This window comes from Halobacillus sp. Nhm2S1, assembly GCF_019599545.1.
In the GTDB taxonomy this organism is placed as follows: Bacteria; Bacillota; Bacilli; order Bacillales; family Halobacillaceae; genus Halobacillus.
The window spans coordinates 345,039-519,631 of sequence record NZ_JAIEZV010000004.1 but is presented as its reverse complement, the minus strand read 5'-3'; the positions used below and the strand labels follow the sequence as shown (position 1 = coordinate 519,631).

Annotated in this window: 158 protein-coding genes, 2 tRNA genes, 1 rRNA gene, 2 pseudogenes and 4 riboswitches (1 of these 167 only partly in view); of the genes and pseudogenes, 127 read left to right on the top strand and 36 right to left on the bottom strand. The window is 42.5% G+C overall.

From position 1 onward, the window contains the following. Positions 1–8: 8 nt before the first annotated feature. The 8 genes from rrf to tsaD all read left to right on the top strand — a co-directional run bounded on the left by rrf (position 9) and on the right by tsaD (position 4,227). A 5S ribosomal RNA gene (gene rrf / locus K2225_RS17980) occupies positions 9–122 on the top strand. Positions 123–205: 83 nt separating this feature from the next. Then, positions 206–282, top strand: a tRNA-Met gene (locus K2225_RS17975). 113 nt (positions 283–395) lie between these two features. Continuing rightward, positions 396–472: transfer RNA gene (locus tag K2225_RS17970), tRNA-Asp, on the top strand. A 156-nt stretch (positions 473–628) separates the two neighbouring features. Continuing rightward, entirely contained in the window at positions 629–1,615 is a 987-nt protein-coding gene (gene thiL / locus K2225_RS17965) for a thiamine-phosphate kinase (protein WP_220585998.1), read from the top strand. Beyond that, positions 1,616–2,071 carry a tRNA (adenosine(37)-N6)-threonylcarbamoyltransferase complex ATPase subunit type 1 TsaE gene (tsaE, locus tag K2225_RS17960; RefSeq protein ID WP_220585997.1) on the top strand — a complete coding sequence of 152 codons (456 nt, stop codon included), beginning with the start codon at positions 1,616–1,618 and terminating at the stop codon, positions 2,069–2,071. After that, entirely contained in the window at positions 2,068–2,754 is a 687-nt protein-coding gene (gene tsaB, locus K2225_RS17955; RefSeq protein WP_220585996.1) for a tRNA (adenosine(37)-N6)-threonylcarbamoyltransferase complex dimerization subunit type 1 TsaB, read from the top strand. The genes tsaE and tsaB overlap by 4 nt, the downstream gene beginning before the upstream one ends. Position 2,755: 1 nt before the next feature. Then, positions 2,756–3,199 carry a ribosomal protein S18-alanine N-acetyltransferase gene (gene rimI / locus K2225_RS17950; RefSeq protein ID WP_220585995.1) on the top strand — a complete coding sequence of 148 codons (444 nt, stop codon included), beginning with the start codon at positions 2,756–2,758 and terminating at the stop codon, positions 3,197–3,199. Continuing rightward, positions 3,196–4,227: a tRNA (adenosine(37)-N6)-threonylcarbamoyltransferase complex transferase subunit TsaD gene (gene tsaD, locus K2225_RS17945; RefSeq protein WP_220585994.1), complete on the top strand. Its 1,032-nt coding sequence runs from the start codon at positions 3,196–3,198 to the stop codon at positions 4,225–4,227. The genes rimI and tsaD overlap by 4 nt, the downstream gene beginning before the upstream one ends. Before the next feature lie 376 nt (positions 4,228–4,603). Here tsaD and K2225_RS17940 read toward each other — a convergent pair whose 3' ends face one another. Next, positions 4,604–6,541 carry an ABC-F family ATP-binding cassette domain-containing protein gene (locus tag K2225_RS17940; RefSeq protein ID WP_220585993.1) on the bottom strand — a complete coding sequence of 646 codons (1,938 nt, stop codon included), beginning with the start codon at positions 6,539–6,541 and terminating at the stop codon, positions 4,604–4,606. A gap of 160 nt (positions 6,542–6,701) precedes the next feature. On the opposite strand from K2225_RS17940, the gene moaC reads away from it, so the two are divergent. The 3 genes and pseudogenes from moaC (at position 6,702) to K2225_RS17925 (ending at position 8,476) form a co-directional block, all read left to right on the top strand. Further along, complete coding sequence (gene moaC / locus K2225_RS17935; RefSeq protein ID WP_220585992.1) at positions 6,702–7,184, top strand: cyclic pyranopterin monophosphate synthase MoaC; 483 nt, start codon at positions 6,702–6,704, stop codon at positions 7,182–7,184. 15 nt (positions 7,185–7,199) lie between these two features. Then, positions 7,200–7,859 carry a redox-sensing transcriptional repressor Rex gene (locus tag K2225_RS17930; protein WP_146815935.1) on the top strand — a complete coding sequence of 220 codons (660 nt, stop codon included), beginning with the start codon at positions 7,200–7,202 and terminating at the stop codon, positions 7,857–7,859. Positions 7,860–7,920: 61 nt separating this feature from the next. Beyond that, positions 7,921–8,476: pseudogene (locus tag K2225_RS17925) on the top strand (GNAT family N-acetyltransferase). 35 nt (positions 8,477–8,511) lie between these two features. On the opposite strand, the gene K2225_RS17920 reads toward K2225_RS17925, so the two are convergent. Then, a complete protein-coding gene (locus K2225_RS17920; RefSeq protein WP_220585991.1) occupies positions 8,512–9,333 on the bottom strand; it encodes an SDR family oxidoreductase in 822 nt (273 codons plus the stop codon). Between the two features lie 175 nt (positions 9,334–9,508). On the opposite strand from K2225_RS17920, the gene K2225_RS17915 reads away from it, so the two are divergent. Next, positions 9,509–10,921, top strand: coding sequence for an MDR family MFS transporter (locus tag K2225_RS17915; protein WP_220585990.1), 1,413 nt, complete (start codon positions 9,509–9,511; stop codon positions 10,919–10,921). A 44-nt stretch (positions 10,922–10,965) separates the two neighbouring features. Here the strand turns inward: K2225_RS17915 and K2225_RS17910 are convergent, their stop codons facing one another. Beyond that, complete coding sequence (locus tag K2225_RS17910; RefSeq protein WP_089654970.1) at positions 10,966–11,166, bottom strand: YdiK family protein; 201 nt, start codon at positions 11,164–11,166, stop codon at positions 10,966–10,968. Between the two features lies 1 nt (position 11,167). Beyond that, the gene (locus K2225_RS17905) at positions 11,168–11,884 is read right to left on the bottom strand and encodes a CPBP family intramembrane glutamic endopeptidase (RefSeq protein WP_160917518.1); all 717 of its coding nucleotides are present in this window, start codon (positions 11,882–11,884) and stop codon (positions 11,168–11,170) included. Positions 11,885–12,146: 262 nt separating this feature from the next. Between K2225_RS17905 and groES the strand changes: the two genes are divergently transcribed. Beyond that, on the top strand, positions 12,147–12,431 hold the full coding sequence (groES, locus tag K2225_RS17900) for a co-chaperone GroES (RefSeq protein ID WP_089654972.1): 285 nt from the start codon (positions 12,147–12,149) through the stop codon (positions 12,429–12,431). A gap of 57 nt (positions 12,432–12,488) precedes the next feature. Next, a complete protein-coding gene (gene groL, locus K2225_RS17895; RefSeq protein ID WP_220585989.1) occupies positions 12,489–14,120 on the top strand; it encodes a chaperonin GroEL in 1,632 nt (543 codons plus the stop codon). Positions 14,121–14,209: 89 nt separating this feature from the next. On the opposite strand, the gene K2225_RS17890 is transcribed toward groL, so the two are convergent. Further along, complete coding sequence (locus K2225_RS17890) at positions 14,210–15,388, bottom strand: site-specific integrase (protein WP_220585988.1); 1,179 nt, start codon at positions 15,386–15,388, stop codon at positions 14,210–14,212. A gap of 2 nt (positions 15,389–15,390) precedes the next feature. After that, the gene (locus K2225_RS17885) at positions 15,391–15,747 is read right to left on the bottom strand and encodes an ImmA/IrrE family metallo-endopeptidase (protein WP_255574684.1); all 357 of its coding nucleotides are present in this window, start codon (positions 15,745–15,747) and stop codon (positions 15,391–15,393) included. A gap of 351 nt (positions 15,748–16,098) precedes the next feature. Between K2225_RS17885 and xerA the strand changes: the two genes are divergently transcribed. From xerA to K2225_RS17810, 15 genes are all read left to right on the top strand, one after another. Beyond that, a complete protein-coding gene (xerA, locus tag K2225_RS17880) occupies positions 16,099–16,941 on the top strand; it encodes a site-specific tyrosine recombinase/integron integrase (protein WP_220585986.1) in 843 nt (280 codons plus the stop codon). 287 nt (positions 16,942–17,228) lie between these two features. After that, entirely contained in the window at positions 17,229–18,089 is an 861-nt protein-coding gene (locus tag K2225_RS17875; protein WP_220585985.1) for a hypothetical protein, read from the top strand. A 31-nt stretch (positions 18,090–18,120) separates the two neighbouring features. After that, positions 18,121–18,486, top strand: a complete 366-nt coding sequence (locus tag K2225_RS17870; RefSeq protein ID WP_220585984.1) for a nuclear transport factor 2 family protein — start codon at positions 18,121–18,123, stop codon at positions 18,484–18,486. A gap of 26 nt (positions 18,487–18,512) precedes the next feature. After that, on the top strand, positions 18,513–18,920 hold the full coding sequence (locus K2225_RS17865; protein ID WP_220585983.1) for a group-specific protein: 408 nt from the start codon (positions 18,513–18,515) through the stop codon (positions 18,918–18,920). 28 nt (positions 18,921–18,948) lie between these two features. Continuing rightward, positions 18,949–19,368 (top strand): NUDIX hydrolase, encoded by a 420-nt coding sequence (locus K2225_RS17860; protein ID WP_220585982.1) that lies wholly within the window; start codon positions 18,949–18,951, stop codon positions 19,366–19,368. Between the two features lie 102 nt (positions 19,369–19,470). After that, positions 19,471–20,232, top strand: coding sequence for a class I SAM-dependent methyltransferase (locus tag K2225_RS17855; RefSeq protein ID WP_220585981.1), 762 nt, complete (start codon positions 19,471–19,473; stop codon positions 20,230–20,232). A 121-nt stretch (positions 20,233–20,353) separates the two neighbouring features. After that, positions 20,354–21,343, top strand: coding sequence for a S66 family peptidase (locus K2225_RS17850; RefSeq protein WP_220585980.1), 990 nt, complete (start codon positions 20,354–20,356; stop codon positions 21,341–21,343). Positions 21,344–21,447: 104 nt separating this feature from the next. After that, complete coding sequence (locus K2225_RS17845) at positions 21,448–22,284, top strand: alpha/beta fold hydrolase (RefSeq protein WP_220586025.1); 837 nt, start codon at positions 21,448–21,450, stop codon at positions 22,282–22,284. Between the two features lie 256 nt (positions 22,285–22,540). After that, positions 22,541–23,053 (top strand): RNA polymerase sigma factor, encoded by a 513-nt coding sequence (locus tag K2225_RS17840; RefSeq protein ID WP_220585979.1) that lies wholly within the window; start codon positions 22,541–22,543, stop codon positions 23,051–23,053. Beyond that, on the top strand, positions 23,037–24,032 hold the full coding sequence (locus K2225_RS17835; RefSeq protein WP_220585978.1) for a hypothetical protein: 996 nt from the start codon (positions 23,037–23,039) through the stop codon (positions 24,030–24,032). Before K2225_RS17840 ends, K2225_RS17835 begins: the two co-directional genes overlap by 17 nt. Positions 24,033–24,413: 381 nt before the next feature. Beyond that, the gene (locus tag K2225_RS17830; RefSeq protein WP_220585977.1) at positions 24,414–25,238 is read left to right on the top strand and encodes a hypothetical protein; all 825 of its coding nucleotides are present in this window, start codon (positions 24,414–24,416) and stop codon (positions 25,236–25,238) included. 168 nt (positions 25,239–25,406) lie between these two features. Next, the gene (locus K2225_RS17825) at positions 25,407–26,660 is read left to right on the top strand and encodes an aminopeptidase (RefSeq protein WP_220585976.1); all 1,254 of its coding nucleotides are present in this window, start codon (positions 25,407–25,409) and stop codon (positions 26,658–26,660) included. Between the two features lie 369 nt (positions 26,661–27,029). Next, entirely contained in the window at positions 27,030–27,404 is a 375-nt protein-coding gene (locus K2225_RS17820; protein ID WP_255574665.1) for a DUF4269 domain-containing protein, read from the top strand. A gap of 1,093 nt (positions 27,405–28,497) precedes the next feature. Continuing rightward, positions 28,498–28,728, top strand: coding sequence for a PF20097 family protein (locus K2225_RS17815; RefSeq protein WP_220585975.1), 231 nt, complete (start codon positions 28,498–28,500; stop codon positions 28,726–28,728). Between the two features lie 100 nt (positions 28,729–28,828). Further along, complete coding sequence (locus tag K2225_RS17810) at positions 28,829–29,017, top strand: hypothetical protein (protein WP_220585974.1); 189 nt, start codon at positions 28,829–28,831, stop codon at positions 29,015–29,017. A gap of 158 nt (positions 29,018–29,175) precedes the next feature. Here K2225_RS17810 and K2225_RS17805 read toward each other — a convergent pair whose 3' ends face one another. Together K2225_RS17805 and K2225_RS17800 are read right to left on the bottom strand one after the other, a co-directional pair. Next, positions 29,176–30,585: a DUF4179 domain-containing protein gene (locus tag K2225_RS17805; protein ID WP_220585973.1), complete on the bottom strand. Its 1,410-nt coding sequence runs from the start codon at positions 30,583–30,585 to the stop codon at positions 29,176–29,178. Beyond that, positions 30,566–31,099, bottom strand: coding sequence for a sigma-70 family RNA polymerase sigma factor (locus K2225_RS17800; RefSeq protein WP_008637533.1), 534 nt, complete (start codon positions 31,097–31,099; stop codon positions 30,566–30,568). The genes K2225_RS17805 and K2225_RS17800 overlap by 20 nt, the downstream gene beginning before the upstream one ends. Before the next feature lie 787 nt (positions 31,100–31,886). On the opposite strand from K2225_RS17800, the gene K2225_RS17795 reads away from it, so the two are divergent. The 9 genes from K2225_RS17795 (at position 31,887) to K2225_RS17755 (ending at position 37,756) form a co-directional block, all read left to right on the top strand. Next, the gene (locus K2225_RS17795; protein ID WP_220585972.1) at positions 31,887–32,111 is read left to right on the top strand and encodes a hypothetical protein; all 225 of its coding nucleotides are present in this window, start codon (positions 31,887–31,889) and stop codon (positions 32,109–32,111) included. A gap of 204 nt (positions 32,112–32,315) precedes the next feature. Next, a complete protein-coding gene (locus K2225_RS17790; RefSeq protein WP_220585971.1) occupies positions 32,316–32,780 on the top strand; it encodes a GNAT family N-acetyltransferase in 465 nt (154 codons plus the stop codon). A 224-nt stretch (positions 32,781–33,004) separates the two neighbouring features. Then, positions 33,005–33,511 (top strand): hypothetical protein, encoded by a 507-nt coding sequence (locus tag K2225_RS17785; protein ID WP_220585970.1) that lies wholly within the window; start codon positions 33,005–33,007, stop codon positions 33,509–33,511. Between the two features lie 149 nt (positions 33,512–33,660). Beyond that, positions 33,661–34,260: a hypothetical protein gene (locus K2225_RS17780; RefSeq protein WP_220585969.1), complete on the top strand. Its 600-nt coding sequence runs from the start codon at positions 33,661–33,663 to the stop codon at positions 34,258–34,260. Positions 34,261–34,564: 304 nt separating this feature from the next. Continuing rightward, positions 34,565–34,744, top strand: a complete 180-nt coding sequence (locus tag K2225_RS17775) for a hypothetical protein (RefSeq protein WP_220585968.1) — start codon at positions 34,565–34,567, stop codon at positions 34,742–34,744. A gap of 254 nt (positions 34,745–34,998) precedes the next feature. Continuing rightward, entirely contained in the window at positions 34,999–35,538 is a 540-nt protein-coding gene (locus tag K2225_RS17770; protein WP_206945505.1) for a sigma-70 family RNA polymerase sigma factor, read from the top strand. Then, entirely contained in the window at positions 35,538–35,948 is a 411-nt protein-coding gene (locus K2225_RS17765; protein WP_220585967.1) for a PadR family transcriptional regulator, read from the top strand. Before K2225_RS17770 ends, K2225_RS17765 begins: the two co-directional genes overlap by 1 nt. Further along, positions 35,948–37,222, top strand: a complete 1,275-nt coding sequence (locus K2225_RS17760) for an FtsW/RodA/SpoVE family cell cycle protein (protein WP_220585966.1) — start codon at positions 35,948–35,950, stop codon at positions 37,220–37,222. The genes K2225_RS17765 and K2225_RS17760 overlap by 1 nt, the downstream gene beginning before the upstream one ends. Positions 37,223–37,459: 237 nt before the next feature. Continuing rightward, positions 37,460–37,756, top strand: coding sequence for a hypothetical protein (locus tag K2225_RS17755; RefSeq protein WP_220585965.1), 297 nt, complete (start codon positions 37,460–37,462; stop codon positions 37,754–37,756). Positions 37,757–38,060: 304 nt separating this feature from the next. Here K2225_RS17755 and K2225_RS17750 read toward each other — a convergent pair whose 3' ends face one another. Further along, a complete protein-coding gene (locus tag K2225_RS17750; protein ID WP_370632776.1) occupies positions 38,061–38,351 on the bottom strand; it encodes a PA domain-containing protein in 291 nt (96 codons plus the stop codon). 695 nt (positions 38,352–39,046) lie between these two features. On the opposite strand from K2225_RS17750, the gene K2225_RS20120 reads away from it, so the two are divergent. The 8 genes and pseudogenes from K2225_RS20120 (at position 39,047) to K2225_RS17710 (ending at position 48,221) form a co-directional block, all read left to right on the top strand. Further along, positions 39,047–41,125, top strand: a complete 2,079-nt coding sequence (locus tag K2225_RS20120) for a BMQ_0737 family morphogenetic spore coat protein (RefSeq protein ID WP_255574663.1) — start codon at positions 39,047–39,049, stop codon at positions 41,123–41,125. After that, positions 41,118–41,468 (top strand): annotated as a pseudogene (locus K2225_RS17740) (aldehyde dehydrogenase family protein); the annotation flags it as partial. The gene K2225_RS20120 and the pseudogene K2225_RS17740, both read left to right, overlap by 8 nt. 338 nt (positions 41,469–41,806) lie before the next feature. Beyond that, a complete protein-coding gene (locus K2225_RS17735) occupies positions 41,807–42,103 on the top strand; it encodes a hypothetical protein (RefSeq protein WP_220585964.1) in 297 nt (98 codons plus the stop codon). A 617-nt stretch (positions 42,104–42,720) separates the two neighbouring features. Then, positions 42,721–43,464 carry a threonine/serine exporter family protein gene (locus tag K2225_RS17730; protein WP_220585963.1) on the top strand — a complete coding sequence of 248 codons (744 nt, stop codon included), beginning with the start codon at positions 42,721–42,723 and terminating at the stop codon, positions 43,462–43,464. 18 nt (positions 43,465–43,482) lie between these two features. Then, entirely contained in the window at positions 43,483–43,929 is a 447-nt protein-coding gene (locus K2225_RS17725; RefSeq protein ID WP_220585962.1) for a threonine/serine exporter family protein, read from the top strand. 390 nt (positions 43,930–44,319) lie between these two features. Beyond that, positions 44,320–44,421: riboswitch (purine riboswitch) on the top strand. 75 nt (positions 44,422–44,496) lie between these two features. Continuing rightward, the gene (locus K2225_RS17720) at positions 44,497–45,435 is read left to right on the top strand and encodes a nucleoside hydrolase (RefSeq protein ID WP_220585961.1); all 939 of its coding nucleotides are present in this window, start codon (positions 44,497–44,499) and stop codon (positions 45,433–45,435) included. Between the two features lie 436 nt (positions 45,436–45,871). Then, positions 45,872–46,780, top strand: coding sequence for an endonuclease I family protein (locus tag K2225_RS17715; protein WP_220585960.1), 909 nt, complete (start codon positions 45,872–45,874; stop codon positions 46,778–46,780). A 292-nt stretch (positions 46,781–47,072) separates the two neighbouring features. After that, positions 47,073–48,221: an MFS transporter gene (locus tag K2225_RS17710; RefSeq protein WP_220585959.1), complete on the top strand. Its 1,149-nt coding sequence runs from the start codon at positions 47,073–47,075 to the stop codon at positions 48,219–48,221. 92 nt (positions 48,222–48,313) lie between these two features. Here K2225_RS17710 and K2225_RS17705 read toward each other — a convergent pair whose 3' ends face one another. Beyond that, positions 48,314–49,831, bottom strand: coding sequence for a multicopper oxidase family protein (locus tag K2225_RS17705; RefSeq protein ID WP_220585958.1), 1,518 nt, complete (start codon positions 49,829–49,831; stop codon positions 48,314–48,316). Between the two features lie 615 nt (positions 49,832–50,446). On the opposite strand from K2225_RS17705, the gene K2225_RS20225 reads away from it, so the two are divergent. Further along, entirely contained in the window at positions 50,447–50,542 is a 96-nt protein-coding gene (locus tag K2225_RS20225) for a plastocyanin/azurin family copper-binding protein (RefSeq protein WP_220585957.1), read from the top strand. A 64-nt stretch (positions 50,543–50,606) separates the two neighbouring features. On the opposite strand, the gene K2225_RS17695 is transcribed toward K2225_RS20225, so the two are convergent. Then, positions 50,607–51,173: a hypothetical protein gene (locus K2225_RS17695; protein WP_220585956.1), complete on the bottom strand. Its 567-nt coding sequence runs from the start codon at positions 51,171–51,173 to the stop codon at positions 50,607–50,609. A 291-nt stretch (positions 51,174–51,464) separates the two neighbouring features. Between K2225_RS17695 and K2225_RS17690 the strand changes: the two genes are divergently transcribed. The 6 genes from K2225_RS17690 to betA all read left to right on the top strand — a co-directional run bounded on the left by K2225_RS17690 (position 51,465) and on the right by betA (position 59,374). Next, the gene (locus K2225_RS17690) at positions 51,465–51,878 is read left to right on the top strand and encodes an RrF2 family transcriptional regulator (protein WP_220585955.1); all 414 of its coding nucleotides are present in this window, start codon (positions 51,465–51,467) and stop codon (positions 51,876–51,878) included. A 112-nt stretch (positions 51,879–51,990) separates the two neighbouring features. After that, positions 51,991–52,701, top strand: coding sequence for a nitroreductase family protein (locus tag K2225_RS17685; RefSeq protein WP_220585954.1), 711 nt, complete (start codon positions 51,991–51,993; stop codon positions 52,699–52,701). 436 nt (positions 52,702–53,137) lie between these two features. After that, complete coding sequence (locus tag K2225_RS17680) at positions 53,138–54,457, top strand: glycoside hydrolase family 68 protein (protein ID WP_220585953.1); 1,320 nt, start codon at positions 53,138–53,140, stop codon at positions 54,455–54,457. Between the two features lie 43 nt (positions 54,458–54,500). Continuing rightward, positions 54,501–55,838, top strand: coding sequence for a glycoside hydrolase family 68 protein (locus K2225_RS17675; RefSeq protein ID WP_220585952.1), 1,338 nt, complete (start codon positions 54,501–54,503; stop codon positions 55,836–55,838). A gap of 243 nt (positions 55,839–56,081) precedes the next feature. After that, the gene (gene betB / locus K2225_RS17670; RefSeq protein WP_220585951.1) at positions 56,082–57,560 is read left to right on the top strand and encodes a betaine-aldehyde dehydrogenase; all 1,479 of its coding nucleotides are present in this window, start codon (positions 56,082–56,084) and stop codon (positions 57,558–57,560) included. 107 nt (positions 57,561–57,667) lie between these two features. After that, entirely contained in the window at positions 57,668–59,374 is a 1,707-nt protein-coding gene (gene betA / locus K2225_RS17665; protein ID WP_220586022.1) for a choline dehydrogenase, read from the top strand. A gap of 167 nt (positions 59,375–59,541) precedes the next feature. Here the strand turns inward: betA and ppdK are convergent, their stop codons facing one another. Together ppdK and K2225_RS17655 are read right to left on the bottom strand one after the other, a co-directional pair. Further along, positions 59,542–62,214 (bottom strand): pyruvate, phosphate dikinase, encoded by a 2,673-nt coding sequence (gene ppdK, locus K2225_RS17660; protein WP_220585950.1) that lies wholly within the window; start codon positions 62,212–62,214, stop codon positions 59,542–59,544. Next, the gene (locus K2225_RS17655) at positions 62,214–63,032 is read right to left on the bottom strand and encodes a pyruvate, water dikinase regulatory protein (RefSeq protein WP_220585949.1); all 819 of its coding nucleotides are present in this window, start codon (positions 63,030–63,032) and stop codon (positions 62,214–62,216) included. Before K2225_RS17655 ends, ppdK begins: the two co-directional genes overlap by 1 nt. 545 nt (positions 63,033–63,577) lie before the next feature. On the opposite strand from K2225_RS17655, the gene K2225_RS17650 reads away from it, so the two are divergent. Both K2225_RS17650 and rlmD read left to right on the top strand, forming a co-directional pair. Next, entirely contained in the window at positions 63,578–64,762 is a 1,185-nt protein-coding gene (locus tag K2225_RS17650; protein ID WP_220585948.1) for an MFS transporter, read from the top strand. A gap of 110 nt (positions 64,763–64,872) precedes the next feature. Continuing rightward, a complete protein-coding gene (gene rlmD, locus K2225_RS17645) occupies positions 64,873–66,333 on the top strand; it encodes a 23S rRNA (uracil(1939)-C(5))-methyltransferase RlmD (protein ID WP_220585947.1) in 1,461 nt (486 codons plus the stop codon). Positions 66,334–66,458: 125 nt separating this feature from the next. On the opposite strand, the gene K2225_RS17640 is transcribed toward rlmD, so the two are convergent. The 3 genes from K2225_RS17640 to K2225_RS17630 all read right to left on the bottom strand — a co-directional run bounded on the left by K2225_RS17640 (position 66,459) and on the right by K2225_RS17630 (position 69,412). Continuing rightward, complete coding sequence (locus K2225_RS17640) at positions 66,459–66,905, bottom strand: staygreen family protein (protein ID WP_220585946.1); 447 nt, start codon at positions 66,903–66,905, stop codon at positions 66,459–66,461. A gap of 72 nt (positions 66,906–66,977) precedes the next feature. After that, positions 66,978–67,802: an alpha/beta fold hydrolase gene (locus K2225_RS17635; protein ID WP_220585945.1), complete on the bottom strand. Its 825-nt coding sequence runs from the start codon at positions 67,800–67,802 to the stop codon at positions 66,978–66,980. Positions 67,803–67,996: 194 nt separating this feature from the next. Then, positions 67,997–69,412, bottom strand: coding sequence for a hypothetical protein (locus tag K2225_RS17630; protein WP_220585944.1), 1,416 nt, complete (start codon positions 69,410–69,412; stop codon positions 67,997–67,999). A gap of 259 nt (positions 69,413–69,671) precedes the next feature. Here K2225_RS17630 and K2225_RS17625 point away from each other — a divergent pair, with 259 nt between their 5' ends. From K2225_RS17625 to K2225_RS17605, 5 genes are all read left to right on the top strand, one after another. Then, entirely contained in the window at positions 69,672–70,838 is a 1,167-nt protein-coding gene (locus K2225_RS17625) for an iron-containing alcohol dehydrogenase (protein ID WP_220585943.1), read from the top strand. 106 nt (positions 70,839–70,944) lie between these two features. Then, the gene (locus K2225_RS17620; protein WP_220585942.1) at positions 70,945–71,889 is read left to right on the top strand and encodes a nuclease-related domain-containing protein; all 945 of its coding nucleotides are present in this window, start codon (positions 70,945–70,947) and stop codon (positions 71,887–71,889) included. Positions 71,890–72,181: 292 nt separating this feature from the next. After that, a complete protein-coding gene (locus K2225_RS17615; RefSeq protein WP_220585941.1) occupies positions 72,182–74,329 on the top strand; it encodes a type IA DNA topoisomerase in 2,148 nt (715 codons plus the stop codon). A 286-nt stretch (positions 74,330–74,615) separates the two neighbouring features. Next, positions 74,616–75,278 carry a cupin domain-containing protein gene (locus K2225_RS17610; protein ID WP_220585940.1) on the top strand — a complete coding sequence of 221 codons (663 nt, stop codon included), beginning with the start codon at positions 74,616–74,618 and terminating at the stop codon, positions 75,276–75,278. Positions 75,279–75,769: 491 nt separating this feature from the next. Further along, a complete protein-coding gene (locus tag K2225_RS17605) occupies positions 75,770–76,351 on the top strand; it encodes a 2OG-Fe(II) oxygenase (RefSeq protein ID WP_220586021.1) in 582 nt (193 codons plus the stop codon). Positions 76,352–76,468: 117 nt separating this feature from the next. On the opposite strand, the gene K2225_RS17600 is transcribed toward K2225_RS17605, so the two are convergent. Then, the gene (locus K2225_RS17600; protein ID WP_146815834.1) at positions 76,469–76,591 is read right to left on the bottom strand and encodes a YfhE family protein; all 123 of its coding nucleotides are present in this window, start codon (positions 76,589–76,591) and stop codon (positions 76,469–76,471) included. Between the two features lie 180 nt (positions 76,592–76,771). On the opposite strand from K2225_RS17600, the gene pfkA reads away from it, so the two are divergent. From pfkA to K2225_RS17560, 8 genes are all read left to right on the top strand, one after another. Beyond that, positions 76,772–77,734, top strand: coding sequence for a 6-phosphofructokinase (gene pfkA, locus K2225_RS17595; protein ID WP_220586020.1), 963 nt, complete (start codon positions 76,772–76,774; stop codon positions 77,732–77,734). A gap of 139 nt (positions 77,735–77,873) precedes the next feature. After that, positions 77,874–79,058 carry an alanyl-tRNA editing protein gene (locus K2225_RS17590; protein WP_220585939.1) on the top strand — a complete coding sequence of 395 codons (1,185 nt, stop codon included), beginning with the start codon at positions 77,874–77,876 and terminating at the stop codon, positions 79,056–79,058. A gap of 100 nt (positions 79,059–79,158) precedes the next feature. After that, positions 79,159–80,151, top strand: coding sequence for a LacI family DNA-binding transcriptional regulator (locus tag K2225_RS17585; RefSeq protein ID WP_220585938.1), 993 nt, complete (start codon positions 79,159–79,161; stop codon positions 80,149–80,151). Positions 80,152–80,378: 227 nt separating this feature from the next. Beyond that, on the top strand, positions 80,379–81,659 hold the full coding sequence (locus tag K2225_RS17580) for an ABC transporter substrate-binding protein (protein WP_220585937.1): 1,281 nt from the start codon (positions 80,379–80,381) through the stop codon (positions 81,657–81,659). A gap of 74 nt (positions 81,660–81,733) precedes the next feature. After that, positions 81,734–82,600 (top strand): carbohydrate ABC transporter permease, encoded by an 867-nt coding sequence (locus K2225_RS17575; RefSeq protein ID WP_220585936.1) that lies wholly within the window; start codon positions 81,734–81,736, stop codon positions 82,598–82,600. Continuing rightward, on the top strand, positions 82,601–83,425 hold the full coding sequence (locus tag K2225_RS17570; protein ID WP_220585935.1) for a carbohydrate ABC transporter permease: 825 nt from the start codon (positions 82,601–82,603) through the stop codon (positions 83,423–83,425). Between the two features lie 18 nt (positions 83,426–83,443). Beyond that, on the top strand, positions 83,444–85,090 hold the full coding sequence (locus tag K2225_RS17565) for an alpha-glucosidase (RefSeq protein WP_220585934.1): 1,647 nt from the start codon (positions 83,444–83,446) through the stop codon (positions 85,088–85,090). A gap of 271 nt (positions 85,091–85,361) precedes the next feature. Then, positions 85,362–85,880 carry a YehS family protein gene (locus K2225_RS17560; protein ID WP_220585933.1) on the top strand — a complete coding sequence of 173 codons (519 nt, stop codon included), beginning with the start codon at positions 85,362–85,364 and terminating at the stop codon, positions 85,878–85,880. A gap of 61 nt (positions 85,881–85,941) precedes the next feature. On the opposite strand, the gene K2225_RS17555 is transcribed toward K2225_RS17560, so the two are convergent. Further along, a complete protein-coding gene (locus K2225_RS17555; protein WP_220585932.1) occupies positions 85,942–86,139 on the bottom strand; it encodes a hypothetical protein in 198 nt (65 codons plus the stop codon). A 257-nt stretch (positions 86,140–86,396) separates the two neighbouring features. Between K2225_RS17555 and K2225_RS17550 the strand changes: the two genes are divergently transcribed. Further along, the gene (locus K2225_RS17550) at positions 86,397–86,786 is read left to right on the top strand and encodes a YbaN family protein (protein ID WP_220585931.1); all 390 of its coding nucleotides are present in this window, start codon (positions 86,397–86,399) and stop codon (positions 86,784–86,786) included. A gap of 70 nt (positions 86,787–86,856) precedes the next feature. Here the strand turns inward: K2225_RS17550 and K2225_RS17545 are convergent, their stop codons facing one another. Together K2225_RS17545 and K2225_RS17540 are read right to left on the bottom strand one after the other, a co-directional pair. Beyond that, entirely contained in the window at positions 86,857–87,618 is a 762-nt protein-coding gene (locus K2225_RS17545; RefSeq protein WP_220585930.1) for a sporulation protein, read from the bottom strand. A gap of 97 nt (positions 87,619–87,715) precedes the next feature. Then, positions 87,716–88,474 carry a low temperature-induced protein gene (locus tag K2225_RS17540; protein WP_220585929.1) on the bottom strand — a complete coding sequence of 253 codons (759 nt, stop codon included), beginning with the start codon at positions 88,472–88,474 and terminating at the stop codon, positions 87,716–87,718. 224 nt (positions 88,475–88,698) lie between these two features. On the opposite strand from K2225_RS17540, the gene K2225_RS17535 reads away from it, so the two are divergent. Beyond that, positions 88,699–89,352 (top strand): SDR family oxidoreductase, encoded by a 654-nt coding sequence (locus K2225_RS17535; protein WP_220585928.1) that lies wholly within the window; start codon positions 88,699–88,701, stop codon positions 89,350–89,352. Positions 89,353–89,454: 102 nt separating this feature from the next. Here the strand turns inward: K2225_RS17535 and K2225_RS17530 are convergent, their stop codons facing one another. Next, positions 89,455–90,843 carry an FAD-binding oxidoreductase gene (locus K2225_RS17530; RefSeq protein WP_220585927.1) on the bottom strand — a complete coding sequence of 463 codons (1,389 nt, stop codon included), beginning with the start codon at positions 90,841–90,843 and terminating at the stop codon, positions 89,455–89,457. Positions 90,844–91,200: 357 nt separating this feature from the next. On the opposite strand from K2225_RS17530, the gene K2225_RS17525 reads away from it, so the two are divergent. The 5 genes from K2225_RS17525 to K2225_RS17505 all read left to right on the top strand — a co-directional run bounded on the left by K2225_RS17525 (position 91,201) and on the right by K2225_RS17505 (position 97,674). Continuing rightward, on the top strand, positions 91,201–92,820 hold the full coding sequence (locus K2225_RS17525; protein WP_220585926.1) for an FAD-dependent monooxygenase: 1,620 nt from the start codon (positions 91,201–91,203) through the stop codon (positions 92,818–92,820). A 173-nt stretch (positions 92,821–92,993) separates the two neighbouring features. After that, positions 92,994–93,863, top strand: coding sequence for an ABC transporter permease subunit (locus tag K2225_RS17520; RefSeq protein WP_220585925.1), 870 nt, complete (start codon positions 92,994–92,996; stop codon positions 93,861–93,863). Then, entirely contained in the window at positions 93,864–94,877 is a 1,014-nt protein-coding gene (locus K2225_RS17515; protein ID WP_220585924.1) for an ABC transporter permease, read from the top strand. 273 nt (positions 94,878–95,150) lie between these two features. Next, entirely contained in the window at positions 95,151–97,061 is a 1,911-nt protein-coding gene (locus K2225_RS17510) for an LTA synthase family protein (RefSeq protein WP_220585923.1), read from the top strand. 217 nt (positions 97,062–97,278) lie between these two features. Continuing rightward, positions 97,279–97,674 carry a VOC family protein gene (locus K2225_RS17505; RefSeq protein ID WP_220585922.1) on the top strand — a complete coding sequence of 132 codons (396 nt, stop codon included), beginning with the start codon at positions 97,279–97,281 and terminating at the stop codon, positions 97,672–97,674. Positions 97,675–97,731: 57 nt separating this feature from the next. Here the strand turns inward: K2225_RS17505 and K2225_RS17500 are convergent, their stop codons facing one another. Beyond that, the gene (locus tag K2225_RS17500) at positions 97,732–98,190 is read right to left on the bottom strand and encodes a GNAT family N-acetyltransferase (RefSeq protein ID WP_220585921.1); all 459 of its coding nucleotides are present in this window, start codon (positions 98,188–98,190) and stop codon (positions 97,732–97,734) included. Between the two features lie 147 nt (positions 98,191–98,337). Here K2225_RS17500 and K2225_RS17495 point away from each other — a divergent pair, with 147 nt between their 5' ends. Then, entirely contained in the window at positions 98,338–98,688 is a 351-nt protein-coding gene (locus K2225_RS17495; protein WP_220585920.1) for a YqfO family protein, read from the top strand. Positions 98,689–98,933: 245 nt separating this feature from the next. Here K2225_RS17495 and K2225_RS17490 read toward each other — a convergent pair whose 3' ends face one another. The 4 genes from K2225_RS17490 to K2225_RS17475 all read right to left on the bottom strand — a co-directional run bounded on the left by K2225_RS17490 (position 98,934) and on the right by K2225_RS17475 (position 102,832). Further along, complete coding sequence (locus tag K2225_RS17490; RefSeq protein WP_220585919.1) at positions 98,934–99,878, bottom strand: metal ABC transporter substrate-binding protein; 945 nt, start codon at positions 99,876–99,878, stop codon at positions 98,934–98,936. A 37-nt stretch (positions 99,879–99,915) separates the two neighbouring features. Beyond that, positions 99,916–100,773, bottom strand: coding sequence for a metal ABC transporter permease (locus tag K2225_RS17485; protein ID WP_220585918.1), 858 nt, complete (start codon positions 100,771–100,773; stop codon positions 99,916–99,918). A gap of 3 nt (positions 100,774–100,776) precedes the next feature. Beyond that, positions 100,777–101,517 carry a metal ABC transporter ATP-binding protein gene (locus K2225_RS17480; protein ID WP_220585917.1) on the bottom strand — a complete coding sequence of 247 codons (741 nt, stop codon included), beginning with the start codon at positions 101,515–101,517 and terminating at the stop codon, positions 100,777–100,779. 748 nt (positions 101,518–102,265) lie between these two features. Continuing rightward, entirely contained in the window at positions 102,266–102,832 is a 567-nt protein-coding gene (locus K2225_RS17475) for a TetR/AcrR family transcriptional regulator (RefSeq protein WP_220585916.1), read from the bottom strand. A gap of 214 nt (positions 102,833–103,046) precedes the next feature. On the opposite strand from K2225_RS17475, the gene K2225_RS17470 reads away from it, so the two are divergent. From K2225_RS17470 to K2225_RS17455, 4 genes are all read left to right on the top strand, one after another. Further along, complete coding sequence (locus K2225_RS17470; protein ID WP_220585915.1) at positions 103,047–105,047, top strand: efflux RND transporter permease subunit; 2,001 nt, start codon at positions 103,047–103,049, stop codon at positions 105,045–105,047. Positions 105,048–105,049: 2 nt separating this feature from the next. After that, positions 105,050–106,858, top strand: coding sequence for a YhgE/Pip domain-containing protein (locus K2225_RS17465; RefSeq protein WP_220585914.1), 1,809 nt, complete (start codon positions 105,050–105,052; stop codon positions 106,856–106,858). Positions 106,859–107,293: 435 nt separating this feature from the next. Then, positions 107,294–107,680, top strand: coding sequence for an ArsR/SmtB family transcription factor (locus tag K2225_RS17460; RefSeq protein ID WP_220585913.1), 387 nt, complete (start codon positions 107,294–107,296; stop codon positions 107,678–107,680). Between the two features lie 21 nt (positions 107,681–107,701). Further along, on the top strand, positions 107,702–110,311 hold the full coding sequence (locus K2225_RS17455; protein ID WP_255574658.1) for a heavy metal translocating P-type ATPase: 2,610 nt from the start codon (positions 107,702–107,704) through the stop codon (positions 110,309–110,311). A gap of 40 nt (positions 110,312–110,351) precedes the next feature. Here K2225_RS17455 and K2225_RS17450 read toward each other — a convergent pair whose 3' ends face one another. Beyond that, positions 110,352–111,242: a fructose bisphosphate aldolase gene (locus K2225_RS17450; RefSeq protein WP_220585912.1), complete on the bottom strand. Its 891-nt coding sequence runs from the start codon at positions 111,240–111,242 to the stop codon at positions 110,352–110,354. Between the two features lie 291 nt (positions 111,243–111,533). Between K2225_RS17450 and K2225_RS17445 the strand changes: the two genes are divergently transcribed. The 3 genes from K2225_RS17445 (at position 111,534) to K2225_RS17435 (ending at position 114,109) form a co-directional block, all read left to right on the top strand. Continuing rightward, the gene (locus tag K2225_RS17445; RefSeq protein ID WP_220585911.1) at positions 111,534–112,226 is read left to right on the top strand and encodes a coiled-coil domain-containing protein; all 693 of its coding nucleotides are present in this window, start codon (positions 111,534–111,536) and stop codon (positions 112,224–112,226) included. Between the two features lie 96 nt (positions 112,227–112,322). Further along, the gene (locus K2225_RS17440; RefSeq protein WP_220585910.1) at positions 112,323–113,261 is read left to right on the top strand and encodes an HD-GYP domain-containing protein; all 939 of its coding nucleotides are present in this window, start codon (positions 112,323–112,325) and stop codon (positions 113,259–113,261) included. A 122-nt stretch (positions 113,262–113,383) separates the two neighbouring features. Beyond that, the gene (locus K2225_RS17435; RefSeq protein ID WP_220585909.1) at positions 113,384–114,109 is read left to right on the top strand and encodes a TspO/MBR family protein; all 726 of its coding nucleotides are present in this window, start codon (positions 113,384–113,386) and stop codon (positions 114,107–114,109) included. A 37-nt stretch (positions 114,110–114,146) separates the two neighbouring features. Here the strand turns inward: K2225_RS17435 and K2225_RS17430 are convergent, their stop codons facing one another. Then, on the bottom strand, positions 114,147–115,343 hold the full coding sequence (locus K2225_RS17430; RefSeq protein WP_220585908.1) for a cytochrome P450 family protein: 1,197 nt from the start codon (positions 115,341–115,343) through the stop codon (positions 114,147–114,149). Between the two features lie 195 nt (positions 115,344–115,538). On the opposite strand from K2225_RS17430, the gene K2225_RS17425 reads away from it, so the two are divergent. From K2225_RS17425 to K2225_RS17410, 4 genes are all read left to right on the top strand, one after another. Continuing rightward, positions 115,539–116,456 carry an aldo/keto reductase gene (locus tag K2225_RS17425; RefSeq protein ID WP_220585907.1) on the top strand — a complete coding sequence of 306 codons (918 nt, stop codon included), beginning with the start codon at positions 115,539–115,541 and terminating at the stop codon, positions 116,454–116,456. 367 nt (positions 116,457–116,823) lie between these two features. Further along, positions 116,824–117,255, top strand: a complete 432-nt coding sequence (locus K2225_RS17420) for a helical membrane plugin domain-containing protein (RefSeq protein WP_220585906.1) — start codon at positions 116,824–116,826, stop codon at positions 117,253–117,255. A gap of 17 nt (positions 117,256–117,272) precedes the next feature. Continuing rightward, on the top strand, positions 117,273–118,454 hold the full coding sequence (locus K2225_RS17415) for an NAD(P)/FAD-dependent oxidoreductase (protein WP_220585905.1): 1,182 nt from the start codon (positions 117,273–117,275) through the stop codon (positions 118,452–118,454). A gap of 192 nt (positions 118,455–118,646) precedes the next feature. Next, the gene (locus K2225_RS17410; protein WP_255574657.1) at positions 118,647–119,195 is read left to right on the top strand and encodes a CBO0543 family protein; all 549 of its coding nucleotides are present in this window, start codon (positions 118,647–118,649) and stop codon (positions 119,193–119,195) included. Between the two features lie 160 nt (positions 119,196–119,355). Here K2225_RS17410 and K2225_RS17405 read toward each other — a convergent pair whose 3' ends face one another. Further along, a complete protein-coding gene (locus tag K2225_RS17405; protein ID WP_220585904.1) occupies positions 119,356–119,856 on the bottom strand; it encodes a hypothetical protein in 501 nt (166 codons plus the stop codon). Between the two features lie 115 nt (positions 119,857–119,971). Continuing rightward, entirely contained in the window at positions 119,972–120,475 is a 504-nt protein-coding gene (locus K2225_RS17400; RefSeq protein WP_370632775.1) for a hypothetical protein, read from the bottom strand. 161 nt (positions 120,476–120,636) lie between these two features. Here K2225_RS17400 and K2225_RS17395 point away from each other — a divergent pair, with 161 nt between their 5' ends. Continuing rightward, positions 120,637–121,197: a CotY/CotZ family spore coat protein gene (locus K2225_RS17395; protein ID WP_220585903.1), complete on the top strand. Its 561-nt coding sequence runs from the start codon at positions 120,637–120,639 to the stop codon at positions 121,195–121,197. A gap of 107 nt (positions 121,198–121,304) precedes the next feature. Here the strand turns inward: K2225_RS17395 and K2225_RS17390 are convergent, their stop codons facing one another. Both K2225_RS17390 and K2225_RS17385 read right to left on the bottom strand, forming a co-directional pair. Further along, positions 121,305–121,673 (bottom strand): dehydrogenase, encoded by a 369-nt coding sequence (locus K2225_RS17390; RefSeq protein WP_220585902.1) that lies wholly within the window; start codon positions 121,671–121,673, stop codon positions 121,305–121,307. Positions 121,674–121,684: 11 nt separating this feature from the next. Beyond that, positions 121,685–122,875 carry a ParM/StbA family protein gene (locus K2225_RS17385; protein ID WP_220585901.1) on the bottom strand — a complete coding sequence of 397 codons (1,191 nt, stop codon included), beginning with the start codon at positions 122,873–122,875 and terminating at the stop codon, positions 121,685–121,687. 335 nt (positions 122,876–123,210) lie between these two features. Here K2225_RS17385 and K2225_RS17380 point away from each other — a divergent pair, with 335 nt between their 5' ends. The 3 genes from K2225_RS17380 to K2225_RS17370 all read left to right on the top strand — a co-directional run bounded on the left by K2225_RS17380 (position 123,211) and on the right by K2225_RS17370 (position 126,389). Continuing rightward, positions 123,211–123,996 carry a CsxC family protein gene (locus K2225_RS17380; RefSeq protein WP_220585900.1) on the top strand — a complete coding sequence of 262 codons (786 nt, stop codon included), beginning with the start codon at positions 123,211–123,213 and terminating at the stop codon, positions 123,994–123,996. Positions 123,997–124,182: 186 nt separating this feature from the next. Beyond that, the gene (locus K2225_RS17375; RefSeq protein ID WP_220585899.1) at positions 124,183–124,917 is read left to right on the top strand and encodes a CsxC family protein; all 735 of its coding nucleotides are present in this window, start codon (positions 124,183–124,185) and stop codon (positions 124,915–124,917) included. 65 nt (positions 124,918–124,982) lie between these two features. Beyond that, positions 124,983–126,389 (top strand): hypothetical protein, encoded by a 1,407-nt coding sequence (locus K2225_RS17370; protein ID WP_220585898.1) that lies wholly within the window; start codon positions 124,983–124,985, stop codon positions 126,387–126,389. A 45-nt stretch (positions 126,390–126,434) separates the two neighbouring features. Here K2225_RS17370 and K2225_RS17365 read toward each other — a convergent pair whose 3' ends face one another. Then, the gene (locus tag K2225_RS17365; RefSeq protein ID WP_220585897.1) at positions 126,435–127,232 is read right to left on the bottom strand and encodes a CsxC family protein; all 798 of its coding nucleotides are present in this window, start codon (positions 127,230–127,232) and stop codon (positions 126,435–126,437) included. 260 nt (positions 127,233–127,492) lie between these two features. Here K2225_RS17365 and K2225_RS17360 point away from each other — a divergent pair, with 260 nt between their 5' ends. The 5 genes from K2225_RS17360 to K2225_RS17340 all read left to right on the top strand — a co-directional run bounded on the left by K2225_RS17360 (position 127,493) and on the right by K2225_RS17340 (position 133,841). Next, positions 127,493–128,224, top strand: coding sequence for a ZIP family metal transporter (locus tag K2225_RS17360; RefSeq protein ID WP_220585896.1), 732 nt, complete (start codon positions 127,493–127,495; stop codon positions 128,222–128,224). A gap of 55 nt (positions 128,225–128,279) precedes the next feature. Next, positions 128,280–128,651, top strand: a complete 372-nt coding sequence (locus tag K2225_RS17355; protein WP_220585895.1) for a VOC family protein — start codon at positions 128,280–128,282, stop codon at positions 128,649–128,651. A gap of 198 nt (positions 128,652–128,849) precedes the next feature. Next, positions 128,850–130,076: an MFS transporter gene (locus tag K2225_RS17350; protein ID WP_220585894.1), complete on the top strand. Its 1,227-nt coding sequence runs from the start codon at positions 128,850–128,852 to the stop codon at positions 130,074–130,076. A gap of 108 nt (positions 130,077–130,184) precedes the next feature. After that, entirely contained in the window at positions 130,185–131,714 is a 1,530-nt protein-coding gene (locus K2225_RS17345) for a BCCT family transporter (RefSeq protein WP_220585893.1), read from the top strand. A 132-nt stretch (positions 131,715–131,846) separates the two neighbouring features. Next, positions 131,847–133,841: a penicillin-binding transpeptidase domain-containing protein gene (locus K2225_RS17340; protein ID WP_220585892.1), complete on the top strand. Its 1,995-nt coding sequence runs from the start codon at positions 131,847–131,849 to the stop codon at positions 133,839–133,841. Positions 133,842–133,906: 65 nt separating this feature from the next. On the opposite strand, the gene K2225_RS17335 is transcribed toward K2225_RS17340, so the two are convergent. Further along, entirely contained in the window at positions 133,907–136,426 is a 2,520-nt protein-coding gene (locus tag K2225_RS17335) for a cyanophycinase (protein WP_220585891.1), read from the bottom strand. Between the two features lie 369 nt (positions 136,427–136,795). Here K2225_RS17335 and pgsB point away from each other — a divergent pair, with 369 nt between their 5' ends. Genes pgsB through K2225_RS17315 form a run of 4 tightly spaced genes read left to right on the top strand, consistent with a single transcriptional unit; the run spans position 136,796 to position 141,644 of the window. Beyond that, on the top strand, positions 136,796–138,043 hold the full coding sequence (gene pgsB, locus K2225_RS17330; protein WP_220586016.1) for a poly-gamma-glutamate synthase PgsB: 1,248 nt from the start codon (positions 136,796–136,798) through the stop codon (positions 138,041–138,043). A gap of 20 nt (positions 138,044–138,063) precedes the next feature. Continuing rightward, the gene (pgsC, locus tag K2225_RS17325) at positions 138,064–138,513 is read left to right on the top strand and encodes a poly-gamma-glutamate biosynthesis protein PgsC (protein ID WP_220585890.1); all 450 of its coding nucleotides are present in this window, start codon (positions 138,064–138,066) and stop codon (positions 138,511–138,513) included. A 13-nt stretch (positions 138,514–138,526) separates the two neighbouring features. After that, complete coding sequence (locus K2225_RS17320) at positions 138,527–139,783, top strand: CapA family protein (protein WP_220585889.1); 1,257 nt, start codon at positions 138,527–138,529, stop codon at positions 139,781–139,783. A 13-nt stretch (positions 139,784–139,796) separates the two neighbouring features. Beyond that, on the top strand, positions 139,797–141,644 hold the full coding sequence (locus K2225_RS17315; RefSeq protein WP_220585888.1) for a gamma-glutamyltransferase family protein: 1,848 nt from the start codon (positions 139,797–139,799) through the stop codon (positions 141,642–141,644). Between the two features lie 42 nt (positions 141,645–141,686). Here the strand turns inward: K2225_RS17315 and K2225_RS17310 are convergent, their stop codons facing one another. Further along, entirely contained in the window at positions 141,687–143,081 is a 1,395-nt protein-coding gene (locus K2225_RS17310; protein WP_220585887.1) for an L-cystine transporter, read from the bottom strand. A 248-nt stretch (positions 143,082–143,329) separates the two neighbouring features. Between K2225_RS17310 and K2225_RS17305 the strand changes: the two genes are divergently transcribed. From K2225_RS17305 to K2225_RS17220, 18 genes are all read left to right on the top strand, one after another. Continuing rightward, entirely contained in the window at positions 143,330–144,307 is a 978-nt protein-coding gene (locus tag K2225_RS17305) for a ring-cleaving dioxygenase (protein ID WP_220585886.1), read from the top strand. A gap of 581 nt (positions 144,308–144,888) precedes the next feature. Then, positions 144,889–146,238 carry a surface carbohydrate biosynthesis protein gene (locus tag K2225_RS17300; RefSeq protein ID WP_220585885.1) on the top strand — a complete coding sequence of 450 codons (1,350 nt, stop codon included), beginning with the start codon at positions 144,889–144,891 and terminating at the stop codon, positions 146,236–146,238. A 165-nt stretch (positions 146,239–146,403) separates the two neighbouring features. Then, positions 146,404–147,141, top strand: a complete 738-nt coding sequence (locus K2225_RS17295) for a cytidylyltransferase domain-containing protein (RefSeq protein ID WP_220585884.1) — start codon at positions 146,404–146,406, stop codon at positions 147,139–147,141. After that, positions 147,128–148,210: a UDP-2,4-diacetamido-2,4,6-trideoxy-beta-L-altropyranose hydrolase gene (pseG, locus tag K2225_RS17290; protein ID WP_220585883.1), complete on the top strand. Its 1,083-nt coding sequence runs from the start codon at positions 147,128–147,130 to the stop codon at positions 148,208–148,210. Before K2225_RS17295 ends, pseG begins: the two co-directional genes overlap by 14 nt. Continuing rightward, positions 148,207–149,415 (top strand): ATP-grasp domain-containing protein, encoded by a 1,209-nt coding sequence (locus K2225_RS17285; RefSeq protein ID WP_220585882.1) that lies wholly within the window; start codon positions 148,207–148,209, stop codon positions 149,413–149,415. The genes pseG and K2225_RS17285 overlap by 4 nt, the downstream gene beginning before the upstream one ends. 8 nt (positions 149,416–149,423) lie before the next feature. Next, complete coding sequence (locus tag K2225_RS17280) at positions 149,424–150,485, top strand: nucleoside-diphosphate sugar epimerase/dehydratase (RefSeq protein WP_220585881.1); 1,062 nt, start codon at positions 149,424–149,426, stop codon at positions 150,483–150,485. 19 nt (positions 150,486–150,504) lie between these two features. Next, on the top strand, positions 150,505–151,536 hold the full coding sequence (gene pseI / locus K2225_RS17275; protein ID WP_255574656.1) for a pseudaminic acid synthase: 1,032 nt from the start codon (positions 150,505–150,507) through the stop codon (positions 151,534–151,536). A gap of 111 nt (positions 151,537–151,647) precedes the next feature. Continuing rightward, entirely contained in the window at positions 151,648–153,027 is a 1,380-nt protein-coding gene (locus K2225_RS17270; protein ID WP_220585879.1) for an MBL fold metallo-hydrolase, read from the top strand. Positions 153,028–153,159: 132 nt separating this feature from the next. Next, positions 153,160–154,422: a surface carbohydrate biosynthesis protein gene (locus K2225_RS17265; RefSeq protein WP_220585878.1), complete on the top strand. Its 1,263-nt coding sequence runs from the start codon at positions 153,160–153,162 to the stop codon at positions 154,420–154,422. A gap of 196 nt (positions 154,423–154,618) precedes the next feature. Then, complete coding sequence (locus K2225_RS17260) at positions 154,619–155,629, top strand: SDR family NAD(P)-dependent oxidoreductase (protein WP_220585877.1); 1,011 nt, start codon at positions 154,619–154,621, stop codon at positions 155,627–155,629. A gap of 52 nt (positions 155,630–155,681) precedes the next feature. Next, positions 155,682–156,626: a dTDP-glucose 4,6-dehydratase gene (locus K2225_RS17255; RefSeq protein ID WP_220585876.1), complete on the top strand. Its 945-nt coding sequence runs from the start codon at positions 155,682–155,684 to the stop codon at positions 156,624–156,626. An 11-nt stretch (positions 156,627–156,637) separates the two neighbouring features. Continuing rightward, entirely contained in the window at positions 156,638–157,849 is a 1,212-nt protein-coding gene (gene pseC / locus K2225_RS17250; RefSeq protein ID WP_220586015.1) for a UDP-4-amino-4,6-dideoxy-N-acetyl-beta-L-altrosamine transaminase, read from the top strand. Positions 157,850–158,269: 420 nt separating this feature from the next. Continuing rightward, positions 158,270–158,611 (top strand): hypothetical protein, encoded by a 342-nt coding sequence (locus tag K2225_RS17245; protein WP_220585875.1) that lies wholly within the window; start codon positions 158,270–158,272, stop codon positions 158,609–158,611. A gap of 483 nt (positions 158,612–159,094) precedes the next feature. Next, complete coding sequence (locus K2225_RS17240; RefSeq protein WP_220585874.1) at positions 159,095–160,060, top strand: AAA family ATPase; 966 nt, start codon at positions 159,095–159,097, stop codon at positions 160,058–160,060. Further along, entirely contained in the window at positions 160,057–161,322 is a 1,266-nt protein-coding gene (locus K2225_RS17235) for a DUF58 domain-containing protein (RefSeq protein WP_220585873.1), read from the top strand. The genes K2225_RS17240 and K2225_RS17235 overlap by 4 nt, the downstream gene beginning before the upstream one ends. Beyond that, positions 161,322–163,517, top strand: coding sequence for a transglutaminase TgpA family protein (locus K2225_RS17230; protein ID WP_220585872.1), 2,196 nt, complete (start codon positions 161,322–161,324; stop codon positions 163,515–163,517). The genes K2225_RS17235 and K2225_RS17230 overlap by 1 nt, the downstream gene beginning before the upstream one ends. Before the next feature lie 34 nt (positions 163,518–163,551). Continuing rightward, positions 163,552–163,653: riboswitch (purine riboswitch) on the top strand. Between the two features lie 108 nt (positions 163,654–163,761). Continuing rightward, a complete protein-coding gene (gene guaA / locus K2225_RS17225; protein WP_220585871.1) occupies positions 163,762–165,300 on the top strand; it encodes a glutamine-hydrolyzing GMP synthase in 1,539 nt (512 codons plus the stop codon). Between the two features lie 79 nt (positions 165,301–165,379). Next, positions 165,380–165,482, top strand: a riboswitch (purine riboswitch). Between the two features lie 271 nt (positions 165,483–165,753). Next, complete coding sequence (locus tag K2225_RS17220) at positions 165,754–167,088, top strand: NCS2 family permease (protein ID WP_220585870.1); 1,335 nt, start codon at positions 165,754–165,756, stop codon at positions 167,086–167,088. A 309-nt stretch (positions 167,089–167,397) separates the two neighbouring features. Here the strand turns inward: K2225_RS17220 and K2225_RS17215 are convergent, their stop codons facing one another. Next, positions 167,398–167,823 carry an Hsp20/alpha crystallin family protein gene (locus tag K2225_RS17215; protein WP_160916052.1) on the bottom strand — a complete coding sequence of 142 codons (426 nt, stop codon included), beginning with the start codon at positions 167,821–167,823 and terminating at the stop codon, positions 167,398–167,400. 144 nt (positions 167,824–167,967) lie between these two features. On the opposite strand from K2225_RS17215, the gene K2225_RS17210 reads away from it, so the two are divergent. The 9 genes from K2225_RS17210 to purL form a co-directional block, all read left to right on the top strand. Continuing rightward, a complete protein-coding gene (locus K2225_RS17210) occupies positions 167,968–168,537 on the top strand; it encodes a DUF2179 domain-containing protein (RefSeq protein WP_146815706.1) in 570 nt (189 codons plus the stop codon). Further along, positions 168,506–168,706, top strand: coding sequence for an NETI motif-containing protein (locus tag K2225_RS17205; RefSeq protein WP_220585869.1), 201 nt, complete (start codon positions 168,506–168,508; stop codon positions 168,704–168,706). Before K2225_RS17210 ends, K2225_RS17205 begins: the two co-directional genes overlap by 32 nt. A gap of 81 nt (positions 168,707–168,787) precedes the next feature. Beyond that, positions 168,788–168,888, top strand: a riboswitch (purine riboswitch). A gap of 106 nt (positions 168,889–168,994) precedes the next feature. Beyond that, a complete protein-coding gene (gene purE, locus K2225_RS17200; protein WP_220585868.1) occupies positions 168,995–169,486 on the top strand; it encodes a 5-(carboxyamino)imidazole ribonucleotide mutase in 492 nt (163 codons plus the stop codon). Continuing rightward, positions 169,476–170,603, top strand: a complete 1,128-nt coding sequence (gene purK / locus K2225_RS17195) for a 5-(carboxyamino)imidazole ribonucleotide synthase (RefSeq protein ID WP_220585867.1) — start codon at positions 169,476–169,478, stop codon at positions 170,601–170,603. Before purE ends, purK begins: the two co-directional genes overlap by 11 nt. 10 nt (positions 170,604–170,613) lie before the next feature. Continuing rightward, entirely contained in the window at positions 170,614–171,906 is a 1,293-nt protein-coding gene (purB, locus tag K2225_RS17190; protein ID WP_220585866.1) for an adenylosuccinate lyase, read from the top strand. A gap of 123 nt (positions 171,907–172,029) precedes the next feature. Further along, the gene (gene purC / locus K2225_RS17185) at positions 172,030–172,752 is read left to right on the top strand and encodes a phosphoribosylaminoimidazolesuccinocarboxamide synthase (RefSeq protein ID WP_220585865.1); all 723 of its coding nucleotides are present in this window, start codon (positions 172,030–172,032) and stop codon (positions 172,750–172,752) included. After that, positions 172,740–172,985, top strand: coding sequence for a phosphoribosylformylglycinamidine synthase subunit PurS (gene purS, locus K2225_RS17180; protein WP_220585864.1), 246 nt, complete (start codon positions 172,740–172,742; stop codon positions 172,983–172,985). Before purC ends, purS begins: the two co-directional genes overlap by 13 nt. Before the next feature lies 1 nt (position 172,986). After that, on the top strand, positions 172,987–173,670 hold the full coding sequence (gene purQ, locus K2225_RS17175; RefSeq protein WP_220585863.1) for a phosphoribosylformylglycinamidine synthase subunit PurQ: 684 nt from the start codon (positions 172,987–172,989) through the stop codon (positions 173,668–173,670). After that, a protein-coding gene (gene purL, locus K2225_RS17170) for a phosphoribosylformylglycinamidine synthase subunit PurL (RefSeq protein WP_220585862.1) crosses the window boundary here: on the top strand, positions 173,654–174,593 show its 5' portion. 1,286 nt of this gene lie beyond the right edge of the window; 940 of the gene's 2,226 nt are visible here — the first part of the coding sequence; it begins with the start codon at positions 173,654–173,656; its stop codon lies off the right edge, out of view. Before purQ ends, purL begins: the two co-directional genes overlap by 17 nt.

Here is a 174,593-nt window from a genome sequence, read left to right as displayed (position 1 = left end):
TATATTGATGTGGTGGTGAAGGCGAAGAGGTCACACCTGTTCCCATGCCGAACACAGCAGTTAAGCTCTTCAGCGCCGATGGTAGTCGGGTTTACCCCCGTGAGAGTAGGACGCCGCCACATTGATTTATTTTCTGAAATGTAGTATAATAGGAAATAGCTCACAATTAAATCTTATGGGAACTTATTAAAGAATCCCACATTATCGCGGGGTAGAGCAGTCTGGTAGCTCGTCGGGCTCATAACCCGGAGGTCACAGGTTCAAATCCTGTCCCCGCAACCAAATTTTATTTAACTACGTTGAGTAATCATCCGAGTTAAATAAAAATCATAGTACTAATAAGTGCAACCAATTTTTATTAAGTCATTTGACTTTCTTTTTTTATGAGAAATTATGGTCCGGTAGTTCAGTTGGTTAGAATGCCTGCCTGTCACGCAGGAGGTCGCGGGTTCGAGTCCCGTCCGGACCGCCACTACTTAAAATTAAACGTTCAGCCTTAGGAACCTTTCCTAAGGCTTTTATTATGGAATTTTTTAAATGTGCCTCTCTCTTGGTATAATAGGAATATTACGATTATACGGTCGGCCGGTCTTTTTAGAAAGCGGTCATAAGAGAAAGGAACATACACATGGATGAGTTTTCATTTATACGATCAATCAAGCCGGATTATTACCGCCAATCTTCCTTAATAAAAGGTATTGATGACGATGCAGCGGTCTTCCGTCCATCGGGGCATGATATAGTGACAGCTGTGGATACGATGGTGGAAGGAGTCCATTTTACAAGGCAGACGATGGAACCTGAGAAGATTGGCTACCGTGTGTTGGCTGCAAATATCAGTGATCTTGCTGCGATGGGCAGTACGCCTGCTTTTTACATGGTTTCGATTACTATTCCTTCTGATTGGAGTCAGCAGGATCTTGAACGTATTTATGAGGGAATGAAGAAGCTTGGAGATTCCTATCAAATGGATTTAATAGGCGGCGACACGGTATCCGGGAGAGAGCTCTCGTTAAGTGTTACGGTTATAGGGTTGGTTCATAAAGGAAAAGCGAGATACCGTTCGACAGCGAAGCCTGGGGATGTATTGTTTGTCACGGGCACCCTCGGAGATTCCAGGGCAGGATTGGAATGCTTGTTGAATCCACAACGAAAAAATCCTGTGGAGATTACATATCTTATTGAGCGTCATCAAACTCCTGTGCCGAGAGTTTCTTTTGCCTCACATTTATCCCAGATTGAACGGATGGCTTTGAATGATGTAAGTGACGGAATTGCGAATGAAGCGAAGGAAATTGCGGATGCGTCTGATGTTGATCTGTTTATTGAGTCAGAAGCCATACCTTTTTCCAAAGCGATCCGCAAGGTTTTCCCTGAACATCATGAGGAATGGGGATTATCAGGGGGAGAAGATTTTGAATTGCTTGGATCCGTGCCTGAAGAAGACTGGCCACAAGTAATAAAAGCTGCCGAACACGCAGGTATTAAAGTAAGTAAAATCGGCCACGTAAAAGTGAAAGAGGGCTCTGCACCCGTTGTGATGCTTGATCGAAAGGGAAAGTGGGAGCCAATGACCTCTTCCGGTTATACTCATTTGAAGGAAAAGAGTGATTGAATGAAAACATTTGAATGGAAAAGCTCTTCTATAGAAGAAACACAGCAGTTGGCAGAAAAGCTCGGGGAACGTTTGCTGCCGGGGGATGTGCTGACATTAGAGGGCGATTTAGGTGCAGGAAAAACGACGTTTACAAAAGGGCTGGGCAAGGGCTTGGGTGTGAAACGGACGATCAACAGTCCAACCTTTACGATTATGAAAGAATACCAGGGGCGTGTCCCTTTTTATCATATGGATGTGTACCGTCTGGAAGAGAGTGATGAGGACCTCGGTTTTGATGAGTACTTTGAAGGGGACGGAGTAACGGTCGTGGAATGGGCCCAGTTCATTGAGGAATTCTTACCTGATGAACGACTGGACATTACCATTCGTTATTTGGACGACGCGACACGGATGTTCACATTTGAAACGTCATCCAATCATTTGGAAGCCTTATGTAAGGAGATTTTAGAATGAATGTACTGGCGATAGACACTTCGAATTATGTCATGGGAGTTGCGGTCATCAGAGATGGGGCTGTAGCCGGTGAATATGTGACGAATATCAAAAAGAATCACTCCATCCGCTTAATGCCTGCGATTGATCAGGTGATGAAAGAGACAGGGATGAGCCCAAGTGATCTGGACAGAATTGCGGTTGCTCATGGGCCCGGATCCTATACGGGGGTACGAATCGGATTGACAACGGCAAAGACAATGGCGTGGTCGCTCGGGATCCCAGTAGTAGGTGTTTCGAGCTTAGAAGCTGTAGCAAGGCAGGGAGCTTTTTTCCAAGGGTATGTCTGTCCGTTCTTTGATGCACGACGAGGACTCGTCTATACAGGGCTGTATCGGTCAGATATGACACTTGAAAAGGATGAGACGAACGTCTTCATGGAAGATTGGCTTCATCAATTGAAGGAATTGGACGAACCTGTTCTTTTCCTCAGTCAGGATATAGCTGTGCATGAAGAAAAGATCGTCGAGATTCTCGGCGATCAGGCGGTTCTTCCGAAATCTCCTTATCACTATGCCCGACCGGCCATCATCGCTTCTGTTGCAGAAGAGAAGGAACCAGGTCCGTTGCATAACCTTGTGCCGAACTACTTGCGGATTCCTGAGGCAGAAGCTAAATGGTTGGAGCAGCAGGGGAAGAAGTAGGATGGCGACAATCAGGAGAATGACGAAGAATGATGTCACAGCTGTCATGGATGTCGAGAAGGCTTCCTTTGCCGTTCCATGGTCTGAGGAAACCTTTGAAAAAGAAATGGAAGATAACCCTTATGCGCATTATTATGTCGTAGAAAAAGCAGATACAATCATTGGATACTGTGGTTTATGGTTGATCATTGATGAGGCGCATGTCACGAATATTGCTATTCATCCGGATCATAGAGGAAACAAGTATGGAGAGCGATTGTTCCGCCATACATGTAATGAAGCGATTGAGCATGGAGCGATCCAGCTGTCGCTTGAAGTGAGAGTTTCAAATACAGCCGCGCAGCATATGTACCGGAAGTTCGGAATGGTACCTGGAGGGATCCGGAAGAGGTACTACTCGGATAACGGTGAAGATGCGTTAGTGATGTGGGTGGGATTAAAATGAAGGAAGATCAATACATTTTAGCGATTGAGACGAGTTGTGATGAAACAGCCGTAGCGATTGTCAAAAACGAAACAGAACTGATAACGAACATCGTCGCTTCTCAAATTGAGAGTCATAAGCGTTTCGGTGGGGTGGTACCGGAGATTGCCTCGAGACACCATATTGAACAGATGACGATCACACTTGAAGAAGCCCTCGAGGATGCAGGAATGACACTCGACGATATGGATGCCATTGCTGTGACGGAGGGACCAGGACTGGTCGGCGCCCTTCTAGTCGGGGTCAATGCAGCGAAATCGATCGCTTTTGCGAAACAGAAGCCACTTGTAGGTGTTCATCATATTGCAGGTCACATTTATGCCAACCGTTTGGAAAAGGAATTTGAATTCCCGCTGTTATCCCTCGTCGTTTCAGGCGGACACACAGAGCTTGTGTTGATGCGCGAACACGGATCCTTTGAAATTATCGGTGAAACACGGGATGATGCCGCAGGGGAAGCCTACGACAAGGTGGCACGGACATTGAAGCTTCCATATCCAGGAGGGCCTCAAATCGACCGTCTTGCTCAAGAAGGAGAAGAGACCATCGATTTTCCTCGTGCATGGCTTGAAGATGGTTCCTATGATTTCAGTTTCAGCGGTTTGAAATCGGCTGTGATTAACAGGCTTCATAAAGCGAAACAACGCGATGAGTATTTAAAACCCGAGGATGTTGCCGCAAGCTTTCAAGCAAGTGTTGTGGATGTGTTATCCACAAAAGCATTCCGAGCTGCTGAGGAGTATGGTGTGAAACAAATGATCGTTGCGGGTGGCGTCGCTGCCAACAAGGGATTAAGAGCGGCGCTTCAGGAGAAGTTCAAAGATAGTAAAACAGAACTGCTCATTCCACCGCTTCATTTGTGCACAGATAATGCCGCAATGATCGCTGCGGCTGGAGCGGTTGCCTATAATCAGGGGCACCGGGCTGGATGGGACCTGAACGCCAACCCAGGACTGGACCTTGAACTTTTTGGTGCGAGGAAAAAATAAGATCGTGAACGAACGATCAAAGCTCTCCTTTATAGACAGGGAGAGCTTTTCCCATTTTATCAACTTTGTGTATAAGTAGGGAATGAAATAGGATGTGTGAATTATCCACATGTGCATAAACATACAGTGGATGAAAAATCAGTGGATAAGTAGAATCAATAAAGAAAACGGTATCATTTTTGTGGATAAGTTTGTGTTATTTTGTGGATAATGTGCATAACCCTGTTGAAAACTGGTAATATAGCTATTCAACTGTTGAAAACTATGTGGATATGAATCACCATTCATACAGGTTTATGCATGTGCCTTGGATGTAAAAAAATGGTGTACCAGGTCATCCATATTCTGGATGACCTGGTACACCTGTTTCTTCCATTTATGAGTCGTGGAGGGTTTCCCATTCTTCCATGAGGGCTTCAAGTTTGGTTTGGAGCTGGTTGTTGTCTTCTGTGATTTCCAGAGATCTTTCGTGGTCCTGATAGATCTCAGGGTCACAGAGGAGCTCTTCGTTTTCTTCGAGTCTCGCTTCCAGCTGTTCGATTTCTTCTTCGATCTCAGTGATGCGGCGGTTTTTCTTTCGTTCTTCACGCTTTGCCGCTTTGTCTTCTTCAAAGCTGTTCTTCTGTTGAACTTCCTGCTTCTTCGGTTCGTTCTGAAGTCGTTCTGCCTCTTCGATCTGCTGCAATTCGTATTCTTCCTGCTTCTTATCTACATAGTAGTCATAATCACCAAGGAACAGACGAGTCTCTTCAGGATTCATTTCCACAACCTGTGTCGCAATCTTGTTGATAAAGTAACGGTCATGGGAAACGAACAAGAGCGTGCCTGGATAATCCACAAGCGCTGCTTCTAATACTTCTTTACTGTCGAGGTCCAGGTGGTTGGTCGGCTCGTCCAGGATTAAGAAGTTCGCTTCCTGCATCATCAGTTTCGCTAAGGACAGTCTCGCTTTCTCTCCACCACTAAGCGCAGAGACAGGCTTCAGGACATCCTCACCTGAGAAAAGGAAGTTACCAAGGATGGTGCGGATATCTTTTTCGTTTTTCATCGGGTATTCGTCCCAAAGTTCATGGAGGACGGTTTTGGTTGAGTTCAGTTTTGTTTGTTCCTGATCGTAATAACCGATCTGCACGTTCGTACCGATCAGCTTTTCACCTTTTGACTGTTCCAAGTCACCGATGAGTGTCTTCAATAACGTCGTCTTTCCAACACCATTCGGTCCGACGAGCGCAACAGAATCGCCGCGGTTCAAGTCGAGGGACACGTTGTCAAAAAGGTAGTCCTTACTGTCATCATAACGGAACGCATAATTGCGCAGCTTCAGCACATCGTTACCGCTTCGTTTTGCTGTCTGGAAACTGAACTTCGCTGATTGGTTGTCGTCCTTCGGTTTTTCAAGCTTGTCCATTTTCTCCAACTGTTTACGGCGGCTTTGCGCCCGTTTACTTGTCGTCGCACGGACGATGTTTTTCTGAATGAAATCTTCCATTCGCTTGATTTCTTCCTGCTGTTTCTCAAAGCGTTTGAGTTCCTGCTCGTAGTCCGCTTCTTTCTTTTTCAAATAGTCGCTGTAGTTGCCGTGATATCGCTTGGATGATTGAAACGCGATTTCATACACGGTATTGACGATCTTGTCGAGGAAGTAGCGGTCGTGGGAGACGATGACCACGGCTCCTTGATAGCCCTGCAAGTAACCTTCAAGCCAGCTTAGCGTATCGATGTCTAAATGGTTGGTCGGCTCATCGAGGATCAGGACATCAGGACTTGTGAGCAAAAGCTTTCCGAGTGCCAAGCGTGTTTTCTGCCCGCCACTCAAGGAGTTGATGGGTGTGTTCCAGTTGAAGTTTTTGAAATTCAACCCGTTCAATACGCCGCGGATATCTGCTTCATACTGGTAGCCGCCGGCAGTCTTAAAGTATTCCTGTTTGCGGTCATAATCCGCTAACAGCTGCTGGTAACGTTTTTGATCGTCAAGCAAGTCCGGATCCGCCATTTGCACTTCCATGGAGCGGAGTTCTTTCTCCAACTCCTTCAGGTGGGTGAACACCTTCTCCATCTCATTCCAAATCGTTTCCTCAGACTGCAGCCCTGTATTTTGGGCCAGGTAACCCATCGTGGTTTCTTTCGGTTTGAAAATATTGCCCTCATCGTGACTCATTTCACCTGCCATCATTTTAAGCAGGGTCGATTTTCCTGCTCCGTTCCGACCGACGATGGCGATCCGGTCGTTCATCTGCACTTCCAATTTGATATTCGATAAAATCAACTCGGCGCCGAAACGCTTCGTCAATTGGTTCAATTGCATGAGAATCATGTCGTTTCACCTCAATAAAATCAGTGTATCTCATAGGCGCATCCCCTAGCAACACAATGCTCCTGAAGTATGTGAAATCTTTAACGACTTCCGTTTGATTTTTTGGTAGAATAAGAGTAGTGTTTCAATCAGTACTGTTAACAAAAAGGGGTAGAAGAAAATGGCGGAGTTCAGTCATTTCAATGATCAGGGCCGCGCCCGTATGGTGGATATTTCAGACAAAAAAGATTCCGTACGGACGGCTGTGGCAGCAACGAGTGTACAATTGAACGAAGAGATTTATCATAAAATCACCAACCATGAGATTGGAAAAGGGGACGTGCTTTCCGTGGCTCAGGTCGCAGGGATCATGGCAGCGAAAAAGACGTCTGACTGGATTCCGATGTGTCATCCGTTGTCATTAAAAGGTATCGATGTGTCCTTCGCTTGGGAAACAGAAGACCACCCGACATTAAACATCGAGGTTTCTGTTAAGACAAAGGGAAGCACAGGTGTGGAAATGGAAGCGCTAACGGCCGCCTCCGCCACAGCCCTCACGGTTTACGATATGTGCAAAGCGTTAGATAAAGGAATGGTCATCGGCCCGACCTACTTGAAAGAGAAGACAGGCGGGAAGAACGGCGACTATACGAGAAACAGATAAAGGAGTCCGGTGCTAATGGATATCGAACAAACGAAGATTCCACAGGCGACAGCGAAGCGGCTGCCGCTCTACTATCGCTTTTTGAACAACCTTCATACCCAGGGCAAACTGCGTGTGTCTTCGAAAGAACTGAGCGATGCGGTCAAAGTTGATTCAGCGACGATCCGCCGTGATTTCTCCTATTTTGGAGCGCTCGGGAAAAAAGGGTACGGCTACAACGTCGAGTATTTGCTCTCCTTTTTCAGAAAGACGCTCGATCAGGATGAAACGACACGTGTCGCTTTGATCGGTGTCGGAAATCTCGGGACAGCATTTTTAAACTATAACTTCACGAAAAATAACAATACGAAAATTGAAATCGCCTTTGATGCGAATGAGGAGCGGATCGGTTCTGAAGTCGGTGGCGTCGGTGTCGAGCACATAGACGATCTAGAGGAGAAGCTCGGCGACATTTCCGTTGCCATCCTCACGGTCCCATCATCTGCCGCTCAAGGCATTGCGGACAGGCTTGTGAAAGCGGGGATCTCAGGAATCCTCAACTTTACACCAGCGAGAATCAGCGTGCCATCGAATGTCAGGGTCCATCATATCGACCTTGCCATTGAGCTGCAGGCACTCGTTTATTTTCTGAAGCATTATCCACTGAACGAAGAGGAAATGGAAGAAGATCAATAAGTAAGACAAACGAGTGTGAAATCATTTTGGTTTCTCACTCTTTTTTATAGGGGGAAGGGTTTTGGAGAATTTCACGGTTCAATCAGAAACAGAGAGACTAATTATAAAACCGCTGGAAAAAGAAGACTATGAAAGCTGGCTGCAAGGATTTGAGAGTCGGCTCCCGTCCAAGCATCGGCATGATGAAGGGCAGATTGATATGAGTGAATGTACGGAAGAATGGTTTGGGAAGCTGGTCGAGAAACATCAGCAATTAGCTTCGGAGGATAACGCCTATGTTTTCGGTGTATTTCTGAAGGAAGACCATACACACGTAGGGATGATCGATTTCTCTACTTTAGTAAGGTATGACTTTCAGTGGGGGGAGAATCGGGTATGCACTGCATAACCAACATTGGCAGAAAGGGTACGGAAAAGAAGCGGTCGCCGAAGCGTTACAGATTGCTTTTCATCCATTGAATTACCACCGTGTCGAGGCCCACATCAACTTGGATAACTCACCTTCCATAAAACTGGCAGAAAGTATTGGGTTAGAGTATGAGTGCACGAGAAAAGGGTTCATTCATGAGTTTGGGGAATGGACGGACAATTTGATCTACTATAAGAACGCAGAATAAAAGAAGCTCAGCCTAACGCTGAGCTTCTTTTTAGGTTACTCGGTATTCTCTTTCCAGCTTTTGTCCATCAGCATCTTACCAGGCCATGTGTAGGCCATAATGCCGCCATCCGCCGTTATGTCTTCTCCTGTCACATACGAACTTTCATCAGAAGCTAGAAAAAGGGCGACATTGGCCATTTCTTCCGGACGTCCCAATCGTCCCATCGGAGTGACCCACTTATTCGCTTCTCGGAACTCCCGTCCTTCTTCTTCCTGCTTCGTTCCGGCCAGCTCTTGGACGAGTGGCGTTTCGATGGTACCTGGGGAAATTGAATTGACGCGGATCCCTTCACGCGCATAGTCGATCGCCATCGCTCTCGTGAAGTTCGTAATGCCGCCTTTCGCTGCGTTGTATCCGGAGCGGTCGAGATCCGCGGCCTGGCCGGACATGGATGATGTATTGATGACAGAGCCTCCATTTTCAAGCATAAGCGGCAGGATGTATTTGCTTGTCAAAAAGGTTCCTCTCAAGTCGACGGCGATGATTTGATCAAACAGCTCGACTGGATATTCGTGGACCTTTCCACCTTCTTGATCGACACCTGCATTGTTGAACAGGATGTCGACCTTCCCGTAATGCTCTTCTACGTAATTGGCAAACTGCTGGACACTGTCCACATCGGAAACATCAAGCTCTACGGCTTCTGCTTTTCCACCCTCGCTCTCCACTTCATCCACGGTTTTCTGGACTTCTTCTACATTGATATCCCCGCAGACGACCGTCGCTCCTTCACTGGCGAACCGTTTTACGGTGGCCGCACCGATTCCGGTTGCAGAGCCGGTGACGACAGCAGTTTTATTATCTAAACGTCCCATATTAAAGAACCTCCTTTTGTCGTTGGTATGACTTTTACCCCCTTATAGAAACGTTGTAAACCTTTGAGAGCACAGAAGGCGCTTACAGTCGAAACGTGCGGGATCATGGTTAAGGAACAGCTGAGGTGGTATAGTAAATACTAGTTCGCGTATCGAAAGAAAGCGGGTGACACAATTGAGTAAACTGCCTCATAAATGGCTCGTGGTCGTGTCTGTCCTGTTCGGGACGTTCACGGTCATTTTGAACAATAGTATGCTGAACCCGATCCTGCCACGGTTCATCGAGATTTTCGAATCGGATGCCGTGGCGGTCGGGTGGATTTTGACGATCTTCATGGTCTCGATGGGAATGACGATGCCGCTCACCGGCTATTTCGGTGACCGGTTCGGGAAAAAGAAAGTGTACCTCGTCGGACTCTGTATTTTCCTTGCAGGCTCCACGCTCGGATTCTTTTCATCGACGCTAGGTATGGTCATCTTATCCCGGGCGATTCAGGGAATGGCCGGCGGATTGATGATGCCGATCGCCATGGCGCTCATCTTTAATTCGTTTCCACGTTATGAACGGGGGCTTGCGGTGGGCGTGTACGGTGTTGCCGCTATGGTCGCACCAGCGATCGGACCGACCATTGGTGGATTTCTCATCCAGTATCTCGACTGGCCGTGGTTATTCGCCTTTAACATTCCGTTCGGACTGACGGGACTTATTTTATCTTCGAAATTTCTTGAACGTACCGAAACGGATCCGACGAAGCGGTTTGACCTTGTCGGTTTCATTATTATTGCTGCAGGCATCGGATCGGTGCTGTTTGCCTTAGGGAGAGGGCGCACGCTTGAAACGTTGTTCGATCCCTTGAACATTGCATTGATTGTGGGTGGGCTGATCGCCATCGTCCTTTTCGTCTTTTACGAAAACCGCCAGGATGATCCACTGTTGAACTTATCCGTCTTTAAAGTGCCGACCTATTCCGTTTCCATCGTCGTCACTTCAGCGGCATCGATCGGCTTGTTCTCAGGAATCTTCCTGCTGCCGTTACTGATTCAAAATGTGTACGGCCTGAACGAAGTCATGACGGGCCTGTTGTTCCTGCCGGCCGCTGCCGCGAGTGGGGTGTTTATGTCGATCGGAGGACGTATCCTCGATAAGAAAGGCCCGAAATACGTCGTGCCACCAGGACTTACGATTATGGCGCTTGCAACCTTGGGTTTAAGCTTTTTACAGCTGTCCACCCCGTACTGGCTGATTCTTCTTTTGAATACGGTGAGAGGTCTCGGGATGGGGATGGGGAACATGCCAGCAACGACGTCAGGCATGAACAGTATTCCGGAACATCTTGTGGCTCAGGGCTCTGCCATGAACAACATTATCCGGCAGATTTCCTCTTCACTGGGGATCGTGTTTTTCTCTATTTACTATGAAGTGAGACGAGCGCAGGTCTCAGCAAATCCAGGTATCGATATGCAGGAAGCTACCTTGCAGACGCTCAATGAAGCGTTTCTCGTATCTGCAATTGTGCTGATCATCGCGATTCCATTTTCTTTCATATTAAAAGGTGTGCAGGATGACGAAGAGAAGCAGGAAGCATAGAAAAAAGCAGGTTCACGAGTGTGGACCTGCTTTTTTTTGCGGCATTATTTCTTTTTTGCATTTTTTATCTTGTTGTGAAGATTAAAAAGCCGGATGGCTACGGCAATGTTGAATGTCGCGACAATGGCCAGGATGATGGTCATCGCATTCCATACCGTCTCTTCTGCCGACTGGGCGGCAATGTAGGTGAATGCCACGCCCATCATCATGTAAAGAAAAGCCATGAATAAGGGTGATGTTCTCATATTATAAAAAGCCTCCAATAAAGATGGTCTCCAGCTGTTCCTGCATGCGGCGGATATCCTCTTCAGTGAGGAAGTACTGCGAAACGACAACAAACGAGTTCATCGCCATATGAGCCACGATTGGTGTAATAATTCGTTTTGTTTTGACATAAAGGAAGGCGAAAACGACTCCCATGGAGAAATAGACTAACATGTGGCTGAAATCGAAATGGAACGCTCCGAAGACGAGAGCGGATACGAGAACGGCCAGCCAGAAATTCGTCCGCTTATAGATTGAACCGAAGATAATTTTACGGAAGATGATTTCTTCCGTGATCGGTGCAAACACGACAGGAAGGAGGATGAACAAAGGCGATTCACGGGCGATTTCCATTAATCCCATCGTATTCTCAGATCCCGGCGATACACCGAACAATTCACGTTCAATGGTCGCGGCAATGGCTTGCGCGAACAATGCTAAGAAGACACCGGCAATCGACCAGAGGACGACTTTACCCGGCCCTGCTTTATCCTCGCTCCTGGCTAATGCATCCTTTGGATCGCGGCGGAGCAGGAGAAGAATGATGATGGTTGCAATTGTAAAACTGAACACAGACCAAACGGCAATCGCATCGAAGCGGGACATCCCCGCTGCCTGGACAAGAACCGGGACAGCCGCAATGGCAGAAATCTGTGTGATGAGATAGGTCACAATGATGTACCAATAATGTTTCGGCATAAAGGCACGACTCCTTTTATAAATACCTTTTAATAGCTTCAATATACATACTTTATGTATTCTATCACAGTTTCAAAACCAGACGTAAGGAATAAGGGTCAGTGTAAGAATTTTGTCGAAAAAGAAGTGCAAAATTTCTATAGTTTCTACTTGAAAAACGATAGGGAATTGCTTATTATAATAATTGTGTTAGCACTCAACAACAACGAGTGCTAATAAACGACAAAAATTTGAAACAACCATATCAAGGAGGGTGTCCTAATTGTTAAAGCCACTTGGTGATCGTATTGTTATTGAACTAGTTGAAGAAGAGCAGACTACTGCGAGCGGAATCGTACTTCCGGACTCTGCGAAAGAAAAGCCCCTAGAAGGTAAAGTTGTTGCTGTCGGCACAGGCCGCATCACTGACAACGGTGAAAAAGTAGCACTGGAAGTCGCACAAGGCGACCGCGTGATCTATTCTAAATTCGCAGGTACAGAAGTGAAGTATGAAGGCAGCGAATACTTGATTCTGCGCGAATCAGATGTACTAGCTGTTATCCAGTAGTCACTTTTCCTATAAAAATACTTAAGAGATACGATTTTAATGAGGAGGGCATTTTAAATGGCTAAAGAAATCAAATTTAGTGAAGACGCACGCCGCTCTATGCTGCGTGGTGTAGATACATTAGCAAATGCTGTTAAAGTTACACTTGGACCAAAAGGACGTAACGTCGTACTTGATAAGAAATTCGGTTCTCCACTCATCACTAACGATGGTGTGACAATCGCGAAAGAAATCGAACTCGAAGACCACTTCGAAAACATGGGTGCACAACTCGTTTCTGAAGTTGCTTCTAAAACAAACGATGTTGCTGGTGACGGTACAACGACAGCAACGGTTCTTGCACAGGCAATGATCCGTGAAGGTCTTAAAAACGTAACATCCGGTGCGAACCCAGTCGGTATTCGTAAAGGTATCGAGAAAGCGACAGCTGTAGCAACAGAAGAGCTTCGCAAAATCTCTAAACCTATCGAAGGCCGCGATTCTATCGCGCAGGTAGCTAGCATCTCTGCTGCTGACAATGAAGTCGGCCAGCTGATTGCTGAAGCGATGGAGCGCGTAGGTAACGATGGTGTTATCACAATCGAAGAATCAAAAGGTTTCAACACTGAACTAGAAGTGGTTGAAGGTATGCAATTCGACCGCGGCTATGCTTCCCCTTACATGGTCACAGACCAGGATAAGATGGAAGCGGTTCTTGAAGATCCTTACATTCTAATTACAGATAAGAAGATCAACAACATCCAGGAAGTCCTTCCTGTACTTGAGCAAGTGGTTCAACAATCCAAGCCACTTCTATTGATCTCTGAAGACGTTGAAGGCGAAGCACTTGCAACACTTGTTGTGAACAAACTTCGTGGTACATTCAACGCGGTAGCTGTTAAGGCTCCTGGATTCGGTGACCGTCGTAAAGCGATGCTTGAAGATATCGCAACACTTACTGGCGGCCAAGTGATCACAGAAGATCTTGGGCTAGAATTGAAGAATACAACGATTGACCAGCTTGGACGCGCGTCTAAAGCAGTCATCACAAAAGAAAACACAACAATCGTCGAAGGTGCAGGAAACCCTGAGCAGATCTCTTCCCGTGTCGCTCAAATCCGCGCACAAGCAGAAGAAACAACTTCTGAATTCGACAAAGAAAAACTACAAGAGCGCCTTGCAAAACTTTCTGGCGGCGTAGCAGTCATCAAAGTCGGCGCGGCAACAGAAACAGAATTGAAAGAGCGTAAACTACGTATCGAAGACGCCCTGAACTCTACGCGAGCAGCAGTAGAAGAAGGAATTGTTGCCGGTGGTGGTACAGCGCTTGTAAACATCATCAACTCTGTGGAAGGCCTTGGCCTTGTAGACGACGAAGCAACAGGTGCAAGCATCGTACTTCGTGCGCTTGAAGAGCCGGTTCGCCAAATCGTTCACAACGCAGGTCTTGAAGGATCCATCATCGTTGAGCGTCTGAAAGGCGAAGAAGTCGGCGTAGGCTTCAACGCAGCTACAGGCGAATGGGTGAACATGGTTGAACAAGGGATCGTGGACCCAACTAAAGTTACACGTTCTGCGCTTCAAAACGCAGCTTCTGTAGCCGCTATGTTCTTGACGACAGAAGCGGTAGTCGCTGATCTTCCTGAAGAAGATAATGGCGGCGGCATGCCTGACATGGGTGGCATGGGCGGAATGGGCGGCATGATGTAATCATGCCCCCATGACCCTTGATATCAAGGGTGTAGCTTAACCCCAAAAGTCAAAATGACATACTTTTGACATACCTGGCGGAGAAAACACTATAAATCTAACGAGCCTCTCATAAGTTCACTGAACTTTTGGGAGGCTTTTTCTTCCATGTTTTCAGTAATGTGCGCGTATATATTCATGGTTGTGTTTATATCTCCATGACCTAATCGTTGTTGAATTTCTTTAACTCCTACTCCTGCTTCAATTAACAGAGAGGTATGGGTGTGTCGCAAGGAGTGAGGAGTAAGTTCCTTATGGATACCACTAATTTTTAATAAACGTCTCATATGGGTGTTTACGGTCTTTAAAAACTCAGGGTATCCCAGGTTCTGAACTTCCTTAGCAAAGACAAAATCCAGTTGAGTATATTCGTTCTTCATTTTATCAATGAGATCATCTTGGTGTTCTTTGTGTCTTTTAAGGACCTCAATAACTCCAACGTCCATTTTTAGCGTTCTGATCGATCCTTTAGTCTTGGGGGTCAGTAGTTGATACTCTTTTGTTCTATTGTTGGGATTGTAATACGTTTTTGTTACTCTTAAGGTTTTTTTATACATATCTATATCCGACCATTTTAAGGCGATCAGCTCACCCACTCGTAACCCGCTATAAGCAAGTGTCAAAAACATGGGGTAGTCCTTATCAATGCCACTTTCCTTGGCAGCATTTAGAAAACGAATAAGTTCTTCTTTTTCCATAAATTTGATTTCTCCTTTACTGCTTTCTACCTCCTCAACGGTTTCCACTTTACGTGGGATTTTTGCAAAGTCACAAGGACTGTCCTTAATTATGTTAAATTCCACAGCCTTCCTAAAAACCATTCTACCTGTTGCATGAATACCATCTAAAGTATTAAACGCATAGCCTGCATTATGAAGCGAAGCAAGCATAGCTTGATACTGTTTACGCGTGATATCTTTTATTTTTTTATTTCCGAAGAACCTATTTAAGTGATCCAAGTTATGCTGTCGATTTCTCACAGAACTAATTTTAGCGGTATCACGATAAGTCTTAAGCCACTCTAAAGTAAATTCCTGAAAGGTAATATTTTGTTCTTGAACATATGTGTTTTCAAATACTTCCTTTTCTACTTCAGCTGCGGCCATCTGAGCTTCTTTTTTTGTCTTGAACCCTCCTTTAGATGTGAATTTCTTTTTCCCAGTAGACGGATCTACTCCCGTATATATTTGGAAATACCATTTGCTACCTCTTTTCCGGTAATTAGCCATATTTATCCCTCCTTCCTTAGATTAATCAAAGTAGACTTATCCGACGGTACAATTCGACTCTTAATTTTTTCCAAACGCTCAATACAAACTTTTCTTGGAATCATAAAGTCATGTGACAACTGATCGATAATAGCTGGATTTGAAAGGTTATAATCATTAATCATATGAGTGGGGAGCGAGGCGTATAGAGTGAAGTGCCTGGCATCCCTTTCCTGAAGTTCATAAAAAGAATAAGGCATGAAAGATTGTCGACCTGCATGCCTCAAAGCATGACAAAGCTCGTGGAAGAATTGCTCTCGTTGGTGTATATAAGGGAGGCGACTATCTAATACGATTTCTTGAAACTTCCCTACCCTCATGTAACTAGCCTGAGTAGGTCTACAAGTCACAAATATTTGGGACTCGGATCCAATGGTGTAAACATTTAAATCGTCCGGCTCTGTAAATTTGTGGCTTTTATACCATTGAGTTATTAGGTCTTCTAGAATTGTGGTTGTGTAGTAAGGAAACCTCAAACTAATCACCATCCTTACAAGCATTATACGAACATGTGTTCTATTAATCAATATTTAATTACATTAATTGGATATAAATGCAGACTTACTGTAAAGGACATTTGGAATTCTTTTTCTGTAAAAGTCTAAAGTATAGTAATTCATCTTCAGAACCATAATGAAATTAAGATTCATAGTTTTGGAGAGTGATAGAAGATGTTCTTATCAGAAGCTTGGGAAAAGTATTATGTCGATAAAAAGATTGAAGGTTATTCGTTGCTAACTTTAAAAACCTATTGCTTACAGTTCAATATGTTGGTGAAATACTTTGGAGACGTTAATACAGAAGAGGTAGTTATTGATCATTTAAAGAGCTACCTGGTTGAGGTGGGTGGACATTTGAAGCCTTCCAGTCTTAAAAACAAGGTTCGGTTCCTTCGATCCTTTTTCAAGTGGCTACATGAAGAGGGTGTTATCAACGAAAATCCAGCTAAAAAATTAAAAGAACCTAAAGTTGGCAAGAGAATCCCAAAATTTCTAACGGAGATGGAAATAGAACAACTTAGAGACTCATGCTTAACTTCCATGGAAAAGGCACTTTTCGAATTCTTTTATTCAACTGGGTGTCGTATCGGAGAGGTAGTGAATCTGAATAGAGAGGATGTCAATTTCTCTGCAAGATCGGTTATTGTAAAAGGAAAAGGAGATAAAGAAAGAGAAGTCTACTTTAGTATTCGTTGTTCTCTATGGCTACAAAGATATATAGAGGAGCGCAAGGATCATGATGAATGTTTATTTATTACCGAGAGAAGACCTAAAAAGAGAATGAGCATTGAAATTATCCGATATATTATTAAACGGATCTCCATTCGCGCTGCTATTAATAAAGAAATACATCCTCATCAATTAAGACACAGTTATGCTACCCACATGCTTAATAATGGAGCGCCAATTGAAGTAATCCAAAGCTTGTTAGGGCATGAGAAAAGTGAAACAACTAAAATATATGCACATTTAAGTGGTAAGTTAAGACAGGATTTCTACAGTAAATATTTCTAGAAGGCGTGCCTATTCCAAATGGTGCGCCTTCTGTTTGTTGTAAGAGAGGCTTGTAGATAAGAGAAGGATTTGAAATAATTGGTATTAAGTAACATTCTGAATATCTTGAAACTGAGTCTTCCAGAAACGGGCAGGTTAGTTGAAGACTCAGTTTCAAGATATTGATCTGAAAACAACTAATACAAAAAAGGGTTACAAGTACACTTTGTCGAATTATGGAAAAGTATGGTTAATATAATTTTATTTATGAGAAGATGGATTTTTTTCCTTTATAAAGGAGGTTAGGTATGGCGAGGGATGCTATAAGTAGAAAGAAGAGAAGAAGGTTGAGGAGAGAAGTTGGTTTTGGCTGCCCGGTGGAAGGCTGTAGAGTCCCTTTTCTCGAATATCATCATTTTGATCCACCTTTTAAAGAAGGGAAAATGCATAACGAAGATGGCATGATCGCTCTTTGTCCAATACACCATAGACAAGCTGACCAAAGAGCTTGGTCAATTGAAGATTTACATGAAATGAAAAGAGCTAATAATAGAGAAAAACCTAAAGGTAAGTTAGGTTGGAGTATTGATAAAGGGATTGTAATATCAGGAGGTAATTACTTTTTTTCAAGTTCGTTAACTATGAGGATTAAAGGGAAGGAATTATTTAAATTAGAGCAAGATCATAAAGGGAAAATTTCTGTAAATGCCTTGCTTTGGGATAATAAAAAAGAAATCATAGCTGAAGTTAAAAATAATGATATGTTAATAAATCATATGAAAGTAGAGGATATTGACTGTATGGCTTCAGGTAAGGAAATTCTTTTTAAAGCACCTGATGAGTCTAATTATGTAAGAATTAGATTCGAAAGACAACCCATTGAGGAATGCTTATCTCAAGCCAAAAACACTTTGGATGAGAGTGTTGCTGCACAGGTTTTATCTGATATAAAAGAACTTGAGGCTAATGGAATGATAAATGTTATAGAGTTTAGCACTGCTATAAAAGAAGATGATTTCATTTTCCGTGCAGGAGACTCTAAAATCATTTTTGATTTTAGAAAAGCCGGGTTAGATAAGGCAGAATATTACGGCAGAGCACATGGGGTCAATGGGGCTCTCAATATTACTCAGAAAGATGGGAAGGAATTAATATATTTAGGTAAATAAGAGACTAGTAGGAATTGAAGGAGGCAAATGAATGGGTAATCAAAAAGATCTAAAGGAACATATGTATTCTTTAGAAACAACTCTGCTTAAGAGTGACGTTCGTAAAACCGCGAATATATTAGATGATTTATTAGCTGATGATTTTGTAGAGTATTCAAGTACAGGGGAGATTTATGATAAAGAGAACATTTTGAATCGTTTACCAAGTGAAGACGATCCTGGGATAACAATGCGTGATTTCGATATTAAGTATTTATCACCAACCTCTGTACTAACTACGTTTAAGGTGTTTATAGAAAGTAAACAGAAACACTCTTTAAGAAGCTCTGTGTGGAAGTTTTATGAAAAAAGGTGGCAAATGACATTTCACCAGGGGACTGTCACTGACTTAAATTGAGCAACCAATTATAAAGGAGCAATATATTGAAGAAATTTTATGTCGCCTCAAGCTTTAAGAATATTGATGATGTTAGATATGTTAGTGATTACCTGGAAAAACATGGATTTATCCATACTTATGATTGGACTAGAAATGAGAGAGCAAGTTCATTTGAAGACTTAAAGCAAATAGGAACACTTGAAAAAGAAGCAGTCCAAGAAGCAGATTTTCTCATTGTAATATTACCGGCTGGAAAAGGAAGTCATATAGAATTTGGGATTGCACTTGCAGAAGGAAAACGAATATTTTTACATTCACCAAACGATGAAGTAAGCCAATTTGAAACAACCAGTACCTTCTATCATCTTACAGAAGTAATTAAATCAGTGGGAGACCTTAGTGATTTATTAAAGTTGGTTAATTGTTACGGGAAGCGTGATAGTATTTATTGAACAATGTAGTCATGAAGGAGTTATTTTAATGACCAGATCATTTTCACGTGTGTTGATCAAGGATAATAGCAGGAATATCTTAGTAGTACAGGACAGGCATAACTCATGGAACTTTCCTGGAGGAAAAAAAGAAGCCGGCGAAACACCATTACAATGTGGAAGACGAGAAGTTAAAGAAGAGATTGGTGTAGAAGTAAACAAACTACATGAAATACACCAAGGAACATATGAGTTTTCTGGGATTAAATGGACTGGCCATTTTTTTGTTGCTACTTCAGTGAATGGGGTACCTTCCATGAATGAGATGGATAAAGTTAAGGGGATTCGATTCGTGAAGGACTATGCTGAAGTCGAATTCCCTGAAGTGCTGGTGGAAAGTATAAAATACTTGTTTGAAGAACCAAATATTAAGCTTGAATCAACATTTTGGAACCAGAGAAATATTTAATCGGTACATAAGCTCAAATTCGAGTCTTAGAGACAGGGATAATTGATTAAAAAGGTTGTATTTTATTTTTAATCATGTAATTACTACGGAAAGAGGGTTTTCATGAAGGTTACGGATTACTCAACAGTAGTTAAGGTTTATGATAGCAACCAATATAGATTTGAAGAGGTAAAAGGAGATACTGACCTAGAAGCTTACATACAAAATAACCCTAAGTCATTGTATAATTTTTTAGATCTAGCTTGTGGAACAGGCATTTACCTCAATCACCAATACCAATATCTCAAGGAATTAAACATTAACTGGCATGGGCTGGATGCCTCACAAGCCATGCTGGATAAAGCGAAAGAAAAAGTCGAACATGTGGCATTTGAGAAAGGGTTTGCGGAGAGAATGCCTTATGAAGATGAGTACTTTGATGTCATAACGAATAACTATGCTTTTCATCACTTTGTCGGGAAAGAGAAAGGGCTGGATGAAATCCATCGAGTCTTAAAAAGAGGTGGTGTTTATAAATTACATAATATCGATATATACTGGATGAAAAATTGGTGGGTCTATCATTACTTTCCATCTGCGCTATTAGAGGATTATAAGAGGTTTTGGAGTAAAGAAGTTATATTTAGAGAGCTATCTCAAAGGGGTTTTAACGTTAGAATTGATTGTAATTATCAAATGGAAAACATCAGAGTAGCCGACTATTTAGGGCTCGTGGAAAACAGGGATATATCTGTGTTGACCTTAATTGATGACGAAGAATATAACCAGGGGCTCAATAGAATGAAGCAAGACTTAGAAGAATCTCCTGACAAAGTGGTTACTAACGATTTCTCAGAAATGATTTGTTTAGCTCATAAAAATTAAACTTTTCAAGAGAATGGGTATTTTCTAGAAGGATATTATCTTGAAACTGAGTCTTCCTGTAACGGGGGCGTTTTCGTAATATCATCTTCAATTTTTTCTAATAGAGAGGACTGGGGCTTCAATGCAAAAATTAAACGTAGGTGATAAGGTGGGTATTTTCACTCCATCATCACCAGCAACGGTTACAGCAAGAAAACGATATGAACGGGCAAAATCATTCCTGGAAAGCAAAGGTTTAATTATAGTCGAAGGAAATTTGACAGGAAAGGCTGAAGTTTATCGCTCGGGTTCACCAAAAGCGCGTGCAAATGAATTAAATGAGTTATTGCGAGATCCAGAAATAAAAATGGTGATGTCCACGATTGGCGGAACCAATTCTAACAGCCTTTTACCATATATAGATTACAAAGCTTTAATAAGGAATCCGAAGATCGTGGTAGGTTATTCAGATGCAACGGCTATCATTCTTGCTCTTTATCATAAAACAAATATAACTACATATTATGGTCCCGCCCTCATTCCTTCATTTGGTGAATTTGAACCATTAGTTAATGATACTTATCAATACTTTGTAAACTACTTTATGGCTGAAAGTAGTCTTCCTTATGAAGTTCCAATGCCTAGATATTGGTCGGGTGAACCTGTTAATTGGTTAGACAAAACAAAAGAAAAAACTCTATATCGAAATGAGTGGATAACAAGAAACACCGGTGTTGCTGAAGGCAGATTAGTAGGTGGGAATGTAAATGCAATGTATGGTTTTATTGGTACAGAGTATTTCCCTCCTATAAAAGATGAAGATGTCTTACTGGTAGAGGATTGTGGGAAGAACGCGGCGATAGTGGAAAAGAATTTTGCTATGTTAAAAATGCACGGAATCTTTGAAAAAGTGTCAGGGATAATTTTAGGAAAACACGAAGGATATGATGATCTAGGAACTGGTAAGAAACCTATAGATATTCTTATGGAACAATTAGACGATAATGAAATTCCTATTTTAGGTGAATTTGATACATGCCATACTCATCCCATGCATCCTTTAGCTATAGGAAAGAAAGTGAGATTTGATACAAAGACAAAATCCGTCCATTGTATTGAGGAGTGGATCTAGATTATCTCGATATCGAGTCTTCAACTAACGGGGGCTATACTTCAATAAGAATTTCTTATGTTTTATGGAAAAAACTTATCTTTGTGGAACATGGGGGGATGACTTTGGAAAGGTACTTTATCAATGACGGAGAAATTAATATCCATGTAACAGAGTGGGGCATAAAAAGTGGTCCTGTCATTTTTTGCTTACATGGCTTGGGTAGTACCAGTCTAAGTTTTATTGAAATCGCTGAAGAGTTAAAGAGAGAATTTAGAATAATAAGCATAGATGCACCTGGTCATGGGAAGACAGATCCATTTAGCAATAGTGAAAAGTACGATACGCCAGTTTTGGCAAATTGGCTGGACCAAGTGATTGAAATATTGAAAATTAGAAAGTTTTACTTTCTCTCACATTCATGGGGGAGTTTTGTTGCCTTATATTACTTGTTGAATCATTCAGAAAAAGTGATAGATACAATAATTATTGATGGTGGGTATCAAACGAAGAGAAGAAAAGCTAGCACAATGGAAGAAGAAGTAATGTATTATGAGAAAGATTTTGAAGAACATGTAGAAACCTGGGAAGAATTCTTGGAAGTTGCTGTTTATGGAGATTCCAGAAGAACATCCTTATTAGATCTTGCTGCACAAGATTTAGCACTCGAAAAGAACAATAGATACTATTGGCATGCAAGAGGTGAAACGGCCGGCAATATTATCAAAGGCATGCACAAACATGAAACCGAAGATATCTATGAAAAACTTCCACATAACCTTCCGATTTTATTACTTAGAGCTACTCTTCCGAAATCAGAAGATGATTATAGGGATTTAACTATGAGCATATTTCAGCAAAAAACTGGTGGAGATATAAAGAAAATCCCTAACACTTCCCACATGTTACATTGGGACAATCCAGATGTTGTAGTAAAGGAAATAAAGAGAAGGTGGCAGTAGGTTCACATGGATAATACTTACTAAACTAAAAATACCTTGGAACTGAGTGTTCAACTAAAGGGGGCTTTAATGGATCAGAATGATCTGAGTCAGCATGTAATGCTGACTTTTTTATGTAAATAAAGTGTTTTTTTGTATTATTGTTAAGATAATAAAAACATAGCACATCATTTTAATTCACCATTTTTTTAATTAACCTGTAAGATTTCCATACATAAAACGTCTAATTAGAAAAGAGTTGTAAGGAGGAGGGAGTATGGACAATCAAAACCTTGAATCATGGTATGAAGAATACAGTCAGGATATCTTTAACTTTTTAGTGTATTACAATCAAACAGATGATGTTGACGATTTATTGCAGGAGGTATTTTTCAAAGCTTGGAAAAAAAGGTTTACATTTAAAGGAGATTCATCACCAAAAACTTGGCTGTTTTCTATAGCGAGGAGAGTTTCTATTGATAGTTTTAGAAAACAAAAGCTAAAGCATCTGTTTCGCTTACAAGAAAACCCTAAAGATACGGATACCCCGGAGAAGAGGCTGATGGATAAAGAAGAAGTTATTGAACTTTATACTGCAATTAGGAATTTAAAACGCTCATATCGTGAAGTAGTTATTTGTAGAGGGATTTTAGAATTAAGCACTAATGAGACTGCGGAAGTATTGCAGTGGTCCAATGAGAAAGTAGACACTACCTATCATAGAGCAAAAACAAAGCTGGGTGAAACACTCAATTTTCGAAGGAGGGTGAGTGATGAAGCAACAAGATAAAGTAGAGAAAAAGTTAAAAGCTCTTCCTAAACACAAAATGGATAACGCGAGAAAGCAAAGGAACTATTATGCACTACAACGACCAAGAAAAGAAAGTAAAAGTAAATATTTCGCATATCCGTTAACCATATTTACTTTTCTAGTCATGATTTTTGTAGGGTACACCATAATTCATGAGAATAAAGATAGAACTACAACCACTAATGAAGCGTACACAAATATGCAAATGTATTTTGAGGGTATAAAACCGATCTATTCAAATTCACACATTCCTGACACTGTGGGGGTACCTGAAGAATATCATAAAGGCGTAGCTCTTGGTTATTTATATAACGCTTCCATTTTCTATACGCCAGAAGGAGAAAAGGTGAACCCTTTAGAAATTAACAATAATATTAATGCCTATTTTGATTATAAAGAAGAGCGACTTGATAACTTTTCAGAACAACCTAAGTTAATAGCAGATACAAAACCTACATGGTTATATTTGAATTCCGCGGCTGAGCTTATTGACGATAAGTCAATATCTGAATCCTTAATTGGATTAAGTGAAAAAATAAGCGAAATAACTGCAAATAATTCATCTCAACACAATTACTCTGTTTATAAAGAAGTTAGCCAAAATATTTCAGAAATAGTTATGGAAATAAACCAGGTCACTGGAGGTTCAGTAGTTGTTTACGAAGGTGAGAGTAAGAACTGGTTTGTACGTTTACAACCGCTAGACGACGATGATTACCTTCTTCACTTAAACTCGAAAGGTTTGGAAGAAAATAATGTGTCAAATATCTCAATAAGTGGTCTGAATTCTAAGTTTTCAGTAGAATCCAATTTCAGTGGGAAAAGTAAGTATATTTTTGGGGACAGTCTTCCTGAGAATGTTATAGAATTGGAAGAGATAAATATAGTTATTAGGGCTAATGGAATGGAAGATACACTTTCATTAAACAGATCAACGGAGGTAAGGATTACTCCTTAAGTTCATATACGCATGCGATTTCTTATGTAGTGTGCGCCTGTGATCTTGCGTCATTAAGGTTAATAAATTTGGTCTTGAACAATTACAAAGATATGGAGTGTAGAGAAGGTATAAACAAATATATCTCGGTATTTAGCCATCAAAATAATTATGGGGCGAATATGCAATAAGTATATTCGCCCTTTCCTTGTTTAGGAATTTGAATTTAATTTTGGAAGGCTTCGAGACATGTAGCAGCAATGGAACCAAATCAGTACTTATTCGTAAATGAAGTACTAATAACATAGGGGATTGGTAACTTGTACTCTGAAGAATAGATTGATTTGAAGAGCAGTGGGATGGTATGTGGATTCAAAAAATTTAATTAGGGTGATTGTGATATTGGAAGAGAATAGAAGAAAAGATTTAAAAAAGGCAGGTAAAGGATTTACAATTGATTCTATATTAAGTGCGGGAAGTAGTGCAGGTGGAAATGTAGCTAAAGAATCTATCACGAGTATGGTAGGAGATATTCTTGTTGATTCGGCAAGTTCACTTGTTCCTGTGGTTTCAGGGGCTGTTCAAGGATATAAACGTGCTCGGTTTGAAAGAAATATTGTTGTTTTTACTGAAGAGTTGTACGCAAAGATCAACGAAGTCAATATGAATATGGAAGAGAAGACGGATAAACAAAAAGAAAAGATAGATCAACTATTTGCCTATATTATGGATTATGTCATAGATGAACAACAAGAAGAAAAGATAGCGTATATGGTTAATGGCTTTGTGAACGTTACACACCATGAACAAATATCAGACGATTTTATACTTACTTATTATGATGTTTTGAAAGAATTAAGGATGGTGGATATAGGAGTACTAAAACTAATGTACTCTTCCCGTTATGTTCTTGACCACGAAAATAGAGAGTCATACCAAGATGTAATGGAAAGACATGGACTAAATTACGAGCAATATGAAGCAGTGCGTCGTAACCTTCATAGAATTGGTGTATTAACAACCCGAACAGACTTAAATATATATTCTGATCTAGAAGAGATTTCAAAAAAATTCAAAGAACTATATTCTTACTTAGAAAAGCTAACAAATCCAAAGCATAAGCGTTCTCTCCCAAAACTAAAGGAACCTAAACTTAAATCTAAGGATAACTTTGAAGTGTCCAAATTCGGAAGAGATTTTGTTACTTTCTTCTTGGACTTAGATTAAAAAATGAAAATCTAAGAGAACGCAATTTTACTTATTCAAAGACTCAAAAAATAGGGTTAAATAACTTAAAGTAACCGTTCCTGCCAGATATCTCAGTTTAAAGTCTTCCTGAAAAGGGGGGCATTTCTTGAATAAGCATATACAAGAGCATCACAGAGGTGATATTAAATGATTAAAGGAATATATGAATTTATAAGTGAAGAACAGTTAAAAAAGTATGCAGAGCTTGCTGTACGAGCTGGTGTGAATTTGCAAAAAAATCAATTGTTGATTATTCATAGTGATATACAAAATGCCACCTTTGCTCGTCTAATCCAAACGGTAGCCTACGAGGCTGGAGTTTCAAATGTAATTATAGATTGGACAGATGAACAGTCTACAAAAGAATTTTACTTAAATGCAGCAGATAGTGTTATCGATCACTTTCCTGATTGGCAGGCTGCCCGTTTTAAGGAGTGGGATGAGGCAGGTGCTGCTTACATCCATATTATTTCTGAAAACTTAGATGTCTTTAAGGAAGTTTCCCCAGAACGGATTAGTCGCTTTCAAAAGGCCTCCCGGACCAAGTTGGAAAGTTATTATGCAAAGATTATGTCCCACGAGATACGCTGGTGTCTTCTAGCTGTTCCGTCCTTCGCATGGGCCACGAAAGTATTTCCGCACGTAAGTGAAGAAGAAGCCGTGCAATCGTTATGGCAAGCTATTTTACGTGGAGCGCGAGCAGATGGTACAAATACTATCAAAAACTGGGAAAATCATGACCGCGCCTTCGAGTCACGGAAAACGTTTTTAAACGATTTCCAGTTTGACACCCTGCACTTTACCAATAGTCGAGGAACGGATTTAGTCACAGGTATGCCTAACAATCACATCTTTATTGGTGGGGGTGTCAGAGATAAAAAAGGAATACCTTTCTTTCCGAACATTCCTACGGAAGAAATATTTACTGCTCCCCATAAACATAAGGTGAATGGAAAATTGGTAGGTACTAAACCTCTTATCTATGGGGGAAGTGTCGTCGAAGAGTTTTATCTGATTTTTAAAGATGGACGGATTACCGACTATTATGCCGCAAAGGGACAGGGAGTGTTACAAAATCTCATCGAAACAGATGAAGGTTCACATTATCTAGGTGAAATTGCCTTGGTATCTAATAAATCTCCTCTCGCCCAGGAAGATATTCTTTTTTACAATACATTGTTTGATGAAAATACGTCCTGTCATATTGGAATCGGAAATGCATCTCCTTCCAATATTAAAAATGGCATTGACCAATCTGAGGAAAAGTTGAAAGCAATGGGGCTGAATACTTCCCTTTTGTCAGTCAATATGACCTTTGGTACCGAAGATATGAAAGTAGTGGGTATTAAAGAAGGTGGAACTGAAGTCCTGTTAATGAAGGATGGGGATTTCCAATTCTAAATTGTCTGCAACTTAAAAACAGATACAAGTTATCTAGTGGAATATACTTAGGGTTAGTTTCAGTGAAAACAACCTGTAGTTATATATATCTTGAATTAGAGCCTTTCGTAAACAGGGTTTTAGTTAAATAAGTGAGATACAACAAAGCCAGCCTTTATTGCTGGCTTTTATATCTTAGAGGAAACGTGCATTCTTAGGGGGGGATAAGTTGTTTGATCTTTTCGAGGGAATGAAAAGGGGTAATAAGAGGCAAAGAGATGCTTATACAACTATTAAAGAACTCTGTATATTTGATGAATTGAGTATTTATAATCCTATGCTTTGTGGAACTATCCCTATTGGCATTGACTTGGATAATTCAGAATAGTTATGGATGTAAAGGATTTAAGACTCTTTGAAAAAAAGCTAGACGCTCTCTATGGTGATAAGCCAGGCTTTACCATGAAAAGAACAATTATAAGAGGTCGTGAGGTTGTTAAGGCAAATTTTTTGTCTAACAACTTTGATTTAGAGTTATTTGGGCAGGACCAGTCCACTTATTCTCAAAACGCGTATTTGCATATGATTATTGAACATGAACTTTTAAAAGATAATCCAACGCTTAAAGGTAAAGTGATTGACTTAAAAAAACAGGGATATAAGACTGAACCAGCTTTCTGTAAGCTATTAGGTATTGCTGGGGATCCTTATGAAGGTTTAGTGCAATATGGGATTAAAAAAAGAATTATAAAGTCGGAATTCTGAAATTTTCATAGGATAGATAACTACTAGAAGTGAAATTTATCTCGAAATCGAGTCTTCATGTAACGGGGGCAAACCTTCAATATTAGTTTTAGAAAAGAGGATATGGGATGGGGATATTTTTCAAAAAGATGTCTGAAAAGGAAACAGATCATTGGGGAAAGGGATGTGTTTTAGGCTTTTATGCCTTCTTAATAACTTTGTTTTTGAACCAAACATACTTTTATATTTTCAATAGTTACTTGTTTTCAAATTTCGTTGTTTTTTGGATTGGGTTGATATCTGCATTTGCTTGGTCTTCAATTTTGAATATGAAATTTGTTAAAGGAAGGAACACTAGAATGTAAAACATCCTTATGGTTCTAGCGATTGGGTTTAGTTACATATTCTCTTCAATACCTATAAATCAAGTCTTCCGTAAAAGGGGGCGTTTGTTCAATATGAGCAATCTCGAAATTCGGGTTTTCACGAAACGAGGGCGCTGCTCAAGAGATCATCCGCTAACGAATTTGCTTGCAGTCAGGTAAATATAAGGAAAATGAATTCTTGAAAGGAGGTAGATTGAAATGGAAACAAAAAAGTCACCGTATGTAATGTATTGGATTATACTTGGCGTTGGAATTTTGTCTTTCGCTATGCCTTTTTTTCAGGAGTATGGAATTATTACGACCCTAATACTGACATTTTTATGTAGTGTGTTTAGTTGGGCGATAGCGATTGGGCTTGAAAAACGCAACTATATGTATCTAAGCGTTCTACTCTTAGTGAGTCCTTGGCTATTCTTATTATCTAGACATTTCATAAACTAGACTTTTTCTTTGAGTTAATAAAAAGAACGAAACAATACTAACGATTTAAGCAAATATCTCGAATTCAAGTATTCCACAAATGGGGGCAATTCTATAACAGAAGAATTGCCCTTTTCTTTATGTTTTCAGCAGGTTAGTTGAAGATTCAGTTTTGAGATAATAGAAAGTGTTGAAACAAAATAGGATTGGTATCGTATGTGTAATAAGAAATGAGTTATGGGGCGATTAGGTAAGAATGAAAAAGAAACTTCTAGAAATAAGAGAAAGAGAAGGTGGTGTAAATAAAAATGGACGATATTGTAAGATGCCCTGAATGTGGTAACGATTTGAAGAAAGGATATATTTTCTCTCCTAGAAGAATTTGCTGGTCAGACTCGCCTGATTCCATCTTTGCGGATTTTGGAAGTGAAACATTAATAGGTGATGCATGGTTAAAAGTCAAAAAAGTTCCAGCGCTAAGGTGTGAAGAGTGTAGTGTAGTTATATTCAAACATAAGGAAAACAAAGATTTAAAATAGCAAACTTTGAACTTAACTTATTAAATAAACGGGGGTGTTACTCTAATAAGTGGCCGTTTTATTCCAATGTTTGAATATGAAATATGGGGGGGGGGTAATTATGCTTTTAATGGCAACAATCGGCGGTTTAATTGTTGGTGATGTAATTGTTCAACTGGTTTTCTTTCTCATTTTGGTTGCTGTAATCGTAGGGGTATTTACACTTGTTGTGAATGCTAGAAATAGAAATATACAATTAAGTCGAATGGAAGAAAAAATAGACAAGCTTTCCCAAGGAGATAAAAAGTGATCTGAACTACATAAGGTATTAGGATTTATTTTTATCGTTTTATCTCAATATCGAGTCTTCAACTAACGGGGGCTTTTCTATAAAAACATCTTATTTCCAAAATGAAGCGCAACTTCCAAATTAGAAGTTGCGCTGTTTTTTGAATGGAAGATAAATTATCAAGAAGAAATATCAACTTTAGTAGGATCTAATTCTATTGGAGCGTTGGAACTGAAAATTCCAAAGGGAACCATAAGCGAATATTCCTTAAGATTGAAATCTGATTTTAGTTCAAATGTTGACTGTAAATGCAATTCACCTTGATTAATAATTTTTCCATTATTACCGTAGATAAGAGAGTCTTCTTTTAAAGCTTCATACTGAGCTTGACCATCTGCCTCTGCAATTACGTCTTCAGACCGGATAAGCTTAATTTGATTGGCGAAATTAAGGAAGTTATCTTTCTTTAATTTTTCTTGATCTACATTCTTAAGATAATAATCAATCGTTAGCTGTCGATGGTTAATTTGAACATTTTCTACAACCATTGTGTATCCAAATCGCTTGCTCTCAATTTCAAAGGGAGTCTTCTGGAAAGCTTGTATTGTATCAAATTCATCTCTGCTTACTTTAGGATGAATAACAATATAGTCATCCTTCTCGTTGAGTTTACTTGTGAAAAGAGACTGCTCCTTCACTTTTATAAATTCATTGGTTTCATCTACACTTAATGTTTTACCGATGTTCCTTTTCGACAATTGGTTTCCTTGTGCATCCACCACGTCAATACTAAAGTGGTCATCTTCTCCATTTGGAGGCCGGGTGGTAGTGTAATTAAGAATAGTCGTAGCTTCTCCTTTGGTTATAGAATTAATATTAATGGAAAAGTTCCCTTTGGTTGTTGTAGCATGGTCGTCTATTTTTATTTTTTCTGAAGTTCTTTGTTTAATGGGAATGTCGAATTTCCATGTCCCTTTCTTACCTAGGATGGAAGTAAAGGTGATCGGAAGAGTAAAGTCCTTACCTATGGATTGGTCGCGTTGTTGAAACTCCATGGCTCCGACAAACCCTTCCTCTGTTTCTTTTAATTGACTCATGGAACCTCCCCATTGATTTTGTTCATCCCCATCAAATAAATAATAACTATAACCAGCTTGTGGACTGTTTTTTCTGTCCATAGCCTCTATCGAAAGCTGGTCGGATGTTACTTTAAACGTAATACCAAGGAGAGTGTTGTCATAATAGGCACTGGTTATGGTTACGTCTACACCGTTACTTGTGGCTGTTTCATTAAGTTCTGTGACTAACTGTTTATTAAATAACTCACTCCCGACAGGAAAGGAAATTTCATCATAAACAAAATTTAGTAAAGGGACTTTCGCAAGGACTTCGGTTATGGGTGAAAAAACTAATCCAGAGACCAGGATCAGCGAAGCAGCTGCCGATGAGACCATGGCAGGTAACTTCCAGTGCTTTTTATTGGAAGTTTCTTTTTTACCTGCTTGAATGCCGTTTGTAATAGCCTTGTCTAACTCTTCTTCAGGGACTTCGATTGAATTCCAACGTTCCTCAAACCAGTCTTTTTTCATCGATATTCACTCCCCCTAACACCTTTTTTAGTTCACCCTTGGCACGACGAAGGTACGTTTTAATGGTTCCTTCTGGCTTATCCATGATTTCAGAAATGGTGTGAATGGACTGGTCATGAAAATAAAAAAGGATAATAGCCGTTCTGTAATGGTAATCCAGGTTAGTTATCGCTGAGATTAAGTCGATTTTTTCTTCTACCTCTATGGATTCTTTCCTTTGGAAGTTAGAGAAGTCATCCGTAAGAACAACCTTCTTCTTCTTTTGAAGGACATCATAAGCCGTATGTATTAAAATCTTCATCAGCCAGGCGTTAAACAACTCAGGCTTTTTTAGCTGAGCTAAAGACACAAAGGCTTTGGTAACAGCTTCCTGTACAATATCGAGGGCGTCCTCTTTATTTCTGACATAAAGCCAAGCCGTTTTATAAAGTTTTTCTCTTTGTTCGTTAATTAATAATTCAAAGGCCTCTGCATTTCCTTTGATCGCTTTTTTGACCGTCTTTTTGTGTGCCAATGTGTCACCTCCTTACTTATATGAGGGAGCAGCCCTTCGAAAAGTTTCAATATTTTTTTTTTTGAACTATGATAGACCTTAACATATAAAACTTGGATATAATCTATAAAAGTTCCAGATATATTTGACTGTAGGAGGAATTATACGTATTGGAATTGAAGAAGAAAATAGAGGTATCTCACTATTTCGATGTAGGTAGAAATCCAATCATATTTGAATTTATCTCGAAATCGAGTCTTCCAGATAAGGGGGCAATTCTATAATAATGGAATTGCCCCCTTTTAATGTTTAGTCAGGGGTGTTGAAGACTAAGCTTCGATATAACAGCCAATTTTGAAACTAAAATCGTTTTATCTCGTACATAAGTTACAGCGGATTTATAAATACATTTGAAAGGGGCTTTTATGTTGAGTGAGGTAATGGATTATAGAAAAAAAGACGAAGTATTTCATTATTTAATTGCGTCTATATCATTAATTTCTTGGCTAGTATATTTTTTATTTTATTCTCACCTATATACTATTGAAGAAATAAAATCTGGATTAACCTTTATTTGTTTGGCTGCCCCTTTCTATGCACTTTGTGCGTTCTTTTATTATAGAATTTCCTAGAGATAATTAGCGAACGAGGGGTTTAGTGAAGTTATCTTGAAACTGAGTCTTCAAGAAACGGGGGCTATTGTGAAAAAGTTACAAAGAAGATACTGAGACTAATATGATTGTTATTAAATCTTAGGTTTTATTAAGTCTCAAGACGTGACGTTAAATACGGTTAGGAGGAGCAAAGTATGCCTTACATAATTTCAGGAATTATTTTTGTTGTTGGATTACTGTCTTATTATTGGTTTTTCTTTGTGGATTACGGAGCATTAGTCACTTTGATTATTACTTTTCTTTGTGGTTTGTTTGGAGGAGCGATTGCATTTGGTACTAATAATCGAAAACTAATTACCATGCATGTACTACTAATTCTTAGCCCATATCTCCTGTTGCTAGCTATCAATATATTTTAAAAGTTACTTGTCAAAACTGCTACAATTTTATTTATCTCAGTACTGAGTCTTCCACTAGCGGGGGCGATTGTGCAATAAGTATAATCGTTTTTTAATATAATAGCTGTGGACTTGAATAGTATTAGTACGGAGGCATCAACACCTTCCCTCTACCAATGTAAGAGATCAAGGTTCAGGCACAGTTTTTATAGAAAGGGAGATATAATGATTAAATTAAGTAATATGGATGAAATAGAATTTATAAGGTATAAAGAGTTTTTGATTTCTGACAATGCTAATGAAATTACTCAAAATTTCAACTTAACAGCTGAGCAAGCGCTAGAGGAATCTAAGATGATGATAGATGATATGTTTAAGGATGGATTGGCTACTGAGGGGCAATGTGTACACACAATAATACACGCTGACTCAAATGAACATGTAGGACTCCTGTGGTATAGCGTAATTCCAGAGATTAATGGAGCATACTTATACCATATCTTAATAGATGAAAATCATAGAGGGAAAGGTTTTGGGACAAATACGATTGAAAAGCTTCAAGATACGCTCAAAGAACAGGGAATAAAATCAATTGGATTAAGTGTTTTTGGAAAAAATGAGGGGGCTTACCGATTATACAAGAAGCTAGGGTATTATAATACGAGAATATCGATGGAGAAAACCTTATAAGTGGATGGTTAAATCCGAGGTACGTATTATTAGAGTTTTAGATATCTCGATTCCGAGTCTTTCGCAAACGGGGGGGCTTATCCTTAAGATGGATAAGCTTCTTTTTTGTGGAAAAAGGATTGAGTTCATGGAGATATTTTGAAATAATTGTTATTTGTAACTAACGTAACAGTTTGGATTAAGACAGATAATAGATAAAAAAGGATCAAGAAGGTGAGAGAGTTATGTTACTGAAAAAAGGAATGAATTTTTTTTCGTTCGGTTTAGTTTTAGCTATTTTTTTGCTTTCAGGTTGTGATAGTAACGAAAAAGCAATAAATTATAATTATTACTTATCATTATCAGGAGAAAGTGAGAGTTGGGAAGTGGATTCCTATGAAATTGAAATCAAACCCGATATATTCAAAGCAGGAAACGGAAGCCTAACTATGAAGAATAAAACGGAGAATAGCACTGATTTCTTTCATCTTGAAGTCTATGCTGTTATAGATAATGAAGATAGGCTTGTTCAGGCAAAGTCAGTAAAGGGAAGTGAATCAGACATAACCCAAATGACTACAGGAGCTACTGTAGGTGGAGCTTTTTTAGGTGATAATGGAGTACCTATATCACTTAAAAATGTTAGCGATATTTATATGAGTATTGAGTGGCAAGATAAAAATAAGACAATGGAAGAGAAAATAGATTTTATAATTAAAAAGGGATCTTTAACTGACGGGTGCGTTAGTTAAAGATCTGCTTTAATATATCTCAAAATCAAGTCTTCAAGGAAACGGGGGCAATTGTTCAATATAGATAATCGCTTTTCAACTAATGAAGCAGTTTAGTTGAACAAACCACTGTACATTTAATGAATTACAACAGAGAGGAATAAGCCAGTTTGCAATCAAATAAGTTCAAAAAGCGCTTTTTATTAACATTTAGCGTATTGTTATTGCTATCAATCAGCGTGTATTTTGGTCCTTCAGTTTTAGGAGGATACGCTATAACCGAACATTCTGCAATTAGATATACGTTTCCCAATCAAGATGGCGAAATCGTGTTTGAAAAAGAATTAGAAGATGAAAAAATCGTTATTTGGCATACAGGTAGAGTCAATTTTATAAAAGTAATTGAAAAACCATTAGGGATATTGAAAAGGGTTACCAATATCATTTCAATTAGCGGACAAACTGATGATGAAAAAATGAACATCACTTGGTCTGGTTCTAAAATAAACGATAAAGGGATTTATGATGTAGTAGTCGCAGCAGAAGTGTTGGATAAGGAAATTGAAAAGGTGATCGTTAGTAATGAACAGAATGATAAAAAAAGCACACCATTAAGTGTAGTTAAAGAACAATCATCAGTGTTTATTGAAATGGATGTAAGCGAAGGATTTGCAGTTCATAAAAGTAGGTTACCTAATGCCGATGTAGGAAGTTTCAGTTTCCGAGGATTGAATAGTGAGGGGGAAATTGTTTCTTTTGATATTTTATAGGTTGTTAAATCCTACACTTAAGCTAACGGGTGCCTTAGTTGAGGATCTGCTTCAATATCTCGAAATCAAGTCTTCGTGAAACGGGGGCGATTGTTCAATAAGAGCATTCGCTTTTTTTGATAACGGGCAGGTTAGGAAGACTTGAATTCAGATAGATTTGTTATTTAAACAATTTGCATTTTACTTTTAGTGAAATTTTCCTAGAAGTTTAGTAGATCATCTAATTACAAAATATGGATAATGTGGTACGGTTGATCTACACAAAATAGCTGAAAATTATACCAATTAAAAAAGGGGGAGTAATATGAAAAACACAGTAATGTATTTCATATTATTTGCTGTATTAATTCACGGTGTACTAGATATATTTGATGGAGTTGCTTTGATTTACCGCTTAATAAATTTAAGCTTCTTACTGCTTATTGCTGTTGGAGTCCATATGTTATCAACAAAGAGAAAGAATAGGTCAACAACTCAGCATTGAAAAGCATATCCTTAAAATTGCTATATCTTTTCGGATAATAACCATGAAGTGAATAGAGTAATCATTTAAAGAACTGAAAGTATTCTTTTTGGAAAATCACTAGTCAGAATTTTGCAGATTGTGAAAAAAAGTGCTGATTAAATTGTTATATTGAAGTAAAGGGGGCGATTATTCAATATGAATAGTCGTCCTTTTTATTATTTCCTAAAACTAATCCCCGTTTAGAATCGTTAAATAGAGCAGGAGGGTTGAAGATGGAAGAGTCGATTGAGAAGTTTATGGAAATTCAAGATAAAGAGCGAGCCATTCAAGAAATCATGGATACTTATGGCCAGTCTGTTCTCCAACTGGTCTACTCATATGTGAAGAACCAAGCAATCGCAGAGGACCTAACACAGGAAATTTTCATGAAGTGCTATAGGAACTTACATAAGTATAATGGCAAGTCAAAAATTAGGACGTGGATATGGACCATTGCGATAAATCATAGTAAGGATTATCTGAGAAGCTGGTATAACCGTAAAGTGGTGGTTTCTGAAGAAAAGGTAATGCACGCTGAACAAAAACACTTAAGTACAGAGGATGAAGTTATTCAAGATTACGTGGACAAAGAACTGGTGACTTCCATTATGGAGTTACCTGCGAAATATCGTGAGGTGATCTACCTTTACTATTACGAAGAAGTGACGACAAAAGAAATGGCTAAGGTTTTGAAAAAGAATGAAAATACAATAAAAACCCGGTTGAAGAGGGCGAAAGTAATTTTAAAAGAAAAATTAGGAGGGAGTCTGTAATGGAAGAGAGATTGAAGAAATTAAAAAATTCTCTGGACAAGCTTGAATTTCACAATCTTCAATTTAGCGGAAAGCTCAGGGAAGGAATACAGAAAAAACTCGAGTATGAGAATGAGGGAGAAGAAAGTGTCTTACTTTCTATTTTTCAACTATTGGTCCAGGAGAAAACAGGCTTTACACTATCTAAGCATTTGAGAGCCAGAGGGATTGTGAGGTTTGAAGATCATGAAGGACATTTGTACACAATCCTTCATAGGTTGGAACAGAAAGGATATACCCATTCAGGATGGAAAGAGGATGGTGGAAAGTATTATGTTTTGACGAATAAAGGTAAAAAGCTCATAAATAAATATGAACGGGCCCCTGATAATCTGGCTGTTTTACGCTCTTTAACTGAGGTGCTGGAATGATGAAAATGGATAAAAATCATTATATTGAGCATGTAAAGAAGTTTATAAAGAATAAAGAAGCGAAACGAGTGGTTTCTAAAGAACTGACCTACCATATCGAACAGGAGAAACAAAGACTGACTAGAGATGGATCGCACTCTGAGGAAGGGGCGGAAGAAGAAGCAGTCAAACGGATGGGGAACCCTATTGAAGTAGGAAAAAACTTTAATCAGCTGTACCGTGACAGAACAGACTGGTGGATGGTGTTTCTATTATTGATGAGTGTGGGGATTAGTTTTCTCCCGGTCCTTGTTTTCAATCAGGACTTTGGTTATCTCCTCGAAAGTAAATTTGTGTACACTTTTATGGGAGTTGGAATAGCTACAGCTCTCTTCTTTTTAGATTATCGAAAACTACAGAAGTGGGGGTGGGTCTTTTATGGGGCAGGGCTTTTGGGATTGTATTTTCTCATCAATGGCCCCGTTACGTACGTGATTGGAGAACCAGTCTTGGAATTTGGGCCGTTTTCTATCAGTGGTATTTACTTCATCCCCCTTTTCATTCTTGGATTTGCTTCTTTCTTTTCTACTCCTAAAGCAAAGCTATGGAAGGCTTTGATCGTGTTGTCCATTCCGCTTTACCTTTACCTAAATACTTACGATCTTATTTCGACGGGGATTCTTATTGTTCTGTTTATTTCCATGGCCTGGTTTATTAACTTAAATCGAAAAGCATTGGCAGGAATTATTTGTGGAGGTAGTAGTGCTATTGCTTTATATTTATGGTTAACACCAATTAAAGAATATCAGCTCGTTAGGCTTTTTTCTTTCCTACACCCTGAAGATTATCCTGATTCACAAGGGTATGTCTATCTCCGGGTTCAAGAAATGCTTTCTAATACGGAATGGTTTGGTCGAGGCGGAAACCTTGAAAATCTTCCATCAGGCCATACAGACTTCGTATTGGTAAGTTTAACGTACAATTATGGTTGGATCATATCCTTTATCACCATTCTTGTACTTTTATTATTGATGGTCCGGCTGGTTGTTGTGAATCTAAAGATAAGCGATAAGTTTGGAAAAATGCTCATTACTGGGGGACTAACTTTTTATTCGGTTCCTTTTCTTTATCATCTTCTAATGTCCTTTGGATTGCTGCCATTTATGGCTTTTTCTCTCCCGTTCTTAAGTTACGGTTTTCATCCTATGGTTTTACATGCAGTGGTGTTTGGACTGATCTTAAGTGTGTACAGAAAGAAGGCTATCGTAGGAGCGATGTTATCTCAACATTCATAACACCGAGGAGAATGTGTCCTAGCTGTCCTCGCTAGTTGTATATCCATGCTATCCTATTACCCGTTCCTGACCTTTATCCTTAAAAGGACAATAGAGTGATGTGGAGGCACTATCACTGCTAATATCTTGAGATCAAGTCTTCAAGTAAAGGCGTCTTTGAAGAATATTCTCTTATTTTTTGTGGTATTATTTATAGTTGATTTTATAATTTGATGTGAAACAGTAGGAGGATTCTATATGAAGAAAATTTTAAAGTTCAGTATTGGTATTGTAGGTGTTACTGCATTATCTTTTGGATTTAGCCAAGTATTAGCAGAAGGACAAACCAACGTTGGTGATGGTGATAAATATAGAGTTGTAAAAGTAAAAGAACAAGTAGCGCTTGAAAATAAGACTAATAAGACAGATGAAGGAAGAGATCTTAGAGTAATTATATCAGCAGAGGAACAAAATATAGTAGAAAATTCGTCCGCTTTATCTGGTTTTGTATCCAAAGAAAATGGCCAAGGGTTCTATTTTACAAGGGATAAATAAAATTTAGTTATAAGTAGTGGCTGCTAAAGTAAAACATGAGAAGTATCCAAATAATGTGTTTTAATCAACTTGAGGCGATTATTCTATAAGAATAATTGCCATTTTTTATAAAGAGTTAAGCGGAACACTTGAAGATTCAGTTTGGAGATAAAAGACTTTTGGAACTTAATTAAGTCAAAATCGTATATAAAGTATGAGAGCTTTTAATTGTACTTAGTAGGTAGCTTTTTTCTACTCGAACTTTATCTAAGCTGAATGCTAAAGGAATTTGGATTAGCTGAAGAGATGACTAATAATTTAATATTCAATAATGCAATAGGTGGACAATGGGTCCAGCCTCTTGAACGGATACTCCTGCGATGAGTTCTTCTGACTGAAGTTGATTTATGAGGGACAACCCAGATTCCTGATCAATTGCAACAGCTGGAATGTTCTGCCCTGCATATGTATAACCGAAATTGTTGCCTTCTGTTCTTTCCCGGTTAAACATAATGACGCTTACAGCACCTTGATCGAGCACATTTTGAACTTTCTCATAAAAACTGACCTCGCCTCTTTCGATTAAAGCGATTTTACCAGAAACGGCATCCGACACATCCTCCTCGGAAGCGAGACCTACGTACTTTAGGGGAGCTTGAGTAGATCGATGAAAAAAATGCTCTATTTTGTTTTTTTAAATATTGTTGTTTTTAAGCTAATAAGTATAAAGAATCTTAGCTGCTCTTTCATTTAGGAAGGGAAGGCACTTATGGTTCTCACTAGTGGGGCCATATCCACAAAAAGAGGACGAGCAACTGCTCGTCCTCTTTTTGTGGATATGTGTTTTAAGGGTGTATCCCCATCGTTTACATTCTTAACAGTTCAAAGTTAATTTGAATAATTTTGTGTGGTGAACAGTGGCGAAGCTCTCACAAATCTTTAGAGACATTAAGAGACAGTGGTGTAATTAACAGCCGGGAATTAACGCCATCAACAATCGTGATTTTTTAGATGGCTTAGATAGGATTTGTTGTTGACTCAAAAATTTTTTCACTCTTGTATTGTTAATTAGGATAGAAAAGTTGAAACCTCTCCCATATACTCCTATTTCTTTTAATATCGTAAATATCTCACGCATATTAAAGTGAATAAATGTTAATTGTGTTTCCATTCCCTTAAAAAGGTGTAGAAGGGTTTATTAACCGTAGAAAGAAAGCTGAATACAATGGAAGTGATATTAGGTGCATTGACTATTCAATTGTCTAACTGCACACATACAGTATTATAAATGCTTAGGGAAGGCGTGAATGTATGAACCCTGAACTCTGTGAATTATTGGCCGGGGGAGGGATGACCTCCTGCTTTTTAGCAGACGAGAATGGTAATCCTCTGGATCCTCTAAGTCCTGGTTCCATCCTTTGTGAGGAAATCAAGCCCCTCGGGGGAAGGGAAAATGTCACTGTAATCTTGCCGAATGGGCAAGAGGTCACGTTGCAGAAAGTTATGATCCGTAAATCAGGTTATATTGTTGTGGAGGTGAAGGACGGGTCGAAAACCTGTACATCAGAACCCGTATCCTTTTGTAGAGTAGAAAGTGTACTTCTCTGTGCTCCTGAGGGGACAGAAATTTCTTGTAAAATTAGTAAATTCAACTGTTTTTCCTGTGTAAATTGTCAAGGTGGTTTTTATGAATCTTTGGAAATATTCCTTGATATTTGCCAGGATATACAAGTGGTAGCTGATGTGAAAGTTGAACTGTCAGTAGAGCTCTGTGAACCTAGAGACTTTCTTCAACCTGACTTCTGTCCAAGAAACGTATCCTTGCCTCCGCAATGCGATTTAGGCTTCGGAAGTCAGGAATCTACAGAAGAGCTTCCGACTTTAGTTACAAGAAAGGATTGTAGCACTCCAAAACCTAGAGTTTCCCAAGTGGAACATATTTGTGTGAATACTCAAAAGGTATATGACTGGATTTTACAACAGACCAACCTTGAAATCAGGAAAAGGGCTGAAGATGTACCTTTTATATGTGAACGATGCAGGATTGAATTATTTGTAGATGCTGAAGTTTTTTGTGAAGGTGAAATTGCAGGAAATGTGGTGTGTGAGTGTGAACCTGTTGCAGGGGCAGTTGTCTTTTTTACAGTTTCCCCTAATGTTGCCACTATTAGCCCTGAACCAGCAGTCACAGGACCGGATGGTTCATTTGTCGCGACAATTACTGTCCCAGAAGGAACAGATCCTACAGCTGTAACCATTACAGCAACAACGGATGTAAACGATCGAATTGTTTCAGACACGGAATCGACCATTGTCTTTTGTCCGGAAGAAGAGTGCTTACTGACATTCTTCGGACCGAGTTCCATTGATTGTACCGGAATGATTTCAGGGAGAATCAGTTGCGGTAATGATGTGATTGAAGGTGTGGAAATTACATTCACTGCAGATCCTGATATTGTAGAAATCGACCCTAACCCTGCGACCACAGACGAAGCTGGTAACTATTTTGCAGGAGTAATCGTGCCAGAAGGTACACCCCCTACCGACGTTGAAATTACAGCTACAGCAACTGTGGAAGGACAGATTCTCACAGAAACAATTATTACCAATGTGTTTTGTGAACAAGATTGTGAACTGACATTGAATGTCTCAGATAACATTGTGTGTGAAGGCGATATAACAGGCACCATCTTCTGTGATGATTTGCCTGTAGAGGATGCCGAAATTACGTTTAGTATCTTCCCTAATATCGGTACCTTTACCCCTAATCCGGCCATTTCAGAAGCCGATGGAACATTTGAAACGACCCTTTCTATTCCAGAAGGGACACCGCCAACAGCAGTAATGATTACGGCCACCACAATGATTGACGGTGCAATTGTCGATATGATGGTTGGTACCATTGTGGAGTGTCCAGAAGTAGAATGTCCTTGTAAGTTCCGTATTGGAGTGCAGGGAGGGGCAGCTCCTGCGGTAGTAGAAATTACGGACAATGGATCTAGTGATACTTTAGAGGGAACGATTAACGTGACTGCGGTGCAGTGTTTTACTGCAAGCCCTATGTGTAATCCAGCTGTCGATAACTTTAACGTAGCATTTGGGTCGGATGGAACAACGATTAATTTCACCCAAGGAAGAAGAATCGAAATTGAGTGTGAAGGAAACTCATTTGCGCGCGTTTTAGGTACAGCAAGAGCTCAAGGAAATGTATTTAGTGGAATATTCGAAGTGGAAATTACTTTGTCCATCGACGATATGAATATGGGGACATGGACAGTTTTCGCTACTAACTTCGCAGGAGATACGTTCTCTACAACATTCACAGCAGAAGTGAACCCAATGACCTTTATTGGTGATTGTGACGATACTCCAACATTACTAGGTTGCTGAAGCAAGAGAAGCTTTCGATCACGGCGAATGGCCGACCACTCCGGCAACGGAGCGTGGGGCAATCGTACGTAGAATTGCTGAATTGATTGAGAGAGATAAAGAAGAACTAGCGAATCTAGAATCCTTGGATACTGGTAAAACAGTAGAAGAAAGTCGTAAAGACATGGACGATATCGCTGGAGTTTTCCGTTATTTTGCAGAGATTGCGGATAAGAACGGCGGCGAGATCATTGATTCTCCAGTGCCAAACTCTATTAGTAAAGTCGTTCACGAGCCGGTTGGTGTTTGTGGGCAGATCACCCCTTGGAATTATCCTCTACTTCAAGCGTCCTGGAAACTGGCTGCGATAGAACAGGTGCGTCAGACAAAGTTGCTTATCATGTGTCAATATGGCTGAGTAATCATCTTCATTCTAAATACCGGTCAAAATAACAGTTATAATTGAAAAAAGTGTGTTAATAGCGACTGTCCTTAGGATAGTTGAGGGAGACACCATTAATGTTGATCTGCTTTTCATCGCCCCTAAGTATAGACTAACGGATAAAAAGAAATTCAAATGGATATTCTGCAGATTTAGATAATTTTTAACAAACTCTCCTGACGTTACCCCTTATAATTTTCCATAAAATTAAATGTAACCCAACACTAAATCAGGTAGGGAAGTGGTGTGGTGAGTAAATTATGGGAATTGCCGTTGGAGCTTTAGTGTTAGCGTTAGTGACATTTGGGGTGGGTGTTGTATTATGGCAATCGAGCAATTCAGAAGAAGTAGTGAGTGTTCATGCAAAGGCTTATGATGATTTTGAAGAAGAACAAATCACACAGGAAGAGAGATGTCTGGAATTTGGAGTGTCCCATGACAAACAATGGACAATAGAACTCGAAAAACCTTTGATAAAGGAAACCATAACAGACAAAAATATTCAGGTTAAGAATGCTAAAGGTGAAAGATATGACGCAACCGGAAGGTGTTATTAAGGAAAATGTAGTTCCTCAATTGCTTGGTATAGATTTCAGAGGCATAAAGGCCCATATGAGAGCTAATATTTCGTGGAGATAATGCTATCTAAGTAACAAATCCTTTTCATAGGATCTGTATTTAACTTCGTTACAATCCAAATAACTTTTTCTAATAGGATTTGTTTTTTATTTCCCTCTACTTTATATCGGTCATCTGGCCATCGTAAATCGAGTGAACGATGGGACCTGTCACTGTTCCCAACGCCAACAGAAAAAATACCAATATTATTAATATCTAAAGTCCCCATAGCCGAATGGTTTTTACATTCAAGAAATCAAGGTGTGGAAAGGGACTAATGCACACCTCTTTTCCTGATAGTTCTTTTATTAGTTTTTGTTCAAAGTAAAGAATGTATGACTTTTGACAATACTACAGCCCTTGATGATGTGGTATTGTACATATTACGATGAATTTTCTTTGATGAACATCAACATTGGGAATCCTTTAAGAACAAATATGGAGCTAAGATCAGGTCAGTCGTGCAAAAGAAAGTGGAAATTCTTAAAAGGGTTTTAAGCTTTTAGTATATGAATAGATACACTACACATACTGTAATACGAATTGAGGTGACCGAGTGGAGCGTACAGAGGACTTAATTGAGTTATGTTTATTAATGGGGAAGATCATGCAACAAAATGGAGCGGAAACCTATCGTGTAGAAGATACGATGACGCGGATTGCCCAATCTTTTGGACGGGATGAAGCACAAAGTTATGTAACACCTACTGGGATTGTGTTTACGATTAGCCCTGGTGCCCCTGCAAAATTAGTAAGAGTTTCAGCACGAGAGACAAATCTCGAAAAAGTAAAACTCGCGAATAATGTCTCTAGAAACATTACAAATGGAGACATGTCTACTCACGTAGCGTATAAAGAGCTTAGAAAAATTGAAACCAGTCCTACAGATTATTCCATGCTCATGCAAATCATCGCTGCCACGTTAGCGAGTGGTTTCTTTAGTCTCATGTTTCAGGGGAGTTGGTACGATTTCCTGCCAGCCTGCATAGCAGGAGGGCTAGGATTTATTGCATTAATTAACTTTATTCGATTATTTGAAATTAAATTTGTTGCTGAATTCATTGCTTCGTTGTTGATTGGTTTTACAGCCTTTTCCCTTTTTTCATTAGGTATTGGGAAGGAAGTTGATAAGGTAGTTGTTGGTTCTATCATGCCGTTGGTCCCTGGCCTGCTCATCACCAACGCTGTAAGGGATTTGATGGCAGGTCATCTTATCTCAGGACTCGCCAAGGGGGCGGAGGCCTTTTTAACGGCTTTTGCAATTGGTGCGGGTATTGCTGTTATGTTTGCACTATTTTAGAGATCGTGAGGAATGACTATGTTGATTGAATATGCCATAGCAAGCTTTTTTGCATCAGCTGCCTTTGGAATCATCTATCAGGCGCCAAGAAATACAATCATCAAATGTGGTCTCGTCGGCATGATTGGTTGGGTCATTTACATATCCTTAGTATGGAGAGAAGTAGACAGTGTCCCAGCTACACTCATCGCCTCCTTTGTTATTGCCATGGTCAGCCAGATGCTGGCAAGGATATACAAAACGCCTATGATTATATTTAGCGTACCAGGGATTATTCCTCTCGTACCAGGAAGTCTCGCGTATGACGCCATGCGAAACTTTGTGCAAAATGACTACAGCGTCGCTATTTCCATTGCAGCGAAAGCTTTTATGATATCTGGTGCTATTGCATTTGGGCTCGTGTTCTCGGAAGTGCTTAACCAGATTATAAAAAAGATAAGACAAACAAAAGTGCAATTGAGGTAACGGGTGAGCCTCACTTGCGCTTTTTTTGTCATTATAATCCACTGGATTATGACTGGATACAGTTCATAAAGTATTTAAAGTTATTGTATTTTATAAATTAACTTTGCGCTGGAAACCATAGTATAATTAGGTTTTGTAGGTCTTATTATTGTCCTATTAAATAGCTGAGTGAATGGGCGGCATGATGTAATAACCGCTCAAGCCCATGATGGATAAGGGTTTTGAATGATTTTGCTAACAAAATGCCAACTTTTTGAGTAATAGTAGATGCTTCTCAATAGTGTACTTAACTATTGAGAAGCATCTTTTTTTGTGAACAGTTGGATTTTCTTACTATTCATCGCTTGCGTATGGAGCATTGCCCCCATTTACCCCCTATGCTAAAATGAAAGCAATTAAATCAGCATTCCTTATATATATGTGGAAAGATGGCCCACACGTTTCTACCCAGCTGCCGAGATAAGCTGGACTATAAGGAGAGAATCGCGCGGCGAGACCTCTTTCCTTTTTTTATTTTCGGGAAAGAGGTCTTTTTTTTTTCGTGCATACAACGAGAGGTGGAGATGGATGATGAAAAATGTATATTTGAACCATGATGGAGGAGTCGACGATCTTGTGTCGCTTTTCCTTTTATTACAGATGGATGATGTGGAACTGACAGGGGTGGGCGTCATTCCTGCCGATTGCTATTTGGAGCCTGCTGCTTATGCGAGCCGTAAGATCATCGACCGTTTCGGCCATGGGAAGTCGGTCGAAGTCGCGGCATCGAACTCGCGCGGGGTGAACGCGTTTCCGAAGGACTGGCGCATGCATGCGTTCTATGTGGACGCCCTTCCGCTGTTGAATGAAAAAGGGAACATCGATGCACCGCTTGCCTCGATTCCAGCTCATGAGCATTTGATTCAGACACTCCGTAAAACAGAGGACCCGACGACGCTCGTGTTCATCGGACCGCTTACGGATCTTGCCCGCGCACTGGCTGAAGCGCCGGATATTGAAGGTAAGATCGAGAAATTGGTCTGGATGGGAGGTACGTTCCTTGAGGTTGGAAACGTTGAAGAACCAGAGCATGACGGAACAGCGGAATGGAATGCTTTCTGGGATCCTGAAGCGGCGAAGCGTGTCTGGGACAGCTCGATCGTCATCGACTTGGTCGCTCTTGAGAGCACGAACATGGTTCCGTTGACGCTCGACGTTCGTCAAAAATGGGCATCACAGCGCGAAGATCTGGGCATTGACTTTCTCGGTCAGTGCTATGCGATGGTTCCGCCGCTTGTTCATAACCAGACGAACTCGACTTATTTTTTGTGGGACGTGTTGACGACGGCGACGGTCGGCAATGAAGGGCTCGTGAAGAAAAAAACAGTGAAGAGCATCGTCCACGACTCTGGGGTGAGCCAGGGAAGAACGGAGTTGTCTGAGAACGGCCGTAAGGTGAATCTTGTGTATGAAGTGTACCGTGATGAGTTCTTTGAATACGTGACAGAGTTATCAAGACAAGGTTGATATTTGATTGGAACATACTTATATAGATCAATGTTATTAATTAAAAAGTATCTTAGTTTAGTTGAAATGGTTGATATATGAAGGAATTTAGTTTCTATTTTAAGCTATTTTTATCAATAAGTGTATGGATGGAATGAGGTAATTACATTATCCCCTATCCTATAAAAAGATGGCGAGCATTTGCTTGCCATCTTTTTTTTGTAATTCTTTACTCCTCAACAGTATCTTATTTGAGCGAATTGGGAGCAGGCATTTTCAATTTATCATTATAATACCCTCTCTTAATTATGTATCTAAAATTCAAATAGCCCGTGAACTTTTCTGAACCTTATTCAAATTTATTAACTTCTATAAAAGGGTAATGAAACGAATGAGTGGAATGCATAGAGTAGAGAAAGCTTTACAGTTCACATAGATTATTAGGAGGAATCAACTGATGGATAAAATGATCAGCAAGGCAATTTCCGTATCTACGGACCCGGAACGAATAGATGAAATCATCAAAGAAGCGAAGAAAAATAAAGCAGCGATTGATAAGAATCAACAGGTGTACTTTGATGAAAGTAAAAACAATCAAACGAAGCAAGATTATTATTCGTCTGTTGATTTTTCGGATTCTGCCAACAGCATGGCAATAGAAAAGGTTATGAAATTAATCCAGTCAACACATAGAAACTTCTTACGCTACGACCCGAGCTCATACGTTTACCCTTGGGTAGACCTGCGACCGGATGGCAAGCTGCAGAGCATCTATTCCGGTGAGGTAAAAGAGCCTGAGGATGTCATTCAGGAAGATTATGCTGCTTCCCAAAAACGTGAACAAAAGTTAAGAGCAAACAAAGAGGACGAGAATTTGCTGAAGGTGATGGCGGAGGCTGTTAACGCCTTTAAATACAATTGTGAACATGCCGTTCCTCAATCTTGGTATGACGCACAGGAGCCTATGCGGGGGGACTTGCACCATTTATTTACGTGCGAGCCTCTATGTAATTCAATCAGAAGTAATTATCCTTATCATGATTTTCATGATTATCCAGCTGAACAAGAAGCGGGAGTTCTTCGAATTGAAGATCAATGCGGAAAAGCAGAGGACGAATTATTTGAACCGGAATACGCAAAAGGCACGGTGGCTCGTGCGATGCTTTATTTTTTGTTGAGATATCCGGAATGTCTGGAAACGAATCATAGAGAAAAAATAGATGTGGATCTTATGCTTGAATGGCATAGGAATGAACCGCCTGAAATCTATGAACTTCACCGGAATCAGGCGATTTTTGAGCTTCAGGGGAATCGGAACCCGTTTATTGATTATCCGGTTGAGACGGCTCGGTTATGCAGTCATTAACATGTAGGATGATCGTTTTGTATATGGTGCAACGCAAGGATGGAATGGGGGAGGTACTTTCGCATAAACTATTCCTAAAATGAAGTTTATAATTGAAAGGAAAGTTGGACTCTCAAAAAAGAGCGTCCAACTTTTTTTATTTCATCTATCAAATCTCAAAGGATTCTGCTATACCACGTTTACTTCTTGATTATGAATAACACTAATCAGTTTCAAATTTTACGTTTTAACCGTGACCAAGAGTGGGAAAAGTTATTGCACAAAAACAACTAAGAGATGATGGGGTGAATGTATGACAAAAAGAGAGGGGATACCACCTATATCCATGATTGGTTTGCTTGCTTTAATGATCATATTTGGGTGGTTTCGGTACGGGTACGGGTTATTGTTCAGTGAATTTAAAAATGAATTTGATCTTTCTACTTCCATGTTAGGGGTGATTTCGAGTCTAACGTTTGTCACCTTTTTAGTGGGGGCGTTGACGGTTGTCCTTTTTGTATCAAGGTTCGGGTCAAGGCATGTCATTATGGCAGGGATCATGACCGCTTCGACGGGCTTGTTAATTGCATCGCTTACGGGTAGCTGGATTATTTTTGCAGCCGCTTGTTTGCTTGCAGGGTTCAGCCCTGGTCTTACATGGTCTTCTTTCTCCCAAAGTGTTCACGAGCACCTGCCTGAGAACATTCAAAAACGGACGCTTGCCGTTATCAGTACGGGCTCGACGGTAGGTTTAATCATAATCTCTACCATTTATTTGTTCCTGGACGGAAATTGGAGGCTGGTCTGGGGTGGTGGAGCTGTTATGGGGTACCTCATTTATTGGTGGGCGTATAAAGAGGTACCATTTAAGAAAGAGAATTCAAGTGTGAAGCGAATCAGAATCACGGATCTTCAACCATTGTTTACGAAATATACGAAGCCGTTCTATGCTGCGTCGTTTTTGTTTGGATTCACAGAGTCTACTTATTGGACGTATTCGGCGGACTTTGTGCAGGATAACTTTTCAATCGCCAACTCCAATGCAATTTTCTTCTTGATCACAGGTGTAGGAGGTCTGGCTGGATTGCTAGGGGGGGAACTCATCAGTAGGTGGGGGATGAGGTGGAGTTTTACAATGACGATTGTTCTTTATTCCCTCAGCATGTCCGTCCTGTTCTTATCTCAAGGATGGCTGCTTGTGTGCTTCTCAGGATTGACGTTTGGGATTTCCTTCATGTTATATGCGGCATATCTGCCCATTTGGAGTGCAAAAGTCTTTCCGAAGTTCCCAGCCCAAGGGTTCAGTATTTGTATCATCGTACTGAATATCGGGGCCATTCTCGGGCCGGCGGTGTTTGGTTGGATTTTGGCTTATGCCACTTACAGTTTGATCTTTCTGTTGTTAGGTATTATCGGCTTGTTGAAATTGTTTACTTTACCGGTGTTAAGGAATGAATTTTAATAAAAAGAGGAATGAGTCGGAATCACGAAAAAAGTTCTGGTCACGATTGTGAACAGAACTTTTTTATTATTGTTGTCTGCCTCTTTTTCTGTTCATCTAGTTACCATGTAAGGTCGCATCATCTCATAGTCTTCATGCTCTAAAATATGGCAGTGCCACACGAATAACCCAGGGTAAGGACCGAATGGAATGATGATCCGTGTAACTTCACCAGGGTTTGCCCGGACGGTATCCTTCCATCCTCTTTCATTCAAAGCTGGAGGGACACGTGGTCCAGTAGAAACGATGCGTCCTTCCTCTTCAAAGACATCACGGTCGAAAGGTTGGCGATCGAGAATTTGGAAGCGGACTAAATGAAGGTGGATGGGGTGGATCTCCTGAGTCTCGTTAATCAGCGTCCATATTTCTGTTTGACCAAGCTTCGGTATTGCTGAAACGGGTTCTGACCAAAGGCGATCGTCTAACAAGTGGATGTTGCGCCCGTAGGAATCTTTTCGCATATTGAGGCGTAAGGTCCTCTTTTGCTGATATTGTGTGAGTTTGGGTACAGGTGCCAGATGAACGGGTATGGAACTTTCATCTCGACAGGTAAGAGAATTGACCACACGGAATTGCATGACACTTCCCGTCGTTTCGGGGTTCGGTTTTTCTCCTTTCCTTTCGTACTCGTTTTGCAAGACGATTGATTCTCCAAAACAAGTAGAAAAATCGACGATCACATCCGCTCTTTCCGCAGGCGCTAATATAAGTGAAGGGACGCGGATCGGTGACTCAAGTAACCCTTGATCAGTGCCAATCTGTATAAAAGGTGCTCCGTTGGAAAGGGTCAAACGATAGAAGCGAGAGTTTGAACCGTTCAGAATGCGGAAACGATATCTCCTTGGTTCTAGGTTTACATATGGCCATACTTTGCCATTCACCAGGATTGTATCTCCGAGAAATTCTGGTACGACAGAAGGGCGGGGAGCGGCTGCGGTTTTGTCTTGTACCGACGGATAGAAGAGACGTCCATCTTCATGAAACGAGCGGTCCTGAATGATCAGCGGGATGTCGAAGGGGCCACATGGAAGATTTAAGCGGGTTTCTTCCCTGTCATGAATGATGTACATCCCGGCAAGGCCGGCGTAAATATTAAGGCGTGTGATGCCCATGGCATGGTCGTGGTACCACAAGTTGGTCGCGGGCTGGTGATTAGGATACGTGTAAAGCCTATGAGTGAAATGGGGTCCTACTTTTCGAAAATTGCGGGTGAACCATGCTTCTGGATATCCATCACTTGTATCCGGCGTCACCCCTCCATGGAGGTGCACGACAGTCCGTACTTCGGGGTTGTTTTTCTTTGCTCCGTGAACGGTCGTGTCAATGGGAAGAAAATGACGTTCAGGGAGTGCATTTTTCCATAACACGTGGATCGGCTGATGTCTCTGAACGTGAAAAGTCGGACCAGGGTACTGCCCATTATAGCCCCAGACCTTCGTCGGAGGGAGGTCTCGGTGAAGTTTCTGAAAGGTTTCCTGCATCGTCACCTCATAGAAGGGGACATTCTGAATATGACTCGTCGGGCGGATCGTCTTCAAGATGGGAAGGGGGTCCACAAACTTCTTCAGCATACCTATCTCTCCTCTTGATCGTTAGGACTTATTTTATTTTATTGAAAGGGGAGGAGGATTACGCCTCTTCCCCCCTCCTCCACGAGGAAAGTTCTAGTTGCTGGATTAGATTGTTAAATGGTCACCTTTATGTAGCTTAGAAATAAAATAAAGAGGGGTGGTAAAGGTGTGTGTAGACCACAATGCAATAGAACACCAGGCTAGAAGTTTTCTTAAAGAAATCCAGGACAATTCTATCTATGAACTAACCAGGGTAGTTTTAGATGACGGGAAGTCTGTCAATCTAAATAAGAGCGATGAAGGAAGATGCTTAACTTCGTACTCTTTCATTAAAGAAATTCTCTTATGTGACGAAAGTGGGAAGGTTTATTCAATTGAACCAAATCTTAATGGATTGCGTTTTGCCTCAGGAGAATGGAGTTATCATCAATACTTATGGAAGGGCAAACAGGAGCTCATCATTGGAATTATCATTTTAATCGTATCGCTGGGTATTTTTATTTCATTAGGTTGGCTATTGGTTAAATACTTAAGCTAGGTGCCTCAACTGAATAAAGTAACCGAATCTCAGTCAAACATTTTAAAAATAAACGGGGCTGAATCCTCGAGTTTAAAGTGGCAGCGTTCTCAATAAAAGGAGAATTTGAATTTTTCTGTAGTGTGCCCGCTCATAAAGAAGCAGGTATGGTAGGAAAATCTGTCGTCGAATAGATAAACCAACACCCAAGTGGTTTTTCCATTTGGGTGTTTTACTATAATAAAGGATCCTCCGTGCTTATGAAGAGTGGTGAATGTGTGGATTTTCCTGATCCACAGGCGCACCGACAAACCAACTTCCTCCTAGTAAGAAACCAATGACTAGCAAGAATACAAGGAAAGGTTTGAAGAACCACTTTTTTGATGGAATGAACGGCTCGGGACAAGAGGTGCATGCGAACGTTGGGTATAATACCAGAGAACATACAGCCAATGTGATGAATAGCTTTATTATAATGGTGGATTCAGTAATAGAAATCATCTCTCCTAGCATCGCTCCCATCATTCCACCCATTAATCCAGCGGATAGTCCCTCCATACAGGAAACTATTCCTAACCTCCAGTTACAACCCCCGGCGATCAATGCTCCGGTGGACATACCTGTAACCGTAGCAAGGAACAAATTACCCTGAAAGATTGAACCCAGCATTAATCCAACGACAAGCCCAATACTTGTCCCTGATATCATTGATATAACCATGCGGTGACTATGGTGAAGAGAAGTGTGAAATTTTCTCGCTAATAAAAATGAGAAAATAACCTTCAATAGCAAAGCCAACATAATAAAGATTTGAAAATCACTCATTCTTATTCTCCTCTGATTCATAATCGTTTGTTGCTTAAGTTTATGATGGTTGGATGAGGATTATTTTACTTTGAGTTTTTATTCGTATAGGTTGGGGTGTTGAAATGGTGATACAGAAAGCGGGACGCTCAATGAGTAGAACCTTCAATTAATCTACTTGGTGATCAATAGTCCCTTGTATAACTGAAATCTATAAACAGTAAGAGATTCTAGTTATACATTACCTCTCCATAGTTTTGACTTTTGATTTCACATGCATCAAAATATACTTTGGATAGAAGAGGTGAAACGATGTCAGATAAAATGAATCATGCACGTTGGTTCAGTATGGCACTGAAAGCATTGATTGTCTTAGCTGAAAACGAAAGCCGCTGTCCAAGTGGAAAGCTTGCAGAAAAGCTTGAGTCTCAGTCGGTTTATCTTCGTAAGATACTGACTCACTTGGTCAAGGCAGGGATCATAAGTGCCAAGGAAGGCCGTGATGGGGGATACACCCTTGGTAAAAAGCCAGAGGACATTATGCTTTCTGAAGTATATGAAGCGATTCGTGCTGAAACTGTGGTCAAAGACTACTTTGAGACAGAAGGGAAACACTGTTTCTCAGACATGTCTCAACAGTCTCTTTGTGATCTGCAAAGGGAAATGGAGACTTGGATTCTGCAAGGATTACAAACAAAAGCTCTATCTGATCTTATTGAACAGTAAAACGAAACGGTAACCGTTTCGTTTTCTTTTAATAAGTAACTGTAATTGACAAAGGAACAGTTAGTGATCTATACTGTAATCGTATGAGATACAGTTAAAGGAGTGCAGATCCATGTCCAATAAAACGATGACCAAAGAAGAATATCTCAATAAAGTAAAAGAAATCGATACGACGAAGGAAGCTCCGAAAATCCTTGAAGATACCGATTTTCTGACCATAGCAAAAGAACGTCGTTCCGTACGTCAGTATGATCCGGATTACAAGATTGAGCGTAAAGAAATTGAAGAACTGTTGGAAACGGCTACGCTGGCTCCGTCTTCATCCAACCTGCAATCGTGGCGTTTCCTTGTCATAGACGAGCAGGAAGAGAAAGAAAGACTGCTTCCCATTGCCAATAACCAGCAGCAAATTGTGGATGCTTCTGCTGTAATCGCGGTTCTTGGAGATAAAAAAGCCTATAAGAATGCCGATCAAATCTATTCTCAAATTGCTGAAAAAGGCAATATGCCTGAAGATGTGAAAGACATGTACGTCAACAGCATCTTCGACAACTATGGAAACTTCCCTGAAGAGCGTCTTGCGAAAATTGCTCACATTGACGGTGGAATTGTGGCGATGCAGTTCATGCTTGCTGCGAAAGCGAAAGGATACGATACCGTACCAATGGGGGGATACGATGAAGAGCAGTTCCTGAAAGCTTTCCATGTACCTGAGGAATATACGTCTGTGATGTTGATTTCTCTGGGTAAAGGCGTCAAAGCCGGTTTCCAAAAAACACGTCTTCCTTTAGAAAGTGTCGTCAATTGGAACCGTTTTGAATGAGACTGTAATTCTGGTGAATGTGCCGGGTCTTTACTTTACAAAGTGGGAATATAAAATTTTCTTACGAAGAAATACTAGAAAAATTAGAAGGGCCCGTTGAAGAACGGGTAAAAAGGTGACAAGCATTTGCTTGTCACCTTTTGTATGTCGTATTTATCTAAATGAGCTTGTGGATTTGTTCTCTGGTTTTTCATTGAAAAGTAATCATGCAATATAGGCGGGACTTTTTTTAATGAATCCCTTAATAATTCATAGATGAATATATGTGCCCTTTTATTACATCATTTAACATAAAAATCAAGGAATTGTAACCTTTATGTAACTTATGTCAAACATTGAAATAGCATATAATTGCTCAGTTTCCTTTTGTGCAGCTGAAGGTAAACCATTACTGATGAGGTCGCGCGCCCTCTCATTAAATTTGAGGAGGAGAGGCATGGTTACTAACAAAAGTAAACGAAAAGCAAAGAAAATGGTGACATCGCTGCTGGCAGTAGGAATGGCATTCGGAATGGTGACAGCGACAGCAGGCTCTACGGTGAATGCAGAGGTGAAAGATGATACTTCCGTATGGTCCTGGGAAGATGCCTCCAAAATTGAACGTACAGAAGACAATACGGCGCCTCAAATTACGGAAGATGAAATCAATGACATTGCTCCGGATCTCTATGTATGGGATACATGGCCGTTAAGAGATCGTGATGGTAGTGTGGCAAAAGTGAATGGCTACAAAGTCATTTTTTCTTTAACTGCTGAAAAAGAAGGAATTACACCAAGTGAACGTCATGGCATGGCTAAAATCCGATATTTCTATTCCAAGGACGGAAAGGATTGGAAGTTGGGTGGGTTGGTCTATGATCCAGACAAAGCTTTAGGCTCCCGCCAATGGGCAGGGTCTGCCATGTTAGATGATGGAGAAGTTACCCTATTCTATACGGCTACAGGTCGAAAGAGCAACGAAACAAAGACATATGAACAGCGCTTGGCTAAAGTAACGGCTGACATCTCTGCAAGCAATAAAGAAGGTGTTCAGTTGGATAGTAATGAAGACCATGAAATTCTTTTAGAAGCGGATGGGGAAAAGTACCAAACTTTAGAGCAGTCACAAGGGAAAGGCGTCATTTATTCTTTCCGTGACCCATGGTTCTTTAAAGATCCAAAGTCAGGTGAAGAATACTTATTATTTGAAGGGAACTCTCCAGGCTTAGCATCAGAGCAGACATGTCAGCCGGAAAATATCGGTAGTCCATCATTCCAGAAAACTCATGAAGCACCAGAAGAAGCTGCCTTATACAATGGTGCAGTAGGAATCGCCAAGAAAGGGGACAGCTTATCTGATTGGGAAATGATGGATCCCCTGCTGGAAGCCGATTGTGTAAACCAACAACTTGAACGTCCACACTTTATGGTAAAAGGAAATCAGTATTACCTATTCTTCATTTCACACAAATTCACTTTCGCACCACAACTGACAGGTCCTGATGGTTTGTATGGATTTACGAGTAAGTCTATCCATGGAGAATATGAGCCGTTAAATGAATCAGGTCTTGTGGTGGCAAATCCTGAAAATGACCCTCTTCAAGCTTATTCCTGGGTTGTCCTTCCACATGGGGAAGTCTCAAGCTTTGTGAATAAGTACAAAACCGAAGACGGGGAACAGAAATTTGGAGGGACGTTAGCTCCAACATTGAAAGTGAATTTCCACAAAGACGAATCCAAAATCGTAAACGAATCCAAATTCCCTACACTGAAATAAGCAAGTACAAAAGGGCCCCTGGTCTGTCCAGGGGCTCGAACTTATGAATACAAGGAGTGAAGATATCTTGAAAAAAGTTTGGCTGATTTCTGCTCTTTTTCTAGGACTTCTTCCTGCATTTGCTTCTACACCTGCACAGGCAGATGAAGAAGGGACACCCGCATGGTCCAGGCAGGAAGCTTCTCAAATAGAGCGTACAGATGATAATACGGCTCCCTATATTTCACAGGAAGAAATCGATCAGATGGCTCCGAATCACTGGGTATGGGATACATGGCCCCTTCGTAACAGGGATGGATCGGTGGCTACGGTAAAGGGGTATAAGGTAATCTTTGCTCTGACAGCTCCCGATGATGTACTGCCAGGGAAGCGGCATGATATGGCAACGATCCGTTACTTCTATTCTAAGAATGGTCAGGATTGGAAAATGGGCGGGGAAGCCTTTGACACTACTGATGCCTATGGGTCCAGACAATGGGCCGGCTCCGCGATGGTAGAGGATGATGGAAGCATCCATTTATTCTATACCGCAACAGGTCGTAAAGGGAATGAACAACTCACTTATGAGCAAAGACTGGCTTTAGCTAATGGCGAGATGGAAGTAACGAAAGATGGAATTGAGTTCTCCGATTGGTCTCACGATATCATTCTGACACCGGATGGAGAATATTATCAGACAGAAGCACAGTCAGAAGGCGGCATCTTGTATTCTTTCCGGGACCCATGGTTCTTTGAGGATAAGCATACAGGGGAAACGTATATAACATTTGAGGGGAACTCTGCCGGGCAGGCATCCGATCAAGTATGTCAGCCAAGAAATATCGGGGATGAATCTTTCCAACAGACGCATGAAGCTCCCGATGGGTCCGCTGAATTTAACGGAAATGTCGGGCTTGCTGTATCAAAGAGTGAAGATTTGACAGAATGGGAAGCACTTCCACCTGTATTAGAAGCGGATTGTGTGAATCAGCAATTAGAACGCCCGCATTTTGTCATGAAAGGAAATCAGTACTATTTATTTGTAGATAGTCACAAATTTACCTTTGCCCCAGGTATTCAGGGGCCGGATGGTTTGTATGGTTTTACAGCTGATTCACTCTACGGAAACTATGAACCTCTGAACGGCAGCGGGTTGGTAGTGGCTAATCCAGAAGATAATCCTTTTCAAGCCTATTCCTGGATCGTCCTGCCGAATGGAAAAGTCATCAGCTTTATCAATTTTGTAGAATTAGGCGATGTGAGTCTGGTAGATGTAGGAAGTCAGCCGGAAAGCTTCCAATATGAACATTTTGGTGGAACATTAGCTCCGACTTTGAAGTTGAAGATTAATAAGAATCAAACCCAAATCATCAAGGAATTAGACGATGGGAGAATAAAATAACAGATATCTCAGGGCCTCTTATGAGCATAAGAGGCCCTGATTTATGTTCATTTTTTCTCTAAGAGCTTTTTCCATAAGTTCCCCTTTAAAAAGTGTTTCCTTGCTTGGATAGGGTGTCAGCGTGAGGAGGTAGCCTTTTTTTCTTTGGAATGACTTTGACAGCCCCTAAAAGACATGTTAGTGTTAAAAACGTTAAATAAATTCTTAACAAACTTAATTCACTTCAGAATTGGAGTTGATCAAATGAACGTAAATATAAAATTGAAACAATACATTAATGGGAAATGGGTAGACGCAAATTCAGAGAATACGCGTACGATTATCAATCCATTCAATCAAGAAACGATCGCTGTCGTTCCAGAAGGCGACGAAACAGATGCACAAGCAGCTATTGCTGCAGCAAGAGAAGCTTTCGATTACGGCGAATGGCCGACGACGCCGGCAACGGAGCGTGGAGCAATTGTACGAAAGATTGCTGAATTGATCGAGAGAGACAAAGAAGAGCTAGCGAATCTAGAATCCTTGGATACTGGTAAAACAGTAGAAGAGAGCCGTGGAGACATGGATGATATCGCTGGAGTCTTCCGTTACTATGCAGAGATTGCGGATAAGAATGGTGGCGAGATCATCGATTCTCCAGTGCCGAACTCCATCAGTAAAGTCGTTCACGAACCGGTTGGTGTTTGTGGGCAGATTACCCCTTGGAATTATCCTCTACTTCAAGCGTCCTGGAAACTGGCTCCAGCGCTTGCAACTGGTAACACATTAGTTATGAAGCCAAGTGAAATCACGCCGCTCACGCATATCAAAGTATTTGAATTGATGGAAGAAGCAGGCGTACCTGCAGGTGTTGCGAACCTTGTCCTTGGTGCAGGCGCTACGGTAGGTTCAGAGTTGTCCAGCAACGAAGACGTCGACCTCATTTCTTTCACCGGTGGTATTGTAACCGGGAAGAAAATCATGCAGGCAGCAAGTTCGAATGTGAAGAAGCTTGCTCTTGAGCTTGGCGGGAAAAACCCGAATGTTATTTTTGCAGATGCTGATTTTGACCTAGCTGTTGATCAGGCATTGAACGGAGTATTTTTCCACGCAGGTCAGATCTGTTCTGCTGGAACAAGACTAATTGTTGAAGAAAGCATTCACGATGAGTTCGTCAACGCGCTTGTCGAGCGAGTGAAGAAATTCAAACTGGGAAGCGGGTTTGACGAAGATACCCAAATGGGGCCACTGATTTCCGCAGACCACCTTGCTAAAGTTGAAAAGTATGTAGAAGCAGGGATTGAAGAAGGGGCTACGTTAGCCGTTGGCGGTAAGCGCCCGGAAGATCCTGAATTACAGAACGGATTCTTCTTCCTGCCGACGATTTTCACTGATTGCACAACCGACATGACGGTTGTCCAAGAAGAAGGTTTCGGTCCAGTAATTACAGTTGAGAAGTTCACAAAAGAAGAAGAAGCGGTAAAACTTGCGAATGATTCCATCTACGGACTTGCTGGCGGTGTCTTCACAAACGATATCGCAAAAGCAGAACGCTGTGCGGCGAAGATGCGCATGGGTACGGTTTGGATCAATGAATTCAACCTTTATTTCCCACACGCGCCGTGGGGTGGATACAAGCAGTCCGGAATTGGACGCGAACTAGGTAAATTAGGAATTGAAGAATATACAGAAACGAAGCACATTTTCCAGAACCTTAAACCAGAACAAATCAACTGGTTCTAAGCGGACGATTCATTTTTAACATTCATGAACAAAAACAGATAGAGGAAGAAGAGGCTTTTGGGCATCTTCTTCCCAACTAAAACATCAAGGAGGAACAGTGTATGGCTATGATTGAATCATATGATTACGTAATCGTTGGAGGCGGTAGTGCAGGTTCTGTAATGGGAAACCGCCTAAGTGAGGATGGCAAGAAAAGCGTACTTGTCCTGGAAGCGGGACGCAGTGACTATTCATGGGATTTGTTGATCCAAATGCCTGCGGCTCTTCCGTTCCCTTCAGGTAAGAACCTTTATGACTGGCAGTACGAATCAGATCCAGAACCATATATGAATGGACGCCGTATCCCTCATGCACGAGGAAAGGTACTTGGAGGTTCCAGTTCCATCAACGGGATGATCTACCAACGTGGAAACCCGAAAGACTATGAACGCTGGGGTGCCGATGAAGGTATGACAAACTGGGATTGGGCTCACTGCCTTCCATACTTCAAGCGTTTGGAAAATGCGCTGGCATCACCGGATGATGACATGCGCGGTCACGATGGCCCAATTAAACTGGAGCGTGGTCCAGCAAAGAACCCTCTATTCCAAGCTTTCTTTGATTCAGCAGTAGAAGCTGGTTACAACCGTACCCCTGACGTGAACGGATTTCGTCAGGAAGGGTTCGGCCCGTTTGATAAGCATGTGTACAAAGGGCAGCGCTTGTCTGCATCCCGTGCTTACTTGCACCCGGTCATGGACCGTGAAAACCTGACAGTCAAGACACGTGCTTTTGTTACAAGCATTGACTTTGATGGTACAAAAGCAAAAGGATTAACGTACAAGCGAAACGGAAAAATGCACCAAGTAGAAGCAGGAGAAGTCATCCTTGCCGGTGGTGCGATCAACACACCACAGCTGCTGCAACTATCTGGTGTAGGTGACGCAAAACACCTTCGTTCCCTTGGCATTGATCCAGTCGTCGATCTTCCAGGTGTCGGAGAAAACCTTCAGGATCACCTTGAAGTTTATGTCCAGCACGCGTGCCCGGTTCCTGTTTCCGAACAGCCGAACCTTCAGAAGCGCCGCATGCCTTGGATTGGTCTGCAGTGGATGCTTGGACGCACAGGCCCAGCTGCGACGAACCACTTCGAAGGTGGAGGTTTCGTCCGTTCCAACGATGAGGTCGACTACCCGAACCTGATGTTCCACTTCCTTCCGGTAGCGGTCCGTTACGATGGACAAAAAGCACCGACAGATCACGGATTCCAAGTACACATCGGACCGATGTATTCAGATGCCCGTGGATCCATGAAGATTAAATCAAAAGATCCGAAAGAGCACCCAAGCATGGTGTACAACTATCTTTCTACTGAACAGGACAAACGTGAGTGGATCGAAGCGATTAACATCACTCGTGAAATTATGTCCCAGCCATCTATGAAGCCTTATAATGCCGGTGAAATTTCACCTGGTCCTACGGTACAAACCGAGGAAGAAATTCTTGAATGGGTAAGAGAAGATGCGGAGACAGCTCTTCACCCGTCTTGTACGGCGAAAATGGGACCTGAATCAGATCCTATGGCGGTCGTAGACCCTGAATCCATGAAGGTTCACGGACTGGATAACGTTCGCGTAGTCGACGCATCGGCTATGCCTTATGTGACAAACGGCAACATCCACGCACCTGTATTGATGTTGGCAGAAAAGGCTGCAGACCTTATCCTTGGACGTAAACCGCTCGACCCAATCGATGCGGATTACTACCAGCACGGGGTTCACCCAGCTGATGCAGGAACCGTTCCTAAATCCAAGTCCAAAGTCGAAACAAAATAAAACGTAAATGGAGAAGGCCCCTTTAATATGTATGGCTCGTGAAGCGTACATGAGGGAAGGGGAGCCTTCTCCTTTTTTGCTTTTAACATAAAAAGCGTTCCATCCAAACAGTGGATGGAACGCTCTTTGTGAAAAATCTCAGGATAAGAGAATGGAGAAAAGCTCGATTAACTGTACTGTGGTTCTTTTCGGGTTTTCCGTTCGCTGCGAATGGTTGACTGAGCGGCTGCCAGTCGTGCTGATGGAACGCGGAAAGGAGAGCAGCTTACATACTCCAGTCCTAAATCAAAGCAAAACTGAATGGACTCTTTTTCTCCTCCGTGTTCTCCACAAATCCCTGTTTTCAGAGCAGGATTTGTTTCTTTCCCCAGTTTGACACCACTCTCTACCAGTTTCCCAACACCATCCTGGTCCAAGGAAACGAATGGATTTCTGTGCAGCACATCGCGATCTACATACTGTTGAAGAAATTTACCTTCTGCATCGTCTCGACTGAACCCAAACGTCGTTTGAGTTAAATCATTGGTTCCAAACGAGAAGAAGTCTGCCTCTTCAGCAATCTGATTGGCTGTGAGTGCTGCACGCGGTGTTTCAATCATGGTTCCAATCAGATAATCGAATTCCTGGTCAGTCTCTGTCTGGACTTGTTGGCTGATTCGAATCACCAATTGGCGCATTTCTTTCAGTTCATTCACATGGCTGACTAACGGAATCATAATTTCTGGTTGAACTGTGATTCCTTTTTTCATGACGTTGGACATCGCCTGGAAGATGGCCATGATCTGCATTTCGTAAATTTCAGGGTGGATCATACCTAAGCGGCAGCCACGCAGGCCTAACATAGGGTTTGCTTCTTCTAATAACCGTACTTTGCGTAAAAGGTTTTGTTTTTCGTGCAACTCTTTTGAGTCGGGACTAGTAATTTGCAATCTCGTCACATCAACGAGCAACTCTTCTTTGTCCGGCATAAATTCATGAAGCGGAGGATCTAGTAGCCTTACAGTAATGGGATGTCCTTGCATCGTTTCAAAAATCTGCTCAAAATCCTGTTGCTGCATAGGCAGGAGTTGATCCAGAGCCTCCTTACGTTCCATGGTCGTTTCAGATAAGATCATGCTTTGAACGGTAGGGATACGGGAGCTATCCATAAACATGTGCTCGGTGCGGCAAAGTCCAATACCGCCCGCTCCAAACTCCAGGGCTTTTGCAGCGTCTGTTGGGTTATCCGCATTCGCCCGTACTCCGATCTTTCTCTCTTCATCTGCCCAGCGAAGCAGTAGTTGGAACTCTTCCGAAAGTTCTGGTTCAATCATTGGGATTTCACCGAGGAAGATTTCTCCTGTCGATCCGTCAATCGTAATCGTATCCCCGTGGTTTACAGTTGTATCGCCTACGGAAAACTGTTTGGATTCCAAATGAATTTTCATGGAGTCACAGCCGCAGATACAAGCTTTCCCCATTCCTCTGGCAACAACTGCGGCATGACTGGTCATTCCGCCTCGGCTCGTAACTGTAGCTTGAGAAGCGATGATTCCATGGATGTCATCAGGTGTCGTCTCAGGGCGGACGAGGATAACCTTTTTTCCATCCTTGGCGAGCATATCGGCTTCATCCGCATCAAAGACGACCTGCCCTGTGGCAGCTCCAGGGGAAGCGGGTAAGCCTGTAGCTAAATGTTCCCTTTTGTATTCAGGATCGATACGATGATGGAGAAGCTGATTGAGCTGATCAGGATCCACGCGTAACAGCGCTTCCTGCTGGTCCATGATATTTTCTTTTACCATTTCTACAGCGATTCGAATGGCTGCCTGGGCCGTTCGTTTTCCTGTCCGTGTTTGTAGGATGAACAACTTTCCACGTTCTACTGTGAATTCAATGTCCTGCATATCTTTGTAATGGTCTTCTAATAACTGACAGGTCTCCACCAATTGTTGATAGACATCCGGCATTTCATCTTTCAGCGTCGCAATCGGCTGAGGTGTACGAATCCCTGCGACGACGTCTTCTCCTTGTGCGTTGATTAAATATTCTCCATAAAGCATAGACTCCCCGGTGGATGGATTGCGTGTAAAGGCGACACCTGTGCCGGAATCCTCGCCCATGTTTCCGAATACCATGCTTTGAATATTGACCGCTGTACCAAGGTGGCCGGGAATTTGATGAAGGCGGCGGTACAGGATGGCCCGTTTGTTATTCCATGAGTCAAACACGGCCTTGATTGTAAGGAAAAGCTGTTCTTTTGGATCCTGAGGAAAGCTTCGCTTCGTATTTTTGAGCACAATCGATTGGAATGCTTCGATCACTTCTTTCCAATCTTCGGCTGTGAGTTCTGTATCGGATTGGTACCCTTTTTCTTCACGGATTTCTTCTAACCGATGTTCGAAAATGTAGTTTTCTATATCCAGGACAACATTCCCGAACATTTGAATAAACCGGCGATAGGAATCATAGGCAAAGCGAGCGTTATTCGTAAGTTCTGCCATTCCTTTAACTGTGTCATCATTCATTCCGAGGTTCAGGACGGTATCCATCATCCCAGGCATGGAATGGACGGCACCTGAGCGCACAGAAACGAGAAGTGGATTGGTTGGATCTCCTAGCTTTTTGTCAGTTTTCTCCTCAAGGACTTGGAGGGATTGTAATACTTGGGACTCAATTTCTGACGATATCACTTGATCTGCATCATAATAGGCGTTACAGGCGTCTGTCGTGATCGTAAAGCCGTAAGGAACAGGTAAACCGATTCGGGTCATTTCCGCTAAATTCGCGCCTTTTCCACCCAGGAGTTCTTTCTTGTTCTTTCCAGATTGATCAAACATGAATACAAAATTGTTTTCCATTAGGCAAAGCTCCCCCTTTTATTAAACATGGCCAGGATGATATCGGCTGTCTCCTCAATCGCCTTGTTGGAAACATCAATCACTGGACATCCAATTTTTTTCATAATGTCTTCTGCACACGTTAATTCTTCAAAAATCCGATTCAATGAGGCGTAACTTGCTGAGTTTGTTAGACCGAGCCTTTTTAATCGTTCCCTGCGAATATTATTTAATTTTTCCGGTGAAATGATCAATCCAATGCATTTTTTCCTTGGAATTTCAAAAAGTTCTGCAGGAGGTGGAACCTCGGGGATCAGAGGCACATTGGCTACCTTGAATTGTTTATTCGCTAGATACATAGAAAGAGGAGTCTTGGAGGTTCTCGACACTCCGATAAGAACAATGTCTGCCTGTTTCAATCCTCTGACTTCCTGACCGTCATCATATTTCACAGCAAACTCAATGGCTTCCACACGCTTGAAATAGTTCTCATCCAACTTTCTCATCTGTCCAGGTTGACGATTGGGCTGCAGATTGAACTTTTGAGTGAATGCATTCATCAAAGGATACATCAAATCAACGGCAATGATTTGTTCTTCCTCTGCTCTCTGGTCAAGGTAATCCTTCAAATCAGGAAGGACGATGGTGTAGGCAATGATGGAAGGGCGATACTTCGCCACAGTGATGACGTTATTGATATCCTGCTCATCCTCTACATAGGAAAAGTGCTGGATTTCAACTTCCTGACCAAAAAATTGACTTGCGACAGCTTTGACCATTAATTCAGCTGTTTCGCCGACGGAATCGGACACGATATAAACCATTTCTTGATTCGTCACAATCCATCTCCCTTACTTTTAGTTCTGGAGAAAGTGTATGAAATCGTTGGTGTATGTACAGGTTCCTACTCTTTCATACCTTCCTAATTATTATGTTACACTAATTCGGAGTTATTGAGTTAATGTGTCATACTATTACTGAATAGTATAGTATCATTGTTTGCGAATGGATACAACAAAAAAATGGTTTATGATTGTGGGCATTGACCGTAGGCTCGTTGGCATGACGGTGAAAGAAAGCCATACTCCAGACGTTTGGCTATTGAACCAGAGGAAGTTGTCTAAATTTTGAAAGCGTATTATAATGGAAACCAATCTTGTACATAAAGGAGGGAAAATCATGCCTGCATTCACCTTAGATATCAAAAGTGAGGATAAACACCTGCTTTTTATGATGTCTATTTTTGGAATCTCAGTAATCCGAGGGACACGTGTGTCCTTTTTTAGCTGAATTCCATCGTGTGAACGTACGTATGATTTCCTTCAACCACACGGGGATGATCTCACGTGTGGCTTTTTTTATGTATAAGAGAGGACGAATGACAATGTTTAAAACAAAACGTAATATCTATATGCTGTATTTCTATATCTTTTTTGCTCAGTTGTTTTTTGATCGTGCCTTATGGGTCATCTACCTTGGCGACAGAGGAATGACGTTCGGTCAAATCGGTTTGCTGGAAGCTTTCCTTCACTTGGCGATTGTGCTTTTTGAGGTTCCTACAGGGATGATTGCGGATTTGTATGGCCGGAAAGTGAGTTTAGTGATCGGCAATGTGTTCAGCATTCTTTATGGACTGTTTATGATGATCAGCGGTACTTTTTCGATGTTCACGCTCGCCTTTTTGTCGATGGGGATGATGGTGACTTTCCATTCCGGTGCTGAGCAGGCGTTTGCTTATGATACGTTGAAAAATGAAAACCGGGAGAAAGATTATACGAAGGTGATCGGAAGCATGACGGCTCTTGCTCTATTATCATTGAGCCTTGCCAAATTCCTCGGCGGTTTTATGGCGGAGATCAGCTGGGGATGGGTTTATGGAACAACGATTTTCACCCATGTTCTTGCGCTCATTCCTCTATTTTTATTGAAGGAGCCGGAACGTGAAAAAACGGAAGACATCGGCGGCCGCTGGTATAACCAGTGGGTCCATCAATTTAAACTGGGTTTGGTTGTATGGAGGGAGAACTCGGTCATCCACCGTCCTGTGGTGTTGTTTATATTGGCGAGTGCGGTGATGGTGATCCTCGTGTTTTACGGCCAGGAGTACTTCATCCAGTTAGGTTACTCCTCTGTTGTGGTAGGTGCTGTATTTACAGTGGAGGGGCTCTTAGGAGTCGTCATGGCGAAAATCGCCTACAGGGTAGAAAAACGATTTAAGTTTTTCAATATCTTATATTACGGCTTAGGGCTTTTTCTATTATTCTTCATCCTGTTCATTTTTGCTATGGACTGGGCGATTCTACTATCCTTCTTATTCCTTGCGCAGCTGTTGAGTCTTTTCGAACCCATCTTCAGTTCGTTTGTGCAAAACTTATTAAAAAGCAATGTCAGGTCCACCTTCTTTTCATTAATTGGTTTGATGGAGAGCTTTATCATTATGATCAGCTTTCCGTTGTTCGGATTTGCGGTTGAGCGTACGGGTTTTACCAACGGTTTTGCAGGCCTGCTGCTTATTTTTGTCATGGCGGCTGCCGGATTCCTTATCGTTCAAAAACTTAGAAAGAGTTGATGCAAAGAGCTTCCCACTCAAAGGGGAAGCTCTTTTTTCCTCCCTCTGTTTTACCGCCGGCTTCCGGTAGTTTATAATGAGGGGCAAATAAGCAAAGACAGGAAGTGCCTATGAGTAAACGAAAGAATCAAGGATATAAAAAAACGAATAAAAAACCGAACAGGTCTGGAAAGCCCCATGGGAAACAAAAATCCTCTCCTCACACGCTAACTAAAGGTAAACCTGCCCGTGGTCAGAAACCTGTAACGGCAGAGGTTACTTGCTCAGGTCTGACCGATGAAGGGAAGGGGATCGCCGAGTGGAAGGGTAAGCGTCTGGAAGTCCCTTTGCTCTTGCCAGGGGAAAAGGCAGAGGTAAACATCATTCAAAAGGGGCGGTCTTTGGACGCAGAAGTCAAGCGTGTCATCACTTCAGCAGAAGAACGCGTCGATCCGCCTTGTCCATATTACTACGAGTGCGGAGGGTGTCAGCTTCAGCATATGAGCAACGATGCCCAAGCGCGCTTCAAGCAGGAAACGATCGATCACTTAATGAAGCCGTTTGGAAAACCGGAGCCTATTTTCACGATGGATCATCCGTATGATTACCGGAATAAGAGTCATACAACATTCGGTCTGAATCACAAGCGTCAGGTTATTGGCGGGTTGTATGCGCAGCACACGCACGAAATCATCCCGATGGATCGTTGTCTCATCCATGATCCGAAAGCGGACGAAATCATAGATACGATCAAGGACTACATGAGAAATTCAAAAATGCAGCCGTACAATGAAGACACAGGACGCGGCTTCTTGCGGCACGTGCTGATTAAAGTCGGCAAGGTCAGTGGAGAGATCATGGTGGTGCTTGTCGCAGCTTCCTCGGAGTTCAAAGGAAAGAACAATTTTGTGAAAGCTATGAGAAAGGCTCATCCAGAGATTACGACCATGCTATTGAATGTAAATAAGCGTGATACGAGTGTCGTTCTGGGAGAGCAGGAAAAAGTGTTGTTCGGCAAAGGTACGATTACCGACACGTTGTGCGGACTTGAATTTGAAATTTCCGCAAAGTCCTTTTATCAAATCAATCCGGTCCAGACAGAAAAGCTTTATGGAAAAGCGATTGAAATGGCTGAGCTGACTGGAAACGAAACCGTGATCGATGCGTACTGCGGAATTGGGACAATTGGTCTTGTGGCCAGCCGCAAAGCTGGAAAAGTGATCGGGGTAGAGGTGAATAAGGATGCGGTTCGGGACGCCATCCGTAATTCTAAGCGTAATGGCGTGAGTAATGCACGGTTCTATCAAGGCGACGCCGGTGAGTTCATGGTCGATATGGCCGCACGCGGGCAGAAAGCGGATGTCGTCATTATGGATCCACCTAGAAGCGGGAGCGACGAAGCGTTTTTATCAAGTGTTGTGAAGCTTAAGCCGCAAAAGGTTGTGTATGTGTCCTGTAACCCGGAAACACAGGCGCGGGATATGAAGTATTTAGTCAAGCACGGATATAAGGTGGAAGAGATTCAGCCGGTGGATATGTTTCCTCAGACATATCACGTGGAATCCGTGGCGAAGTTAGTGCTGAAAGGATAACCAAAACCTGACTTCAAGGTATTGGCTGTCTTAACTTTAAAAAGGTTCATCCAATGAAGTGGATGAACCTTTTTTGTATTTTACTGACCTTGGACAGGGCGCCACTCCACTTTCACTAAAACACACTACCGATAATCCTTCGGGGAACCCCAATACTCATATTTATTGTAACGGGGGAATATGGAGCCGAAACGTATGAAAATCGATGCAAGATCCAATTCGGGATAGGTTTTAAAGAGGCACTGGTCCCCATATCTGATGGCCTCAAGCGCTAATGGCAATTCGCGCCTGAAAATAGTATCGCGAATGGAAGATTGGCTGAATCCATATTGTCCATCCACATAAACATAGACAAAGAGATAAGGAGAACCATGATTTATCCTCCATTCGGCAAGCACTTCATCTCTCATGGCGGTGACCTTGTCATAGGCATACGCTAATCCTATAGTGAGAAAAAGTTCGGCAGTCGCGTCAGAATGGGTCAATGTATATCTCCGACCTAACACAGGTTCTGTTTTTGTAACACAAGGTCTGAACTCAACGAAAAGTTTGTCTGGATCAAGCCTTTTCAAAGGAATCCTCCTTGCTAAGGGGAAGCGGGAGGGACATTACGATTTTGTGCGGGCGTAATTCAACAAGAGACATCATGGAGCTTTTTTCAAAAATTCCTCCACGAATCTATTAAACTTTTCACTATGCTCCCAAAACATGAGGTGGCCGCCAAGCGTTTTAACCGAGGCAGAAGGAGTCATCTTGTTTAGGTAAGCAGTTGCTGTCTTTCCCCAGTGTTCGGCGACAATGAAGAGCGTTGGAACAGAAGCACTGCTTTGGGCTGCCTCTTCTCGGTATTCGGAAAACAGTCCGGAAGAGAACAAATTGGCCGCGATATAGTACGGTGTTTTCAGTGATTGCTCTACCATCCAAGTCAATTCTTCTTTTTTCAGTTCCCGTTGGACCATGACACCCGCAGCATAGGCTGATATGAACTCGCGCTGTCCTTTTGGATGGCGGAGGAAGTTTGTATAGGCCGCAGCCAAATCATCAAGAGGCCCCTCTACCCAATCCTCCTCTTGATTAAGAGATAAGGATTTCGGAGGCATATCAATCATAATGAGGGACTTGATCTCATCGGTTCCAAACTGCCGGATGTATTCCCATATGGTTAAGCAGCCGAAAGACCAGCCGAGAAGCGTGGGATTTTCCACGTTTAATTCCTGCAGAACTTTTTGTAAATCCGTACCGTGGGTGACGTAATCATTTCCGTGGACGGTCATTGTCGATCGGCCATGGCTCCTAGGATCGACGACAATCGTACGGTGCGTTTTTGAAAAATGATGAACCTGTTCTGAAAAGACTTCTGTCGTGAATGTAAAACCCGGAATCCATACAAGGGGGTCTCCTGTTCCGGTTTCTTGAACGAATAATTCAATCCCCGGTTCCACTTCAATATAACTTTCTTTCGTGTTCATGGTGTCCCTCCTGTTTATACAGAATACTAAGCACATCCTTCTAAATCCTATTCAAAAAACCTTCCTGCCATTTCTTTTTCTCAGAAAAGGATGACCGCCCCTGTATGAGTGGAAGGCAATACGCTTCCCATAAAGGGCTCTGAAAAAGGAAAAGGCGGACCCTTGAACAAGGCCCGCCGGAGATTTTCCTTCTTTTATAAGAAAAACAGCACAAAAAGTTGAAGGTAGATCTGCACCATGACATAAAAAGCAATCGCGTATTTATAATTAAACATCAGTCCGTTTTTAATGATGCTCAACTTGTTCACAGAACTCAAAATGATTGATGGTAAAATCAGCGGGGATAACATAATGGAAATGACGCTCCCCGATGTAATCCCGAGCACAACGATTTCCGGGGGATAGGGAAGGTCCACACCTTGCAGAATTCCTGAGACGAGGACGATGACTGTCAATGGACCGAGCCCGATAAACCCGAGAATAATCACGACAAATGGGAGAACCCATAAGAAGTTCAGAAACGGGACGGCGTCTGTCACATAAAAGAGACCATCGATAATGTACTCGCCATATCCTGACTGATTCACCGCGTTAATTAAAAATCCAGCGGCCAATAGAATCGAGAACTGTTGGGCTTTATTTGGAATGCTTTTGTCTACATAGGTTTTGCTATTCTCCGTAATCGCGCTGCTTCTTTTACGAATGATGAAGTAGAGAATGACCCAGGCCACGATTACGATAGGGATAATGAGCAGAAGTTGAACATCCCAAAGGGCGTTCAGAAGAAAGATAGAACCGAATAACGTCACAAAAAGAAAGCCGAATTCAAGGGCATCACGATTTCCTTTTGTATCCTGTTTCTTTTGTTCGGCAATCTTTTGAAGCTGTTCCTGAATACCTGCGGTGAGATCCACGCCGTAATGACGCTCTTGGTAATAGGAAAACAGTACAGATAACAAAATCCCTGCGAATGAGATAAAGAATCCTTGCAGAATCGATAAGCCCAAGGATGCTCCCAGTGCATCGACGGCAAAAATAAAGCTCGGGATGCTGACGACCCACATCGTTGTTAAGGAGAACGCACGTAAGAGGGCCGTTCCTTTATAATTCTCCCATGCCTCTCCTTTTTGATTGTTCAAAAAGTCATTGATCATGCTATAAACCATGGGGATCGAACCGAACAACAAGAAATAAGAAATGATCTGGGTGATCACCATCATCCCGAAATAGAACTTCCGGCTCGTATTCAACAGATTTTGGGCGAAGTTGATCACGGATTCAATGTACGGCTTTTCTTCCAGTACCCAACTGATAGTAGGAACGATCAGTAAGAGCGCAATCAGACCGCTCATCACTGTAAATCCAGAAACCGTTCCTTCAATGAGCGATGTCCCTGCGGAAAGGTGAACAATCAATGCAATGATAAGCAGTAAAAGGGAAATCGCTGCCTGTTTCACAGGCAAGAAGAAGTAACCAAGTACAAAAGCCGCCAAACCGGATAAGGAAAGAGTGGTGGATAGCATGTCTCCACCTATAAAATAAACGACAAAATGCATGAGGACATACAAGCTGATAAAAAACGTGTACCCTCGTTTTGCGATTTGTACCATGATGGATGCTCCTTAGTTCAAAGTGTTAACCTTACATATCTTATCATAAGCCATGTTCAATAGCTGACATCGTGCACGAGGAAGGTATGTGATGCCGGCCGGATCCATGGAGTATGAAAGACGCACGACTTTTTAGTCCTTTCTCACTAAATCAAGGGTTACAAATGAACGAATTCATTGAGTAAGCCTACTGAATGGTTTGATGAAAAAGTAAAGCGGCAATATTCCCGAGTGTAACCAAAAAGTGGGAGGAGATTACATGAACCGTTTTACAATTCCGCGCGACATTTATTTTAGTGAGAATGCTCTTGATATATTAAAATCTGTAGAAGGAAAGAAAGCTCTGCTTGTAATTGGAGGAGGTTCTGTAAAAGAAAACGGGAACCTTGAGACGATTGAAAAAAATCTAGCAGAAGCGAATATAGAGACAAAGCTTATTGAAGGGATAAAAGAAGAACCATCAACTAATCTTGTACAGGAACACCTGGATACAGTGATGGATTTTGAACCGGATTGGATCATAGGTATAGGCGGTGGCTCACCGATGGATGCGGCTAAGGCTTTCTGGTTGTTCTATGAACATCCAAATCTAAGTTTCGAAGACGCGACCAAACCGTTTGAGCTGCCCGAACTTCGTTCCAAAGCGAAATTCATCGGTATTCCAACGACAAGCGGAACAGCATCGGAGATCTCCAACCTTTCCGTCATCACCGATTCAGAGACAGGGGTGAAATATCCGCTAGCCAGCTTTGAACTGACTCCGGATTTCGCTATTATCGACCCTGTCATGGTGGAATCTATGCCGAAACGCGTGACAGCTTACAGCGGTATGGATGCTGTCACCCACAGCATTGAAGCCTATGTAGCGAAACCACGCACCACATTTACAGATGCGCTTGCAAAAGAAGCGGCTGAAATATTGAAAGAACACCTTCTTTCCTCCTATAAAGGAGATAAAGAAAGTCGTGAAAAAGTCCACTATGCCCAGGCGATGGCTGGTATGGCCTTCTCTAATGCGGTATTAGGCAACGTACACAGCTTAGCCCATAAGAGTGGACCTACATTTGGAGTGCCACATGGCTGTGCCAATGCGATTTATCTTCCTTATGTCATCCAATTCAACAGAAGTGTTGTAGAAGATCGTTTTGCCGCTTTAGCGAAAAGAATTGGTCTAGAGGGGCAGAATGAACAGGAACTCGTAGACGCTCTTATCGAGTGGGTCCGTGAGTTGAATCGCGAAATGGATGTACCGAATACACTGCAAGAATTCGGTGTCTCAGAAGAGTTATTCAAAGAACATGTAGATACGATGGCAGAAAATGCGGTAGAAGATCCGTGTACAGGGACAAACCCACGTGAAACATCTGTGGAAGAAATGAGGAAACTCTTTGTTGCCGCTTATTATGGGCAGGATGTTGATTTTTAATTTTTTAATAGAAGACTTGTAGAGATCAGTCCACCACTGGACTGGTCTCTTTTTTCTGGACAAAAAAGGGGCGTTCGACTTTAATAGAGGGGAAAGGAGTTCACTTATGATCATAAAACCCCGCACCTTCCCTCCTGACATTGTCCATTTGGAAATACTAAAGCACCGCCTCCAGCTTCATCACCCCGCTGTCGCCCAAGTAGAAGAAACCCTCTCTGCAATGAAAGCCGGCTGGATTGGCGAACAGTCCCTTGATTTTCACCTCGATTATTTGAAAGGCCCTCATTACATCCTTCATAACCTGCGCCTGCATGATGGGCACCACTATTTTCAAATCGACACGATCATATTATTTCCTTCCTTCATCCTGATTCTTGAAGCAAAAAATATGACCGGCCAGATCTCTATCCGCCGTGAGAAAAAGGAAATGCGCCGTGACATGGAAGGATTCCAGGATCCCGTGGAACAGGCGGAACGGCAGAAGCGGTTATTAGATGAATGGTTGTGGCGGCAGCTAAGGATTCGGATGCCCATCGACTTCCTGGTGGTATTTACGAATAGGCGTTGTACCCTCGAGTTTGACTCCTCAGACTCCCGTATTTATGAAAAAGTAATACGTGCTTCCTCTCTCGTGGATGTCATGAAAAAGAAAAAGGATAATTACCAAGGGAAGGCGTTCAAGAAGGAGGAACTTTTACGAATTGGCCAAGCGCTGGCTGAATCCCATCAGGATCATGTGCCGGATTACATGAAGCGTTTCAACTTGAGTTATTTGGATCTGCTGAAAGGAGTCAGGTGCCCATCATGTGGAAAGTATGCAATGAGAAGAACAAAAATGAAATGGGTATGTCCAGGTTGTTCTCATCACTCTTCCCTTGCTCATGAACAAGCCTTGAGAGAATACGCTGTGCTTGTGGCCAAAACGATTAGCAATAAAGAAGCTAGAGATTTTTTAAAGGTAGGTTCAAGACATGTGGTGTATCGATTATTAAGCGCTTATTGTAAGGGACGAAGTGGTTCTACTAAAAAAGCAAGGTTCCTATTGGAGTGAAAATCTAAAAACAAGTACGCCCCACCAAAGAGGGGTCGAGTCGCGCCAAAGGTGGAGCGAGTCGCGCCAAAGGTGGAACGAGTCGCGCCAAGCGAGTCGCGCCAAAGGGAGAGCGAGTCGCGCCAAAGGGAGAGCGAGTCGCGCCAAAGGGGAGGCGGGTCACGCCAAACGGCGAGCAACTCGCCCAAAACGTCCGGCACCCCACACCAAAGGACAAAAGAACGGCGTCAATCCCTTGCTTTACGCTTCGTCCCATAGTACTCTTGGGGTTCAATGAAGGGAGTGGGAGACCATGACACGAGTGGTCATCTTAGCCGAAAAACCCTCTCAGGCAAAAGCATATGCAGAGGCTTTTACAATACAGGAAAAAACGAAAACGTATATTGTTTTAAAACCGGATGATACCTTCCCGGACGGGGCAACAATCACATGGGGCGTCGGCCATCTGGTGGAATTGAAAGAACCTCATGACTATAAGCCGGAGTGGAAGCGATGGAAGCTTGATCAGCTGCCGATTGTTCCGGATCGCTTTCTTGAAAAAGTGTCCAAAGGGAAGTGGGATCAGTTTAAAGAGGTCAAGCGTTTGTTTCAACAAGCAGACGTGCTCGTGAATGCGGCCGATGTCGACCGGGAAGGATCGAACATTTTTTACAGCATTCTCCGTTTAACAGGCGTGAAGGGGAAACCGGTTCGCAGGCTGTGGATCAATTCCCTTGAGAAGGACGAAGTGCGTAAGGGATTTAACAATCTAAGAAACAATGAAAAAGATTTACGTATGTTTGATGAAGCGAAGGCTCGTCAAATCAGTGATTGGATGGTAGGGATCAATGCGAGTCGTCTGTTTACGCTGCACTTACAGAAGAAAGGCTTCGGAAGCTACTTAACCATCGGGCGTGTGCAATCGCCGACCGTCTACTTGATTTACCAGAGGCATAAGGAGATAGAGAACTTTGTATCCGAGCCTTTCTACCAAATCGAGGGACTTTTTCAATCAGGGGCGGGTTCTTATAAGGGCTTAGCTGAAATCAAGGAAAAGGATAAAGCCAAGGTGCAGGCGCTGATGGACAAGCATGGGCTGAAAGAAAAGGTAGACCACCAGGGAACGGTCGAGCGTGTAGATAAGAAGACCAAACACCAAAAATCACCGAAGCTGCATTCGTTGTCCACCTTGCAAAGTGTTGCGAACAGACGATGGAAGTACACACCATCGCAGGTGCTGAAGACGATGCAGAAACTTTATGAGAAAAAACTAGTCTCTTATCCGCGAACCGACTGTAATTACATCACGGAAAGCGAGTTCTCTTATTTAGTGAACAACTTGAAGTCCTATCAGGATACTTTGAACGTTTCTTTCAAGCCGCTTTCCTTGAAACCGAGGAAGCGGTATGTAGACAGCAAGAAAGTTCAGGAGCACTATGCCATCATCCCGACGAAGACGGTCCCGACGGAGAAAAAGCTGAATGGACTGAGTCGGGAAGAACGCAATATCTATACCGAGGTCATGGCGACGACGCTTGCAATGTTCCATAGCGACTACGTTTATGAAGAGACGGCAATCTTTACACATGTCCACGACCTGTCTTTTAAATCGACAGGACGTCGCGACGTGCATCAAGGATGGAAAGAGCTTTTTCCTAAGCCATCGAAAGCAAAACAGGAAAAAGAAGCACTTCTTCCGAATGTGCAAAAAGGGGAAGAGGTGGGCGCTCGCCTTCATATCAAAGAAAGTATGACACAGCCGCCTAAACCGTACACGGAAGGCCAGCTGATCAACATGATGAAAACCTGTGGAAGGCTTATGGATGACGAGGAAGATGTAGAGATTTTGAAAGAAGTCGAAGGCCTCGGGACTGAAGCGACCCGCTCAAGCATCATTGAAACGATCAAGGCGCAAAAATACATTGAAGTGAAGAAGAACAACGTATACGTCACGGCTAAGGGAATTACACTTTGTGAAGCTATTGAAGGTACGCTGTTATCGAGCCCTTCTATGACAGCCAAATGGGAATCGTATTTGAAGAAGATCGGAAGCGGCGAAGGATCCAAACAAATGTTCATCAAACAGACGAGCCAGTTTATTGAAAAACTGATTCATGAGACTCCCGAGTCTATTCAAAAGGTTCAAATCAGACATACGGGTGAAAAGAAAAAGTGGAATCAGCCGATTGCCAAATGCCCGGCCTGTCAGACAGGTTCGATCATGGACCGGTACAAATTTTATGCTTGTTCCGAATACAAAAAAGGCTGCAAGGTGAGTTTTCCGAAAAGGTTAGCTGGAAAAACGCTGACGCCTAATATGATTAAGACGCTTTGCGAGAAAAAACGGACGAAGGTTTTAAAAGGATTTAAAGGAAAGAAAACGTTCAGTACGGCTTTAACTTTGGACGAAGAGTATAAGATCAAGTTCGATTTTAAAAAGAAAGCGGAAGAAAAAAGTTAGACCTGTTATTCTGAGCCTGCCTCTCTATGTGTGAACCATTCGCGCCAGGAGGCAGGCTTTTTTCGTTGAGAACATTTAGTTTGACCTCGCCTCCCTGCAAAACTGCACATCAAGGACATTCCTCGCTTTCCCTACATAGGATAAATCAACAAATGGGAAGGGATTTGAGAACATGTATGTTGGACCTTATACGCACCCATATTATGTGCAACCAGTGTATGGTTATAGAAATTCTGCAGGGTACTGGTCTGTACCTAACCAATAATATGGCTTTTATAACAGAGTGATGCTGAAAGATTATGGAGCCAATCCATTCGTCATAAATATCAATGAAGCGACGAATCAAAATCAAAACTATCGCACGGCTTTATGGACGGGATCAAACTTACAAGTAACCTTAATGAGTATTCCTCCAGGCGGCGATATTGGATTAGAAGTGCATCCAAATGTCGATCAGTTCCTGCGTATTGAACAAGGGCAGGGGATTGCTCAAATGGGCGAGAGTCAAAACAATTTAAGTTTTGAAAGAAATGTCTATGATGATGACGCCATCATAATCCCTGCTGGAACCTGGCATAATGTAATCAATACAGGGGATACGCCACTTAAACTCTATTCGATCTATGCTCCTCCCAATCATCCATTTGGTACGATTCATATGACCAAAGCAGATGCCATGGCTGAGGAAGAAGGAAACGGTCAAGAGAATGGAACCCCCCTTCTATATGGGAAAACCCCGGACGAATGGGTGAAGTACACGGAATACTTGGTGGATGAAGGGTTAGAAGATGTTAAAAGAGGGATCAATGCTACGCACATTCTTCAAGAATTCATCTTAATGGGATTGCTTGTAGGGAAGGGATATACTCCTGAAAAAGCATATGAAACAGTAGAAGAGTGGGAAAGGACAGGAAAGTCAAAACTTCTTCAACAAAGTAAAAACATGTAGTAGCGGAAGGAAAAACTTTCTTGGATGATAAAAGGTTGCTTTCCATAGGATTCATGTTGTAAGGACTGTTGAAAAACTTATTCTTCTCCTGGTGGCTTTTTATCTTATTCAGTGTATCAAGTTCGTGAATCCATACGTGGCCGTTTACTAGGTTCATCTATCTTTTCTGCTTATCTTGGTTAGGTGAAAACACTACCTCCTTGCAATGTGATACACATGAAGAGGTAGTGTTTTTATTAATAAGATCAACCATTCTTTGGGGGTCAGACGAATAAAAATAGTAATCTGTTTACCATTTGTGAACAATTTTGTAATTATTATAAAAACTCAGGAATAAATGATAAAAAGGTGGTAAGATAATTCTCATATCCGATCTTCTTCAAGGATATACGTTTATTGAAAGCGTTTTATTAAAATAAGAAGAGGTTGATGAAAAGTTGACATTAACAGTGAAAGAAGCTTCCATTTTTGATCACAAGGGAAACAGGATTATGACTGAAGACCGGGAGATTGCGATCATTGCCAAAATGGAAGATCCTAAGATTGCTATATTGGGAAATGTCGTCAGTGACGCTGAATGTGATGAGCTTATCCGTCTTTCTCAGAACCGGATGAATCGTTCGAAAATCGGATCCCGTCATGAAGTGAGTGACATTCGGACAAGCAGCAGCACATTTTTACCTGAGGATGATATCACCACACGCATTGAAAAGCGGTTGGCGCACATCATGAATGTCCCCGTTGAACATGGAGAAGGACTCCACATTTTGAATTATAAACAAGGCCAAGAATATAAAGCGCATTATGACTACTTCAAGTCAAAGGTTCAGGCTAAGAACAACCCGAGAATCAGCACACTGGTTCTATATTTGAATGATGTCGAAGAGGGTGGGGAAACGTACTTTCCTCATATGAATTTGTCTATCTCCCCTCAGAAAGGCATGGGTGTCTATTTTGAATATTTTTATTCCGACCCTGTGATCAATGAACGGACCCTGCATGGCGGATCGCCGGTCACAATTGGAGAGAAATGGGCAGCGACGATGTGGGTGAGGAGAAAACAGTATAGGTAAAGATAGCGCCGTTGAGTAATGGCTCTCAAACATAATGAAACACCCAGCATTGCTTTGAGGATCGCAATGCTGGGTGTTTTTCTTATGACAGAAAAGGGAAGCTCACTGGAAGCATGTTTACTTCATTCTTGTGTTTTCTACTATTTTATTCGCTCTTTTAAATGCCTGCTGGAACTTTACTTCTTGGGCTTTTGTTAATGTACTTCTTTTTTCTTTGGAAATTTGGGCTTTCGATTTCATTGGTAATCCCTCCTTTGCCTGTCATTAGTTTCATTATGAACGGTTTGGGATAAGGTTATTCTATGGATGAATGTGCTGATCCCTGCCGGAAATCTTTTGCCATGTCTTGGTCGACTTGTGGCAGGCATTGGAAGGGTATAGAATATATAGTGTTGATCCGTAGGAAAGTGAGTGATGACGATGGATAGAATTGGTGTGTTAACGAGTGGAGCGGATGCTCCCGGAATGAACGCAGCCATACGATCAGTCGTAAGGTCAGGCATCTATTACGGCGTTGAAATGGTTGGAATCAAGTATGGTTTTCAAGGCCTGTTGAATGAATCATTGGAGAAAATGGATGCCTCATCCGTGGGTTCTATTATTCAACGGGGAGGGACGATCCTGCAATCCTATACATGTGATGAAATTCATACGGATGCAGGTCAGGAAAAAGCTATTGAAAACCTGCACAAACAAGGAATCGATTCCTTAGTTGTGATTGGTGGAAGAGAAGACTTAGCAGTCGCTGCTTCGTTACAAAGAAAGGACTTTCCTTGTGTCGGCATCCCGGCCACGATTGACAATGATATTCCGGGTGTGGCTGAGGCCATCGGCTTTGATACAGGGTTAAATACAATTATTGATTATATTGACCGCATTCGGGATACGGCCTCTTCTCACGAAAAATCCTCGATTATTGAAGTGATGGGAAGAGATACAGGAAATCTGGCCTTATGGTCCGGTCTTGCTGGTGGAGCGGAGAATATTTTAATCCCTGAGAAAAAAGAGGACATGAACACCATAATAGAGCAGATTAAAAGCGGTCCTTCCAGGGACAAAAGATACAGTATCATCATCGTAGCTGAAGGTAGTGGTGTAAGTGGAATCGATCTCAACACTAAGTTGAAAGAAGAAGCCGGGATTGAATCTCGCGTCACCGTTTTAGGCCACACGCAGCGCGGGGGAGCTCCAACGGCGAGAGATAGGGTGCTCGCCAGTCGATTAGGTGCACATGCTATTGATCTGCTGCTGGCACAGGAATCTGGCAAGGTTGTCGGTCTGAAAAACAATAAACTTGTGAGCTATTCTTTCGAAGAGGTGACTTCTCAGACGTCCAAGATTGATGAGGGCATGTATGAGTTGTCAGGAAGGCTGTCTATATAAATGAGAAGGTGTGCAAGCGTTGTAGACGCTTGCCCTTTCTTTTTCTGAAGGATGGGATGTTGAAAAATGGAGAGTGGACCACTTCGACATTCTATACGTGTTACGATACACTCAAGGATTTATAGGAGGAGAACGCCAAATGACGAGAAAGCTGTACTATGAAGATGTTTATACAATGGATTTTGATTCAAAAGTGACCAAAGCAGGTGAAGATGAACGTGGTTTGTATGTAGTCCTCGAAGAAACAGCGTTTTACCCAACAGGTGGAGGCCAACCGCACGATGAAGGTACATTGAATGGTGTTGAGGTGTTCGATGTCGAAGAAGTGGACGACGAAGTACGACATTACATAAAGGAAGAACTTATTGAAGAAGGAAAGGAGATACATGGGAAGGTTAATCAACAGCGACGCATGGACCACATGCAGCAGCACTGTGGTCAGCATATCATATCCGCTGTTTTTGACGATCAGTTCGATATCCCCACCAAGAGTTTTCATTTAGGAAAAGATACGGTGACCATTGATTTGGACACAGAAAAGCTGTCTGATGAAACATTGGAAAAAGTGGAAGAACAGGTGAACGGAATCATCCGTTCCAACTACCCGGTTGAAACAAAGTGGATGTCGGTTGCGGAGGCAGGAGAGTATCCACTCCGTAAACCACTCGCTGTTCTAGGAGACGTACGCCTTGTCATTATTCCGGAGGTTGATTATAACGGCTGCGGTGGCACTCATCCTCACTCAACTGGGGAAGTTATGGCTGTGAAATTTTTAGGATGGGCAAAAAACAAAAAGCAGGTGCGCCTAGAGTTCGTTTGCGGAAATCGGGTCTTGCAAAAGCTCGGTCAGAACCATCAGGTGTTAACCGAAATGAAACGGATCGTCCCGAAGCCGGAACAACAGCTTGTCGGAGAAGTTGGAGAACTGATCAGGGCAAACAAAGAGAAAGATAGGAAAATCGCTGAACTGGAGGAGCAACTCCTTGACTATGAAGCGAAGGAAATCCTTTCAGTGTCTAAAGAACAATCAGTGATCCAGCGTGTTTTCAAAAACCGTTCAATCAAGACGCTCCAGTCTTTAGGGAAAGCTATCATCGAAGAAGCGCCTGAAGCGTATGTGATTCTCATTAGTGAACAGGAAGAACAACTGCAGTTCATACTTGCTCGCGGAGATCGCATCGAGCGGAATATGAACGACATAGCGAAACAAGCGATGCCTCTTATTGAAGGGAAAGGTGGAGGTAAACCGAACTTTGTTCAAGGGGGAGGCAAGAGGCTGATGGATGGAAAGTCTTTTGCAGAGGAATTGAATAGATGGATATGATGCTCCTTCTTAATTTTATTGTGAGAATAAATTGAATCTGAGAAGGGAATAAGATATGATGGTTATGAAACTGATTTCATAAAACAATGGAGTGAACGATATGGCGACGATTTCAGATGTAGCCGAAAGGACAGGGCTATCCAAAGCGACGGTTTCTCGGGTCATCAACAATCATCCTTATATCTCTAAAGAAAAACGTGAGCTTGTTTACAAGGCGATGGAGGAGCTTGGTTATCAGCCAAACCCATCAGCGAGAAGATTGCGGGGGCAATTGACCAACACGATCGGAGTCATTGTGCCCAGAATCGTAAATCCTTTCTTTTCCTATTTGGTTGATGCTTTAGAGCAGGTGGCTTATGAAAACAATTATCAGGTGCTTATGTTTCAAAGTGATGAGAAAAAAGATAAGGAATTATACTTTTTAAACTTACTGAAGACGAAGCAAGTGGATGGTCTGATTATGACGGCTATCGAGAACGAAAGGGAAGTGATTGAATCCTATACGAGATTTGGTCCCATCCTTTTTTGTAATGAATATTTGAGCCAATCGGAAATTCCGGTAGTACGTGTAGATCAGTCAAAAGCCGCCTATATAGGAACGAAGCATTTGCTTGATCGAGGATATCGAAAAATTGCTTATTGCACCGGTGGGCTTTTCGTTGATGATGGTAAGGACAAGGACCGAAACATCGGCTTTCAAAAAGCGCTGAACGATCATCAAATCAATATTAATACTGCTTGGGTCTTCATCAATAAACATACGATCGAGGACGGCAGACATGTCATGAGACAAATTGCAGGGATGAACGAGAAGCCGGATGCCATCTTCACGGGAAGTGATGAAATTGCAGCCGGTGTCATTCTGGAAGCGAAATCTCTTGGTATGAAAATTCCAGAGGATCTCGCTGTCATGGGATTTGATGATCAACCGATCGCTGAAATGATCGATCCAGCCCTGACTACGATCCAGCAGCCGATTAAGGAAATGGGGACGATATCAGTAGATATGCTGTTGCGCTTACTGAAAAATCAACCCTTAGACCAAAAGCATAAAGAACTTTCCGTGGAACTAGTCATTCGATCTTCCACATAAAAAATATAAAAACGACTGTTGAAACCGTTATCATATATGTGTATAATACGAATTAATCAAGATATGCATATTAAGATCTTCCAAGCCGGTGGATACAGTCATTTATTTTTTGTCGTTTATGAAACCGATATCACATGTGTTGAATTGTCTCCTCTGGTTTTTAGTTAAGTCCATCGTAATATTTTTTTAATCTTGTGTGAAACCGATATCACAAAGGAGTGGATGGTATGAAAAAGAAAGGTGCTGCATTGGCGTCCGTCTTGTTTGCTGGGGTTTTAGCTGGTTGTTCCTTTGGAGCGGGTTCTTCTTCTGAAAGCTCTGAGAATGCGACAACAATCGAAATTTTTCAAGGGAAAGTCGAGTTCAACGATCAATTTGAAGAACTAGCCGAGAAGTACGAAGAAGAAAACCCGGATATCGACATCAAAATTACAAGTGTCGGGGGAGGATCTGACTATGCTGGATCACTAAAGACGAAGTTTGCATCCGGGGATGAACCGGAAATTTTCAGTATTGCAGGTCCAACGGAGTCGGCTAATTATGAAGAATATTTAGCGGACCTCTCGGATACGGAACTTGCTGACTTGGCTCTAGAGGGAACTTTAAACCCGGTCACGAAAGACGGGGAATTGCATGGTCTTCCTTTTAACCAAGAAGGGTATGGGTTGATTTACAACAAAGACATGTTTAAAGAGGCGGGCATCGACCCATCTGAAATTTTAACTTATGAAGACTTGGAGAATGCGGTACAAACCTTGGATAGCCAGAAGGATGAACTCGGGATCGAAGCCGTTTTCGCCTTTCCTGCGAAAGAGAAGTGGGTTCCAGGAAACCACTTATCAAACGTCTACCTTGCTCCAGAGTTTGACCATATGGTAATGGAGGCCTATCAGGCGGAAGACGTGCAATTTGAGAGAAATAAAGAATACAAACGTATGATTGACTTGCAAAACGATTATTCCATTCAACCAACGTTAAGTTTGGACTATTCCCAGCAAGTAGAACAGTATTTCTCCCTCCAGGAAGTAGCGATTATTCAACAGGGGAATTGGGTCTATCCTTCTGTTGAGCAGATGGATCCTGATTTTGCAAAAGAAGGTATGGGAATTTTGCCGATTCCGGTGGAAGGAGAGGAAGGTAAGCTTCCAGTCGGTGTTCCGAACTACTGGGCAGTCAATAATAATAGTGATGATGAAACGGTCCAAGCGGCTAAAGACTTTCTTGACTGGATGTACACATCCGATGTAGGTAAGGACTACGTGCTCAATGAGTTCAATTTCATCCCTGCTTATGAGGGCTATAATACAGACGAAATCTCTGACCCATTGTCCAAAGAGATTTACCAATACGCTTCTGAGAATCAAACGACTGGATGGGTCTTTCTTGGATATCCTGGCACCTGGGGCGATTATGTCGGATCAAACGTTCAGAAATATATTGACGGAGAAATGACATGGGATAAGCTAGTCAAAGATTCTAAACAAGAGTGGACGAAAATGGACCAATAGAAGGTTAAAGGCTAACATTCGGTGTACATCTGACATGTTAGCCCTTTTTTTAAAAAATGAAGAGGAGGAATGATATGAGTAATCGGAGTCCTTGGTTTTGGTTGTTCCTGAGTCCTGTGGTTTTAAGTCTTTTATTGGTGGTTGTTGTTCCCTTTGTTTACGGATTCCTTTTTTCTTTTACGGATTGGAATGGTCTTGTAGCGAATTCTTTCGTAGGCTTCCAAAACTATGTACAGTTGTTCCAGGAGGCTGAGTTTTTAAATTCGATTTGGTTTACAGTCAAGTTCGCAGTCGTCACCGTCCTTTTATTAAATGCCATGGGGTTGGGGTTGGGGTTGGCGTTATTAGTCACGAGAAGCATCCGCTCCAATAACTGGCTTCGAACGATCTTCTTCATGCCGAACTTGATTGGGGGGTTGATTTTAGGTTTCATCTGGCAGTTTATTTTCATTAATGTCTTTTCTGATATCGGAAATAGAATTGGATCGGAAGCTTTACAAGGATGGCTGTCTACAACGAGTACAGGATTTTGGGGGCTTGTCATCTTAACCGCTTGGCAAATGGCGGGCTATATCATGATTATTTATATTGCTTATCTTGAGAATATTCCTAAAGAGTTAATTGAAGCGGCTAAGATCGATGGAGCGAGCAGTGTCCAGCGGTTCAAAAATATCACTTTTCCATTGGTTGCACCAGCTTTTACTGTAAGTATGTTTTTAACGTTATCGATGGGTTTCAAAATTTACGATCAAAACCTTTCTTTAACGAATGGAGGACCTTTCAATTCGACCCAGATGGTGGCGATGGAGATCGTAAGGACGGCTTTTTCTGATAATGAAATGGCCTATGCGCAAGCGAAAGCTGTCATTTTCTTCTTGATTGTAGCTGTCATTGCATTGACGCAGGTATTTTACAACAAGAAACGAGAGGTGGAAATGTAAATGCGGAGAAATAAAGAGCGTCGGAACTTATTAGGTCTGGAAGTGTTCGGAATCGTCCTTGGTTTGATTTGGCTGGCTCCTTTTTATTTGATGATCGTCAATGCATTCAAGACGAAAAGAGAAATTTTCAGTGGTGTATTGGGCCTGCCCGAAACGTTGAACATCGGTAATTTCATTCAAGCTTTTGAGGAGCTCACCTTCCTGAAGTCTTTGTTCAATTCAATACTGATTTCAACGTTGAGTATAGCAATTATCATTTTATTTTCCTCCATGGCGGCCTATGCGTTAAACCGGAACAAAAGTAAGTTAAGTGGAGTATTCTTCTTTGTTTTCGTAGCCGCTATGTTAATTCCTTTCCAGTCCGTGATGATCCCTTTGATTTCCATGTTTGGTTCCGTGAATATGTTGAATGCTCCTGGGCTTATTTTCATGTACCTCGGTTTTGGGTGCAGCTTGTCCATATTCTTGTACCACGGGGCTTTAACGGGAATCCCGAAAGCGTTGGATGAAGCGGCGATTATTGATGGGGCGAATCGATTCCAATTGTTCTGGTATGTCATTTTCCCGTTACTGAAACCGATATCAGTAACCGTCGCCATTTTGAATGTCATATGGATTTGGAATGATTATTTGTTACCTTCTCTTGTCCTTGGAGAAGCGAATGCTACGATTCCGTTGAAGATGTTCTATTTCTTCGGACAGTACACCAAGCAGTGGCATTTAGCTTTGGCAGGACTTAGTATAGCGGTCATTCCGGTCATCATCTTTTACTTTTTTGCACAAAAACAAATCATCAACGGTGTTTCTGAAGGAGCTGTTAAGTAGATTTAGAGGGGGAGAAGGATGGAAAAACAATGGTGGAAAGAAGCAGTTGTGTATCAAGTATATCCAAGAAGTTTTAAGGATGCGGATGGAGATGGAATAGGAGATTTGCTGGGTGTTCAAAGCAAGTTGGATTACTTACAAGATTTAGGGATTGATGTGATTTGGCTATCCCCTGTGTACGAATCTCCCAATGATGATAACGGCTATGATATCAGCGACTATCAAAAGATCATGGATGAGTTCGGTACAATGAGAGACTTTGATGAGCTTTTGCGTGACGTCCATAACAGAGGGATGAAGCTGATTATGGATTTAGTGATCAACCATACATCAGATGAGCATCCATGGTTTAAAGAGTCCAAGTCTTCTAAAGAAAACCCTTATCGAGATTATTATATTTGGCACCCAGGTAAAGATGGGAAGGAACCCAATAACTGGGCATCCATTTTCGAAGGTTCAATTTGGGAATACGATGAGAAGACAGAAGAATATTACATGCATGTGTTTTCCAAAAAACAACCTGATTTGAATTGGGAAAACCCAAAGGTTCGTCAAGAGTTGTATAACATGGTGAACTGGTGGTTGGACAAGGGGATTGACGGCTTTCGAATTGACGCCATTTCCCATATTAAGAAAGTACCTGGGTACCCTGATCTTCCTGAAATCGAAGGACACACGTTTGTTCCTTCGCATGAGGGTCACCGAAATAGGGAAGGCATCCAAACCTTCCTGGATGAACTCGTGGAGGAGACTTTCTCTAACTATGACATCATGACAGTTGGAGAAGCAAATGGGGTAAGCGTAGAAGAAGCGGATCAGTGGGTTGGTGAAAAAGGTGGGAAGTTCAATATGATTTTCCAGTTCGAGCATGTTGGACTTTGGGAGAGAAGCAAGGAAAAGGTGGACATCCATGAATTAAAAGAAATCTTCACTAAATGGCAAACCTCTTTGAACAGGAAAGGATGGAATGCTCTGTTCTTGGAAAATCACGATCTTCCAAGAACCGTTTCCATCCTTGGAGACCATGGCCCGTATCGAGTGGAATCAAGTAAATGTCTGGCTACTCTTTACTTCTTTATGCAAGGAACCCCTTTCATTTATCAAGGTCAGGAAATCGGGATGACGAATGTCCAGTTCCCATCCATAGAAGATTATGATGACGTAGCCATAAAAAATTTTTATAAGAAGGAGACGGAAAAAGGCGTACCTCATGAAGAAGTGATGTCCGTTATATGGAGAACAGGTAGGGATAATTCCCGGACGCCTATGCAATGGTCTGCCGAAGATTCAGCTGGATTTACTACAGGGCACCCTTGGTTAAAAGTGAACCCGAATTTTAGAGAAATCAATGTTGCTGAGGAGCAAAATAATAGTGGTTCAATTTTTTGTTATTATAAAAAAATGATTCAAATCCGGAAGCAGGAAAAGGCACTTATTTATGGAGACTTTGCGCTTTTTTTAGAGCAACATGATCAGATTTTCAGTTATATTCGTTCGGGTGAAGAAGGGAAGTATCTGATTTTAGCTAATTTATCATCTGAAAGGGCATTTTTTGACTGTCCGGTTGAGTTATCAACGAACCGTGTGCTTTTGTGTAATTACGCTGACCCATTTGAACGGTCACTTTTACAACCGTTTGAGGCGAGGGTGTGTAAGATTGAGTAAGGGTTAGAGGAATTTTCATAGTGAACAAAAGAGGCTCTTCCATTAAATTGGGTGGGCCTTTTTAATGGGAAAGAAGAAAGTCAGGGATGTTTCTTTCAACAGCTCTCAGTAGAAATCACGACTTTACCCAGCAGTGGCCGTCTAACCTAGGATTCGCTTAGAACTTCCACCGTTCGGTTACACTAACTCGTAGTGGAACATGTTATGATTAGAACTTGAAAGTTTTTCTGAAATTGCTGTAGTGTGAAGGCTATAGTTTGGAGGTTTATAAATGGATAATAATGACATTCTGATTCGATTAAGGTACGCCCTTGATATCAAAGACCAAGATATGATTGAAATATTCAAGCTTGGCGGAGTCGAACTTACAAAAGAAGAAGTTCAAAAGGTCCTCACTAAGTCAGAAGATAGTTATGATGCGGAAGATGATGATGTTTACGAAGATGAAGACCACATCAAATGCACCAACAGCATGTTGGAGTCCTTTTTGAATGGATTCATCACGTTCAAGCGAGGGCCGCAGCCGTCGAAGCCAGGACAGCCGAATAAGCCAGATCGATCCATCAAAAATTATTCCAGTGTCAATAACGTCATGCTGAAAAAGGTGAAAATTGCGTTGAAGCTGACAAATGAAGATGTGATCGAAATCTTGGATGCTGCGGACGTGAAAATCACTAAAGGGGAATTAAGTGGATTATTGAGAAAAGAAGGTCATAAAAATTATAGGCAGTTCGGTGATCAATATGCCAGGAATTTCTTAAAGGGACTAACGATCAAATATAGAGGTTGAAAAAAGAGGTCAAACCATTCGCTGGTTCGACCTCTTTTTTTTAGAATCAAAAATTGAAGAATTAAAATGTGCGTACATAAACAGGATCGATGGTACTTGATAGCGGATACTTCACCCGGAATTTGCGGTTAATGGCATGAATCAATGCATGCTTTGCTTCTTCAGAGGCAAGTTCACCTTCATGTATGTCTTCATGGTTTATCTTAACTTCAAAATCGATCTGGTGGTGCTTATAATGGATTTTTCCAGATACGACCATGGACGCAACCTCCTTATGTAATGATCTTTTAAAGGAATGTTCCTGAATAGCTAGCAGTTACAAGCAAGCCAATGATATATTCCCTGCGTGAACTGCCCTTAAACGTCACCCCTAAATCATGAAAATGCAATGGGTTGAACAATGAATAGAATCTGGAGTAAGCTGAAAAGAAGGAAGAGGCTTTCCTTTCTTATTCTCTCTTTAATCAAGGGTTCATGGGAGATCAAAAAAGTAACAATGGGTTGAGGAGTTTATTTATGAAGCAGATGGTAAGAGTATTACTGATCGTAATCGGGAGTATATCATTGGTCCTGGGTGTGCTGGGAATCGTCCTTCCCCTCGTTCCAACCACTCCCTTTTTACTATTAACAGGAGCTTGTTACGTGCGGAGTTCCGATCGTTTGTACAACTGGCTCATGTCGAATAAGTGGTTTGGGTCTTATATTAAAAACTATAAAGCTGGGCGTGGGATTCCTGTCCGGGCAAAGGTATCACTACTCATCATGATTTGGTTTTCTTTCCTGTTTTCAGCTTTTTATATCACATCATATCCATTGTTGAGAGCGGGTTTCGTCTTTGGCGGGTTTTTCTTCACGTTCCTCATCCTTAGAACAAAGACTTATCAGCCCGAAAATGATCAACTATAACATACACTCTGCATAACGATGAACGATAAAAAGCGGGTCCTCTCCGTAGAATGGAGAGGATCCGCTTCTTTTACTTTTTATATTGATCAATGGTTTGCTGCAGCTTGCGGGCAACAGTCTCTAAAGAACCGTTCAGCTCCCGGTCAGTGAATGTCACGTTCGCACGGCTTTCGTCCATTTCTAATGCTTCGGCAAACAATCCTCCAAGTCCACGCGCCCGGCGGTCGACTTCGAGCATGACATCAATACGGTCTTCATGTACGAAGAAGATGGCCTCGAGTTCATCCAAATAGGAACGATATTCTCCGCCTGGGGCGAATTCGAATTCCTGTACATATCCGTAGCGCTTGGAGTATTCCATTTCGACTTTCCTTAAATGAAAACCCAGGTGGCTTTCTAAGGCTTCCAACACTTGGGAGATGTATGGATGTGGTGCGATTTTAATTGGATCACGATCCTCCGGGTCGAGAGCCATCGGGATATCGAGGCCTGTTTCGAACCAGATTGGAAGCCTTCCATGTGAAGCGGGGACGTGATAAGGAAGCTGGATGGAGAATGGAATTTCTTTCGTTTCCCCTTCCTTAATGGTCTCCTGATTCGCAATCGGATACTTTTGCAAGGCCACTTTGTCTTTCACTTTCTTGTCATCCACTTCACGAATGGCCTCGGTCATGAGGAAGATATGGATGGAGTCGATGGATTGTTCAACGTCTCCCCCCTGGATGACCACTTTTCCGTGGACGGTTTCTCCTGGGATGAATTGGTCTTTTTCTAATTGTGTATCTACTTTGGCGGCGCCTACGCCTACACTGGCTAATAATTTTTTGAACATGCGGATCTCCTCCTTTTCTTGATTATACGAACTAAAAGAAGGAAAAGGTTCAACTTTTTAATAATGAAAATCTTTATATGAATCGTTAAGCTGCGAATCAATGTTTGGTTGAACGATGTCTTTCGGCCGTGCGCGAACGCGTCTCTTTTGTATGTGGTGTGGAATCTTCAGGTGAATGGCCGGTATACGATTTTTCTTTCACTATATCTGTTTTATTTTGATGGTCATGTTCTCTCGAGACTGAATCATGACGTGTAGAGCGTTCATCTTTTTCCGAAAGAGAATCATGAGGAGTGGAGTGGTCATGGTTTTGGTAATGGTTCGGGTACATGGATGAGTTTTCCGTTTTGTTGGATAGGAATGTACGATAAACTTTGTCTTGTAATTTTTCGGTCGCTTCAACGATGACAATGATTTTCCCATCTTTCAAATGGTTTTCGTACTGATGTGCCTCTCTCTCAGACATGCCTGCACCAACAAGCGCCCCTACGATCCCACCGCCACCAGCGCCTACTCCAGCACCCGTAAGCGCAGCAGCAATGGGACCTGCGGCAGCAATCTGGCCGATTCCAGGAATAGCAAGAAGACCTAATCCTGCAATTAATCCACCAATACCACCTAACGCCCCTCCGGAAAGTGCCCCGAGTCCTGCTCCTTTACCAGCGTTCTTGCTTCGGCCGCTTTTATTGGATGTGACTGTTGTATCCATTTCCTCCTCCAACACGTTCACCTTACTTTTGTCCCTTGCAAAAACAGATATGTCGTTTGAGCCATATCCGTGATGCTGCAAATCCGTAATCGCTTTCTCTGCATGGCCGACTTTTGAAAAAACACCGCCTATGATTCTTCTATCCATGTTAAGCTCCTCCTTTATATTTCTGTTAGTACGTTCATACCCTCTCCGGCCACCTGTAACCATTATCTGGTTAAAATAGTCTCTTAGTTGGGCTTTTGAAAAAAAGGAGACCCTTTATGTAACATTCATTTTTGCTTCAGTCGGTTTTCTTTCTTTTGGTTGGGGTAACATTTAAGGTAGGAATAAGAATCAATCCATGGAGAGATATAGAAAGGATGAAGAAAATGAAGGTACTCGTTGTAGGTGCAAATGGTCAAGTGGGCAAACATCTCGTCAAATTCATTCAGGAAACGGATGGGATGGAAGCGAAAGCGATGATCCGCAAAGAAGAACAGGCTTCTTATTTCAAGGAGCTCGGGGCGGAAACAGTCCTGGTAGATCTTGAAGATGATACAAACACAATAGCGGAAGCTTATAATGATGTGGATGCCGTTGTATTCACGGCTGGGTCCGGACCAAACACTGGAGCTGATAAAACCGTTCTGATCGATTTGGATGCTGCAGTAAAAACGATAGAAGCAGCCAAACAAAAAAATGTGAACCGCTACGTCATGATCAGTTCGTTTGATACGACACGTGAAGCCATTCAAGGCGCTCCTTCGTCATTCGCACCCTATGTCGCAGCGAAACACTACGCGGACGATTGGCTGAGAAGAACGGATCTGGACTATACAATCATTCATCCTGGTATGCTCACCAATGATGAAGGCCGTGGACAAATTGAGGCTGCTGAAACAGTGGAAAGAGGGGAAATTCCGCGAGAAGATGTGGCTCGCGTGATCTTGGCTACGTTAGAGAATGAGACAACTATCGGAAAAGAGTTCCAGGTCGTAGGTGGAGAAAAACCAGTAAAAGACGCAATTGCTTCGTTAACATAAGGAATGGAAGAAAGGAAGACGGTTGGTACGCCGGATGGACTTAGCAAGGTGTTTATGATGTAGAAAAAGCGACAGCCTCAAGGGCTGTCGCTTTAACTTGCATTATGACGTTGTCACAGGCTTAATGTTCATGTTTTTGTTGAAGAAGTTATCAGGGTCATACTTGCTCTTAATTTCCTGCAGACGATCAAAGTTCTCTCCAAAGGCTGCTTTGATGCGTTCTTCTTCTCCTTGGGAAAGGTAATTGGAATACACTCCGCCTGTGGAGTAAGTGGTCATTTTGTTATGGAATTCCCTTGTCCATGAGATGCACGCTGCATCATCCTTCGGTTCCATCCAGCCGGTACTAATCCCTAGATTATACATGGCATCACGGTGCGGGTAGGCGGTTTCTGATTTACCTACACGGTTGATGGCACCGCCCATCGGCTCGATGAAAACGGCAGTAAATGCGCCAGGAGCTTTGGAGGAGTAGTCTAATATTGTATCGAGAGCATCATCAGGAATCGCCTCTAAGTATTGAGATTTCCAGTAATAACGCCCTCCATCCGGACTCGCCGCATCAAAGCTGGACTGTAAAAATTTATAAGGCATGGGTTGGACCATCTTAAGCATCGGCTGCCCGAAGTTCTCTAATGGCTTCATCAGCCGCTTCCCTTTTTCAAGATCTCCGGTATAACAGCCCACAATCGCAAGTGCCGGCTTGCTGTGGTACTGTTCAGGAAATGGTGCTGCTGGTGGAGTTTTGATGACCATGGCATTAAGCGTGAGTTGGTCTGGTGCTTCATCCATCACTTGGCGGTACATCTGGAGTACTTCTTTTCCTTGTTCGATCGGGTAAAAAAACTGTCCTGTCATTACTTCGGGGCCAACTTCATGCAGTTTGAATTCGAAAGAAGTAACGATCCCGAAATTGCCTCCGCCACCACGGAGGGCCCATAATAAGTCAGAGTTCTCTGTTTCGCTTGCGTGGATGACATTCCCTTCAGCTGTAACGACGTCCGCGCTCATCAAGTTATCCGCACTAAGTCCGTAAGAGCGACCTAAATAACCGATGCCTCCACCGAGAGTCAATCCGCCAACACCAGTGACAGACACCATCCCTGCGGTGGTTGCAAGGCCGAATGCCTGGGTTTCATGATCCATGTCGCCAAGCTTTGCTCCGCCTTCTACACGGACACGTTTGGCCTTTGAATCGACCCGGACAGCGTTCATTAGTGAAAGATCAATCATGAGTCCATGATCACAGATGGCCTTTCCTGCAACCCCATGGCCGCCACCTTTGACGGAAATCTCCAATCCTTCTTCACTGGCAAAATTCACCGCACTGACAACATCAGCTGTTCCTTCGCATCGAGCAATCAAAGCTGGTTTGCGGTCAATGATTCCATTCCAAATCGTCCGAACTTCATCATAATTCGAATCCTCTGGCAGTACCACATGACCTCGCATCTTTTCCGAGAAAGATTCCACTTTGGATTGTTCTAACATGCTTCTCCTCCTTATATATTTATGGGCTTAAGGACTTCTGACACCCCCAAGTATACCCATCACTTTTTATAATTTCAATTTATTCTTAAAAATTACAATATTTAGATAAAATAGACATTTTACTCTGTTCATAGGAGTTTCTAATGAATTTTATTTCCTGAAGTAGAAAATGAAGGAGTCCTTAAAAGAAATATAGGGAACATACTGTTAGGTGCATCATAGGTTCAAATACGGGTATCGTATGATGATAGGCTTTATATTTCATAGATAAGTAGTGATATACATTTTTCGGAAATAAATGATCCGTGTTTAATAATAAAAATTGTGAACCAAAGACGAAGGGAAGGGGTACGACTGATGACTTCTGTAATTGAAACAGATGTACTGATTATCGGAGCAGGACCGGCTGGGTTGATGGCTGCCAATGAATTGCAAAAACGGGGGATGAATTATATCTGCTTGGAGCAGAGGGCTAGTCCGTCAGAGCTTTCGAAAGCTCTTGGTATCCAGGCGAGGACGCTTGAAATGTTTGAACTTCTAGGTGTTCATCAGGAATTTTTGAATAAAGGCTATCCTGGGCCTGGTTCCAAGTTGCATCTCGGAGGAGAGAATCCCTCTGTAGTGGAACTTTATCATATCGATAGTCAATATCCCTATCTACTTATTATTCCTCAGAGTGAGACCGAGAGCATATTGGAAGATCACCTTTCCTCATTAGGAGGGAGAGTCAACAGAGAACAAGAAGTTGTGGAAGTGATGGAAACGGATGAGGGTGTGTATGTTACTGCAAAACATAATGGGGAGCTTAAGAGGTATGTTGCCAAATACCTTCTTGCTTGTGACGGTGCTCATAGCAAAGTTCGCCAGGATTTGAATGTTCCTTTTGAAGGGGAGGATGAAGGGTACACGTTTTTCCTTGGTGACGTTGATGTTCCAGGGCTGAAGGAAATTTATATTAATATGCATCTGAATGACCGGGGAGCTGTCGCTTTCTTTCCATATAAAGACGGCAGTTACCGTGTCGTTGGTATGAATCGAGCCAAACAAGGGCTTCCTCACAAAGAAGAATTGTCTTTAGAGGATTTGCAGGAGAATTTGAACACGGTATTGTCGGTGTCTTATCAAGTAGAGAATCCAAAATGGCTCTCCTACTTTGGGACTGCCCATCGGCAGGTGCCCAACTACAGGAAGGGGAATGTGTTCTTCGTTGGGGATGCGGCGCATATTCATAACCCGATTGGTGGGCAGGGGATGAATCTTGGTTTGCAGGATGCAGCGAACATCGTCTGGAAGATGGATCTCGTGCTTAAAGGTTTTGCGGATGATTCTTTCCTCGACAGCTACCATCATGAACGAGCACCAATCGGATTGGATGTACTGAAAGAAACCTCCCGCATGCTTAAAATCATCGACCTTCAAGGTGCCCAAGGGAAAATACGGAACTGGGCGGGTAAAGCGGCCTTGACGCAGGACTGGGTTCAAAAGAAGATCGCTAATCACCTTTCCAATATATATAACGAATACGAAGAAACCTCCAAAAACAAATCCTTACAAGACTCCTCTCTTTCTAAGGAAGCCATACGAGCAGGCGAACGTGTCCCGGACCATCTTTTATTCTTTGATGGTTCCAACGATAGAAGTGTATATCCTTTGATCCGGAAATATGGATACGTTTTCTTCCTTTATATAGATGCACAAGATGAGTCATTCATTGATGAGGCCTATGCTTTTGCCGAAAAGGTCGACGAAAAATATGAAGGACTTATCAAGGTTTTCCTCGTTGCTAAAGGAGGAGCGGTGAGGACGGAAGGTGGCGAGCTTCCGATCATTTACGATGTGCACAGGCATTTGGGCAATAAGCTTGGAATGGACAAAGGGCATACTCTTCTAATCCGTCCTGATGGTCATGTAGCTTTTCATGAGTCACCTGCACACCTTGAAAAAACACTGGAAACCGTCATACAATTCTTTAGTTAAGTTGTGAAAAAAACCGTCTGCACAGGCGGTTTTTTCATGTTTATAAAGGGAAAGGCGCGCTTAGAATTTTTTTACAATTCAAATAATGAATGGTAGGATATACGAGAATACATCGAGGAGTCTTTATACCTAATCGTGCACCTTTCAGTTTATATTTTCAGGAGGAGAGTCTGATGTCTTTGTCCTATATATTCCGTGAGATGCTCCGGCCGTTCTATTTGTTGGTGGGCATATTCCTGGTAAGTATTTCTCCCATGTTCACTTCTGTTTCTGGTCTGCAATGGCCTGGTTTCCAAGCCATTGGGGAGGTCTTACAGAAAATTATGAGTCCAGGATCTTTGATTTACACCAATCCAACATCGGGAGTAGAACGCGATTTGTTTCCTATTATATTCAAGCCTTTTTGGAGCTCAATGTCTGTCATTGGGATCGCACTGATCGTTTCCTTGACTTCGGCGCTGTTTCTGAGCATTCTGTTAAGGTTCGTTTCAGGGAGATTGTATAAAGGGATCATGTCCATCGCTTCGATTTTCCAAACGATCCCCGATGTTGTCTACGTGCTGGTTTCACAAATGTTTCTCGTTTGGGTGTACATACAAACAGGCGTGAAGTTTGCTAAGTTTACAGGAACAGGTACAGAGGAAGCCTTATTGCTTCCTGGGGTGGTCCTATCCCTCCTGCCTTTCATCTACTTCTTAAAAACCATTCTTGCTATGATAAAGGATGAAGAAGGAGAACCTTATGTGGATTTAGCGGCAAGCAAAGGGCTGCATAAGCTAAGGATTGTTTGTGTACATATGCTCAGGAATTTATTGGTTCGTCTCGCTTATCAAAGTAAATTCATCATCAGTTTAATGATCAGTAACCTGCTGATCGTCGAATATCTGTTCAATAACTTCGGAATGACTGTCTTTTTACTGAATTACACTCAGCCTCCTGTGTTTTTTGTTACGGCGATTTTATTCTTTTTTCCCATCTATGTAGGGTTGAAAATGATAGAGGGGCTGCTTTACCTTATGACCCAGCAGGAGGTATCTCTCTAAATGAAGCATATCTGGAAAGAGCCGACGTTCTTGTTAGGTTTTGTGTTTATCGCGGTGATGCTCATTGGCAGCTTCGCTCATGCTCTTTTCTTTGATTCCATGATACCGAAGACCCCGTTTACCTATGATGAGAATGGACAATTGGAAGGGGCTCCGCCCTTTGCCCCGTTTGATCATTCAATCTTAGGAACGGATATGGCGGGAAACCACTTGTTTTTCTATATTTTAATGGGGGCTAAGTACACCATTCTAGGGACTTTGGCGGTAGCCCTTCTCAGTTTTGGTCTAGCGTTTGTCATCGGGATCCCTTTAGGATTCGTACAAAAAATCAAGTTCTTTCAAGGATTTGAGCAAGTGATTTCTGTCATGTATTTTATTCCGGCTTCTTTGATTGCCTATAAATTTCTTAAGCCGTTGATGATTGAACCTTATGATGGTTTTCCTACGACTTTAGCTTTTCGTATTACGGTTGAGGTTATAGTTTTAGCTCTATTACTCGTACCGCCCGCAGCCATCTTAATGGCTAATGAAACGAGTGAAGTTTTGAAAAAAGAATATGTAACCTCCAGTCGTGTGCTTGGGGGAAGAGGGTGGCATCTTTTCAGAAATCACTTGATTCCCCAATTGAAAGAGAGCTGGCTTCGTCTCTTATTGATGCAGGCCATTCAGGCTACGTTGATTCTTACCCATTTAGGGGTGTTTGAAATGTTCTTCGGAGGGACCCATGTCGTTTACGGCATCGTGGTTGAACCACCGTCGCCGATTACTTTTGATTGGGCTTCAATTATAGGCATGTACTACGACACGATCATGACGAATATGCCATGGCTGATCGGCGTGCCGCTCCTTTTTCTCGTCTTATTCGTATTATCATTAATTGGTATTACAAATGGAATTCAAAAAAGTTTACGCGCATCCAAGCCGGAAAAAGATCATTCATTCGAGGATATGGAGTTGAAGCAAGCAGATCCTAGTGATGAAAAGTGGTTTGAACTATTAAAAAGAAACGCGTAATAAATAGATTTATAAAAACTTATTAGGAAATCCTACCGACCATTTATCATTGTTGGTGGGATTTTTTGTCTGCTTTTTAACTTCTATGTAACGGTTATGTCATCTCTTTAAATGAGTTTAACAGTTCTATGATAATGGTATCTTTCTATCGAACATATGTTATGATAAGTTTCGTCGTCATTTACAATGATTTCAAGAAATGATAGTATACGAGACTTGATGATGGAAAAACTGATGAAAATAGATAAAGGTTAAATCAACGGAGGTTTGATCATGTTTTCAAAATTAAAAACGAAAATGAAAGACCCCGCGTTTAAGAAGAAAAGTATGATATATGCTGCAGTGATGGCCATCTTCTGGGCGAAGATGTATTTCATTCAAGGCGGTATTTTCACCCTTGATATTGAAAACGCCAATGAAGCGGCTATTCTAGCTTTTAACCCATTGAGCAGTATTTTCCTCTTATTCGGAGTGGGGATTATGCTGGCAGGTCGAAGAGGGATGCTTGCCACGTATATATTTGGATCCCTTCTATTATATGTAAACGTTCTGTTCTACAGGGAGTACAGTGATTTCCTGACCATCCCGATGTTAGGTCAAGCTGCGAACTTGGCAGGGATGGGTGGAAGTATCACTAAAATTCTATCTGTGACAGACATTTTCTTATTCGTCGATGTAGTGATTGCTGCGTTCCTACTTTTCTATTTGAAACCGGAACGCTTCCAAAGTTTTATGCCGAAAAGAAAAGAAGGCCTGATTTTGGCTGTCATTGCGATTCCTTTGTTTCTTGTGAACTTAGGCTGGGCGACAACGGAGCGTACACAACTGCTGGAGCGGGCATTTGACCGCAACATGCTCGTGAAGTATATCGGTGTGCTGAACTTTCACGCGTACGATATCGTCCTGCAGGGGCAGACAGAAGCGAAGAAGACGTTTGCCGATAGTAATGAATTGTCTCCAGTTTTGAACTATATCAATGAGCAAAAAACAGAGCCAAACAGTGAAATGACAGGCGTAGCTGAAGGGAAAAACGTCATTGCACTGTCCCTTGAAAGTACGCAGACTTTTGTTGTGGATAATACGGTGAACGGGGAAGAATTGACTCCGTATTTCAACGACCTGAAAGAAGAAGGGGCTTACTTCAGCAACTTCTACCACCAGGTCAAACAAGGCCGTACGTCCGATTCTGAGTTCTTACTTGATAATTCATTGTATGGACTGAATCGAGGAGCAGCTTTCTTCACTCACTCAGGAAACGAATATCAAGCGACTCCTGAAGTATTGGGTGAACAAGGATACTTCACCTCAACGATGCACGCCAATGATGAAACATTCTGGAACCGTAATGTCATGTACGATTCTCTCGGATATGATGAGTACTTCTCTAAGAAGGATTTTAACGTGACCGAAGAGAAGTCCTACGGCTGGGGTTACCTTGATGAGTATTTCTTCAGTGACTCCTTAGATAAGATGGAACAGTTGGAGCAGCCGTTCTACAATAAAATGATCTCGCTGACCAACCACCATCCGTTCACATTGCCTGAAGAAAAGAAATTCGTTGAAGAAGGAAATACGTCCAGTGAAACCTTGAACCGCTATTTCCAGACGATTCGCTACCAGGACGAGGCATTGAAGCAGTTCGTCGAAGAGTTCAAGAAATCCGAGCTTTATGATGATACGATTCTTGTAATCTATGGGGACCACTTCGGTATCTCTGAAAACCATAAGCAAGCGATGGGAGAGTACCTCGATAAAGACATCAATGATTACGAGCAGTTCCAATTGCAGCGTGTGCCTCTTCTTATTTTAGGAGAAGGCATCCAACCGCAGGAAAACGACACCGTTGGAGGGCAGATTGACTTACGTCCGACGCTTATGAATCTTTTAGGTGTCGAAGATGAGAACCCTGTTCAATTTGGTCAGGATCTCTTCAGTGAAAATCGTCGCGAAATGATGGTCACACGAGATGGAAACTTCGCCAATGAAAAGTATGTTGGTGTGAATGGAAACTGTTATGACAGAGAATCAGGTGAACCCGTAGAAGGTGAGTCTTGTGCACCTGGCTTCAAGCAGGCTGAAGAAGAGCTGGCCTTATCTGATTCCGTCGTGTACGGAGATTTGCTACGTTACCTCGATGAATTAGAAATGATTGAAGAAAAAGATTCTTCAAAGGATAAAAAGTAGATAAAAAGCTTGCAGAGAGACCTTTCATTTCTCTGCAAGCTTTTTTTTTACAGCACGGTTTTTTCACGTATATAAGCTTTCCAGTTTTCCATAATCTCCCCAGTTAATTAGCTAATCTTCGCAGAAATTTAAGAAGGAGTAGATGATTGTTAGGCGAATATGTAAGCGTAAAGGCTTTTAAGTGCTGAACAAAATCTATGAAAAGCAGGTGGGAATGATGGGAAGAGTTGTGCATTTTGAAGTTCATGTCGATGACATGGAACGAGCGAAGAAATTTTATGGAGAGGTCTTTGATTGGAAATTCGAAGACTGGAGTGAGTACGCAGGAATGCCTTATTTCGGAGTGGTGACAGGAGCAGAGGATCAGCTTGGGATCAACGGTGCTTTAATGCAGCGCAAAAGTGCACCGCCGGAATTGAATCAGGCGTTGAATGGCTTTGCCTGTACAATTGGAGTAGAAGACTATGATGCGATTGAAGCTATCATCCTTGATCATGGGGGCAAGGTCGCTTTGCCTAAATATGCACTGCCTGGTATGGCTTGGCAGGGGTACTACCTGGATACGGAAGGAAACATCTTTGGGGTGCACCAACCGGATGAAAATGCAAAATAACAAGGAAAGAACCCTTTAGCGAGGGTTCTTTTTAGGTGAGGATGAGAAGATTTCTAGTTAAATGTCTTTTTCCATCTTTACGTTTGTCGTTTTATAGGACAGGTTCTCGTACAATTTCCTTGCCACTGTGTTATGACCAAACACATGAAGGCCAATCTTCTGCACCCCGATTTTCCTGGCTTCCTCTTCTGCCATTCTCATTGCTTTCTTTCCATGTCCTTGACCTTGATGGTCATCTGAAACTCGGATGTCATAGATGAAGGCCTTGTCTGTGGATTGTTTACAAATCCACAAGGACCCTACATTTTCGCGCTCTTCATTAAGGATTGTATAAAGAAAATGATTGGCTGTATGTCTTCCATCAGGAAGCAATTCTGCATGGGTCGCTTTCGCTTTTTCAAGCGCTTCTTCCTCTGTCCAATTTCCCGCAGCCACTTTTTCCTTTGCATAAGCAACAATGGAAAAATCATTGTATTGCACAAATTCTTCTTCGGTCATTCTGCGTAAAGTCGTCATTTGATGAGCTCCTTTTTTAGTGATCCTTATTCATACGGTTAAGAATAAGAAAGGTTGCACCTCTATTCATGATCGTTTAAGGAAAGGGTAAGTTCTTCATTATAGAAGATACTATACATGAAATCATTATTCAGGAAGGTGTGTCAGATGGAATTAGTGGATATCTATCGTATTAAAACGTTTGTAGTTCCAGAATATGTGGATGCAGTGGTCCAGGGAATACTGAGCATTGATGATTTGAGAGTAGGGAATTACAAGAACGTGATGTGGCAGTCGAGGGATGGAATGGAGCAGTTTGTGCCAGGGGAAGAAGCCGTTCCTGCAGAAGGGAAGGCAGGAGAGAAAACGACTCTCACTTCGCTTCGGATCGAATTTTCTATTCCAAAGGATGAAGCCATATTAAGAAGGGTGATTGAGGAAGGGATTTATCCAAATCACCCGTGGGATGAACCCGTCATTCAAGTGTCGGAGGAAAGGGAGGCAAGAAAGCAGCATTAGCAGGCGGGCCTCTGTATGTTTACATATGTGGAGGCTTTTTTCATTAGTAAGAAAATGCATGGTTTGGATTTTCACTTAAGGTACTTTTCATAATGAGGCTTGCTTTTTCGTTTCATTGGAGGATTTGGAAAAGACATGTTCTCAAAAGGAGAAAGATACCGATTTGAAACCATCGAGGCATGGGAAGGACTCAGATAAAAACATAAAAAACTGCCAACATGATGTCATGCTGACAGCTTTTTGAGTTATTTGCTCAATCCTTCTTTGATTGTATTGATGTTGGACTCCATCATGGAAATGTACGTATCGCCTTCTTCGCCTGGTTCAGCTAAAGAATCAGTGAAAACGTCGCCCATGATTGGAACACCAGTTTCTTCAGATACGGCTTCCATGCTGCGCGCATCGATACTCGTCTCTAGGAATAATCCTGTGATTTGTTTTTCATTGATGATATCTACAATTCTTGTGATTTGTTCGGGGGTGCCTTGATTTTCCTGGTTGATTTCCCAGATGTATTCGGCTTGGAAACCGTAGGCCTCACTGAAGTACTTGAACGCCCCTTCACTTGTTACAAGTACACGTTCTTCTTCAGGGATTTGATTGAATTGTTCAACGGCCTTATCGTGCAATGCTTGCAGTTTGGCGATGTATTCCTCAGCATTCTCTTCATAGACTTCTTTGTTTTCAGGATCGACTTTAATGAGTCCATCTCTTGCATTTTCGGCATATTTGATTCCGTTTTGTACATCCAGCCATGCGTGAGGGTCTTCTTCTCCTTCATTTCCTTCTGATGTTAAGTACATAGCTTCTACATCATCGCTCATGAGGAAAACAGGGGCATCTTCGCCGTCTTTTCCTGCGGTCTCCATCAATTTGTCGAACCACGCGTTTCCTGCTTCAAGGTTTAAGCCGTTATAGAATACAGCATCCGCATCCGTAGTTTTTTTCACGTCTTCCGGCAGCGGGTCATACTCGTGAGGGTTGGATCCAATAGGTGCTAAGCTGTGTATGTCGACTAGATCACCGCCCACGTTTTTTACAATGTCATATACAATGGAGTACGTAGTAACGACTTGGACTTTTCCATCCTCTTGGTCCGTGTTTCCGTTCGCTTCCTCGCCACCGCAGGCTGCAAGAAGAAGCAGGCTGAATAGGGTAGCTGCTAACAATAAAAACTTTTTCTTAATCATGAAAATTCCTCCTCTTTTTTATCTAAATGAATGTTTATTAAACAAGAGACGCTTTTTTCTTTCTGACTTTCAACATCCTCCATAGCCATCCGTGTTTAGGTGAGAACAGAAAGGTAAGAATGAAGATCGCTGTTGCTGCCATGACAATCGTCGCTCCTGAAGCCAGGTTGTAGGTGAAACTGAAATAAAGGCCAATGACAGAAGATAGAATCCCTATTCCTGATGCAAGAAAAATCATCACCCATAAACGATCCGTCAAAAGGTAGGCAGCGGCAGCCGGGGTAATTAACATCGCAACAACTAAAACGATTCCTACGGTTTGTAAAGAAGCGACTGTCCCCATCGTAAGAAGGGTCATCAGGAAGTAATGAATCAGTCGTACGGGCAGTCCGTAAGCAGCTCCCATTGTTTCATCGAAGGAGGTGACCAGGAGTTCTTTATAAAAAAGGTACACCGCGGCCAGGATGACAACACCGATCCCGAGTGTGATCCACATATCAGAGGCTCTGACGGCGAGAACATTACCGAACAGTATATGGTAGAGGTCTGTGCTACTTTTCAACATGGTAATGATGATAATTCCTGCAGCGAAGGCTGCCGTGAACATAATACCGATGGATGTATCATGTTTGATTCTGCTGTTCTGGGTGACGAACCCGATGGCAATCGCTGTGATGACACCACTGAAAACGGCGCCAAAAAAGAAGTTGATCCCGAACATATAAGAAATAGCAACTCCAGGTAAGACGGCATGAGAGATGGCGTCCCCCATGAGGGCCATTCCTCTTAGAATGATGAAACAGCCGACCACTCCACAAATGACTCCGACCATGATCGACGTTAACAGCGCTTTTTGTAAGAATCCGTATTGCATTACAGCTTCAATAAAAGCCATGATTTACACTCCTATCTCTTTCATGAAAGCAAACTGTCCTTGGTAGGCTTTTTCGATGATTTCCGTCTGGAAGACTTCCTGGACGGAGCCGAATCCTATTAATTCTTTGTTTAAAAGAATGAGTTGGTTGAAATAATCGTTGGCTTTACTCAAATCGTGATGGACGACAATGACCGTCTTACCCTGCGAGCACAGTTCTTTTAAAATGCGGACAATCGTTTCTTCACTCGTTACGTCCACACCGACAAACGGCTCATCAAGGAAAAACAACTCGGCTTTTTGGGCAAGGGCCCTGGCTAAGAAGACACGTTGCTGTTGACCGCCGGATAATTCCCCGATTTGTCTTTTGCTGAATTCTTCCATGCCAACTCTTCGTAGACATTCCATGGCCCATTCTTTATCTTTCTTTTTTGGCCGCTTGAATAATTTCAAATTAGGATAGGTGCCAATCAGTACCGCATCAAGGACGGTGATCGGGAAATCCCAGTCGATATCATTCCGTTGAGGGACATAAGCGATTTTTTTCCTCACTTCTTTCACCGTTTTTCCAAGGATTCTAATTTCCCCTTTATCCCGTGGAATCAAGTTCAGCATGGCTTTTAAAAAAGTGGATTTCCCAGCGCCATTTGGACCAATAATTCCGACGAGATTTCCTGAATTCACGGTTAAGCTGACTTCTTTTACCGCTTCATTCCCATAGTAAGAAACGTGCAGATTTTTGATGGATAGAGCAGCATGCGCCATCTTTTCTCCTCCTTTATTATGAATCTCCCCATGATCAATGAGGTTTAGATATACTCATGGTTTTGTCGTAGTATCACAAAAATTTGTTTCGTTCATTTAATTTTCCTCAGTGCAACTTTTTGGGTAAAAAAATAGTCCTTTTACTATATGGGGGAACCCATGAAAAGTTGACAATAATTGAAGATCACTTAAAAAGTTTCCTTAGTGCAAAATATATAGGTGAAACCAATAAAAGTCAACCTTTATTAAAAAACGTTTTTAAAGTTTTGGCTTCGTGACTTAGGTGAGTGGTGGGAGGGAAAAGTTCAGAATCATTTCCCCCCATTCCCTGTGATCTCTCCATTATTGCTTTTTTCATAACCTTTATTTGGTTTGGATTAGAAAAGATAAGAGGAAAATATCAGGATTCAAGAGAAATCACTGCAGGGTCCATTTTATTGAAAATTTCAGGGGACTAGATGGGGGTGGAATGAATTCCTATAGCTTTTGCTTACTGGATGATATTTTGCGGTAAAGAGGGATTTTATTGTATGTGTGGTTAATCAGTACAACGATGGTTGTAAGAATGATGTCAGTGGGGAATTTCTTGGGAACCCTCGTAGTTAGTGTGTTTCTTATCCTGTTTGCGTCTTCTCCATTCATCTATATGAAAAAGAGCTGCTGAACCACTTAAGTTCAAGAGGGGGAAGGGGCTATTATAAAATCTTTGAATCACAATGATGAATGCCCTCAAACTCCCCTTTGGGTATCATTCCAAATAAGAAAAACCATAATTAATAAAGTGATTGATCATGACCGCCATTTCTCTCGGTGACTGATCCATATCTTTTTCGATCCAATCTTTGATGACGTGAATCGCGCCACTGATGACAAAGGAACTTAAATACTCCGACTCATGCTGATTCGCCACATGCTCGTCCATCCAATTGTTCCTCATGAAGCCCCGCGTCAGATCCATCATTCTTTTTTCAAAAGTCGGAGCCGCTTCTTTATTGAGTAAGGTCTGGAACATGAGTTTGTTTTCGATGACATATTCCAGGATTTTTTCAGTCATTTGAATGGATTCTTCTTCATGTTCGTAGTTATAGCTGTGCAGGTAGCGGTTCATATCTTCTGTGACTTCTTCTTCGATTTTGCTGAGCAGGTCGTAATGGTCAGAGTAATGGGTGTAGAAGGTCGAACGGTTGATATCAGCAAGCGCGCATAATTCCTTTACAGTAATATCCGAAATCGGCTTCTCCGCAAGCAGACTGATCAAACTTTCCTTTAGTACTTTCCTTGTATATTTTTTTCTGCGGTCGAGTTTTTCGTTCATAATTCCGGCCCCTTTTGTTACATTTATGTGACAATCCAACACAAAATAAAGTTATGTTGGGAAACTGACGATAGTTAAAGAACTGTTTGTTGAATATCCAACACGGTGTTAATAAAATGATAGAATGTATGAATGTCATTTGCAAGAGAGGTGAGGCCTTATTGGCTGGGCATCAAGAATAATTAAGCATAAGAAAAGCATTGTCATCATTTTTATGATTTTAACTCTTCTCAGTACGGTGGCGCAGTTCGGGGTATCGGTCAATTACAACATGGTCGATTATCTGCCGGAAAACTCTCCGTCCATGGAAGCGATGGAGTTGATGGAGGAAGAGTTTGATGAGCCGGTGGAAAATACCCGGGTCATGATCCAGGAGATCTCCGTCACCGAAGCCTTAAGTTATAAAGAAGACCTGCATTCAATCGAAGGTGTCACCAATGTGATGTGGCTCGATGATGTCATCGATTTGAAAGTCCCGCTGGAAATGGCAGACCCGGATACCGTCGAAACCTATTATCAGGATCGTTCGGCCCTTTTTTCTGTGACGATTCAAGAAGGCTACGAAGTGGAAGCGACCGATGCCATTTATGATTTGATCGGTGAAGAAAATGCAGTTGCAGGTGAAGCGGTCAATACGGCGGTTTCCCAGAAGATGGCGGGCAGTGAGTCGATGTATGCAGCAGCTTTACTTGTTCCGATTATTATCCTCATTTTGATTTTGTCTACGACATCTTGGATGGAGCCGGTCTTCTTTCTAACTGCGATTGGTGTTTCTGTCCTGATCAACTTGGGGACAAATATTTTCATTGGAGAAGTGTCGTTTGTTACGCAATCCGTCGCACCGATCCTGCAGCTCGCGGTATCGCTTGACTATGCGATCTTCCTACTGCACAGCTTTTCGGATTATCGAAAAGAAGTGTCCGATCCGAAAGAAGCGATGCTGCTTGCGATGAAACGGTCGTTTCCGGCGATCATTGCCAGTGCATCGACAACCTTCTTCGGGTTTACGGCTCTCACGTTCATGGACTTCGGCATCGGGGCAGACTTAGGTCTCAACCTGCTGAAAGGGATTTTACTGAGCTTCCTCAGTGTGATGATTTTCCTTCCAGCGCTTACGCTGATGTTCTACCACTGGATTGACCGTACCCAGCATCGTCCGTTTGTTCCAGATTTTAAAGGGATCGGCAGACGTGTCATGAAATTCCGCATTCCGAGTTTGATTTTTGTCATTCTGATCATCGTTCCTGCCTTTCTGGCGCAAAGTGAAACTTCATTTATTTATGGAACAGGCGAACACCCTGAAAATACCCGAGCAGGCCAGGATGCAAGAGCGATTCAGGAGGAGTTCGGAAAGAATATGCCGATGGTTTTGCTTGTACCTGAAGGGGATCGCGCCAAGGAGGAAGAGCTTGTACGGGAATTAGAAAGCCTTCCACTAGTTTCAAGTGTCATCTCTTACGTAAACATGGTCAGCCCTGCCATCCCTCCCGCTTATTTGGAAGAGTCGATCACGGAGTCGTTTTATTCAGAGAACTACGCACGGATAACTCTGTACACTGAAACGGATGCCGAGGGGGATAAAGCTTTTTCTCTCATAGAGAAAATTAAGCAAGTCACCGGGGAATATTATGATGAAACACATATGCTTGGTGAGAGTGTCACTTTGTTTGATATGAAAAACATCGTCCAGGACGACAACCGGCTCGTCAATATTCTGACGGTCGTGACCGTAGCGCTCGTGCTGCTGCTCACGTTCCGTTCGATTTCAATCCCTGTCGTTCTGCTTGTGACGATTCAGGCTTCCGTATGGATCAACTTATCATTCCCGTACTTTATGGATACGTCTCTGGTTTACGTAGGTTATCTGTTAATCAGTACCATCCAGCTCGCGGCGACGGTGGATTACGCCATTTTATTTACGGAAAACTATAATCATTTGAGAAAAGAAATGCCTGCGCTAAAAGCAATTAAGAAGACGATCGATGATAAGATCTTCGCGATTTTCGTATCAGCGGCCATATTGTCGAGTGTCGGATTCATTTTATGGATCACATCCTCCAATCCGATTGTATCTTCTATCGGGTTGTTGTTAGGCCGCGGAGCGTTGCTTGCTTTCCTTATGGTTGTGTTCGTACTTCCGGCCCTGCTCGTCATTTTTGATGGTGTGATTAAAAAAACGACTTGGAAAGCTAACTTTTATAAGGAGGAGAAGTGAGGATGAGATTCAAACGTGCGACAGCGATGTTCACAGCATTTCTTCTCGTCTTGCCGGCCGTTCCTGTGTCGGCAGAGGACAACGGAAAAACAGAGCCGGAAGGGAAAGGCTCCTACTCGAAAAAGCATGAAGTTGTGTACACCACGCTTGATGCTTCCGGTGATCAAGAGGAAATGTACGTCGTCAACAATTTTACAATCGAAGAGCCTGGGGAAATCATAGATTATGGCCCTTATACAAGTGTTCAGAACCTGACGGATGTCACAGAAATACAGCAGCAGAATGAAAAAGTCGAATTGCACGCGAAAGAAGAAGAGTACTACTATCAAGGAAATTTAGAAGGCAAACCACTGCCTTGGGATATTGATGTTTCCTATCAATTGGATGGAGAAGTCATGAATCCTGAAGATCTGATCGGAAAAGACGGCAGTCTCAAAGTGAGCATTGATACAACGAAAAATGAACAGGCGGATGAGAGCTTTTTCAACAACTACTTGATGCAGATCACGATGAAGCTTGATTCCATGATTTATGAAAACATTCAAGCTCCCGAAGGAACGGTCGCGAACGCTGGGAAAGACCGGCAAGTGACCTTCACCGTCATGCCTGAAAAAGAAGGAAGTTTCACTCTTACCGCGGACGTTACCGACTTGGAGATGGAAAGCATTGAATTTGCAGCGATTCCATCCTCCATGTCCATTGACGCCCCGGACATTGGCGGGATGAAGAACGACATGGGCTCCTTATCGAATGCCACGGCTGAGATCAACCAGGGTGTCGGGGAACTCAAAAACGGAATAGCTGAACTGAATGATGGCGCAGCAAGTCTGTACGGCGGATCAGAACAATTCAATAGCGGCATCCAAGGGTTAAGCAATGGTTCATCAGAGCTTGTGGAAGGCTCAGCTTCCATTAAAAACGCGCTGCAACAGATGAACGAGGCTGTCGCTTCTGGATCTGGTGAAGTGAACGTTAGTGATTTTGCCAAAATGGAAGAGGGCTTGCGTCAGCTTTCTGCAGGATTGAATGAGGTTAGAAAAGGTTTGACGAATCTGAAGGATCAGTACAGCCAAGCCCATCAGGCCCTGAGTCAGTCCATTGAAGCCATTCCCGGGTATCAGATTTCAGAACAGGAAATCCAGGCCTTGCGTGAAAGTGGAGCTGACAAGGAAGTCGTCAATAAGTTGGTAGAAACATATCAGGCCGCTCAAACCGCAAAAGGAACGTACGCTAATGTCAAAGAAGCGTATCAATCCGTCGGCCCAGCTTTGGAACAGAGTGCGGGTTCATTGAATGAAATGAGCACAAACCTGAGCGCGATGGCTGACCAGATCGGGGCCGGTATGGAAAATATGGATATCGGTGAGTCTGTAAAACAATTGCAGGAAGGATTACAGTCGCTTTCATCGAAATATGGTGAGTTTCACGCTGGACTCAAAGATTATACAGGTGGAGTTGACCAGCTGGCAGGGTCTTATGCAGACATTCACAGCGGCATTGGAAGTCTGACGAACGGAACCGACGAACTCGAAAATGGGGCTGCAGAACTCCACGAAGGTACATCCAAATTAGCGTCCAACACGAGCAATTTACCTGGTGAGATGGACTCGGAAATTGAAAAAATGGTCGAAGAATACGATAAATCTGATTTTGAACCAACTTCCTTCGTATCAGAAAAGAATGAAAAGGTTGGATCCGTACAGTTTGTCATTAAAACAGAAAGCATCAAAAAGGACGAAGAACAAGAAGAGGTTCCAGAGAAAGAAAAAGAAAAGAGCTTCTGGGATCGCTTGTTGGATTTGTTCAGGTAAAGAGGAGCCTTCTTTCAACTTCAGTTGAGAGAAGGCTTTTTATTTTTGTATGAAAGAGGGAAGCTCGCGGCTAAGAGTATGCTAATTGTGCCAAAGGGTGTGAGTCGCGCCAAAGGGGGTGTGAGTCGCGCCAAAAGGGGTGTGAGTCGCGCCAAAGGGGGTGTGAGTCGCGCCAAAAGGGGTGTGAGTCGCGCCAAAGGGGGTGTGAGTCGCGCCAAAGAGTGTGCGGATCGCGCCAAAGAGTATGCGAGTAGCGCTTAAGAGTGTGCGAATCGCACAAAAATATCGCGCTGACGATAAAAGGATAGAAATCTTGGTCAGTGCCTCAGGGTACATCGAGTTATTTTTATATTCAAATGATTATTTGATTCATACCATTGACGAAGTTGGAAGAAAGGGCATACACTATATTTAAACATTAAAACGAATATTTGAATGAAGGTGAATATATTGAGTGAAAATGTTGTGAAGAAAACGGCCAAAGATACGTGCGACACTTTTTGTTATGATGAAGAACTTGTCCAAAGGGTCCAGCCGAAGATGGAGGAAGTTATTGGTGTGGAGTTAATTTTTAAAGCCCTGTCCGATGCCACGCGTTTGAAAATTGCTTACGCGCTGACACTTGAAAATGAGCTCTGTGTTTGTGACGTAGCAAACATCATTGGTTCAACCACAGCCACCGCTTCGCATCACCTCCGATTACTGCGTAATATGAAATTAGCTAAATACCGTAAGGAAGGGAAGCTCGTTTTTTATTCTTTAGCTGACGAACATGTACACCAGTTGGTCTCTATTGCAATTCAACATTCGAAAGAAGTTTAGAAAGAAACAGAGGTGAGAGGAATGAATGAGGAGAAGAAATCGAGCTGTTGTTCAAGTTCGGAAAAGGTTATGAAAGATGAAACGGTCTCCTGTTGCTCGAGTGTCAAAGAAGAACAGGAGCCGAAAGTCACTTGTTGTTCCAGTTCCAGCTCTAAGGGTAAAGACAAAATGGAAACATCCTGTTGCTCCTCTGCCACGGAAGAAGCAGAGGCAACCACCATGTGTTGTTCTAGTGATACCAAGGGTGGTGAAGCATCCCAGGTCGATTGCTGTGGGAATGAACAAGAAGATGTTTCATGCTGTACCTCAGACAGACTTGAAGGTTCCAACGTGGTGAAGTTCAATGTGAAAGGTATGGACTGTCCTTCTTGTGCAGCTACGATTGAAAAAGGGCTGCAAAAGCTCAGCGGAATCCATTCCGTCAACGTGCAGTACGGGACGGGCAAGATGACGGTAGGTGCCGCGAATGAAGATCTTTATAACCAGATCCCGAAACATATTCGCCGGTTGGGTTTTGAGGCCGAACGGGTGGATCGTCATAAGGATCAACAAACCTATAAAATAGACGGCATGGATTGTGGCTCTTGTGCCATGACGATTGAAAAGCATTTGAGCAAAAATCCTGCCGTTCATGACGTTCAAGTCCAATTTTCAACCGGGAAAATGCAGATTCAGCATACGACCTCTCCGAAAGAAATTATAAAAGAAGTAGGAAGGGCTGGATTTCAAGCTTCCTTGGAGGGGAAAAGGGGCGACCGTCATGAGCAGCCTGTCAAAAGTAAAGGAACATCAACGACAACCTTATCTGGCTTGTTCCTAGGTTTCGGCTTTATTGGATCACTCACCAATCTCCCGGCAGATTTCATCACGGCTTTTTATGCAGCGGCTATTTTAATTGGCGGTTTCAAGCCTGCGAGAAGTGCTTTTTATGCAATCAAGAGCGGTTCTTTGGATATGAACGTCCTCATGGCTTCGGCAGCCATCGGGGCAGCCCTTATCGGCGAGTGGTTTGAGGGGGCCATGGTCGTATGGTTGTTCGCATTAGGAAATACACTTCAAAACCGGTCAATTGAACGGACGCGAGAATCAATCAGGAGTTTGATCAATCTCACGCCAAAAGAAGCTACGGTCAAATCGGGGAACCAACTTGTCCGTAAAGCGGTAGAAGTGGTTGGGGTTGGTGAAGTCATCATCGTTAAACCAGGAGAGAAAATTCCTTTGGATGGTGAAGTGGTGACAGGCACATCCAGTGTCAACCAAGCACCAATCACAGGAGAATCCTTGCCTGTAGACAAACAAACGGGAGATATCGTATATGCAGGTACAGTGAATGAAAGTGGATCATTAGAAGTTGAAGTGACGAAGCTTGTGGAAGATACAACGATAGCCAAAATCATTCACCTTGTAGAAGAGGCTCAAGAGAAAAGAGCTCCTACCCAGGCATTTGTAGACCGTTTTGCGCGAGTTTATACGCCGATTGTATTCACTCTCGCTCTGTTGGTTATGGTCCTTCCGCCTCTCTTTGGCTTTGGCACTTGGGGAGAGTGGCTGTATAAAGGGCTCGCTTTACTCGTGGTCGCCTGTCCTTGTGCTCTTGTAATTTCCACACCAGTCGCGATTGTTTCAGCCATTGGTAATGCAGCTAAAAATGGAGTCCTCATCAAGGGCGGTACTTTTCTTGAGAAGGCGGGAACCATCAAAGCCATCGCTTTCGATAAGACAGGGACGCTTACAGAAGGACGCCCAAAGGTTTCTGAAATGCACGCACTTGGCATAAGTGAATCGGAGCTGATCCGTGTGGCGCGTACCATTGAAGAATATTCCACCCACCCGATTGCGCAGGCGATTACGACGTATGCCGCCAAACGAAACATCGCAGCGATAGAAGGGGAAGACTTTCAGTCCATTGCAGGAAAAGGGGCGAAAGCGAAGTTGGCTGGCGTAGAATATTTTGCTGGAAGTCCAAAGTTGTTTGAAGACATGCAGGTACCTCTTTCTGATATTAAAGAACGGATGGATCAGTTGCAAAAAGAGGGACACACCATTGTCGTTGTAGGGACCTCTGAGAAAGCTCTAGGCCTCATCGCTGTCGCCGATACCATTCGGGATATCACCGTTCAATCCATTCAAAAGTTGAAGCAGGTGGGCATGCAGGAAATGGTGATGCTCACAGGGGACAACAAAGGGACAGCGGATAAGATTGCCAGGGAAACAGGCGTCGATCGTTATTTCGCTGAGCTCTTGCCCGAGGATAAAGTTTCAGCTGTAAAGAAGCTTCAAGCAGAAGGAAAGCGTGTAGCCATGGTTGGGGATGGAATCAATGATGCCCCGGCTTTAGCGACCTCTGATCTCGGCATCGCTATGGGGGGAGCAGGGACAGATACCGCTATGGAAACGGCAGATATTGTTCTGATGGCAGATAACCTGGAAAAGCTGCCGCACACGATTCGCTTGAGTAGGAAAGCGTTGAAAATCATCAAGCAGAATGTGTGGTTTTCTTTAGTGACGAAGCTTGCGGCACTGATGCTTATTTTCCCGGGTTTCCTGACCTTATGGATGGCTGTTTTGAGTGATACAGGGGCAGCTTTACTTGTCATTCTCAACAGTATGAGATTATTAAGAAGTAAATAAAAAAAAGGGTGCGATCTATGGATCGCACCTTTTTTTGCTGCTATTTTTTATTTACGGAGGCGTCATAGATGGAATCGACAGCTTTTTTAAGCTCTGCATCGAATTCCTGCTCAGACTGATTGGCATTCAAATCTGCAGCCAGGGCACGGGAGAAACTTGCGATAACACCATTGTTTTCTTTTAGCTTTTCGTTCGCTTCTTCACGGGAATAACCACCGGAAAGGGCAACGACTCGGACGACTCGAGGATGATCGACAAGTTCTTTGTATGCATTTGGTTGAGTTGGAATCGTAAGCTTCAGCATCACGTTCTCCTCTTCAGATAACTCGTTCAAGTGTTTCAAAATCTCGTCTCGGAGAAGTTCCTCGCATTTTTCTTTGTCGCTGCTGTGAATATCGACTTCTGGTTCGATGATTGGTACAAGGTCTGAAGCGATAATTCTTTTTCCAATGTCGAACTGCTGTTGAACAACTTCTTTGATTCCACTTGGATTCGGCTCATGAATGACAGACCGCATCTTCGTGCCGAAGATGTTACGTTCATTGGCACGCCGCAATGTTTCATCAAGATCATCAATCGGTTTCATGAGCTGGACGCCGTTTTCCTTTTCCGCCAACCCTTTGTCGACTTTAAGGAAAGGAACGATCCCTTTGCTGGCCAAGTAATCAGCTGTGAATTGACCTTCGATTTCCCTGTCCATCGTTTGCTCGAAGAGGATGGCTCCTAGGATATGGTCGGCATCAAAAGATGGGGAGGTGATGATTCTTGTCCGCATTTGATGGACAAGATCGAACATCTCATCCTCGCCTGAATAAGAATCTTCCGGGACACCATAAGCTGCCAGTGCCTTCGGTGTACTTCCACCACTTTGGTCAAGCGCAGCGATAAATCCATTACCGTTCTTCATTTTTTCAAATTGCTTATTATTCATGTTTTCCACTCCTTTTTCGTAGTGTGAAAATTTCCCTTTATACTGTTCCCTTAACAGAGCCATCTATAACCTTTGTTTAAGAAGACAGTTTAGTCTGTGTATCACTTCGTTATAGAGAATTAATTGTTCATTATTCGACCTTTTTTGTTGAAGGAAAATGGTGGTAATGGTAAAATTTATGAGAGCAAAAAGAACTAGTTCATTAAGACTACTTACTAACATCTTAGATTTATACGAATAGATGCACTGTTGGCGGCTTTTGGCAAGTATATTTTTACGGGAGGTACGTACATGAAGAGAATGTTGGGAAGTTTGCTGGTTGTTCTTGCTTTTGTTTTTGGTTCGGGGATGAATGTGTATGCAGATGAGCAGAAAGACATCGAAAAAGCTTTGGAATTGATTGAGAAAACTAATGTTGAAATCGAAGAGAAAATTGAAAAAGCAGTAGAAAAGGCCGATGAGTTAAAAGCGGAGTACACGTTAGATCTACGGAAAGTAGAAGAAGGCAAAGAAGTGGTCAAACTTAAAAAGGAAAGAAAGAAAGCGTTAAAAGAGTTGGCGGAAGAGGAAAAGGATGAAGAGAAAAAACAAAAGGCTATGGATAAGTTAGCGAAGATTGATGAAAAGTTAGAAGAGGAACAAGCTAAGGTCGAAGGAAAAATCGCGTCCATTGAAGATGACATCTCAGAACTGGAAGCATTGATAGATACAGGTCACAAAGATGAAGAAAAATTAAAAGACAAAATAGAGAAACTCAAGGGAAAACTGGGTAAGAAATCAGAGAAAGCGCAGAAATTGACAGAGGACTACGTAGAAGATTTGGATAAAGTCGTTCAAGACACTTATGATGAAACATTGAAAATGTCTCAAGATACCATCGAGAAGGCGGCAGAGAAAGGCGTAAAGGCAGAGTGTAGTTGGAAGCTTGTCCGCTTTGCGGATCGATGGGTCTGGATCGACCCAATCCGGGTAGTAGGATGGTAATCTTGATTTGAGTGACAATTCAGATAACGGTAGTGTAGAATAAAAACGAGTCCTGTCAAAGGATTCGTTTTTATTCGTATAAAGGTGTGTGATTCTATGAAGGGTTTTCAACTGAATCGTAAGGGTGAGACGCTGGAATCTGTCAAAATAGAGGAGAACATGGAATTAAGTCTTTTGTCTAAGGGAGACGGGGTCGAACTGGTCCATCAGCTTATTGAAAAAGATAAATTATTTTATGTTTACCCTAGTGACAACCCGTTGGCACTTGAGTTTTACTATGTGCTTTCAGGGGAAGCTTTTTGCGAACTAGGTTCTGAAAGAAAGCGGATAGGGGCAGGGGATTACTTTACAGCCCGTAACTTGGAAGAACCGGTACATTTTACGGCTGAATCGAGAGTCGAACTGCTATGTGCATTTACTGAACAAACCTTTGTGTACCTAAGTGAAGATATGTCTTCTCTGATGGAAATAAAAAATAAAGTGGAACAGAAAGACCCTTATACCCATCGTCATAGTGAGCGAGTAGCGAAGTATTCGGTTCAAATAGCCAGAGAGATGAAGTTAAGGAAAGAAGTGCTGGAGAATTTGACAATAGCTGCTGTCATTCATGATATAGGGAAAGTTCATGTTCCAAACGAAATACTGAATAAGCCGGATAGGCTGACGGATGAAGAGTTTGAGATTATAAAAAAACACCCGTTGGATGGTGCGGACATGCTTAAAGGTACTTCATACGAAGAGTTAAGTCCAATCATTGAGCAGCATCACGAACGATTGGATGGAAGTGGCTATCCATATGGGAAGCTTGATCACCAAATACCCATAGAATCAAAAATCATTGCAGTAAGCGATACCTTTGATGCGATGACGAAAGATCGTGCTTATAGAAAAGCTTTTTCCATAGACGACGCGGTTGCTGAAATCGTCCGGTTAAAAGGGTCTCATTACGACGCGGAAGTTGTGGAAGCTCTTGTGACTGTCCTAAATAAAGAAAACCAAAATGAACAAACCTCTGTCTCTCCCGATTCCAAATAAAAGGAATCGGTTTTTTGCTTTTAATCCACACCATAATATTGGACTACGACCAATATATAAGTTTTAATTCACCGGGTAAAGGAATAATATACAACACATGGATGGATAAAGGAGGGGTAGGAATGGGGAAGTTCATCATCAACTTGTTTGCCTTTCTTCTCGTAGTTATTGTAAATGCACTCGCGAACATACTTCCGCTGAACGGCCAGACAACAGGGGAAATTTCCAATAAACTCAACGTCTTATTTACCCCGGCTGGTTATGTATTTAGCATATGGGGGCTCATTTACATTTTACTAGGAATCTGGGTGCTCCGACAGTTCCCGAAAAGTAGAAGGGACCTGCCCATTTATCAAGAGACAAGCGGACTCTTCGTCTTAAGCTGCTTGCTGAACAGTTTCTGGATTTTTATGTGGCATTATGAATTTTTTGGGCTTTCGGTTTTAGTAATGATAGGATTGCTGTTGACTTTGATCCGCTTATATCAAACCTTACAGAAAAATGAGGCCTCTTTTTTCGACCGGCTTCCGTTCTCTGTTTATCTTGGTTGGATCAGTGTCGCAACCATCGCAAACATCAGCTACTATTTAACCTACATCGGCTGGGATGGGTTTGGAATTTCCGCCTCCGTATGGACGGTATTGTTGATGGTCATAGGTACATTGCTTGCTGTCTTCTTTATGAAAAGTCAGGATGATTGGGTATATCCGCTCGTTTTTGTCTGGGCGTTTATCGGCATCGGGGTGAAAAATCAAGGCAGCGACGTACCTCTAGTTGTGAACTCCGCTTTTATTCTTGCGGGACTGCTACTTGTGATCACCATTTTATATGCAGTTAGAAAAAAATAAAAGCCACTTGATGCCTACATCAAGTGGCTTTTTTTATTCACCAAGAAACAGGGAGGGAATCAAGTCCTCTTAAAAGGAAGACGGAGCGCCATTCAGGTGAGCGTACATCGTGGTTTAGATGGATGTCCGGAAATGTTGATAGCAGTTTTTCCAGAGCAATTTTTCCTTCCAGTCGCGCGAGAGGGGCGCCGAGACAAAAGTGAATTCCAAAACCAAATGCGACGTGAGCATTTCTTTCTCTCGTAACATCAAAATGAGAGGCGCGTTCAAATTTTTCTTCATCCCGATTGGCGGAACTAATGGAAGCCAAGATGAAATCACCACGCCGGATCAACTGGCCGTGGAAATCGATGTCTTCATCTGCCCACCGAGCGGTCGAAAAATCGACAGGACTGTAATAGCGAAGCCCTTCTTCGATTGCACCAGGAATGAGAGTAGGGTCAGCCTTTACATTTTCAAGCTGGTCAGGATGTTCAAACAGAGCATATAGGGTGTTCCCGATCAAATTGACCGTTGTTTCGTGACCGGCGATGATCAAAAGGACAATCATAGAATAGAGTTCATTCCTCGTCAGCTGTTCCCCGTCTTCTTCGGTTTGAATGAGATGGGAAACCAAATCATCCTGAGGTTCGGCTTTCCTTTGTTCAAAAAGCTCCGTCAAATAGGTAGTGAAAGCTTCTACATCATCCATAAAGTCAGGGTCCATTTCATTGGATGCTGAGACAATGGTGTTGGACCATGTTCTGAATTTATCCCGGTCTGCTGCGGGAACACCTAGCATCTCACTGATGACGATAATGGGAAGTGGAAAAGCGTAATCATCAATTAAGTCGACCGTTGTTTCTTTTTGTTTCATCTGGTTCAATAGATCATCTGCAATTTCACGGATTCTGGGTTCTAGCTGCTTAATGGTTTTAGGGTTGAAATAAGGTTGGACGAGTTTGCGCAGGCGGGTATGGTCAGGTGGGTCAACGTCGAGCATCATGTTTTGGAAGATATTGAATTCATTTTGTTCAGCGTCTTGAGATGAAGAAGAAAATAATTTGCTTTGGTCCTTAATGAAACTGGGTGATTTCAAAAGTTCTTTCACGTGATTATATTTCGTAATCATCCAGGAGTGGTTCGTTCCACTACTGTTCATTGAAAAAATGGGTTGATCTTCCCTCAATTCTTTGTAGAAAGGATAGGCTCCTGTTTTAAAGTTTGACTGCTGAAGTGTTTCCATGTTCCCCATTCAAAGTTCCTCCTCTGAAATGATCTGTCTACCTTGGATTATATAAGGGATTAAGTGCAAATGGAAATAAAAGGAGTACCAGGTCATCCAGATTCTGGATGACCTGGTACTCCTTTTATTGTAAGCGTTATTCCTTACGATTTTGAGGGAAAGTGATAGGATAAGGGTAGGCTTGGAAAGAAAGGTGGAAGCAAAGTGAAGAAAATACAACTAGGTCAAAGTGATTTACAGGTCGGGGAAATTTCACTCGGCTGTATGAGAATGAGTGAACTGAGCACGAAGGATGCATCTGAAGTGATCACGAATGCAGTCGAGAATGGAGTCGATTTATTTGATCACGCCGATATCTATGGAAAAGGAGAGTCGGAGTCTGTATTTGCGGAAGCTCTGAAAAAGACTAGCGTGTCACGTGAGGACATCAAGCTCCAAACAAAGTGCGGCATCCGCAAAGGTTTCTTCGATTTTTCTAAAGAGCATATTCTGGAGTCTGTGGAAGGCAGTTTAAAGCGGTTAAATACAGATCATGTGGACAGTTTTCTGCTCCACCGTCCAGATGCTTTAATGGAGCCGGAAGAAGTAGCAGAAGCGTTTACCAATCTGAAAGAAAGCGGAAAGGTGCGTTACTTCGGTGTCAGTAACCAAAACCCGATGCAGATGGAACTACTGAAGAAATATATGGGAGAAAGCCTGATCGTCAACCAGCTGCAACTCAGTATCGTCCATACGCCGATGATTGATGCAGGATTCAATGTGAACATGCAAAACGATCCGGCCGTCGTCAGGGACAGCAACGTCTTGGAGTACTGTCGCCTGAATGACATCACCATTCAAGCATGGTCGCCTTTCCAGCACGGAATGATTGAAGGGCCTTTTGTAGGAAATGACGCGTTCCCAGAAGTGAATGCCAAGCTTCAGGAACTGGCTGAAAAATATGACGTGACAGACTCTGCCATCGCGATTGCCTGGATTCTGCGTCACCCTGCTAACATTCAACCTGTCGTGGGGACAATGAATACACAGCGGATGGAGGACATTGCCAAAGCTTCTCATATTGTGTTGTCCAGAGAAGAGTGGTACGAGCTTTACCGGGCTGCTGGTAACGATTTACCGTAATATCTGTTGGAGTAGGAGGCTAATCGGGTTTGCGGTTAGCCTTCTTTTCGTATGGAGAACCTTTCCTCCTATAAAATAGGGAGAATCTAGAATGAGAAAAAGTCTTTAGCAAATGATAATAAGAGCGATAAATCCGTCTTTTTGATTGAAAATGCTGTAAAAAGAATGGGGATTATGAAAAAATCATAATTGTAAGCGTTTATTTTGTAAGAATGTGTTGTGCTTCACAAGATTATATTTTACTCTAGTAACGTTAGCTATAAAATGGCACTCTTACTGTTTTATAACAGGTAGAGCTTTCGTTGCTTGTACTAGTTATTTACTTATAAAAAAATGAGCCCCGGGCTCAAAAAAAGGAGAAGTGGATATGGCAGATTCATTCACAACAGAAAAAGACGAGCAGACAAACGTTGCTCGTGACGAGCGTGAACTGCTCGACCAACTACTGGAACCTGAAGTACAGGAATCTTTGACTGTTCTTGTGAAAGAGCTTCCGAAGCTTACCGAATTGGTGAAGATTCTTTCAAGCTCCTACGACACCGTTCAAGCGCTTGCGACGGATGAAGTTCTGAAAAAAGACACGGTTGAGTTCATGTCAGAAGTGGCTGAACCTCTCAAACATTCCGTGAAAGAAGTAGCACAGAACGCAATCGAAGCGAAAGACCATGCGGAAAGCAGCTCAGAAGTCATCGGACTATTCGGCTTGATGAAGATGTTGAAAGACCCTCAAGCTCAAAAAATGTTCCGTTTCGTTAACGCATACTTAAAAGTATCTGCTGAACGCAATCACAAAGAGTAGGAAATGGAGGAATCAACATGTCAAAAGAAATCGTCATTCTAGGCGGCGGTTATGGCGGGCTTCTTGCCGCTTTGTCTGTGCGCCAATACATGGACGCTTCTGAAGCGAACGTCACAATCATTAACAAAACCCCGACACACCAAATTATTACAGAATTGCACCGTTTGGCAGCAGGAAACATTTCTGAGCAGGCGGCAGCACTTCCTCTTGAGAAGTTATTGAAAGGAAAAGACATCAACCTTAAGGTTGCGACGATCGAGTCCTTTTCTGTCAATGATAAAAAGATTTCACTGGAAGATGGATCTGAACTATTCTATGATGCTTTGGTCGTAGCACTGGGTAGTGTAACGAACTACTTCGGCATCCCTGGATTGCAGGAACACAGCATGGTTCTTAAATCTGCGGAAGATGCGAACAAGATCCGTGAACATGTGGAAGCTCGAATTCGCGATTATGCACAGACAAATAACGAAGCAGATGCGCACATCGTCATCGGTGGCGGTGGCTTGACTGGTGTCGAGCTTGTCGGTGAATTGGCTGATGAAACACCAGCGATGGCTAAAAAATACGGGGTTAACCCTGAAGAAATCAAGTTGACACTTGTAGAAGCGATGCCAAAGATTTTGCCGATGCTTCCTGATCACTTGATTGAAAGAGCTACCAAGAGCTTGGAAAAACGCGGCGTTGAATTCCTGACAGAACTTCCTGTCACGAATGTAGAAGGAAACGTCATTGAATTGAAAGACGGCCGTAAGCTGACAGCGAATACGTTCGTTTGGACAGGCGGCGTTGCAGGAAACCCACTTGTCGGTGAATCCGGCATAGAAGTGAATCGTGGACGTGCTTCTGTGAACAACTACCTTCAATCCGTTTCTCATAAAGACGTATTTGTTGTAGGTGATAGTGCGGTTTACTTCAAACCAGGTGATGAGCGCCCACAACCACCAACAGCACAAATCGCATGGCAGATGGGTGAAACTGTTGGTTATAACCTATATGCCTTCCTTGAAGACAAGAGCTTTGAAGAGTTCGAACCTGTTAACTCAGGTACGCTTGCAAGCCTTGGCCGTAAAGACGCGGTTGCCTTCATCGGTGCCAACCAGACACCACTGAAAGGTCTTCCGGCTTCTGTGATGAAAGAAGCAAGTAACGTGCGTTATCTTTCCCACATTAAAGGGCTATTCGCGCTTGCCTATTAAGAAAATATGATAAGGTGAATCACCTTCACGAACGCCTGCTTCCAATCGCTCCCAAGCGAAAACAAAGCAGGCGTTTTTTTGCGTTGAATTTACATTATTTGCCACACCAGGTCATCCAGATATTGGATGACCTGGTGTGGCTATTTCTGGGGATGGAGCGCTTATGTATAAAGGGGAAGGGGTGGGTGCAGAATGGAGATAATCGATTTCTTGGAGTGGTGGGAGATGTATTTATTATTAGTCATTGTGGTGTGGATTCTTTTTGCCTATCGATTTGTTGATTGGAAGCAGGTAGGCAAGCAATACCCGACGATCTTATTTTTTATTGCTGTGAACATGACCTACAATTTTCTTTATTATAATCATACGCTGTGGGCCTTCCGCGGAGTGACGCTGGAGTGGTTGAACCATTCCATCATTAACATGGCGTTCACTTTCTTCATCTGCCCTGTCGGCTTAATTATCTATTTACAGCGTTTCCCCCGAACGAAAAGCGCTCAGTTCATCTATATCACAATCTGGGTCGCATTTTACACGGTTTTGGAATGGCTGTTTTCTTTGAAAGGGATGTACGTCTATGATCATGGGTGGAACAACTGGCTCAACATTCCGTTGAATGCGATTTTATTCATCGTGATTTATATCCATTACCGGAATCCTGTCCGCGCCCTCATCATATCCCTGCCCATGGCTGTCCTTTTCTACGTATTCTTTCCGTTCCCTTTGGACAGTTTAAAATAGAAAGGATGTCATGCAACCGTGCTCATACGTGATGTGTTGTCTGTCCCCATGTTTTTGATCCTGCTTTTTACTACTTATATAGCTATGTGGACATACATCGGCAAGAAAAAAATCAATAAAAAATGACCTGCTCTTTTGGAAGAAGAGGCAGGTCATTCTTTTATTTGATTTGCGTTCGTTTTGATGATGGATGGCTGTCTTCGAATTTCTTAAAAGAGGTCTCCGGTTTAAGGGCAATCGTTTCCTCTCCAGCTTGTTTTCCGAGAGATTTATATTTGAGTTGGAATTCATCCTGCACTTCAGGTGATTCCTCAACGGAAGGTGACTGTCTCATGCCGGCGATCCAAGTGTCGAAATCGTACATGCCACGGTCGATAATCAAGCCTAAATCTTCGAGTGACTGTGTCAATTCGTTCAAGCAATCCAAACCGTTCCTTAATATAATGCCTTTTTCTTTGGCTTTATCAACGGAATGCTCGAGACGGTAGCTCTCCCCCTGATATGTAAACTCCACAAAACAACTGTTACGGTCCCAATTAAAATTGAAATTCTCAACCTTCAGGCGTTTGACTACTTTGATCAATCTTTTTTCACAAATGCTTTGCTCTTTATGTGGCATCCATCGGAATAGGACATTCTTGAATAAACGATTCTTGAACATGCCATTCACCTTCCTTTTTTATTAAGCCTAATCATGTAGTGACTGTATAACTATTTCTACAAGGTCCCTGCAATGACCTTCCATTTTCAAGGATAATTTGTAGAATAAAGGAATTTCACTTCAATCCTTGCAAAAGGCTCTCGTCCTTTTCCCGAATGAGGTCGTAAGTTTCGAGCAAATGTTCAGGGACTAATGCTCGTCCATAATTCCAGGCATTGGTTTCAATGACTGCCTTCAACTCTTCAATCTCCTCATCTCCCCCATACATGAGTGTGCGTAAATCGTGTCTATGTTTTTTGAATGTGAGGTAGTAACCGATTTCATGATAGAGGATGATTTTGACAACGTTTTCTTCAGGTTCACTTACCTTTATTTTACTCATATATCCGTTGATTTGTAGATAGTTAAAATTCACCGTATTTGTGGAAACATTAAAACTCATGGGTGCTGGAAGTTTATTATTGATTTCATAATCGATGTCCAATTGATGTTCAAGCAGAGTATTCTTAATAATCTCTTCAACCTGCCGTATGTAAAGCATGAAAATCACTGACCTTTCCTTTCTATTATTCTCAGTATAAGTGAAGGAAAGGAGTGAACCAAGGTACGATACGCTCATAATGAAAAAGTCCTATAACGGGCCATTGGTAGGATACAGGGACTATAGGGAACGATCTTCCTGAAGGTCGAAGAAAATTCCTTAGCTGTGGGCGCACATATCAAACGAAAATCTTTTCGACACGTATAATACGGTATCTGAATCATTAAGGAGTGAAAAAAATGAGTTATCGTGCGTATGATCATGATTATGACTATGATTCTCACCATAAAGGTGGATGCTGTGGAAAAAAAGATAAACACCATAAAGGGAAACATTATAAAAACTGTGTTGAAGAAGTATTAGAGGCCATTCTCTATGCGCAAAAGAAAGTGAAGAACGAATGTTACACTTCTTGTCAACAATCAATCAATGAACTTCTAGGAGAAAAGCGTGTGAAGAAAAACACGATTCCTTTCCTTTTATATTGCGGTTGTGAACCTTTCAAGGGTACAGGTGTAGCTACTTATTCCTGTCATTCTAAGAAAGAAAAAATCAAGTGTATCCATACCCACATTTTTAAAATTAAAGAACTGAATAAAGATTGCGCGGTTCTTGAGCTTCTTGACTTTAAATCAGACTTGAAAGAAAAGCATCCGAAGAATTGTCACAGCAAGCATGGGTCCGCCTGTCATCAACTAGACCATAAGAGCTTGAATGACCTTGTTGGAACCGGCATCTGCATCACTGTGGATTTGTCTTGTTTCTGTGCAATTACCTGCCTGCCAGCGGTTCACTTATAAAAAACGTCAAGTTTCAAAGTGTCCAAACATTGAATGACCTTTCCTATGCATATTACGGTAAAAGAAAAGAAGGTAGCTCCAGCAGCCTACCTTCTGTACATAAGTGCTTACCCTCCGAATGCCTCTAACAGATCCTCGATTTCCTGAAGGTCCATCTCTTGTGAACCAGCTGTTTTCTTGTTGGAGAGTGGGACATTTCCCTTCTGGTAAGAACCTCCCGCCAGTAACCTTTTTATTTCCAGCAATTCAGACAAGACCCCATTTGTACCCTCTGGCTGAGAAACAGCCGCCTTATGAAAGTAATGGTTCAAGGCAGAGAATATCAAATGATTTAAGGTGTTATTTTCTGAATGATAGGCAATTTCCTCTTTAATTTCAGCGGAGACCGCGTGCTGATCTCCGGTTTTTATGTCAATGAAGGAATCAGGGATCGTAAGCACGGTTTCTTTAAAATAATCGTGATATACGTTTGACATTCCTTCACCCTCTAACTTTTGGTATAAGCGTAATCGTCCGCATACTCTTTGTTCTTGCTGATCCACTGCATCTTAGCGAGAATCATTAATCCCTGGACGTTCAGTTGCGACATATTTTCAGGGAAAAGTAAATCGATTGGACGGCCGCGCTCATTCCATTTCACGGCTGCTTCTTTGATTTGTTTTTCGGCGATTTCAGCGGCTCCACCGACCGCAATATAACGGGATGCACCCTTGATTTCATTGGAACGGCTTCTCACTCGGTCAAAATGTTCGAGATACTTGATGGCCATTAAACGCAGCTGTGGGGTGATGTATTTACTAATATCTTTCCGTACTCCTGCGAATGGTTCAACATACCATTCGGACTGTCCGGCAACAAGTTTTTCTTCAAGCTCCGAACGAGAATTGAAGCTGTACATTTCATTTTTACTTACTTTCTGTATGATATGGTCGAGGAATTGGTTGATGCCGAACGGCTCACCTTCGACAGATGCCACCGGTTTATTTTTTTTGATCCCTACAAAGTCCACCGAATCTCCACCGAGGTCACCGATAAGAATACCTTTGGATGAATCCTTCACGAGTGAGTCGTCCGAGATCATAAGCGTCTCCTGATCTCGCGTCAAAGCTAAGTAGGCAAGAGCGCCTTCCGCACCTACAATAACATCATCAATCTGTATTTTGACTGCGACTTCCTTTGGTTCTCGGATACCCGGAACTTTATGAAAAATGACCGTATGATTTCCAATTAAACGCTGTTTAAAGATTGCTTTCTTTTCCTTGTACTGCGTCGTTGGTAACGATACTGCCAGCTGATCAACCGTAAATTTGAGATCTTCTTCAGCAGGGTTGGTCAGTAGAGCATGATACGCAGCGGTTGCAAAAAGTAAGATGTACGTGCGTTCCTCGTCGACTTTTTGATTATTGAATGAAGTTAAGCTGACGTTTTTCTGCTGCATCGCTGACTTACCAATATAAAAGATCTCCCGCCGATCTTGAATCGCAGGACTTTTGATTTCAACGATCAAATTCTCTTCAAGATCCACATCTTCTTCATCATAAGGCTTTTCGTAAAACTCCTCATCAAACAAGGCGATTGCGTTCGGCATCTGATAATCAAACGTTTCCCCTTGATTAGATACCAAAGCTTTGTACCAGCTGTTTCCGACATCTACGGCAAGAAAATTATTTCTGTTCATTTTCTACCTCCTCGTTCTACAACCTATGTAGTAGAGGCCGTCCCTGTGCGAATACCCAATTTCCTGACTCGAACTTTGCAAAATTCAGACCGAGAAGGAGAGCGAATCGCGCCAAAGGGAGTGGGAACCGCGCCAAAGAGTGTGGAAGCCATGTGCCAATGAGAGAATATAGAAATACAGCATAAGAAACTTCTAAGGAAAGTAGATAAAGACTTTATCTATTAAATTGGAGGACTTGTTTAAAAGTTCCACGTTTATACTCCTTCAAATGACCATGCTTAATAGAGTAGATTGCATAGAATACAGTGAGGTTAATATAAAGGAGGAAAATAGTGATGAAAAAAGATAATTGTCACGATCAATGTGTAAACCTTAATGCGTCAGCCTCAGTTGACAATTGCACAAACGGAGGTCCAGTGGATACTCCAGTGAACCCTTCAGATGAACTTACAATCAAAGTTCCTGTGGAGTTGGGTGCTTATGATGTTACAACTCACCTTGTAGCGAATATCAAATTCCCACATCCTGTACTAGAAATTAAAGACATCAAGAAAAGAGTGGTTATCACTCAGTGTCGTCTGATGACTCGTACTTCAACAGGTAGCGACGATTTGTTCACTGATGGAGAGTTCCCGTTGTTCATCAAAGGTTATGTACGCAAGAACATCCAATATGCCACTCCATGTTACGGAGTGAAAGGTGATTGTGTATCTTCTGATATTAAATCATTGACAACGAAGATTCACTTTGACTGCATGACAACGGTAGACCTTTCAGGTATGGTCCAACTTCCTGTAGCGAACACAAGAAGAGAATTTGACTTCTTCCGTGCTCAGGACCTGGGTAAAGGATTCCCTGAAAAAGATCAACTTCTATCCAGTGACCTGTCTCAGTTCCACCAAGAAAGCACACAAGCGTACAACGAACTCCCTTACTGTGAGTTGATCGCGAGTGATATCATCGAGTGGGATGAAGCGACAGACCGCGAAGCGTACAGCCCGGTTGACGAAGGCTACTTCCACCACATCGTTGAGAAGATGATGGTCAGATTCCGCGTGAAAGTTTTGCAAAAGCAACAAGTCGAACTAGATAGAAACGGAAATGGAAACGGAAACGGATAATCTACTGAACATTAAAACACGGTCCCATAAAAGGATCGTGTTTTCTTATTTTATTCCAGAGGCGTCTGATGGTTCATCCTCCATAAGCTTGTTGGCTTGAACGTATCTCAAAATCGAGATAAGAGCCCAGACATTGTCGTTTCTTCTACATACCATGGGGATATCTTTCGTTTAGGAGGCCATCGAATGTCTGATAAACATAACGATTCTTATGAGTGTGAAAAAGGGTATTGTAAGCCATGCAAGCCTCACGTGAGCATTGGGAAAATCGTCACAAAGGTGCCGGTCGTTCTCGCCGAACTCAATGTCCAGCTGAACATAAATGAAACCATCACTTTTCCAGAACCTGTTCTTGAAATCAAAGACATTAAGAAAAGAGTAGCTTTGACACAATGCCGTTTGCTCCTCCCGACAAAAAAACTTTTCATTAAAGGATTCGTCCGTAAAAATATCCAATATGCAAGTCCATCGAACGAAATTGAAATGAGCACGGATACGACGGTCGCTTCAGATCTCCATTCGTTCACCGTGGATATTCCATTTGATACGGTCATTGAAATCAAAGACTTCTTATCTATGCCGGTCATGCCGAAAAATAATAAGCGTGAAGAATTTGACTTTGCCGTATCACAACCCTTACCTTCTGGATTCCCTGAAAAGGATGAATTGTTGAGCAGTGATCTTTCTCAATACCACCAGGAGAGCAGCCAGTATTATAATGAGCTTCCTTATTGTGAACTTCTTTCCAGTAAGATCATTGAATGGGATGAGGCCATCGATCGTCAACCACTTCCGGGTTCTTCACCATTCAATGAAGGGTACTTCACTCAAGTTGAAGAAAAAATGGTGCTTGATATTTACTTGAAAGTTCTTCAGGACCAGCAAATCCGCGTAGCTTCAGCTTCCAATGATGACTGCTGAGTGAAGGATATGAAAAGAAAGGAGGGGAGAAAGGATGCTGAAGGGCAAGCACCTTTCTGAGTGAGATGAAGAGAGATGAAATTAAGTTCAATCAAACACGTTGGACGAAACGATCCCATCCTAAACCATTGAAAACAAAGGAAGAGAGTGGAAAAGATATTCCTCCCCGTCATTTTCAATTCGAGGAAGATCTCTCAACTTCAATTGATCACCATAACATCTATTCTCCTTACAACTCAGGTGGAGAAATGCCTAGACCCGTCATTTCCCCACCTTCCAAAATTTTGGATGAAGACACGGAAAAACATGTGTTAGCGGAGAACAGAAAACGGATGTCCTCGTTCCGGGAGGATCAGAAGTCCATAGTCGAAGGTACGGGTAACGAGAATGATTTCTTTGATGAATCCTTAGACCATTCTTCCATGAAGTCCGATAGGGAAAGGAAGAAAAACAACCCGTTTCTTCCGGAAATACTAGCATTACTAAAAGAGGGTCCTAGTCCAGACTGGAGCTCTATGAACGATCCACAAGAGATGATAGAAAATGATCGCCAAGACTACTCCATCTTGACGGATATCGTGTCTTCCATGGAAGAGTCCTCGGACCATCGGCAGGAATTTAAGGATCATTACCATGCTCAGAAAAATATCATTTTGGAAGACGAAGACTTCGGTTATCCAAAGGAAGACATGTCAATTGAAAAGCCAGGGAATGAACACACATCTGACAACTTACGTCATGAGGTGTTCTCCATGCTGGATGAATCCAGTTCGTGGTCAGAAAAAATCGAATGGTCTTTCGAGGAGGAAGAATCTTCTCTGATTCTCCCTGCTCTGGATGAAAGCCCATCTTATACGCCGCTGGAATGGGGAGAAGAATCTCTATGTGAGCACGAGCAGGAAGTGATGGAAAGTTCCTCTTCTTTGGAAAGCCTTTGTGAAGAAGTGGAAGAATTGTCGAGCCCCTTATGGAACATGACCGTGAAAGTGCCCGTCTTATTGTCTACGAAGATCGTTGAAGTGAACCTTATGGAAACGTTGGATATTCCTGATGATCTCTGTGAAGTCATAGAAATACATTTATCTATTCACTCTCAAAATGAAACGGTTGTTCTGCCATCTTCTTATGTTTTTCTTAGCGGTGTACTCATGGTGAAGGTCATTTATGACAATGGAGAATCATTGCAGCAACTTAAACAGACAATACCTTGGGAGAAGACAGAATGTGTAGATTGGAAGATCAAGCCGCAGATCCCTTATGCAGATCGAAAGGAATATACGTTTGAGTGTGCCGGGACAGGGAACGTCCATTATGAGTTTGTTCAAACCTTTGCTGATCCGGTAGAAGTAGAAGCTCAGAGTGTACAGTTTATCAGTTATAGCGATGCCTCTGTCACGGATGGGAAACTCCATATTGAAGGTTCTGCTCAAATCCTCTATGATCTTTATCAGAAACAATATGTACGTATATAATACTATTAAATAAGAGATGCCCCATTTAGGAGCATCTCTTATTTGTTATTGGCCGATGATTTTTCGGAAGCGGCTGTAAACCGTTTCTTGTTGTTGAGTGGTTGAAGCCTGAGCTTCTTCTCCTCCACCGTTATCGCCATTTGGTGGAACTGATGGGAATCCGAGGTCTTGTTGTTTCTGGGTTAATTTGATGACAAGGTTGATGTCCATTTTTTCCGTTACTTTGTTGAAACGGCCCCAGTTATCAAAATGATGCACGATGTCCCACTGGTTTACAGCAGAAGCAAGAAGCTTACATTTGATTGGCTGGTTGTAGATTTCGAACGTCAAAGAACCGAATTCGCAACGGTCGGCGCCCATGCCGTCTTTGGCAAGTTCACGGCGTTGGAGGACGTTGTCTTTCACGCTGTATGGGAAATCGAATGGATACTGGACGTCGTTTGCAAGTTCAACCTGATCGTATGCTTTGAACGGGATATCGATGCTGTAGTCTTTAACATATCCATACCCATCTTCCACATACTGGATGTTTTTGTGTACAACCCCTTCAACAAACAATTTCACGTACCCAGGGTTTCCGACAACAGGGATCGCTTTACACTGCGTCAAGGAAACGTTTTTCTCGATGTTTTTAATGGCTCTAGCATACGATGGTAGTTCGAAGTCCGCCTCAGTAAGAGACTGGATCAACACATCACCAAGAATGATTGTTTCTTCTGTATCATCCGAAGAAAACTCTTCTGATGCAGTGAAGAGACTCTTTGATTTGGCTACATCGCTCTTTAGAGGTGGACATTTTTTACCGTGTCCATAACCATTTCCGCATCCTGTATTTTTCCTCATATTGTTCACTCCTTCTATATTTTTGTCAAAAGTCTATCTTTCTTTCAGACAAGTTCCTTTCGACTCATTAATACTATATGTCTCTAATAGGGGAGGTGAATGGACGAGTGACGATAGGCTTTAAAAATAGGTGTTTTCTCTCTAAAACTATGAGATGGACGGTGTGAAAATTTCGGCCTATCAACCTTAGGAGAGTCTAATTCGGGAGGATTGGTCATAGGGTGAAAAAGAACAGCTTTGTCCATGACAGGGGGGATGCTATGGAGTGGAGTTTGTGGGTGATGGTCATGTCCGCGTTTGCAACAAGTGTCGGGGCTCTTCCTGTAATATTTATACGTTCCATTTCCCACAGGCGGATGGATAGCATTCTTGCTTATACAGCCGGGATTATGGTGGCTGCTTCGACGTATGGGTTGATCCCTGCTTCGCTGAAATTAACCAATTTGTATGTGCTGTGTTTTGGAGTTCTTGTGGGTGCCTTGTTATTGAACGTAATGGAATATTTGATCCCTCATATCGATCTTGACCATGATCGAAGTGATGTGAAACTGCCTCAGCAGGGACTTATGTTTGTTGCGGCTATGACGTTGCATAATATTCCGGAAGGTTTGTCTGTTGGAGCAAGCTTGGCGAGTGAAGTTGAAAATCTTGGACTTGTTGTCGCCTTATCGATGGGGTTGCAGAATGCTCCGGAAGGCTTTCTTGTCGCCTTGTTTTTATTAAATCAGGGGGTGCGCAAATCGTTAGGGGTGGCGATGGCTTTTTTAACAGGAGCCATTGAGTGCTTAGCTAGTGTTTTTGGCTTCTTTTTGGTTCATATCGCCTTATTTCTCGTTCCGTATGGTCTGGCCTTTGCTGCTGGAGCGATGTTATTCATCGTCTATAAAGAATTGATTCCGGAAACGCATGGTCATGGATATGAGAGGCTCGCTACATTTTCCTTTCTTTTGGGGCTTCTTAGTATGATTGGAGTGGTGGAATGGTTCCGGTAGCTACTCGTCATCTTTTCCATTACACTGATAGAAAAGGAAAAAAGGAGTGGAAGAGATGTACGAAGGTATTCACCACGTGTCCCTATTAGTGACGGATATTGAAAGAGCGAAGCATTTTTATGGAAATGTATTAGGGTTTGACGAAAGTCCGGATCGCCCTGACTTTGGTTTTCCTGGTGCCTGGTACCAGGTTGGTTCTACGCAGATCCATCTTATCGTACATAAGGAAGGGCGAACCTTCCGAGGAACGACAGAAATCGATTCCCGGGACGGGCATTTTGCAGTGAGGGTGAAAGATATCGAAGCTTTCCTTCATCGCCTGAAACAGCATGGGGTCGAAATGCTGAACAAGCCGGAAAACAAAACCGAATGGCATCAAGTGTACATTAGTGATCCGGATGGAAATATCATTGAGTTTAACAAATAGGAAAGGCAATCTTTCAAAAATATAAAAATGCTAGTGGAGGAGTTTGCTTCCTGACAGATAAATACACAATAAAAAAGGACTACAGCCCGACTTCGCCAGGGCAGTAGTCTTTTTTGTGTTATTTTTTTCCGTTTAAAATCTTATATTACGGTTATATATTTTTAAAAAATAGTTTTGTAGAGAGTTGGAGGGAAGGTTATGGGACAAGGAGAGAAGCGGCTGGGATTGATTACAGCGCCGGGGTACCCCAAAGAATTGGGGGAAGCTTTAGAGAAAGAACTGCCAGATCTCCTCAGCTATTATGTGGAAGACAATTATAACTGGCAAGTGGAATATACCGTCGATGCGCTTACAGGAGTTACGGAAAACTCAGAGGATGTTCTGAAAGCGACAATGGACAGAAGTGAAAAGAAAAACTGGGACTTTGCTGTATGTCTGACAGACCTGCCATTATTCAAAGGGAAGTTTCCTATTGTAGCGGAAGCGTATGAAGGTGGACATGTTGCTTTAATTAGTCTACCAGGTCTTGGATCAACGCCTATGATTAAAAGAGTCAGGGAGTCTATTTTACAACTTGTGAATGAAATCTATTATGGCAGTTCTGAAGAGGAGCGCCAGCAGGCAGAACAGCGGATACAGTCGAAAGAGGACGAGCAACATGAAGAATTGAAAAATAAAAGCTCAACAAGACTGATGGGGAAAAGGGGATTTGAATGGCTGTCGCCAATTCAGAGAGAAACCCCTCACGATGAGGATTCAAACATTGATGTCCGGTTCACGGTGAAGTCTCGGCTCAGTGGCGCGTTACGGTTGTTGACTGGTATGGTTCGTGCCAATCGTCCATGGTCTATGTTTCCGGCCTTCCTGAAAGTGATCGTTTTTGCTTTTACGACAGGTGCATATGCTCTGGTGTTCCCGACATTATGGAATCTGAGTAACAATTACGGCATATGGCGCATGTTTATGCTTTCGGTTGTTTCCATCGTAGCGATGGTCGGGTGGATCATCCTTGCTCATAAACTATGGGAAAAACCGAACGACAAGAGAGCACCGTATTTACGGAAGCTGTACAACGGGGCTACTGTGTTGACACTTTTGGTTTCTGTCAGTTTGTATTATGTGCTCCTGTTCTTTATCTTCTCCCTTGCGGTGATTGCCTTCATTCCCATGGGTATGTTGAAGTCACAGTTAGCGGGTGATGTAGGATACGTCAATTACTTTTATATCGCCTGGACCGCAACGAGTGTTTCTACAATTATCGGAGCGCTCGGTTCTGTGCTCGAAAAAGAAGAAGTTGTGCTCTCTGCCACTTATGGCTATCGTCAGCGGCAACGATATGAACAGATAAAGAAAGCAGAAGAGGAAGAGGAGCAAGAAGATGGGGGAGGAGAAGAAAACCCTCAAGAATTGAAGCGGGTGAAATGAAAAAGGACACATCTCTAATCGTTATATGAAAATTGTTTCTTTTAAGTTATGTATAAGGATTCAGCGGGTAGAAGGGGAGGAGAATCTTACATAACTTAGGAGGATTGGATGAGAAAGAAGTTGATCGACTATAAAATTTTTGTACCTTCATTAATCATCATGATTGGCATCAGTATTCCATTTGCCTTGTATGAGGCAGAGTCACTGGAACTGCTGAATGCCATTTTTGATTCCATCGTGAATAACTTCAGCTGGGGTTATCTTTGGTATGGTGTCATTTTAGTGGTAGCCGGGTTGTATTTATCCTTTTCTAAATATGGACAGGTGGTTCTTGGTGATCCTAAAGAAAAACCGCGCTTTACTTTATTTGAATATGCATCCATTTTAATTGCGATGGGTGTAGGTTCGACCATCATGCGGACGGGGATGCTGCAATGGACTTCTGTCGCTAATGATCCACCTGCCGGGGTGGAAGCAGGTTCCGCAGAAGCGTTGCTGTGGGGAAATGCTTACAGTATGTTTTTATGGGGGTTCCAGGTATTCGCCATTTTCGTCATGATTGCTCCTGCCATGGGGTACATTCTTCATGTCCGTAAGCGACCGTTGATGAGAATTTCAGAAGCCTGCCGGGTGTTGTTCGGCGATAAGTTTACCGATGGCCTCGGGGGCCGGATGCTGGATGTCCTGTTTTTAATCAGTATTCTTGCGGGGGCATCTGTAACGCTGGGTCTTGGAGCACCGATTATCACGCAGAATCTATCCCATTTGTTTGGAATTGATGTGAACTTCACACTGACGATTACGGTTACCATCATATGGGTGCTTTTATTCTCGCTGAGTGCTTACCTTGGCATCGAGCGTGGAATCAAGAGGTTGAGTACGTGGAACATGTATATCGCAGGTTTCTTTGCTGTGTTTATTTTAATTGGTGGACCTGGCGTGTTCATCCTCAACTATTTCTCGGATAGCGTATCGTTTTTATTATCCAATTATTTGAACATGTCCCTGAATACAGACTCTGTTCACCAGGGAGAAGCTTCACATATTCAGAGTAATACCGTATTCTGGTTTGCATACAGTGCCACATGGGCGATGCTGCACAGTGTCTTTGCCGCAAAGATATCCAGAGGGCGCACGATCAAGGAAATGATTTTGACATACTTGCTTGCGCCAACACTGATCTCCTGGATAGCCACAGGAGTGCTCGGTGGACTCGGTGTCCATCGCTATCTCTCTGGAGATCTTTCCGTATTGAATTTAGTGAAAGAAAATGATCGCATGGCTGCAATTCCGGATATTCTTTCTACACTTCCTTTCGGTGAAGTGGCCATCGTCATTTTTATGGTTGTGGCGCTCATTTTCTTGACGACAACATTAGATTCGACCACCTACACCGTAGCCGCCTACACAAGTACGAGAGATATGAGTAAATTTGAACCTCCGAAACTACTAAGGATCATCATCGCTGCGATCATCACTGGATTCGCTCTTGTTCTGATGAGGATTGGTGGATTGGCACCCCTGGAAGTCATTTCAGGATTGATGGGTCTACCTGTCATTATCATACAATTCATCCTCATTTACGCTGCAAAGCGGATGATCGATGAAGATCGCGCCTGGAGCAACAATATAAGATAAACCCAAAAACCTCTTCATAATTCTATGAAGAGGTTTTTTTGTGTGAGGGTGGCTTTCTGTTCATTTAGTCATGAATGTACTATGATGAAAATAAGGTATTTTTGTCTATATATGTAAAGGGGAGAGGTAAATATGAAGTGGTGGCGGTTCATGTTTGTAGGAATCGGTTTGATTTTACTAGTGGCCTGCTCGGAACAGCCGAAGCCTGGCGATGCTTTTCAATCCTATATGGATCACTGGGAGAATGGGGAATATGGACAAATGTATGAGGCGCTCAGTGAGAATTCCCAGCAACTCTTAAGCAAAGAGGATTTTGTCGATCGGTACACAACGATTTATGAAGGAATAGACATGGCAAACCTCTCATTTACATACGAACTTCCAGAGGAAGAACAAGAGTATGAAACGGAAGATACGCCTTCCTTTGAATTTGAAGGAGCGCTGGATTCGTTAGGAGGCTCGATTGAGTTTTCTCACACGGCCACCCTCGTCTATGAAGAAGGGGAGGAGAGTGACCGATGGACGGTGCAGTGGAACTCTTCGATGATTTTTCCTCAAATGGAAGAAGGAGATGAGGTAAGAGCATGGACCTTGGATCCTAAGCGTGGTGAAATTTTTGATGTGGATGGGGGACCGCTGGCTGTCAATGGAGGCGTCCTTGAGGTCGGTCTCGTACCGGGCAGGATGGAAGAGCACACGGAAGAGGAAAAAGAAACACTGAAACAAACGGTTGCTGAGATTTTGGATACAACCGTAGAGGACATTGACCAGCAGTTGAATCAATCCTGGGTCACGGCAGATACGTTTGTACCTGTGGGGTCTGTAGCTGAAAATGATCAAAAGACTAAAGAGGCTCTAGAAGATGATGAATTACCAAGAGGTGTGAAACTTCAGCCTAATCCAGATGCAAGAAGCTATCCTTTAGGAGAAGCTGCTGCTCACTTAATTGGGTATATAGGTCCGATACAAGCAGAAGAACTTGAAGAATTGAAGGATGAAGGCTACACAGCTGCCGATCAACTTGGGAAGACAGGACTTGAAAGTGTTCTTGAAGATCAATTGAGAGGTGAAGAAGGCGGAAAAGTCGTCATACAGACTGAGGCTGGAGAAACGAAAGAAGTCTTAGCTGAAACAGCGGCGAAGGACGGAAAGGATTTCGACCTGACGATATCATCAGATGTTCAAAGAACTCTTCATAAACAATTGTCAGGAGAATCAGGGGCAGCTTCTGCTGTAAATCCAACGACAGGCGATATCCTTGCTCTTGTCAGTGCCCCTGCTTATGATCCAAATGCGATTGTCCTCGGGCGCGACGAAAAGTCGACCTTGAACAAATTCAACCGCACCTATTCCCCTGGATCGACATTCAAGCCGATCACCGCAGCCATCGGTCTCGAACAAGGAGTCATTACACCAGAAGAAGAACTCTCAATTAAAGGGACCACGTTTGAACAGAACGGATACAAAGTGACAAGAGTACCAGGGGCAGCCGAAGACGAAAGTGTGAATCTAAGAGACGCGCTTGTCCGTTCCGATAATATCTATTTCGCACGCAAAATCCTGGGAATTGGCGGGGAAACCTTCCTTGAAAAGGCTCGTGAGTTTGGGTTTGGGGAGGATCTTCCGTTGACTTTCCCCATCGAAGCTTCTCAATTGTTAAATGGAGAAGCCTTCAAACGGGATGCTTTACTCGGTGACACTGGCTTCGGCCAGGGCGAAATCCAAATGAGCAGTCTTCACTTAGCGCTCACTTATACCCCTTTCGCGACAGGTGGAGACGTCATGAAACCAAGGTTGCTCTCTTCAGAACAAGAGGGGCAAGTATGGCATGAAAACGTGATGAGTGAAGATACGGCTTCGATCGTACGAGAGGATTTGAAAGCTGTTGTGGATGATCCGGCAGGGACAGCTCATGAGCCTGTTGTAGAAGGGTTGAGTCTCGCTGGTAAAACGGGGACGGCAGAATTGAAGCAGTCCAAGGATGAGGAAGGACAGGAAAATGGATGGTTCATCGCTTGGGATCCGGAAAGTCAGGATCTTATGGTGTCGATGATGATTGAAGATGCTGAAGGTGGAAGTCACTATGTTGTGCCGAAAGTGAAAAAAGTATTTGAGGAGTTACAGTAATACAAAAGGTTCTTCCGTAAACGGAAGAACCTTTTGTCATTTGTCTATCTCTTTTGTATCTGTTCTTAACGGTTTTGGATGCTCACTTCTACGGGTTGAATATCCAAGTAGACATTCAAGAAAGAGTAGTCATCCTTGTTACCATCCTTGTATCCCCAGAATCCTTCTGTGCCTTCTCCTTCTCTAAAGGTCAGTTCGAAACCTTTCCCTTTATTAAAACTATAGCTTTTCACCTGTGTTTCACGAACGTTATCCAATAGAGCATAAGATAAATATTTGTTTAATTCTGCATGAGGAGTCAACACACCTGAGTGTGGAGCAGCCTCATAATCGAAATACTCATAGTCTGTTGTCGATACCTTATGATCACTAATAGAGAATTTTTCCGTATCAAGATTCAATTGATCACCAGAAGTAAGCCAGGATAGACGAATATTTTCGTCACCTTCCCATACAGCACTTTCTTCTTGAGTGTTCACATCAATGACCGAAACGCCGGCGCGACCAACCACTTTTAGGGATTTTTCTTTGTTATCCAAAATTAAAGCTGTATCCTCATCAATTCCATAAGAATATTCATTCGTTTCTCCGAGAGCAGCATCTGTCCCAATCAAGCGGCCTATTCGGGCTTTATTATCAAAATGTTGATCGATGATCCCATACGGGAAGAAGCCAAGACCTTTCTCAAGGTAAGTGGGTCCGCCTTCTTGCTGAGACATGCTGTCATAGGTTTTTGTGAATCCTTTGCTTAATGTATCAAAGCTTCCTCCACCGGCGATCATCACGTCGCTCATAATGGCTGCCCCTGCACTAGTCCCTCCTAATACAGCGCCTTTTTCGTAAATTTCCCACAAACTTTCCAGTACTTTAGATTGTGATCCATCCTCATTCAATAAGGCATCGGTAATATCCGTCTGATCTCCACCGACGAACCATATGGCGTCATAGCTTTTCACATCTTCTGCCAAACGATCATCATTCTTATTCTCCAACCAAAGGCTTTCATCTTCTTTTGTGTTTTTAAAATCATGATTGGATAGAGGGATGATTTCTATCTTTTCTGAACCGACTCCATAAGAAATTAAATCTTGCCGGAATTGGTGGGAACTCTTAAGACTTGAACTTGCAGCAGGGATGATTCCATATTTCCCACTTTCTCCAGCTCTTTCAATAAACGCTTGGTAAACTTCTGCGTTTGAGCTTCCCAAAGCACCACCCGCCATGATGAGCATTCCTTTGGTATCAGGATTGAAGGAATAGTCCGGCATCGTGAACTGTGAGGGCTCGTATTCTTCGAATAGTTCCCCGTTTTCATTGAACTGTACGTTGATAGGGGTTACATTCATTGTGACGTGGGCAATGGAATAAGAATCTTTTTGACCATCTTTGTATCCCCAATACCCTTTCGTATCTGCCGTCTGATTAAAGGTAAGTTCATATCCTTCTCCTGTACTGTCATAGAGATAACTTTCCACTTCACCGGCTGCCTCGTTATCTACAAGAGAGTAGGAAAGGTAATTGGGTAATGTACCATAGGAAGTCAGCACACCCGTAGCAGGTAGAGGTTCAAAGTTGAAATACTCATAACCTGTTGTTTCGAGATTGCGTGCTTCATCTATGTGAAAGCTTTTATCTTGTACGTTCACTTGATCACCAGCTGCCAAATAGCTTAGGTCCAATTCTTTTATGGACTCTCCGTCAACAGCAGCATGGGACACATCAAGGACTGTGACAGTACTTCTGCCAATCACTTCAATGGTTTGTTTTTCATTGGATACAACCATTGCCGTGTCTTCGTCAATTCCATAAGCATAGTTCCCCTGGTCTTCATACTTCAGTGCAGTGGCTGTTAATCTGCCAAGCCTTGATCGTTCATTAAAATGTTGGTCCACAATCCCCCATTGAAAGAAACCGAGACCTTGTTCTATGAAAACAGGCACAGATTCTTCATCAGGGTTTGAGATATCTTCGTAAATGAATGATTGATTGAATCCGCCAAGACTGTCTCCCCCTGTGATCATGACGTCACTCATAATGGCAGCACCTGCGCTTGTCCCACCAAGAACGGCTCCGTCTTGGTAAATGTCCCATATAGCATCAAGGGCTTTCGTGTTCTTTCCATTTGCCTTGAGAAGAGTGTCTGTAATTTTCAATTGATCTCCCCCAACAAACCAAATGCCTGTTAGTTGCTTGATTTGATCGGCAACTTTATTTTTTTGTGCGTTGCTTTTCCATTTCCGTTCGTTTGCCTCCGTATCCTTGAAGTCACGGTTTGATAATTCTAAAATTTCTACACTAGAAGGATTCACCCCGTAGGTAATCATATCTTCTTTGAATTGTATGGAAGACTTCAGGGAACCGGAAGCGGCAGGTATGATGCCAATGCGCGCATCATCTTCTCCCCCGGCGAGATGGATGAATTCCTTGTAGACGTCACTGTTGCTTGAGCCAAGGGCTCCGCCAACAATGACCAGGTTTCCTTTAATCGGGCTTTTTTCGCTTTTCATCGCTGAGACGCCAGGAACGAAGGACGAAAAAGTTAAAGCGGTGACGAATACTATAAGCAGCCATTTTCGATTGTACATCATACATGCTCCTTTCAAATTTTCGTTTCAATACTTAACAAGCAATTTTCATGCCAAACAGAGGAGGCACTATGAATAAGGGGAATGTGGTTTATTGGTTATTACTGGTTGTTATTGGAAATGTAAAAAGACACCCATTATGCTTAAATAAATGGGCAGGGACATCGTTTTTCGAATAGTGAGGATCACCAAAAAAGTATTTTGAAAATTCCAATTAAAAACGTGTGATTAGGGTATGGTAGAGTACTAGGACTTATGCCGAGCGGTGGCGTATGTTGTAATAATCTGTTAGTTTTAGAGAGAGCGAGTTCCTGGTATCTTTGGAACTAGATAAGGATGTGAAAGTTAGTGGATGAGTTAGCGTACCTGATGATCTTTTTTGTTTTTGTGCTCGTTGTAGGTCTTTGGGAGAAATATAAGCTTGATCGCCGGCTGAAAAAAATTCCTACTCGGATTCTCGTAAACGGAATTCGGGGGAAGTCGACGGTCACTCGTCTTGTTATGGGAATTTTGAAACAAGACGGGCGGAAAGTGGTTGGAAAAACGACTGGGACGTCGGCACGGATGTTTTATTGGGATCAGGATGAGGAAGAGCCGATCGTCCGTGGTCTGCAGGGCCCGAATATTAATGAACAAATGAGGATTACGGAACAAGTGGTGAAACGACGGGCAGATGCTTTTGTCAGTGAATGTATGGCTGTAAACCCTGAATATCAGAAGGTCTTTCAGGAGCGGCTGGTGAAAGCGAATATTACCATCATCGCCAATGTCATTGAAGACCATATGGATGTCATGGGCCCGACTCTTGATGATATTGCGGAAGCTTTCAGTTCGACCATTCCGGAAAACGGCTATGTCATCATACCGGAAACACCATATCAGAAGTATTTTGAAAAAGTCGCGCGCCGGAAGAATTCGAAGGTCGTCGTTGCTGATGAAAGCTGGATCGATGAATCGTACTTACAAAAGTTCCCGTTCATGATTTTCCCTCAAAACGCAGCCCTTGCAATGGCTGTTGCTGAAATATTGGATATCGATCGGGAAATCGCGCTTGAAGGAATGCTTCAGGCACCCGTCGACCCGGGAGCCATGCGTGTGCACCGTTTCGGTAAAGAGGAAGCGCCTAAATACTTCTTCAACGGCTTCGCGGCCAATGATACGACATCAACGTTGAATATTTGGGAAAGAATTCAACAGTTGGATTATCCTGATCAAGAGCGTACGGTCGTCATGAGCTGTCGGAGTGACAGAGTGGAGCGGACGATCGATTTCGCAGAAAATGTCCTGCCCCATATTGAAATGGAGCGGTTGATTGTCATGGGAGAAAGTGTCTGGCCGATTACCAAAGCCTATGAAGAAGGAAAAATCAGGCCTCTTAATCTCATAAACTTAGAAAAAGCATCGACGGAAGTTGTTGTCGATCATTTAAAAGAGCTTCCGGATGATAGTGTCATTTACGGAATCGGAAACATCGTCGGAGCTGGTGAGAAAGTGGCGGCGGCTGTCGAAGAGCTTGAATTCCGTCCATCTCCTCGAGAAGAAACGGGCTGGGATGTCATCGAAGAGTCGGAAGAGAGCCGATCTTTTTCTCGTAAAGTTTTACAGACGAACAAATAATGTAGGGAGTTGGAGTCCACGTGTTCGGTACTGATTTATATATCGCGATTGTCATTGGTGTAATATTAAGTTTGTTGTATGCAGAGAAAACTGGGATCGTGCCCGCGGGATTGGTTGTCCCGGGCTACATAGCTTTGATATTCGATCAAGTGATGTACGTGTTAGCTGTTGGGTTGATCAGCTTGGTTACATACTTACTCGTTTCTCAAGTTCTATCAAGGTTTACGGTTCTTTACGGTCGTCGTAAATTTGCTGCGATGTTGACCGTCGGGGTTTTGATGAAGATGTCGATGGATTATTTATATCCCCTCACCCCATTTCCTGTCATGGAATTAAGGGGGATCGGAGTCATTGTCCCTGGATTGATCGCAAATTCGATACAAAAGCAGGGAGTGCTGCCTACGTTCAGTGCCACTTTCCTGATTGCCTTCGCAACATTTGTATTGATTACCGCGTACCATTTGATTTAGAGGAGATTTTTCAATGGAAGAAAAAGATCTTAAATATAAGATGAAAGTATGGACGAAGAAGCACAAAAAGAAAGCGCCCCTCCATTCTATGGTGCTCGCAGTTTTATTGGCTGTGCCTTTCCTCGGTCATCAATGGATCGATAAGCCTGAGATGCCCGAAGATACACGTCCGGATGATGTGGAGTTCAGAATTTCGATGGTCGGGGATATGATGCTTGGGCGTCACGTCCGTGATGCGGCTGTGAGAAGTGGAGAACCGATTGGCCGTGTGTTTGACTATGTAACTCCATACTTTGATGAGTCTGATTATGTCACAGGGAACTTTGAAAACCCGGTTATTGATGCAGAAAACCCTGAAGTTGAGGCCGTCATGGAAGATTTTGAACTGCGTAATAAGGATATTCATTTGTATGCAGAAAAAGGAGCCGAAGAGGCGCTGGTGGATGCTGGTTTTGACTCTGTCAATCTAGCAAACAACCATATGATGGACTATGGAAACCTTTCATTAGAAGAAACCCTTAAACATATGGAAGACCTCGACCTTGATCTGCTGGGAATCGGCCGGGCCCTGGACCCTGCTGAAGGAATGTTTGAGGAAGAGGAAACATTGACCGATGCGGGTGAAATTCATTATTTTGATGCGAACGGAAGAAATGTCGCGATTCTAGGGTTCACGGATGTATTCGTACAAGGTTACAGTGCCAGTGAATACGTTGGCGGGGTTTTGACAAATGCTGGTCTAGGCGTTTTGCAAAGTCGTATTCGTGAAGCGAAAGAGCAGGCAGACATCGTCATGGTCCATACGCACTGGGGAGATGAATACCAAGTCGGTTCCAATGATACACAGGAAACGCTTGCGTATTTGATGACCGATATGGGGGCGGATGTGATTATCGGCCACCACTCTCATGTGCTTGAGCCAATCACTCGTGTACATATCGAGAGAGACCCTGATGACCCGCAAAGTGAAGATAAGACTTCAATCGTCATGAACAGTCTCGGGAATTTCGTCTTTGACCAGGGCTGGTCGCGTACGAAAGACTCGACACTCGCTCAACTTGACTTTTTACAAAATGGGGGAGCGGAACTCTCCTTCGTCCCAATGCAAATATCCGATACGAGACCGAGAGAAACAGAAGGAATTTTGAAGCCATTCCGCGATTACCGTATTTTCCGCACGCTTAGAAAAGAACTGGACGATGAACTATGGCGGATGGAAGACGGCAGACTTGTAATCGATTTGAAAAAAGCTGGCGTCATTGAAGGATAGGAGGTCCACAGGTTTGAATGATTTAAAAGTGACCTATATACTAGCCGGCATCATTTTTGTCGGCTTAGTTGGATGGAATGTTTATTTTGAAGAAGAGTTTGACCAGTTCCGTGAACCTTATGAAGTCCAAGGTCGTGAGGAGACGGTTGAAGTGGATACTTCTTCAGAGGAAGAAGCTTTTGTGTATGGCGTCAGTGCTGTACATCCTCTCGCTGTAGAAGCGGGGATGAAGGTACTTAACGAGGGAGGGAATGCTGCTGAAGCAGCCATTGCCGTCTCCTTTGTGCTGAATGTCGTTGAACCTTATGGCTCCGGGATCGGCGGGGGTGGACAAATGATTGTCCACGAACCGGATGAAGGAGCCATCACGTACGATTACCGTGAAGCAGCTCCTGTCAGCGGGGCGCGTCCACAACGCGGAATTGCTATCCCTGGCTTTGTAAAAGGGATGGGGGAGGTTTATGAAGATTACGGAGGTCAAATGGAGTGGAATGAACTGCTCGAAGACGCCGTCACTCACAGTGAAGAAGGCATCAAAGTCGGGCGTATTTTCAATGAGCAGCTGCAAAACTCAAGACGTTTTATTCAATCTGGGAATGAAGACCCGGCTGTTTACAACATGTTTTATCCTGAAGATCGGCCGTTGCAGATCAACGATACCCTTGTTCAAGCAGAGCTTGCAGAGACTTTAAAGAAACTGCAACAAGAAGGGGCGGAATCTTTCTATGAAGGAGAAGTTGCTGACTCTCTTACCAGTCAACTCGGTTTTCAACCAGGTGACCTTGAAGCATATGAAGTCGGTAAACGTCCTGCACCAAAAGGTGAATTCAAAGGACAGACCTTGTATGCCGGCTCCTCTCCGACATCTGGCATTATTGTTATTCAGGCATTGAAGATGCTGGAACAGTTGGAAGCGAATCTGGATGAAGTTTTGGAAGAGGAATATGCCCTTTCAGGTGGCGGATGGCCTGCCTTTCTAGATGGAAATCTTCCTGAGAATATGGAACAGATCGTCAATGATCAACAATACGAAGATATTTATATCCACCTTGTGAACAAAATCGTCGACAAGGTCTACACCGATCGTGTGTACACCCTGGGCGACCCTGCATTTGAGGAAGTCGAGCAGGAAAAATTGACCTCTACGGAATATACAGAGCAGTTGTTTGAAGAAGAATTTTCTGTCGGTGGTGGTGCACTGACCAGTTTCGCGGATCTGTTCACCGCACCAGGTGAGAAAGCCGATCACCGCAATACGACGCACTTTGTTGTGGTCGATAAGGACGGGATGATGGTTTCTGCGACCAACTCACTGGGGAAATTCTTCGGCTCAGGCTTGTATATCGATGGTTTCTTTTTAAATCACCAAATGAACAATTTCGATACAGCGGAGGATTCCATGAACGCTTATGAACCAGGCAAACGCCCGCGTTCTTTCGTTTCGCCGATGATTTTCGAAAAAGATGGAAAAGCGGTGCTCGGCATCGGTTCTCCAGGTGGAAAAAGGATTCCGGCGATGCTGTTCCAAACCTTGATCCAGTACGAATATGGAAGGAATGAAGACACTGGTGAACAACTGACTTTACAGGAAGCCATCAGCCGCAGTCGTTTCTATACGGAAGATAACGTCGTCCATGTTGAAAACTTGATCGAGCAGCAGCCCATCGCCCGCTTAAGGGATTTGAAAGGCTACTCTGTGATTGAGCATGATTCTCCTGTTTTCTATGGCGGTATCCAGGGACTTGGGATCCGCACGAACGGGGACGTCCTCCAAATGTACGGGGGCGGAGATCCTCGACGTTTAGGCACGTGGCAGATTGGGAATCAGGATGGTATGGATGATGTGAGTACAGCGCAATAGATGAAAAAGGCCCCCCCCTTAACTGGAGGGGCCTTTTTTGGGTTAAACCGCAATATCTTTTTCAACTGCTTTTTTATCGTTGAAGCGCTCGAGATTCAAGGTCTTCATGACACGTGAGGTCAATGTTCCCGATGTCATCGCACCATTAACATTCAATGCTGTACGTCCCATGTCAATTAAAGGCTCAACCGAAATGAGTAACCCGGCAAGGGCGACTGGGAGGTTCATGGAAGAGAGCACGATTAATGCCGCAAATGTTGCTCCGCCACCGACACCAGCGACTCCAAATGAGCTGATGGCCACAATCAACACGAGCTGGATCAGGAATCCAGGACTCAATGGATCGATTCCGACAGAAGGGGCAATCATGACAGCGAGCATGGCTGGATAAATGCCGGCACAGCCATTTTGCCCGATGGTCGCACCGAAGGAAGCCGACATGTTTGCAACCCCTTCATCAACTCCGAGGCTGTTTTTCTGTGCAGAAATATTCAGTGGGATCGTACCTGCACTGGACCTTGATGTGAAGGCAAAGCTGAGAACAGGCAGTACTTTTCGTAAATAGGTGAAAGGATTTAACCCGAAAATTCCGATCAATATGAGGTGGATGATGAACATCACACCTAAGGCGACATAAGAAGCGAGTACGAATTTTCCTAATTCAAGGATTCCGGCTATATCTGTTTTCGCCACAGTGACAGCCATCAGTCCTAGAATGCCGATGGGAGTGAGGCGGAGCACAAGGGTGACGATCCGCATCACGACCGCGTAAAAGGAATTGACGATTTTGACAAACATTTCTGCTTGTTCCGGTTTTTTGCGACGCACGCCGAGAACAGCGATGCCGATGAAGGCAGAGAAAATGACCACCGCGATGGTAGACGTTGCCCGATCTCCTGTCATGTCAAGAAAAGGGTTCGCCGGTATAAATTCGAGAATCTTTTGAGGGGTGGACATATCCTGAACCTCTGTCAGTCGTTCTTCTAAATATAATCCCCGACTTTCTTCAGCTTGACCGGCTTCTATTTCACTTGCATCAAGATCAAACAAAAAGGAGCTACCGATTCCCACAAGTGCTGCAATTGCCGTTGTTCCTACGAGGACACCGATGATCCACAGAGATATTTTTCCTAGCTCTGAGGATTTTTCGAGATTGATAATGGATTGTATGATCGACACCATGATCAGCGGGATGACAATCATCATAAGCAAGCGTACATATCCACGTCCGGCTATGTTGTACCAATCCGTTGTCTGTGCGGTGATGCTGGAATCAGTTCCAAAAACGAACTGTAAGTACACACCTAAGAGCACCCCGAGGCCAAGCCCCGTAAAGACGCGTTTGCTGAAAGAGACGTGTTTTTGCTGCATACGGATGAGGACAAAAATAAGCGCTAAAATAAGAGCGATATTGACGATAACGAGAAATGTTTCCATGTTCTTACTACCTCCTTTTAAACGTTAGTTCATTAAACCGATTGAAATGGTCGGCTTTAAATTTACACCAGTATTTAACATCTGTCAATAAGAAAAATTAATAAATGGAGCCTCCATATACAGAAGGTATGAGCAGGAGGTTTAATGTATGAACTCAATAAATTGACAAGGGAAAGGAGATGTATTATATTTATCTTGAAACTGAGATAAATATGAAGAAGCTTTAGATAAATTTGGGAGGCGATCGAATGAATGAATTGAAAGGCATTCACCATGTAACCGCCATAACAAGCAGTGCAGAGAAGAATTATGAATTTTTCACATATGTCCTCGGCATGCGACTTGTAAAAAAAACAGTCAACCAGGATGATATCGAAACGTACCACTTATTCTTCGCAGATGATGAGGGGAATCCTGGTACGGATATGACGTTCTTCGATTTCCCAGGCATTCCAAAAGGGTCCCACGGAACGAATGAAATCGCTAAAACGTCCTTCCGTGTACCAAGTGCTGAGGCTTTGGACTACTGGGTGAAACGATTCGACCGCCTGGAAGTGAAGCACAAAGGAATTCAGGAACGGTTCGGCAAAAAAGTGCTGCCTTTCGTCGATTTTGATGATCAAGCTTATGAGTTGGTATCGGATGAAAACGATGATGGAGTAGCACCGGGGACACCATGGCGAAAAGGACCCGTTCCATTGGAGTACGCCATTACTGGTCTTGGCCCCTTGTACGTGAGGGTAGACAATAAGGCATACTTCAAGGAAATGCTTGAAAAAGTCATGAATTTCAGGGAAGTGAGTGAAGAAGGAGCGTTCACCTTATTCGAAGTGGGGGAAGGTGGAAATGGGGCTTCTGTGATTGTGGAGTATAACTCCATTCTCCCTCCGGCACGCCAAGGATTTGGAACCGTCCACCATGCTGCTTTCCGTGTGGAAGACAAGGATGCATTGGATGAATGGATCCAGCGTTTATCAAAATTTGGCTTAAGGAACTCAGGCTTTGTCAATCGCCACTATTTCGGTTCCTTATACGCAAAAGTTTCCCCGCAGATTTTGTTTGAGTGGGCAACGGACGGACCAGGATTCATGGGGGATGAACCATATGAAACCCTTGGTGAAAAGTTGTCACTTCCGCCTAAGCTTGAGCCAAAGCGTGAAGAGATTGAGAATTATGTGCGTCCAATTGATACAGTGAGAAGCACGAAGAATATAGAAAAAGAATAATGGATTAGAAAAAAATACATCTCCGGAGATATACAGTTAAATAAGACTCAATAATACGACTGCGCTGCCATAAATCTAAATTTAATTGGAGAATGGCAGCGCTTAATTGATTTTTCACCTAAGAAACCTTGGGGCCCTCTAACCTTACACAAATCTACAGGATCTCTTTTTATAACACCGGTGGCTCCCACTCCTTTATACGCCAAAGATAATACGTAGTTTTAGCTATGCTCAAAACACTTGTTTTTTTGGTATCTCTTCTTAATTCTAAACATGTCCATTAACTCTTGACTTGAGTGATCATACATTCAAATTTTAACTACTTACTTCTTCATTTCTACTGAATATTTACAACTTTTGAGTTATCTATTGTCGCATTTTTATAAGTCAATGGAAATGGTCCATCTCGGTTAAATCCTTTTTTTGTAATTTAGATAAATAATAGAAATGTATCTTGCTTCATGATGAAAAGGACAGTTGCCTAAATTCTCCCCTTGTCTAGTCAAATTTTTGAAAGCCTTCATACAGTAATACTAACGTTTAAATTAGGTATGAAAATGAAACTGTGTGGAGATGAAAAAATGGCAAGTATGGATAAAAGGAAATGGCTTTATCTGCCTATAGAAACGAAGGTAAGGGAATTGGATGCCAAACTGCTATTGACATATTATGCAGTTCAGGCTAACTACAAGGTTGTCTTAGGTTTGTCAGGAATGATAGAGCAATCACTAGAATATCTCCCAAATGGTATTTTTCTCGATAAAGGGTACTTGTGGAAAGATAAGGTGAGAAGGTTCGGTTTAGCTAAAAAGAGTGGTCACATCGTCGTTAACTTAGAGGAAGAAGGATTCCCTCTGACGGAGAAAGAGATCTATCTTGATAAACACTTAAGTCAGGAATCTCTTAATCATTTGGATTATGAATACTGTTGGGGACCGTATCAAAGGGATACAATAGTCGCTGCATATCCTTCGGCTAAGAAAAAATGTATGATAACAGGGAACACACGATTTGATTTGTTGGATAAGAAATACAGATCCCTATTTAATTCAAGCACTAAGCAGATACGAGAAAAATATGGCGACTTTATTCTTGTGAATACAAAATTCCCTCTGTACACCAAAACAGTAAATGAAGATGGAGAGCATAATAATAGCTTGGTGAAGAGATTGAAAAACAAGTATGGGTCTTATCGGTATGAAAATATGAAGAGCAAATACAAAAAATTCATTCATATGGTCCGGGCATTGAGCATCGAATTCCCTCAGATGAACTTGGTTATAAGACCCCACCCTAGCGATAAATTCGAAGTATTCGCGCGTGATTTGGTAGACTGCGAAAATGTTTATGTTGTTCATGAAGGGAATGTAGTAAATTGGATTAATGCGTCGCAACTGGTCATTCATAATGGTTGTACCACAGGGGTTGAAGCATTTTTATTAGAGAAGCCAGTCATTTCATTTATTACTAGTGATGAGAACACATTTGATTTGCCTAACGAAATGAGTATAAAGATGGAAGAAGTTGAAGACATCTGTATGTTCATACGCTCAGATATGAAGTCATATAACTTTAGTGAGAATAAATTTAAAGAAAAACAAAAGGCCGACTTACTTCAGAAATACTATTCGCATAATCCAAACAAGTTGTCCTATCAGAATATCATCAGGAAGTTGAACGCACTAAAAACCAATCGGTTAAGTCCTAAGCATATAAAAATTAGTTCGAAACATATGAGAGTATTAAACAAAGAGTCCACTAGCAAAAATAGGCTCTATAGAAAAAATAAAATCGTAAAACAAAAGTTTCCAGACTTGACGGAAAAAGAAATCGAAAATTTCTTTAAAAAACTGAATTTAATTGAAGGGAAAAAAGTGAGAATTAATGTAAGGAAATTACATGATAAATTATTTGAAATTACCAGATACTAGTTGAGTTAATCCTCCATTATTATGGGGGATTTTTTATGCACATCAGTTGTGATATTGAAGCATACAATAGCTTTGGTTGGAAAAAATCTCCTGTATTCGATCAGATAAAGCTTGAGAAAAAAATAAATGTAGGAATGGGATGTAAGGGGATAAAGGGGGGACGTAATGAGAATATTTGCAATCATCCAATCGAGGATGGGTTCTTCTAGACTTCCAGGAAAGGTATTGAAGAAGGTACTTGAGAAACCCCTGCTTGAATATCAATTAGAACGATTAAAAAGGTGCAAGCAACTGACTGGACAGATAGTAGCGACTACCTACGAAGAGACGGACGATCCCATTGTCGACCTGTGTAAACATCTAAATATACCATTTCATCGTGGAGACGAAGAAGATGTTTTGTTGAGATATTATGAAACGGCCGTCCGGTTTAAAGTCGATCTTGTAGTGAGGATCACCTCTGATTGTCCATTGATTGATCCGACAGTAGTTGATGAGGTTATCTCTGAATATTTAAAACATCCGTTCTACCATTATGTTTCCAACACACTACAAAGAACTTATCCGAGAGGGATGGATATCTCGGTTTTTCCATTTAAGGTATTAGAAGAAGTACACCATAAAGCAATAGAGAAACAAGATCGTGAGCACGTAACACGTTATATATATACTCATTCTAAAATATACAAAACAAAAAATGTAGTGTATGAAAGAGACGAGAGTCAACATCGCTGGACGGTTGATACACCTGAAGATTTTGTTCTCATTAAAAAAATGTTAGAGGCTTTGTATCCAACTCGTCCAAATTTCACGTTAGAGGATGCTTTAGATCTAATTCAGAATCATCCAGATTGGATGGAAATTAACGCCCATGTGGAGCAGAAAAAACATGATGGTATTTAAGGCAACGGATGTTTTCCAAGATCAATCTTTATTTATACGTGCAGATGCTTCTCATAGTATAGGTGAAGGGCATGTTATGCGCTGTTTCGCTATAGCCCAATCTTGGATGGAGAGGGGAGGGAAGGTTACTTTTGTTTGTAAGTATCTTCCCTTGGAGTTAGAAGATAGATTGAATAAGGAAGGGTTCAGAGTTTCATTTATAAATCCAAATTCCATAGGGGATACAGACGACGCTTTCCAAACGGGTGCTTTAGCTAAGGCAAACGGTTGTAGATGTCTTATTTTAGATGGGTATCATTTTATGAGCATTTATCAAGAGATACTAAAGAATCAAGGATTAAAAATAGTGGTTGTAGATGATTATGGATATGCAGATTTTTACTGGTCTGACTTAATACTAAACAAAAGTTTAATTGCGCATACACTCTCTTACTCTAATAAATCAGATAACACAAAGTTATTACTAGGGCCTAAGTATAATATTCTTCGTAAAGAATTTCTAAGCTATAAAAATAAAGAGCATGTTCTTAATACAAATGTAAATGAAATTTTGGTCACTTTCGGGGGATCAGATCCAGATAATGTATCCTCTAAAATACTGCAGTACTTGGATGGTTCTATTCAAAAGCAAATAAAGGTGAAAGTAGTAATTGGCTCTGGTTATAGGTATATGAGTGAACTGAAAGAGCAGAAAAAGCGTGTAAACTACAATTTAGAAATTGTGAGAAACGCAAGGAATATGGCGGAAATAATGTATAGAAGTGATGTAGCTATTTCAGCGGGGGGGACGACACTCTTCGAGCTTGCCTATATGGGGGTCCCGTGTTTAGTCGTTCAGATCGCAGCTAATCAAAAATCAGCAGAAATCTTTGGTAGCACCTATGGGGCGTGTATATATGCTGGGGATGTGAAGAATATTGGAAAGGTTTTCTTTCTTGAAAAGTTGAAGGAGGTCTTTGATATGAAAAGGAGAAAATCTATGAGCAATAATGGAAAGTTAGTCGTCGATGGAAAAGGCAATGAGAGGTTAATGGACGAAATGGCAAACCTTTTGAGGGATGAAATATGAGTCATAATTTTATGGTCATTGGGGGAAGTTCCGGGCAAGTACCGGCAATTATGGCCGCAAAAAAACTTGGGTTGAATACCATTGTAATTGATAAAAATTCTAATTGTCCTGGAAGTGAAATTGCAGATTATTTTGAAAGTGTGGATACTACCAATCTTGAAGAAGCATTAAGAGTGGCGAAAAAATACAACGTCTGTGGATCGATTACTATTTCCAGTGACATAGGTGTTTTGACATCCTGCTATATAAATGAATTCTTAGGCTTACCAAATCAGGGTCTGGGCATAGGTATGAAAGTTACAAATAAGGCATTAATGAGAAGGCGGTTTGAAATGGAAGGAGTAAACTCTCCTTATTATGTGGCCACTGATTGTAACGAGGACGTGGCTTCGGTTAGCAGAAAGATTGAGGACGACAAAAAAAAATATCCAATGATCGTAAAACCTTCGGATAGTTCGGGGAGTCGTGGAGTTACAAAAATAAAAAACGAGTCCGAATTAAAGTACGCTATTGAACTGGCATGTAAATTTTCGAGAAATGGAAAGGTGGTTGTGGAGGAGTTTGTGAAGGGTAGAGAAATAGGAGCTCAGTGTTTCAGTAAAGATGGAAGAATGGTTTACTGTTTCGTACACAACGACAAAGTCTCGAAGAACTTGGTTCCTGTTGGTCATTCTTTCCCTTCATTAGAAAATGATAAAGTACTCTCTAATGTTATGCAAGAGTGTGATAAAGCCCTAACAAGTCTAGGGATAGTTAATGGTCCTAGCAATATAGATATTATTGTTGATGAACAAAATACGCCTTATATCATTGAAATAGGAGCTAGAATAGGTGCTACAAAATTACCAGAGTTGGTGAACTATCATTCTGGTATCGACATTATTGAAAAAACAATTCAACTTAGCTCCGGTGTAGATGTGCGTGTAGAGGATACTACACATTACTCTGTAGCAGTTGAGATGATCTTTTTTGAAAAGGGGGGGAGAGTGAAAAATATCGAAAATTACGATGATATTCTGAAAAAATATAGTCCTTTGGAATTTAATCTGGATTTAAGAACGGGAATGGATGTAAAGGAATTAGAATCGGGAGTGGATGTGTACGGTCATGCCATATGTAAAGGTAAAACCGCTAGAGAAGCAGAAATGTTCTGCAATAAGTTGGTTGAAGAAGTGAAGGCTAAAATTCAATTCTGTGAGGATTGATGAATCATATGAATACTATTGTTCTATTCGGAACTGGAAGCAGCAGTGATAAAGTCAATCATTTAATAAATACAGAAACCAATCGTGTAGTAGCTTATCTAGATAACGATTCCAAAAAACAAGGGGTTTTTAAGAACGGCGTACCAATTTATCATCCTTCTAAACTTGTTGTAATGAAATACGATTTTGTTATTATATGTAGTATTTATTATGAAGATATAGAAAAACAGTTGTTAGGGATGGGAATAAATTCACAAAAAATAATAAATCTTTACCGTTACGTTCGAACCAATGATGTCCTTTTTAAATTATTGGAGTGGGAACGTTCTAAAAATATAAAAATATTAATCACTGGGATGTCCTATTCACGTTATGGGTTTGACACGGACACACTAAAATGGAATTCGATTAATTTATCTTTTAATAGCCAGGACCTTTTCTATGATTATTGCATGACACGGCATGTGTTGGATAACTCTAGTGAGGGGATAAAATACGCACTAATAGGCTTGGCTTATTTTAGTTTTCATTTTAACTTAAGTCTTTCAAAAGAAAAACATTTAGTAGAGAGATATGCTGTCCTAAAGTGGAGAGGGATAAAGCACAATCAGACAAAGTTCATTATAGGTCATGAACGTATGAGGGACTTATTCGTGGATGACTTTCTTAATAAGTTTGATCAACTTGATCAGAATGTTTCATTTGATCGAGAGAAGTTGAAAAAAGAACAGAAAGATTTGGCAAAGTTACATTCCAGCAAAGATTATCCAAAGACAGTTAAGGAGAACAAAGTACATCTCCATAACTTGGTGAAATTACTATTGAGTAAAAACATTACTCCTATTTTTGTCATTCATCCTCAAGCAAAGCCTTATAGGGAATATTTCAGAAAAGATATGGTAGATGAATTCCATCAGATAGTTAATGATTTTAAACAGAAATATAAAATTGAAGAGGTGAACTTATTTTCATCCCAAAAGTTTACTCAAGACGACTTTTACGATGTGCATCATTTAAATACTCGAGGAGCAAAAAAAGTCTCACGTATTCTCAATGACTATTTAAAGTGAGGAAGGAATGGGGCTTACCATGGAAAATCAGCTTTTTTCATCAAACAAACCATTCGTTATAGCAGAGATGTCTGCAAATCACAATCAATCTTTGCATAGAGCTTTAAAAGTAGTTGAAGCAGCAGCTAAATGTGGCGTGGATGCATTAAAGTTACAAACCTATACAGCGGATAGTATGACACTAAACGTCCAGAACCCTGAATTTCAAATACGCGATAAAAAGAACTTGTGGAAAGGAATTCGGCTTTATGACCTTTACAAGAAGGCGCATACGCCTTGGGAATGGCACCTCCCAATTTTTGATAAATGTAAAGAACTGGGGTTGCTTGCATTCAGTTCTCCGTTTGATGAGAAAGCAGTCGATTTTCTGGAAAGTTTAAATGTTCCATGTTATAAGATTGCCTCTTTTGAAATTAATCATTTGCCACTTATAAGAAAAGTAGCATCTACCGGGAAACCCCTTATTATTTCTACAGGGATGGCATCTCTTGCAGAAATAGATGAGGCGGTCCGTGTTGCCAGAGGAAGTGGATGCAACGAATTGGTGTTATTGAAATGCACTAGTAATTATCCAGCAGACCCTACGGAATCTAACATTCGAACAATCCCCCATATGAAAGAGATGTTTAGTTGTAATGTCGGAATTTCAGATCATACGCTCGGTATAGGAGTATCCGTAGCTAGTATAGCTCTAGGTGCTAGCGTTATTGAAAAGCATCTTACTTTATCTCGATCAGATGGAGGTGTAGATGCTGCATTTTCTTTGGAACCTGATGAAATGGAGAGCCTAGTGAAAGAGGTGAATCGAGCATCACAGTCCCTAGGTAATATTATATACGGACCTGCTGAGGGGGAGTTAGATCCAAGGAGACGGAGGAGGTCGATTTATATCTCTGCTCCCATGTGTAAAGGGGAGGTTCTTACGCGGGAAAACATGAAGATTATCAGACCTGGGTTAGGACTCCCACCCAAGTATTTTGACCACCTTTTGGGGAAAACGATAAAAGCGGATGTCAAGGAAGGCACCCCACTAAGTTGGGATTTAATATAATCTTTTTATTTATTCTACAAATTTATAGGGGACTGATGACCCAATCCAGGGAGTCGACAAAAGTCTGTTCTCCTTTAACAAGGTCTTAAAGTCTTTAGGAGGAGTGAAAATATGAGAGTACAGTACATTGCTAGTGCCTGTGTACTTATTGAACACGCTAATATAAAGGTTTTATGTGACCCGTGGCTCAAGGATGGTACTTACTATGGAAGTTGGTATCATTATCCTCCTTTAAAACATAAACCAGAAGACTTTTTTGACGTGGATTACATTTATATCTCCCATATTCATCCGGATCATATGGATTTGGAATCACTTAAAAGTTTCCCGCGAGATATTCCTATTCTTATCCATGATTACGCAGAGAAATTTATCTTGAAAATACTAAAAGGGATAGGTTTTGAAAGAATTATAGAAATCTCTCATTACCAAGTTTATCCATTGGCTGAGAATTTCACAATTGAGATATTGTCAGCAGATAACTGCGATCCTGAACTATGTGGTAAATTCTTCGGGTGTTCCGTACTAAAACCATATAATAAAACCATTCAAATTGATACCTTAGCTGTGTTTGATGGGTCTGGCAAAACAGTAGTTAATACAAATGATTGTCCGTATCCACTTTCCTACAAGGTATGTGATTATATTAAACAAAAATACAATTCCATTGATTTTCTTATGGTGGGATACGCCGGTGCAGGTCCGTTCCCGCAATGTTTTGAAAATTTAAGCGAAACCGAAAAGCTTAAGAAGGGAGAAGCGAAGCAAAATCAGTTTCTTCGCCAGGCAATAAACTATCTAAACCACCTTAAGCCTGAGTTCTTTATGCCTTTTGCAGGGCAGTATACATTAGGAGGTAAACTTGCAAAGCTAAATAAATATAGAGGAGTTCCAGTGCTTGAAGAATTGGAAGATTTATTTGCCCCGTTAATAAAAAGCATTTCCTTGGAAGGTGAAAAATCGAAAGAAAGTGGCCACTCAAAGATGGTGCTTTTAAATCGTGGAGAATGGTTTGATGTTGAAACCAAAAGGCCAACAGCCTCTTTCACTCCTTCTTCATCAATGGAGCGAGAAAGATATATAAATGAAGTTTTGAAAAAGAAAAAATTCACTTATGAACAAGATGAACATGTAATTGAAAAATCAAAACAAAAAGATTTAACGAATGATTTAGTAGAAGCTCAAAAAAAAATGTTAAGCCGTCAGGATAAAGAAGGAGGATATAGAAGCCATTGGAGGATTTATATAGATGCGGGTCAGGACTTTATATATTGCATCCCGTACAATGGTGACCCTGTACAAAGAGTTGGACACGGGAAGGAAATAGAACCATATGTAAGGATTACTGTTGATTATTCCCTTCTGAATATGATCCTTAACCGTAAAGCCCACTGGAACAACGCGGAAATTGGCTCACATTTGAAATACTATCGAAAGCCGGATGTCTTTGAGAGGGGAATTCATCATTTCCTTTCTTACTTACATTGTTAATTGTCTTAAAAGTAGAAATTGAAATGGAATAGGGGCATTCCCAGTTAAATAACATGCTTACACTAGAATTGCTGGTACGTAGGAGTCAAAAATCCACCTATTGTTTCTTTTGACGTAAGGGGGGGGGCACGATTGCTTTACTTACCGATTGAAGTGAAAACAAGGGAAATGGACGGAAAGTTAATACTTGCTTACTATGCCTTGGCCAAGGGAGAAACCGTCATTATTGGAGAGCATAGCAAAGTAGAAGAAGCAGCTCAGCATTATCCCAAAGGTCTGTTCCTTTGTAAAGGATACCCTCGAGCATATATGAAGAAGGTGGTTTCATCAGCTAAAAAGTTTGGTCACGTAGTCTTGTTATTGGATGAAGAAGGATTCCTCCATTCAGATCCATCACTTTATTTAAAAGAGAGAATGAATAAGAGTCTCCTCCCTTATTTAGATTTAGTTTTTTGTTGGGGAGAGAAGCAGAAGTCCATGGTTGAACTGAATTATAAGGAAATGAAGGGGAAATGTGAGTTAACAGGAAATCCACGTTTTGATTTGTTGACTCCCCGTTATAGGGGAATTTATCGAGAGAGATCCAAAGAGATTAAAAATGATTTTGGACCATATGTATTAATTAATACAAGATTTAGCCTATACAACACTTTGAAGGGTAAAAAAGAAGACGACCTTTCAGGCAGGGCCTCCTATATAAAACGATTATACCATCATTTCCTAATAATGATTAAGCACTTGAGCATTGAATTTCCTGATGTGAGATTCATAATCCGCCCCCATCCAACGGAGAGGGCGGAAAGCTATGTAGAAGATATGAAAGGTCATTCAAACGTAATCGTTAAAGCGGGAGGATCTGTGGTTCCTTGGTTAATGGGAGCGGAAGTTTTAATTCATCATGGTTGTACTACTGGCATCGAAGCTTTCCTGCTAAATCGCCCGGTGTTATCATACGCCCCTATATCTTCTTCTTTTGACGTTTCGTTACCTCAAGAGGTGAGTATTTCTATATCAGAATTAGATGAATTGAGGGAAACTTTACAAGACATTTTAATGAATAAAAAAGCGTGTTCTAAAGAGTTTCCTGCCGAATTTTACAATTATTATGCTATTAAAGAAAAGGAAGACTATGCTTATTCGAGGATACTTGCACATATGTCCCCGTTGCAAAGAAAACAAAAAAGTGAAAACCAGATTATTCCCATTCCTCACATTTATCAGAGAGATAAAAGAAAGAAAATTCGCCATTTGTTTCCTTCATTTAGGAGTCAGGAAATTTCAGATTTTTTTTCGAAGTTAGATCATATCGAAGGACGCCACTTAACTGATTCTTATCAAATAATTAAACTTGCTGACCGGTTGTTTTTACTAACTAATGAGGTTAACCGTTTCTGAGCAACAATTGAGTTTTTTACAATTATTTCCTTTGCATTTCTGAACTTACCCTCAGAAAGCAATCCTTTTGATGAGGTAGCCGGTATCTTAGGTTGCTACCTATTATTATCACCATGTTCTAGTTTTAGCATATAAATGATATTCAATGTACTTTATACTTTTTAATTCTAATCATATCAAAAGGAGAAGGAAAAGAGTGTTCTTTAAAGGGAAGAAAATTTTAGTTGTCGGAGGTACAGGAACTATTGGTTCCAGTATTGTAAAAACATTGCTTCGTGAAGACCCTGATGTAATAAGGGTTTTCAGTAGAGACGAACATAAGCAGTTTGAACTGCAGAATCAACTGGGGACAAGGAAAAACGTTCGCTATTTAATTGGAGATGTCCGGAATTATGACCGGGTTTATACTGCTATGCAGGATATTGACTACGTTTTCCATTTAGCAGCAATGAAGCACGTTCCATCTTGTGAATATAATCCTTACGAAGCTGTTCTTACTAATGTTCACGGTACGAATAATGTTATACGGGCTTCCCTTGCACAGAAAGTGAAGAAAGTTGTCTTTACCAGTACCGATAAAGCAATCTCCCCTACCAATGCTTATGGGGCTACTAAACTTACAGCAGAGCGATTAATAACCGCAGCTGAGTACAGTAAGGGGTTAGGGCAAACCGTTTTCGCTAGCGTACGTTTTGGAAATGTTATGGGTTCTAGAGGTTCAGTAATACCGCTTTTCAAAGAGCAAGTTGTAGATCAAGGAAGAATAACCATTACCGATACCACTATGACAAGGTTTATGATGACTTTGAAGCAAGCTACATCCTTAACGATTAAAGCTTTGGAAGAAGCTCGGGGTGGAGAAATTTTTGTGTTAAAAATGCCCATTGTTTCTTTAAAGGATTTAGCTACTATCGTGATCGAGGAGACTTGCCATAAATGTGGGAAGAAAAAGGAAGATGTCGTGGTGAAAGAAATTGGGCTACGTCCAGGGGAGAAAATGTATGAAGAATTAATGACCTATGAAGAATCATTGACCGCTTGGGAAGTGCCTGAAATGTTTATCATTCCCTACGCTAAAGGAAGTGGGGCAGGGCCAATATATAAAGACGCTAAAAGAGCGACTCCTGGAACATATAGGTCTGAAGGGCACCCTACGCTTTCTTTAGATGATCTGCATTTTTTACTAAAGAGAGAAGGTTTAGTGTAAGGAAAGGGGTAGGTCATGAAAGTAACCGACTAGATATAAGGGGGCATGGCACATGAACGTTCTTATTACAGGTGGAGCAGGGTTTATCGGGCGATGGGTAGTTAAAAAGTTGTTGGATGATCGTCATCATGTATGGGTGTTGGATAACTTATCAAATGGCAGAATCGAAAATATTAAAAGTTTATTATCTCACACAAACTTCCGAGGCTTTATCCACGGAGATATTCAGGATCAAAAAGCACTAGAACACCTTTTCAACATTAATTTTGATGTATGTTATCACCTTGCTGCCAGCATAAATGTACAAGATAGCATTGATGACCCAAAAACAACATTTAATAATGATACGATTGGAACCTTTCTTCTCCTCGAGGAATGTCGGAAACATAAGGTGAAAATGGTATTTATGAGTACATGCATGGTCTACGATCAAGCTACTGATGAAGAGGGTATTTCTGAGAAGGATCCTATAAAACCAGCTTCTCCGTATGCTGGTGCAAAAATAGCCGCTGAAAATATAGTTTTGTCTTATTACCATGCTTATGGGATACCCATGACAGTTGTTCGACCATTTAATACCTACGGACCCTACCAAAAAACAGGGGGAGAAGGAGGGGTAGTCGCTATCTTCATAAAGAACAAGTTAGATGGCCACCCTCTCTGTATTTACGGCGAAGGTACCCAGACACGCGACCTTCTATATGTTGAAGATTGTGCGAACTTTGTGGTGCAAGCCGGCTATAAGGATGAAGTAAATGGAGAAATTGTGAATGCTGGACTCGGCCAAGATATTTCTATTAATAAACTGGCGGAACTAATTGCTGACGATTCTAGTAAGGTTATCCATGTGGAACATATTCACCCGCAAAGTGAAATATCAAAGCTTTTATGTGACTATAGCAAGGCCAAACGTTTACTAGGATGGGAGCCGTCTATAACTTTGGAAGAAGGTATCAGACGGACGGAAGAATGGATTATTACAACAAGATTAATTTAAAGGAGTTCAGCATCTTGGGAGAGAAGTTAGCGATATTCGGTGGGGATCCCGTTCGAGATTCAATGCTTCCTTACGGCAAACAGTTTATTGATAATAAAGATATAGAGGCAGTCATTTCAACATTAAAGAGTGACTTCATCACGACTGGCCCGGCCATTGAAGAGTTTGAAAAAGGAATAGCAGACTATGTTGGAGCTGATTATGCCGTAGCCTTCTCGAATGGAACGGCAGCTTTACATGGAGCATGTTTTGCTGCGGGAATTACTCCGGGGGATGAAGTTATTACAACACCGCTCACATTCGTCGCCACAGTAAATTGCGTCTCATATCTGGGAGGAATTCCTATTTTTGCTGATGTAGACCGGGACACATACAACATCGATCCCTCTTCAATAACATCCCTTGTTTCAAAAAAAACAAAGGCAATTATTCCTGTGGATTTCACAGGACAGCCAGTGGATTACGAAAAGATTACTGCGATTGCTGATAAGCACAATCTTATCATTATTGAAGACGCAGCCCATGCACTAGGGGCGACTTACAAAGGTGAAAAAGTCGGGTCATTTAGTGATATGACGATGTTTAGTTTCCATCCTGTTAAACACGTGACCACAGGTGAAGGAGGTATCATAACGACTAACAACTTAGAATATTATAAGAAGCTGCAGATGTTTCGTACCCATGGAATAACTAGGGAAACGAAGCAGCTGATAGAAAGGCGTCGATCTTGGGAATATGAGATGCAGTTCTTAGGATACAACTACCGGATGACGGACATACAGGCTGCTTTAGGAGTTAGTCAATTGGAAAAATTAGATAATTTTGTTGACATACGTCGAAAGATTGTTAATTGCTACAACCATGCATTCAGGAAATTGGAACATGTGATTTTGCCGCACCAGTTATCTGGTACAGAGTCAAGTTACCATCTTTACGTTATTCGTCTCTCCGGGCCATTGGCTGAACGTAGAGAAGATATTTTTGAAGCCTTGCGTGCAGAGAATATTGGGGTGAATGTTCATTATATGCCTGTTCATACGCAACCATTCTATAAAAACAGAGGCTATAAAGAAGGAATTTGTCCAGTCGCTGAAGAGTTATATCAACAGTTCATCACTTTGCCCTTGTTTCCTGCAATGACAAGTAAGGATGTTGAAGATGTTATCGAATCCGTTATAAAAGTAGTGCGTCACTATGGCAAAAGTTCAGTCAAAGGGGAGTAAGTAACCATTTGCTGGGGTTTATCTAGTAGGGAGATGAATCTATGAAAGTCCTGGCTATTGTGCAAGCAAAAATAGAATCAACCCACTTTCCGGTTTCAAGAACTTAGGGTTATTATCTAAAAAAAGGGATTGGCGCGGTCAATCACATCAAGATTAATGAGCAGACAGTCTGCCGTTAAACGTACAATAACATCTTCTTTATAATAAGAACTGGGGGTGCATTAGAAAGAAACCAAGCATGGGTACAAATTAATGAAAAAGTGAAGCACAAAGAAGATGGGATTGAATATAATATAATATGATAGAGAGGCCGTAGCTTAGGAGCTAATCGGCTTTTTTTGTAGTCCTGTTGAGAAAATACTTTTTTTTATCATATTTTCACAATATGCTTTTACTATGAATGCAAGGGTGAATGAACGTATGATACTGCAACCACTCTTTGTTATACGAATCCTTTCTTTAGTCATCGGAATCGCCGCTATTTGGCTGATGACGGCTAAAAAGGAATACAATAAAATCATGGAATGTTACTTATCTGTTCTTACTACATGGCTTTTTGCCTTCATTGGTGCAAAGGTTATTACACAAGGGGAACTGTTGCTCTCTTATCCGGTTTCTGTCCTTTCTTATCCGAGTGGTACTGAAGAGTTTTACATAGCGTGTGCGGTCACGGTCTTGTGGGAGTGGCGACATAGGAAAGTACATATAAAGAATGGGCAGGAATATGTTTTCATGTTAGCTGTCTTACCGATGAGAGTGTAGACGGAAGTTTGCGCTTTTTTTGGTTGGAGGAAGGATTTCAGTGGAGTAGGGTGTTTGTGCTTTCCGATTTTTGAGGTGCCAGGCACCGCGGTCGATTAAGACGGTGTCAGACTTTCTGCTCATACTTTCACAAACCCACACACATGAAAAGCCTCAGCTCAACGCTGAGGCTCCCGCCACCTATACCTATACAAACTTTCGTCTCTTTGAATTCTTTTATCTTTAATTAAGATGGCTCAAATTCAAGATACCACAAAAAGTCATGGAAGTTAACCATTTTTTGAAAAATCAGAAGGACTCTTAAGAATTTTATTCTCCTTCTATCGACAAATTTTTTTATAAAGGGTGAGACCTGTTACGGCGCGATTTCCTTTAATATCCAATGGTTCACAACCTTTGTTCATGCCCGTGCGTTATAGTATAGTTAAAATGAGCTTGATTTTTCAGAAAAAATAGTATTTTAGGGAGAAAGGGGTACACCAAATGACTCAGCAGACATTTTTGTATCAACCGAAAATATCGGAAGTACTTAAAAATATGAGGAAGGTCATGATCGGGAAGGAAGAGGCAGCGATGTTGAGCCTTGTCGCGTTACTTGCGAAAGGGCACGTCCTTTTAGAGGATGTTCCGGGTGTCGGGAAGACGATGCTTGTGAAAACATTAGCTAAATCTCTGGATTGTGACTTTAAACGCATCCAGTTCACGCCAGATTTGCTTCCTTCTGATGTGACGGGTGTATCAATATATAATCCGAAAAGTATGGAATTCGAATTTAGGCCTGGTCCGATTCTCGGCAATATCGTCTTAGCAGATGAGATCAACCGTACATCCCCGAAGACCCAGTCTGCTTTATTGGAAGGGATGGAAGAGACGAGTATTACGGTGGATGGGAATACCGTTCCACTCAGTGATCCATTTTTCGTCATGGCGACGCAAAACCCGATTGAGTATGAAGGGACTTATCCATTGCCGGAAGCCCAGCTCGACCGTTTCCTTATAAAAATGAAGATGGGATATCCTACAGCGAAACAGGAAATGGAGATGCTTTCAAGGACATCGAACGGCCACCCGATTGAAGACATTTCCGCTGTGCTTACAAGGGAAGAGCTCGTTGATCTGCAGAGAGAAGTATTGGAGGTCTATGTCGATCGTACGGTGAACCGATATATCATTGACCTTGTGACAGGGACACGGACGCATGACGGTGTCTACCTTGGGGTCAGCCCTCGTGGATCCATCGCATTGATGAAGGCGGCCAAGGCTTATGCATTGATTCACGACCGCGATTATGTTGTGCCTGATGATGTTCAATTCATGGCTCCGTATGTCCTCTCTCACCGTATGATCCTTACTTCTGAAGCACGGTTTGAAGGACAGACGGCTGAGTCGATCATTGACAGTCTGCTATCTTCCACGTCCATTCCAGTGAAGAGGAACATCAGTGAATGAGACGGAAACTTGGAATCATCGCTAGAAGCCTTGTCGTAGCGATCCTTTTCGCTATCCTCTTTTCCTATGCCATGTTTCAGGGCGGTTTTGTCAGTTGGTTTCTCTTTTATGCCTTTTTGCCGTTTCTCCTATATATGGCAGCCGTCCTCATCTATCCGGTTCATAATTGGAAAATCGAACGGAATCTTTCCAAACGGATGGCTATGGGAAGTGAAACCATCGATGTCGAAGTGAAGTTGAAAAGGAAAGTTCCTTTTCCCATCTATTATTGTATTATCGAAGAACACTTACCGGAATCGCTTAAGAGAGTGGACGAGCACTTGGATAAATACAAGGATATGGATAAAACGGACCGATTTATTGAACCTCGTCAAGTGAAAAAGGTCGTGTTTCCTTGGTTCAGTAAAACCATTACTTACCGTTACCAACTTGAAAAGGTCCCACGCGGAGATCATAAGCTGAAGGCACTCCGGATCAAAACAGGTGATTTTTTTGGCTTTGTGAAAAAAGAGCACGTGTACCATCAAGAAAGCAAATTGCTTGTTTTTCCTTATATCAGACCTGTGAAAATGAAGGACAGGGTGTACAGTTTTGAACAGGGGGCAAGCCCTTCTTTCAAGCTGAATGAAAAGAACACGAACATGGTAACAGGTGTCCGGGATTACATGCCTGGTGACCGCTTTGCCTGGGTGGACTGGAAAACAACAGCCAAGAAGAATGAGATGATGACGAAAGAATTCGAACAGGAAAAAAGCGTCGACATGATGCTGATCCTGAATGGGGTCTATCATCCGACTATGAATGAATTGAGTTTTGAAGGAGCTGTGGAATTCACGGCTTCTTTAATGAGGGAGTTTCATAAGAAGTCGTCCCCCTTGTCTTTCATGTCACTCGGTGATGGTCGTAAATATTTTCCTTTTCACCAGGACCACGCCCATCAACAGCAAATGCAAGGGCATTTAGCGAAGATTCGTCCTGTCGGGCGTATTCCTTTTGCGCAACAGCTTGAACGCGAAAAATCCTTGATTCCTAGTGGTGTGATGCTCATGATTGTCAGTCATCACTTGGATAAGGATATCCAGGTTGCGATTAGTAAACTCGCAAAAAGGAGCAAGCGTGTCGTCTTTTTCTATGTGCGTCCTCATGGACAAATGTCGTTCCAGGACCATCAAGCGGTGAAACAGATGAAAAGTCAGGGTGTCGTTGTCAACGTATTGAATGAGGAACAGCTGACGAAACAACAATTCGAGGTGAACACATGATGGAAGATCGACAATCGTTCATCTATAAACTGATTCTCTATATTACTGGTTTTCTCTTGTTCTGTGAATGGATGCGGCCGATGGAGCAGATTTCCGATACCGATGATGTTCGTGTGTTTCTTATCTATGCGACGTTCTGTTTCTTTGTGTCCTTTATACAAGTGCCGTGGTATCTCTCCATCCCCTTGAAAGGGCTTGGCCTTGCCTTCATCATTGATGGACTCTATATCGCAGAACGCATCTTTTCGCGTGACTGGTTTTCAGTCTTATATGAACAGATTCTATTCAATATCCAGATGATCCAGTCACAGGAATGGTGGCAGATGACGCCACTTTTCCGTAGTTTACTGTTTTTGATTCTTTTATGGCTGATGAGCTATTTGCTGTATTATTGGTTCGTCGTTGCCCGCCGGATGTTCTTTTTTGTCTTGTTGACACTGATCTATGTCACGGTCGTCGACACATTTACGGTTTATGATGGTAAATGGGCGATTGTCAGAACGTTCATCCTGGGCATGATCGCACTCGGGTTATCGAGTTTTGCAAAAGTGATGGATCAAGAATCGATTTCCTTTAAAGGGTTGCAAAAAGCGCAAGTATGGGCTCTCCCACTTCTTTCGATCATTTTATTTTCCTCTGCGGCGGCTTACGCTTCACCGAAACTTGATCCACAATGGCCGGATCCTGTCCCTTATATTGAAAGTGCGGCAGGCGGAGCTGGACCAGGTGGAAGTGGCAGTCGCACCGTTCAAAAAGTCGGGTATGGAGAAGACGACAGCCGGCTGGGGGGGTCTTTCATTCAAGACGATACCCCAGTGTTCCGTGCGACCGCTGATGGAGAGCGTTATTGGCGCATCGAGTCGAAGGATACCTACACAGGAAAAGGGTGGGAAGATACGCTGGAAGATCCAGTGACCAACATGGACCCGCAAAACATCACCTACGAATTGTTTACGGACAATGTAGAAGTGGAAGAGCAGACGGTCATGATTGAAATGTCACGCCAGGCCTCTTTTCGGAAGTTGGTCTATCCCTATGGATTATCTTCCCTCGTCAGGTTCCCAAACGACTATGAACTTCGTGTCCACGAGAACACGGGGGAGATGGACACGCTAAAAGGGGAATCGCCGGCGAAGGTGAATGAGTTCATCGCCAATTATGAGTACCCATCTTTTGAATACGACCAATTACGTGAAGCGGGAGATGACGATCCTCAAGAAATACGTGATCAGTATCTTCAGCTTCCAGATGGTTTGCCGAATCGTGTAAGAAACCTGGCGGGTCAAATTGTCGAGGCAGAAGACAACCGATATGATCGTGCCAAAGCGATCGAGTCTTACTTTTCTTCCAATGGCTTTGAATACTCAACGACTGACGTTCCCGTTCCAGACGAAAATGAAGACTATGTGGATCAGTTCTTGTTCGAGTCCCAGCTCGGTTATTGTGATAACTTTTCAACATCGATGGTCGTCATGCTTCGATCTGAAGGAATTCCAGCCCGCTGGGTGAAAGGCTTTACTGGGGGAGAGCGCATAGACACACGGGATACCGATCTTAGTGATGATTTACAAAATGTATATCAAGTCACAAGCGGGAACGCCCACTCCTGGGTAGAGGTTTATTTCCCTGAGGTCGGTTGGGTGCCTTTTGAGCCGACCAAAGGATTCACGAACAACACGGACTTCTATACAGATGTGGAAACAGAAGAAGGGGAAGATCCAGCAGTGGCCCCGGATAGTGAAACACCAGAAGACCAAATGGGGAATCCGCAGCAAATGGAAGAAGAAGAAAGTTCTGATGCTGCAGGCGCTGCAGGTTCATCCGATCGAAATTCCACATGGTTGTGGGTACTGTTAAGCGCAATTGTTTTGGCAGCGATCATTCTTTACTTTACAAGGTACCGTTGGATGACAGCGCTGCTCATTCGTAAGTACCGGAACAACAAAGATGAAGAAACGTACGAAAAAGCCTACCATTACCTATTGAAGGTACTTGATCATAAGGGATTCAAGCGGAAGCCGGAACAGACTTTACGTGAGTTTGCACTATCGGTTGATCGGCATTACCAGTCGAATGACATGCGCCGGTTGACCAACCATTATGAACGTGTCATCTACAGGAATGAGGCTCAAAGTACACAATGGCCTAAAGTCACTGAATTATGGGAAAATTTAATTAAAAAGACATTGTCTTGATTCCTTTTCATGCGGTTGATAGAATGAATGAAAATTATCAGATGCATTCTTCCTTCGTATATCCTCGGGAATATGGCCCGAGAGTCTCTACCGGGGCACCGTAAACGCCCTGACTATGAAGGTGGGAATCACGTGACATGTATGTACATGGATGGATTTCTGCCTTCGTCGTCGTTGATTTGAGGCAGGGGAACCATCCATTTTTTTATGAAAATCAAAGTTTATAGATCAAGGAGTGGAACAAATGGAACAAGTACAAGGCATGATTCTCGTGCTGGACTTCGGGAGCCAGTATAACCAATTGATCACACGAAGAATCCGTGAATTCGGTGTGTATAGTGAACTTCACTCTCACAAAATGAGCATAGAAGAGATTAAAAAGATGAACCCAAGTGGGATCATCCTATCCGGTGGGCCGAACAGCGTCTACGGGGAGGACAGCTTCCGTTGTGACGAGCAGATTTTTGAACTTGGTATTCCAGTCCTTGGCATTTGTTATGGCATGCAACTGATGACCCATCATTTCGGTGGAAAAGTTGAACGTGCCAAAGAGCGTGAATATGGAAAAGCGGATATTAACGTGGCAAAAGAGCCGGTGATTTTTGCTAAAACACCGAGAGAACAAACGGTTTGGATGAGTCACAGTGATAAAGTCATCGAAGCTCCGGAAGGTTTCCAAGTGGATGCGACAAGCCCGTCCTGCCCGGTAGCCGCCATCAGTAACAATGAAGCGCACATGTACGGTGTTCAGTTCCACCCGGAAGTCCGTCATTCCGAGTATGGAAATGACATCCTCCGCAGTTTCGTTTTCGATGTTTGTGAGGCGGCCGATGACTGGACGATGGAACATGTCGTCGAAATGGAAGTGGAGAAAATCCGTGAACAAGTCGGCGACCGTAAAGTGTTGTGTGCCTTGAGTGGTGGCGTGGATTCTTCTGTCGTAGCTGCTTTAATTCACCGTGCCATCGGTGATCAGCTTACATGTATTTTCGTGGATCATGGGCTGCTCCGTAAAAATGAAGCGGATGATGTTATGCGCACCCTTGGAGACGGCTTTAATATGAACATTATTAAAATTGACGCTAAAGACCGTTTCATGAGCAAGCTTGCTGGTGTATCCGATCCTGAGAAGAAGCGTAAAATCATCGGCAATGAATTTATTTATGTCTTTGATGATGAAGCAGAAAAACTGAAGGAAATCGACTTCCTGGCACAAGGAACGTTGTACACCGATATTATTGAAAGTGGTACAGAGACAGCGCAGACGATCAAGTCTCACCACAATGTAGGTGGCCTCCCTGAGGACATGCAATTCGAATTGATCGAGCCTCTTAACACATTGTTCAAAGATGAAGTACGTGCGCTTGGAACAGAGCTGGGTGTGCCTGAGCACATCGTTTGGCGCCAGCCTTTCCCAGGACCGGGTCTTGCCATCCGTGTGCTTGGTGAAGTGACAGAAGAGAAGCTTGAAATCGTCCGCGAATCAGACTATGTCCTTCGTGATGAAATTAAAAAAGCAGGTCTTGACCGTGACATCTGGCAGTACTTCACCGTGCTTCCGGATATCCGTTCGGTAGGGGTCATGGGCGATGAGCGTACGTACGATTACACCATCGGGATCCGTGCGGTGACATCCATTGATGGAATGACATCCGACTGGGCACGTATTCCTTGGGATGTCCTTGAGAAAATTTCTACTCGTATCGTAAATGAAGTCGACCACATCAACCGCGTCGTGTACGATGTAACGAGTAAGCCACCTGCAACCATTGAGTGGGAATAATCGAACGTTAGGTTCATTTTTTATAATAATGTTCGGATTCAGGGTTGACGAACGATGTCGAAGCTTGTAAGATAGAGACAAATGAATAAAGCAACACCGTCGTATAATTTTGGGGATAAGGCCCATGAGTTTCTACCAGACTACCGTAAATCGGTCTGACTACGTTGGTGAATAGATGATAAGGGAGACCTCTATAGGTTGCGCCTTTCATCCGTTTCCTTCGTATAGATGTAGACACTCTTGGAGCTTCCAAGAGTGTTTTTTTTTGGTGCCAGGTAGACATACTTCATGTGTACCTGGTACCGGATAGGCTCCGGACGGTACTGGGTACGAAAAAAAGAGAAAGTGTACTCGGTACCGACTGGAGTGAACGTGGTGCCAGGTAGGGAAAACCAACCGGGTACAAAAAGTGGCGGCGTGAGATGAATAGAGGGAAAAGGGGAGGAAACGTTTATGAGTAAGTTTTTTAAGTTTGAAAAGTTTGGTACGACGTATCGCAGAGAGTTTATGGCAGGTTTAACGACCTTCCTCGCGATGGCGTACATTTTGTTCGTCAACCCATCTACCCTTGCACTTGATGGAATTGAGCAGCTTCCTGAGGGTGTAACAAGGATTGATAAAGGAGCTGTATTCACAGCAACGGCGATTGCAGCGGCTGTCGGTACACTGATTATGGGATTGTTCGCGAAATATCCGATTGCTCTTGCTCCGGGCATGGGCTTGAACGCATTTTTCGCCTACACGGTCGTTTTAGGTTTCGGAATTCCGTGGGAAACAGCGCTCGCAGGCGTTTTGGCTTCAGGACTTATTTTTATTGTGTTAACGGTAACAGGTCTGCGGACGATGATCATCGATGCGATTCCTGCAAACTTAAAGCTCGCGGTCGGTGCCGGAATCGGCTTGTTTATCGCCTTCATCGGTTTTCAGAACTCCGGGATTGTGCAGAACAGTGATGCGACATTAGTACAACTGGGAGACTTGACGGCAGGGCCGACGTTGCTTTCCATCTTTGGAATCATTGTCAGTATCATGCTGATGGCGATGGGATTGAAAGGCGGTATTTTTTACGGAATGGTCCTGACATCCATCGCAGGAATGGTGACAGGTTTGATTGCTCCGCCGGCTGGCTTTGGAGATATCGTAAGCACAGCTCCTAGCGTTGCACCGACCTTTGGTGCTGCCTTCACGCATTTCGGTGAAATTTTTACAATTGAGATGCTTGTCGTCATTTTAACGTTCTTATTCGTCGACTTTTTCGATACGGCTGGAACACTTGTAGCTGTAGCGACGCAAGCTGGTTTTATGAAAGATAATAAATTGCCGCGTGCCAACCGTGCATTATTTGCCGATTCGGCGGCAACAGTTGTTGGTGCAGCTGTAGGTACTTCGACGACGACCTCTTACATTGAGTCCACAGCTGGTGTTGGAGCGGGTGGACGTACAGGGTTCACTTCTGTGGTCACTGCTGGATTCTTCATTTTGGCTCTGTTCTTCTCACCACTATTATCTGTGGTTACTGCGGAAGTGACAGCGCCAGCATTGATTATTGTTGGAGTGCTCATGGCTTCTACGCTGAAAAATATCGATTGGGATCAGTTTGAAATCGCAGTTCCTGCCTTCTTTACGATTGCTGCAATGCCGATGACCTACAGCATTGCGACGGGGATTGCCATCGGATTCATTTTCTATCCGATTACGATGCTATTGAAGGGACGCGGAAAAGAGATTCATCCGATTATGTACTTCTTGTTTGTTATATTTGTGCTGTATTTTATCTTCCTGGCGTAAAGATACTGATATAATAGCGGAACGGACTGATAAATGGGCGGAAGCCACTGATAAATTGGTGAAACTGACCGATAAATGGTGCAAAGTCACTGGTAAAGTGGCTAATGTCACCGATAAGGTGGAGTTGCTAATAAAATAGGAAAGCTCGCTAATATATGCTGGAAGTTGCTAATATATTCGATGAACCTGCTAATATAGGTGCAAAACCTGCTAATAAAAGCACTAAAGCTCCTAATATGTCAGCGGAAGCTAGAGCGACCCGCCTTGATCGGCAAAAAGAAACCGGCATGCCGCAATCGGCTGCCGGTTTTATTCATCCTCTAAATGGCGGATCGTAATCGGGCGCTGTTTCGTTGAATCCGAAATATAGCGGTGAAGCTGAATCACAAGCAGTCCATGCTTATACGTCGCTTCCACTTTGTCATGCCTTACCGGAAAAGGAAGATCGATGCTTCTTTCAAACGAGCCGTCGGCGATCTCTGATTTGATCTGATGTCCACCGCGGTTGTTGATCTCAATTTTTCCACTCAGAGTTAATGTTGAATGGTCGACGAGGACGTCAACATTTTTCGGGTGGTTCATCCCGGGAATATTGACGAAGCAGAGCAGTTCATTGTCGTATTGATACATGTTGATGGCCGGAACGGCGGGTTTCATCATGCCGTCGAAGTCTCCCCAGAAATCCTGCCCGAAGAAGCGGTCGAGGTTGGTTTTCCAATCTTTGAATTGATTCATATCATCGGCCTCCAAAAAATGTCATAGATTGCGTTATAAATCTGTTGTGCACGTCTCTTCTCATGGTTTATAGTGTATGCAAAGAACATCGACTAGGTGAATGTCACGTTTTTTGCCAAACACTAGCGTAGGAGGCTCTCTAATATGCTTGAAAACCCATTATTGCTGATCGGGATCATTTTAGCTGTCAACATTGTCTATGTTTCGTTTTTCACCCTCCGGATGATTTTTACGCTGAAGGGGCAGCGGTATTTTGCTGCGTTCATCAGCATGTTCGAAATCGTGACGTACATTTTCGGGCTGGGGCTCGTCCTCGACCGCCTGGATCAAATTGAAAACGTCATTGCTTATGCCGTCGGGTATGGTCTTGGTGTCATCGTCGGGATGAAGATTGAAGAGAAGCTCGCTCTCGGGTATATTACAGTTAATGTGATATCTTCAGACCCAGACATCGAATTCACCCGCAGACTTCGGGAAAAAGGATACGGGGTTACAAGCTGGTACGCGTATGGCATGGAAGGTGACCGTTTAGCGATGCAGATTCTGACGCCTCGGAAGTATGAGCTATCCTTATACGAAACAATTCGGGATATTGATCCGAAAGCTTTTATCGTGGCTTATGAACCGAAGCAGATCCATGGTGGATTCTGGGTGAAATCCGTAAAGAGAGGAAAAATTCGCGATGCCCAAAAAGAACAACAAGAAGCGCTTTGAAGTCGGGGAAAATGAAACGATCGGTCAATGTCTCGACCGCATGAAGAAAGAAGGTTACACTCCGATCCGTCGCGCGGAAGAACCTGTTTTCCGTGAAGAAACTCGTAATGGGGAAAAAGTGATGGAACCTGTAGGTAAAACGATTGTATTTCATGCAGTAAAGGAATAAAACCGAACGATTTATTGTTAAGTTTTCATCAATGTTCGACATTTGCGTTGACATCTGCGAACAGAACTTGATATGATGAAGGCAGAATTGCATAGACGACCTCATATATGACGGGGATATGGCCCGTACGTCTCTACCTGGGAACCGTAAATTTCCGGACTATGAGGGGAGTTTAAGCTGTGAAGAAGCTTTCTCAGACCGGACACACGTGTGCCTGTTCGACTCCTCTCATTTTTTGAGGGGCGTCGAGCAGGCATTTTTAATGCTACGAAAGAAAAGAGGGATTCGATGGCAAGTGTAGGCATCATTATGGGCAGCATTTCAGATTGGGAAACGATGAAAGAAGCGTGCAGCGTTTTGGATGAGCTTTCGATCGATTATGAAAAAGAAATCATCTCGGCACATCGTACACCGGAAGATATGTTCACATACGCAGATACAGCCCGGGAAAAAGGGTTGAAAGTGATTATTGCAGGCGCAGGGGGCGCAGCTCACTTACCAGGAATGGTCGCATCCAAAACGACACTGCCGGTTATCGGGGTTCCGGTAGAATCGAAAGCTTTGCAAGGACTGGATTCTCTTTTATCCATTGTGCAGATGCCGGGAGGCGTTCCCGTTGCAACCGTTGCAATCGGGAAAGCAGGCGCGAAGAATGCTGGACTACTGGCAGCTGAAATGATTGGAGCTTTCGATCAGGAAGTAGCATCAAAACTATCAGACTATCGCCGTCAGATGGTAGATAAAGTGGACGGAATGAGGAGGGATCTTCGTGAAAGCTGACGTGATTCGACCAGGAAGAACGATTGGAATTCTAGGAGGCGGACAGCTCGGCCGGATGATGGCTGTCGCTGCAAGACATATGGGCTATCGAATCGCCGTGCTTGATCCTGCAGAAAATTGTCCTTGTGCCTCAATTGCCGAGGAACACATCGTCGCTGCATACGATGACTTGGAAGCGGCGGAGCGATTGAGTACGGTCAGTGACGTGATCACCTACGAATTTGAAAACGTCGACCTTAATGTGGCCCGACTTTTTGAAGAAAAAGGGAAGCTGCCGCAAGGGGCATTCGCGCTTGAGGTGACCCAAAACAGGGCGAAAGAAAAGGAAATCGCCGTCGATGCTGGACTGTCGGTGCCTGAGTATCGCATCGTGAACACTTTTGAAGAGGTGGAACAAGCGGTAGAAGTCACAGGCTATCCTGCTGTCATCAAGACGGTCAGCGGCGGCTATGATGGCAAAGGACAGCAGAAAATCGAAGACGAAACGCATCTCGAAGAGGTCCGCTCTTTTATGAAAGAAGGCGGCATCTACATTGTAGAGCAGTGGCTTGAATTCGACCTTGAAATTTCTCAAGTGTTCACAAGAGGAATGGATGGACGTATCATCCCGTTCCCGATTGCGGAAAATATCCATAAGAACCACATTTTGCATGAATCAAGAGTTCCGGCAACCGTTCCTGGTCATGTGGAAGAGCGCGCCCGTGAAGCGGTTGAAGTTTTGGCTGAACGAATCGGAGTGGTCGGTACATTCGCTGTGGAAATGTTCGTGAAGGGTGATGACATTTTTATTAACGAAATGGCTCCACGACCTCACAACTCCGGCCATTATACGATTGAAGCTTGCAGCGTATCGCAATTTGAACAGCATGTCCGTGCGATCTGCGGCCTCCCGCTGTTACCGGTCCATTCGTTCGGAGCAGCGGTGATGGTGAACGTGCTTGGTAAACACCGGGGCATTTTGCTTGATCGTCTGGAATATTACCACGGCTTTCATTTTCATGACTATGGAAAGAAAGAAGCCCGTCAGACCCGAAAAATGGGGCACATCACCTTTGTTGGTGACAACTTAGAAGAAATCGACAAACGCATCACAGAAAATCAGATCCATTTATGGTAGGAGGAAGACAATGATCGAACGTTATACACGCCCGGAAATGGGTGCAATATGGACAGAAGAAAATAGATACCAGGCCTGGCTTGAGGTTGAACTTTTGGCGTGTGAAGCCTGGAGTGAACTTGGGGTCATCCCGAAAGAAGACGTGGAGAAGCTGCGCAAGGGTGCTTCCTTCTCCATCGACCGTATTCACGAAATTGAAGCAGAAACCCGTCACGACGTGGTAGCCTTCACTCGTGCCGTCTCTGAAACGGTCGGAGAAGAACGCAAGTGGGTGCATTACGGACTGACTTCGACAGACGTTGTGGACACGGCGCTCTCCTATCAATTGAAGCAGGCGAATGAAATCATCCGCAAAGACCTTGTCAACTTCATCGAAATCCTTGGTGAAAAGGCGAAGGAACACAAACACACGGTCATGATGGGACGTACCCACGGCGTTCATGCTGAACCGACGACGTTTGGACTGAAGCTTGCCTTATATTATGAAGAAATGAAGCGTAACTTGGAGCGTTTGGACCTTGCGATGGAGCATATCCAGTTCGGAAAGCTTTCTGGAGCGGTCGGAACGTATGCGAACATCGATCCGTTTGTTGAAGAATATGTGTGTGAAAAGCTTGGCCTGAAGCCGGCTCCAGTTTCAACACAGACTTTGCAGCGCGATCGTCATGCTCATTATGTATCCACACTTGCTTTGGTTGCTACTTCCATCGAAAAAATTGCTGTGGAAATCCGTGGGCTTCAAAAAACGGAAACGCGTGAAGTTGAGGAATTTTTCGCGAAGGGTCAAAAAGGATCTTCAGCGATGCCGCATAAACGAAATCCAATCGGTTCTGAAAATATGACTGGAATGGCACGCGTGCTGCGTGGTAATATGCTGACGGCCTTTGAAAATGTACCGCTTTGGCATGAACGTGACATTTCTCACTCTTCTGCCGAGCGCATTATCCTGCCTGATGCAACGATCGCTTTGAATTACATGTTGAACCGTTTTGGCAACATTGTGAAGAACTTGACGGTGTTCCCTGAGCGGATGCAGGAAAATATGGAGAAAACATACGGACTCATCTTCTCCCAACGTGTATTGCTGACACTCATCGATGAAGGTCTCGTGCGTGAAGAAGCGTACGACCTCGTCCAGCCGAAAGCTATGGAAGCCTGGGAGCGCGGCATTCCGTTCCGTGAGCTGATTGAATCAGATGACAAGATCACATCTACGCTGTCCAAAGAACAGCTGGATGCCTGCTTTGACTACAAGCACCACCTGAAACAAGTCGACCGCATCTTCGACCGTATCGGCCTGTAGATTGAGGTAAGATAACGGTGAGATGAAGGTAATATAATGGAAAATACTGTATGACCTGGTACGCCAGAAACTGGTGTACCAGGTCATACAAAAAATCCCAATTCCTTAGCGAGGTGTTTCTGTATGAAGGGTTCTTTATTATACGAAGGAAAGGCAAAACGGGTGTACCATACGACGGATGAGTCGGATCAGCTCGTTTTATCTTATAAAGATGACGCTACTGCATTTAACGGCAAGAAAAAAGACGAGTTTGCAGGCAAAGGACGCCTCAATAACTTGATTACCTCGAAAGTATTCCAATACTTACACCAGCACAACATTACGACCCACTTTATTAAAGCTCTGAACGATACTGAACAACTAGTCAGACGAACGAACATCATTCCCCTTGAAGTCGTCGTCCGCAACCAGGCGGCTGGCAGCATTACCCGCCGGCTCGGTATCGAGGAAAAAACGAGCTTTACTCCACCGATCATTGAATTGTTTTACAAGAAAGACGAATTGAATGACCCGCTCATCAACGATGTCCATGCCTATCACCTGACGGACATTACGGAACAAGAACTCACGTTTATTAAACAGCAAGCGTTAGACATCAACTTGGAACTTCAAAAACTTTTCCGCTCGGCAGGATTGATGCTTGTCGATTTCAAATTGGAATTCGGCCGCCTCACAGACGGAACGATCGTCCTTTCTGATGAAATTTCCCCGGATACGTGTAGACTCTGGGACGAAGAAACAGGCGAGAAAATGGATAAAGACGTCTTCCGGGAAAGTACCGGGGACTTGATTGATACGTACACAAAGATTTTACATCGACTGGAGGAGAGCGTATGCGCAAAGTAAAGATCCACATCACATTAAAAGAAGGTGTCCTTGATCCGCAGGGGAAAGCCGTCCACAATTCACTTCAATCATTGGAGTACAGCAATGTCCAGGACGTACGCGTCGGAAAATACATGGAAGTGATGGTTGAAGACAGCGACAACCTTGAAGCGGAAATCGACCGCATGTGTGACCAGCTTCTTGCCAACCCTGTCATCGAAAATTACAGCTACACAATTGAGGAGGCGGGTTAACGTGAAATTCGCTGTCATCGTTTTTCCAGGATCGAATTGTGACCGTGATATGTACTTTGCTGTGAAAGATCAGCTTGGAGCAGAAGCCGATCTTGTCTGGTATAAGGAAGCGAATCTAGCAAACTATGATGGAATTCTATTGCCGGGCGGCTTCTCCTATGGTGACTACCTGCGTTCAGGTGCCATTGCCTCTACGTCTGATGTCATCACGCAAATCCGGGAAGCAGCTGAGGCAGGAAAACCAGTCCTTGGCGTCTGCAACGGATTTCAAATCCTTCTTGAAATGGGACTTCTTCCAGGTGCGATGCTTCCGAATGAAAAGCTCAAGTTCATGTGCCATTTCGAAACATTGACTGTCGAGAATGCTGACACGATGTTCACCCGTCAATACAAGGAAAAGGAAAAAATCCAAATTCCGATCGCGCACGGAGACGGCAATTATTTTTGTGACGAAGAAACGCTTCAGAAGCTTCAAAACAACAAGCAGATTGTATTTACGTATGACCAGAACCCGAACGGGTCCGTCGGAGATATTGCCGGTATTACGAATGAACATGGAAATGTGCTCGGCATGATGCCACACCCGGAGCGGGCGGTCGAAGCGCTTCTTGGTCATGATGACGGTCTTCGTCTATTTGAATCGATTTTGACACACTGGAGGGAACACCATGCCATCAATGCTTGAGATCAGTCCAGAACAAATCGAAGAACAGCGTATCTTTAGAGAGATGGGGCTGAAGGATGACGAGTATGCTTCCATCCGCTCGATTCTAGGCCGCCGCCCGAATTACACGGAAACCGGTTTGTTTTCCGTCATGTGGTCGGAACACTGCAGCTACAAAAACTCCAAACCGCTTTTGAAAAAGTTCCCGACCGAAGGTGCACACGTACTCCAAGGTCCAGGAGAAGGTGCGGGGATCATCGACATCGGTGATGACCAGGCTGTCGTTTTCAAAATTGAAAGCCACAACCACCCGTCTGCGGTTGAACCTTATCAAGGCGCAGCGACAGGTGTAGGTGGAATCCTGCGCGACGTCTTCTCGATGGGCGCCCGGCCGATTGCGCTTCTGAATTCGCTTAGGTTCGGTTCATTGCAGCAGCCGCGTGTGAAGTATCTTTTTGAAGAAGTCGTCCGCGGCATCGCCGGTTACGGCAACTGTGTCGGCGTGCCGACCGTTGGCGGTGAAGTCCAGTTTGATGATGCGTACAACGGAAATCCACTCGTCAATGCGATGTGTGTGGGATTAATCGATCATAAAGATATTCAAAAAGGAATCGCTGCAGGCATTGGCAACACGGTCATGTATGTCGGAGCCAAGACGGGCCGCGACGGCATCCACGGTGCTACCTTCGCATCAGAAGAGTTGTCGGAAGAGTCCGAAGAAAAGCGTCCATCCGTACAGGTTGGGGATCCGTTCATGGAAAAACTGCTCATCGAAGCTTGTCTTGATGTCATCCAGCACGATGCTCTTGTCGGTATTCAAGATATGGGGGCAGCAGGTCTCACCTCATCTGCGAGCGAAATGGCCAGTAAAGCAGGGACGGGGATGACGATGAATTTAGATTACATCCCGCAGCGCGAAGAAAATATGACGGCGTATGAAATGA

What these genes read in the sequence shown, in the direction of transcription:
- K2225_RS17480 (WP_220585917.1), bottom strand. Translation starts at nt 101,517, where the DNA reads ATGGCGCATGCTGCTCTATCCATCAAAAATCTGCACGTTTCTTACTAT.
- K2225_RS17365 (WP_220585897.1), bottom strand. Translation starts at nt 127,232, where the DNA reads ATGAGGAAAAATACAGGATGCGGAAATGGTTATGGACACGGTAAAAAA.
- K2225_RS17605 (WP_220586021.1), top strand. Translation starts at nt 75,770, where the DNA reads ATGACTGAAGACCGGGAGATTGCGATCATTGCCAAAATGGAAGATCCT.
- groL (WP_220585989.1), top strand. Translation starts at nt 12,489, where the DNA reads ATGGCTAAAGAAATCAAATTTAGTGAAGACGCACGCCGCTCTATGCTG.
- K2225_RS17440 (WP_220585910.1), top strand. Translation starts at nt 112,323, where the DNA reads ATGAAGGGTTTTCAACTGAATCGTAAGGGTGAGACGCTGGAATCTGTC.
- K2225_RS17545 (WP_220585930.1), bottom strand. Translation starts at nt 87,618, where the DNA reads ATGTTCAAAAAATTATTAGCCAGTGTAGGCGTAGGCGCCGCCAAAGTA.
- K2225_RS17680 (WP_220585953.1), top strand. Translation starts at nt 53,138, where the DNA reads ATGGTTACTAACAAAAGTAAACGAAAAGCAAAGAAAATGGTGACATCG.
- K2225_RS17770 (WP_206945505.1), top strand. Translation starts at nt 34,999, where the DNA reads ATGGAAGAGTCGATTGAGAAGTTTATGGAAATTCAAGATAAAGAGCGA.
- pseG (WP_220585883.1), top strand. Translation starts at nt 147,128, where the DNA reads ATGATGGTATTTAAGGCAACGGATGTTTTCCAAGATCAATCTTTATTT.
- K2225_RS17460 (WP_220585913.1), top strand. Translation starts at nt 107,294, where the DNA reads ATGAAGGTGAATATATTGAGTGAAAATGTTGTGAAGAAAACGGCCAAA.
- K2225_RS17755 (WP_220585965.1), top strand. Translation starts at nt 37,460, where the DNA reads ATGAAGAAAATTTTAAAGTTCAGTATTGGTATTGTAGGTGTTACTGCA.
- betB (WP_220585951.1), top strand. Translation starts at nt 56,082, where the DNA reads ATGAACGTAAATATAAAATTGAAACAATACATTAATGGGAAATGGGTA.
- moaC (WP_220585992.1), top strand. Translation starts at nt 6,702, where the DNA reads ATGGCGGAGTTCAGTCATTTCAATGATCAGGGCCGCGCCCGTATGGTG.
- K2225_RS17615 (WP_220585941.1), top strand. Translation starts at nt 72,182, where the DNA reads ATGACACGAGTGGTCATCTTAGCCGAAAAACCCTCTCAGGCAAAAGCA.
- K2225_RS17220 (WP_220585870.1), top strand. Translation starts at nt 165,754, where the DNA reads ATGAGTAAGTTTTTTAAGTTTGAAAAGTTTGGTACGACGTATCGCAGA.
- K2225_RS17420 (WP_220585906.1), top strand. Translation starts at nt 116,824, where the DNA reads ATGGCAGATTCATTCACAACAGAAAAAGACGAGCAGACAAACGTTGCT.
- K2225_RS17385 (WP_220585901.1), bottom strand. Translation starts at nt 122,875, where the DNA reads ATGAACAGAAATAATTTTCTTGCCGTAGATGTCGGAAACAGCTGGTAC.
- K2225_RS17650 (WP_220585948.1), top strand. Translation starts at nt 63,578, where the DNA reads ATGTTTAAAACAAAACGTAATATCTATATGCTGTATTTCTATATCTTT.
- K2225_RS17555 (WP_220585932.1), bottom strand. Translation starts at nt 86,139, where the DNA reads ATGGTCGTATCTGGAAAAATCCATTATAAGCACCACCAGATCGATTTT.
- purC (WP_220585865.1), top strand. Translation starts at nt 172,030, where the DNA reads ATGAAGGGTTCTTTATTATACGAAGGAAAGGCAAAACGGGTGTACCAT.
- betA (WP_220586022.1), top strand. Translation starts at nt 57,668, where the DNA reads ATGATTGAATCATATGATTACGTAATCGTTGGAGGCGGTAGTGCAGGT.
- purB (WP_220585866.1), top strand. Translation starts at nt 170,614, where the DNA reads ATGATCGAACGTTATACACGCCCGGAAATGGGTGCAATATGGACAGAA.
- K2225_RS17410 (WP_255574657.1), top strand. Translation starts at nt 118,647, where the DNA reads ATGGAGATAATCGATTTCTTGGAGTGGTGGGAGATGTATTTATTATTA.
- K2225_RS17240 (WP_220585874.1), top strand. Translation starts at nt 159,095, where the DNA reads ATGACTCAGCAGACATTTTTGTATCAACCGAAAATATCGGAAGTACTT.
- K2225_RS17850 (WP_220585980.1), top strand. Translation starts at nt 20,354, where the DNA reads ATGCAAAAATTAAACGTAGGTGATAAGGTGGGTATTTTCACTCCATCA.
- K2225_RS17725 (WP_220585962.1), top strand. Translation starts at nt 43,483, where the DNA reads ATGTTGATTGAATATGCCATAGCAAGCTTTTTTGCATCAGCTGCCTTT.
- K2225_RS17785 (WP_220585970.1), top strand. Translation starts at nt 33,005, where the DNA reads ATGTTACTGAAAAAAGGAATGAATTTTTTTTCGTTCGGTTTAGTTTTA.
- K2225_RS17215 (WP_160916052.1), bottom strand. Translation starts at nt 167,823, where the DNA reads ATGAATCAATTCAAAGATTGGAAAACCAACCTCGACCGCTTCTTCGGG.
- K2225_RS17510 (WP_220585923.1), top strand. Translation starts at nt 95,151, where the DNA reads ATGTTTTCAAAATTAAAAACGAAAATGAAAGACCCCGCGTTTAAGAAG.
- K2225_RS17685 (WP_220585954.1), top strand. Translation starts at nt 51,991, where the DNA reads ATGTCCAATAAAACGATGACCAAAGAAGAATATCTCAATAAAGTAAAA.
- K2225_RS17905 (WP_160917518.1), bottom strand. Translation starts at nt 11,884, where the DNA reads ATGCCGAAACATTATTGGTACATCATTGTGACCTATCTCATCACACAG.
- K2225_RS17505 (WP_220585922.1), top strand. Translation starts at nt 97,279, where the DNA reads ATGGGAAGAGTTGTGCATTTTGAAGTTCATGTCGATGACATGGAACGA.
- K2225_RS17875 (WP_220585985.1), top strand. Translation starts at nt 17,229, where the DNA reads ATGGCGAGGGATGCTATAAGTAGAAAGAAGAGAAGAAGGTTGAGGAGA.
- K2225_RS17235 (WP_220585873.1), top strand. Translation starts at nt 160,057, where the DNA reads ATGAGACGGAAACTTGGAATCATCGCTAGAAGCCTTGTCGTAGCGATC.
- K2225_RS17695 (WP_220585956.1), bottom strand. Translation starts at nt 51,173, where the DNA reads ATGAGTGATTTTCAAATCTTTATTATGTTGGCTTTGCTATTGAAGGTT.
- K2225_RS17500 (WP_220585921.1), bottom strand. Translation starts at nt 98,190, where the DNA reads ATGACGACTTTACGCAGAATGACCGAAGAAGAATTTGTGCAATACAAT.
- K2225_RS17600 (WP_146815834.1), bottom strand. Translation starts at nt 76,591, where the DNA reads ATGAAATCGAAAGCCCAAATTTCCAAAGAAAAAAGAAGTACATTAACA.
- K2225_RS17735 (WP_220585964.1), top strand. Translation starts at nt 41,807, where the DNA reads ATGGGAATTGCCGTTGGAGCTTTAGTGTTAGCGTTAGTGACATTTGGG.
- K2225_RS17345 (WP_220585893.1), top strand. Translation starts at nt 130,185, where the DNA reads ATGAGAAAGAAGTTGATCGACTATAAAATTTTTGTACCTTCATTAATC.
- K2225_RS17885 (WP_255574684.1), bottom strand. Translation starts at nt 15,747, where the DNA reads ATGAGGGTAGGGAAGTTTCAAGAAATCGTATTAGATAGTCGCCTCCCT.
- K2225_RS17940 (WP_220585993.1), bottom strand. Translation starts at nt 6,541, where the DNA reads ATGATTCTCATGCAATTGAACCAATTGACGAAGCGTTTCGGCGCCGAG.
- K2225_RS17380 (WP_220585900.1), top strand. Translation starts at nt 123,211, where the DNA reads ATGAAAAAAGATAATTGTCACGATCAATGTGTAAACCTTAATGCGTCA.
- K2225_RS20120 (WP_255574663.1), top strand. Translation starts at nt 39,047, where the DNA reads ATGAACCCTGAACTCTGTGAATTATTGGCCGGGGGAGGGATGACCTCC.
- K2225_RS17495 (WP_220585920.1), top strand. Translation starts at nt 98,338, where the DNA reads ATGGAATTAGTGGATATCTATCGTATTAAAACGTTTGTAGTTCCAGAA.
- K2225_RS17840 (WP_220585979.1), top strand. Translation starts at nt 22,541, where the DNA reads ATGGACAATCAAAACCTTGAATCATGGTATGAAGAATACAGTCAGGAT.
- K2225_RS17270 (WP_220585879.1), top strand. Translation starts at nt 151,648, where the DNA reads ATGAGAGTACAGTACATTGCTAGTGCCTGTGTACTTATTGAACACGCT.
- K2225_RS17390 (WP_220585902.1), bottom strand. Translation starts at nt 121,673, where the DNA reads ATGTCAAACGTATATCACGATTATTTTAAAGAAACCGTGCTTACGATC.
- K2225_RS17340 (WP_220585892.1), top strand. Translation starts at nt 131,847, where the DNA reads ATGAAGTGGTGGCGGTTCATGTTTGTAGGAATCGGTTTGATTTTACTA.
- K2225_RS17515 (WP_220585924.1), top strand. Translation starts at nt 93,864, where the DNA reads ATGAAGCATATCTGGAAAGAGCCGACGTTCTTGTTAGGTTTTGTGTTT.
- tsaB (WP_220585996.1), top strand. Translation starts at nt 2,068, where the DNA reads ATGAATGTACTGGCGATAGACACTTCGAATTATGTCATGGGAGTTGCG.
- K2225_RS17930 (WP_146815935.1), top strand. Translation starts at nt 7,200, where the DNA reads ATGGATATCGAACAAACGAAGATTCCACAGGCGACAGCGAAGCGGCTG.
- rimI (WP_220585995.1), top strand. Translation starts at nt 2,756, where the DNA reads ATGGCGACAATCAGGAGAATGACGAAGAATGATGTCACAGCTGTCATG.
- K2225_RS17335 (WP_220585891.1), bottom strand. Translation starts at nt 136,426, where the DNA reads ATGTACAATCGAAAATGGCTGCTTATAGTATTCGTCACCGCTTTAACT.
- K2225_RS17720 (WP_220585961.1), top strand. Translation starts at nt 44,497, where the DNA reads ATGATGAAAAATGTATATTTGAACCATGATGGAGGAGTCGACGATCTT.
- K2225_RS17205 (WP_220585869.1), top strand. Translation starts at nt 168,506, where the DNA reads ATGCCCAAAAAGAACAACAAGAAGCGCTTTGAAGTCGGGGAAAATGAA.
- K2225_RS17435 (WP_220585909.1), top strand. Translation starts at nt 113,384, where the DNA reads ATGGGGAAGTTCATCATCAACTTGTTTGCCTTTCTTCTCGTAGTTATT.
- pgsB (WP_220586016.1), top strand. Translation starts at nt 136,796, where the DNA reads ATGATCTTTTTTGTTTTTGTGCTCGTTGTAGGTCTTTGGGAGAAATAT.
- K2225_RS17230 (WP_220585872.1), top strand. Translation starts at nt 161,322, where the DNA reads ATGGAAGATCGACAATCGTTCATCTATAAACTGATTCTCTATATTACT.
- K2225_RS17715 (WP_220585960.1), top strand. Translation starts at nt 45,872, where the DNA reads ATGGATAAAATGATCAGCAAGGCAATTTCCGTATCTACGGACCCGGAA.
- K2225_RS17530 (WP_220585927.1), bottom strand. Translation starts at nt 90,843, where the DNA reads ATGTTAGAACAATCCAAAGTGGAATCTTTCTCGGAAAAGATGCGAGGT.
- xerA (WP_220585986.1), top strand. Translation starts at nt 16,099, where the DNA reads ATGTTCTTATCAGAAGCTTGGGAAAAGTATTATGTCGATAAAAAGATT.
- K2225_RS17590 (WP_220585939.1), top strand. Translation starts at nt 77,874, where the DNA reads ATGACGAGAAAGCTGTACTATGAAGATGTTTATACAATGGATTTTGAT.
- K2225_RS17320 (WP_220585889.1), top strand. Translation starts at nt 138,527, where the DNA reads ATGGAAGAAAAAGATCTTAAATATAAGATGAAAGTATGGACGAAGAAG.
- K2225_RS17890 (WP_220585988.1), bottom strand. Translation starts at nt 15,388, where the DNA reads ATGGCTAATTACCGGAAAAGAGGTAGCAAATGGTATTTCCAAATATAT.
- K2225_RS17835 (WP_220585978.1), top strand. Translation starts at nt 23,037, where the DNA reads ATGAAGCAACAAGATAAAGTAGAGAAAAAGTTAAAAGCTCTTCCTAAA.
- K2225_RS17475 (WP_220585916.1), bottom strand. Translation starts at nt 102,832, where the DNA reads ATGAACGAAAAACTCGACCGCAGAAAAAAATATACAAGGAAAGTACTA.
- pseI (WP_255574656.1), top strand. Translation starts at nt 150,505, where the DNA reads ATGGAAAATCAGCTTTTTTCATCAAACAAACCATTCGTTATAGCAGAG.
- K2225_RS17855 (WP_220585981.1), top strand. Translation starts at nt 19,471, where the DNA reads ATGAAGGTTACGGATTACTCAACAGTAGTTAAGGTTTATGATAGCAAC.
- K2225_RS17305 (WP_220585886.1), top strand. Translation starts at nt 143,330, where the DNA reads ATGAATGAATTGAAAGGCATTCACCATGTAACCGCCATAACAAGCAGT.
- thiL (WP_220585998.1), top strand. Translation starts at nt 629, where the DNA reads ATGGATGAGTTTTCATTTATACGATCAATCAAGCCGGATTATTACCGC.
- K2225_RS17870 (WP_220585984.1), top strand. Translation starts at nt 18,121, where the DNA reads ATGGGTAATCAAAAAGATCTAAAGGAACATATGTATTCTTTAGAAACA.
- K2225_RS17245 (WP_220585875.1), top strand. Translation starts at nt 158,270, where the DNA reads ATGATACTGCAACCACTCTTTGTTATACGAATCCTTTCTTTAGTCATC.
- K2225_RS17445 (WP_220585911.1), top strand. Translation starts at nt 111,534, where the DNA reads ATGAAGAGAATGTTGGGAAGTTTGCTGGTTGTTCTTGCTTTTGTTTTT.
- K2225_RS17620 (WP_220585942.1), top strand. Translation starts at nt 70,945, where the DNA reads ATGATCATAAAACCCCGCACCTTCCCTCCTGACATTGTCCATTTGGAA.
- K2225_RS17255 (WP_220585876.1), top strand. Translation starts at nt 155,682, where the DNA reads ATGAACGTTCTTATTACAGGTGGAGCAGGGTTTATCGGGCGATGGGTA.
- K2225_RS17350 (WP_220585894.1), top strand. Translation starts at nt 128,850, where the DNA reads ATGGGACAAGGAGAGAAGCGGCTGGGATTGATTACAGCGCCGGGGTAC.
- K2225_RS17795 (WP_220585972.1), top strand. Translation starts at nt 31,887, where the DNA reads ATGCCTTACATAATTTCAGGAATTATTTTTGTTGTTGGATTACTGTCT.
- K2225_RS17815 (WP_220585975.1), top strand. Translation starts at nt 28,498, where the DNA reads ATGGACGATATTGTAAGATGCCCTGAATGTGGTAACGATTTGAAGAAA.
- tsaD (WP_220585994.1), top strand. Translation starts at nt 3,196, where the DNA reads ATGAAGGAAGATCAATACATTTTAGCGATTGAGACGAGTTGTGATGAA.
- guaA (WP_220585871.1), top strand. Translation starts at nt 163,762, where the DNA reads ATGGAACAAGTACAAGGCATGATTCTCGTGCTGGACTTCGGGAGCCAG.
- K2225_RS17910 (WP_089654970.1), bottom strand. Translation starts at nt 11,166, where the DNA reads ATGAGAACATCACCCTTATTCATGGCTTTTCTTTACATGATGATGGGC.
- K2225_RS17565 (WP_220585934.1), top strand. Translation starts at nt 83,444, where the DNA reads ATGGAAAAACAATGGTGGAAAGAAGCAGTTGTGTATCAAGTATATCCA.
- K2225_RS17820 (WP_255574665.1), top strand. Translation starts at nt 27,030, where the DNA reads ATGGATGTAAAGGATTTAAGACTCTTTGAAAAAAAGCTAGACGCTCTC.
- K2225_RS17520 (WP_220585925.1), top strand. Translation starts at nt 92,994, where the DNA reads ATGTCTTTGTCCTATATATTCCGTGAGATGCTCCGGCCGTTCTATTTG.
- K2225_RS17450 (WP_220585912.1), bottom strand. Translation starts at nt 111,242, where the DNA reads ATGAATAATAAGCAATTTGAAAAAATGAAGAACGGTAATGGATTTATC.
- K2225_RS17585 (WP_220585938.1), top strand. Translation starts at nt 79,159, where the DNA reads ATGGCGACGATTTCAGATGTAGCCGAAAGGACAGGGCTATCCAAAGCG.
- K2225_RS17210 (WP_146815706.1), top strand. Translation starts at nt 167,968, where the DNA reads ATGCTTGAAAACCCATTATTGCTGATCGGGATCATTTTAGCTGTCAAC.
- K2225_RS17765 (WP_220585967.1), top strand. Translation starts at nt 35,538, where the DNA reads ATGGAAGAGAGATTGAAGAAATTAAAAAATTCTCTGGACAAGCTTGAA.
- K2225_RS17355 (WP_220585895.1), top strand. Translation starts at nt 128,280, where the DNA reads ATGTACGAAGGTATTCACCACGTGTCCCTATTAGTGACGGATATTGAA.
- K2225_RS17400 (WP_370632775.1), bottom strand. Translation starts at nt 120,475, where the DNA reads ATGAGCGTATCGTACCTTGGTTCACTCCTTTCCTTCACTTATACTGAG.
- K2225_RS17635 (WP_220585945.1), bottom strand. Translation starts at nt 67,802, where the DNA reads ATGAACACGAAAGAAAGTTATATTGAAGTGGAACCGGGGATTGAATTA.
- K2225_RS17540 (WP_220585929.1), bottom strand. Translation starts at nt 88,474, where the DNA reads ATGGATAGAAGAATCATAGGCGGTGTTTTTTCAAAAGTCGGCCATGCA.
- K2225_RS17760 (WP_220585966.1), top strand. Translation starts at nt 35,948, where the DNA reads ATGAAAATGGATAAAAATCATTATATTGAGCATGTAAAGAAGTTTATA.
- rlmD (WP_220585947.1), top strand. Translation starts at nt 64,873, where the DNA reads ATGAGTAAACGAAAGAATCAAGGATATAAAAAAACGAATAAAAAACCG.
- tsaE (WP_220585997.1), top strand. Translation starts at nt 1,616, where the DNA reads ATGAAAACATTTGAATGGAAAAGCTCTTCTATAGAAGAAACACAGCAG.
- K2225_RS17300 (WP_220585885.1), top strand. Translation starts at nt 144,889, where the DNA reads ATGGCAAGTATGGATAAAAGGAAATGGCTTTATCTGCCTATAGAAACG.
- K2225_RS17705 (WP_220585958.1), bottom strand. Translation starts at nt 49,831, where the DNA reads ATGCTGAAGAAGTTTGTGGACCCCCTTCCCATCTTGAAGACGATCCGC.
- K2225_RS17490 (WP_220585919.1), bottom strand. Translation starts at nt 99,878, where the DNA reads ATGATTAAGAAAAAGTTTTTATTGTTAGCAGCTACCCTATTCAGCCTG.
- ppdK (WP_220585950.1), bottom strand. Translation starts at nt 62,214, where the DNA reads ATGGAAAACAATTTTGTATTCATGTTTGATCAATCTGGAAAGAACAAG.
- K2225_RS17360 (WP_220585896.1), top strand. Translation starts at nt 127,493, where the DNA reads ATGGAGTGGAGTTTGTGGGTGATGGTCATGTCCGCGTTTGCAACAAGT.
- K2225_RS17535 (WP_220585928.1), top strand. Translation starts at nt 88,699, where the DNA reads ATGAAGGTACTCGTTGTAGGTGCAAATGGTCAAGTGGGCAAACATCTC.
- K2225_RS17790 (WP_220585971.1), top strand. Translation starts at nt 32,316, where the DNA reads ATGATTAAATTAAGTAATATGGATGAAATAGAATTTATAAGGTATAAA.
- K2225_RS17395 (WP_220585903.1), top strand. Translation starts at nt 120,637, where the DNA reads ATGAGTTATCGTGCGTATGATCATGATTATGACTATGATTCTCACCAT.
- K2225_RS17405 (WP_220585904.1), bottom strand. Translation starts at nt 119,856, where the DNA reads ATGTTCAAGAATCGTTTATTCAAGAATGTCCTATTCCGATGGATGCCA.
- K2225_RS17575 (WP_220585936.1), top strand. Translation starts at nt 81,734, where the DNA reads ATGAGTAATCGGAGTCCTTGGTTTTGGTTGTTCCTGAGTCCTGTGGTT.
- K2225_RS17580 (WP_220585937.1), top strand. Translation starts at nt 80,379, where the DNA reads ATGAAAAAGAAAGGTGCTGCATTGGCGTCCGTCTTGTTTGCTGGGGTT.
- K2225_RS17560 (WP_220585933.1), top strand. Translation starts at nt 85,362, where the DNA reads ATGGATAATAATGACATTCTGATTCGATTAAGGTACGCCCTTGATATC.
- K2225_RS17710 (WP_220585959.1), top strand. Translation starts at nt 47,073, where the DNA reads ATGACAAAAAGAGAGGGGATACCACCTATATCCATGATTGGTTTGCTT.
- K2225_RS17550 (WP_220585931.1), top strand. Translation starts at nt 86,397, where the DNA reads ATGAAGCAGATGGTAAGAGTATTACTGATCGTAATCGGGAGTATATCA.
- K2225_RS17675 (WP_220585952.1), top strand. Translation starts at nt 54,501, where the DNA reads ATGAATACAAGGAGTGAAGATATCTTGAAAAAAGTTTGGCTGATTTCT.
- K2225_RS17825 (WP_220585976.1), top strand. Translation starts at nt 25,407, where the DNA reads ATGATTAAAGGAATATATGAATTTATAAGTGAAGAACAGTTAAAAAAG.
- K2225_RS17470 (WP_220585915.1), top strand. Translation starts at nt 103,047, where the DNA reads ATGATTTTAACTCTTCTCAGTACGGTGGCGCAGTTCGGGGTATCGGTC.
- K2225_RS17775 (WP_220585968.1), top strand. Translation starts at nt 34,565, where the DNA reads ATGAAAAACACAGTAATGTATTTCATATTATTTGCTGTATTAATTCAC.
- K2225_RS17570 (WP_220585935.1), top strand. Translation starts at nt 82,601, where the DNA reads ATGCGGAGAAATAAAGAGCGTCGGAACTTATTAGGTCTGGAAGTGTTC.
- K2225_RS17430 (WP_220585908.1), bottom strand. Translation starts at nt 115,343, where the DNA reads ATGGGGAACATGGAAACACTTCAGCAGTCAAACTTTAAAACAGGAGCC.
- K2225_RS17485 (WP_220585918.1), bottom strand. Translation starts at nt 100,773, where the DNA reads ATGGCTTTTATTGAAGCTGTAATGCAATACGGATTCTTACAAAAAGCG.
- K2225_RS17455 (WP_255574658.1), top strand. Translation starts at nt 107,702, where the DNA reads ATGAATGAGGAGAAGAAATCGAGCTGTTGTTCAAGTTCGGAAAAGGTT.
- K2225_RS17690 (WP_220585955.1), top strand. Translation starts at nt 51,465, where the DNA reads ATGTCAGATAAAATGAATCATGCACGTTGGTTCAGTATGGCACTGAAA.
- K2225_RS17415 (WP_220585905.1), top strand. Translation starts at nt 117,273, where the DNA reads ATGTCAAAAGAAATCGTCATTCTAGGCGGCGGTTATGGCGGGCTTCTT.
- K2225_RS17625 (WP_220585943.1), top strand. Translation starts at nt 69,672, where the DNA reads ATGAACCGTTTTACAATTCCGCGCGACATTTATTTTAGTGAGAATGCT.
- purE (WP_220585868.1), top strand. Translation starts at nt 168,995, where the DNA reads ATGGCAAGTGTAGGCATCATTATGGGCAGCATTTCAGATTGGGAAACG.
- pfkA (WP_220586020.1), top strand. Translation starts at nt 76,772, where the DNA reads ATGGATAGAATTGGTGTGTTAACGAGTGGAGCGGATGCTCCCGGAATG.
- K2225_RS17920 (WP_220585991.1), bottom strand. Translation starts at nt 9,333, where the DNA reads ATGGGACGTTTAGATAATAAAACTGCTGTCGTCACCGGCTCTGCAACC.
- K2225_RS17285 (WP_220585882.1), top strand. Translation starts at nt 148,207, where the DNA reads ATGAGTCATAATTTTATGGTCATTGGGGGAAGTTCCGGGCAAGTACCG.
- K2225_RS17465 (WP_220585914.1), top strand. Translation starts at nt 105,050, where the DNA reads ATGAGATTCAAACGTGCGACAGCGATGTTCACAGCATTTCTTCTCGTC.
- K2225_RS17310 (WP_220585887.1), bottom strand. Translation starts at nt 143,081, where the DNA reads ATGGAAACATTTCTCGTTATCGTCAATATCGCTCTTATTTTAGCGCTT.
- K2225_RS17805 (WP_220585973.1), bottom strand. Translation starts at nt 30,585, where the DNA reads ATGAAAAAAGACTGGTTTGAGGAACGTTGGAATTCAATCGAAGTCCCT.
- K2225_RS17630 (WP_220585944.1), bottom strand. Translation starts at nt 69,412, where the DNA reads ATGGTACAAATCGCAAAACGAGGGTACACGTTTTTTATCAGCTTGTAT.
- purS (WP_220585864.1), top strand. Translation starts at nt 172,740, where the DNA reads ATGCGCAAAGTAAAGATCCACATCACATTAAAAGAAGGTGTCCTTGAT.
- K2225_RS17280 (WP_220585881.1), top strand. Translation starts at nt 149,424, where the DNA reads ATGAATACTATTGTTCTATTCGGAACTGGAAGCAGCAGTGATAAAGTC.
- K2225_RS17860 (WP_220585982.1), top strand. Translation starts at nt 18,949, where the DNA reads ATGACCAGATCATTTTCACGTGTGTTGATCAAGGATAATAGCAGGAAT.
- K2225_RS17525 (WP_220585926.1), top strand. Translation starts at nt 91,201, where the DNA reads ATGACTTCTGTAATTGAAACAGATGTACTGATTATCGGAGCAGGACCG.
- K2225_RS17370 (WP_220585898.1), top strand. Translation starts at nt 124,983, where the DNA reads ATGAAGAGAGATGAAATTAAGTTCAATCAAACACGTTGGACGAAACGA.
- K2225_RS17810 (WP_220585974.1), top strand. Translation starts at nt 28,829, where the DNA reads ATGCTTTTAATGGCAACAATCGGCGGTTTAATTGTTGGTGATGTAATT.
- K2225_RS17375 (WP_220585899.1), top strand. Translation starts at nt 124,183, where the DNA reads ATGTCTGATAAACATAACGATTCTTATGAGTGTGAAAAAGGGTATTGT.
- K2225_RS17610 (WP_220585940.1), top strand. Translation starts at nt 74,616, where the DNA reads ATGCTGAAAGATTATGGAGCCAATCCATTCGTCATAAATATCAATGAA.
- K2225_RS17295 (WP_220585884.1), top strand. Translation starts at nt 146,404, where the DNA reads ATGAGAATATTTGCAATCATCCAATCGAGGATGGGTTCTTCTAGACTT.